Raw genomic sequence first — 229,707 nt, forward strand, 5'->3', positions numbered from 1 at the left:
GAACGTGGCGGCCGACTACAGCGCCGACCTGATCGTGATGGGCGCCTACGGCCACAGCAAGTTCCGCGAATGGGCGATGGGCGGCGCCACGGCGTCGATCCTCAGAAGCATGACCGTGCCGATCATGTTCTCGCACTGATCCCCGCCTGACGCCGACGGCGCCTCAGCCCTGCGGCACCGGCGTCAGCACCGGCTTGCCGGCGAAATGCGCGGTGGCGTTCTCCAGGAACAGCGCCACCGTCGCCGACACCGCTTCCGGCGAGCGCCCCGCGCTGTGCGGGGTCAGCACCACGTTGTCCAGCTTCAGCAGCGCCGGCGGCACCACCGGTTCGCCTTCGACCACGTCCAGCCCGGCGCCGGCGATGCGGCGTTCAGCCAACGCGGCGATCAGCGCCTCGGTATCGACCACGCTGCCACGCGCGATGTTCACCAGATAGCCTTGCGGCCCGAGCGCGTCGAGCACGGCCGCGTTCACCAGGTGCCGCGTGTCGGCGCCGCCCGGCGTGGCCACCACCAGGAAGTCGCTGGCCTCGGCCAGCGCCAGCGGGCTGTCGTGATAGGTGTAGCCGCTCTCGGGGCGCGGCCGCCGGTTGTAGTAACCGACCGTCATGCCGAAGCCGTTGGCGCCGCGCCTGGCGATCTCCAGGCCGATGGTGCCCAGGCCCACGATGCCCAGGCGCTTGCCCGATACCTGCGGCCCCATGAAGCCATTCCAGTGCCCCTGGCGCACCCAGGCGTCGGCCTGCGGCAGATGGCGGGCGGCGCCCAGCAGCAGCGCCATGGCGTGATCGGCGACCGAGGTGGCGTTGGCGCCGGGGCCATGCGTCACCCGCAGCCCGCGCGCACGGGCGGCGGCCACGTCGATGTTCTCGAAGCCGACGCCCAGCGAACAGATCAGTTCGAGATTGGGCAGCGCCGCCATCTCTTCGGCGTAAAAGCCGGTGGCGCCCCGCGTCAACACCACGCGGATCTCGTCGGCGTGGTCGCGGATGGCCTGGGCGCGCCGCTCGGGCGTGGTGGCAAGAATGCAGCGAAAACCGCGGTCTTCGATGACCGGCAGGAAATCGTGCGCGCTTTCAATCAATATCAACAGGGGGATCTTCATGTCGCTACGGGTCGGAGGCGGTGAAACTGGAATGGCGCCAAAAAAGCGCCGGCAGATATTACGCCTCGGTACAATTGCGCGCCACCCGCCGTCGCCGCCATTGAACGCAACATGAAAGCCAAGCTCCGCAAGTCCCTGCGCTCCGCCGTGTCATTCCTGCACCGCTGGACGGGGATGATCCTGGGAAGCGTGCTGGTTTTGGCGGGCCTGAGCGGCAGCCTGCTGGCTTTCGACCACGAGCTTGACGGCTGGATGAACAGCGCCATGCTGCGCAATACGGCGGGCGTCTGCGCCGCGCCGCTGCCGCCCTCGGCCGCCGCCCGCGCGGTCGAGCAGGCCTGGCCCGGCGCCGCGGTCGCCGCCATCACCCTGCCCCAGGCGCCGGCCGACAGCTACCGGGTGCAATTCAAGCACGCATCGACCGCCGACAACGAAGCCGGCGTGGACGCCTGCTCCGGCCAGTTGCTGGCCAGCCGCGACCGCGACGCGGTCACGCTGGACCGCGCCCACCTGATGCCGCTGCTGTTGCGTTGGCACATGACCCTGCTGCAAGGCAAGACCGGCCGCGAAGTGCTGGGCTGGCTCGCGGTGGCCTGGGTGGCGCTGCTGCTGGCCGGCATCTACCTGGCCTGGCCGCGGCCGGGCCACTGGCGCCGTTCGGTCACGGTGACGCGCGGCGTCGGCGCCTTCCGCACCAGCTACGAACTGCACCGCGCCGCGGGACTGGTCTCGGCGCTGTTCCTGCTGGTGGTGGCCGGCAGCGGCTTCTTCATGGGGTTGCCGCAGCTGGGCCGGCAACTGGTCGCCAGCGTCGCGACCCTGCCGGCCGACGCGCGAGGTGCGACGCAGGCGCCGCTGGCCGCGGGCGAAACGGAAATCGGTTGGGATGGCGCCGCCGCCCGGGCACGCGCGCTGGCGCCGGCGGATGCGACGCTGGTGATGCTGCGCCGCGACCCGGCGCACGGCGTCTACCAGGCACGCGTGCGCCGCGCCGACGACTGGCAGCCGGTCGGCACCTTGCGCATGTTCCTCGCGATGCGCGGCGGCGATCTGCTGTCGTGCGCCGATCCGATATCGGGCACCGCCGCCCAGCGTTTCCTGGCGGTGATGTTCCCGCTGCATTCCGGCAGCCTCTATGGCCTGCCGACCCGCATCCTGACGGCCGTCCTCGGCCTGCTACCCCTGCTGTTCTTCGTCACCGGACTGGTCATCTGGATCAGCCGCCGCCGGCTGCAGCACCGCGGCAGGCAGGCGGCGCAAGCGCGCGCCCGCGCGGCGCGGCAACAGGCCTGAACCGCCGCCGGGCGGCGTTCGGGCCTGGCCCCGTGTGCGCGCCGGGCCGCCTTCGCGCCGGCCCGGCGCGGCCTCGCGCTATATGCGCCCTGTCAGCAGCAGCACGATCAGCACGATGAGCACGATGCCCAGCAGGCCGCTGGGGTAATAGCCCCACCCCCGGCTATGCGGCCAGGCGGGCACCGCGCCGATCAGCAGCAGGATCAGGATGATCAACAGAATGGTAGACATGATGGCTCCGTTTGTTCTTGGTTGATGCGCGGGCGAGCGCGCAATCAGTGGATCGTCCGGCGGGTTTTCTCCGGATGGGGCGGATCGAGCGGTGGCAGATCCACTTCGGGTTCATCGGTGTCGGGATCCACCGGCAAATCTCCCGGCGGCGACCCGGGCGGGATCGGCTCCGGCTTGGGCGGAACGTGCAGTTGCTGAACGTAAGGCATGACGTGCTCCTCTGAAGATGCTGCTTGGGGCGCGGCCGGAAGATCCCGGCTCGCGCCTTGCCCCGCCACGCTGGCGCTCACTGGCGCGCCAGCGCGAAAACGCGCGACAGTTCCCGGTTGAACGCGGGAATGTCATCCGGCTTGCGGCTGCTGATCCAGCGGCCGTCCACCACCACTTCCTCGTCGACCCACTGCGCGCCGGCATTGCGCAGGTCATCGGCCAATGACGGCCAGCTGGTCAGCTTGCGTTCCTTGACCAGCCCCGCCGAAATCAATAACCAGGCGCCATGGCAGATCACCGCCACCGGCTTGCCCGCTTCATGCATGGCTCGCACGAAGGCGCGCGCCTCCGGATGCAGGCGGATCTCATCGGCGTTGACCACGCCGCCGGGCAACAACACGGCGTCGAACCGTGCCGCCTGGGCCTCGGCGAACATCAGGTCGGCCTCGACCGTTTCGCCCTTGTCGTGATGGCGCATGCCCTGCACGGGCCCACGGCGCGCCGACACGACCACCGTGCGCGCGCCCTGCTGCTGCAACGCGTCACGCGGATCGGTCAGTTCCACCTCTTCAAAGCCATCCACTACCAGGATGGCCACATTGAAATCCTGCAATGTCTTGCTCATTCGATACTCCCTGTCTGCGGCGGAAAACGCAGCAGCAAGTGGCGTGCCCGCATACCGCCCCCCCGCGCGGCGAGTTCGGCGCGGCCGCGCCGGCGCCGGGCACGCGAGTTGCTCTGCGCTGGCGCCGATTGCTGGAGAAAACATGGCAAACCGCAGCCAGCAGCCGACGGCCAGTGCCGCCGCCGACGACCTGCTCTACATGGACGACACCGGACCGGGCTATTCCCGGGTACGGGTCAATGGCACGACCTTCCAGTACCGCGACGCCGCCGGCCGACGGGTCACCCGCGCCGCCGAGCTGGCCCGCATTCGAGCGCTGGCGATCCCGCCCGCGTATGAGGACGTGTGGATCTGCCCCGACCCGCGCGGCCATCTTCAAGCGACCGGCCGCGACGCCCGCGGCCGCAAGCAATATCGTTACCATCCCGCCTGGGCGAGTCAGCGCGATGCGGACAAATACCAGAGCCTGAGCGCATTCGGCGCCCAACTGCCCCGCATCCGCCGCCAGGTGGGACGCGACATGCAGGCCCCGGGCCTGCCCCGCGCCAAGGTGGTGGCCGTGGTCGTGCGCCTGCTGGAAGACACGCTGATCCGCATCGGCGCGCGTGAGTACGCCCGTACCAACAAGTCCTATGGCCTGACCACGCTGACGCGACGGCATGCGCGCGTCAGCGGCGACAGGCTGCGCTTTCGCTTCCGCGGCAAGAGTGGCGTCGCGCATGACGTCACGCTCAGGGACCGGCGCATCGCGCGGATCATCAAGCGCTGCCTGGACATTCCCGGCCAGCAACTATTCCAGTACCTGGACGAGGAAGGCGATGCCCACGGCATCGATTCGGACGCCGTGAACGCGTATCTGCGCGAGGCGGGCGCGGCGGCGTTCACCGCCAAGCATTACCGCACCTGGGCCGGCTCGGTGCTGGCGTTCGCGGCGCTGCAGGCCCGTCCCTACGTCGATGAGCGCCAGGCCCGGCAGCAGGTGGTCGACGTCATCAAGCAGGTGGCGCAGCGCCTGGCCAATACGCCCGCGGTGTGCCGCGCCTGCTACGTGCATCCGTCCATCCTCGACGCCTACCTGGCCGGACGGCTGCCGCCGAGGGCCGCGGCGCCGCCCGGTCCGCGCGGCCTGGACGCCCACGAACGCCGCCTGCTGGCATTCCTGCGGGACCCGGCATGAGGCGCCACGCGGGCACGGGCCGTCACAGGATCGACGAACGGGCGTTCTTGGCGCGAGGCTGTGGCTCGGCGCTGTCAGCCCAGTTCGACTCGGTCTGGTCGTCGGCCACCCGGCGGCCATCGCGCGCCGCTTCGTCCGGCGTGGCCGCGGTGGGTTTGGCCGGCAGGCGTGGCACGTCGACCGGCCCCTGCGGGGGCAGCAGCTTGCCGTCCTGCCCCGTCGCGGCTGCCTTGCCGCCCTGCCCGGTTGCAGCGGCCGCCTTGCGGCCGGAAGATCTGGAAGATGTCATCTGCGCGCGCTCCATGAAGCCGTACGTGTCGATCCATGCTACGGCAGGCACGCGCCCGATGCCGCGCGCGGCCCGCCCAAATTGCAAGCGGATGTGGCAACCCTCGCAGCGGCGGAGGTTCCCCGGTAAAACGAACATTCACAACGAGATGCAATGCAAGATCCCTGTGGCGCCGAACCATGCCAGCCTTTTCCCATGCGCCGCGCCCTCGAGGGTCCGCGGCCATGCTTTCGCCAACGCAGACTTCAGGAGCTTCCCCATGGCCAATAACCACACTCCCCTGCCTTCGGATTTTCCCGAGAACGGTCCGGATCGCGACGCGCGGCGCCGCCGGCGCCACCCGGAAAGCTGGATCGACGACCTCGAAGCGACTTTGAGCGACGCGTCCGCCACCGACCTGGAGGCCTTGAAAATTCGCCTGGCCGAACAGTTGCGCGACACGCGCCACAGCTTGCGCGACGCCTCCGACAGCGCCCAGGACATGGTGCGCGAGACCATCGACTGCACCGAGCAATACATCCATGCGCGCCCGTGGCAGGCGATCGGGCTGGTGGCGGGCGCCGCATTCCTGTTCGGCGTCGTGGTCGGCCGCCAATAGCGCCTGGCCCGTCCCCACGCCGCCTTGGGCGCCGCCAGGGCGCCACGGCGCGCCGGGAACGGCAGTTGCTTGGATGCCCTCGAGGACGCCTTCACGTCCGTCACTTCGAGGGAGATCGGCATGACCCAATCCGACAAAGCAGCGACGGGCGCGCGGCCCCACCCGGCCCCGCCCATGCCAGGCCAGCACCTGTCCAAGCCCGGCACGGAAGCCGAGATGGCGCTGCGCCCGCAGTACCTGGCGCCTGATTATCGCGGCAGCGGCAAGCTGTCGGGAATGGCGGCGATTGTCACCGGCGGCGATTCCGGCATCGGCCGCGCGGTCAGCGTGCTGTTCGCGCGCGAGGGCGCCGACGTGGCGGTGGTCTATCTCAACGAACACGAGGACGCGCGCGAAACGCAGCGCGTGGTGGAGGCGGAAGGCAGGCGCTGCCTGCTGCTGCCCGGCGACGTGCGCGACCCGGCCTTCTGCGCCGAAGCCGTGGAAACGGCGGCGCGGACCTTCGGCCGGCTGGACGTGCTGGTGAACAACGCCGCCTACCAGCAGCACGACGAAGGACTGCGGGACATCAGCGACGAAAAGTGGGACAAGACCCTGCGCACCAACCTCTACGGCTATTTCTACATGGCGCGCGCCGCGTTGGCGCATCTGCGGGCAGGGGCCGCCATCATCAACACCGGCTCGGTGACCGGCCTGCGCGGCAGCGGCGGACTGCTCGACTACGCCTCCAGCAAGGGGGCCATCCACGCCTTCACCCGCTCGCTGGCAGCCAATCTCGCGCCTCAGGGCATCCGCGTCAATGCCGTGGCGCCGGGACCGGTCTGGACCCCGCTGAACCCGGCCGACCGCGACGCCGAAGCCATCAAATCCTTCGGCAAGAACACCGATCTTGGCCGGCCGGCCCAGCCCGAGGAAATCTCGCCCGCCTATGTCTTCCTGGCCGCGCCTGCCTGTGCCAGCTACATCACGGGCATCGTGTTGCCGATCACGGGCAGCGCGGGGGACTGAATCCGGCCAGGCCTTGATTCCCCGCCCGCTATTTCGCTGGCGCCACCGAGGCCGGCGCCGCTCGTTCGGCGGGCGACACCGGCGGCGGCTCGCCGCGCGTGGCGGGCGGCATCCTCTCGGGATTGGCGGCGGGATCGCGCTTGAGCGCGCGCGCCAGCGCCAGGTGATCGGCCAGCGCCGACTGGTGGCGCGCGGCGAACTCCCGGACCTGGGCATCGCCGCCCTGGCTTGCCGCCGCGCGGTACAGCGACTCGGCCTTCTCGTGGGCTTGCAACGCCACCTGCTCGACGTACAGCGTATCGAATGCCGGGCCGGTCTTGCCCGCCAGCGCGTCCAATGTGCGTTGGTCCGCCGGCTCCGCCTTGTCCGGCAAGGGCACCCGCCTGGCCTGCGCCAGTTGCCGCAGGTCACGATCCAGGTCCTGGTAGCGTGCCTGCATCTTGCCGGCGAAAGTGCGCACCTCGGTGCTGGCGGCGCGTTCGCCGGCCAGCCTGGCCGCCTGGACCTGGAACGCATCGGCCGCCGCGGCCGCCTGCAGGAAATGGCTGTCGGCGGGCGGCAACGCCTGCGCGCGCGCCGCCAGCGGCGCGGTCAACAGCGCAAACAGGCAGGCCGCAAGCAGGCCCCGCCACATCATCTCGTTGTTCATGACCGTCTCCTTGCCCGCCCGCGGGCGGATCATTGCGGCGCCGACGGCGCCTCCACATGCCGTGGCGGCTTGAGCGGATCGAAGTCCTCCCATTTGCCATCCAGCCAGCGGCCCTGCGCCCGCTCGATATCATGCCCGCCGGCATCACGCAGGACGCCTCGCGCCGCCGACTCGCGCTCCGGCGTGACCGGCAGCGCCAGCATCACGCCGGCCTGCCGCAAGGGAGGATGCTCCGGTGAAGCGGCCGCCGCCGAGGGCCGGCGCCGACGCCTGCCCGCCATCCACAACGCCCCGCCCAGGGCGCCCACATACGCGCCGGCGCCGGCGGCCGCGGCCACCACCAGGATGGCCGCGCCCGCCCACAGCGCCACCAACCCGCCCGCCAGCGCGAACGCCAACCCCACCAGCGCGGCGCCCGCCAGGGCGCCGAGGTGGGCGCCGCGCGCATCCGGGTCCGCCACACGGTCGCCGCCCAGGGGATAGCGCGCATGCTCGCCGGCCGTGTTGATGTAGAACGTATGGATATCGCCCTCATCGAATCCCTCCAGCCGCAGGCGTTGCGCGGCCTCGCGGGCTTCGTCGAAGGTCTGGAAGCGTGCGGCGACAATCAAGGACATGGCGATCTCCCGGGCGTGGATGGCATCGAAAGCCTGGCAGCAACTGCCATGCCTGCCACCGCGGCCCGGGCACGCGGCTTGCTGGGATGGATCCAAACCAGACGATCGCGGGAATCCCTCCCAAAAACCGGCCGGCTTTTGCACTGCGCGACACCACGGCCCGGCGCCCTGCCGCCGGCACAGGAGCGGATATGCATGCCTTGAGCGACAACGACGAAGCGCCCGTTTCCTTGGAGATCGACAACATGGCGCCTGGGACCGACAGCCCCCGTGGGCTGGGATCGCTGGACTGGATCGCCCTCATCGCCCTGGTGGCCGGCGGCTTGAATACCGGCCTGATCGCTGCGGTCAACCTGGATCTGTTCGCCCGGGTGCTGCCCTGGGCCATGGCGGCCCGCGTGGCCTACGGCCTGGTCGGGCTGGCGGCGCTGCACTGCGTGGTGCTGCTGTTCCGCCTCGGCGCCGAGGCGGATTGAGCGCGCGTCAGCGCCCGCCTCCCGGCTCGCGCGTGCCGGGATAGCGCCCGCCCTCCTCATATTCGGGACCTTGCGGATGCGGCTGTTCATCCGCCCCGCGCCGCGGTGTCGGCGCCTGGGCGCGGTCGGGCCGGTCGGCGCCGAATTGGCCACTGCGTTGCGCCGCCTCGGCATCGCTCTGCGCGGCGTTTGCCTCGCCCTTCTTGTTGGCCTTGCCCTCGTCCTTGGCGCCGGCGCCCTCGGCCGGCCGCGGCCGCCGTGGGCCGGCATTGCGCGGGGTGCTGTCGTTGCTGTTCATGGCGGTTCTCCTGAAGCGATGACACAGGATGGCGAGCAAGCGGCATGCCCGGCGAAGATGGGCACGCCAATTGCTCACCGCTGACGGGCGGCCATCCCCGGCCACCCTCACGCCAAGGAGTCATCCATGAATCTGTCCAAGATCCGCCTGTCCATGACGCTCGTTCCGGCCGCGGCCCTGTGCCTGTCGGCCCTGGCCTTGCCCGCGTCCGCGCAGACCACGCCGGTGCGCAGCAGCGAACAGATCGACAATCAATACAAGATGGACAAGAAGCAGTGCGACGCCATGAAGGGCAACCAGAAAGACGTCTGCCAGCAGCAGGCCGAAGCCACCCGCGACAAGGCCAAGGCCGACGCCAAGGCCGGCAAGGAAAAGGCCGAGGCCAACCATGACGCGGCCAAGGTGCGCAACGATGCCGACTACAAGGTGGGCAAGGAAAAATGCGATGCCATGTCCGGCAACGCCAAGGATGCGTGCATGGCCGACCTGAAGACGCGCTACGGCAAGTAAGCGGGGGAGGCGGACGTCAATGCGAATTTCCCGGCTGCTCTCCCGGCAGCGCATAGCCGGCCGCCGCATATTCCTCGAGCCGGTTGTACAAGGTCTTGGGGCTGATGCCGAGCACGGCTGCCGCCTGTTTCTTCACCCCCTTGCAACGCTCCAGCGTTGCAAGGATCAGGCGGCGGTCGGCTTCGGCCAGCGTCTCGCCCACCGGCACGCTGACCTGTCCGCCACGGACATCGCCGCCCGGCGACACTTGCGGCGTCAGCATGTCCGCGTCCAGTTGGTCGCCTTCGGCCATGATGAAGGCGCGACGCACGAAATTCTTCAGCTCGCGCACGTTGCCCGGCCATTCATACTGCGCCAGCGCCGCGGCCGCCCGCGGCGAGAACGTCTTGGCCCGGCCGCTCTCTTCGTTCTGCGCCTGCAGGAAGCGGTCGGCCAGGAACAGGATGTCGTCGCCCCGCTCGCGCAGCGCGGGCAGCTCCAGCGGAAAGACATTCAAGCGGTAATACAGGTCCTCCCGCAGCTTGCCTTCCTGCACCGCCTGCTCGGGATTGCGGTTGGTGGCGGCAACGATGCGGATATCGCAGGCGATTTCGCGATGGGTGCCGACCCGCATGAACTGCCCCGTCTCGAGCACCCGCAGCAGCTTGACCTGCAGGTCGAGCGGCATCTCGGTCACTTCATCCAGGAACAGCGTGCCGCCGTCGGCCCGCTCGAAATAACCCTTGTGCTGGCGATCGGCGCCAGTGAAGCTGCCGCGTTCATGGCCGAACATCTCGCTCTCGATGAGGTTCGGCGAGATGGCCCCGCAATTGACCGCGACGAAGGGGCGCTGGCGGCGGGCGCTCAGCTCGTGCACCGCGTGCGCGGCCAACTCCTTGCCGGTGCCGCTCTCTCCGACCAGCAATACCGTCACATCCGTGGGCGCGACCCGGCCGATCTGGCGATACAGTTCACGCATCGGCGCCGACGCGCCATACAGCTTGCCGAAACGTCCCGGTTCCTCGAACGGCGTGCCCGGCAGTTCGCCGCCGGCATTCGCCATGATGCGCATCAGGATGCCGTTCAGGCGCTCCATGCAGATCGGCTTGACCAGGTAGTCGGTGGCGCCCAGGCGCAAGGCCTGGACCGCATTGTCGACCGTGCCGTGGCCGGTCATCACCACGACCTCGGCGCTGGCCGTGGCCACATTCTTGAAGATATCCATGCCGCTGCCGCCAGGCAGGCGCACATCCGTCAATACCAGATCGGGCACCTGGCGCTCGAGCTGGATCAACGCGTCCTTCACGCTGGCGGCCAGCGCTACCGTGAAGCCGTTGTCCCGGCCAAGTTCGGCCAGGGTTTCGCGGATGGCATCGTCATCGTCGACGATCAGCAAGTGGGGCATGGCATCTCCTCGAGCCTGGGCGCGGGCGTTGGCGCCTGCGCTGGCGGACCACTTCCGAGCATAGCTAAGTCGCAGCGGCTTGAAGCAACCATTCGTCAGAATCCACCAACATTTTCGATTACTTGCAACTGGTCGCATCCCCACACCGGGTCAACCTCTACCATGGCACCACGATGAATGTCTCCAGCCTGTCCCCCGTCATGCAGAAGCTCGCCACCCAGGTGCGGCTGGCTGCCGAAACCGATGCCAGCGTCTTCATCGTGGGCGAAAGCGGCGCGGGCAAGGAAGTGGTGGCGCAGGCGATCCACGCGGCCAGCGCGCGCCGCGACCAGCCTTTTGTCGCGGTCAATTGCGGCGCCATCAGCGGGTCGCTGGCGCACGCGGAATTATTCGGTCACGAAAAAGGCAGCTTCACCGGCGCGGTCTCGCAGAATGCCGGCTACTTCGAATCGGCCAGCGGCGGCACCCTGTTCCTGGACGAAGTGACCGAAATGCCGGTCGACATGCAAGTGCATTTCCTGCGCGTACTGGAAACCGGCACCTATCAACGGGTGGGCGGCTCCGACCTGCTGCGCGCCAATGCCCGCATCCTCTGCGCCAGCAACCGCGACCCGGCGGCGTCCGTGGCCGACGGCCGGCTGCGGCAGGATTTCCTGCACCGCTTGCTGGTGATTCCGCTGCGAGTGCCGCCGCTGCGCGAACGCGAGGGTGACGCGGTGATCCTGGCGCGTGAATTCCTGGCGGAACTGAATGCACGGCACAACACCCGCAAGGCGTTCGCGCCGCGCATGCTGCAGGCGGTCGCCCGCCACGACTGGCCAGGCAATGTTCGCGAACTGCGAAACGCGGTGCAACGCGCGTACATCCTGGGCGACGAGCAACTGGACATCGACCTGCCCCGACCGCGCGTCGCCCCGCATGCCGAGTTCAAGGATGGCGCCCTGAACGTGCCGGTCGGCACCGAACTGGGCAACGCCCAACGCGACTTCATTCTCGCCACGCTGGCGCACCATGGCGGCGACAAGCGCCTCACGGCCGAGACCCTGGGCGTCAGCCTGAAGACCCTCTACAACCGCCTCGACGTCTACGAAAAAGACGCCGGCGGTCCGACCGCCGCCTGACCCCGCTGGATGGCCGGCGGTTCGAGCCGCCCAGGCAATATTTACCGTCCCCTTGTAATCCTGGTCGATGCCACGGCATCTGCGCGGTCGCCCGTCGCCCGCTCGGCGGGTTGGCACGATCTTTGCGTGATCTAAAGGATATGCCGCCGCTCCGGCGGCAACCTGGCGGGAGAATTCCTTGGGACACCCGATGCAAGAATTGCGCCTGCGCCAACAGATGACCCTGGCGCCCCGGCTGCAGCAGTCCGTCAAGCTGCTGCAGATGTCGGCGCTCGAATTCACAACCGCGGTCGAGTTGGCGCTGGCAAGCAATCCTTTCCTCGAGGAAGCCGACGAGCAGGCGGCGGGTCCGGCCGAGGCCGTGGAGTCCACTGCGCCGGTTGGGGCCCCATCCGACTCCGGCCAGACGGCATCCGACACCGCCAGCGAGCAGCCGGCCGAGCCGCCCGCCACGCCGGAATATGCCGGCGACTATCCCACGGCCCCGCGCGGCGACGGCGAAGACCACGACCTCGGCCAATGGGCCAGCGCGCCGGTCTCGATGCGCGAAAAGCTCTCGCTGGAACTGGGCAACTACCGGCTCGAACCGCGTGACAGATTGCTGGCCGAATTCATCATCGACTCGCTGGACGAAGACGGCTACCTGCGCACCCCGCCGGCCGACCTGTGCGGCAGCCTCAGCCCCGACTTCTCGCCCCCGCCCGAGGAACAGGAGTGGCTGACCGCGCTGCGCCTGGTGCAGCAACTGGACGCGCCGGGGCTGGGCGCGCGCGACCTGCAGGAATGCCTGGCGCTGCAATTGGAGGCGGCGCTCGGCATCAATCCGCCGCTGCGCGCGCTGGCGCTGCGCATCGTGCGCGAGCAGATCGACCGGCTCGCCAAGAACGACGCCGCCAGCTTGCGGCGCGCCTTCAACTGCACCGACGACGACGTGCGCGACGCCTGCGCCCTGATCCGCAGCCTCGACCCCAAGCCTGGCCGGCGCTACGACGCCCAGGCGCCGGCCTACGTCGTGCCCGACGTGTTCGTCGACAAATGGCGTTCGCGCTGGCGCGTGGTGCCCAATCGAAGCGCCATGCCCCAGGCGCGGCTGCATCAGGTGTATGCCGACCTGTTCCGCCGCGCGCGCCTCGATGACCGCAGCCCGATGGCGCAGGAACTGCAGGAGGCGCGCTGGCTGGTGCGCAACGTGGAACAGCGCTACACCACCATCCAGCGCGTGGCCGAAGCCATCGTCAAGCGCCAGCAGACTTTCTTCGAGTATGGGGAAGTGGCGCTGCGTCCGCTGATGCTCAAGGAAGTCGCCGACGACCTGGACATGCACGAATCCACGGTCTCGCGCGCCACGACCAGCAAGTACATGGTCACGCCGCGCGGCGTATTCGAATTCCGCCATTTCTTTTCGCGCGAGCTGCCCACCGATTCCGGCGGCACCTGCTCGGCCGCCGCGGTGCGCGCGCTCATCAAGGAATTGATCGAGGCCGAGGATCCGGCCATGCCGCTGTCGGACGTGGCCCTGGCCCAGCAACTGGCCACCAACGGCATTGTGCTGGCCCGCCGCACGGTCTCGAAATACCGCGGCCAGCTGCGGTTGCCGCCGGCTGAATTGCGCCGCGAACATTGAAGCCCTGAGTTGAATCACTGACTCCCGCGAGGACGGGCGCGACGCCCCGGGCGTCGCGCCCTCTCTCACGTCTTACTTGCTGCCGCCCGTGTTGGGATATCCCGGCGCGGGCGTGGCGCCGGCGGCCGGCGTGCGCGGCACGTTGTCGTTGGCCTCCGGATGGCGCCGGGGCATCTCACCGCTGCGCTTGTCGTTCGGCGTCGACGCGTTCTTGTCCAGATTGGGCGGCGTGGACATCGTATTGGGCGCCGCATTGGGCGCGGGCGCGGCCTGGCCCGCAGGGACCGGCCGGTTCGGCGGCACCGCCGAGCCGTCGTTCGGCGCCGTGGAGGGCGTGGTCGGACTGGCGGATTGGGCCCAGGCGGCGCCGGCTCCGCCCAGGCTGGCGGCAACAACGATGGCATAGGTCATGGCACGAATCTTCATGGGATCACTCCTTTTTTCAGGTTGCCTGTCCCATCCAGCAATTCGTATGCCCAATGCCGGCTGCCGCGCAGCACGCCGGCGCCACGGACGCGCCCGACCGGCACTTTTTACCGCCCGGTGCAAAGCCGTCACTCACCCGTCACGCGTTCCCGCTCATTCGGCGCCGCCGGGCCAAGCGCCGCCCCGGCCGACCTCGGCTGACTCGAGCATGCGCTGCACCCGCGCCGTCAACGCATCCAGCGCGAAGGGCTTGACGATCAGCTCCATGCCCGGGTCCAGGAAGCCGGACCCGCGCGCGGCGCCTTCCGCATAGCCGGTCATCAGCAGCACCTTGAGGCCCGGGTGCAAGGCGCGCGCCGCGTCGGCCAGCTGGCGGCCGTTCAGCCCAGGCAGGCCGACGTCGGTCACCAGCAGGTCGATATGACCGGTGACGCGCACCCGCTCCAGTCCGGCATCGCCATCGTTGGCGGTGAACACCTGCATGCCCCGTTCAACCAGGCATTCGCAGACCATCTCGCGCACGTTCGCGTCATCTTCCACCAACACGATGATCGCCTGGCGCTCGCGCTTGCCGGCTTCGCACGCCAGCGCTATCGGCGCGGCCGCGTCGGCCGTCGTGCCCTGGTGCCGGGGCAGGAAGATGCGCACCGACGTGCCCGCCCCCACCTGGCTTTCCAGCGTCACGACGCCGCCCGCCTGCTTGGCGAACCCATAGATCATCGACAGGCCCAGGCCGGTGCCTTCTCCCAGCGGCTTGGTGGTGAAGAAGGGATCGAAAGCGTGCGCCAATACGTCGGGCGTCATGCCGCAGCCCACATCCGTCACCCCTACCTCCACGAACTCGCCCGCCTGCGCCCCCGGATAGGGTCTCAGGAACGCCGGGGCCAGATAAGTATTGGCCGCGGACACCGTCAACGGTCCGCCGTCCGGCATGGCGTCGCGGGCATTGATCACCAGATTGAGCAGCGCGTTCTCGAACTGGTTGCGGTCGCAGCGCACCGGCCACAGGTCCGCATCGAGCTCGAACGCCAGCGACACGCCTTCGCCGGTGTAGCGCCGGAACAGGTCGGCCATCGATTGCAGGGTCGTGGTCACGGAGAACGGCTGCGGATCGATCGGCTGGCGCCGCGAGAACGTCAGCAGTCGCTGCGTCAGGTGGGCGGCGCGGTTGGCCGAATCCATCGCCACGGTCACGAAGCGCCCGGCCTGCTCCGGCACGCCGCTCGCCAGCTTGCGCTGGATCAGGTAGAGCGCGCCGGTGATCCCCTGCAGCATGTTGTTGAAATCATGGGCGATGCCGCCGGTGAGGCGGCCCACCGCCTCCATCTTCTGCGCCTGGCGCAGCGCGTGCTCGGTTTCAAGCAGCATCTCGGCCTGCGACTTCAGGTCGGTATCGTCGCGGCCGGCCATGTAGAGGCTGTCCTGCGCCCACGACATGCTCCAGGTGATCCAGGCATAGCCGCCATCCCGCTTGCGCATGCGGTTTTCCAGGTGTCGTACGCCCTGGGCCGTTTCGGGATGGCGCGCCTGCGCCAGCGCCTCGCGGGTGGCCGCGTAGTCATCCGGGTGGATCAGCTCGCGCAGGCCCATCGCCAGGAATTGCTCCTGGGTCCAGCCGAGGATCGGCCGCACCGCGGGATTGACGCTGGCAAAGCGCCCCTGCCCGTCGACCACCGCCAGCAGCTCGGGCGACAGGCGCCAGATGCGGTCGCGCTCGGCGATAGCGTGCTCGACGCGCTGCTCCAGCGTACGGGAGTACTGCGAACGCTCGACAGCCGTGCACAGGCGTTCGGCCACATCCTCGATGCAGGCAATGTCGCCGCGCTTGAGCCGCGTGCCGGCCGCCGGCCGCACCACCAGCGCGCCGCCCGGCCGGCCCCAGCGGCTGGTCGGCACCACGATGGCGGACGGCATGATGTCGCCGTTGGGCTGCGCCAACAGCGGTTCCAGGAAAGCCGTGCGGCCGCCGCGCAATGCCTCCAGGAAAGCGTCGTCGAACACCGGCTCCAGGCCCGCGCAGCCACCCCGCCCCGGCTGCGGCCGCCAGCAGGTCGACACCCGCGGCTCGGCGCCCTCGCCCTCCCAGTCCACCACCGCCACCAGGCCCAGCGCCAGATGCTGGCCCAGGCTCTCGCAGGCCAATTGCTCGATCGCCGCCTGCTGCTGCTGCTCGCGCATGCGGTCGCCCAGCGCCAGCACGAAATTCTTGCGATGCTGCCCTTCCCACAGTTCCGCCTCGGCGGTCTTGCGCGCGGTGACGTCCAGGAACAGCGCCATCATCTGGTTCTCGCCCTCGCGCCGCGCCCGCGCTTCGTACCAGGCCTGGCGCGGCGCCGGCACGGCGAACTCGAACTGCGCCGGTTCGCCGGTCTCGACCACCTGCGCGAACGCGTCCATGATCTGGCCCGGCACGCCGGGAATCATCTCGCGCAGCGTGTGGCCGAGCGTGTCGCCCTCCTTCATGCCGCTCTGCCGCTCGAATGCGGGGTTGACCTCGATGAAGCGGAAATCGACGATGCGGCCCTGCGCGTCGCGCAGCGCCTCGCTCAGGAAGAAGGCCTCCTGCATGCCCTCGAACATGGCGCGCCAGCGTTCGCCGCTGCGGCGCAGCGCCGCAGTCGTCAGGTGCCGCTCGATCGCCAGCGCGGCGCTGCGCGTCACCACCGCGATCGCGTCGATGTCATGCGCCGACGGCGAGCGTGGCATGGCGTAGTAGTTGGAGAACACCCCGAGCAGATGCCCGTCGGGCGCCTTGATCGGGGTCGACCAGCAGGCGCGCAGGCCATGTTCCAGGGCCAGCTCGCGCCACGCCGCCCACGCCGGATGGCTGGCGATGTCCTCCACGTACACGGGGCAGCCGGAATGCGCCGCCATGCCCCACGAGGCCATCTGCGGCCCGATCGGCGCGCGGTCGACCGCGGCATTGAACGCCGCCGGCAGGCTGGGCGCGGCGCCATGCACCAGCAGGCCGCCGGACTCGTCGACCAGCGCGATGGAGGCGCGCAACTCGACGCTCGACTGCGCCTCGATGGCGTGCAGCATGTGGCCCAGCACCTCGGCCAGGGGCATGCCCGCGGCAATGCGTTGCAACATCACGCGCTCGTCTTCCAGACGCGCGAGCGTGTCGGTCCAGGGATGGGATACTCGGTCTCGCTGGGTCAGCATGGGTTCTCCCGACAGGCTTTCCCGACTGTAGTGCGTGCCAGGCGCGGCAGCCGAAACCCTAGGTAACGCGGCATTACGCCTTGCCGGAGATCGGCCCACGGACTATATTGCGATTGATTCCTATTCGTGAAAATGGGCTGGCTGCTCGCCATCGCCCACCGCGCCATGCACTCAGCCCCCGCCTTTGTCCCCTGCACCGAACGCCGGTTCGGCGATATCGCCTCGGATTGGGGCTACGGCGGACGCGTCGACGCCGCGCATCTGTCCGACACCCCGCCCGAGGAACGGGTGGTGGCCCAAGGACGCATCCAGATGGCCACGACGGTCTGCGGCGTGCGGATGTGCGCAAGCGACCTGCTGGCGACCCGCAACCATGTCCGCCGCGCCGACGTTGGCCGCTCCCTCACGGTCTATGCCATGCTGGACGGCCCGGCGCTGGAATGGCGCCACGGCCCGGCCTCGCGGCCGCGGCGCGGGGCCGCCCAGGCCGCCGTCCTGGCGGTGCATGACGAGGCGCGCATGACCGAAACCCAGCAGGCCGGCCAGCGCAGCCACTGCCTCGTCGTCCAGGTCACGCCCGAGACCCTCTGCGACGCCGCGCTGGCCGAGCAGGTACAGGCCAGCCTGCGGCGCACCGTCGTGCGGCCCCTGCCCGCCCCCCGCGCCTGCGCGCGCTGGCCGCCGACCTGCTGGCGCCGCGCCCGGCCGGCGCGGTGTCGCGTCTGTTTCTCGAAAGCTGCGCGCTGGAACTGCTGGCACGGGGCCTGCAGGGCCTGGATGACGACGCGATCGATGCCGCCGCGGACACCCGCCTGCACCCGCAGGACCGCCAGCGCATGCTGCGGGTGCGCGACCGCCTGCTGGCCGAGCCCGGCCATCCGCACAGGCTGGCCGAGCTGGCGCGCGACGCCGGCGTCAGCATCAGCACCCTGAAGCAGAAATTCCCGCTGGTGGCGGGCGCGCCGGTGTTCGAATACCTGCGCCAGCTACGCCTGGAACGCGCCCGCCGCGGCCTGCTGCATGAGGGCTGGAGCGTGAAACAGGCGGCCTTTTATGCCGGCTATCGCCATCCCACCAACTTCGCCACCGCGTATCGGCGCCGCTTCGGCGTCGCCCCCTCGCTGGGCTAGCGCTTGCGGCTGGCCGCGGGCACAGCATCGATGGCTGCGCGCATAGCACTTAAATAGCATCAATTCTCATTTGTGGAACAGAATCCCCGCAGTTGTCGTCCCTGCGGCGACCGATGCCGTTCCCTTCGAGATTGCCATGTCCTTTTTGCACCTTCCCCTGCGCGCCACCGCGCTGACTCCCCTGGCCGCCGCCCTGGCGCTGCTGCTCGGCGTGGACGCCACCCTGCCCGCCCATGCCGCGGATCCGGCCCCCGCCGCGACGCCCCCTGCCGCGACGCCCCCCGCCACCGCCGAACTGCCCGTCATCTACGTCACCGCCCGCAAGCGCGTGGAAAACCTGATCAACGTGCCCGTGAGCGTCAGCGTCTTCGACGGAGCCGACCTGCGGGACCTGCGCACCGCCAACGTCGAAAACGTGCTGCGCATGACGCCCAACGTCGGCTATTCCGCGCTCGGCGACGGCCGCTCGACCCATCTCTCGATCCGCGGCATCGGCACCATGGCGCAGCCGCTGGGCAACGACGACACCTCGGTGGTGGTCTACGTGGATGGGGTGCCGCAGCCCCTGTTCGCGGCCGACCAGCAACTGCTGGACGTCGAACGGGTCGAAGTGCTGCGCGGCCCGCAGGGCACGCTGTTCGGCCGCAACGCCCAGGCCGGCGCCATCGACATCATCACGCGCAAGCCCGCCGACACGCTGGAGCTCGAGGCCGGCATGGAGGCCGGCAGCCGCGACTATCGCCGCGGCTGGGCCTCGATCTCCGGCCCGATCGTGCAGGACAAGCTGTCCGGCCGGCTGGCGGTCGGCTACAGCGGCCAGGACGGCCAGGTGCGCAACCTGGCGGGCCGCGACGTCGGCGACGTGTCCAGCCCGGCGTTGCGCGGCACCCTGGTGGCCCGGCCCGACGCCGACACCACCCTCACCCTGGCGGCGTACGCCCAGCGCGACCGCAACACCCCATCCAACTTCGTGCTCAAGCACACCAGCGACTATCCGGTGGTGGCGCTGGACCCCGAGGGCCACACCGAGCGCAAGACCGCAGGCATCGCCCTGACCGCGGAGCGCCGCTACGACAGCGTGGTGCTGACCTCGGTCAGTGCGCTCAACCACTACGGCTACAACTCCCTCAGCAACAACTCCGAAGGGTTGACCTTCTCCAAGGTGTTCGGGCTGCCCGTCGGCGCCTTCGTCCCCGCCACGGACTTCAGCACCTACGACGAAAACCAGAACGCCTTCCACCAGGAACTGCGCTTGAACAGCCTGCCCGAGGCCCCGGTTTCATGGGTCGCCGGCGTCAACTACTACCAGGACGACTACCGCCTGCGCACGTACTACCAGTCGCCATTCTTCCCCAGCACCAATGGCTGGCGCGACAACCTCCAGCGCACCCGCAGCTACGCGGTGTTCGGCGAGGTCACGACACCCCTGTTCAACGATCCGCGCCTGAAACTCACCGGCGGCCTGCGCTACACCCGCGAGAACAAGAACTACGACGCCAACTACCGCAACAACGGCTTCGCCGGCAATGTCCCCGCCTACGGCCAATCGGGCGATCTGGGCTACAACCTGGTCACCGGACGCGTCTCGCTCAGCTACGACCTGACCCCGGCCAACGTGGTCTACGCCAGCGTCGCGCGTGGCGCCAAGGGCGGCGGCTTTCCCAACTTCACCACCAATGCGGTTGCCGGCAAGCCGGACCAGCCGTATGTCGACTCCAGCGCATGGACGTTCGAAGTGGGCAGCAAGAATCAATGGCTCGACAACCGCCTGGGCGTCAATGCCGCGCTGTTCTACAACACCGTCAAGAACGAAAACCTGATGGCCATGGATTCGGCCTCGTTCACTTTCGTGCCCAAGTCCATCGATACCCGCAGCTATGGCGCCGAACTGGAAACACGCTACGCCATCGGCCACGGCGTCGAGCTGACGGGCAGCCTTGGCTACACCCATGCGGTATTGCGCAATGTCTCGGCGGACGTCGCCGCCTCGTCGGGCGCCCGCAATGGCAACGTCGTGCCGAATGCGCCACGCTTGAACGCCGCAGTCACGCTGCAATACCGCGGCCGGTTGCCGGGCCTGGACAGCGCCGATGCGCCGAACCTGTTTGCCGCCGCCCAATACCAGTTCGTGGGCGCCCGCAAGGCGGACGTCGGCAGCCATTTCGATCTCGACCGCTACGCCATCGTCAACGCCAAGCTCGGGCTGGAGTTCGCGCACTACGATCTGTACGTGTTCGGCCAGAACCTGTCGAACGCCCGGCCCCAGTACATCGGCCTGTACTACGGCCCCGGCGCCGAGGCCACCACCATCGGCCAGGGCCGCGTGATCGGCGCCGGCGTCACCATGCGCTATTGAGCGTCGCGCCGCCTCCATGCGCTACGCCGTGCTCGCCCTGTTGTCCTGCCAGCAGTACCTGGCGGTCGCTTTCCTGTATGCCGCCGTGCCCGCGGTGCTGCGCCAGCAGGGCGCGCCGCTGCCGCTGATCGGCCTGTTCGGCCTGGTATTCCTGGCCTTCACCGTGAATTTCCTGTGGGCGCCGCTGGTCGACCGTCACCGGCTGACGGCGCTGGGCCGGCGGCGCTCCTGGATCCTGCTGATGCAGGCCCTGGCGGCGGCCGTCACCGGGGCGGTCGCCTTCCTCGATCCCGCGCGGCAGATCCCGGCCCTGCTGGCGGCGAGCCTGGCATTGGCCACGATCGCCGCCACGCAGCGCATCGCCACGCTGGGCTATGCCGCCGACTCGCTGGCGCCGGCGCAACGTGCGACCGGCGCCGCGGTGATGGGCTGGGGCATGTCGGTGGGCAACGCCATTGGCGGCGCCGCCGGGCTCTACCTGATCGAATCGTTCGGCTGGCGCGCCGCCCTGCTGTCGGGCGCGGCGTTGATGGTGCTGCTGGCCGGCCTGGCGCCCGCGTTGCCGGAACCCGCTGCCGGCCCGCCCCCTCGCCGCGCGGCCCGCGGCGCATGGCGGCAGCCCGGCATGTGGCGCACCATCGTGATCATCTGGCCCGCGACCTTCGGCGTGGCCCTGGCCTTTCCCATGGCCGCGCCCTGGCTGGTGGATCTGGGCCTGCCGCTGTCCCAGGTCGGCCTGGTGATCGCGGCCGCGACGGTGCTCGCCTTCACCAGCGCCGGGCCGCTGGCCGGCCTGGGCCTGCGGCGCCTGCCGGCGTCCCGTGCCGTGCTGGCCAGCGCGCTTGTGCTGACGCCCCCGTTCGGCCTGCTGGCGGCGGTCGAGGGCCTGCTGGCGCCGGGGACGTGGACGCTGCTGAGCGTCTTCGCCATCTTCAGCGCGCTGGCGGTGCAGAACGTCGCGTTCAATACCTATTTCTACAGCTTGGCGCGCCCCGGCCAGGCCGCGACCGACGTCACCTTCCTGGCCGCCATGATGTCGGTGGCCGCGATGGCGGGCTTCGGCGCCAGCGGCTTTGTCGCCAAGGCCTGGGGCTACGGCGCCACCCTGGGCGCCGCCGCGGCGGGCTATGCCGTCACCGCCCTGCTGGCGTGGCGGTTCGCGCGGCCCGCCACCGAGGCGTCCCGCGATGCGCGCTGACCTGCGCCTGTTGTCCGGGCTGCTGCGGCGCGACGCGCCGTTGTTGGCGTTGGCCACCCTGCTGGCGGTCATCGCCAGCCTGCTCGAACTGCTGCCCTATTGGCTGATCTATCGCATGGCGCTGGCGCTGGCCGCGCCCGCGGACGCCGCGGCGACCACGCTGGCCGTCCTGGCCGGTGCGATCCTGTTGGCCGCCGTGGCGCGCCTGGCGGTGTTTGGCGCCGCCAACGTCGCCTCGCACGCGGCGGCCTTCCGCCTCCAGCGACGCCTGCGCGCACGCCTGCTGCGCCAGATCGGGCGCCAGCCGCTGGCCGCGTCGCAGGGCCGCGCCGGCGAACTGAAGAAGACGCTGGTCGACGATGTCAACGGCCTTGAAGGCCTGGTCGGCCACACCCTGCCCGATGCCGTCGCCGGACTCGCGGCCCCCCTGCTGGCCTCGGTCTGGCTGTTCTCGCTCGATTGGCGCATGGCGCTGGCTTCGCTGGCGTTGCTGCCGCTGGCCTGTTGGGCCTATCGCCGCAGTTTCCGCGGGCTGGAGCAGATCCTGACGCAATGGCATGGCGCCGACACCGCCGCCAACGACGCCTTGCTGGCCCACATCACGGGCATCGCCACGCTCAAGGCCCACGACCGCGCCGCCAGTTCGATGGCGACGCTGAGCGAGGCCATCCGCGCGCTGGCCGAACTGGCCCAGTCGGTCACGCGCCGCACCGCCATGCCGTATGCGTTGTTCTTCGTCGCCTTGTCGACCAACCTGGTGGTGGTGCTCCCTGCCGGCATCCTGCTGACCGCGGGCGGCCAGCTCGATCCGGCCGACCTGCTGCCATTCGTGACGCTGGGCGCGGGGCTGACGGCGCCACTGCTGCGCGTGCTTGGCGCCTTCGGCGCGCTGCGCAAGCAGATGCTCGGCGCCCGCCGCATCGCCGCGCTGCTCGACGCGCCACCGCCCCGGCGGCCCGCCGCGCCCGCGCGGCCATCCCGCTTCGACATCCGCTGGCAGGCGGCCAGCGGCGGCCCGCCGGGCGGTCCCCAGACCTTGCACGACCTGACGCTACACCTGCCGGGCGCCGGCTACACCTTGATCGCCGGCCCCAGCGGCGCGGGCAAGAGCAGCCTGCTCGGCTTGCTGTACGGCGCCTGTGAACTGCGCGCCGGACAGCTCGAGGTCGGTGGCCTGGCCTGGTCCGACGTGCCCGCCGCGACACGGGCCGAATGGATCTCCTGCGTGTTCCAGGATGTGCTGCTGTTCCATGGCACGCTGCGGGACAACCTGCTGATCGCCTGTCCTGAAGCGTCCGCCGCGGCGCTGGCCCGGGCCATCCGGGCAGCCGGCCTGGACGCCTTGCTCGCGCGCCTGCCGCAAGGACTGGACACGCCGGTGGCCGAACGCGGCGCCAGCCTGTCCGGCGGCGAGAAACAGCGGCTGGCGCTGGCCCGGGCCATTCTCGCCGACACCCCGGTCCTGCTGCTGGACGAGGCCACCTCGGCCGCCGACCCCGCCACCGATCGCGACATCCAGCAGGCCCTGCGCCGCCTGGCCGCCGAACGCAACGTCATTGCCGTGTCGCACCGGCTGGCGCACGCGCCGCTGGCCGACCGTGTCATCGTGCTGGACCAGGGGCGCATCCAGGGCGTCGGCACCCATGCCGACCTGCTCGCCGACTGTCCGCTCTACCGGCGCCTGTGGCAGGCGCAGGCGCGCGGCAACGCGTGGACGCTGGCCCCGGCGGCCGGGAGCGCGTCATGATCCCGGGCCTCGGGCTGGATCTCGCCGGACGCAAGGATTCCCGCCTGTCGCGCGGCCTGGCCTGCGGGGTGCTGGCGGCATTGGCTGAAACCGTGCCCTACCTGGTGCTCCATGACGCGCTGGGCCGGACCCTGCGCGGCCAGGCCAGCGTCACGCTGGCCCTGTTGGCGCTGGCGGCCCTGGTGGCGGCCAATGTGGCCCTGGTGTGGCTGAAGGCGCGCGCCAATGTGCTGAACTTCGGCGCGGTGTATTCGCTGGTGGCCGACGCGCGGTTGCGCCTGGCCGACGGCCTGAGCCGGCTGCCGATGGGCGTGTTCCAGGAACGCCAGCGCGCCGCCATCGTCGAGTTGCTGACCGGCCGGTTCGCCCACTATCAGGAGATCACGGCGCGTGTCTGGGGCCAGTCGGTCGCCAACGCCGCGGTGCCGCTGTTCCTGTGGCTGATGCTGGGCCTGCTGCATCCGCCCCTGGCCTTGCTGTGCCTTGTCCTGGGACCGGCCGCCTATCTCGCCATTCCCTGGTCGCACCGCCTGCTGTCGCGCGCCGACCGGCGCCTGGCCGCCCTGCGCGAGCGGACCGTGGTGGCCATGCTGGAGCAGGCCGAGTTCCAGCGCGAACTGCGCCAGTTCGACCGGCGCGGGGCGCGGCTGGCGCTCACGCTGGACCTGCTGGGCGCCTTGCAGCGCGAACAGATGCGGGCCGAACTGGCGCCGGCGCCCGCGCTGCTGCTGTTCGGCTTCCTGCTGCAGGCCGGCTTTGCCGCCGTGGCGCTGGCGGCAACGCAGGGACTCGGCGCGAGCTTGGCGCCAGTGGATTTCCTGGTGTACCTCGTGGTATCGCTGCGCTACTTCCGCGCCTTGGGCGACCTGGGCCTGAACCTGGCCGAATGGCGCCATGCCCGCGACACGCTGGCGCACATCCGCGCCCTGGCGGCCGAGCCTGAACTGCCCCAGCCCCGCTCGCCGCGCGTGCCCACGGACAATACCTTGACGTTCGACGGCGTTGGCCTGCGCCATCGCGGCGCGGCGCGCCACGCGGTGAGCGGCATCGACGCGGTGTTGCCCGAAGGCCGCCTGGTCGGCCTGGTCGGCCCATCCGGCAGCGGCAAGTCCACCCTGGCCGGCCTGCTGGCGCGCATGTGGGACCCGCAAGACGGCGCCATCCGCATCGGCGGCATCGACCTGCGCGACATGTCGACGCGCGAACTCAACCAGCGCGTGGCGTTGATGCAGCAGGAGGTTGCGCTGTTTCGGATGAGCGTGGCCGACAACATCCGCCTCGGGCGGCCCGATGCCAGCCTGGACGAGGTCACCGCCGCGGCGCGCGCGGCGAACGCCCACGACTTCATCATGCGCCTGCCGCGCGGCTACGCCACGGTGATCGACGACGCCGCCTTGCGGCTGTCCGGCGGCGAGCGCCAACGCATCGCCATTGCCCGCGCGCTGATCAGGAACGCCCCCATCCTGGTGCTGGACGAAGCGCTGGCCAACGTCGACCCGGACAATGCCTGGCAGATCCAGGAAGCGTTGGGGGAACTGGCGCGCGGCCGCAGCGTGCTGGCGATCGCGCATCAGTTGCGCAGCGTGATGGGCGCCGACGAGATCTGGGTCATGCGGGAGGGCCGCATCGTCGAGCGCGGCCGCCACGCCGCCCTGCTGGCGGCCGGCGGCGAATACGCCCGGCTCTGGCACGCGCAGTCCGTGCCCGCGCCCCTCTGACGGCGGGCGAAGACCGGCGCCGGTTCAGCGCGGCAGATCCGCGCTTTCGCGCGCCAACCCCAGCGCCGTGAGCGCCTCGGGCTTGTCGACCAGCACGCATTGCTTGCCGGTGCGGGTGCAGTGGTCCTTGACGCGCCAATAGGCGCCGTGGCTGACGCAGCCGGTCTGGCAGATCACCAGGTCGGCGGCGACCAGGCTGGCTTCCAGCGTATCGCCGTCGGCGCTTTCACCGCCGCAATGGCCCAGGTAGCGGCCACCGGCCATTTCCACCACCTTGCGCGTCAGCATCAGGGCCATGGCGTCCTCGCCCACGCACAGCACGGATTTCTCGCGCAGCGCCGTGGCGGCGATCACCACGGGCGCCACGGCGGGCTCGGCGGCGGTGTCGAGCGGACGCGCGCGCGCCGCGGCGGCCCGGTCCTGCCAGGCCAGGCGCTCGCGCATCAGGCTCTGCACCCGTTCCATCAGTTGCGTGACGCGCCGGGCCAGCGCCACCCGCCTGGGCAGCCCCGGAATCGCGCCCTCGAGCGCGGCACGGTCTTCGCGCGCCCAGGCCAGCGCGGTGTCGCGCTGGATCACCGCGGCCCGCAGCTTGAGGACCTCGCCTTCCAGGTGCTGGATGCGCTGCGCCTGGGCGCTGAGCAGGCGGCTGCAGCGGCCCTGCGCCTGGCCATAGGCGGCGAGCAGCGCCGCGTGTTCGCGCTGCAGCGAATTGGGCTCCTGGAATGCTAGGGTCATCGTGGGCCTCTCGGGATGGCGGACTACAGGCGGACGCGGGTGATGCGCCGTCCAACGTGCTGAGCATTATAAATGAGAATGAGTCTGTTTCATGGAATGTAGATATGTCAATCCCGAGTACAGGGAAATCCATTACTGACGGCCCCTGATCGCTTAAATATGATCGACAAACCATATCGGCACGCAAGCCTTCGCGGGCTTGACTAGACGCCCATACAGGACGCCTCGCGCCTTGCCAGTTCCTGGCCCGTGCAACCGCCGGGTCTCGGATTCAATGAAGTGAAGTGAGGGGCACCCGATGCCGCGATCTACCGAACTTCTGCGCGATATCCACGAAACCAATCTGATGTATCTGCTGCTGTTGCAGCGGATGGCCCGCACCGGCAACCTGCCGGCGATGGCGGGCATGCAGATATCGGAACGTGCCTGCCAGTGGCTGGCGGGCCTGCGGCACGAGGACCTGGCCCGGCTGGCCAGGAGCAGCGTGGTGCTGGCCCAGTTGAACCTGGAGCCCCACCTGCTGCTGGCGACGCTCAGCCAGGGGATGGAGGCCACCCTGGCGGCCGAGGTGCCCGCGCAGGCGCCTCCGGTCCGCACCCCCGCCTAGTTTCCAGCGCCGAACGGCGCGATGGCCAGGCGGCGCGCGGCGGGCGACGCGCGGCTTGTCGCCATCCGAATCACGCAAGCAGACGCCGGACGTCAAGGAGAACCGGCACGCCTTCCGGATGAACGTCCAGGAGGCTTATGAGGCGCCCCGCTCCACCGCGGAGGCGGCGGACACGCGGGCCGTGTGCCAGTAGAGCGCCGCGCTGATGGCCAGCGCCACCGTCAGCAGGCTGCCGGCCATGGCCGCCACGCCGGGCCAGCCGCCGTCCGTCCAGAAGTGCCCGCCCAGCGAGCCCAGCACGCTGGAGCCGACGTAATACACCAGCAGGTACAGCGCGGCCGCCAGCGCCTTGTAGCCGCGCGACATCTGGCCGACCCAGCCGCTGGCCACCGCGTGCGCGGCGAAGAAGCCGAAGGTGAACACCACGATGCCGGCGATCAGCACCGCCAGCGCGTCCGACAGCGTCAGCAGCAGGCCCGTCAGCGCGATGCCGGTGGCCGCCGCCAGCATCGCGCCGCGGCCGTGGCGGTCGGCCAGGCGGCCGAAGTACGTGGACGCGAAGATGCCGACCAGGTACACCACGAAGATGAAGCCGATGAAGGTCTGGCTCAGCGAGAATGGCGGCGCCAGCAGGCGGAAGCCGACATAGTTGTAGACGGTGACGAAGGCGCCCATCAGCAGCCCGCCCATGGCGAACAGGGCGCACAGCGGACCGTTGCGCAGGTGCGCGCCGATGCCGTCGCGCACGTCGCCGGCCACGCCGGCCCAGCCGCGCGAACGCTGCGGCGTGAAACGGCGCGAGGCCGGCAGCAGCCAGATGAACAGCAGCGCCGCGACGATGCCCAGCAGGCCCAGCGTGCCCAGCGCCGCGCGCCAGCCGAAATGATCGGACACCAGGCCCGTGATGACGCGCCCGGACAGGCCGCCGAAGGCGCTGCCGCTGATGTACAGCCCCATGACGAAACCGAGCGTGTCGGGTTCGACCTCTTCGGCCAGGTACGCCATGGCCACCGCCGGCACCCCGCCCATCGCCACGCCCTGCAACGCGCGCAGCACCAGCAGGCTGTGCCAGTCGGGCGCCACCGCCGCCGCCGTGCCCAGCACGGCCGAGGCGAACAGCGACAACGCCATGATGCGCTTGCGCGGCAGCGCCTGCGAAAACAGCCCCACCAGGAAGATCGCCACGGCCAGCAGGCCGGTACAGAGCGACAGCACCAGGCTGCTCTGGGCCGGCGACACGCCGAACGCCTGGGTGAACAGCGGCATCAGCGGCTGCACGCAATACAGCAGGGAGAACGTGGAGAAGCCCGCCGCGAACAGCGCCCATTGGGCGCGCCGCAAGGCCGGCGTGCCGCGCGCCAGGTACTCGGCCTGGGGCGCGGCGGGGGAAGATGGGGGAACAGCTGAGGCGGTGGACATCGGAATTCTCGAAAACATCGGGCAATGGCCCGTGCGATCAAGGTAGACTTTTCCCCTGCATATGTCCAATATATGAAACCGGCACTCGCTATATTTTAAAACGATGGAACTCAGGCACCTGCGCTATTTCACCGTGGTCGCGGAAGAACTGCACTTCACCCGCGCCGCCGCCCGCCTGGGCATCGGCCAGCCGCCGCTGAGCCAGCAGATCCAGCAGCTCGAGCGCGAGATCGGCACCGCGCTGTTCCTGCGCCTGCCGCGCGGCGTCGAACTGACCGAGGCCGGCGCGCAGTTCCTGGAAGACGCCCGCGCCATCCTGGCCAGCGCCGACCGCGCCATCGACACGGCCCGCCGCCTGGGACGCGGCGAGCACGGCGCCATCACGGTGGGCTTCACCGCCTCGGCCGTGTTCCACCCGTACCTGCCGCGCGCTATCCGCGCCTTCCGCGACCGCTATCCGGACGTGCGCATCAGCCTCACCGAAAGCAACACCGTCAGCCTGCTGCGCGGCCTGCGCGAGAACGCCGTCGACGTCGCCTTCGTGCGGCCGCCGTACGTGCTGGATCCGGAATTCGAGGCCGAGCGCGTGCTCGACGAACCCATGCTGATCGCCCTGCCGCCCGACCATCCGCTCAGCCGCAAGCGCAGCGTGCCGATCGCCGCGCTGGCCGACCAGGATTTCGTGCTGTACCCCCGCCCCATCGGCGCCGGCCTGTACGACGCGATCCAGAACGCCTGCCTGCGCGCCGGGTTCACGCCGCGCGTCATCCAGGAAGCGCCGCAGATGGCCTCGATCGTCAGCCTGGTGGCGGCCGGCGTCGGCATCTCGATCGTGCCCGCCGCCATGCGCCACATGGGCGCCCAAGGCATCGAGTACCGGCCGATCAAGGGCGACGCGCCCCACGCGCTGCTGGACATGGCCTACCGCCGCCACGACCGCTCCGTCGCCGCGCGCAACGCGGTCGAGATGCTGCGGCGGCTGGCGCATCCCGAGCCGTCCGCGCCCGCCTGAAAACAGGGCGGTATCGCCCTGTCGCTTTTGTCATCTTCTGTAAACCCGTGGCCCGCCGCGCCCTGTAAATTGTCGCGCTATCGCCGCTGCGGCTTCCGTCACCGGAAGGCCGGCCGGCGCAACCTGCCTATAGGTGCACACGTGCAACGTACTCTTCTGGCCGTGGCCATCGCCACGCTTCCCGGTCTGGCCGCGGCGGCCGGGCTGGCCTCCTCCATCGGCGCGGTGACGGTCTATCAGGACCGCGCCGTCGTCACCCGCGCCGCCAGCAGCGACCTGGCCGCCGGCGAACACGAGCTGGTGCTGGAAAAGCTGCCCGCCAGCCTGCAGGAGAATTCGCTGCAGGTCTCGGCCAAGAGCTCCGGCCAGGCCACCCTGCTGGACGTGCGGGTGCGCGATGCCTTCCAGGCCGACACCGCCAACGAACGCGTCAAGCAGCTCGAAGACCAGATCCGCAAGATCGAAGGCCAGCAGGCCGCCCTGGACGACGAGGCGGCGGTGCTGGACAACCAGCGCGAGCTGGTGGCGATGATGCAGCGCGGCGCCACCGAACCGGCCAAGGACGGTCCGCGGCCGACGCTGGACGAGCTCAAGGCGATCCAGGCGCTCAGCGCCGACACGCTCAGCCGCACGCTCGCCGGCCTGCGCCGCGTCGCCGAGCAGCGCGACGACCTGGAGCGCCAGCTGTCCGCCGCGCAAGGCGAGTTGGGCCAGTTGCAGGGCCAGCTCAACCGCCGCACCAAGACCGTCACGCTGCGCGTCAACCTGGCGCGCGCCGGCAAGCTCGATCTGAACGTGTCCTATGCGGTGGCGGGCGCGCGCTGGACGCCCTCCTACGATGCGCGCCTGCGCCCGGCCGACCGCAGCGTCGATCTCGGCTATTTCGGCGTGATCCGACAGAACACCGGCGAAGACTGGAACAACGTCAAGCTGACCCTGTCCACCGCCCGCCCGGCGCTGGGCGGCGGCGCGCCCAAGCTCAATCCGTGGATCATCGACGTGGCGGCGCCGCCCCCGCCGATGCCGGCCCCGGTGGCGGCCGCGGCGCCGGCCATGCGCCCCGAGCCGCGGGCCCGCCAGAGCCCCAAGGCGGCCTACGCCGAGGCGGCCGCCGCCGACATGGCGCCCGTCCTGGAAGAGGCCAAGGTCTCGACCGCCGAGGTCCAGTCCGAGGCCACCAGCGCCTCGTTCCAGATCCGCACGCCCGCCACGCTGCCGTCCGACAACAGCACGCAGCGCGTCGCCATCGCCTCCGCCAAGCTGCCGGCCACGTTGCAATACCAGTCCACCCCGGCGCTGCGCGAGGCCGCGTTCCTGACCGCGCTGGCCAACAACAACACCGAGTACCCGTTCCTGGCGGGCACGCTCAACACCTTCCTGGAGGACGCCTTCGTCGCGGCCTCGTCCATGAAGTCGGTCATGCCCGGCGAAAAGGTCGAGCTGGCCCTGGGCGCCGACGACGGCATCTCGATCAAGCGCCAGCTGGTCAACCGGTTCACCGAAAGCACCGGCTTCTCCGGCAACGGCAAGCGCGTGACCTACGAATACAAGATCACGGTCAAGAACAACAAGGCCACCAAGGAACAGGTCAACTTCAAGGACCGTCTGCCGATCTCGCGCAACGAGAAGATCGAGGTCAAGCTGCTGTCTCCGGCCGAACGCGACATCAAGCGCGAAGACGACGGCGTGCTGGTGTGGAACTGGGAAATGGAGCCCGGCAAGTCGCGCGACGCGGTGCTCAAGTTCTCGGTCGACTATCCGGGCGACATCGACGTGGCCGGTCTCTGAGCGACGATCGCGACGCCGCCGGTCTCACTGCCGGCGGCAGAACGCGATGAAATCGGCCGGGGCCAGCGGCATCGAAATGCCGTAGCCCTGCGCCAGCGTACAGCCCAGCTCGCGCAGCAGCAGGATATCGCGCTCCTGCTCGACCCCTTCGGCGACCACCCGCCGCCCCAGCGCCCGCCCCATCTCGATGGCCGCCGCCACCACGGCGCGCGAGGCCGGCTCGCGGTGCATGTGGACGATGAAGTCGCGGTCGATCTTCAGTTCCGTGAACGGCATGGCCGAGAACAGCCGCATCGACGCGATGCCCGCGCCGAAATCGTCCATCGCCAGCTCGAAGCCGCGCACCCGCAACAGGTTCAGGGCCGACGACAGGGCCAGCCAGTCGGTGACCGGCTCGTCTTCCGTCAGTTCCACCTTGACCAGCCGCGCCGGCAGCCCGGCCTGCGTCACCCGCTGCTCCAGGCCGTCCGGCAGCCCCGGGGCGCACAGGGTCGAGGCCGAGGCGTTGATCGCGATCGGCACGGCGATGCCTTCCGCGTGCATCGTCACCAGCACCTCCACCACGCAATCGGCGACGCGGTTGAACAGCGTCCGGTCGAGCCCCAGGCGATGCGCCGCGGGCACGAAGTCCACCGCGGGAATGGCGCCCAGCGTCGGATGGTCCCAGCGCGACAGCGCCTCGGCCGCCACCGCCCGGCCGGTCGTCAGATCGACCTGGGGCTGCAGCACGACGCTCATGCCATCGCCGGAGTTCAGCGCGCGGCCCAGTTCCGCCTCGATCACCTCGCGTCGCACCGCGGTCCGGCGCGGCGAGGCGGTATCGTCGTCCAGGCTGTGCAGCGCCGCCTTGATGGCGTGCTGCATGGCGGTGCGCGTCACCGGCTTGGCCAGCGCCTGCGACGATGGACAGCCGGCCTGCAGCGCCAGCCGCACATGCGATTGCAACAGTTCGTCGGAAAGGCTGCTGATCCAGACGATGGGCGGCATGCTCTTGAGCCGGCCGCCGTCGACCAGCTGGCGCAGTTCGTTGGGCAGGCGGGTGCCGTCGCCCTCGCCCATGACGATGTCGCTGATTACCACGTCGTAGGCCTGGCGCGCCAGGGCGCCGATGGCCTCGGCGCTGCTGCCCACCCCGGCCACGCGCCTGTACCCCAGGGCCAGCAGCATGTTCTGCAGATATGCCCGCTCCACCGGGTGGTCTTCCACCAGGAGAATCCTTCGAGAGGCGCCGGCGTCGGATTTGGGCATCGGTCATGTCCTCGGGCGTATCGGCATGCGGTGATCCTGGCGTGGGCCGCCAGGCCGGGGCGCGGTCGCGGGAACGCGTTGGGTCAATGCTAAGGCATCTTCCCCGACTGTAGCGCCACCGAACACGTCCTAGGCCCATTTGCCGCCCGGCCGCCATCGATCGTCCTAGGGCACACGGGGACATAGCCCGGACGGATGACGCCCGCCGGTGCGATAATGGTGGTCTTTCCCCGCATCTACGGCACGGAGCTTCCCTTGACCCGCATTGACGATCCCCTGCACGACCGCGAGGTCGGCACGGCCGACGCCACCCAGGACAACACCCGCACGGACGACACCCGCATCAGCGCCGTGCGTCCGTTGATCTCGCCCGCCCTGCTGCAGGACGAGCTGCCGGTCTCGGCCGAGATCCAGTCGCTGGTCGAGGACAGCCGCGCCCGCATCGCCGACGTGCTGCATGGCCGCGACGACCGCCTGGTGCTGGTGGTCGGCCCCTGCTCGATCCACGACCACGGCCAGGCCATGGAATACGCGCGCCAGCTGCGCTCGGCCGCCGACCAGTACCGTGATGACCTGCTGATCGTGATGCGCGTCTATTTCGAGAAGCCCCGCACCACCGTCGGCTGGAAGGGCTACATCAACGATCCGCGCCTGGACGGCAGCTTCCGCATCAACGAAGGCCTGCGCCGCGCCCGTGAACTGCTGCTGGACATCAGCGGCCTGGGCCTGCCGATCGCCACCGAGTTCCTCGACCTGCTCAGCCCGCAGTACATCGCCGACCTGATCGCCTGGGGCGCCATCGGCGCGCGCACCACCGAAAGCCCCAGCCATCGCCAGCTCAGCTCCGGCCTGAGCTGCCCGCTCGGCTTCAAGAACGGCACCGACGGCGGCGTGCAGATCGCGGCCGACGCCATCGTCGCCGCCAGCGCCAGGCACGCCTTCATGGGCATGACCAAGATGGGCATGGCCGCCATCTTCGAGACCCGCGGCAACGAAGACACCCACGTCATCCTGCGCGGTGGCAAGCAGGGCCCCAACTACGACGCGGCCAGCGTCGACGCCTGTTGCGCCGTGCTGCGCGCCGCCGGCCAGCGCGAACAGGTCATGATCGACTGCTCGCACGCTAACTCCAACAAGTCGCACCTGCGCCAGGTCGACGTGGCCCGCGACATCGCCGCCCAGCTGTCGCAAGGCGACAGCCGCATCACCGGCGTGATGATCGAGAGTCATCTCGAGGAAGGCCGCCAGGACCTCAAGCCCGGCCAGCCGCTGCGCCATGGCGTGTCGATCACCGACGCCTGCCTGGGCTGGACCCAGACCCTGCCGGTGCTGGACCTGCTGGCCGACGCGGTGCGCCAGCGCCGCGCCAAGACCGGCGGCTGACACCCGCCCGGGTTCGCGCGGCATGGCGCCACGCGGACCGCGATGCCGCATCGGATACCCGCGCCGCGCGCGGGCCTAGCGGTTCAATGCATACGGCGCCGGATCCATGTCCGGCGCCTGTCCCGTCATCAGGCAGGCCAGCAGCTTGCCGGTCACCGGCCCCAGCGTGAAGCCGTGATGCGCGTGGCCGAAGGCCAGCCACAGGCCCGGATGCCGCGGCGCCGCGCCGATCACCGGGCGCATGTCCGGCATGCACGGCCGGCAGCCCATCCACGGCGTTTTCTCCACCGCCTCGCCCAGCGGCAGCAACTGCGCCGCCAGCGCCCGCGTGCGCGCCACCTGCACCGGCGACGGCGGCGCGTCGCGCGGCGCGAACTCGGCGCCCGTGGTCAGGCGCAGGCCCAGCGTCATGGGCGACATCACGAAGCCGCTGTCGATATCGGCCACCGGATGCGACAGCGCGGCGCCGCCCTCCAATGCGAAATGCTGGTGATAGCCGCGCTTGACCGCCATGGGCACGCGATACCCCAGCGGCCGCAGCACATCGGGCGACCACGGCCCCAGCGCCACCACCACCTCGCGCGCCTCGACCGGCCCGGTCACGCCGCGCACGCGCCAGCCGCCCGACACCGCTTCCAGGCTGCGCGCATCGCCGCGCGCCAGCAGGCCGCCGCGTTGCTGGAACAGCGCCGCGTAGCCGCGCGCCACCGCGCCCGGATCCGACACGTTGACCGGGTCGCGCCAGTGGATCGCGCCCACCATGCGTGGCGACAACGACGGCTCCAGCGCCGACAGGGCCTGGCGGTCCAGCACCTGGTAGTCGAGCCCGTAGTGCGCCAGCGCGGCGGCCTCGGTCGCGGCGCGGTCCAGGCTCTGCTGGCTGCGCATGCCATCGATCCAGCCGTTGCGGCGGAACAGCGCACCGATGCCGGCGGCGTCCTTGAGCGCATCGTGCTCGGCCACGCTGCGCTCGATCAGCGGCAGCATGGCGGCCGCGGCGCGCGCCAGCCGCGATGGCGCCGAATGCCACCAATAGCGCAGCAGCCAAGGCGCGAGGCGCGGCAGGAAGCGCGCGTGGTAGCGGACGTCGGGCGTGCGGTTGCCGGCGTAACGCAGCAGGCTGCGCCAGTCGCGCGGAAAGGCGTAGGGAATGACGCTGGCGCGTTCGATCAACCCGGCATTGCCGTAGCTGGTTTCCTCGCCGGGACCGCGCCGGTCCAGCAGGACCACCGAGCGGCCGCGCGCCTGCAGGTGCAGCGCGGCGCTCACCCCGATGATGCCCGCGCCCAGGACAACCACGTCTGTTTTCATGCGCCGCATTCTGCGCCCGGGCGCGGGCTTCGGCAAGCCGCCGAGGGCGGGCGTAGAATCGCTGGGCGTCCGGGACGCCGCCATGACGGCGGACGCCCGACCGCGACGCGCCCGCGGAGTCTCCCGTTATGTCCTCCCCCGCCCGCCTGCCGCCCGTCACCCTGGAAGGCGAGATCGTCCGGCTCGAACCCCTGGCCCTGGCGCACGCCGCCGCGCTGGCCGAGGCCGGGCTGCACCCCGAGCTGTGGCGGCTGCAACCCGAACCGGTCGAATCGGCCGACGACATGCGCCGCTATGTCGAACGCGCGCTGGCCGGCCAGGTCGCCGGCGCCTGCCTGCCGTTCGCGATCGTGCGGCGCGCCGACGGCCAGGTCATCGGCGCCACGCGTTATATGGATATCGCCCTGCCGCACAAGCGCCTGGAGATCGGCGCCACCTGGCTCACCCCCGCCAGCCAGCGCAGCGGCGCCAACACCGAAGCCAAATATCTTTTATTGCAGCACGCCTTTGAAACAATTGGTATCATACGGGTCGTGTTCAAGACGGAAGTGACCAACCTGCAATCCCGGCAGGCCATCCTCCGTATCGGCGGCGTCGAGGAAGGGGTGTTCCGCAAGCACCTCATCGCGCAGTCCGGACGCACCCGCGACATAGTCTATTTCGCCATCCTCGACGAGGATTGGCCCGCCGCCAAAGCGCGCCTGCTGGCTCGCCTGCGGCGCACGCCGTAGTCCGCGCGGGGTTTTGTTCTTTGTCTACATCAAGGCCGGCGCTCAAGTTCACGCGACGCGACGCCGTTAACGCAGTACCGCGGGGCAAGTTTCCACCCGCCCCGCCTCTTTCAAGTCAGGTATGGATCGTTCTCCCCTCGCCCCGCCCTCGCCGCTCGGGCACAACCAGCGCACCATCTTCATCTACACCGAAGAACAACGGGGCAACCAGCTGGTTGAATCATTGGTCATCGGCATGCTGTCGGACGTCTCGGGTTCGGACAAGCTCGTCGTGGTGCAGGATCCGTTCAGCGGCCTCAAGTTCGTCTACCGCATCGACCACGAAAGCAGCAACCTCGACGCCGCGGCGCTCACCGAACAGGACGAGTCCGCGTTCAACGGCAAGACCTCGGTCCAGATCAACTCCATGTCCTACAAGTTGGGAACCGCCGAGAACGCGATGAAGCTGCTGCGCGGCAAGGCCCAATGGATCCAGGACAAGGGCGCGGTGCTGTCGGTGCTGCTGCAGAACGCCGCGGCCCGCAAGACCCGCTTCGCGCCGCCGCGCATCGAACGCGATCGCGTGCGCAGGGTGCCGCAAGGCGTGCCGGTGGAATACCTGACGGACGCGGCGACGCCGCCGCAATGACCCCCGCGGCGCCGAACCCCTGAACAACTGTCAGGCGGCTTTCTTATCCACAGTTTCTGTGGATAAGAAATGCATGGGAGCACGGCTGCTGGCGGTTACGGCGCCGTTACCGGGGCTGGTCATTTTTTGACCACCCGAATTGGCGCGGTTCGAGGCGCCTCGCAGCGGCATTCGCTGCACCGCAATATGCCGCGCCGCCGCAACGGCGATAATGATATTCTCCGCGGGAGCGCCTCGAGGGGATCACACCGGATGGCGCCGTATCTGGCCCGCGCCAGGCGGACTCACTCACACCAATAAGAAGCCGTAGCATGAAAGGAGCGGAAAGCGTGTTTGCCCTTGGAGCGCCTCGCGCACAACCGCCAGCTCGACCGGCGCCGTGACCATCATCATCGTCGACGATCACGGGGACTGGCGCGACACCATCGCCGAATTCATCCACGACCTCGGCCTGGGCGAAGCCATCCTCACCGCGGGCTCGCTGTCCGAACTCGACCAACTGCTGCTGAGCGTCACCCCCGGCATCCTGGTGCTGGACGCCATGCTGCCCGACGGCGACGGACTGACGCGCGTGTCCCACCTGCGCACCACCTATCCCTCAATGGGCATCATCATGCTCACCGGGCGCCTGTTGAGCGAAGACAAGGTGTCGGGCCTGAGCCTGGGCGCCGACCATTACCTGACCAAGCCCGTCAACCTGGCCGAACTGGGCGCGACGCTCGTCTCGCTGTCGCGCCGCCTGCGCGTGGTGCCCGCCAACAGCCCCGAGGCGCCCAGCGTCGACGTCTGGCGCTTCGATCCGGCGCGCCGCATGCTGGTCTCGCCCAAGCGCATCCACGTCGACATCACCGATACCGAGAGCCGCCTGATCGGCGCGCTGATCCAGGCCGCGCCGCTGCCGCTGTCGCGCGGCCGGCTGGTCGAGGCGCTCGGCGCCAGCGCCGAAGCCTACGACACCCATCGGCTCGACGCCCACATGCACCGCCTGCGCCGCAAGCTGCGCGCGCAGGCCGGCGGCGACATGGGCATCCGCACGGTGTATGGCGTCGGCTATGTCTGCACCATGCCCGTGCAGGTCATCAGCAATCCCAAGCGTTGAATCCATGTCCCTCGCCGCCCGTCCCCGCCGTTCCGTCCTGTACATGCCGGGCGCCAATGCGCGCGCGCTGGACAAGGCCCGCGGCCTCGATGCCGACACGCTGATCCTGGACCTGGAAGACGCGGTCGCGCCCGATGCCAAGGCGCTGGCGCGCCAGCAGGTCGCCGCGGCCCTGCGCGCCGGCGGCTATGGCCGGCGCGAATGCGTGGTGCGCGTCAATGCGCTCGATACGCCGTGGGGCCTGGACGACGTGCGCGCCATCGCGCAGGCCGGCGCCGACGCGGTGCTGCTGCCCAAGGTGCAATCGGCGGCCGAGCTGGACGCGTTGGCGCAAGCGCTGGACGCAGCCGGCGCGCCCGCCGCGCTGCCGTTGTGGGCGATGGCCGAGACGCCGCTGGGATTCCTGCGCCTGGACGCCATCGCCGCCGGCCACGCGCGGCTCGCGGCCATCGTGGTGGGCACCTCCGACCTGGTCAAGGACCTGCACGCGCGCCACACGCCCGAGCGCCACGAAACGCTGCTGGCCCGTTCGCTGGCGGTGCTGGCCGCGCGCGCCCATGGCCTGGCCGTGCTGGACGGCGTGCACCTGGACCTGGATGACGACGCCGGCCTGGCCGCCGCGTGCCGCCAGGGACGCGACCAGGGCTTCGACGGCAAGACGCTGATCCACCCCCGGCAGATCGCCGCCGCCAACGCCGCCTTCGCCCCGACCGATGCGGAACTCGCCAGCGCGCGCAAGCGGCTCGACGCCTGGCACGCGGCCCAGGCCGCGGGCCAGGGGGTGGCGGTGGTCGACGGCGCGCTGGTCGAGAACCTGCACGCGCGCGAAGCCGAACGCCTGCTGGCCTTGGCCGACGCCATCGCCGCGCGCGCGACCCCGGCCTGAGGCCCGCCACGCCGGCCTCAACCTGGCTCCGGGCGCGGGTCCGCGCGGCCAGCTACAATAGTGCCCGCGATCGGATGGGCATCCGCCCCGTCCGCCAGCCGCGCCCGGCGCGGCCAGCCCATCGCGCCACCGGCGCGATCGCTCCACGGTTCCTTCTTTTGCGCCGCAGTTTGTGGCGGGAACCTTGCCGCGCTTATTCCACACCACCCCGGTCCACACCACCCCGGTCGCGCCCTCCAGCCACACGATTCATGATCCGCTTCCAACAAGTTTCACTGATGCGCGGCGTCAAGCCCTTGTTCGACAAGGTCGACCTGCTCCTGAACCCCGGCGACAAGATCGGCCTGATCGGCGCCAACGGCGCCGGCAAGTCGAGCCTGTTCGGCCTGCTGCGCGGCACGCTACACGCGGACCAGGGCGACCTGGACTACCCCGCCAGCTGGCGCATGGCCTACGTGGCGCAGGAAACGCCCGCGCTCGACCGCCCCGCCATCGAATACGCCATCGACGGCGACGTCACGCTGCGCAAGCTCGAAGCCGAGCTGGCCGCGCTGGAAGCGGAGCCCGAGAGCGCCGAGAACGGCCTGCGCATGGCCGACATCTACGCCGCGCTGGCCGATGCCGACGCCTACACCGTGCATTCGCGCGCCGAACAATTGCTGACGGGCCTGGGCTTCACCCAGGCTCAGATGCAGCTGCCGCTGACCAGCTTCTCGGGCGGCTGGCGCATGCGCCTGAACCTGGCGCAGGCGCTGATGTGCCCGTCCGACCTGCTGCTGCTGGACGAGCCCACCAACCACCTGGACCTGGACGCCATCATCTGGCTGGAAGACTGGCTCAAGCGCTATCCGGGCACGCTCATCGTCATCTCGCACGACCGCGACTTCCTGGACGGCGTGGTCAACGTCATCGTCCACATCGACGAACGCAAGCTCAAGCGCTACTCCGGCAACTACTCGTCGTTCGAGCGCCAGCGCGCCGCCCAGCTGGAACTGGCGCAAGGCATGATCGAAAAGCAGATGCGCCAGCGCTCGCACCTGCAGTCGTTCATCGACCGCTTCAAGGCCCAGGCCAGCAAGGCGCGCCAGGCGCAGAGCCGCATCAAGGCGCTGGCCCGCATGGAAGAAGTGGCGCCGCTGCGCGCCGCCGCCGAGTTCTCGTTCGAATTCCGCGAGCCGCTGCGCGCGCCCAATCCACTCTTGACGATGGACAAGGTCAGCGCCGGCTATCGCAACACCGACGAGGACAGCGGCGTCACGTCCGACAAGATCATCGTCTCGGGCATCGATTTCTCGCTGCAGGCGGGCCAGCGCCTGGGCCTGCTCGGCATCAACGGCGCCGGCAAGTCGACCTTCATCAAGACCATCGCCGGCGAGCTGCAGTCGCTGGCGGGCGACACGCAGTTCAACAAGGGCCTGTCGATCGGCTACTTCGCCCAGCACCAGGTCGAGATGCTGCGCCACGACGAATCGCCGCTGTGGCACATGGCCAAGATCGCGCCGACGGTGCGCGAACAGGAACTGCGCAACTTCCTGGGCAGCTTCAATTTCAACGGCGCCATGGCCACCAGCTCGATCGCGCCGTTCTCCGGCGGCGAGAAGGCGCGCCTGGCGCTGGCGCTGATCGTCTGGCAGCGCCCCAACCTGCTGCTGCTGGACGAGCCCACCAATCACCTGGACCTGGAAACCCGCGAGGCGCTGACCACCGCGCTGGCGCAGTTCGAAGGCACGCTGGTGCTGGTGTCGCACGACCGCCACCTGCTGCGCGCCACCACCGACCAGTTCATCATCGTGGCCGACGGCCGCTTCAGCCCGTTCGATGGCGACCTGGACGACTACAAGGACTGGCTCTACAAGACCAAGCTGTCGGCCAAGGCCGCGGCCTGACCGCGCGCGCCGAACCGGCATAGAATCGCAGGCATGTCCCGCCGCGCTGCGGCGGCCGTGCCTGCCTTCTCATGCCCTGAACCCATGGACAGCCTCAGCCAGCTCCTGTCGACGGTCGAACCCGCCGGCACGGTGGACCTGCTGTGCCGCTACGGCGGCCGCTGGCGCGCCGACCACCCGCAGGCGCCGGCGGGCCACGTGCCCTACCACGTCATCCTGGACGGCGAAGGCGTGGCCCGCGTGGGCCGCGACGAACTGGCGCTGCGGGCCGGCGACATCCTGCTGCTGCCGCACGGCGCCTCGCACCTGCTGCATGGCATCGACGACACCGCGCCGGCCGCGTCACCGCCCGCCGATATCCGCCACAACGGCGTCCTGACCGAACTGACCCAGGACGGCCCCGGGCCGCGCCTGGAAATGCTGTGCGGCGTGTTCACGCTGGGCCGCGCCGGCAGCCTGCTGCTGATGGCGCTGCCGCAGGCCATGGTGCTGCGGGCCGCGGCGATCGGCGACAACACCGCCCTGGCCGCGTTGCTCGGCTTGATGCGGGCCGAGGCCGAACACCCGCGCCTGGGCGGCGCGGCCATCATCAACCAGCTGTCCACCGCCCTTTTCACGCTGGTGCTGCGCGCCCTGGTCCACGACGGCCAGCAGACCCGCGGCCTGCTGGCCCTGATGGCCGATGCGCGGCTGGCGCCGGCGGTGCAGTCGATGCTGCTGGCGCCCACCGAGCCGTGGACCCTGGCGTCGCTGGCCGAACGCTGCCACCTGTCGCGGGCCACCTTCGCGCGCCAGTTCGTCCGCGCCAGCGGCCTGACGCCGCTGCGCCTGCTGACCGCGATACGCATGGAACATGCCGCGCGCCAGCTCGAGCGCCGCAAATGGTCGGTGGCGCGCGTGGCCGCCGAATGCGGCTACCAATCGGAAGCCGCGTTCGCGCGCGCCTTCAAGCAGCACTTCGGCGTCGGGCCGGGCGCCTGCCGTCGCCAGGGCCTTGCGCCGGACGATGCGGCGCAGGCCGGATAGCGCGCCGCGGCCCGTCGAATCGCGTCACGAAAGCTGTCCGCCCCATGGTCCATTGGCGGCCGGACGCGTTACAATCCCGCGAATTGCACGCCCGTGCGCATGCTGCCACGCAGACATCGACACCGCCCCGCGCGTGACAACCTCCAACCACGTCCCGCTGTCCGCGGGACGCGTTTTTTAGCGCCCTAGATGCCGATCAAAGACCAACTTTTCCTCGCCAGCCAGTACCTCGCGCCGCATCACCTGGTGTCGCGTTTCTTCGGATACGCCTCGGACTGCCGGGAACCCGCGGTCAAGAACTGGATGATCTCGCGCTTCGTGCGCAAGTATGGCGTGGACATGCGCGAAGCCGAGCAGGAAGACGCGCTGGCCTACGAGTGCTTCAACGATTTCTTCACCCGCGCCCTCAAGCCGGACGCGCGGCCGCTGGACGAGGAACCGGGCGGCGTGCTGTGCCCGGCGGACGGCGCCATCAGCCAGATGGGCGCCATCGAGCATGGCCGCATCTTCCAGGCCAAGGGCCACAGCTATGGCCTGGCCGACCTGCTGGGCGGCGACGCCGAGCGCGCCGCGCCGTTCCAGGGCGGCGAGTTCGCCACCATCTACCTGTCGCCCAAGGACTACCACCGCGTCCACATGCCGGTGGCCGGCACGCTGCGCGAGATGATCCACGTGCCGGGCCGGCTGTTCTCGGTCAATCCGCTGACCGCGCGCAACGTGCCGCGCCTGTTCGCGCGCAACGAGCGCGTGGTCTGCATCTTCGACACCGAGCACGGCGCCATGGCCGTGGTGCTGGTCGGCGCCATGATCGTGGCCTCGATCGAAACCGTCTGGGCCGGCCTGGTCACGCCGTACAAGCGCCGCGTCAAGGCCGTGCGCTACGACGACGTGGCGCGCGCGCCGATCCACCTGGCCAGGGGCGCCGAGATGGGCCGCTTCAAGCTGGGTTCGACCGCCATCGTGCTGTTCGGCCCGGGCAAGGTGCGCTGGGCCGACACGCCGTCTGTGCGCGGCCCCGTGCGCATGGGCGAATTGCTGGCGCTGCCGCGGGACTAGCGCGCCGGCGGCGGATTCTTTTCGACGAAGCGCCGCAGGTCCGCGGCCGTCTCGTTCCCGGGCAGCGGCAATCCCTGCAGGAAGCCCTCGGCGCCCGGGCGCGCCGCGGACGGCTGCAGGTACACTTCGCCGCCGGGCAGGAACACCGCCCAGATGTAGCCGTCGTGGAACGGCTCGAACGGCAGGATCGGCGCATCGCGGCTCATCATCTGCTTCTCGCCGCGCTTGAACATGGCGTCCGTGCGCCATTCGACCCGCATCGTCATGCCGGGCTTCCATTGCGTCGAGATGGAAACGCAGCAGGTACCCGACGTATAGGCGTGCCCCCGAACGCCGGCGGCCCAACCCTGATCGATGTAGACGGGCGCCACGCCTTCATCCAGATAATTGATGATGCCAAGCCGCACACCCAGCGTATCGGGAATCGGCTCGCCCTGAGCCCTTGCGGGAGTCATCGCCAGCGCCAGGAGCAGCAGGACAAGCCCTGACAGCAGGTAGCCGCCTGATCGAAGCCAGGCCGGAAACATCGACCCGCGACGCCAGGGATTGGTTGATGTCAACATGGCTAGAACCTGGGCAAGGCGTTGAAATTCATCGGCATGTTCTGCAAGGCGCGTTGCGTGTCCTCTCGCTCCTTCTGCGCTTCCCGCAGTGCCCGCACCTGGGGATTGGTGTAGACCGAACGCCAGCGCAGGTACCCCCACTGCCAATAGAACTCCCGCCCGCCCGGTTGCAGCGTCAGGTCATTCGAATTGGCGCGGTAGCGCGCCAATTCGGCCTGCTCCGCTTTGTTGGGCCGCGCGATCAGGGCCAGGTCGGGCCGGCCGATGGCGACGTATTCTTCCGCCTCCTTCTCGCGTTTCTCCAACTGTTTGATACGGTCCTGCTGTTGCACGATCCAGACGTCGTCGTCCTTGCCCAACGGCTTGAACCAGGCGCGGGAATCATGCACGAAGTTATCCAGCAAATCGATCACCGCGGCGGCGGGCCTGCCAGGCAGGTTCCAGACCGTGCGAAGCTGATCGAGCCACATTTTTTCCTTGTTGCCCCGCAGCAGCAGCATGACGCTGTCGTAAAGGCGGGCGCCTTCGCTGCCCGGGCCGGGCATCATCGTCGGCGTCCTGGAGCGCTCCAGGGCGTTGTCCGTGGTCAGCTTGCGCACTTCCAGCAGCAGCTCCTCATTGGCCTGTATCAGGTCTTCGTAGTCCTGCGGGTAGTTTGCCCGGGCGCGCACCGCGCTGGGCGTGGCGCCGATCCACTCGGGTCCGCGTTCGGCCCGCAGGCGCCGCCAGCGCAGGTACTGCACATAGTGGTTGTACAGGATGCGCGTGGACGATGTCTGCTTCTGTGAAATATCGCGGGTGGCCTCCACGTAGGCATTGAATGCCGCGCGCAGTTCGGCGGACACCTCGAATTGGCTCTGGAATTCGGCGGGGGCAAGGTGCAGCCGCACCGGCACGCCCGCCTGCACCGCCTCTCGGTACATATCGCACAACGGAATCTGGGACAGCTTGTCGCTGTCCTTGGCGCCGCGCCCCTGTTCGCCCGGCTTGTAGCCACCGCCGACGTCCGAATGCACCCCCGGATAGACGATTTCCTCGTAGTTCGGCCCGTCGATCAGATCCAGCGGAAAAGACCCGCGCACCTCGTGCGCGCCGACCATGTGGACGCAGCGCGACACCAGGTTGGGGATTTCCATGTCCTTCTTGCGCGCCCAGGCGCCGTGCCCGTCCCACACCTGTTCGCTCACGCTCTGGGCGATGCCGGCGGACGCGACCGTGTCGAAAATTCCCATGAAATCAATATCGACCTTGATGCCCGCCAGGCGCAGCACGCCATCGCCGCGGGGGGAATAGAACGAGATGCCTCCCGGTGGATCGCAGGCATCCTTGAGCCAGTTGGCGAACACCCGCGCCTCGGCCGCGCCCCGCGAAAAACCGAAGATGGACACACGGATGCGCTCGATCTTCGGATTGGTGTCCAGGTAGCCGCCCAGCAGCGTGCGCAGATCCCGATTGCGCCTGGACAGCACCGTGTAGCGGGCCATGTCTTTCGGCTCGGTGTTGTTGACCTCGCGCACACGCAAAAGGGTATCCACGAACCCTTGCGTGCGCCGGGCCAGGACATCGGCCGCATCGCCCGGTTTCATGCCGGTGTACGCGGCCAGCGGGACCTTGGCCGCCTTCGCCAGGTCTTCGACCTGCAGGCGCGACAAGGCGATATCCGCGCTCATTTCCCGCACCAGCGTCGTCGCGCGCTGGCCCATGGCATCGGTCAAGGTTCTATTGGGCACGAAATGGCTGTAGAGGTTGTTCTGGAACTCCAGCAAGGCCCAGTTGATGCGGGCCTCCCCTCCCCAGCCGGCGGCGGCGCCGGCCTGCGCGTGAGCGCCCGTGCCGGGGTCGCCCACCTTCTCGACGCAAGGCGTGCCCACGCCTTCCACATAGGTGCGGAAGCGGTGCTGCCGCGCGCTGTAGCTGGGATCGATCGTGTCGTCGAACACGGAGTACAGGCGCGCCACATTGGTCTGCGTGTGATTTCCCGCCTTCTCCGACATGTACATGTTGTTGCGCGTGCCATCGAAGAAGAAGCCGAAGAACAGCTCGATCGCGCAATCCGTGCCGGCCTTTTCGCCCATGCGCTGGCAGGCCTTGCGCTGCTCGCGGAAATCCAGGTCCGAGGGGATCTCGCGGCAAGGGCCGGCGAAGCGGAATTTGAAAGTCATGAGGACAGTTCCGAACTGGAAACGGCAAGGGACGGCGCGGCGCTGGCGGGCGCCAGCATGCCGTGGCGGCGCAGCAGCGCCAGACCATGCCGGTACGCCAGCGCTTCGTTGTCCAGGCCTCGGCGCGCCAGTCGTCGCACGCCCTCCAGGATGCATTGGTACGCCGTCGAGGGCGGGCAGGTCAACGCGCCGAACAACGGCGCGCGCAGTTGCACGAAGCGCAGGATGGCGTCGGGCAGCGCCAGCAGGTGCAGATGGCGCTGCTGGTCGGCGGCGATCACATAGGGTTCGGCCGGCGCGTCCGGATCGAAGCGCGGATCCCCCTGCGCCACCCGCAGCGCGCCGCGGCGGTCCACGTACGACCAGCGCGAGATGCCCGCCAGCAGCCGCTGGCGCTGCGCGGGCGCGAACACCTCCAGCAGCGCCGCGAAGGACCGCGTATCGGCCAGGCGCAGCAGGTAGGCCTTGCCCTCGGTGTTGACCGCCTCGATCTGGCGGCACAGATGATCGGCCAGCTGCTCGAGCGGCGCCGACGTGGTCAGCAGGCTCATCATCGGCTTGCCGCGCGTGAGCCGCATGAGCTTGTCGCACACGGGCGCGCGCAACGCCGGCACCCACGACAGCCGCAACAGGTACGGCGCCACCTGGTCCAGGCCCTCGCCCTGGTAGCGGCCGGCGTAAAGCGAGCAGTAGTCCTCGGCGTCCAGCCAGCGCGCCAGCCGCTCGGGCAGGCGCGGCGAGAAAGCGGCGTCGAGCAGCACGTAGCGCTCCGGCATGTCCGGATGGTTCCAGGCAGGGGCGTGCAAGGCCTGCGCCACGTCCGGCGTGGCCGGATCGATCCAGGTGTCGCGGTCCTCAAGCATTCTTCACCGTCATTGCGGAACCGCCCGCGGCCGCTTCCACCGCGCAGCTGACGCACACGCTCTGCGGGAACTGCGGGAACGGATACGGCAATTGGTCCGGCCCGGCGAACTGCTTGTTGCCGGTCTTGACATCGATGCGCCCCGGCGCGGTCACGGTGATGTTGCCGCCCTCGAGCACGATGCTCGCGCCGGCCGCCGTGGCGATGCGGATGCGCTTGGGCGCGGCGTATTCCACCGCCGTATTGGCGCTGCCGATCGTGATGTCCTGCTGCGCCTGCACCCGCAGGATGTCGTGCTGCGCCTGAATGTCGACGTTGCCCTTGGCCGAGATCAGGTCCAGTCCAGACCCCGCCCCGCCCTGCTGCAGCCCCGCCACGATCCCCAGCCCCTGGCCCGTGTGCAGGCGCAGCGCGCCCATCACCGCCAGGTTCTGGTCCTTGCCCGAGGACCAGTGCACCGCCTCGCCGGCCGTGTACTGCAGGTGCTGGCCGGCGATCTGCGCCAGGCCCGCGCGCGCCGCCATCAGCACCACCGGATCGGTGGGATGCGCCACCTTGCCTTGCGCCGCATCGGTATGCTTGGCCGAGGCGTCGCCGAGCGCGCCATCCACGCTCGCGCCCGCCACCGTGCCCGAGACCGCCCGGTGCATCGCCGCCAGCGGCGCCTTGTCGCCATCGAGCGCGCTGGCGCCCGGACCGCGCGTGCCCTGCACCGTCGCCAGCCGCAGCCCCTGGTGCGCGCCCACCACGCCATCGAGCGAACGCGCCATCTGCTCGGTCTGGCTGGCCAGCGCCTGCACCCCGGCCGCATCGCCGATGGCGCTGGCATTACCGCTGGTGGCGGTATAGGTGCTCAGCAGCACGCCCGCGCCGCCTCGCACCGCGCCGTAGCCGTCGGTGCGCAGTTCAGCTCCCAGGCCGCGCAGGCCGCCGCGGTAGTTGCCGGCCTGGTGGATCAGGTGGCCCAGGTTCAGCTCGCTGGCCTGCGCGCTGCTCTTGACCTGCATGCGCAGTTGGCCGTCGGTGTCGTCGAACACGATCTGGTTGTAGCCCGCGCCGCCGAACTCCTTGCTCTTGAAGCCGCTCAACGCGGCCGCGTTGCGGTGGTTCTCGTCGCCGCCGGCCGCGCCGTGCCAGGCCGGCGCGTTGCCCGAGGCCAGGTTGGCCTGGGCGCTGGGCGCGTTGTCGCGCGCGGCGGCATAGACCTGCGTCTCGGCCTTGCCGCCCTGGCGTCCGCCCGGCGTGGCGGGCGTGCCGCCTTCGCCGCGGCCGTTGTACAGCGCGCCCACCACGATGGGTTGGTCGATGTCGTCGTCCAGGAAGCGCACCAGCACCTCCTGGCCGATGCGCGGCACGAAGCTGATGCCCATGCCCGCGCCCGACTGGCGCTGCGCCACCCGCACCCAGCGGCTGGCGGCCTCGCCCTCGGCGCCGCCGGCCTGCCAGTGGAAGCGGATGCGCACGTCGCCGCGCTTGTTGCGCAGGATCTCGTCATGCTCTTTCGGTTGCGTGCCGCCCTCGGCGTCGGTGACCACCGCGGTGTGCACGCCGTGCACCGACGGCGCCCCCGTCAGGCGCGCGCCGCGCTGTTGCGGCAACGCGGGCCGCCAGGGCCGGTCACAGCGCACCGCCTCGAAGCAGTTGGCGTAGCCGACCTCGCGCGCCTTGGCCAGCACGGCCGGATCAGCGGATTGCGACGCCTCCGCCGGCAATCGGCCAGCCAGCAATCCGTCCGTGACGGCGTCATCCGATGCGGGATCGGCCATGCCGCCGCCAAACCCGGCGTGGTCCACGGCCTCGCCGTCCAGCGTCAGATACGCATCCAGCCCGCCCAACCGCTGCGCCAGCGAAGCCTGGGTTTCCGGAGGCAAGTTGTTGATGCCTACGTGCTCGATCCAGTCCAGCGCAAAGACCGGCTCGAAGCCGGACTCGCCCGAGGGGCCCAGCGACGACAGGTCCTGCAGCGTGAAGCGCGTGCCCGAGCGGAACGTGCGCACCACCCCGCGGCCCGCGAAGGTCTCGGCGCGGGCGCGCACGGCCTCGCGCGCCAGTTCCGCCTGGCGGCGGGCCTGGGCCTCGTCGGCAAAGCCGCCATGGCCGGCAATCTCGTACCAGTCCAACCCGGCCGCATCGTCCTGTCCGCTGGCCGCGTTGACCGGCGCCTGCGCGGCCACGGCGCGCTTGCCGCTGTCGTGCCAGCCCAGCACGGTGATGCTGTCCGGCGTGCGGCGGCGCTGGCGCACCAGCGCCTGCACGGTGTCGCGCGATTCGGTCGCGGCGGCGCGCTGGAAGCGGATGCCGCCACCCGCGGACTCGGCGTCCTCGGCCAGGTTGCGGCTGTCGGCGAACAACTGCACCACATGGCGCGCGGGCACGCTTTCGTCTTCCAGCACGGTCCAGCCCAGGCCGGCCTCGGCCAGCAGGCGCATCAGGAAGTCGTAGTCGGTTTCGCGGTATTGGGTGGTGTAGGGACGCGGCGCCAGGTCGGCCAGCGCGCCTTCGACGTCGGCCGCGATGCGGTAGACATAGCCCTCATAGCTATCGAGCACATGGCGCACGATGTCCAGCACGGCCTTGCCCTCGAACACGCGGCTGGCGCGCCGCTGCGTGGCCAGCCACAGCCACGGCGCCACGGTCAGCCGGTAGCGCGCCAGGCCGGCGTCGCCCGACAGCAGCTCGGCCTCGCGGATCACGCCGCTGCGCGCGGCCTGGCTGCCGTCGGCGCGCGTGGTCCACAAGGTCACCGGGCGCGAGATCATGTCCTGCAGCGACAGGCCGGCATTGTCCGACAGCGCCACCACGCGCAACTGGCCCACGCCGGAAAGCGCCTCGCGCGCGATCCAGCCCTCCACCTGCAAGGACGCAAGCGCGCCCTCGCCCTGCAGGCGATAGAGCCGCGAATCGGAATTGAGCAGGCTGGCGCTCATGGCCGCCTGGAACGCTGGAACAGGGTTGAAGCCGGCACAGTCAGGGGTCTCCCATGCACAGTCCTACAGCGGGGCCAAAGAGAAATAACACGCCAGCTTGGCCCGACCGGAAATTCAGCCGTGCGTAATGTGCAACCAAATCTTGGCGCGCGGGGGATGCCGGTTTGCGCCTGGGAGCGGCGGATCGACGGGAGCCCTGGCGCTGCGGATTGCGCCAAAAGAATGAGGATGTGCGGGGATGATGCGAATTATCACAATTTCTCAGGTTCCGATAACGAACCCGCCCCCGGCCACCGCCTGAATCGCGACGGACGCCGCTGGCTCGACGACACGGCGGCGGCAACCCTCGCCGCCTCCCGATCAAGCAGGCTTCTATTTTCAATAAAGCGAACAGGAAATTCATGATTTATTCGCTTTATGCGGTCAATCGCCCTAGGTAGATTGGAGCTTTTTCGCGCCCGCCATGACCACGACCGCCCTGACCGCCGCCGCCAACGCCGCCACCCCGAGCCGCCCGCCCCGCGCCCTGGCGCGCATGCTGTCGCTGGACGACTTCGAGGCCGCCGCGCGCCGGCGCCTGCCGCGCCCGATCTTCGGCTATGTGGCCGGCGCCGCCGAAGACAACCAATCCCTGCGGGCCAATCGCGAGGCCTTCGGCCGCTATGCCTTCCAGCCGCGCGTGCTGGTCGACGTCTCGCGCCGCCACCAGCAGGTCGAGCTGTTCGGCCGCCGCTACGAATCGCCGTTCGGCATCGCGCCCATGGGCATCAGCGCGCTGTCCGCCTATCGCGGCGACATCGTGCTGGCTCGGGCCGCGCGCGAACAGGGCATTCCCGCCATCCTCAGCGGCACGGCGCTGATCGCGCTGGAGGACGTCATCCAGGCCGCGCCCGGCACCTGGTTCCAGGCCTACCTGCCCGGCGACCCGGCGCGCATCGACGCGCTGGTGGCGCGCGCGGCCCGCGCTGGCTACGAGACCCTGGTGCTGACGGTGGACATCCCGGTGTCGGCCAACCGCGAGAACAACGTGCGCACCGGTTTTTCCACGCCGCTCAAGCCGAGCCTGCGGCTGGCCTGGGACGGCCTGACCCGGCCGCGCTGGCTGGCGGGCACCTTCCTGCGCACGCTGCTGGCCCACGGCATGCCGCACTTCGAGAATTCGTTCGCCACGCGCGGCGCGCCCATCGTGTCGGGCTCGGTGCTGCGCGATTTCAGCGCGCGCGACCACCTCAATTGGGAACACGTGGCGCGCATCCGCCGGCAATGGCAGGGCACGCTCATCATCAAGGGCATCCTGCATCCGGCCGACGCGCGTCTGGCGCGCGAGCACGGCGCGGACGGCATCATCGTCTCCAACCACGGCGGCCGCCAGCTCGACGGCGCCCTCTCGCCGCTGCGCGCCCTGCCCGGCGTGGTGGCGGCCGCCGGCGCCATGCCGGTGATGATGGACAGCGGCGTGCGCCGCGGCGGCGACGTCCTCAAGGCGCTGGCGCTGGGCGCGCGTTTCGTGTTCGTCGGGCGTCCCTTCAACTATGCCGCGGCGGTCGGCGGCCAGGCCGGCGTGGCGCACGCCATCGGCCTGCTGCGCGCCGAGGTCGACCGCAACATGGCCATGCTCGGCATCAACCGCCTGGAGCAGATGGACGCCAGCCTGTTGACGCCTGCCTGACGCGCCGCTCGAGGCGGCCGTCACGCCGACGCGGCGGCGTCCGCCAGGCGCCGCGGGTGTCATTTCCATCCGGGACGCCGCGCCCGCTAGGCATAGAATGACGGTTCCTTCGCTACCGCCGGGCCGGCCTTCGCGCCAGCCTCCGCCCCGCCGCCCGTGTCCCTACGCCAATCCTCGTTTTTCCTGCGCTTTCTGACCCTGGGCGCGCTGGCCCACGTCTACGTCGGCGCCCGCCTGATTCCCGACGCCGGCCTGGACGGCCCGGGCTCGGCGACCGCGATCCTGCTGTTGATCCTGTCGTGCATCCTGATTCCGCTGGGAATGCTGGCGCGCTCGTCGGTGCACCCGCCCTGGGGCGACCGCATCGCCTGGGTCGGCCTGATCGCCATGGGGCTGTTCTCATCGTTGTTCGTGCTGACGGTGCTGCGCGACGCGCTGCTGCTGGCGGCCTGGCTCGTCAGCCAGGCGACGGGTCCGGGCCTGCCCTGGATCGCGGCGCGGCGCTTGAGCGCGCTGGCGGTGGCCGCGCTGGCGCTGGCGGCCACGCTGGTCGGCTTCTACAACGCCCGCCGGCGCGCCCGCGTGGTGACGGTGGACGTGCCGATCCGCGGCCTGCCGAGCGACCTGGACGGCTTCACGATCGTGCAGATCAGCGACATCCACGTCGGGCCGACGATCAAGCGGCGCTACGTGCAGGCCATCGTCGACGCGGTCAACGAACTGACGCCCGACGTCATCGCCATCACCGGCGACGTGGTGGACGGCAGCGTCGAGCAACTGGCGGCGCAGGCCAGCCCGCTGGGCCAGTTGCGCGCGCCCTTCGGCGTGTACCTGGTGACCGGCAACCATGAATATTATTCAGGCGCCGCGCCCTGGGTGGCGGAATTCCGCCGCATGGGCCTGCGGGTGCTGATGAACGAGCACGCGGTGATCCATCCCGCCGGGCTGCCGGTGGTGGTGGCCGGCGTCACCGACTACAGCGCCGGCGCCTTCGACCCGCGCCAGCGCAGCAATCCCGCGGCGGCGCTGGCCGGCGCGCCGGCCGACGCGCTGCCCAAGATCCTGCTGGCGCACCAGCCGCGCAGCGCGGCCGCGGCCGCGCCGCTGGGCTACACCCTGCAGCTGTCGGGCCACACGCATGGCGGCCAGTTCTTTCCGTGGGGCTTTTTCGTGCGTTTCCAGCAGCCATACACGGCGGGCCTGCACCGCCTGGGCGACATGTGGGTCTACATCAGCCGCGGCACCGGCTACTGGGGGCCGCCCAAGCGCCTGGGCGCGCCGTCCGAGATCACCCGCCTGCGGCTGCGGCCGGTGCACTAAGGCCGCCAGGCGCGGCGGGCAATCCGCCGGCGCCGCGCCCCTGGCGTCCTAGGCGTCGTCCGGCAGCGGCCCGCGCTCCAGGTAGCTGGTCAGCGCGATGTCGCTGGTGGTGTTGGTGATGCCCTCGATCTGATGGATGCGCGCCAGCAGCGCCTCCAGCGCCTGGGTGTCGCGCACCCGCACCTTGAGCAGCATGGCGCTCTTGCCGGTGATGGTGTGGATCTCCTCGACCTCGGTCAATTCGGCCAGGCCCAGCACCTGCTGGGTGATGCTCCAGTTATTGGTGTCCACGTGCACGAACGCCAGCAGCGGGCGGCCGATGCGGGCGCCGTCCAGCCGCGCGGCGATGCCCTTGATGAGGCCATCGCGCTTGAGGCGCTTGACCCGCTCGTGCACGGCGGGGGCCGACAGGTTCAGCAATTTGCCCAATTCGGCGTAGCTCGGCGAGGCGTCGTCCGCCAGCAGCGTTAATAGTTTTCGGTCGCGGTCGTCGAGATCTGGCATTGGAATCTGGTTCTGCCTAATGGCATTCGAACTTTTACGGAATAAAGGGATATCGGTATTAACCCTTATTTTATTCCAATAAAATTCCGCGGATGCAGAACCGCAACACCGCTCGCGCGCCGTCGCGCCGCCAGCCGCTTCCCCCCGCCATCCCCGCCTTGATGTTCGCCGTCAGCGTCGTCGGCTCGAACGGCCTGGCCCTCAGCCCGATCCTGTCGGACGTGGCGCGCTCGTTCGGCAGCACCGCGCTCACCGTCAGCACCGCCATTTCGGCCTACGGCGCGGCCACCGCGGCCAGCGCCTTCCTGCTGGCGGCCCGCATCGACCGCTGGGGCATCCGCCGCGCCCTGCTCATCGCCATGGCGGTACTGATCGCGGCGCTGCTGCTGTCGGCCGCCGCGCCGCACTGGATCGTGCTGACCGTGGCCCAGGCCCTGGCCGGCGCCGCCGCCGGCGTGATCCTGCCGGCCGCCTACGGGTCGGCCTCGCTGGTGGCCGCCCCCGGGCAGGAAACCCGCGCGCTGGGCCGCGTGATTTCGGGCTGGTCGGTCTCGCTGGTGGCTGGCGTGCCGCTGTCGGCGCTGATCTCCGACGCGGTCGGCTGGCGCGCCACCTACGCCGTGCTGGCGCTGTGCGCCGCGGTCGCGCTGGCGGGGCTGCGCAAGCTGCCGGAACGACGCAGCGCCCATGCCGCGCCGCCCCGGCTGTCGCGCCTGCTGGCGCCGCTGTCGTACCGCGACGTGCCGGTGCTGCTGCTGGGCTGCCTGGCGTTTTCGTCGGCCTTCTATGGGGTCTATGCCTTCCTGGCCGACCACGTGCGCACGCTGCTGGGGCTGTCGGCAGGCCAGGTCGGCTTCATCGCCTTTGCCTATGGCGCCGGCTTCCTCTTGGCCGGACTGGGCGGCGCGCCCCTGATCGAACGCATGGGCCCGCGCCGCGCCCTGCCGCTGGCCCTGGCCGCGATCGCCCTGGTCTACCTGGCGTTGCTGCCGGCCGCCCACGCGCTGGCCGCCGTGCTGGCGCTGGCCGCGCTGTGGGGCGCGGCCTCGCAACTGAGCCTGAATCTGCTGGTGTTGTTGCTGTCGCGGGCCCGGCCCGACGAGCGCGGCGCGGTGCTGGGACTGAACACCTGCACCACTTACCTGGGCGCCAGCGTCGGCACCGCCGTGGCCGGCACGCTCTATACCCACGCCGGCTTCGAGAGCCTGGGGCTGGCCGCCGCGGCCGCCGTGGCGCTGGCCGCGCTGGCCCTGCACTGGCGCCTGAACGGCCGCCGCGCCGGCGAGCGCCGCGCCGCCGCCTGATGCCTCGTCAGGACGGCAGCACCACCGCGCAATCGCGCCCCGAGCGCTTGGCCTGGTACAAGGCCTGGTCGGCGCGCCGCAGCACATCCGACATGCTGGCGTCGGTTTCCAGGAAACCGGTGATGCCGCCGCTGGCCGACAGCACCACCGCGTGGCCATCGATGTTGGCGGGATGCTGGCGCAGGCTGGCGCGCAGGCGGTCGCACACCGCCAGGGCCACGTCCTTGTCGGCGTCGGCCAGCAGCACCACGAATTCCTCGCCGCCCAGGCGTCCCACCGAATCGCCCTCGCGCAGACAGGCCCGCAGCTGGTCGCAGAAATGCCGCAAGGCGGCGTCGCCGCCCAGGTGGCCGTAGCGGTCGTTGACCTGCTTGAAATAGTCCAGGTCCAGCATCAGCGCCGTGTGGCCGGCGCCGCGCCGGGCAGCCTCCAGCAGGGTTTTCATGCGTTGCAGGATCTCGGCGCGGGTCCAGCAGCCAGTCAGGCCGTCGACCTTGGCCAGCCGCGCCAGCGCGGCCTCGTTGCGGCGGTTCTCGGTGACGTCCATGCCGATGTTGACCACGCTGCCATCGGGCAGGCGCACGTTGGACCACATGACCGACAGGCGCTCGCCGTCGCGGGCCAGCGGCCGCCATTCGCGAAAGCCGCGATGCGGCGTGGGCCCGACGCTGTCGATGACGCGGGCGCGGACCTCGGGATCGGGGTAGAACAGCGCCAGCGGCTCGGGATGCTGGTTGATCTCGTCGCGGCTCCAGCCGAAGCGGCGCTCGCAGGCGTCGTTCCACAGCAGGCACTGGCCGCGCTCGTCGAAGGCGTTGATCAGCACGGGCGCATTGTGGAACAGGGCCTCGTACTGGGCCACCACCTGGCGCAGACGCGCCAGCTCCTCATCGCGCGGGTCCGCCGCGCCCACGCGGTCGCCGCCGGCAAACCGCGGCGGCGAGGCTATCAGAAGGTCATTCGGAGGCGCGATTCGCATGGGATGGCGGGCGGGCAAAGGCGTCACGGCCGGGCCGTATCGGCCCGGGGGGTGCAAAGCGCGGCCAGTATACGTTCAAGGCCGCGCGGCAATTGCCAAGAAACGTCAAGCCGCCCGGGGCCATCTCGCCCCCACGCGGCCCCGCGCTACCAGGGGAAGCTGATCAGGTCGCCGTACAGGCTGCGCAGCTTGGCCTTGACCTCGGCCGACTGCTGGTAGATGGCGATGAACTTCAGCAGCCGAGGATCCTGCGCGCGGTCGGGCCGCGCGACCCAGCGGATGGCGTAGCGGCGCACGTTGGCCGGGTCGGTGTTGTCGAACGCCAGGCCGTCCTTTTCATCCAGGCCGGCCTGCTTGGCGAAGGTGGTGTAGGTGACCGACGCCGTCACGTCGTCGAACACCCGCGCCGACTGCGAGCCCTCGATCTGCACGAACTTCAGCTTTTTGGGATTGTCGGTCACGTCCTCGATCGTGGCCTGGTGCGCCACGCCGGGCTTGAGCTTGATCAGGCCGATGGATTCCAGCAGCAGCAAGGCGCGGCCGGTGTTGACCGGATCGTTGGGCACCGCGATGGTGGCGCCGTCCGGCAGCGGCTGGCCCTTCTTGAGCTTCTTGGAAAACAGGCCGATGGTGGTGGAATAGCCATAGGCGATGGGCGTCAGGCTGGCCCCGCGGCGGGCGTTGAACAGTTGCAGGAACGGTTCGTGCTGGAAGAAATTGGCGTCGACCGAGCCGTCGGCCACCGCGATGTTCGGCAGCACCCAGTCGTTGAACTCGACCAGTTCGACCTCCAGGCCGGCCTTGCGGGCCTCGGCCACGGCCAGCTCGGTGGCGGCATTGGCCACGCTCGGGATCAGGCCGATGCGCAGCGGCTTGTCGGCCGCCAGCGCCGGGCTGGCGCAGGCCAGCCCCACGGCGGCCGCGGCGGCGCCGCGCGCCAGGGTCAGGAACAGGGATTGCAAAGACATGGAATCATCCGGAAAAGAATTCGATCGGCCCGGCTATTGTGCCGCAGCGCCGGCCCCGCGCGGCCAAAGGCCTTGCCCGCGCCATGGCGATCGCGTCACGCCACGGCGCTACACTCGACCCCGATACCGAAACCCTGCATGACGGAGTCCGACCTTGCAAAACACCGCTACCCTGCCCCCGCATGTCACCCTGATCGGCGCGCCCACGGACATCGGCGCGGGCGCGCGCGGCGCCTCCATGGGCCCCGAGGCCCTGCGCGTGGCCGGCATCGGCCCGGTCATCGAGGCCCAGGGCTTTCAGGTCACCGATCGCGGCAACCTCTACGGCCCGCCCAACCCCTGGCAGCCGCCCGTGGACGGCTACCGCCACCTGGACGAAGTGGCCGCCTGGAACCAGGCCGTGCACGACGCCATGTACGAGGCCCTGACGCAGGGGTCGCTGCCGATCCTGCTGGGCGGCGACCACTGCCTGGGCATCGGCTCGATCAGCGCGGTGGCGCGCCATTGCCGCGAGACCGGCAAGAAGCTGCGCGTGCTGTGGCTGGACGCGCACACCGACTTCAACACCAACACGCTCACGCCGACCGGCAACATCCACGGCATGCCGGTGGCCTGCCTGTGCGGCCATGGCCCGGCCCAGATCACCGGCATGTCGGGCCAGACGCCCGACATCGACCCGGCCTGGGTGCGCCAGATCGGCATCCGCAGCGTCGACGACGGCGAGAAGCGCCTGGTGCACCAGGCCGGCCTGGAAGTGTTCGACATGCGCTACCTGGACGAAATGGGCATGCGCGCGACCATGGAAGCGGCGCTGGCCGGGCTGGACGCCGACACCCACCTGCACGTCAGCTTCGACGTCGATTTCCTCGACCCGGAAATCGCGCCCGGGGTCGGCACCACGGTGATGGGCGGCCCGACCTACCGCGAAGCCCAGCTGTGCATGGAGATGATCGCCGACACCGGCCTGATGCGCTCGCTGGACGTGGTGGAACTGAACCCGGCCTTCGACGTGCGCAACAAGACCGCCGACCTGGCGGTGGACCTGATCGAGAGCCTGTTCGGCAAATCGACGCTGGTGCGCCGCGGCGCCTGAGCCGCGCGGCTTGGGGCGAGTTGCCCATCCCTCCGAACTGGTCAAGAATGCACCTATCCGCCCGACCGTGGACGAGCGCCCAGGCGGCTCGCCGGCCGACAGCGAATGCCCTTTGATCAAGAACCACATCTATTCCGGAGGAGACACCCCATGAAGTGCTATTGCGTCGTCAATTTCCGCGAGCCGCTGCAGGAAATGGATCAGCCCGTTCCCGCGCCGCAGGGATCACAGGTATTGCTGAAGGTCCGCGCGGCGGGCGTCTGCCACAGCGACATCCACCTGTGGGAAGGCGGCTACGACCTGGGCCAGGGCCGCACCCTGTCGCTCAAGGAACGGGGCGTGACGCTGCCCCTGACGATGGGCCATGAAACGGTCGGCAGCGTGGTCTCGGCCGGCCCCGACGCAACCGGCATCGAGGCGGGTCGCAACTACCTGGTCTATCCGTGGATCGGCTGCGGCGCATGCCCCACCTGCCTGTCCGGACAGGAAAACCACTGCACCGCCCCCGCCTGCCTGGGCATCCATCGGGCCGGCGGCTACGCCGAGCACATGCTGGTGCCGCACCCGCGCTACCTGATCGACATCGGCGATCTCGACCCGACCCGCATCGCGCCCTACGCCTGCTCGGGCCTGACCACCTACTCGGCGCTCAAAAAGATCGGCGAGGCCGTCTACCGCGAGCATCCCGTGGTCATCTTCGGCGCCGGCGGCCTGGGCCTCATGAGCCTGACGCTGATCAAGGCGCTCGGCGGCAAGGGCGGCATCGTGGTCGACATCGACCCGGCCAAGCGCCAGGCCGCGCTAGAGGCCGGCGCCCTGGCCGCCATCGACGGCGCCGCGCCCGACGCCGCGCAGCAGATCATCCAGGCCGCCGGCGGCAAGCCGTTGCAGGCCGCCATCGACCTGGTGGGCGCGCCGTCCACCACCGCGCTGGCCTTCGACTTCCTGACCAAGGGCGGCAAGCTCGTCATCGTCGGGCTGTTCGGCGGCGCCTCGTCGTGGCCGATCGCGCTGATCCCGATGAAGGCCATGTCCATCATCGGCAGCTACGTCGGCAACCTGGCCGAACTGCGCGAGCTGATGGAACTGGTGCGCGCCGGCAAGGTGCCGCCGATGCCGGTGCATCGTTACCCGCTGCATGAGGCCGACAGCGTGCTGGCATCGCTGCGCGCGGGCAAGGTGCTGGGGCGCGCGGTGCTGACCGTGGCGTGATCCCCCCCCGGGTCCCGTCCAGGCCTGGCGCCGACGGGACCCGGAGCATTGCATGCGGCCAGGCATGCCGGCCCGGTCCCCGCGGTCCGACATTGCACCGTCGTCGACGCCTGACGGAACGCGTCGCCCGATTGGGCCTATCATAGGCGCCTGCCCCCTCTTTCCCGCCCGAACCAAAGGATCCCGCATGACCGACCGCCAGCTCACCATTCTCGCGGCCATCAACCTGCTGATCGCCGTCGGCGCCGGCGCGTTCGGCGCGCACGGCCTCAAGCGCCTGGTCACGCCCGAGCTGCTGTCGGTCTGGCAGACCGGCGTCCTGTACCATCTGATCCACGGCCTGGGCCTGTTCATCATCGCGCTGCTCGGCGCACGCTACGGTTCGCCGCTGCTGTCGGCCGCCGGCCTGGTGATGTTCATCGGCATCGTGCTGTTTTCAGGTAGCCTGTACGTCCTGCCCCTGACCGGCACCCACTGGCTGGGCGCAATCACGCCCGTCGGTGGCGCGGCCTTCCTGGCCGCCTGGGCGATGGTGGCGCTGGCCGCCTACCGCGCCCAGGGCTGAGCCCCTCGCCGGGCCACGGCCCGGCGCCCCCCGCATTGCCTCCTGGCGGCCTCGGCCGCCTTTCCTGCTGAACCCCGATGTCGTCCTCCACCGTTTTTCCCGCCGCGCGTGACCACTCCGTCTTCACGGGCATCGCCTGTGTCGCCGGGGGCATCTTCTTCCTGACGCTCAGCGACGCCAACGCCAAATGGCTGGGCACCACCTACAACCCGCTGCAGATCCTGTTCCTGCGCGCCTTGATCGCGCTGCCGTTCGTCACCGCCCTGGCCGTCTGGCTGGGCGGACGCCGCGTGCTGCGCACCGCCCACCCCGGTCTGCACCTGACGCGCGGCGCCATCAACGTGGTCTCGGCCTGTTGTTTCTACCTGGGGCTGCGCGCGCTGCCGCTGGCCGAGGCCACCGCCATCGCCTTCGCCGCGCCGCTGTTCGTCACGGCGCTGTCGGTGCTGATCCTGAAGGAACGCGTCGATGGCCGGCGCTGGCTGGCGGTGCTGGCCGGGTTCGTGGGCGTGCTGATCATCGTACGGCCCGGCACCGACGCCTTCCAGGCCGCCACCCTGCTGCCGCTGACCACCGCCTTCCTGTATGCCGTCATGATGATCACCGCGCGCGGCATCAGCCGCGGCGAGGGCATGCTGACCACCACCTTCTACATCGTCGCCGGGCAACTGGTGTGCAGCGCCGTGGCGCTGCCCTGGGTCTGGCACACGCCGGCCATGGCCGACCTGCCCTATTTCGCGGCGGTGGCGCTGTTCAGCACGCTCGGGCTGGCGCTGATTACGCAGGGCTTTCGCATCGCGCCGGCCTCGGTGGTGGCGCCGTTCGACTACACCGGCCTGATCTGGGCCACGCTGCTGGGCTGGATCTTCTGGCGCGAGGCGCCCGACGCCTATGCCTACCTGGGCGCGCTGTTCATCGCCGGCAGCGGCGTCTACATCGCGGTGCGCGAGGCGCGCGGCTCGCACAAGCGGCGGGCCAAGGCCTAGAGGCCTGGCGCCGATTCACGCGAACCGGCGCTGCGTACAGGCCGGTGAACGGGCGCCAGGCCAGGCCGCGGCGCCCGCGCCCCTTCCCGTCACTCGGTCGGCGGCGGAAAATTACGGCGCAGCACGCCGGCCACGGTCGGCTCCAGCGCCGCCTGGTCGGCGACCGCCGTCAGGGCCGGACAGTTCGCCTCGAACCAGGCCCGGCCCGGCCGCCAGTGCGTCATCACCGTCACATACAGGTCCAGCGCCGAAAAGCGCCGCCCCAGCATGTGCGGCGTGCCGGCCTGGCGTTCGAGTTCGAGCCACAGCTCGGCGCGCCGGGTGTGCACGCGCTCGCGCAGCAGGTCGGCCGCCGCGCCCGGCGTGGTCCAGTGGGGCGGATCGTCGCCATAGGTGAAGGTGGGATAGACCGCCCCCACCAGGCGCACCAGCAGGTTCAGGAAATGTGCCCGCTCCGGCCGCGACGGCTCCGGCGCCAGGCCCGCCTGCGGCGCGACGTCGTGCAGGTGCAGCACCATCGCCGCGCTCTCGGTCATCACTTCGCCGTCGGGCGTGATCAGCGTGGGCACCTGGCCCAGCGGATTCAGGTGCAGCAGGCGGTCGCGCGCCGGCCCCGGCTTCAGGTAGGGCACGTCGGTCAGCGTGTGCGGCACATTGGCCAGCGCCAGCGCCATCTCGACCACGGCCGAACCGCAGCCCAGGGATCCGATCAACTCGTAGGTTTTCATGGCGTCATCCTCCCGATTGCGCCGGCGCCAGCCGCAGCAGCTCGCCCGGCGAGGCGTCGGTCAACACGTACACGTAGCCGTCCGGCCCCTGCCGCACGTCGCGGATGCGGGCCTTGCGCTCGCCCAGCAGGCGTTCCTCAGCCACCACCTTGTCGCCGTCCAGCGTCAGCCGGATCAGGTCCTGGTCGGCCAGCGCGCCGATGAAGAGCGAGTGGCGCCAGGCCGGAAAGCGGTCGGCATCATAGAACGCCATGCCGCTGATGGCCGGCGACTTGGCCCACCAGTACAGCGGCGATTCCATGCCCGGCAGCGTTTCGCCCTTGGCCTCGGGAATCGGCTGGCCGGAGTAATTGATGCCGTAGGTCGCCAGCGGCCAGCCGTAGTTCTTGCCCGGCTGCACCAGGTTGATCTCGTCGCCGCCGCGCGGGCCGTGCTCGTGCTCCCACAGCGCGCCGCTCCACGGATTGAGCGCCATGCCCTGCGGATTGCGATGTCCGTACGACCAGATTTCCGGCCGCGCGCCAGCCTTGCCGACGAAGGGATTGTCGGGCGGCACCGCGCCGTCGACGGTCAGGCGCACCACCTTGCCCTGCAGCTTGTCGAGTTCCTGCGCGGTCGGGCGCTGGTTGTTCTCGCCGAGCGAGATGAACAGGTGGCCCTTGCCGTCGAACACCAGGCGCGAACCGAAATGCAGACCCTGCGACAGCTTGGGCGCCTGGCGGAACAGCACCCGGAAGTCCTCCAGCGCGGTGGCGTCGGCCGACAGGCGGCCGCGGCCGACGGCGGTGCCGCTGCGCGAGCCATCCGATTCGGCGTATGACAGATAGACATAGCGGTCCTGCGCGAAACCGGGCGACAGGGCCACGTCCAGCAGGCCGCCCTGCCCCTGCGCCGCCACCTTGGGCACGCCGGCCAGCGGCTTGGACAGGCCGCCCGGGATGCGCAGCAGCCGCAGGCTGCCGGGGCGCTCGGTGATCAGCATGCCGCCCTCGGGCAGGAAGGCCATCGACCAGGGGTGTTCCAGGCCGCCCACCACCACCGTCACCTGCGCGCGCCCGGCGGGCGGTTTGTCGGGACTTTTCTGCGGGGTGGCCCAGACGCTGGCCGCGCATAGCGCGGCGCCGGCGAAGGCGATCAGGGACGAGGCGCGACGGATCGCGGACGGGCGTGACGGCATGGACATCTCCGGCGGCGGGGTGAAGCGCGGCGGCACGGCGCGGCGCCTTGCGGGTGGCGTACCATAGGAGCCAGCGACGGGTGGCTTCCCGTCCATTTCTCTCAGGAGACTCCCTTACATGAAACTGTACTACATGCCTGGCGCGTGCTCGCTCGCCTCCCACATCGTGCTGGAATGGATCGGCAAGCCCTACGAAACGCACAAGCTCAGCCGCGACGAACTCAAGGGCCCCGAGTTCCTGAAGGTCAATCCGCTGGGCGCCGTGCCCGCGCTGGACGACGACGGTTTCGCGCTGACCCAGAACGTGGCGATTCTTGAATACCTGGCCGAACAGGCGCCGCAGGCCAAGCTGCTGGGCGACGGCTCGGCCCGCTCGCGCGCCGACGTGCGCCGCTGGCTCGGCTTCATCAACTCGGACATCCACAAGACCTTCTCGATGATCTTCGGCGCCGGCCGCTTCGTGAGCGAAGAAGGCCCGCAGCAGGAACTGGCCGCCTCGGCGTCCAAGATCCTGACGCGCCTGTTCGCGCTGCTGGACGCCCAGCTCATCAACCAGCCCTACCTGGGCGGCGAGGCGCCGTCGATCGCCGACGCCTACCTCTACGTGGTGCTGCGCTGGGCCCACGCCAAGCAGGTCGACCTGGCGGGCCAGGACCACCTGGCCGCGTTCTTCAAGCGCATGGAAGACAACGCCGGCGTCAAGGCCGCGCTCAAGGCCGAAGGCCTGGCATGACGGCATCGGCGCCGGCCTGCCCGCGCGCCATCGCCCCGGCCGTCCTGGACGCCGGGGCGTTCTTTTTTTTCAGGCCCCGGACATGGCCGGCGCCGCGGTCTCCAGGATCTTCCTGACCGCCGCCAGGAAGCGCCGCGCCAGCAGCGGCGGCGCGCTCAGGTTCGAATGCGTGGCCCAGATCTCCACGCTGGCGCCCGGCGCGATCGGCCGCAGCACCATGCTTTCGGTCTGATCCGGCGACACGCACCAGGCATCCACCAGGGCCGGGCCCAGGCCCTGCTGCACGAACGAACAGGCCGTCACCGGCGAATGCACCTCGACCGCCGCCGCGCACGCCGGCGCGCCGCCGAAGAACGACTGCAGCGCGCGTCCCAGCGGCGTGTCGTGCGGATAGCCGATCCAGGCCGCCGAGGCGAAATCCTCCGGATGCACCACGTCGTGCGCGGCCAGCGGATGGCCCTTGGGCACCGCGCAGATCACCGGCACCGTCGCCAGCCGGGTCGAGGCCAGGTTGGGATGATCGGGCGGCCGCATCGAGATGCCGATATCGGCCTGCCCCGACAGGAAATACGCCGCCAGCTCATCGAAGGTGACGCTGCGGTAGTCGACCCGCGCATCGGCATTGCGGTCGCGAAAGCGCCCCAGCGCCATCGGCACCAGCCGCTGGCCATAGCTGGCGCTGGCCACGATCTTGAGCATGCCCGCGCCCGACTGCCCGAGGCTGGCCGCGAGATCGTTGACGCGCTGGATGCCGCCATAGACCTGCTCGACCTCGGCGTACAGGCGCCGCGCCTCGGCGGTGGGCGAGAGCCGGCTCTTGACCCGCTCGAACAGGCGGTAACCCAGGCGCGTCTCGGTCAGCGCCAGCACCCGGCTCACCGCCGGTTGCGACACGTGCAGCATGCGCCCCGCGCCGCTGATCGAGCCGGCCATCATGATGGCGCGGAACACCTCGATCTGGCGCAGGTTCAGCGGCCGGCCGGCGCTCGGCCCGACCTCGTCGGCATAGGCCTGCTCATCCATGTTGGTTCCCCTTGATCAATAACGGCGGATTATAGGTTTTCGACATTTTTCGATGACGCGGTGCCGCATGCCCGGTGCTAATCTGCCGGCCTCCACACTACAAAACAAGGGGAATCCAGCATGCAACGCACTTTCATCCGCAGCCTCGCCGCCCTGGCGCTGGCCGCCACCTTCAGCGCCGGCGCGCAGGCCGCCGGCGCCTATCCCGACAAGCCGATCACCTTCATCGTGCCCTCGGCCGCCGGCGGTTCGCCCGACGTGCTGTCGCGCCTGATCACCACCCAGATCGCCAAGGACACCGGCGCCACGATGGTGGTGGAAAACCGTCCGGGCGCCGCCGGCAACATCGGCATCGCGCTGGTCAAGCGCGCCGCCCCCGACGGCTACACCGTGGGCTACGGCAACATCAACACGCTGGCGGTCAACCGCTCGCTGTTCAAGCGCCTGCCCTACGACGTCGACCAGGACCTGGCGCCCGTGGCCCACATGTTCGACCTGTACAACGCGCTGATCGTGCCGGCCGACTCGCCCGTCAAGAGCGTGCAGGACCTGATCGACCGCGCCCGCAAGGAACCCGGCCGCCTGTCGTACGGCGCTTCCGGCGTCGGCACCACCGGCCACATGGGCGGCGAACTGTTCAAGAGCATGGCCAAGGTCGACGTCATGTTCATCCCGTACAACGGCGGCCCCGCGGCCATCCAGGACCTGCTCGGCGGGCGCCTGGACTACCTGTTCGTCAATACCTCCGAGGCCACCCCGCTGGTCAAGAGCGGCAAGGTGCGCGCCATCGGCGTCAGCAGCCTGAAGCGCCTGGCGCTGATGCCCGACGTGCCGACGCTGGACGAAGCCGGCCTGAAGGGCTACGAAACCGTGGCCTGGGGCGGCGTGGTCGCGCCCAAGGGCACCCCGCCCGAGGTCGTCGCCAAGCTCAACGCCGCCGTCCAGAAGGCGCTGCAGGCCCCCGAGGTCCGCACCGGCCTGGAAACGCTGGGCGCGGTGCCCGCCAGCGGCGCCCCGGATGAATTCAAGCTGCTGATCGACCGCGAAACCGCCAAGTGGAAGCAGATCATCGAAACCGCCGGCATCGAGAAACTGGACTGAGCCCCGCCATGACGGACCGCAGCACCCGGATCGACCCCGCCCCGCAGGCCGACTTCATCGTGGCCGGCGCCACGCTCATCGACGGCGGCGGAGGTCCGTCGCGCCAGGGCGATCTGGCGGTGCGGGACGGGCGCATCGTGGCGCTGGGTGACTTCGCCCATGCGCCCGGCGTGCCGGTGATCGACGCCCGCGGCCTGGCCCTGGCGCCCGGCTTCATCGACTCGCACACCCACGACGACGGCTACCTGCTGGCGCATCCCGAGATGCTGCCCAAGGTCTCGCAAGGCATCACCACGGTCGTCACCGGCAACTGCGGCATCAGCCTGGCGCCGCTGTCGCGCCAGGAGATCCCGCAGCCGCTGGACCTGCTGGGCCCGCCCGAGCTGTTCCGCTTCGAGACTTTCCGCGCCTGGCTGCGGGCCCTGGCCGACAGCCCCGCCGCCGTCAACGTGATCCCGCTGGTCGGCCACACCACGCTGCGCGTGGCGGTCATGGACGATACCGGCCGCGCCGCCACCGAGGCCGAGCGCCAGGCCATGCGCGCCCTGCTCGACGAGGCGCTGCAAGCCGGCGCCTTCGGCGTCTCCACCGGCACCTTCTATCCGCCCGCCAGCGCCGCGCCCACCGACGAGATCGTCGACGTCTGCCAACCGCTGCGCGGCCGCGCCGGCGCGATCTACGCCACCCACCTGCGCGACGAGGCCGACCACATCGTGGCGGCCATGGAAGAAGCGCTGCTGATCGGCCGCGAGCTCGACTGCCGCGTGGTGTTCTCGCACCACAAGCTGGCCGGCGAACGCAACCACGGCCGCAGCCGCGAAACGCTGGACATGATCAGCCGCGCCGCCGCCACGCAACGCGTCTGCCTCGACTGCCATCCGTATCCCGCCACCTCGACCATGCTGCGGCTGGACCGCGCCCGCCTGGCCAGCCGCACCATGATCACCTGGTCCAAGGGCTACCCCGAGGCCACCGGCCGCGACTTCGCCGAGGTCATGGCCGAACTGGGGCTGGACGACGAAGCCGCCCTCGCCCGCCTGGCGCCCGCCGGCGCCATCTACTTCCTGATGGACCCGGCCGACGTCAACCGCATCTTCAGCCATCCGCTGACCATGGTCGGCTCGGACGGCCTGCCCTTCGACCCGCATCCGCACCCGCGCCAATGGGGCACCTTCACCAACGTGCTGCGCACCATGGTGCGCGAACAGCAGTTGCTGTCGCTGGAAACCGCCATCCACAAGATGACCGGCCTGGCGGCCGCCCAATACGGCCTGTCCGAGCGTGGCCTGCTGCGGCAGGGGTATCATGCTGACCTGGTGCTGTTCGATCCTGCCACGGTGACAGATGTGGCCACTTTTTCAGCTCCCATTCAGGTCAGCCAGGGCATCCACGCCGTGTGGGTCAATGGCCGGCAGGTCTGGGACGGGGAACGAACCGGCGCCGAGCGCCCGGGCCAGGTACTGGCACCCGGTGATGCATTACCTTGGAGTCAACAAAGTGAATAGCTATTCCCAGGGCTGTTACCTGGGTGTTTTGGGTGGCATGGGCCCCATGGCCGGCGCCGCCTTCGCGCTCCGCCTCGCGGCGCTCACGCCCGCCGACGCGGACCAGCAGCACATCCCCACCCTGCTTCGCAACGATCCGCGCATCCCCGATCGTTCCAGCGCCTACATGGCCGGCGGCGAGAACCCCCTGCCCTACATGGTCGAAGGCGTGCGTTTCCTGGAACGCGCCGGCGCCCAGCTCATCGCCATCCCCTGCAACACCGCGCACCTCTGGTACGACGACATCGCCGCCGCCACCGAACGCCCCGTGCTGCACATCATCCAGGCCGTCATCGACGACCTGCGCCGCCTCGGCCTGCACCAGGGCCGCATCGGCCTGATGGGCACCGCCGCCACGCTCAAGCTCGGCCTCTACCAGCGCCATCTCGAAGCCCAGGGCTACGAATGCATCGTCCCCGACGACGATGAAGTCGAACGCTACTGCATGGCCTCGATCCGCGCCGTCAAGGGCAACCAGCTCGAAGCCGCCTTCGCCCCCGCCGCCGAATGCATCGCCCGCCTCAAGGCCCGCGGCGCCGACGCCGTCGTCCTGGGCTGCACCGAGCTCCCCCTGGCCGTCCCCCACGCCCTGCGCCCCAGCCTGGGCATCACCCTGACCGACTCCATCGACGCCCTGGCCCGCGCCGCCATCGCCCACTACCTGGCTGACCAGCCCGAGCAACGCATCGCGGCGTAAAGCCACGATCACCTCCCCCACCCGCGCGCAGCGTCATCCTCCCGACGCAACACCACCGCGTATGCCAGGATCGGCCGCCCGCGCGGCCGATCCTGGCGGGCCCCGCAAACCTCGCCCTTACCCAATGGTCCAGCAGCGCGACAAGCCTCGGGCGACCTACGAAGCACAACCTCCTCCACGCCACAAAAGCACAAGACAAAAAAAGGGCGCCCTTCGCAGTAGCGCCCAAATTTCCCTTCGCGGGGAATAAAACCTTCAAGCGGATCACCCGCCCAGATAAGCCTTCCGCACCTGATCATTGACCAGCAAATTCGCCCCCGTATCCTGGAGCACGACCCGCCCGTTCTCCAGCACATACCCGCGATCCGCCACCTGCAGCGCCTTGTTGGCATTCTGCTCGACCAGGAACACCGTCACGCCCTGCTCGCGGATCTCGCGGATGATGTCGAAGATCTGCGCGATCACCAGCGGCGCCAGTCCCAGCGTCGGCTCGTCCAGCAGCAGCAACCGCGGCCGCGTCATCAACGCCCGCCCGATCGCCAGCATCTGCTGCTCGCCGCCCGACATCAGCCCCGCCCGCTGGCTGGCCCGTTCCTTCAGGCGCGGAAACAATCCGTAGACGTGCTCGATGCCCACCTGGATCTCCTCGCGCTTGGCGAAAAAGCCCCCCATCATCAGGTTCTCGGCCACCGTCAGGTCCTTGAACACGCGCCGCCCTTCCGGCGAAATGGCGATGCCATTGCGCATGATGTGGTGCGTGTCCTTGTGGGTGATGTCCTCGCCCTCGAACGTGATCTTGCCTTCCTTGGCGCGCGGATTGCCGCAGACCGTCATCAGCAGCGTGGTCTTGCCGGCGCCGTTGGCGCCGATCAGGGTCACGATCTCGCCCTTGTTGACGTCCACCGACACGCCGTTCAGCGCCTGGATGGCGCCATAGAACGTGTGAATGTTTTCCAGCTTCAGCATTTATTCTTCCCCCAGGTACGCCTTGATGACGCGCTCGTCGTTGCGCACCTGCTCGGGGGTGCCGGTAGTGATGGGCTTGCCGTGCTCCATGACCAGGATGCGGTCGGAAATGCCCATGATCAGGCTCATGTCGTGCTCGATCAGCAGCACCGCCACGCCGAACTCGCGGCGCAACTGGTCGATCAGCGACTGCAGATCGCGCTTTTCCTGCGGGTTCAGGCCGGCGGCCGGCTCGTCCAGCATCAGGAGGCGCGGCTTGGTGATCATGCAACGCGCGATCTCCAGGCGGCGCTGGTGGCCGTAGGCCAGGTTGCCGGCCTCGCGGTTGGCATACTCACGCAAGCCCATGAAATCCAGCCACTGCGCCGCGCGCGACAGCGCGTCGGTTTCCGACTGGCGATAGGACTTGGTCTTGAGCAGGCCCGGCAACAGGCGCGATTCCACCTGCGTGTGCTGCGCCACCAGCAGGTTCTCCAGCACCGTCAGCTGCTTGAACAGCCGCACGTTCTGGAACGTGCGCACCAGCCCGTGGCGCGCCACCTTGTGGCTGGGCAGGCCCGTGATGGACTTGCCGTCCATCAGGATGTCGCCCGCGGTCGGCGCGTAGAAGCCGCCCACGCAGTTGAACACGGTGGTCTTGCCGGCGCCGTTGGGGCCGATGATGGCGAACACCTCGTCGGATTTGACTTCGAACGCCACGCTATCGACGGCCAGCAGGCCGCCGAAGCGCATGGTCAGTCCGGATACTTTCAGCAATGCCTCGCTCATTTAGCCAGCTCCACGTGGGGACGCTTCATGGGCAACAACCCCTGCGGACGCCACATCATCATCAATACCATCACCAGACCGAACATCAGCATCCGGTACTCGGCGAACTCGCGCGCCACCTCGGGCAGCACCGTCAGCAGGATGGCGGCGAGGATCACGCCCACCTGCGAACCCATGCCGCCCAGCACCACGATCGCCAGGATCAGCGCCGACTCGATGAAGGTGAAGGATTCGGGGTTGACCATGCCCTGGCGCGCCGCGAAGAACGCGCCGCCGAAACCGGCGAAGGTCGCGCCCAGCGTGAACGCGGACAGCTTGATGCGGGTCGGGTTCAATCCCAGCGAACGGCAGGCGATCTCGTCCTCGCGCAACGCCTCCCAGGCGCGGCCGACCGGCATGCGGATCAGGCGCGTCGAGACGAACAGCGTCACCAGCGCCAGCAGCAGCGCCATCATGTACAGATAGATCACCATGTGCTGGTTCTGGAACGTCAGGCCGAAGAAGTCGTGGAACGTGGTGCCCCCTTCCGTGCTGGCGCGACGCGTCATCTCCAGGCCGAACACCGTCGGCTTGGGAATGCCCGAGATGCCGTCCGGACCGCCCGTGAGCGTGTTCAGGTTGATCAGCAGCAGGCGGATCATTTCACCGAAGCCCAGCGTCACGATGGCCAGGTAGTCGCCGCGCAGGCGCAGCACCGGAAAGCCCAGGACGAAGCCGAACAGCGCGGCCATCGCGCCCGAGAACGGCAGCGCTTCCCAGAAGCTCCAGCCGCCCCAGTGGTACAGCAGGGCGTAGGTGTAGGCGCCGACGGCATAGAAACCGACGAAGCCCAGGTCCAGCAGCCCGGCGAAACCGACCACGATGTTCAGGCCCAGGCCCAGCATCACGTAGATCAGCACCAGCGTGGCGATGTCGACCGAGCTGCGTCCGGCGAAGAACGGCCAGGTCACGGCCACCGCCAGGATCAGGAACATCATCAGCTTGTTGTTCTTGGCCGGGGCCGAGGGCAAGGTCGGCAGATTGGTCTTGAGCTTCTGGAACGGCTTGGCGATCCAGGGCCGCAGCAGCTGGAACACGAACACGACCGCGGCGGCCAGGGCCACCAGCGACCAGTGCGACTCCATCGAGGTGCGGGCGCCCTGGCGGATCAGTTGCAGGCCGAAGACGGGGGTGACGATGACGGCGGTCAGCACCGCCGCCATGGTGGCGTTTTTGAGATTGTTGTTCGACATCAGACTTTTTCCACCTCAGGTTTGCCCAACAGCCCGGTGGGACGGAACAGCAGGATCAGGACCAGCAGCGAGAATGCCACGATGTCCTTGTACTGCGACGAGATATAGGCTGCCGCGAACGTTTCGGCCAGGCCCAGCAACACGCCGCCCAGCATGGCGCCGGGGATGCTGCCGATGCCGCCCAGCACCGCCGCCGTGAAGGCCTTGATGCCGGCCAGGAAGCCGATGAAGGGATTGAGCTTGCCGATGGTGATGGCGATCAGCACGCCGCCCACCGCCGCCAGGATCGCGCCCATCACGAACGTGAACGAGATCACGCGGTTGGTGTCGATGCCCAGCAGGTTGGCCATGTGCATGTCCTGCGAGCAGGCGCGCGAGGCGCGGCCCATGCGCGAGTACTTGATGAACAGCGTCAGGCCGATCATCAGCACCACGGTCACCACGATGATCATGATGCGCGAATACGGCACCGTCACGTCGAAGTCGGATCCCATGTGGAACTGCACCGCGCCGGACACCAGCGATGGCACCGCCATGTCGCGCGCGCCCTGGCCCAGGGCGACCCAGTTCTGCAGGAAGATCGACATGCCGATGGCCGAGATCAGCGCCACCAGGCGGGGGCTGCTGCGCACCGGGCGGTACGCGACCCGCTCGACGCTGAAGCCGTAGATGCCGGTGACGACGATGGCCACCAGCAGCATCGCCGCGATGATGAATGGCACCGGCAGGCCGCTGCCCGTGCCGATGGCCGTGAGGGTGACCAGGCCGACATAGGCGCCGATCATGTAGATTTCGCCGTGAGCGAAGTTGATCATACCGATGATGCCGTAGACCATTGTGTAGCCGATGGCAATCAACGCGTAGATCGCGCCCAGAGACAATCCGTTGAAGAATTGCTGGGTAAGTTGGGGTATGAGGTCAGACATTATTTCTCTTGCTCCAAATAGTTCCGGCTCCGGTAGAGAGACCCGGAGCCGGAAACCTGGGCGTATTTTAAGGGCCTGTGATCATCGCGTGCCGGCCGCACAGCGCTTTTGGCGCATCGCTACGCGGATTACGACACAACGACGACGACAGGCCCTCACGCCGGCACCACGCCGGCGGAATCGCGGGAGTTTACAGCTGGGTCTTCTTGCCGTTCTTGTCCCATTTGTAAACGGCGAACTCGAAGTTCTTCAGATCGCCCTTGGCGTCGTACTCGACCTTGCCGATGCCGGTGTTGAACGTAGTCTTGTGCATGTAGTCGGCGACCTTGGCGGGATCCTCGCCCACGGCGGTGATGCTGTCGGCCAGGATCTGCACCGCGGCGTAGGCCGGCATCTGGAAGGCGCCGTCCGGATCGCGCTTGGCGTCCTTGAAGGCCTTGACGATGCTTTCGTTGCCCGGCAGCTTGGTGAAGTCGGCGGGCAGCGTGACCAGCAGGCCCTCGATGGCCGGGCCGGCGATCGCCACCAGATCCTGGTTGGCGGTGCCTTCCGGACCCATGAACTGGACCTTCAGGCCCTGTTCACGCGACTGGCGCAGCAACAGGCCGAGCTCGGGGTGGTAGCCGCCGAAGTAGACCAGGTCGACGCCGGCCGACTTGAGCTTGGTGATGATGGCCGAGTAGTCGCTGTCGCCGACGTTGATGCCTTCGAACAGCGCCACGTTCACGCCTTCCTTGGTCAGGGTGTCCTTGACCTGGGTGGCCACGCCCGAGCCGTAGGTCTGCTTGTCGTGCAGCACGGCGACCTTCTTGGGCTTGAGGGTGTTGGCGATGTAGCGGGCGGCGTACGGACCTTGCTGGTCGTCGCGGCCGATGGTGCGGAAGAAGTAATGCGGCTTGATCGTGTCGGTGACCAGCGGCGACGTCGCGCCCGGGGTGATGCCGACGATGCCTTCCTGTTCGTAGACGTTCACGGCGGCCACGGTCACGCCCGAGCACGCATGGGCCACGGCGAACTTGGCGCCGGAGTTGACCACGCGGTTGGCGGCCGGGACGGCCTGCTTCGGTTCGCAACCGTCGTCGATGAGGATCGGTTCGAGCTTCTTGCCCTTCACGCCGCCCTTGGCGTTGATGGTCTCGATGGCAGTCAGCGCGCCAGCCTGGATCTGGTCGCCGTACTGGGTGTTGGGGCCCGTCATGGGCTGCGGGATGCCGATCTTGATCGTATCGGCGGCGTGCACGGAACCTGCCAGGGCAAGCGCCCCGAATGCCATAGCTACCGGGGTAAGGCGATGCAGAAACTTCATGCGGAGTTCTCCAGCGAGGTTTTGAGCGGCTCTGTTCGATCCGGTCTGTCGGGTGGATACCCCGCAACCCGTATCGCGCGTCGCCGGCTTCTTGGGCAAAAACACGGTGTGGGCGGTATTCTGGAAGCAAGCAGACATACTGTCACTGCGTGTAATCCCCAATATTTCAGGAGAAACCTTTAATCGTGACGGATCGGTGCGACAAGTACGTGAAAACGCAGGAAAAATCCGCGCGGCGCCTTGGATTCCCCATGGCGCCGCGATGAATTCGATGGCAGGTGATTTATATGAATAATCATTAATACATCGTTTGACTTCGCATTTTCATACAGTACTTACGCGAGTCTTACGGATAATGATTATCCCGTTAATAATAATCGTCGATTTTCGAAAATCAGACGCTGGCAGGTTTGGCCAGATTCCACATCAGCGCGCGGAACGGCGCCAGCATGCTGATGTTGACCACCAGCTTGATCGCCAGGTCGCCCATCATCCAGGTCACCCAGGGCGTGCCGGTGGCGGCGAAGGCCACGCTGAAAAACACCGCGGTGTCGAGGATCGCGCCCAGCACCCCGGACACCAGCGGCGCGCGCCACCAGCGCTGGTCCCGCAGGCGGTCGAACACCTGGATGTCGACCAGTTGCGCGCAGATATAGGCCAGGCCCGAGGCCAGCGCGATGCGCGGCGACGCCACCCACACCGACACCGCCAGCGCGGCGGCGAAACCGAACCACACCACCCGGCGCGCGGCCGCGGGGCCGAAGCGGCGGTTGAGCACGTCGGTCACCAGGAAAGCCACCGGATACGACAGGCCGCCCCAGGTCAGCCAGTCATTCAGCGGCACCTGCACCAGGATGTTCGAGCCCACAACCACCAGCAGCATGCACAGCACGGCGATGCCGAACTGCGCCCGGCTCATGGGGGCAAAGCGCGCGGCGGCCTGGCTCACTTGCCGAACTCCTCGGCCAGCTCGCGCGAACGCTGCGCGGCCGCGGCCATGGCGTCCTCGACGATGCCGGCAAAGCCGGCGGCATTGAACGCGGCCAACGCCGCGGCGGTGGTGCCGCCCTTGGAGGTGACGCGCTCGCGCAGCACCGACGGCGGCTCGGACGATTCGGCGGCCAGCTTGGTGGCGCCGGCGAAGGTGCCCAGCGCCAGCTGGCGCGCCTGCTCGGCCGTCAGGCCGACCTTCTGGCCGCCGGCGATCAGGGCTTCCAGGAACAGGAAGACATACGCCGGGCCGCTGCCCGACAGCGCGGTCACGGCGTCCAGCGCCGCGTCGTCGGCCACCCAGACCACTTCGCCGACGCTGGCCAGCATGCTGGCGGCCAGGTCGCGGTCGGCCTGCCCCACGCCATCCAGCGCGGCCAGGCCGGTGATGCCGGCGCCGACCAGCGCCGGGGTATTGGGCATGCAACGCACCAGGCGGCGCCACGGCGCCTCGGGCGTGCCCAGCCAGCCGGCCAGCGTGTCGGCGCGGATGCCGGCCGCGACGCTTACCACCAAAGTGTCGTCGCGCAACCACTGACGCGTGGAAGCCACAACGTCTTTCATGTTCTGAGGCTTGACTGCGAACACCCATACGCGGCACCGCGCCAGGGCCTCGTCCGGGGCGGTCGCGGTGGTCATGCCGCGGGCCTGCCAGGCGGCGTGCGAATCCTGGTTAATGTCAATGACATGAATGCTGCCGGCGGGGCATACTTTGCCCGCGAGACCGGAAGCCAGCGCGGCGGCCATATTGCCGCCGCCGATGAACGCAATCGAAAGTTCGTTTTTCATAGGAAGCGATTGTAAACCGGTCGGCTCCAGCGGGAAAAAAAAGAAAATGTTCGTTCGCGCCTGAAACGCGCAATTTGACAGGCGTTTTAAGTGATGTGAAAGTCACGGTTTTGTCACAAACAATTCATAAGGTGACGTGTTTTCCGCGCCCGGACAATCCCGGTCGCGACACGCCCAACTGGAGGAAACCTCTCATGCGATCCCACCGAATTGCCCTCACCTTTGCCGCCGTCATGGCGGCGTTCGCCGGCGCTTCCGCGCACGCGGCCACCGAAATCACGTTCTGGCACTCGATGGAAGGCGCGCTGGGCGACCGCGTGAACGGCCTCGTCGACGAGTTCAACAAGAAGAACCCCGACTACCAGGTCAAGGCCGTCTACAAGGGCAATTATGGCGAATCCATGAACGCCGGCATCGCCGCGTTCCGCGCCGGCAATGCCCCGGACATCCTCCAGGTGTTCGAAGTCGGCACCGCCACCATGATGTACGCCAAGGGCGCCATCAAGCCGGTGCAGCAGATGTCGGAAGAAGCCGGCAACCCGATCGACCCGAAGGACTTCATCGGCGCCGTGGCCGGCTACTACTCGTCGGCCGACGGCAAGCTGGTGTCGATGCCCTTCAACAGCTCGACCGTGGTGTTCTACTACAACAAGGACGCCTTCAAGAAGGCTGGCCTGGACGCCGAAAAGCCGCCCAAGACCTGGGAAGAACTGGCCGCCGCCGGCCAGAAGCTGAAGGCCGCGGGCCAGGAATGCGGCTACACCACCTCGTGGCCGTCGTGGGTCCAGCTGGAAACGTTCTCGGCCTGGCACAACGTGCCGTACGCCACCAAGGACAACGGTTTCGGCGGCCTGGACGCCCGCATCGCGATCAACACCCCGCTGCACGTGCGCCACCTGGAAAACCTCGCCAAGCTGGGCAAGGAAGGCATCTTCATGTACGGCGGCCGCGGCGACGAGCCGAACTCGCTGTTCATCAGCGGCAAGTGCGCCATGATCACCGGTTCGTCGGGCCTGCGCGCCAACATCGCCAAGAACGCCAAGTTCGAATTCGGCACCTCGACCCTGCCCTACTACGCCGACGTGCAAGGCGCGCCGCAGAACACCATCATCGGCGGCGCTTCGCTGTGGGTCTTCGCCAACAAGAAGCCGGAAACCTACAAGGGCGTGACCGCGTTCTTCAAGTTCCTGGCCAGCCCGGAAATCGCCGCCCGCTGGCACCAGCAGACCGGCTACGTGCCGGTCACCAAGGCTGCCTACGAGCTGACCAAGAAAGACGGTTTCTATGACAAGAACCCGGGCACCGAAGTCGGCGTCAAGCAGCTGAACGTCGAAACCACCGCGCAATCGCGTGGCCTGCGCCTGGGCTTCCTGCCGCAGATCCGTGAAATCGAGGACGCTGAGATCGAACGCATCGTTTCGGGCAAGGTCTCGGCCAAGGACGGCGCCGAGAACATCGTCAAGCGCGGCAACGAACTGCTGGAAAAGTTCGAGAAGAGTGTAAAGTAACGCCCGTTCCGAGGCTCGGAAACAAGCCCCTGGCATGCACGATTTCCGTTTCGTGACAGGGGCTTGCGTAGTTCAAGAGAGGCTTAAAGCCCTGGTTTTTTTAGGGCTTTAAGCCTATCGTGCTTATGCGTGCCGGCGCCTCCGGGCGCCTCGAGCCAGGCCGGTGCATCCTTTCCCGGCCGGCGGTTTCAAGCGGCGGTTAATCCAACCGCCGTTTTTCGTACCTTGGGTTCCCCCTATGGAAAAACGCGTTGTCTTCGGGCACAAGACCCTGCCCTATCTGCTGCTCCTGCCGCAGATCATCATTACCGTGGTCTTCTTCTTCCTTCCCGCCGGCCAGGCCATGTGGCAGTCGATGCGGCTGGAAGATGCGTTCGGCCTGTCCTCGGAGTTCGTCGGTCTCGACAACTTCATGGAACTGTTCTCGCAACAGGCCTATCTCGATTCCTTCCGTGTCACGGCGGTGTTCTCGATCCTGGTCGCCGTGGTCGGCCTGGGCGTCTCGCTGCTGCTGGCCGTCATGGCCGACCGCGTGATCCGCGGCGCCGGCCTCTACAAGACCCTGCTGATCTGGCCCTACGCCGTCGCGCCCGCCGTGGTCGGCGTGCTGTGGCTGTTCCTGTTCTCGCCCTCGGTCGGCATCCTGGCGGTGGCCCTGCGCCAGGCCGGCGTCGACTGGAACCCGCGCCTGGACGGCAGCCAGGCCATGATCCTGGTGCTGATCGCCGCCGTCTGGAAGCAGGTCTCGTACAACTTCCTGTTCTTCCTGGCCGGCCTGCAGTCGATCCCGCGCTCGCTCATCGAAGCCGCCGCGATCGACGGCGCCAGCCCGTCGCGCCGCTTCTGGAGCATCGTGTTCCCGCTGCTCTCGCCCACCACCTTCTTCCTGCTGGTGGTCAACATCATCTATGCCTTCTTCGACACCTTCGCGGTGGTGGACACCACCACGCAGGGCGGTCCCGGCACGTCGACATCGATCCTGGTCTACAAGGTGTACAGCGACGGCTTCCGCGGCCTGGATCTCGGCTCGTCGGCGGCCCAGTCGGTGGTGCTGATGTTCATTGTGATTGCCTTGACGGTCGTGCAGTTCCGCTACGTCGACCGCAAAGTGCAGTATTGATTTTCGAGGCAGATAACAATGGTTGAACGCCGTCCCTGGCTGGATATTCTGGCCCACGTCATCCTGCTCTGCGGGGTGGCGATGGTGGCCTTTCCGCTCTACGTCACTTTCGTCGCGTCCACCCAGACCGCGCAGGAAGTGGCCTCCGCGCCGATGTCGCTGATCCCCGGTCCGCACTTCGTCGACAACTACATGCAGGCGCTGTTTGGCGGCTCTTCCGGCGGCTCGTCCGGCGCGCCGGTCGGCCGCATGATGTACGTCAGCCTGATCATGGCGCTGGTGATTTCGATCGGCAAGATCGCGATCTCGCTGCTGTCGGCCTTCGCGGTGGTGTATTTCCGCTTCCCCGGCCGCATGTTCTTTTTCTGGATGATCTTCGTCACGCTGATGCTGCCGGTCGAAGTGCGTATCGCGCCCACCTACAAGGTGGTGGCCGACCTCGGCCTGCTCAACAGCTACGCCGGCCTGACGCTGCCGCTGATCGCCTCGGCCACGGCCACCTTCCTGTTCCGCCAGTTCTTCCTGACGGTGCCGGACGAGCTGATCGAGGCCGCCCGCATCGACGGCGCCGGTCCGGTGCGCTTCTTCCGCGACGTGCTGCTGCCGCTGTCCAAGACCAGCATCGCCGCGCTGTTCGTGATCCAGTTCATCTACGGCTGGAACCAATACCTGTGGCCGCTGCTGGTGACCACGCAGGAAGACATGTACCCCGTCGTCATCGGCATCAAGCGGATGATCAGCGGCGGCGACAGCGTGACCGAATGGAACATCACCATGGCCACCGCCATGCTGGCGATGATCCCGCCGGCGCTGGTCGTCATCCTGATGCAGAAATGGTTCGTCAAGGGCTTGGTCGACACTGAAAAGTGACCCTCCCCTATCGCCTACCCGACAACGACTCCGATACGAATAACTCATGGCTACTCTCAGCTTTCGCAACGTAAAGAAAACCTACGCCGGCAACGTGCCGGTCATCCATGGCATCGACATGGATGTGAAGGACGGTGAATTCATCGTCATCGTCGGCCCCTCGGGCTGCGGCAAGTCCACGCTGATGCGCATGGTCGCCGGCCTGGAAACCGTGACCAGCGGCGAGATCGTGATCGACGACAAGGTCGTCAACAATCTCGAGCCGGCCGAACGCGACATCGCGATGGTGTTCCAGAACTACGCGCTCTACCCGCACATGACCGTGTTCGAGAACATGGCGTACGGCCTGAAGATCCGCAAGTTCTCCAAGGACGAGATCAAGAAGCGCGTCGACGCCGCCGCGCAGATCCTGGAATTGAGCCACCTGCTGGACCGCCGCCCGCGCGCCCTGTCGGGCGGCCAGCGCCAGCGCGTGGCCATGGGCCGCGCCATCGTGCGCGAGCCCAAGGTGTTCCTGTTCGACGAACCGCTGTCGAACCTGGACGCCAAGCTGCGCGTGGCGATGCGCCTGGAAATCATGAAGCTGCACCGCCGCCTGGGCACCACCAGCCTGTACGTGACCCACGACCAGGTCGAGGCCATGACGCTGGCGCACCGCATGATCGTCATGTACCAGGGCGTGCCTGAGCAGATCGGCACGCCGATGGAAGTGTTCGAGAAGCCCGCCTCGACCTTCGTGGCCGGCTTCATCGGCTCGCCGCCGATGAACCTGATGGAAGTCAACGTGGCCGGCGACGGCACGGTGCAGACCATCGATGGCCTGGCGCTGGAGATCTCGCCGCTGCAGGTGCCCTCGCAAGTGCGTGGCCGCAAGGTCATCATGGGCATGCGCCCCGAGCACATGCTGCTGAACACGCAAGGCGTGCCGGCCGAAGTCGAGATGGTCGAGACGCTGGGTTCCGAGCAACTGGTGCACTGCCGTTGCGGCAAGAGCACCCTGGTCGTGCGCTGCACCACCCGCCAGTTGTCCGAGTCCTCGGCCAAGGTCGGAGACCGCGTCAACGTCGGTCCCGACGGCCGTCACCCGCTGCACTGGTTCGAGGCCGACACCGGCCGCCGCGTGCAAGGGCTGTAATCCATCGCGGCGGGACCGGCGGCGATTCGCCCGGCCGGCCCGCCCCACCCTTTCCCGTCCGGGAAAGGGCTCTTCCCGCTCAATACCCGCTCAATACGTGTACGTCACCATGGTGCCGACGGAGTACTGGTTGCGCTCCTTCACGATGGGGCTGTCGGCCGCGTCGCCGTACAGGCGGCGCGCTTCACCCACCACCGACCAGGACCACGACTTGCTCAACGGCAGCGCCCAGGTCGCGCCCAGGCCGATGCTTTCCAGGCCGCCCTTGGGGTTGTAGCGGCGGTAGCCCGAGTTGGCCGACTGGCGATCGCTGACGCCATACCAGGTGCGCATGTAGTTGCCATCGCCGAAGTTGCCGCTCAGCGCCAGCGAGATCGAGCCGGCCGAGCCTTCGTACACCGTGGTGCTGGCGCCCAGGTTGAACAGCGTGTAGGCGCTGCCCACGTCCCGGTCGTCGCCCTTCTTGAACGCGTGCGCCACCGTGGCCGACAGCGTCACCGGGCCAAGCTGCGTCTCGGCGTCCATGCCGATCTGCGCGCGGCTCTTGATGTCGCCCATGCCGCGCAGCTTGTTCGAGCCCTCGAAGCCCTTCTTGTGGTCCTTGCGCGAGGCGCTGGGCGCCAAGTAGAAGCGGAAGGTGCTGCTGAGCGCCTGCGTTTCCCAGCCCAGGCCGTGGGCCGTGTCCAGGAAGAAGCCGCCGGGGCTGCGGATGCCCAGGCCGACGATCGGCACGGCCGAGCTTTCGTCGCTGCCGCTGTAGCGCGGCGCGTAGCCCGCGCCCAGCGTGCCGTAGAACTTCCATTCGTCGGCCGGCTTCTCGGTACCGGTGGCGACCTCGATGCCGCGCGAGCTGGCGCCGCGAGAACCGTAGACCGAATTGTCGGCGACCTGCTGGCCGCCCGCGGCGAACGACAACACCGGCAGGCTGGCCAGCAAACACGCCGCGCCGGCGCGGCGCTGCATCAGGGACATAGAGAGATTTCGCTTCATAAGAACATCCGGGAAACGAGGTTGGGGGGAAAACTCGGCCACGCCGCGGCAGTCGCGGCGCATGCCTACTCTGGGGCCGCGCCCTTGGCCTGGCGCATCAGGTTCATGGCGAGGGTCGAGACCGAGGCCACCAGCGGCTCGGCGCTGTCGGCATTGCTCATCACCAGCACCGCCAGCTTCTCGCGCGGCGCCAGCAGCCAGCGGGCACGGAAGGCTTCGGTCGCGCCGCTGTGCTCGCGCAACGCGTCGCCGGCGATGTAGTCGGCATCGCAAGGCGCCGCCAGCCACGACAGCGCCAGGCGGCATTCCAGGTCCATGCCGTTGGCCACCGTCTCCAGGTTCATCAGCGTGAGCGCGGATTCGTCCTTGAGGACGCGGCGGCCCTGGTAGGTGCCGCCGCCGAACAGCATGCTGGAGAAGCGCGCCATCTCGGTGGAACTGGCCCACAGGCCTTCGGCGGCCTCGTTCGGCTGCGACTGTTCAATCCACGGGATGCCGCGGCGGTAGCCGGCCGCGCGCAGTTCGCGCGCGTCGTCGCCGGCGGCCGCGAGCCGGAAGCCGGCGCGCGAGATGTTCAGCGGCTGCAGCAGCGTGCGGCGCACGTAGGCGTCGAAGGGTTCGTCGGCGGCGTGCGCCACCATGTCGCCGAGCATGGCGTAGCCCATGTCGGCGCGGGCCCGGCCCATGGTGTCCTCGAGCGTGTCGGGGCGCAGCGCCAGCAGGCGGCGGACGGTGAAGGGATAGGTGCCCATCCAGTGCATGGCCGCGCGGCGCGGCTCCAGCGCCGATTGCGGCAACGCCTGCGCGGCGGGAATGTCCAGCGACAGGCGGCCGTCGTCGGCGGCGCGCAGCACGCCCGCGGCGGTCACGAGCTTGGAGATGGCGCCTACGCGGTAGAGGGTGTCGCCGGTGGCGGTGCGATGGCGCGCCGAATCGGCATAGCCGAAGCCGCTGCTCCAGACCGTGCGCTGGTCATCGACGATGGCGATGGACAGGCCCGGCACCCGCTGCGCGTCCAGGTCATAGGCGATGCGCTGCTTCAGGTACGCCACCACCGCCGGATAGTCGCCCTGGGCGATCGTCGGCGGCGCGGCCGGCGCCCCGCCCTGACAACCGCCCACGGCGATCAGGAACATGGCAACGGCAGCCAGGCGGGTGAGCGAAAACATGACGAACGGGCAACCCTCTTCTGAGAACTGCCGTCATGCTAGTCAGGGATGCGGCCCCGATCTTTCCCGCTTTGTATGGAGTTTGTGAAGATTGGAAGGACAGATTGTTAAGTTTGTTAAAGGCGTGCCGGATATCCCCGGTCCGCCCCTGTCCCCGGCCTCAGGCCGCCTTCCAGCTGACGATGAAACGGGCCCCGCCCAAGGGGCTGTCGGCGGCCTGCGCGGTGCCGTTGTGCCAGCGCGCCACGCGGCTGACGATGGCCAGGCCCAGCCCGGTGCCGCCGGTGCCGCGGTCGCGGCTCTCGTCCAGGCGGATGAAGGGTTCGAAAATGCGCTCGCGGTCGGCTTGCGGGATGCCCGGGCCGTCGTCGTCGACCATCAACACGTACTCGCGCGGCGAGGGCGACACCAGGCTGACCTGGACCCGGCCGCCGGCGTAGCGGATGGCATTCTGCAGCAGGTTCAGCAGCGCCCGCGTCATGTAGCGCTGGTGCAGGTGGACTTCGCGCACCTGGCACAGCACCACCTCGCAGCGCACGCCCGACTGGTCGGCCTCGAAGCCCGCATGCTGCACCACCGAATCGAGCCAGCTGCGGGCGTCCTGCGGCTGCAGCGCGACGCCGTCGCCCTTGTGCTCCAGGCGCGCGTACATCAGCAGTTCGGAAGCCATGCTGTCGAGCTCGGCGACGTCGCTCTTCATGTCATCGATCAGGCGCTTGCGCTCGGCCGGCTCCTCGGCGCGGCCGATCATGTCGAGCTCGAACGACAGGCGCGCGATCGGCGTGCGCAGCTCGTGCGAAACGGCGTTGGTCAGCTCGCGCTGGTTGCCGATCAGCGCCCCGATGCGCTCGGACATCAGGTTGAAGGTGTCGCCCAGGTTGCCGATGCTGGAATGCCGCGACAGCCGCGCGCGGGCCTCCAGGTCGCCCTGCCCCATGCGCAGCGCGGCGGTCTTGAGCGCTTCCAGGTCGCGCCAGATCGGCAGCGCCCACACCAGCATGAAGGCGCACAGCAGCAGCCCCAGCGCCGAATAGACCGCCGCCACCACCCAAGGGCCGAACGACGGCTCGGGCGGCAGCTTGACCTCGAGCCACTGGTGGCCAGGGCCGGGAATCGCGGCCACGAAGGTCTGCATCTTGTCGCGGATGAAGAAATCGCCGTGGGCAGCGATGCGCCGTTCCTTGTCGCTGGCGTTGTAGTCGGAAGCGTTGAAGACCCGCAGGCCCAGGCCGTAGTACGGCAGCAGCTGCTTTTCGATGTAGGCCGTGCGCGCGCCCGGCTCGACCTTCGACAATTCCTGCACCAGGCTGTGGATCTGCCCGCGCACCGACTCGCGGGTGTAGGCGTCGCTGACCGGCTCGAACAGGTAGTTGGCGGAACGGTCCACGACTTCGTTGGAAATCACGAAGCCGACCGCCAGCACCACGAAGAGCCGCAGGACGAATTTAATCATCGCTGCCCTCGTGCGCCTTGGGCGAGAACAGATAGCCCTTGCCCCACACGGTCTTGATGCGCGCCGGATCGCGCGGATCGTCATCGAGCTTGCGGCGCAGCTTGCTGACGCAGACGTCGACGCTGCGGTCGAGCCCGTTGAACTCGATGCCGCGCACCGCGTTGAGCAGGTCGTCGCGCGTCAGCACCTGGCCGGCCTGGCTGGCCAGCGCCCACAGCATCTCGAATTCCATCGTGGTCAGGTCGACCTCGACCCCGCCGTGGACCACCGCCCGGGTGCGCCGGTCGATGACCAGCGGCCCGAACTCCAGGCGCTCCGGCGGTTCCTCGAGCTGGCTGTGACGCCGCAGCAGCGCGCGGATGCGGGCCAGCAGCACGCGCGGCTCGACCGGCTTGATGACGTAATCGTCGGCGCCCGACTCCAGGCCCAGGATCTGGTCCAGGTCGTCCTCGCGGGCGGTCAGCATCAGGATCGGCGCCGACGAGAACGCGCGCAGGTCGCGGCAGACCTGCAGGCCGTCGCGCCCGGGCAGCATCAGGTCGAGGATGGTGATGGCCGGGTCGTGGCGGCGGAACGCCTCCACCGCATGGTCGCCGCGGTAGGCCTGGGCCACCTGGAACCCGTGTTGCTCCAGGAACTGCGCGATCAGGCGCGACAGCTTCGGATCGTCTTCGACTAGCAAGGCCTTGGTCATGGGGTTTCCGGACAGAAAAAGAGAGAGCGATTTCGCCGCATTCTACGCAAAACCGCGCGAGCGGCGCTCGACCCCACCGGCGGCGGCCCGGTTCCCGGCGGGCGGCGCCCACGAAAAAACCGGGCGGGAAGACATCGCTTCCGGCCCGGCCGAGGGGTCTGGCGGCTGGCGCGCGCCGGTGGCGGAAAAGCCGCCAGAACGCGCGCTAAGTCCTTATTTATAAACGGACTTCGAGCCGTCCTTGTGCCACACGAAGACGTCGAACTGGAAGTTCGTCAGGTCGCCCTGCTTGTTCCAGGCCACCTTGCCGATGGGGGTATCGAACGAGTTGGCGTGCAGGTACTTGGCAACCTTGGTCGGGTCTTCGCTGCCGGCGCCCTTGATGCCGTCGGCGATGACCTGGGTGGCGGTGTAGGCCGTCATCTGGAACGCGCCGCTGGCATTGCGCTTCTTGGCGGCGAAGGCCTTGACGATCTCGGCGTTGGCGGCGTTCTGGGTGAAGTCGGCCGGCAGCGTCAACAGCATGCCTTCGACGGCGTCGCCGGCGATGGCGTTGATGTCCGGGTTGCCCGTGCCTTCCGGACCCATCCACTTGGCCTTCACGCCCTGCTCGGCCGCCTGGCGCAGCAGCAGGCCCATTTCCGGGTGGTAGCCGCCGTAGTAGACGAAGTCTACGCCCTGGCTCTTGAGCTTGGTGATGACGGCCGAGTAGTCGCTGTCGCCGGCGTTGATGCCTTCGAAGATGGCGACGGGCACGCCGCCCTTTTCGAGGTCGTTCTTGACGGCGGTGGCGATGCCCTGGCCATACGACTGCTTGTCATGCAGCACGGCGGCCTTCTTGGGCTTGAGCTTTTCCAGGATGAACTTGGCGGCGGCGGGACCCTGCTGGTCGTCGCGGCCGATGGTGCGGAAGATGAAGTCGTAGTTCTTGCCGTCGGTCAGGGCCGGCGACGTGGCCGAGGGCGTGACCATGACCACGCCTTCGTTGTTGTAGATGTCGGCGGCGGCGATGGTGGCGCCCGAGCACACGTGGCCCACGACGAAGCCGATCTTGCTGTTGACCACGCGGTTGGCGGCGACCGGACCCTGCTTGGGTTCGCAGCCGTCGTCGATGACCACGGTTTCCAGCTTCTTGCCGTTGATGCCGCCGGCGGCGTTGATGCGTTCCACCGCGGTGTCGACGCCTTCACGGACCATGTCGCCGTATTGGGTGACCGCGCCGGTGGTGGGGCCCACCACGCCGATCTTGATGGTCTGCGCCTGCGCGCCGGCGCTGAACGCCAACCCCGCGGCGACGCCCAGGGCCGCAATGACCGGGGTCAGACGAAATGCTTGCTTCATGTGTGGACTCCTTTAATGGCTTGTAATCGTTGGTTTTTGAACCGGGCGGACGGCCGGAAACGCATTGGTCACGCCCCGTTACGTTGCATTAGCACGGCAAGCATACACTGAAAAATAGCGGCTTTTGCAGGGGTTCCGGCCCGTCTTGGGCGGGGTTTCGATATTGCGGTGCCGCATCCGGGGGGCCGCCGCCCTTATGCCCGCCACCGTATATGCAAAAGCGGATTTATTCGTTTGCGTTACTAAGGCGGCGCGGCATCATGGCCGCCATGAGACTCCAACCGATCATCGTCCCCGGATGGAAAGACTCCGGACCCGAACACTGGCAATCGCGCTGGGCCGCCCTGTTGCCGCACGCGGTGCGGGTGCAGCAGCGCGACTGGCAAAACCCGGTCAGCGCGGAATGGATATCGACCCTGGCGGGCCTGGTCGACCAGGCCCGCAGCCCGGTGCTGCTGATTGCCCACAGCCTGGGCTGCCTGATCAGCGCGGCGCTGCCGGTGCCGCTGCGCGCCAAGGTCGCCGGCGCACTGCTGGTGGCGCCGGCCGACGTCGAGCGCCCCGACGCGCCGGACTGTCTGCGCGGTTTCGCGCCGATCCCGCGCCAATCGCTGCCGTTCCAGAGCGTGGTGGTGGCCAGCGACAACGACCCCTACTGTCGGCTGGACCGCGCCCGCGTCTTCGCGGAAAACTGGGGCAGCCGCGTCGTGGTGATTCCGGGCGCTGGCCACATCAACGCCGACAGCGGCCTGCAAGACTGGCCGCAAGGCCTCAAACTGTTCGGCGCGCTGCGACGGCGCGCCTCATGGCGCGTGTCGCCACCGCCCGAACGCATCGCGCCGATTCCCGAACGACCGTTGTCGCACCAGGCCTGAGCGGCCATCCCCTTGCGCGAGCCGGCGCCTCGGCTAGCCCGGGCAGCCCGCGCCCACCCGCGATGCCGGCAGCGGCGTATCGCCGCTGGTGTTGCCCGCATGCTTGCGGATTCGCTCCGCCAGCTCCGCCGATGGCTTCTCATACCCATAGCAATACGGCGGCGTCGGCGCGGCCTCGGGGCGATAGTCCTGCAACACGGGCTTCGCGTCCCCCAGATAGAGATTGTCCTTCAGGCGCAGGAACGCCTTGAAGTCGCGCGTATAGCCGTGCACGGCCTTCAGGTTCTGGTAGGCGCCCTCGTCCGAGGCGCCGTTGTCCAGCGCGCTGCGCTTGGCGGCCGTGGGGATATAGCGGCAGTAGTTCACCTTCACCCCTTCGACCGTGGGGAAGAACTCCGGCTCCACGCATTGGCGCTTCGCATCGTTGTTGAAGATATTGCCCTCGACCAGCGCCTTGGCCTCCAGGCTGAAGCTCATGCCGTAGAAATCCCAGTTCTCCAGCAGGTTGTTGAACAGATGGAACGTGCCGAACTGCCCGCGCGGATTGCGCTGCACGGTGTTGAAGAAGTAGTTGTGATGCAGCGTCACCCGTGCAATCGAATCACGTTCGTAGTTCTCGAACAGGTTCTTCGAGGTGATGTTGTTGAGCAGCATGACCTTGTTCGAGTTGTGGAACTTGGTCCAGGAGATGGTGACGTCGGTGGAGCCGTTCTTGACGTTGAGCAGCCGGTCGGACATGCGCGACAGGTCCATGTGGTCGACCCACACGTCGCGGCTGTCGTTGGCGATGTTCACGGCCTGCGTCAGCCGGTTCAGGCGGCCGTCGATGGTCAGGTGCGTGAGGATGACGTTCTTGCTGCCATACACGCCCAGCCCGTCGTCGATCAGGGCCACATGCTTGCCGCGGCCGTCGATCGTGGTGTTGGACGGCACCCGCAGCTGCGAGTCCAGCACGATCGTCATGTCCGACGCAAAGCGGATCCAGGTCGGCCCCTTCTTGGCCTGCGCCAGCGCCGCGCGCAACGTGCCCGGCCCGGCGTCCTGGTCGGAGGTGACCTCGATGAACCTGCCGCCCAGGCCGCCCGTGGCGCGCGCGCCATAGCCCTCGCGCTGCTGCAGCAGCTCGGAGACGAAGGGGCAGCGCTCGTCCGGACTGGCGCAGGATTCACTGGCGGCGGCCGCGCCGCCGTACAGCAGGCCCAGCGCGGGCAGCCACGCCAGCGCGCGCAGCAGCGCGCGATAGGCCGGCCCGGCGCGCTTGCGACGCGGCCCCCTGCCCGCCGCCCCTGCCGTTGAATTCGTTGCTGCTCTCATGGACATTCACTCCCTAACGCTGCGCGGACCGATCCGCGGACTGCACGTGGCGCCAGATGCCGCCACTCAGGCGCAGGTTCTCCGGCGGACCGGCCACGTGCGCCCTCAGATGCTTGAAATACGCCGCCTGCCAGCGCGCCGCATACGTATCGGCGTCCTCGCCCGGTTCCACGGCGGGCAGCATCTCCAGCGTGTAGGCCACCCGGCCGTTCTCCCAGCGCGGCGTGTAGAACACCGACGGCACGCCCTGGCGGTGCGCCAGGTGGGCCGCGAAGCTGGAATAGGTCACCGCCTGCCCTTCGAAGACGGTGCGCGGCGCGGCGGGGTTGGCGGCGCCGTCCACCGCCAGGCACAGCACATTGCCCGAGGCCAGCGCGCGCATGCAGGCCTTGGCGACCTGCGCTTCGGTCTGGTCGGCGGTCGAAATCAGGGCGGCGGCATAGCTGCTCTGGGCGATGCTGGGCGCGGTCGCCAGCCAGCGCGAGGGAATGCCCAGCAGTTCCAGCGCCATCAGGCCGGCATACATGGGCCCCACGTGCGCCGTGGCCACCACCACGCCGCGGCCGGCGGCCAGCAGCGGCGCGAAGAAACGCTCGCCGGTGTCCAGTTCGCCCAGCACCTGCATGGCTTGCTCGACGCTGTCCTCGCGGCATTCGAGCCAGTCGAACAGCAGATGGTCCACCTGATGGCCCCAGCGCGCGCGCCGTTCCCATTGCGCGCGGTCGGCCGTGGCGTCGTCTCGCATCGACCAGGCCCAGTCCAGGCGCGCCTGCGGGATCGGGGCGGTGTCCAGTTTGTGTTCCAGCTGGTCCAGGGCCTGCTGGAAGGTCGCCGGCAGCGCCTGCCCGCGTTGCGCGACGTAGCGCTCGAACAGCGCCTCGGCCTCCTGCTTGCGTCCCGCCTGCGAGAGCGCGCCAATGGCCGCGCGCTGCCAGAGCCGCTTGTCGGGCGACTTCTCGACCAGCTGCAGCATCTGGTCGGCGGCTGCCTCGTATTGCAGCGTGTAGCGCAGCGCGCGCGCGTACAGGGCGCGGGTCTGCTCCAGTTCCGGCGCCAGTTCCATGGCCTGGCGCAGCGGCGCCACGGCCTCCTTGTAGCGACCGGCGCGCAGCAAGGTTTCGCCGTACAGCGTCAACAGCCGCACGTCGGCCGGCGCCGCGCTCAAGCCCGCCTCGAAATGCGCCGGGGCGTGCAGCTTGCGGTCGTCGTCGGTGGCGCGGCGCAGGTGCGCCAGCCCCAGCGACGCGCGCAGCGCCGGGGCATCGTGCCCCGCCTCCAGCGCCCCGTTGCCCAGCAGGATCGCCGCCTCGACCCGGTCGTCATCCAGCAAGGCGCGCACGGCCACCGTCGCCACGCGCGCGTTCGGCAGGTCAGCCGCCTGCAAGGCCATGGCGACGCCGGCCGCCTCCGCCACGTCGCCGTTGCGCGAATGGGCCAGCATCCACCAATGCGCATCGCCGGGGTTGGCCAGCGCCAGGGCGGCGCTCTGGCGCGCGACGTCGGCGGCCTGCGGGATGCGTCCGGCCTGCACCCGCAGCTGTATCCGCGCGGCCTGCAATGCCCCGTTGTCGGGCGCGATGGCGGCGGCGACATCGGCCTGGGCGATGGCGCGGTCCCACTGCTCGGTGCGGCCCAGCAGGCTGGCGAGCAGACGGCGGTCGTCGGTGCGCGCCGGATAGGCGTCGACCAGCCGCTCAAGCGCGGCGATCGCCGGCTCCAGCCGGCCCACCTTCACGAATGGCGACACCAGCAGGCGACGCGCGTCGCGCCAGCCCTCCTCCACCCGCGCCAGCGCCGGTCCGAGCCCGGCCATCGCCTGCAGCGGGTCGTCCGCCTCCAGGATCTGCTTGATGACCGCGCGCAGGTGGCTGACGCCATCGCTCGGCGCGGCTTGGGCGGCGGCCGGCGCGACGGCGCCGGGGCGTTCTATCGTGGTATCAACCATGGCGCAATCCCCTCAGCAAGGCCATCGCCGCGCGCAGGACGAACATGAGCACGAAGCCCAGCGCCAGCGCCTGCAGCAGCAGCACCCCCGTGCGCGGGCTGCTGGGCCGGTCGGTGGAGACCGGCTGCGCGATGATGGACAGGTAACGCTGCAGGCGCAGGGCGTCCGTCACGGCCTGCTGGTAGGACTGCTGCGCCAGCGTCAGGTTCGAATCGGCGAAGGCCTGGGTATTGCGCAGCGCCTCGTACGATTTGAGTTGCTTCGCTTCCGTGTTGCCTTCGCCGCTCAGGCGCTGGCGCACGGCGGCGAGCCGTTTCTTCAAGGCCACGACCTGCGTTTCGGCCGGCTTGAGCATGAAGTGGTCCTTGTTGTTCAGCGCGCGGATCTTGTCCAGGTTGATCTGGGCGGTGCTCAGCTCCGCTTCCAGCTGGCTGGACAGGTTCAGCAGCATCGCCACCGTGGCCGTCGGGTCGATATTGCCGTGCGTGGTGCGCCATGTCGTCAGCGCTTCGCGCGCGCCCAGCGCCTTCTGCTCGGCCTGCTTGACCGACTCCTCGCTGACCCTCAGTTTGTCCGCCACGCCCTTCTCGTTCATGGAACTGACGAATTCTTCCGCCAGGCCGATCAGGGCCTTGGACAGGGTTTCCGCGTCTTCGGGCGAATAGGCGCGCACGCGCAGCACGTCGATCTGCTCCAGCGCATTGAAGGAGACCTGCACCGAGGCCCGGTAGGCGCGATACAGATCGTCCTCGCTCGAGTCCTCCGACAGATGGTTGGCCGGATCCAGGCCGGTATTGAGCAGGTAATGGCGCAGGCCGACCTTCTTGTCCAGCTGCCGCATGCTGTCGCGCGACCTGAGGAAGTCGCTGACCGCCCAGCCGTCGACGAAGCCGCCCAGCATGCCCCCCGAGTTGCCCGTGGTGAGCAGGCTGGCCGCCATGGCGCCGCCGCCCTGCTGGCCGGACCCCGATTGCACGAAGAAGCGCGATTCGGCTTCATAGCGCGGCGTGGCGATGCAGAGCACGTAGACCAGCGCCAGGGCGACCGGGGCGACGACGATGAAGGCATTGACCCAGCGCCGGCGGCGACGATCATCCAGCGCCGATTGCCGCTCGCGGCGCCGGCGCTCGATCTCGGAGCCGCTCTCAGAAGCCGAGCTGGCCCTCGTCGAAGCCGCCGAAAACGTCGTCGCCTGTTCCGGATTCGCTTCGTGATCGTCGCGGGGGGAACTTGCTGATGCACTGGTCGAGGTCGTCTTCGATGCGGAGTGCGCTTCGTTCATAAATCAGGCCCTTCAGGCAATAGTCCGCCAATTGATTCTGGCGGTAACTGGAAAGAATGAGCGTCCTGCCGATCAGCCGTTCTTCGAACAGCGCCAGCCAGAGACGGGTGAAACGGCAGGGTTCGAAGGGAATGGCCCCTTCGATCACGTAGACGTCGAACGCTGGCGCCAGGGCCAGCGCGAACGAAAACTCCTGCCGGGCGAACAGCGGCCAATGCTCCATCGGCCGGGGCAGGCTCTTGGGGTCGGTGATCAGGTCGGCCACCAGTTCATAGGTGGCATCGGCGTCCAGCTCGTACATCTGGCTCACCAGCTCGATCATGTTCAGGCCGCTGGCCTTGCCGCGGATGAAGCCCTGCCGGCCGATCGCCCAGGACACGTTGCCGTCGTGCTGCACGAAGCCCTGGCGCGGCGGCCGCAGGCCGCACAGCAGATCGATGATCTGGCGGTGCAGTTCCGGCGCCGGCGACAGCAAGGCATAGCGCCCGACGGGAATGTCCAGGTGCGCCTGGGCCAGCAGCGCCTGCCGGTTGCCGAAGGCCAGGGGTTCATCCGTCACGCCATTGAGATGAATCATCGTCGTTCCTCACATGGGCTGGATATTGGGACGGGCCAGCCGCTCGGCCGCCAGCGCGACCACCATCAGGAAAACCAGGCTGGTCAGGAAATACCCCAGGCTCGCGTCCTGCGACGTGTAGGCGTCGAAGTAGGCCGAGCGCAACAACTGCATGCCATGCGAGAACGGCAGCCACAGCATCCAGGGCCGCAATTGCTCGGGCAGCTGCTCCGAGACGAAGAAGACCCCCGAGAAAATCTGCAGGAAGCGCTCGATCACGGGCGCCAGCCGCAGGAAGAAGTGCCAGAAGGTCGCGATCGTGCCGAACAGCAGGCCCATCGCCGCGGCGCAGCACGCCATCAACACCACGTACAGCATGAAGCCCGGCCAGCTCTTGGGCAGCGTGATGAGATCGAGCGCGTGGCCGGCGGTGATCAGGACCACGAACACCACCAGGTACACCGACACGTACAGCAGCGCCTGCACCAGCGCGCACATCAAGGGCGACACGCCCTGAAAATTCAACAGGCCGCGCGCCGATACGTAAGCCGTGCTGCTGCGGAAGATGATCTGGCGGAACATGATCCAGGTCGTCGCGCCCAACAGCGAGAAGGTCTGCACGTCCATCCCCAGGATGTAGTGCGTGCCCATCAGGATGTACAGCGACGAAATCAGCGTCAGCAGCACGACCGGGCCCACGAACGCCCACAACAGGGCGATCCGGCTTTCGCCATGCATCACATGCAGCTGGTAGACGAACAGCGCCAGCAACGTGCGTCCACCCGGCCAGCCGCGGCCGGCGATGTGCGGGCGATGCCCGGCATGCAGCCCGCGCACCCTATCCCGCAGGATCTCCAGGTCGCCGGCCTCGCCCGCGGGCAGTTCCATCTCCAGCGCGATATCGTGGCGCGAGGCATGGCGACGCGCATCGCGCGCCTCGTCCTGCCTGCGCCGCTGCTCGCGCCGCTCCTGCGCCTGGGCCAGGCGCTGATCCTCCGCCACCAGCCGGGCGGGCATGTAGCCTGGCGCGAACACCTCGACGCCAGCGCGGATGTCCTGCTCCAGCAGGCGCACGATGATGCGCAGGCGCCGCCGCGAAAAGTCGGCCAGCGACTCATCGACCTTGGCGCGCGCGATCTCCGCGTCCAGCTCGGCCTGCACCGCCTCGTAGACCGCCCGTCGGGCGGCCACCGAGTCGTGCGGCTCGCCCTGCAGGCGCGCCAGCAATGGCTTGAGCAGCACCGCCGGCTCCGCCTTGGCCTCGAACAGCGCGGCCGGGTCCAGGCGCCAGGCGGCGACGCCCGATCCCACCGCGTAGCTGCTGTCCTTTCTCCGCGAACGCCAACCCTTGATCCGATCCTCGTTGCTCATCGACACTACTGGCTGATGCCGTTGGAGGCGCCGGAGCCGGAGTTGGAGTCGATCGCCCGGGTGGCGCTGAAGCCGGCGCTCATGGTCACGCGGAACGCGGACAGCACCTTCTGCACCTGGGTGAACGGCGCGTCCGAGATATAGATCGCCTGGCCTTCATGCACGGTGAATTCGCGGGCCAGCGCCACCTGTTCCGGGCGCGTGAGATCGAACTGGTACACCACCGGCAGCAGGTCGGGCTTGCCCTCCACGCCGGCCTGCGCGGGCGTGAACAGGAACACCGAGCGCGGGTCCGCGGTCTGGTCATCCAGGCCCTTGGAGTCGGCCAGCGCGTCCAGCACGCTGTAGTTGCGCTTGCTGATGGCCACGCGGCCCTGGTTGCCGGCCGCGCCCAGCACCGTCAGGAACTCGCGCGACTCGTACGCGGTGATGACGTCGCCCGAGCGCAGCAGGATGTCGTTGTTCTGGTTGCGGTAGATGTCCGACAGGCGCACCGAGGCGACCTTGTTGTCGCGCCGCAGGCTGATGACGAGCTGCTCGGGATTGGTCTGCACCGGCGCCGCCTGCGCCAGCGCGCTGCTCAGCCGCTGGGCGGTCTGCGTGATGGGATACATGCCCGGCTTGGTCAGGTTGCCCTGCACCGTCACCATCTGCCCGCGCGCGTCGGCGGCGCGCGTCACGCTGACGTCGGCGCCGGCCACCAGCCGGCTCAGGCGCGCCACGATGGCGTCATGCAGCTGCCCCAGCGTCATGCCGCCGGCCTTGAATTTGCCGAGGATGGGAAAGGACACGTTGCCATTGCGGTCCAGTTCCTGGTTGCCCAGGTCGCTCACGCCGGTCGGGTCCGCCGCGAACACGCCCAGCCCGCCGCGTTCCCACACTTTCACGTTGATGCCATCGCCCGGCACCAGGCTGTCGAAGCCGGCCTGCGTCAGGTCGCGGTAGCGCACGGGAAAATCGGAGACCTCGGGCACCCGGCTCGCGCGCGCGAGTTCGCGCGACGCGGGCATCACGACGACATCCTTGTCGTCGTGGGCGCCTGTCATCTCGCCCAACATGGGGCCGGAGCGCGGCAGCTGGCAGCCGCTGAGCATGAGTACGGTGATCAGCAGCAGGGCCGGCGCCGCAATGCGACGCGGGCTCGCCGCCGGGACGTTCATTTGCATAACTTCCTTTATCTTCAGGACCAGGATGGGACGGGCGGACGCTCAGGCCTGCATCAGACGCATGGGGGGTAGCTCCATGCTCGCGTCGTTCTCCGACTCGGGCATGAGCGGCATGCACAGGCTCAGGAACTTGCCCAGCATCGCCTCCAGCGAAAACAGGGTCTGCGCCCGCTCGCGGCTTTGGGCCTTCAGGCTTTCGTCGGCGCGCACCCGGTCCACGATCGAGGCGACCTTGTCGCAGGCCTCGTGCAGGTCGGGATGCTCGACGTCGCCCAGCAGGTGCCCCGTCTGGTCTTCCTCGAAGCACTCGCCCGCGCCGCCGGCCGGCGTCGAAACGACCGGCACACCCAGCAACTGGGCTTCGATCAGCACGTTGGGCAGGCCTTCGTAGCGCGACAGCAGGACCTTGGCGTCCATCTGCGAATACCAGTAGCCCACGTGATTCGACAAGCCGACCAGCAGCAGCCGGTCCGTCACGCACAGGTCTTGCGCCAACGCCACGATGTTGTCGTGCAGCCGGCCGTCGCCGACGATGACGAAGCGCGCCTGCGGACGCTGTTTCAGGTACATCGCCGCGAGCTTGATCCACAGTTGTGGCCGCTTGTCGGGCTCCAGGCGAAACACGCCGCCGATGGTCTCGGTGGCGTCGGCCGTGCTTTCCTGGAAGGCCAGCCACTTTTCCTTGTCCGCCGCCGCGGCGTCGGTGGCCAGGTCCGGCACGCCGTTGTAGAGCACGTGGAAGCGCACGATGGGGATGCCGAGCCATTCCGCGTAGGCCTCGGCCGCCTTGCGGCTGTTGCTGACGAAATGCACGCCGGGCACCTTGGCCAGGGCCTGGTAGAGCTCGGGATACTCTTCGCGGAAGCGGTCCTTGCGGATGTTCGGCGGCAGGCCGCGGAACACCAGGTGGATGGTCGGCGCGCCGGCCAGCAGCGCCGCCAGGGCGCCGAACAGGCAGGTGCCGTCCTGCCACAGGCTCACCACGTCGAAGGTGCTGGCGCGCAGGACCGGCGCCAGCCGCGTCACGCCATAGTGCACCGGCGGCGGCAGCTGCTCCAGCAGGCGACCCAGGCTGCCATCCGGCACGGATTGATGGGCCACCGAGATCGCCGGCAGCTTGTTGATTTCCGTGACCGGAATGCGGGCCTTGACCAGCACCGACAGGAAGAAATCCAGACCCTGCTTCTTGGTGGAGCCGGGCGGCTCGGTGTGCTGCTTGACCAGCACTTCCACCTTCTCCGGCTTCATCGGCGCATCGGCGGGGCCCGGGCTGGGCGTGTCCGACATGCGAGCCAGTTCCCCGGCCAGGCGCGTCAGCTGGCGCTCGGCGCCGCCCGGTCCCAGGCTGCCCGTCACCAGCGCGACCGAAACGGGTTTCTCGGGCGCGTACTCCGGGATCTGGCGGTCGCGGAAATGCAGGATGGCGTGCTTCATCGACACGATCCTGATGTCCTTGCCGGCCAGCGCGGTTTCGGGCTCCAGGCGCTGGTAGAAGGCATAGTCGCTGGCCAGGCCGTTGGCCAGTTCCGCCGCCTTGCTGCCCGGCGCGAGGTGCTTGGCCACGGGCGCGATGACCTCGAACGCGTCCGCCAGCAGGCCGCGCTTGCGCAGGCGCTTGGCGAACTCGACGCGGATGTTGCGGTCCGTGTGCTGCAGGATCAGCCGGCGGAACAGCTCGTCCGACTGCTCGTAGGCGCGGATATCGCTCAGCAGCTTGGCGCGGGCGAACAGCCGGGCGGGGTTATCGGTGGACTCGGGCAGGTGCCGCTCGACCAGGGACAGCGCGTCCTCGAGATGACGCTCCTTGACCAGGCGAGTGGCGCGATAGCGCACGATCTCCAGGTCATCGGGGCATTCCCGCAGCAGCTTGGCCCATTGCTCGGACATGCCCTCGTTCAGGCCCGCCGCCTCTTTCAGCCTGAGCAGCAGGAAGCGGACCTTGGAGTCGGCCATGTGGCCGCGCGCCAGCGTTTGCGCGTCCGCCAGATTGGCCTGCGCGACCTGGACCCGCACCGAGGCCGCCACGATTTCCTCCAGCCGGCCCTGGACCGCCTGGAGGTCGGACGACGCGGTGTTCTCGCGCTCGGTGATCAGGGGCGGATTCATGCGGCCTTCCTGCGGTTGGCCTTGTCGATCCACACCAGGCAGCGCTGGATGTAGTGATCGAACTGGGCCGGATTGTCGGAACGTTCCTTGAGCGCGCGCCAGTAAGGCAAGGCCTGTTCGAAGCGGTGCAGGCGCATGGCGCCGACGGCGGCCAGGCGCAGGCCGATGGGGTCGTCGGAGACCAGTTGCAGGATGCGCTCGCCCAACGCCAGGCGCTCGGTGGTGCTGGACGATTCCAGCGCGCGCGCCTCGGCGTACAGGACGGCCAGGATGCGCCGCTTCTCGTGATCGACTTCCGTCATCCCCGGCCACGATTGCGCGACACGCTCCAGCAGAATCCAGGCCGCCTTGGGATCACCGGCGGACAGGATTTCCCGGGCGCCGCGGATGGCGCGCGGGCCGAGCCTGCCGAGCTGGCGCTCGGCCTCGTCGCGGGCGCTCTGGTCGGCCGACGCATGCGCCAGGACCATCTTGTAGGCGTCGATCGCCTCGCCGAACCAGCCGCCGTTGAACGCCACGCGGGCGAAGTGCAGCTGCGTGCTGAACGGCGCCGACTCGTTGGCGGCGGCCTGCTCCAGGTGGCGCATGGCGGTCTGCTTGTCGCCCAGCGCGTCGGCCGCGCGGCCACGCATGGCGTGCAGTTCGGGGAACTCGACCTGGGTGTCGAGCGCGATGTCGGTCAGGTCGATCACCTCCTTGTGGTTGCCCGCCACCAGCGCGGCCCGCGCGCCCAGGCGCATGGCGCGTTCGAAGGCGCGCTGCGCGCGCACGCCGGCCAGGGCATCGGGGTTGAGCAGGCGATGCGCGCAGATGCGTTCGGCGGCATCGCGCAGGCGGCCTTCCTCCAGCGCCTGGGCGCCCTCCTCGGCCCATGCCGCGGATTGCGTAAGCAGCCAGGCGGAAATGTCTTCCTGCTCGCTGTCGGCCAACTTGCACGACATGGCCAGCGCCGCCGCGGCCATGATGCAGCCGCGCCACGTGGCTTCCTTGATCAACTCCAGCGCCTCGACATCCTTGAGCGCGGGCGACTCGGACGCCAGCGCGCGCAGCCCGGCGCGGTCGCCGGCGATCAGGCGGTCGCGCCACAGCATCGCGAAACTGCGGCCATGCGACGGGATCGCGGCGCGCACTTCATGGACCCAGCGCAGGGCCGCTTCCATGTCGCTGCCGGCCTGCAGCAGCGACAGCACGGTGTCGGCCGCCTCGGTGGCGGTCGCGTCCTGCGGCGAGGAAATGCGGAACAGCTGCTTCCAGTTGCCCAGCGCCTCGTCCACGAAACCCAGGTGACCGGCGGAGATCGCGGCGATGCGCACGATTTCCGGGGTCTCGATTTCGTCGCCCAGCAGGCCCGCGGCCAGCGAGTGCGCCACCTCATGGCGGCCCAGCTTGAACTGGTTGCGCATCAGGATCTGCTCGGCCTTGCTGCCGGTGGCCAGCGTGCCGTCCGCGCTGCCCAGCAGCGCCAGCGACCCTTCGTAGTCGCCCAGCTCTTCCTGGATCCGCGCAAACAGCAGCGTGTGGTCGGGCAGGCCCGGATGACGGCGCAGCACGTCGCGCAGGCGGCGCGAGGCTTCGCGCAGGTCGCCCGAATCCCAGATCTTCTCGATGCGTTCGGCGCTTTCGTCGGCGCTCAGCTTGGGCACCGACGGCTGCGGCGTGGACGCGCTCATGCGCGGACGCACGAAGGTCTTGAACCACTCGGTGTACAGGCGCTCGGCGAACAGCGGCGTGTAGTGCGTCAGGTCGAGCCCGCCGTCTTCCAGCGCGTCGGCCTGGCCGATCTTGTTCATCAGCGGCGTCGGGTCATAGCACGGCACGCCGATGCGCTGCGCGCTGGCGGTCACCGCGGCGATCAGCTGGGCGCGCTGTTCGATCGGCACATTGTCGGGCGTCATGGCATTGACGTGCGTGACGAACACGACCTTGTCCCGCCCCAGCAGGTCGACCAGCTCGTGCATCTGCTGCTCGATTTCCTCATCCGTCTGTTCGCGCTTGACGATGCGGGCGAGCAGCTCGCGGTTGTCCGCGGACAGGGTCTTGAAGACGGGATCCTGGTCCAGCCACGCGCGCCGCTCGGCGAGCCGTTCGTCGCTGGCCTGAGACCAGAACGCGCGGGTCCGGGCGCGGTCGGCGAAGAACTCGCTGAAGAAGCGCACCAGGTAGTTGGACTGGATGGGATGGTTGCCGACGGTCAGCAACTTGCGCGAGGACAGCTCGACCATGTACAGGTCGGCCGGCTTGTGCGTGCCGCGGCGGGCCTGCTCGCCGTTCGACGGACGGAAGATCACGCGTTGCACGTCGGTGGGAACCTCGGCCTGGCCGAACATGAAGCGGGCCTGCTGCAGCGCCTCGGCGCTGGTGTGCACGAAACCGTAATTGCGACCGAGCTGCTGCTTGATCGGGTAGCGTCCCACTGCGTCGCGCAGCGGTGTGTGGATACGGCAGGTGCCAATCGGAGCGATGGTAAAGGCGGTCATTCCGGGCCTCTCCTGTGTTTGATGGGTTGCGGCGGGCCTGGACTCAGAGGGTCCAGTACAAGAGGCCGGACGGCAGCCGGCGGCTGTCCAGCACGGATTTCAGGTCGCAGACCATGCCGTCGGCCTTGACCAGTTGCGGCAGGTCTTCCCAGAGGGTTTCCATGGTCTCGCGGTGCGGCACGGCCAGGATCAGCACGTCCAGGTCGCGGAACTGGTCGCGTTCCACCAGGCTGATGCCGTACTCGTGCCGCATCTGTTCGACGTCGACCATCGGGTCGCAGGCCACCGGCGTGATGCCGTAGTCGCCCAGCGCGCGGTACAGGTCGACCACCTTCGAATTGCGGATGTCCGGCACGTTTTCCTTGAACGTCATGCCCAGGATGCCGACCCGGGTCGCGGCGTTCAGGCGGCCGTTGCGGGCCAGGGTCTGCACCACGCGCGCTGCCACGTGGCTGGCCATGCCGTCGTTGATGCGACGGCCCGACAGGATGACTTCGGGGTGGTAGCCCAGTTCCTGCGCCTTGGACGTCAGGTAGTAGGGATCGACGCCGATGCAGTGGCCGCCGACCAGGCCGGGCGTGAACTTGAGGAAATTCCACTTGGTGCCGGCGGCCTCCAGCACTTCGGCGGTGCGGATGCCGACCAGATCGCAGATCTTGGACATCTCGTTCATCAGGGCGATGTTGATGTCGCGCTGCGTGTTTTCCAGCACCTTGGCGGCTTCGGCCACCTTGATCGAGGAGGCGCGGTGCACGCCCGCGTCGATGATCTGTTCGTAGACGCCGGCGATGACCTCCAGCGATTCCGCGTCCTGGCCGGACACGATCTTGACGATCTTCTCCAGCGGATGCTCGCGGTCGCCCGGATTGATCCGTTCGGGGCTGTAGCCCAGCTTGAAGTCGACGCCGCAGCGCAGGCCCGACACTTTTTCCAATTCCGGCCCGCAGATTTCCTCGGTCGCGCCGGGGTGGACCGTGGATTCGAAAACCACGATGCAGCCGGGGCGCAGCACGGGGCCGATCGAACGGCAGGCCCGCACCAGCAGGGAAAAATCGGGATTGTTCTTTTCATCGACCGGCGTCGGCACGGCGACAACGAAGAAATCGCAACCATCCAGTTCGCTCACCTGGTCGGTGAACTGCATGGGGGACGCCAGCAATGCCTCATGTTCGATCTCGCCGGTCCAGTCCTCTCCCTGTTTCAGGCTCGTGATCCGCCGCTTGTCCACATCAAAGCCGACGACATCAAAGCGCCTGGAAAATGCCACGGCCACGGGCAGGCCGACATATCCAAGACCGCACACTGCGATTCTCTTTACCACGGGGGACCTCACTGTTTTCGTCGTGTCGAAGACACTAGAAACCGACACCCGGGCACGGCGAAAACAATACGGAATCGCATGGTTTTCTTCTGCCCGGGGTGGACGCGTTGTTCAAAAATGATTACATCTCGACACCCCGTCATACGAGCGGGTAGCGAGCCAACGAATCGTAGGCCGGGCAGACAGCAAACTTTTTTCTAAAAGTTTTCGATGCTATGGAAATAAGTCGCCGAGGTCGTAATAAACGTGGGGAAATCCCTGAAATAATCTCTTTTCCCATACAAATGGAAATAAATGAGATCGTTTGTCTTGTTAGCAAATATGTAAAGTCGTTTTCTTATCTTGGCTTAATAAAACTGCAAGGAATGAGCATTCGTTCACGGGCAACAGTAAGCCCCCTGGGAAAATGTCCTTATTGCAACTTCAAGTCACGGATCGCGTCAGAATCACCGCGGAATATCGGCCCAGGGGCGAATCGGAAAAGCATTCCGCCAATTGACCTGGCCGCATGAACATGGCATGCGCGCCCCACGCGTAAATGCCCAAAGCGCGCCGTGCGCCAAGCGGGAAAATCTGTCCTGATATTGAAATGACTTCCACCGATGACAGGCCGGTGGATTACACAATTGAACAAGTGCGGCGCATGATGGACGCCCGTCCAAGGCTGAATACGCCCTGCTCCCGGGATAATCGCGCCCTGCCCGCGGGAAAATCACGCCCCTGCCTGCGGGAAAATCGGATTCAACGGGGAAAAACCGCGAATTCATCCCCTCCCCCGACAACGGCAATATGTCGGCGGGGCTCCTCGCGCACCGGCCCGCCCCCATGCGGGCCGCATGAAAAAAGCCCCCGGAACCGCGAAGGTCCCGGGGGCTTGGCTCTTGAACGGCGCCGGCTCGGACGCCGCCCGTGGCGCTTACTGCAGCAGGCTGCGCAGCATCCAGGCGTTCTTTTCGTGCACGTCCAGGCGCTGCGTCAGCAGGTCGGCGGTCGGCTGGTCGTTGGCGGCGTCGGCCTTCTCGAAGGCGGCGCGGGCGGTCTTGGCGACCGATTCATTGGCATTGACCAGCAGGCGCACCATTTCCAGCGCTTCCGGCACCGAGTCCGGCTCGGCGATGGACGACAGCTTGCCGTACTCGCGGTACGTGCCCGGCGCGTAGTGGCCCAGGGCGCGGATGCGTTCGGCGATGCTGTCCAGCGCGTTCCACGACTCGGTGTACTGGGTCATGAACATCAGGTGCAGCGTGTTGAACATGGGCCCCGTGACGTTCCAGTGGAAGTTGTGCGTCATCAGGTACAAGGTGTACGAATCGGCCAGCAGCTTGGACAGCTCGCCGGCGACGGCGGCGCGGTCCTTGTCCGAAATGCCGATGTTGATGCGCGGAACGCTGGGGGTCTTCTTGGAGGACTTTGCCATTGCTAGCTCCCTGTTGGGGTTGGTAGACAAAACTAGGATAACACCGCGCCTGCGACATTCCGGCGCAAGAACCGGCAGGCGCAGCGCGGCTTGATCGAGCGCAAATGCGCCCGTATTTTCAATCCTGCACGGCCGCGACTTCGTCCGACAGCATCCGCACGCCGGGCAGCTCGCATTCGTACACCGCCTGGGCCAGCGCCTCGATCGCCGCCAGCCGCGGGAAGCTGCGGCGCCAGGCCAGCACCACGCGGCGCTCGGGCACGTGGCCTTCGAACGGCAGGTAGCGCAGCAGGCTGTTGGACGGCGGCTGCTCCGGCACCGCCGTCACCGGCAGCACCGTCACGCCGATGCCGGCCGCGACCATGTGGCGAATGGTCTCCAGCGACGACCCTTCGAAGGTGCGCTGGATGCCATCGCTGGCGGCCGAGAAGCGCGACAGCTCCGGACACACCTCCAACACCTGGTCGCGGAAACAGTGACCGCTGCCCAGCAGCAGCATGGTCTGCTGCTTCAGGTCCTGGGCGTCGATCGATACGCGCTGCGCCAGTTCATGGTCCTGCGGCACCGCCACCACGAACGGCTCGTCGTACAGCGGCTGCATCACCAGCCCCGCTTCCGGCAGCGGCAGCGCCATGATCGCGCAGTCGATCTCGCCCTGGCGCAGCAGCTCCACCAGCCGCACGGTGAAGTTCTCTTGCAGCAGCAGCGGCATCTGCGGCGTGCGGCCGATCTGCACCGGCACCAGGCGCGGCAGCAGGTACGGACCGATGGTGTGGATCACGCCGACCCGCAGCGGGCCGGCCAGCGGGTCATGCCCCTGGCGCGCGATTTCCTTGATGCTGGCGCTTTCCTCCAGCACCTTCTGGGCCTGGGCGACGATGCGCTGGCCGATGGGCGTCACGCCCACTTCGGCCCCGCCCCGCTCGAACAGCGTCACGCCCAGCTCGTCCTCGAGCTTGCGGATCGCCACCGACAGCGTGGGCTGGCTGACGAAACAGGCCTCGGCCGCCCGGCCGAAATGGCGCTCGCGCGCCACGGCCACGATGTATTTGAGTTCGGTCAGAGTCATGGTGGACTAGGCCCCCGAGGGTTGGGCGCCGGCCCGGCGGGCGGCGCTGGAAGATGAAAAGGTCATTGGAAAACCCATCCGCTAGGTGCGCAGGAAGTCTTCCCGGCCCCGCATCCAGCGGGCCAGGTGCGCCTCGACGGCGACGGGATGTTCGGCGCGCAGCCAGACCGCGGCATCGCGCGCCTGCTCGGCGATCTCGGCGTCGGTCTCGAGATCGGCGAAACGCAGCAGCGCCATGCCGGACTGGCGCGTGCCCAGGAATTCGCCCGGACCGCGCTGCTCCAGATCGCGGCGCGCGATCTCGAAGCCATCCGAGGTCTCGAACATGGCGCGCAGGCGCTCGCGCGCCACCTGCGACAGCGGCGTCTGGTAGATCAGGACGCAGACGGACTCGGCGGTGCCACGCCCGACCCGGCCGCGCAGCTGGTGCAGTTGCGCCAGGCCGAAGCGCTCGGCGTGCTCGATCACCATCATCGAGGCGTTGGGCACGTCCACCCCCACCTCGATCACGGTGGTCGCCACCAGCAGGTCGATCTCGCCCTCGCGGAAGGCCTGCATCACCGCGGCCTTCTCGGCTTGCGGCAGGCGGCCGTGCACCAGGCCGATGCGCAAGTCCGGCAGGTCCGCGCGCATGCCCTCGTAGGTGTCGACCGCGGTCTGCAACTCGAGGGCCTCGCTTTCCTCGACCAGCGGACAGACCCAATAGGCCTGCCGGCCGCCACGCGCGCCGTGTGCGATGTGGGCAATGACCTCTTCGCGGCGCGCGTCCGACACCAGCTTGGTCAGCACCGGCGTGCGGCCCGGCGGCAGTTCGTCGATCACCGACACGTCCAGGTCGGCGAAGAAAGTCATGGCCAGCGTGCGCGGGATCGGCGTCGCGCTCATGTTGAGCTGGTGCGGCACGATGCGGCCGCGCACCGTCTCGCCCTTGCGCGTCAGCGCCAGGCGCTGGCCGACGCCGAAGCGGTGCTGCTCGTCGACGATCGACAGCCCCAGCCGGTGGAATTCGACGTGGTCCTGGATCAGGGCCTGGGTGCCCACCACCAGTTGCACGCTGCCGTCGGCCGCGGCCGCCGCCGCCTCGCGGCGCGCCTTGGCCGTCAGGCTGCCGCTGAGCCAGGCGACGTTCACGCCCAGCGGCTGCAGCCACGACACCAGCTTGCGGAAATGCTGCTCGGCCAGAATTTCGGTGGGCGCCATCAACGCCACCTGCGCGCCCCCGGCGATGGCCTGGGCCGCGGCGATCGCGGCGACCACCGTCTTGCCGCTGCCGACGTCGCCCTGCAACAGGCGATGCATGGGATACGGCCGCGCCAGGTCGGCCGAGATCTCGGCCACCACCCGCTGCTGCGCGCCGGTCAGCTTGAACGGCAGCGTCTGGTAGAGCCGGTCCACCAGGCCGCCCGTCTCGTTGCGCACCGGCAGCACCTCGGCTTCCTTGACGCGGCGCGCGGCGCGGGCGGCGGCCAGCGACAGCTGCTGGGCCAGCAATTCATCGAACTTGATGCGGCGCCAGGCCGGATGCACGCGCTCCAGCAGGGCCGCCTCGGATTCGCCCTGGGCCGGCGTGTGCAAGGCGCGGATGGCCGGCTCGAACGGCGACAGGTCGTAGCGCGCCAGCGCCTGCGGCGGCAGGGTATCGGACAGGTCGGCGCGGTCCAGCGCCTGCGCGATGGCACGCCGCAGCGTCAACTGCGGCAGGCCTTCGGTGGTGGGATAGACCGGGGTCAAGGCCGTGGGCAGCGGCGCATCGGCATTGGTCATGCGCGGATGCACCATCTCGCGCCCGAACAGGCCGCCGCGGACCTCGCCGCGGGCGCGCAGCCGCTTGCCGACGGTGACCTGCTTCTGCTGGCTGGGGTAGAAATTCAGCCAGCGCAATTGCAATTCGCCGCTGTCATCGGCCAGCGTGGCGGTCAGCTGGCGCCGCGGCCGGTACAGCACTTCGGATTTGGTGATCTCGCCTTCGACCTGGCCGGCAAAGCCGGGCCGCAACTGGCTGATCGGAATGACCCGGGTTTCGTCCTCGTAGCGCAGCGGCAGGTGCAGCACGAAGTCCTCGGGCAGCACCAAGCCCAGGTTACGCAGCTTGCGCTCCGTATCCGTCATGGCTTTGCCGGCGCCTTTGGGTTCGGCGCCGGATCGCTTGGTAGCCACGGCCGCGGCCGGCATATCGGAGGAAACCCCGGGAAAAACGCGCGTGGGCGGACGTTACAGGACCAGGATGGCCTCGACCTCGAACTGCGCGCCCTTCGGCAGGCTGGCCACGCCGACCGTGGAACGGGCCGGGAACGGCTGCGGAATCAGCTCGGCCATGATGGCGTTGGCGGCGGTGAACTTGCCCAGGTCGGTCAGGAACAGCGTCAGCTTGACCACCTTGTCCAGCGTGCCGCCGGCAGCTTCGACCACCGCGGTCATGTTGGCGAAGGCCTGGCGCACCTGCGCATCGAAATTCTCGGAGACCAGGTCGCCGGTGCCCGGCTCGAGGCCGATCTGGCCCGACAGGTAGACGGTCTTGGTGCCGCTGACGGCAACCGCTTGCGAGTAAGGGCCAACGGCGGCGGGCGCGGCGTCGGTGTGGATGATTTGCTTGCTCATGGGCGGAATCCTTCTGGTGACGGATAGCTACAACTATCGGATTTTAATCGGCAATAGGGTTTTGCGAAAGGCACGACTGCAAGGAACCCCGGAACCTTCCATGTTACCCACACTTCGGGACGGAAAAACGCAATGCGGACCGCCCCGGCATCACCCACCGGCATCCTCACCCAAGGAAAACATCATGGCCCAGGACTATCGCATCACCGTCAAGGATTGGATTCGCCAGGCAACCGGCGCGCAAGACGCGGACGAATTCGAGCAGACCGGCATCACGGTCTTGAGCATTTCCCCATTCCCCGAAGCGATCATCCTGGCGCACCCGCCCGAGAACAGCGAGGTCTTCATCCTGGCGATCCAGGTCGACGCCCTGGATGCCGACGTGCACCCGACCTTGCTGAGCAACGTGCTGCAGCTCAATTGCGACCCGGATCTGCTGCCAGGCGCCTTCGCGCTGGAGCCGCAGGAGCAGATCGTGCTCTACCGCTGGGTGGTGGACCTGCCCGGCATGGACGACACCACCTTCCAGAACGTCCTGGGCAATTTCGCCGTGCTGGCGGGCAAGGCGCTCGACGCCTATCGCGACGCCCTGCCCGTGGCCGCCGCCGCCCCCGGTGCGGAGGCGTTCGGCCAGGCGCCCGGCATGCTGCGCGCCTGACCCCGGGAGACTCACCATGCAAAGCATCTCCCGCATCGCGACCACCCAGGCCCCCAAAGTCGTAGACTCCGCCAGGCGCGTGGTCACCAGCCAAACCCAGAAACGAATCGTGGCGTCGTTCGTGCGGCGCCAGACCTTGAGCACCCGGCAACGGCCAGTGAACATCAACTTCCAGGTGCGGCGCTACAGCTCCTGGTCCACCCCTCCAGGCGGCACCGGAGGCACCGGAGGCACCGGACGCACCGGTGGCTCTCGTGGCACTCGTGGCTCTGGCGGCACCCGTAACACCGGCACCACCACGGGCGGCATCCAGCGCTCACGCAGCCAATCGACCTCCGGTAGCCAGGCCCCCCGCACGCCGCCCAGCCCCACCACGCCGTCCTCGCAAGGGCCCGGCCTGCTGCGCATCGCGGTCGACGCCGTCGTCAACGTGGTCTCGGGGCTGTTCTCGGGATTCAACCAGGCGCAGCCGCCCTTGCCGACCGTCTCCCCCGAGCGCGCCGATGAGGTCTATGCCTATCTGGGCGACCACAGTTTCAAGCCCACCTCGGCGCAACCTTTTCAGGGCAATGCCCAGGCGGCGTACCGCTCTCACCAGCAAAACGCCAGCCAGACCGCGGCCTCCCTCGGCGTGCCGGCGGCCGTGGCCAAACAGATGCCGCCGGAAGCGGATCTGGCGATGAATATGTACCAGCAGGCGCCGACCGACGGCGGCAGCGCGGATGACAACCACGTGCCGCCCCCGTTCAGCGGCCGCGATTTCAACCAGGCCCTGCGTGGCGACGCGCCGCTCAGGCCCGGAGAATCCCGCCCCCCGCGCGATACGCACGATGCCCGCGACACATCCCGCGAAAAACTGATCGCCGGGCTGGAACTGCGGGTGCTGACGCCCGCCACGCCCTCGGGCGAGCCCAAGGTGTACGCCCGCACCCTGGCCACCAATGACCACAACACTGAATTGCTCAGGCGCCTGAACGCGGGCGAAGCAGTCACCGACGCGGGCATCATCTCGGTCACCACCAAGCTCGACGCCGCGTCCCCCGCCATGTACCTGGTCTCGGTCGACAATGCCTTCGTCGACCCGCATGGCCCGAACGCCAATGACCTGGCGCGCGCGGAAGCCGAGCACATGGCGGTCGGGCAGGTGCTGGTCAAGATCGGCGAACACAACGGGGTGCCGATCGTGGCGGCCTACGCGGACATGGCGGTCCATGCCAACGCACTGGCCGACATCGCCCGCCACTTCAGCTTCCCGGAGGGCACGCTGGAAACCGCCGTCGACACCCCGGCCCGCACCGACAGCGCCAACGCCGCCCGCACACGCATCGCGGAACATCCCGGCGAACTACTGGCGCTGGCCCGCGCCAAGCTGCCGGCCTAGCGCCGCTTCGCGCCATCGGGCGGCCTGTCAGCCCGGCATCAACGGCGGCCCGTCGGCGGCGGGCCGCCGATCTCCGCCCGGCTGGCCCACAGCAGGTCATACAGCGCCTGCGCGGCCAGCGGCAGGCTGCGCCCCTGGCGCCACACCAGGTACAGCGGCCGCAGCAGCGCCTTGCCCGCCAGCGGCACGATGCGCAGGTCCGGGCCGCCGAAATGGAACAGCGTCATCGCCGGCACCACCGCCACGCCCAATCCGGCGCGCACCAGCCCGGTGACGGTGGCCAGGTGCTCGACCTCGAACACCGGCGGCGGTGCGTCCGCGCCAAAGGCCGCGTCCAGGTGCTTGCGCACGCTGCTGTTGCGCGCAAGCTGGATCACCGCGTGGCGGGCCACGTCGCGCAGCCTTACGCGCGCCATGCTGGCCAGTGGATGGTCGGCGCGGCACACCAGGAAATAGCGGTCGGCGTGCAGGAATTCGCTGTCCAGGTCGCTCATGTCCGGCCGCCGCGAGGCCACCGCGAAGTCCACCTGGCCGTCGCGCACCATGTCCAGGCACGGATCGAGCAAGGCGTCGCGCAGGTCCACCGCGATGCCCGGATGCTGGTCGCGGAACCGTGCCAGCAGCGGCGGCAGCCAGCCCGCCGCCAGCGATGGCAGCGCGGCCAGCGCCACCCGGCCGCGACGGCGGGCGGCATGGTCGCGCAGGTCTTCCATCACCAGGTCCATATCGGCCAGCAGGCGCCGCGCGGATGCGTCCAGCACCCGGCCTTCTGCCGTCAACTCGACGTTGCGGGTGTTGCGGTCGAACAGCCGCAGGCCGGCGCTTTCCTCAAGCTGGCGGATCAGCGCGCTGAAGGCCGGCTGCGTCAGGTGGCAGCGCTGCGCGGCGCGAGTGAAGTGCCGTTCGTCGGCCAGGGCCACGAAAGCGCGCAATTGCCGGGCGGATAGATTCATGGATTTTCTGGATTAATTGATCCGATATTTCTATTTTACTGATGAGCGGGCGCTGCCTATAGTGGCTCCGGATTCCCTTACGCGCCCTGCCTGGACCCTTATGCCTTCCTCTCCCCTGCTCATCGGCTGCGCCTCCGGCTTTTCAGGCGACCGCAGCGACGGCGCCGCCGCCGTGGTGCGCACGCTGGCCGCCCGGGGCGGCGGCACGCTGATCTTCGAAACGCTGGCCGAGCGCACCCTGGCGCTGGCGCAACTGGCGCGCAACGACGACCCGCGCCGCGGCTACGAGCCCCTGCTCGATGAACTGGTGGCGCCGGTGCTGGCGGACTGCCTGCGCCACGGCATCGCCATCGTCAGCAACTTCGGCGCCGCCAATCCGGTCGGCGCCGCCCGCCGCATCGCCGAACTGGCCGCGCAACAAGGCCTGCCCGCGCCGCGCGTCGCCGTGATCCATGGCGACGCGCTCGACGCGCCAGCCCAGCGCGACCTGCTGCGCCAGCGCCTGGGCGCCGCGCTGGAAGGCGTGGACGTGGTCAGCGCCACCGCCTACCTGGGCGCCACCGAGATCGCGCAGGCGCTGGCCGCCGGCGCGCAGATCGTCGTCGCTGGCCGGGTCGCCGATCCGTCGCTGACATTGGGCCCGGCCCTGGCGCACTTCGGCTGGGACCCTGAAGACTGGGCTCGCCTGGGCCGCGCCACCATGGCCGGCCACATGCTCGAATGCGGCCTGCAGGTCACCGGCGGCTACTTCTGCGTGCCCGGCCTGAAAGAGGTGCCGGACGTGCATGCCGCCGGCTTCCCCATCGCCGAGATCGACGCCGACGGCGAATTCGTCATCGGCAAGGCCACCGACACCGGCGGCGCGGTGGACGCCCGCACGGTCAAGGAACAGCTGCTGTACGAAGTGCACGACCCCGCCCGCTACCTGACGCCCGACGTGATCGCCGACATCAGCCAGGCGCGGGTCGAGGAGCTGGGCGGCGATCGCGTCGCGGTGCGCGGCATCACCGGCCACGCCCGCCCCGCCGAACTGAAGGTCAACGTCTGCCACCACGGCGGCTGGCTGGCCGAGGCCGAGATTTCGTACGCCGGCGTGCAGGCCGAGGCGCGCGCCCGCCTGGCCGCCGACATCGTGCAGCGACGCCTGGGATCAGCGCTGCGCCTGCGCGCCGACCTGATTGGCGCCATCAGCATCCTGGACGACGACGCCGGCGCCCTGCGCCGGGGCCGCCCCGAGGGCCACGCGCGCGACGTGCGCCTGCGCATTGCCGGCGAACACGCCGACCGCGCCATGGCCGAACGCGTGCTGCGCGAAGTCACCGCGCTCTATACCTGCGGCCCGGCCGGCGGCGGCGGCGTGCGCACCGCGCTGCGTCCGCGCCTGAACATGGTGTCCTGCACCATCCCCCGCGACGCCGTCCACAGCGGCTGGCGCTTCCTGGACGAGATCCCGCAATGAACACCCCGTCGATATCCGTCCCCCTGTACCGCCTGGGCCACAGCCGCTCCGGCGACAAGGGCGACACCTCCAATCTCAGCCTGATCGCCTGGGGCCCCGAATGCTATGAGGCGCTGGCCGCGCAGGTCACCGAGGCGCGCGTGGCGGCCTGGTTCGCCTATCGCCAGCCGGCCCGCGTCACCCGCTACCTGCTGCCGACCCTGCACGCCATGAACTTCGTGCTCGAAGGCGTGCTGGACGGCGGCGTCAACGATGCCCTCAACCTGGACGCGCACGGCAAGAGCCTGTCCTTCCGCTTGCTGGACATGACGGTCCAGGTCAGCCCCGCGCTGGCCGCCCGCCTGCCCGACATTGCGGGCGACCACCCCGCCCCCGCCTGACCCCGCAGCACCACCACGACAACAACACACACAACACACGACAGGAGACACACCATGCGCTTTACCCTCAAGGGCCGGCTGGCCCTGCTGCTGGCGGCCTTGCCGCTGACGGCCCTGGCCCAGGGCACCCCGGCGGGCTTTCCCGCCAAGCCGATCACCTTCATCGTGCCATTCGCCGCCGGCAGCGCCACCGACCAGATCGGCCGCGCCATCGGCCAGGGCGTCACCGAACAGACCGGCCAGGCCGTGGTGATCGAGAACAAGCCCGGCGCCAGCGCCATGATCGGCGCCGCCACCGCGGCCCGCGCGGCCCCCGACGGCTACACCGTGCTGATCACCACCAACACCACCCATGCCGCCAACGAGCACCTGTACAAGACGCTGACCTACCATCCCATCAAGGACTACGCGCCGATCTCGCTGCTCGGCAAGGGCGGCCAGATCATGGTGGTCAATCCCAACTCGACCGCCAAGTCGGTCGGCGACTTCCTGGCGCAGGCGCGCCAGTCGCCCGGCAAGCTCAGCTTCGGCAGCGGCAGCTCCAGCAGCCGCATCGCCGGCGAACTGCTGCAGCAGATGGCCGGCGTGCAGCTGCTGCACGTGCCCTACAAGAGCAACCCGCTGGCCGTCACCGACCTGCTCGGCGGCCAGATCGACATGATGATCACCGACACCGCCACAGGCCTGCCGCAGGTCAAGTCCGGCAAGCTGCGCGCGTTGGGCGTGACGGGCCTGACCCGCTCGCCGCTGGCGCCGGACGTGCCCACCATCGCCGAGTCCGGCGTGCCGGGCTACGAGATGGGCTACTGGTTCGCGGCCTACGCGCCGGCCGGCACCCCGCCCGACGTGGTCAAGCGCCTGAACGAGCTGCTGGTCAAGGCCACGCAGAGCGCCCCGGCCAAGCAGTTCTACGCCCAGACCGGCACCGACCCGGCCAGCTCCACGCCCGACGAACTGGCGCAGTTCCAGCTGGCCGAGTCGAAGAAGTGGGGCGACATCATCAAGAAGGCCGGCATCCAGCCGGAATGACGCGACGCGGGGCCCCCGCCCCGCCACCCTGCACGCAAACGAAAAAAGCCCCGTCGCACACGCGACGGGGCTTTTTGCTGGCGCGGAGCAACCGCGCTTTATTTGTCGACGAAGGCGCGCTCGACCACGTAGTCGCCCGGCTGGCCCACGCCCGGCGACACCACGAAACCGCGCTTGTCCAGCATGGCGCTGATGTCGGCCAGCATATGCGGGCTGCCGCAGATCATGGCGCGATCGGTTTCCGGGTTGATCTGGGGAATGCCGATGTCGGCGCACAGCTTGCCGTTTTCCATCAACTCGGTGATGCGGCCCTGGTTGCGGAACGGCTCGCGCGTGACGGTCGGGTAATAGACCAGCTTGTCGCGCACCACGTCGCCGAAGAACTCGTTGTTCGGCAGCTCGTTTTCGATGAAGTCGGCGTAGGCCAGCTCGCTGACCCAGCGCACGCCGTGCACCAGGATGACCTTGTCGAAGCGTTCGTAGACGTCCGGGTCCTTGATGATGCTCATGAAGGGCGCCAGGCCGGTGCCCGTGCCGAACAGGAACAGGTGCTTGCCCGGCCGGAGGTCGTCGACCACCAGCGTGCCGACCGGCTTGCGGCTGACCAGGATGGTGTCGCCTTCTTTCAGGTGCTGCAGGCGCGAGGTCAGCGGACCGTTCTGCACCTTGATGCTGAGGAATTCGAGGTTTTCTTCGTAGTTGGCGCTGGCGATGCTGTAGGCTCGCAGCAGCGGCTTGCCTTCGACTTCGAGGCCGATCATGACGAAGTGGCCGTTGTGGAATCGCAGGGCCGCGTCACGCGTCGTGGTAAAGGAGAACAGGGTGTCGTTCCAGTGGTGCACGCTCAGTACACGCTCGGTATTGAAAGCAGCCATGTCGTATCTAGTAAGCGCGGAACATAGGACGTGGTGCCCGACCTGCCCCGCTGGGTTCGCCGCGGCGCACAAAAGACGCGCCCGGTATTAGGGTTGTCCCTATTCTACAGGGACTTGATGATAATTGCTCTCATTATTCCGTAATACGCTTATGCCGTATTGATGGGGATCAAGGGTCCTAACTCAAGTCTTACATCTAGTTGAACACGATAAAACTTCCTGTTATCGTGCCGCTCTGACTTGATAATCATTTTCGTTAGCAGACCGCTTTGAGCGGCGGCGGCGTTTTGCGCGCCGGTCGTCGCAGCCCTTGCCGGAGTTCCCGTTATGTCCATGCGTCCCCAAATGACCACCCTGCTGCGCGCCCTGGCCCTGGCCGGCGCCGCCGCCTTCGCCGTCCCGGCCCACGCGGCCGAGGAAGTCAGCCTCTACACCACCCGGGAACCGAAGCTGATCCAGCCGCTGCTGGATGCCTTCACCAAGGAAAGCGGCATCAAGGTCAACACGGTATTCGTCAAGGACGGCCTGCTCGAGCGCGTCAAGGCCGAAGGCGCCAAGTCGCCCGCCGACGTGCTCATGACCGTCGACATCGGCAACCTGCTCGACCTGGTGGACGGCGGCGTGACGCAGTCGGTCAAGTCGCAGACGCTGGAATCGGTGATCCCCGCCAACCTGCGCGGCGCCGATGGCAAATGGTACGCCCTGTCGCTGCGCGACCGCGTGCTGTACGTCGAAAAGGACCTGAAGCTGGAATCCTTCCGCTACGAAGACCTGGCCGACCCGAAATGGAAGGGCAAGGTCTGCATCCGCTCGGGCCAGCACCCCTACAACACCGCCATGGTCGCTTCCATGATCGCCCATGACGGCGCCGAGGCCACCGAGAAGTGGCTGCGCGGCGTCAAGGCCAACCTGGCCCGCAAGGCCGCCGGCGGCGACCGCGACGTGGCCCGCGACATCCTGGGCGGCATCTGCGACATCGGCCTGGCCAACGCCTACTACGTCGGCCATATGAAGAACGCCGAGGCCGGCACCGACGCCCGCAAATGGGGCGACGCCATCAAGGTGATTCGCCCGACCTTCGCCAACGAAAAGAGCGGCGGCACCCACGTGAACGTCAGCGGCGCCGCCGTGGCGGCCCACGCGCCCAACAAGGCCAACGCCATCAAGCTGCTGGACTTCCTGGTGTCCGAGCCGGCGCAGGCGCTGTACGCGCAGGCCAACTACGAGTACCCGGTGCGCAAGGGCGTCAAGCTCGACCCGGTCATCGCCAGCTTCGGCGAACTGAAGGTCGATCCCCTGCCTCTGACCGAGATCGCCAAGTACCGCAAGCAAGCCAGCGAACTGGTGGACAAGGTCGGTTTCGACAACTAACACGCGGCCAGGCGGCGCCCGCCGGCGCCGTCTCGCGGCACTCAGGCCTGCCCTCGCTCGCCCCGGATTTCACCGGGCGAGCGGCGGCAGGCCTTGACGCTACTATAGGCGCCGCCCGCGTGGCGCCTTCCCCGCAGCAACCCTTGTGAAGCATGCATACAGATTCCCTGCCCCGGCCGCTGCGTTTGCGCTGGGCTGAACGCGGCGCCGGCTGGCTGGCTGGCGCCGCCCTGATCGGCCTGGCGGTGCTGGCGCCGGTGCTGACCCTGGTCTGGTGGGCCATGGGCGGCGACCTGTCGCACTGGCGCCACCTGGCCACCTACGTGTTGCCGCAGGCGCTGGCCAACACCGCCATGCTGCTGGCCGGCGTCGGCGTGCTGGTGACGCTGCTGGGCACCGGCTCGGCGTGGCTGGTGACGGCCTACGAATTCCCCTCGCGGCGCGCCCTGACCTGGGCGCTGCTGCTGCCGCTGGCGGTGCCGACCTACATCATCGCCTTCGCCTATCTCGACCTGCTGCACCCGATCGGCCCGATCCAGAGCGCCATCCGCGCGCTGCTCGGCTACGACAGCCCGCGCCAGTTCCGGCTGCCGGACCTGCGCTCGATCCAAGGCGCGATCTTCGTGCTGGGCTTCGTGCTCTACCCCTACGTCTATCTCAGCACCCGCGTCATGTTCATGACGCAGGCCGCCAGCCTGCTGGAAGCGGCGCGCACGCTGGGCGCGGGCCGCTACGGCGTGTTCTTCCGCGTGGCGCTGCCGCTGGCGCGCCCGGCCATCGTGGTCGGCGTCAGCCTGGCGTTGCTGGAAACCCTGAACGACATCGGCGCCTCGGAGTTCCTGGGCGTGCAGACCCTGACCGTGTCCGTCTACACCACCTGGGTCACGCGTTCCGACCTGGCCGGCGCGGCGCAGATCGCGCTGACCATGCTCGCCATCGTGATCGGCCTGATCCTGCTGGAGCGCCACGGCCGCAAGCGCCAGCGCTACGCCAACACCCAGCGCATGCGGCCGATGCAACCACGCCGGCTGCGCGGTCCCGCCGCGGCGCTGGCGGCGGTGCTGGGCTGGATCCCGGTGATCGTCGGCTTCGTCGCGCCGGCGCTGTACCTGGTCGTCGAGACCTACAAGCGCCTGCACATGGTCGGCGGCGTCTCCAGCCAACTGCTCAACGGGCTGGGCAACACGCTGATCGTGGCATTCAGCGCCACCATCGTGACGCTGGTCTGCGGCCTGATCGTGGCCTGGGCCGGCCGCACGCTGCGCGAAAGCGCCGGCTTCAACCCGGGCCGCGCCTGCGCCCGCGTCGCCAGCCTGGGCTACGCCGTGCCGGGCACCGTGCTGGCCATCGGCCTGCTGACGCCGTTCGTCTGGATCGACACCGCCGTGGCCAAGATCTTCGGCGGCAGCGGCCTGTTCCTGATGGGCTCGATGGCGGCGCTGGTATGCGCCTATGCCATCCGCTTCCTGGCCATCTCCACCGGCGCGCTGGAAGCCGGCCTGGCCCGCATCCCGCCGTCGCTGGAGCAGGCCTCGCGCCTGCTGGGCGAGAGTTCGACCGGCACCTTGCGCCGCGTCCACCTGCCGCTGCTGCGCCCGGCGCTGGCGGCCAGCGCGCTGCTGGTGTTCGTGGACGCCATGAAGGAACTGCCGGCCACGCTGCTGCTGCGGCCCATGAATTTCGACACGCTCGCCACCTGGCTCTATGCCGAAGCGGCCCGCGGCACCTACGAGGAAGGCGCCGTCGCCGCGCTCGCGATCGTGCTGGCCGGCCTGCTGCCCGTCATCCTGTTGGCCCGCACCAATCTGAAAATGGGACATTGAACATCGTGCCCGATCTGCTTGAACTCGATCACCTCTCGCTGGCCTACGACACGCCCAAGGGCCTGCGCCCAGTGGTGCAGGACCTGACGCTGGGCCTGCCGGCCGGCCATATCGGCTGCCTGCTGGGCGAATCCGGCTGCGGCAAGACCACCGTGCTGCGCGCCATCGCCGGCTTCGAGCCGGTGCGCGCCGGCCGAATCCTGCTGGACGGCACGGTCATCTCCTCGCCCGCCGAACAGGTCGCGCCGGAAAAGCGCCGCGTCGGCATGATGTTCCAGGACTACGCGCTGTTCCCGCACCTGTCGGTGGCGCAGAACGTGGCCTTTGGCCTGCGCCGCCTGGAACGCGCCGAGCGCGCCCGCCGGGTCGAGGAAATGCTGACGCTGGTCGGCCTGGCGCACGTCGCCAACAGCTATCCGCACGAGATCTCGGGCGGCCAGCAGCAGCGCGTGGCCCTGGCCCGGGCCCTGGCGCCCTCGCCCGACCTGCTGCTGCTGGACGAACCGTTTTCCAACCTGGACGTGGACACCCGCGAGCGCCTCGCCTTCGAGGTGCGGGAGATCCTGAAAACCACCGGCCACACGGCCATCCTGGTGACGCACAACCAGGCCGAGGCCTTCGCCATCGCCGACCGCATCGGCGTGATGGCGGCCGGGCGCATCGCGCAGTGGGACACGCCCTACAACCTGCACCACCACCCCGCCGACGATTTCGTGCGCGACTTCATCCGGCGCGAAGCGCTGGCCGAGCAGCGCGAACAGGTGTTCGAGCGCGGCCGCTGATCCACGGACCGCGCGGCGCTCAGTCGGCCGACAGCTTGACCTTCTGCGACAGCGCCTTGAACGACTCGTACTGGCTGCGGGTCAGGCGCTCGACTTCGGCGGGCGTCGAGCCATAGGGCATGAAACCGGCCTGCTCCAGCTTGTCCTTGACGTCCGGCATCGCCAGCGCGGCCTGGAAGGCTTCGCTCAACGCGGCCGTGATTTCCGGCGGCATCTTGGCCGGGCCATAGACCGCGAACCACGGATCCACCACCGCCCCGCCATAACCCAGCTCGGCCAGCGTCGGCACGTCCGGCAGGGCCGGCGCGCGCTTGCTGCCGGTGACCGCCAGCGCGTGGACCTTGCCCGACTTGATGTGCGGCAGCGAGGCCGGCAGGTTGTCGAACATGATCGGCAGATGGCCGCCCAGCAGGTCGTTCAGCGCCTGCGCGCTGCCCTTGTAGGGAATGTGCTGCATGCCGACGCCGGTGAGCTGGTCGAACATCACGCCGGCCAGGTGCATCGAGGTGCCGGTGCCCGGCGTGCCGAAGGCCGTGCCCGGGTGCTGCTTGGCGTAGGCCACCAGGTCTTTGACGCTGTCGACCTTGAGCGACGGGCCGGTCTCCAGCACCACCGAGGACGCGCCCAGCATGCTGATGCCGGTGAAGTCCTTGGTTGGGTCGAACGGCATCGACGGATAGACGAAGGGATTGAGCGCGTTGGTGGAAATGGCGCCGAAGCCGATGGTGTAGCCGTCCGGCGCGGCCTTGGCCACGGCGTCCATGCCGATGTTGCCGCCAGCGCCCGGGCGGTTCTCGACGATGACGGGCTGGCCCAGTTTCTCGGCGACCTTCGCGCCGGCGGTGCGCGCCACCAGGTCGGTGGTGCCGCCCGCGGTGTAGGGCACGATGAACACGATGGGCTTGGCCGGATAGCCGGCGGCCTGCGCGGCGGCGGCGCCATGGACCAGCGCCAGCGCGGCCAGGCCGCGCAGCGCGTTCAGGGTAAAGCGTTGCATGATGTCTCCATCCCGATTGTTATCACATTAGGGATGCGCATCATACTGCCGCCCCGGCCGGGATGGCGGCCCGCGTTCCAGCCCGTGGACACGGGGCCGCGGGCCGAGGCGCGGCGGCGGTTCAGGCGCGCGGCGGCGGCAGCGGGATGAACTCGGTCTCGTCGCCCGGCACGGTCTGGCCGAAGCGGTTGCGCTGCCAGTCTTCCTTGGCCTGCTCGATGCGATCCTTGCTGCTGGAGACGAAGTTCCACCAGATGAAGCGCGGGCCTTCCAGCGGCTCGCCGCCGAGCACCGCGAAACGCGCGTCGGTACAGGCGCGGATCTGCACCGGACGGCCGGGCGCGAAGACGATCAGGCGGCCGCTCTCGAACACCTGGCCGTCGATCTCGACGGAGCCGATCGCCAGGTAGGCGGCGCGTTCTTCGTGTTCGGCGGGCAGCACGGTGACGGCGCCGGCGCGCAACTGCATGTCGCCGTAGAACAGCGGCGAATGGGTCTTGACGGCCGAGGTCTTGCCGAACAGCGAGCCGGCCACGACCTGCGCGCGCACGCCCTCGCCTTCGACCACGGGCTGGGCGTCCAGGCCGTAGTGGGTGAAGCCGGGATCGGTTTCCTCGTGCGCCTTGGGCAGGCCGACCCAGATCTGCAGGCCGGCCAGGCGTTGCGCGGCCTGGCGGCTTTCGGGCGAGGAGCGCTCGGAGTGCACGATGCCGCGGCCCGCCGTCATCCAGTTCACCTCGCCGGGCAGGATGGTCTGGGTGTTGCCGGCGCCATCGCGATGCACCATCGAGCCTTCGTACAGATAGGTCACGGTGGACAGGCCGACGTGCGGATGCGGGCGCACGTCGATGCCCGAGCCGGCCGTGAATTCGACCGGGCCCATGTGATCCAGGAACACGAACGGGCCGACGGTGCGGCGCTGCGCCGAGGGCAGCGCGCGGCGGACTTCGAAGCCGCCCAGGTCGCTGCTGCGCGGGACCACCACGGTTTCGATCTGGCTGTCGCCGGGTTGGGACAAGGTGGACATGGGAATGCTCCTGTAGGTTGGCCTGCTTGGGGCCATGTTAAGGCCGGGCGGATCGGCGATCCACCCGGCTGCCGGCGTCAGGCCAGATCAAACACCAGCACTTCGGCGTTGTCGCCGCCGGACAGCGCCACCCGCGTTTCATCGCTGATGGCGACCGCGTCGCCGGCCGCCAGCGCGACGCCGTTGACCGTCAGGCTGCCGCGGGCCACGTGCACCCAGGCGCGGCGGCCGGGGGCCAGTTCCAGCGTGGCCGACTCGTCGCCGTCGAACAGGCCGGCATAGAGCCGCACGTCCTGATGGATCGTCATCGAGCCATCGACGCCGTCGCCCGAGACCACGGCTTGCAGGCGGCCGCGCTTTTGCGCGTCGGTGAACGCCTTTTCCTCATACTCCGGCGCGATGCCGGTGACGTTCGGCTCGATCCAGATCTGCAGCATGTGCGTTTCCTTGTCGGCGCGCGGGTTGAACTCGGAGTGCATCACGCCGCGGCCGGCGCTCATCCGCTGCACGTTGCCGGGCTGGATGGTGGAGCCGCTGCCCATGCTGTCCTTGTGCGCGATGGCGCCGTCCAGCACGTAGGTGATGATCTCCATGTCGCGGTGGCCGTGCGTGCCGAAACCGCGGCCCGCGGCGATGCGGTCATCGTTGATCACGCGCAGCGCGCCGAAGCCCATGTGCGAGGGATCGTAGTAGTTGGCGAACGAAAAGGTGTGGAACGAATCGAGCCAGCCGTGGTTGGCGTGACCGCGTTCGGCGCTACGGCGAAGGGTAAGCATGGTGGACTCCCTGTTTCAAATAAGTGAATGGTCTTGCGGTGGCGGGCCTGCCTTGCACTTTTGCTGGAAGCCTCGCTGCTCAACCGGCATGAATGACATTGTGCGCGCACTCGCAGGCCGGTTTGACGCTATGATTTGAAGAAACCATTCAAATTATTTGAACGATAGTTGCCGGAGCCGCCCCATGCAGCCGATCACCCCCGAATTGCTCGTCCTGGTGGACGCGATCGCGCGCCACGGCAGCTTCGCCAAAGCGGCGCGCGAACTGGACAAGGTGCCCTCCGCCGTGACCTACGCGATCCGCAAGCTGGAGGACGGGCTGGACGTGCTGCTGTTCGACCGCTCGGGCCACCGGGCCGTGCTGACGCCGGCCGGCGAGGCCTTGCTCAAGGACGGCCGCCACGTGCTGCAGTCGCTCGACGACCTGGCCTGCCGGGTCAAGCGCATCGCGACGGGCTGGGAGGTGGAACTGCGCATCGCGGTGAGCGCGGTGCTGCCGTGGCGGCCGCTGTACGACCTGGTCGAGGAATTCCAGGCGCTGGGCAGCGCTACGACCCTGCGCTTTTCGACCGAGGTGCTGAGCGGCAACTGGGATGCGTTGACCTCGAACCGCGCCGACCTGGTGATCGGCGCCGGCGCGGCGGGCGAGCCGACCGGGCCCTACCGGTCGCAGACCATGGGACAGGCGCAGTTCGGCTTCTGCGTGGCGGCGCACCACCCGCTGGCCTCGCTGCCGCAACCGTTGAGCCGGGCCGACATCACGCGCTATTGCGCGGTGGTGGTGGCCGATACGTCGCGCAACCTGCCGCCGCAGTCACGCGGCATCCTGGCGGAGCAGCCGACGCTGGTGATGCCGACGATGCAGGCCAAGATCGAGGCACAGATCCGCGGGTTGGGATGCGGGTATCTGCCGTTGACCCTGGCGGCGCCCTATCTGGCGCAGGGCGTGCTGGTGATCTGCGAGACCGACGAGGGGATGTCGCTGACCGAGCATGTGGCGTATGCGTGGCGGGCGGAGGCGCCGGGAGAGGCGCTCAAGTGGTGGCTGCAGAAGTTGAAGTCGCCGCGGCTTTGTGAGGGGTTGCTGGGGATGGCTTGATCGAGGTTGCTCGCTGCCGAAGGGGTCTTGGCTGGAGCATGCAAATAGGCTTCGCAGGCCGCCCGGTGCGTCGGCGGGTTTGCAGCGCTGCTGGAGCTGTGTATTCGCGGAGAGCTTGCATTGCCCGTCAGGTAGGGCCGCGCGGGCGGCCGCTACCTGACTTACGCGGTGGTGGATGGTGGCGCAGTGGGCGCTGCGCGCGGGGCGGGAGAGCGCGAGCTACTCGTCTTCGATGCCTAGTTCGCGCAGTTTGCGGGTGATGGTGTTGCGGCCGATGCCGAGCCTTGAGGCGGCTTCGACGCGGCGGCCGCGGCTGGCGTCGAGGGCGCTTTGCAGCAGGATCTTCTCGAACTGGCGCGTCAGGGTGGCCATGACGGCGGGTTCGCCGCGTTCCAGGCGGTACTGGGCGTCGCGCAGCAAGGAGTCCTGCCAGTTGCGGGGCGCGGCCTCGTCGGCGGTGGCGGGCGCGGGGTGTTGGACCACGGTGCCGATGGCGGCGACGCTGGCGCCAGCGGGCGGGCGCGGGGAGACCGAGCCGACGGCGGGCGCGTGTTCCATGGCGCGGATTTCGGGCGGCAGGTCGGCGCGCTCGACGGTCTGGCCGGGGGCCATGACGGTGAGCCAGTGGCAGAAGTTCTCCAGCTGGCGCACGTTGCCGGGGAAGTCGAACTTGGTCAGGACTGCCAGCGCTTCCGGGGTCAGGCGCTTGACCGGCACGCCGAGCGCGCGGGCGCTGGCGGTGAGGAAGTGGTTGGCGAGCGCCGGGATGTCCTCGACCCGTTCGCGCAGCGGCGGCAGGCGCAGGCGGATGACGTTCAGGCGGTGGAACAGGTCTTCGCGGAACAGGCCCTGCTCGACCCGCTGCTCCAGCGGCTGGTGGGTGGCGGCGACGATGCGCACGTCGACCCGCACCGGCTGGGCGCCGCCGACGCGGTAGAAGCTGCCTTCGGCCAGCACGCGCAACAGGCGGGTCTGCAATTCGATCGGCATGTCGCCGATTTCGTCCAGGAACAGCGTGCCGCCGTGGGCTTCCTCGAAGCGGCCGCGGCGCAGCGTGTTGGCGCCGGTGAAGGCGCCGCGTTCATGGCCGAACAGCTCGGCTTCGAGCAGGTCGCGCGGGATGGCGGCGGCGTTGAGCGCGACGAACGGGCCGCCGGCGCGCATGCCGTGGCCGTGCAGCGCGCGCGCCACCAGTTCCTTGCCCGTGCCGGACTCGCCGGTGATCAGCACGGTGACCTTGGACTGCGCCAGCCGGCCGATGGCGCGGAACACTTCCTGCATGGCGGTGGACGACGACTGCGTCATCATCCAGCGCTCGTTGTTCTGCGCCTCGCCCTGCCCTTCGGGGCTTTCGGGCTGGGCCGATTCCTGCATGGCGCGCTGGATCAGCGCCACCGCCTCGTTGACGTCGAAAGGCTTGGCCAGATAGTCGAAGGCGCCGCCCTGGAAGGCCGACACGGTACTGTCGAGGTCGGCGAAGGCGGTCATGACGATGACCGGCAGCCCGGGATGGCGTTCCTTGAGCTGGCGCAGCAGCTCGAGGCCGTTGCCGCCCGGCATGCGGATATCGGACACCAGGGCGACGGGCGTGTCGTGCGCCAGCGCGTCAAGCACGTCGGCAGACTGGGAGAAACTACGGGTGGGGACACCGGCGCGGGCCAGGGCCTTTTCGAGGACCCAGCGGATGGCCTGGTCGTCGTCGACGATCCATACGGGTTTCATCAGAGTGCGGGCTCCATCGGTAGGACCAGGCGAAACTCGGTGCGCCCGGGTCGGGATTCAAATTCGATGATGCCTCCGTGCTGCTGCACGAAATCCTGGGCCAGGCTCAGGCCCAGGCCGGTCCCGCCGGCGCGGGCGGTGACCAGGGGATGGAAGATGCGGTCGCGGATGTGGTCCGGCACGCCGGGACCGTTATCGATGATGGACAGCTCGAGCGCCAGGCGGTGCTGGCGGTGCGCCAGCATGACCTGCCGCGCGACGCGGGTGCGCAGCGTGACGACGCCGGGCTCGAGCCCGGGCGCCTGCGGCCGCGCGACCAGTTCCTGCGCGGCGTTGCGGGCCACGTTCAGCACCGCCTGCATCAGGCGGGCGGCGTCGCCCTTCAGGTCGGGCATGGAGGCGTCGTAGTCGCGCACCAGCGTGACGTCGTTACGGAATTCGGCCTGGATCAGGGCGCAGACGCGCTCGCAGATCTCATGGATGTTCACCGGCCGCGCGTTCAGCGGCACACGTTGCGGGCCGCTCAGGCGGTCCACCAGCGCCTGCAGGCGGTCGGCTTCGGAAATGATGACCTGGGTGTACTCGGCCAGCGCCGCGCTCGGCAGCTCGGCTTCCAGCAATTGCGCGGCGCCGCGCAAGCCGCCCAGGGGATTCTTGACTTCATGCGCCAGGTTGCGCAGCAGTTCGCGGTGCGCTTCGATCTCGTCGACCAGGCGATGGTTGCGGTCGGCCAGCACGCGCTGCTCGATCTCGCGGGTCTCGATCAGGACCGGCCAGGCCTGGCCGCTCAATCCCACCGTGGTCACGGCCACTTCCACCGATTCGGCGGCGCGGCGCAATGAGGCCAGCTGCCGGACGTCGGCATACCTGCCGGCCGCGGCGCGGTCGATGGACGATTGGATGTTTTCCGGATTGTCGAACAGCGTGGCGGCGGAGTGGCCGCACAGCTGCTTGCGGGAACGGCCGAACAGATCCTCGGCGGCCGCATTGGCGTATTCGATATGCCCGCGTGCGTTGACCAGGAAAACGGACGTGGCAAGCAGATCGAGAGCTTCTACATTCATTTTTCAACGTACCCGAATGACTACAGGGGGAAATCGGAACACCGGCCCGGCGGCGCCCGGGTGGGGCGCCCTGCCCGCCGGCACGGGGCCGGACGGGCGGGTCTTGGGTCGGCGACCTGGCGGTGCGCGTGGTGTCGGCCCTGGTTTCTGCCTACATCATCGCGCTCCCCCAGCCACAGCCTCTGGAAATCAGAGGCTGTAGTACATGTCGAATTCGACCGGGTGCGTGGTCATGCGCAGACGATTCACATCGGCCATCTTCAGGTCGATGTAGGCGTTGAGCATGTCGTTGCTGAACACGCCGCCGCGGGTCAGGAACTCGCGGTCGTTGTCCAGCGCTTCCAGCGCCTGTTCCAGCGAGGAGCACACGGTCGGGATCTTCGCGTCTTCTTCCGGCGGCAGGTCGTACAGGTTCTTGTCGGCCGGATCGCCGGGGTGGATCTTGTTCTGCACGCCGTCCAGGCCGGCCATCATCAGGGCCGAGAACGCCAGGTACGGGTTGGCCAGGGGGTCCGGGAAGCGCGCTTCGACGCGGCGGCCCTTCGGGTTGCCCACGTACGGGATGCGGATCGAGGCCGAACGGTTGCGGGCCGAGTAGGCCAGCTTGACCGGGGCTTCGTAGTGCGGAACCAGGCGCTTGTACGAGTTGGTGCCCGGGTTGGTGATGGCGTTCAGGGCGCGGGCGTGCTTGATGATGCCGCCGATGTAGTACAGCGCGAATTCCGACAGGCCGGCGTAGCCGTTGCCCGCGAACAGGTTCTGGCCATCCTTCCAGATGGATTGGTGCACGTGCATGCCGGAACCGTTGTCGCCAACGATGGGCTTGGGCATGAAGGTGGCGGTCTTGCCATAGGCATGGGCCACGTTGTGCACGATGTACTTGACGATCTGGGTCCAGTCGGCGCGTTGCACCAGGGTGCTGAACTTGGTGCCGATTTCCAGCTGGCCGGCGCCGGCGACTTCATGGTGGTGCACTTCGACCGGCACGCCCATCTGTTCCATCAGCAGGCACATTTCCGAACGCATGTCCTGGAACGAATCGACCGGGGGAACGGGGAAGTAGCCGCCCTTGACCGCGGGACGATGGCCGGTGTTGCCGCCGTCGAAGTCCAGGCCGGTGGACCAGGAGGCCTCTTCCGACTTGATCTTGACGAAGGTGCCCGACATGTCGGTGTTCCAGGTCACGCCGTCGAACACGAAGAATTCGGGTTCCGGACCGAAGTAGGCGGTGTCGCCCAGGCCCGAGGCCTTCAGGTAGGCTTCGGCGCGCTTGGCCAGCGAGCGCGGGTCGCGGTCATAGCCCTTCAGGTCCGACGGTTCGACCACGTCGCACGACAGGATCAGGGTCGGCTCTTCACGGAACGGGTCCAGGTTGCCGGTGGCGCAGTCGGGGATGAGCAGCATGTCGGACGCTTCAATGCCCTTCCAACCCGGGATCGACGAACCGTCGAAAGCCTGGCCGCTTTCCAGCTTGTCTTCGTCGATCTGGCTGGTGGGCACGGACACGTGGTGCTCACGGCCAACAGTATCGGTAAAGCGGAAATCCACGAATTTGACTTCGTTGTCGGCGATCTGTTTCAGGACGTCTTTCGGGCTTGCCATGTCATCTCCATTAGATAAAAGGGTCGAGGGCTGTGCCGCTCGACTGGCATAAAAGAGGGAAGCAATAAGCGTGCCAGGCCTTACCCCCGGGATTGCCCGGGGAAGGCTGCCAGTTCATGGGGCAATGTAGCACCATAATGGTGCAAAGAATGGGGCATGATTGCCCCATCTTGGTGCCTTATTGCTACAGGAACATTTCCTGCAGGTCGTTCAGGAAGCGCCAGCCCAGGGGCGTGGCCCGCAGGCGGGTGGGATCGGCGTCCAGCAGGCCCTTGCTGGAGGCTGCCTCCAATTGGTGCGCGATGGCGGCCAGCGACAGGCCGGTGCGCTCGTTGAACAGGGTGGCGGCCACGCCATCCTTCAGCCGCAAGGCGTTCAACATGAATTCGAACGGCAGCTCGTCGGGGCCGACCTGGCGGTTTTCGGCCAGGTGGCTGCCGTCGCGCGCGGCGGCGGCCTGCATCCAGGATTCCGGGCTGCGCAGGCGCGCCTCGCGCACGATGCGGTCGTGGAACGACAGCTTGCCGTGCGCGCCCGGCCCCAGGCCCAGGTAGTCGCCGAACTCCCAGTAATTCAGATTGTGGCGGCAGCGGGCGCCGGGTTTGGCATAGGCCGAGACCTCGTAGCGCGCCAGGCCGGCCGCGGCCAGCTCGGCCTCGACCGCGTCCTGCATGGCCGCGCTGGTGTCGTCGTCCGGCAGGTCCTCGGGCGGGAACTTGGCGAACACCGTGTTGGGCTCCATCGTCAGGTGATAGAGCGACAGATGCTCGGTGCCGAAGCCGATGGCCTGGCGCAGGTCGTCCACGCAGGCGTCCAGGGTCTGGCCCGGCAGCGCGAACATCATGTCCAGGTTGACGCGCGGCGCGGCGCGCTGGGCCATCTCGATGGCGGCGCGGGCCTGCGCCGCATCATGGATGCGGCCCAGCTTCTTCAGCTGGGCGTCGTCGAAGCTCTGGATGCCGAGCGAGAAACGGGTCACGCCGCTGGCGGCGTAGTCGCGGAAACGGTCGGCCTCGGCGGTGCCGGGGTTGGCCTCCATGGTGATTTCCGCGTCGGGCCACACGTTCAGACAGGCGCGCAGCATGGCCAGCAACTCGTCCAGGCCGGCGGCCGACAGCAGGCTGGGCGTGCCGCCGCCGATGAACACCGAGACCACCTGACGGCCCCAGATCGACGGCAGCGCCTGTTCCAGGTCGCTGCGCAGCGCATCCAGGTAGGCGCGTTCGGGGATATCGCCGCCGGGCGCGGCGTGCGAATTGAAATCACAGTACGGACACTTGCGCACGCACCAGGGCACGTGCACGTAGACCGACAGCGGCGGCAGGCTGGTCAGGGTGGCGCCGGCCGGGGTGACCAGGCGCGAGCGGGCCGCGCCCATTTCGGAGCGGATGGGGATGATGATGGACATTCGTGTTCCTGGCGGCGGCGCGCACGCGCCGCCGGGTCAAGCCTGGTTCAGCTTGCTCAGCAGTTCGCGCAGGGCGCGGGCGCGATGGCTGATGCGGTTCTTTTCCTCGGGGTCGAGCGCGGCGGCGGTCAGACCCTGGTCGGGCAGGTAGAAGTGCGGATCGTAGCCGAAGCCGTTCTCGCCTTCCGCCTGGTCGATGATCTCGCCCTGCCACAGGCCTTCGCCGATCAGCGGGCGCGGGTCGTTTTCACCGCGCACCAGCGCCAGCACCGCCACGTAGCAGGCGCTGCGGTCGGTGGCCGACGCCAGCTTGCCGACCAGCAGCGCATTGTTGGCCTGGTCGGATTTCTCGCCGCCGTGCATCTTGGCGTAGCGCGCCGAATACACCCCCGGGGCGCCGTCCAGCGCGGCCACGCACAGGCCGGAATCATCCGCCAGCGCCGGCAGCCCGGTCAGGCGGCTGGCATGGCGCGCCTTGGTCAGGGCGTTCTCGACGAAGGTGACGTGCGGCTCCTCGGCCTCGGGCACGCCCAGGTCGCCCTGGGGCACCAGTTCGATGCCGAGCGGGGCGAACAAGGCGGAGAACTCACGCAGCTTGCCGGGATTGTTGGACGCCAGCACGACGCGGCGCAGGGATTCGGGAATCTTGGGGGAAGTCATGGGGTAAATTGTATAGGGCGTGGTCGTAAACCCGCCCTGCAAGTTACGTGTCAGCGCAACAACACAGACATATTTCATCGTCAATATGGACAATCTTGTCACTGATCGTATCTGAACGCCCCGGCGATGAACCCACTTCACGCTTTGCCACGGCCGGTTGCGGCCAGCGCGCCTACCCTTTCTTCCGGCGCCGCTGCGCCAACCCCCGTCAGCCTGGCGGGCATCCTGCGCGAACGGCTGCTGCGCCCCCGCTTCCAGCCGGTGATCGACCTCTCGCACAGCCGCATCTATGGCCATGAAAGCCTGATCCGCGGCCCGGTCGACACCACCCTGCACTTTCCCGACGCCCTGTTCGCCGAAGCCCGCCGCCAGGGCCTGCATCCGCAACTGGAGCTGGCCAGCTTCCGCGCCGGCGCCCAGGGCTTCGACCAGAACCCGGCCGCCGGCAAGCTGTTCCTGAACCTGTCCGGCTCGGCCCTGATCCACTACTGGACGCTGTGGGGCGACGAAATGCCGCTGCGCCTGCTCAAGGATTGCACGCTGGCGCCGTCCAACATCATCGTCGAGCTGACCGAGCAGGATCCCCTGTCCGAGCACATGTCGACGCTGGGCAGCGCCTTCGCCTGCCTGCGCGAATACGGCATGCGCATCGCGCTGGACGACTACGGCGTCGGCAATTCCAACCTGCAGCTGTGGGCCGAGATGCAGCCCGACCTGGTCAAGATCGACCGCTACTTCTTCAACGGTATCGGCCACGACGACCGCAAGCAGAACATGGTGCGCGCCATCCTCAAGGTGGCTCAGTACCTGGGCACGGCCATCGTGGCCGAGGGCATCGAGACCGCCGAGGACCTGGCGGTGGTGCGCGACCTGGAGATCCGCTACGCCCAGGGCTGGCTGCTGGGACGCCCCGACGAGTCCCTGCTGACCGAGCTGACGCCGCCGCTGCGCGATTCGCTGCGGGTGCGCGCGCCCGCCCCGCTGTCGCAACGCTCGGCCGGCGGCACCGCCGCCAGCCTGCGGGTCGAGGCCCCGGCGGCGCTGCTGAACAAGCACACCAACGACGACGTGCACCGCCTCTTCATCGAGCACAAGAGCCTGCACGCGGTGGCCGTGGTCGACGGCGACAACCGGCCGGTGGGCATCATCAACCGCCGCGACTTCTCCGAACACTACGCGCAGCGCTACACCCGCGAGCTGTTCGGCCGCGACGCCTGCTCGACCTTCATGAACGGCGAGCCGGTGCTGGTCGACCTGGACGTGTCGATCGACCAGCTCAGCCACGTGCTGATCTCGGAAGACCAGCGCTATCTGATGGACGGCCTCATCATCACCCGCGACGGCCGCTACGACGGCCTGGCCACCGGCGAGACGCTGGTGCGCTCGGTGACCGAGATGCGCATCGAGGCCGCGCGCTACGCCAATCCACTGACCTCGCTGCCAGGCAACATTCCCATCAGCCGCCATATCGCCACGCTGCTGGAGGATGCCGCCGATTTCACCATCTGCTACGGCGACCTGAACAACTTCAAGCCGTTCAACGACGTCTATGGCTACTGGCGCGGCGACGACATGATCATGCTGACCGCCGACGTCATCAAGCGCCACTGTGATCCGCTACGCGATTTCGTCGGCCACGTCGGCGGCGACGACTTCGTGGTGCTGCTGCGCAGCCCCGACTGGAACGAGCGCATCCAGCGCGTCATCGCCGAGTTCAACGAGCGCGCCATGGACCTGTATGACGACGAAGGCCGCCGTAACGGCGGCATCGAGGCCGAAGACCGCTACGGCGTGCCGCGCTTCTTCCCGTTCGTGACGCTGGGTGTCGGCGCGCTGACCGTCACCCCCTCCCTATGCGAGCGCATCCGCCCGGAGGACATCGCGTCGGCCGCTGCCCATGTCAAGCACAAGGTCAAGCATGGGAACCTGTCGCTGGTGACCGAGCGCTACAGCGGCGGCGCCCTGCCGCAGCTCGTGCCCTGACCCCTGCCCGGCGGCCTGCGCCGCCTGGGCGATCTGGAAGACCGACACCGCGCGCTGCAGGCCCTGGGCCTGCTGTTCCAGCGCGGCCGCGGCGGCGGCGGTCTGTTCGACCATCGCCGCGTTTTCCTGGGTCGAGCGTTCGATATCGGCCACGGCGTCATTGACCGAGGCGATGCCGGCGGCCTGCTCGGCCGTGGCGCTGGAGATTTCCGCCACGATCTGCGTCACGCGGTCGACCGAGGTCAGCATGTCGCGCATGGTGTCGCCGGCCAGGTTGACCTGGCGCACGCCGACCTCGACGCGCGAGCTCGAATCCTCGATCAAGCCCTTGATTTCCTTGGCCGCCTGGGCGCTGCGCTGGGCCAGCGAGCGCACTTCGCCTGCCACCACGGCGAAGCCCTTGCCCTGCTCGCCGGCGCGCGCGGCTTCCACCGCCGCGTTCAGCGCCAGGATATTGGTCTGGAAGGCGATGCTGTCCACCACCCCGACGATCTCGCCGATGCGGCGCGCGCTGTCGGCGATGCCCTGCATGCTGGTCACGACTTCCTGCACCGCCTGCCCGCCGCGCTGGGCCAGCTGGGTGGCGCTGAGCGCCTGGCGGCTGGCCAGGTCGGCGTTGCCGGCGGTCGTCTGCACCGTGTGGGCCAGCTGGGTCATGTTGGCCGCGGCCTCCTGCAGCGAACCGGCCTGGCGCGCGGTGCGGTCGGACATGTCGGCGCCACCCGCGGCGATCTCGCCCGAGCCGGTGTGGATCTCTTCCACGCCATGGCGCACCGACGCCACCGCCGCCGACAGGCCGGTCTGCATGCGGCGCATGGCCGAATACAGCACGCCGATCTCGTTGTCGCCGTGGACCGCGATGTTGCCGGTCAGGTCGCCGTCGGCGATGCGGTCGAAGTGCGCGCCGGCCTCGTTCAACGGGCGCAGGATGCGGCGGCGGAACGCCAGCCGGATCAGCACCGCCAGCACCAGCACGAAGCCCAGCACCGCCGCGGCCACCACCGTCACGCGCTGCATGGTCTGGCTGGCGCCGGCCACCGCGGCCTGGCCCTGCTGGCGGGCGTAGGCCTGGTAGGCGTCGGCCTGCTTGACGTAGGTGGAGCCGGACACCGGCAGCACCTTGTCCACCAGCCGGTTGACCTCGATGCCGTTCCAGCCCTTGATGGCCTTGAACATGGGCGCCAGCGTCTGGTCGGCAAAGGCGGCATAGGCCGCCAGCGCCTGGTCGAACAAGGGCGCGCCCTGGGCACTGGTATCCGCATTGGCGCGCAGCCGCGCCAGGCTGGCCGCGGCCTGCTTGAGCAGCTTGTCGGCCTGGTTGAGCGACTGGTCGCGGGCCTCTTCCAGGCCGCCTTCCATGGCGGTCTTGGCGTCGGTCAGCGCGGCGCGCGCCTGGAACAGGCTGCTGGTCATGTCCGACAGGTCGCTGGCGCGCTCGATGCTGCCCCGGCCCAGCGCCTCGATGTCGGCGCGGTTCTCGCGCAGCACGGCGATCCCGGCCGCCGCCGCCAACGCGAACAGCACCACAAACACCGCGAGAATGGCCGAAACCGCCGTGGTCACCCTGAGATTTTTCCGCATATCCATCCGTCTGTTGCATCGCCACAAAGGCGCATCGAGGCGATTATGGGGATGCAGTTTGGCAATTTCTTGACACAACCCGCCCCCTCGCATGACGAACGGCCGTCACATAAGTGCGCTTTTGCGAACAGGAACCCGGTATTAATGAATTGTGAATTGGCAGGCGCGGCGCCTTACGGCACATTCGATCCTGTACCGAACCCCTTTACGACACCGATATTGCAGCCCACCCCATGCATCAAGCCTCCCACGCCTACCAGGACATCCGCGAAGCCGTGCGCGATCTGTGCGCGCAATTTCCCGCCGACTACTTCCGCAAAGTGGATGAAGAACGCGGCTACCCCGACGCCTTCGTGCGCGCCCTCACCGAGGCCGGCTGGCTGGCGGCGCTGATCCCGCAGGAATACGGCGGCTCGGGCCTGGGCCTGACCGAGGCCTCGGTCATCATGGAAGAGATCAACCGCAGCGGCGGCAATTCCGGCGCCTGCCACGGCCAGATGTACAACATGGGCACCCTGCTGCGGCACGGCTCCGAGGCGCAAAAGCGCGAGTACCTGCCTCGTATCGCCGCCGGCGAGCTGCGCCTGCAGTCGATGGGCGTGACCGAGCCCACCACCGGCACCGACACCACCAAGATCAAGACCACCGCCGTGCGCCGCGGCGACCGCTACGTCATCAATGGCCAGAAGGTCTGGATCTCGCGGGTGCAGCACTCCGACCTGATGATCCTGCTGGCGCGCACCACGCCGCTGGACCAGGTCACGCGCAAGTCCGAGGGCATGTCGATCTTCCTGGTGGACCTGCACGAGGCGGTCAAGCACGGCATGTCGATCCGCCCGATCCCCAACATGGTCAACCACGAGACCAACGAGCTGTTCTTCGACAACCTGGAGATCCCGGCCGACAACCTGATCGGCGAGGAAGGCAAGGGTTTCAAGTACATCCTGGACGGCCTGAACGCCGAGCGCACCCTGATCGCCGCCGAATGCATCGGCGACGGCTACTGGTTCGTCGACAAGGTCACCGCCTACGCCAAGGAACGCATGGTGTTCGGCCGCCCCATCGGCCAGAACCAGGGCGTGCAGTTCCCCATCGCCCGCGCCCACATCAACGTCGAGGCCGCCAGCCTGATGCGCTACGAGGCCTGCCGCCTGTTCGACGCCCACGAGCCCTGCGGCGCGCAGGCCAACATGGCCAAGCTGCTGGCCGCCGACGCCTCGTGGGAGGCCGCCAACGCCTGCCTGCAGTTCCACGGCGGCTTCGGCTTCGCCACCGAATACGACGTCGAGCGCAAGTTCCGCGAGACCCGCCTGTACCAGGTCGCGCCGATCTCGACCAACCTGATCCTCTCCTACGTCGCCGAACACATCCTGGGCCTGCCGCGCTCCTTCTGACCATGACCTCCGACACCTCCCACCCGAGCGCCGCCCTCGCCGCCTTCGCCGCCAACCTGCGCTTCGAGGACATCCCCGCCCCGGTGCTGCGCCGCGCCGAAGACCTGCTGCTGGACTGCCTGGCCTCGATCCTGGCGGGCGCCTCGGCGCGCCCGGTGCTGGCCATCGACCGCTACGCCGCCGCCATGGGGCCGGCCGACGGCCCCAGCGAGATCCTGATCAACCGGCGCCGTACCTCGCCGGTGTTCGCCGCCATGGTCAACGCCGCCGCCGCCCACGTGGTCGAGCAGGACGACGTGCACAATGGTTCGGTGTTCCACCCCGCGGCCGTGGTGTTCCCGCCGGTGCTGGCGGTGGCCCAGGCGCTGGGCCGCAGCGGCCGCGACCTGCTGGTGGCGGCCGTGGCCGGCTACGAGGTCGGCATCCGGGTTGGCGAATTCCTGGGCCGCTCGCACTACAAGATCTTCCACACCACCGGCACCGCGGGCACGCTGGCCGCCGCCGCGGCCACCGGCCGTCTGCTGGGCCTGGCGCCCGCGGCCATGCTGGACGCCTTCGGCTCGGCCGGCACCCAGGCCGCCGGCCTGTGGGAATTCCTGCGCGACGCCGCCGATTCCAAGCAGCTGCACACCGCCCGCGCCGCCGCCAACGGCATCGCCGCGGCCTATCTGGCGCAGGAAGGCTTCACCGGCGCGCGCCACATCCTCGAAGGCCCGCAGGGCATGGCCGCCGGCATGTCGAGCGACGCCGATCCGGCGCGCCTGACCGACCGCCTCGGCACGCGCTGGGCGCTGGCCGAAACCTCGTTCAAGTTCCATGCCTCGTGCCGTCATACCCATCCGGCGGCGGATGCGCTGCAGCAGGTGCTGCGCGAGCACAAGCTGGCCGAAGGCGACATCGAACGGGTGGTGGCGCACGTGCACCAGGGCGCCATCGACGTGCTGGGGCCGGTGGTCGATCCGCGCACGGTGCATCAATCCAAGTTCTCGATGGGCACGGTGCTGGGCCTGATCGCGCGCCAGGGCCGCGCCGGCCTGCCGGAATTCGACGCCGCGCTGGACGATCCGGCGGTGGCCGATTTCCGCGGGCGCGTGACGATGGAACTGGATCCGGAAGTCGACGGCGCCTATCCGCAGCGCTGGATCGGCAAGGTCACGGTGCACACCCACGACGGCCGTGTGCTGCACGGCCGCGTCGACGAACCCAAGGGCGACCCCGGCAATACGCTGTCGCGCGACGAGATCGAAGCCAAGACGCTGAGCCTGGGCCGCTATGCCGACGCCGCCACCGAAGCCGAGCTGCGCCGCCTGATCGGCGCGATCTGGAACCTGGAGCGGGCCGACAAGGTGGGCGCCCTGCTGCCCTGACGCCCGGGCCCGCGCCGGCCGCTTACGCCAGCGCCGCGCGCTGCGCCCGCACCAGGCCGGCGATGCCGCCTTCGGCCAGGCCCAGCATCGCATCCAGCTCGGCGCGCGTGAAGGTCGCGCCCTCGCCAGTGCCCTGCACTTCCACGAAGGCGCCGCCGCCCGTCATGATGACGTTGACGTCGGCGTCGCAGCCCGAGTCTTCCTCGTAGTCCAGATCCAGCACCGCACGGCCCTGCACCAGCCCGACCGACACCGCCGCGACGGCGTCACGGATCGGGTTGGCGGCCAGGTCGCCGCGCTGCATCAGCAGCGCGATCGCGTCGGAGGCCGCCACCCAGGCGCCGGTGATGCTGGCGCAACGCGTGCCGCCATCGGCCTGCAGCACGTCGCAATCCAGGTGCAGCGTGCGCTCGCCCAGCGCCCGCATGTCGAACACGGCGCGCAGGCTGCGGCCGATCAGGCGCTGGATTTCCTGCGTGCGGCCGCTCTGCTTGCCGCGCGCGGCCTCGCGGTCGCCGCGGGTGTGGGTGGCGCGCGGCAGCATGCCGTATTCGGCCGTGACCCAGCCCTCGCCCTTGCCCTTGAGGAAGGGCGGCACCTTTTCCAGCACGCTGGCGGTGCACAGCACGTGGGTATTGCCGGCCTTCACCAGCACCGACCCTTCGGCGTAGCGCGTGAAGCCGCGCTCCAGGCTGAACGGGCGCAGTTCGTCGACGGCGCGGCCCGACGGGCGGGCAATGGCGGTGGCAGAGGTCATGGCAAGGCTCCAATCAGATTCGGTTGGCGGCATTGTACGGGCTGCCGGTCGCTGCCCCGCCCGGGTTTGGAGTATCCTGCCGCGATACACGGGTCGCATATACCCGCCCTCGTCCGCGCCCGACGGACCGGCGGAACCGGCGCGGCCCGATCCAAGACAAGCAACAGGATACCGACACCATGATTCGCAGCATGACCGCCTTCGGCAACGCCCGGGCAGACCTGGAACAAGGCACGCTGGCGCTGGAACTGCGCAGCGTCAACAGCCGCTTCCTCGACCTCTACTTCCGCCTGCCCGACGAGCTGCGCCACGTCGAGACGCCGCTGCGCGAACTGCTGACGGCGCAACTGGCGCGCGGCAAGGTCGAGATCCGCGTGTCCTACACCCGCAACGTCAGCACCGACCTGTCCAAGCTGGAACCGGCCTGGCTCGAAACCCTGGCGGAGCAACTGCAGGCCGCGCGCCGCATCCTGCCCGACATCGCCGCGCCGCGCCTGGTGGAACTGTTCAACTGGCCCGGCCAGCGCGCCAACGACGCGCTCGACCCGCAGGTCTGGGGCGCCGCCTGCCTCCAGGCCGCCCAGGAAGCCCTGACACAGCTGCAGGATGGCCGCGCCCGCGAAGGCGAGCGCCTGGCCGGCATGATGCGGGACTGCGCGGATGGCGTGGCCGGCATCGTCGAGCTGGTGCAGAACCACCTGCCGCAACTGCTGGCCGACCATCGCGACAAGCTCGCCTCCAAGCTGCGTGAAAGCGTGGAATCGGCCTTCCCTGGCGGCTTCACCCACATCTCCGGCGCCGAGCTGTCCGAACGCCTGTCGCAGGAAGCCAACCTGTTCGCGCTGCGCATCGACGTCGCCGAGGAGCTGTCGCGCCTGCGCTCGCACCTGGAGGAACTGCGCCACCTGCTGACCGATGGCGGCGGCAAGGCCGCGGGCAAGAAGAACGCCGGCAGCGCCGGCAAGCGCCTGGACTTCCTGTTCCAGGAAATGAACCGCGAGGCCAACACGCTGGGCTCCAAGGCCGGCAGCATGGAAGTCACGCGCGCCGCCATGGACCTGAAGCTGCTGATCGAGCAGATGCGCGAACAGGCGCAGAACATCGAGTGACGCCAAAAGACAAGGCCGCCGCGTTGCCGCGACGGCCTTGGATGGATTCACTGGAGCCGCGGACTACCGCGGCCTTTTTCATCGTCCGGCGCTGCCGGGCGCCGTGGCGGCCGTTTCCGGCCCGACCGTGGCAGGGTCGCCGCGCAGGGCCGAATCCAGGTAGGCGCTGCGCGCCCGGGCGTCCGGGAAGGTCATGTCCTTGTAGCTGACGAAGCGCGAGCCCTTGGCCAGGCGGTAGCCCAGCCAGATCAGCAGGAACAGCGGAATGCCGACATAGGTGGCCGCGACGCCGCCCCAGTCGATGCGGTGCTCCAGGAAGGCCTGGTAGTTCTGGCCCAGCGTGATGATCAGGCAGAGCACGAAGGCGAAGATCGGACCGAACGGGAAGAACGGCGACACATAGGGCAGATCGGCCAGGTTGCGGCCCTGCTTGACGTAGCCGCGGCGGAACCGGTAGTGGCTGATGGCGATGCCCAGCCAGGCGATGAAGCCGGTCATGCCCGAGGTGTTCAGCAGCCAGATGTAGACCGCCTTGGGGCTGAAGATGAACGAGAAGAAGCACAGCGCCGCCACCACGGTGGTGGCCAGCAGCGCCCACAGCGGCACGCCATTGCGCGACACCCGGCCGAAGATGCGCGGCGCCTTGCCGTCGCGCGCCAGGCTGTAGAGCATGCGCGTGGCCGCGTACATGCCGGAGTTGCCGGCCGACAGCACCGAGGTCAGCACCACCGCGTTCATGACCGAGGCCGCCGCCAGCAGCCCGGCGCGCTCGAAGATCAGCGCGAACGGGCTGACGCTGACGTCGGTGACGTCGTTGCGCAGCAGGTGCGGGTCGGTGTAGGGAATCAGCAGGCCGATCACCAGGATCGCCATCACGTAGAACAGCAGGATGCGCCAGAACACCTGGCGCACGGCGCGCGGCAGGTTGCGCGCGGGGTCCTTGGACTCGCCCGCGGCGATGCCGATGAGTTCGGTGCCCTGGAACGAAAAGCCCACCACCATCGCCACGCCGATCAGGGCGGCGAACCCGCCGGCGAAAGGCGCGTCCCCCACCGTCCAGTTGGCCACGCCCCCGGCCTCGCCGCCGCGGATGATGCCCAGCAGCATCATCACGCCCATGGCGACGAACGCCAGCACGGCGACCACCTTAATCAGCGCGAACCAGAATTCGGCCTCGCCGAAGCCGCGCGCCGACAGTGCGTTCAGCCCGAAGGTGATGGCCAGGAACAGCGCGCTCCAGTACACGCCCGGCACGTCCGGGAACCAGTACGCCATCACCAGCTGCGCGGCCACCAGGTCCACCGCCACGGTAACGGCCCAGTTGTACCAATAGTTCCAGCCCAGCGCGAAGCCGAAGCCGTCTTCGACGTAGCGCGCGCCGTAGGTCGAGAACGACCCGGACACCGGCATGGCGGCGGCCAGCTCGCCCAGGCTGGTCATCAGGAAGTAGACCATCACCCCGATCAGCACGTAGCCCAGCAGCGCGCCGCCGGGGCCGGCCTGGGCGATGGTGGCGCCGGAGGCGACGAACAGGCCCGTCCCGATGGAACCGCCCACCGCGATCATGGTCAGGTGGCGCGCCGACAGGGCGCGGCGCAATTCGGACGGTTCTGTCGTCCCCTTCTTGCCGCCGTCGCGGTGCTGGTCCTGTTCCGTCAATGCCAAAGTCGTGTTCCTTCAGAGCAAAAAAGCCCCCGCGGATTGTGCCCCCGGGCGCCGTGGGATTTCCACGCAACGCGCGAGCATAGCGCAACTGCCCCCGGCCGTCGAAACGGCCGGGGGCAGGCGTGGATCCGTCCCCGCGAGGGGAATATCGGCTACGGGGCTATTGGAACGCGGTTTCCATGAAGGTGCGCAGCTTGCGCGAATGCAGCCGCTCGGGCGGCATGTCGCGCAGGCGCTCCAGCGCGCGGATACCGATTTCCAGGTGCTGGTTGACCTGGCGGCGGTAGAAGGCGCTGGCCATGCCCGGCAGCTTGAGTTCGCCGTGCAGCGGCTTGTCGGACACGCACAGCAGCGTGCCGTAGGGCACGCGGAAGCGGAAGCCGTTGGCGGCGATGGTGGCCGATTCCATGTCCAGGGCAATGGCGCGCGACTGCGCGAACCGCTCGACCAGCTCGACGTGGTCGCGCAATTCCCAGTTGCGGTTGTCGATGGTGGCCACGGTGCCGGTGCGCATGATGCGCTTGAGGTCCCAGCCGGACAGTCCGGCGACCTCTTCGACCGCCTGCTCCAGCGCCACCTGCACCTCGGCCAGCGCCGGCACCGGCACCCAGGTGGGCAGGTCGGCGTCGAGCACGTGGTCCTCGCGCACGTAGCCGTGGGCCAGCACGTAGTCGCCCAGTCGCTGCGAATCGCGCAGGCCGGCGCAGTGGCCCAGCATCAGCCAGGCGTGCGGCCGCAGCACCGCGATGTGGTCGGTGATGGTCTTGGCGTTGGACGGGCCCACGCCGATGTTCACCAGCGTGATGCCCGAATGGTCGCCGCGCACCAGGTGATAGGCCGGCATCTGCGGCAGGCGCTGCGCCTGGCCGTCGTCGGCCGGGCCGGATTCGCCGCGCCGCGTGATGCGGTTGCCCGGCTCCACCAGCATTTCGTAGTCCTCGTTGCCGCTGGCCATCAGCGCGCGGGCGCGGGCGCAGAACTCGTCGACGTAGAACTGGTAATTGGTGAACAGCACGAAATTCTGGAAATGCGCCGGCGCCGTCGCGGTGTAGTGCTGCAACCGGTGCAGCGAGTAGTCCACTCGCTGCGCGGTGAAAGGCGCCAGCGGCTTGGGCTCGCCCTCCTTGCCGCGCCACGAACCATTGACGATGGCGTCGTCGGTCACCGCCAGATCAGGCACGTCGAACAGGTCGCGCAGCGGGCGCTTGAGCGCCTCCAGGTGCTCGCCTTCGACATAGGCGCCCTCGGGGAAGGCGAAATGCAGCGGGATGGGGGAATCGGATTCGCCGACCTCCACCGCCACGCGGTGGTTCTGCAGCAGCTGGCCGACCTGCTCGATCAGGTAGTCGCGGAACAGCGCCGGCTGAGTGATGGTGGTCTGGTAGATGCCGGGTTCGGCCACGTGGCCGTACGACAGGCGGGTATCGATGGGATCGTAGGTTTCCACCAGGATGCGGATGGCCGGGTAATAGGCCCGGGCCCGTTCGCGGCCGTTGGACGAGCCCTTCAGGACTTCGCGGAACGCCGCCCGCAGGAATGCCGTGTTGCGGGCGTAGATTTCCGCCAGCCGATCGACCGCCGCCACCGCGTCTTGGTAGGGCTCGAAAGGAATGGCCTCGGGCCGGTTCATCGAGGACAAAGGATGCACTGCGTTCATCATGCGCTGGACTCCGCTTTCTTATGGTCTTGTTCTCAGCGGCCGCGGTCGGCGATCAAGCCGGAAAGGGCCGATGGCACCGATTATGCCCGACCCAGTCGTCAGATGAAGTGTCATATTGGCCTGCCTGACGACGCGCAGTCTGACGCGGAATCTGGCACGCAATCTCCCGTGTCGCGGTCGTCATTGGGATAGAAACAATATATCATTCCGTTTTTCCTTTTTTCACGCCCTGACCATGCCGCCGGCCAACGGCCCTCGCCCGCCCTCGACTCAGCGCCTTGCCCGATGGACGACGCTGACGTGGCTGTGCGCCTGCCTGCTGCTGGCGCCGCTGGGCGGTGTCCGGCACGCGCTATCGCACCTGTATGGCGAGCCGGAGTCCAGCCAGGACGCCGCGCATACCCCCGACAAGCTCGGCCATTGCGATCTCTGCCACATCTGGGATCTGCTGGACGCGACGCTGCCGGCCTCGTTTCCCGTCATCGCCGGCAGCCCGCCCCGGCTGACGCCGCCGCCGCCCTCCCCGCGCGGCGCCACCCTCGTCACCAGTCCCTGGTTCCAATCGCGCGCCCCGCCCGCCGCGGCCTGATCCTCCTCGCGCCCGATTTCAACCGCCGCCGTCCATCGGCCGGCATCCAGGACTGCCACCATGTCTTTTGCTTCTTCCTTCGCGGGGACGCGTTCGTCCCTGCGCGCCTTCACCCTGAGCCCGCTCGCCCTCGCCTGCCTGCTGGCCCTGCCGCAGGCCGCCCGCGCCCAGGCCGCCGCCGACGCCACCACGCTGTCGCCCGTCGTCATCACCGCCAATCCGCTGGGCAGCGAAGCGCTCGCCTCGCCGTCGACGGTGGTGCAAGGCGCCGACCTCGACCTGCGCCGCGGCTCGAACCTGGGCGAAACGCTCAACGGCCTGCCCGGCGTCTCCACCACCACCTACGGCCCGATGGTGGGCCGGCCCATCATCCGCGGCATGGACGGCGACCGCATCCGCCTGCTGAACAACGGCGTCGGCTCGCTCGACGCTTCGTCGCTGTCGTTCGACCACGCGGTGCCGCAGGACCCGCTGTCCACCAACCGCGTCGAGATCCTGCGCGGCCCGGCCGCCCTGCTGTATGGCGGCAGCGCCATCGGCGGCGTGGTCAACACCATCGACAACCGCATTCCCACCGAACCCATCGACGGCGTCCACGGCGACGTTGCCGGCAGCTACGGCGGCGCCAACAATGACCGCAACGGCGCGATCCAGCTCGAAGGCGGCGACGGCAACTTCGCCATCCACGCCGACGCCTTCAGCCGCAAGACCGGCGACCTGCGCATTCCCGGCTACGCCCGCACCGCGCAGCAGCGCGCGGTCGACGGCCCCGACCAGGCCCAGCCGCGCGGCACCCTGCCCAACAGCGACGGCCAGGCCAGCGGCGGCGCGCTCGGCATGTCCTGGACCGGCGACCGCGGCTACGCCGGCCTGTCCTACAGCGGCTATGACTCGAACTACGGCTCGGTGGCCGAGCCGGACGTGCGCATCAAGATGCACCAGGAACGCTTCGGCTTCGCCAGCGAGCTGCGCGACCTGGACGGCCTGTTCACCAGCGTCAAGATGAACTTCGCCTACACCGACTACCAGCACAAGGAAATCGAGGACGGCGAAACCGGCACCATCTTCAAGAACCGCGGCTACGAGGCCCGCATCGAGGCGCGCCACGCCGACATCGGACCGCTGCACGGCGTGGTCGGCCTGCAACTGGGCCAGACGCGCTTCTCGGCGCTGGGCGAGGAAGCGCTGGTGCCCACCACCGACACCGACTCGGCCGCCCTGTTCGCGCTGGAGGAATGGCAGATCAACGACCGCCTGACGCTGAGCGCCGGCGCGCGCGCCGACCATACCCGCCTGACCCCGGGCGGCGGCGGCAACGAACGCTTCGACGGCTCCAACCGCCGCACCTTCACCGCCGGCAGCTTCTCGCTGGGCGGCATCTACAAACTGGACAGCGCCTGGTCGGTGGCCGCCAACACCGCCTACACCGAACGCGCGCCCACCTTCTACGAGCTGTACGCCAACGGCCCGCACGCCGCCACCGGCCAATACCTGGTGGGCGACCAGGGCCTGGCCAAGGAACGCGCCTGGTCCGGCGACCTGTCGCTGCGCTACAAGAAGGACGCCGACAGCGCCAGCGTCGGCGTGTTCTACAGCCGCTTCTCCAACTACCTGGCCGAAATGAACACCGGCCGCTTCCGCAACGACGACGGCGATCTGGTCGCGGCCGGCGACGATGGCGCCCTGCCCGAGGCCCGCTACCAGGGCGTGTCCGCGCGCCTGTACGGCGTCGAGGCGGAAAGCAGCACGCGCGTGCTGCAACAGGGCGGCCACAAGCTGGACCTGGGCCTGTCGGGCGACTACACCGTGGCCCGCAACAGCGACAGCGGCCGCTCGCTGCCGCGCATCCCGCCGCTGCGCCTGCGCGTGGCGCTGGACTACGGCTACGGGCCCTATAGCGCCGGCATCAGCGTCTCCAAGGCCTTCGCCCAGCACAGCCGCCCGGACAACGACACCGCCACGGCCGGCTACTACAGCCTGGACGCCAACGCCGGCTACCGCTTCAAGGTCGCCGCGGTGCAATGGCAGGCCTACGTGCGCGGCATCAACCTGACCAACCAGGACATCCGCTACGCCACCTCGGTGCTGCGCGACGTCGCCCCCGAGGGCGGCCGCGCCGTGATGGTCGGCCTGCGCGGCAGTTTCTAGTCGCCAGGCGCGGCGCCCGTTACCTTTTTCCCACTGGTCGAGGTAACGGGCGCGCCGCCAGGATGCTGCATTGCACTACAAATGTAATGAAACTTTATTCCATTACAATGCGATGGCAGTTTGTGAAGCTCAAGCCTCCCCTGCACCCCTTTCCGCCGGCTTGTCCGACCCGACAAAGCCATGCCGCCCACTCCGATTCTTGAAGTGACGTAATGACGCCGCCTACGCGAAAAGCACGCTCCACCCTCGCCCTGCTCCGCCTTCCCGCTTTCCTCTCCGCCCCCCTGCTGGCCCTGACGTTCTCCTGGTTACCCGGCGCCGCCCAGGCGTCCATCCCCACCGAACAAGCCCGCGCCACCCTGTCCGGCCTGCGCCTGGCGCAGGAAGCCACCGTGCCCACCCTGCGCGAACGCGTGGTCCAGGCCGGCCTGTCCGCCATCGGCACGCCCTACAGCTGGGGCGGCGACGACGCCGCCGAAGGCTTCGACTGCAGCGGCCTGGTGCTCTACGTCTTCCGCGAGATCGCGGGCCTGGAACTGCCGCGTACCGCGCGCCAGCAGCGCACCCAGGGGGACACGGTGTCTAACAAGAAACTGCTCAAGCCCGGCGACCTGGTGTTCTTCGCCACCCGCGGCCGCGGCATCACCTCGCACGTGGGCATCTACATCGGCCAGGACAAGTTCGTGCACGCCCCGCGCCGCGGCGCCAAGGTGCGGGTGGACGAGATGAAGAATCCCTATTGGTCCAAGCGCTATCTCGGCGCGCGCAGCTACATCGACACGGCCAAGGGCCAGATGCTGGCGCAGAAGTAGATAGGCTCTCACACTGTGCGCTGTGGACTTGCTGCCCCAAGGGGGCAGCAAGGGCGTGAGGCCGCCCGCGCCATCGCCCGCTAGCACACTTCGATCCAGCATGACCGGCACCTGTTCAGCGGCCTTGTCGGCACGCGTCCTTACTCAAGGCGTTCCTTGCCGCGGCGGGTAAAATGCCGCGGCGGCGGGCGATCCCCCAGCGATTGCGGCGGCCACACGTCCGACGCCCATGTTGGCCACGATCTGCCGTTTGGCGCAGGAGGAGGTGGGCCGCATTTCTCTAGTTGGTGGCACGGGGGAACGAACTGGTAGCCCTTTTTCTGCATGCAGCGTTTAAGCTCATCACGCAATGCCATTGACTCCCTACGATACCGTTCGTCATGAACAGTAAGCTTGCTATAGTCCTTAATATAGAAGCTTCCGTCTTTATCTCCACCGCATTCTTTCCAATCCACCCAACGTGCTTCCTCTGTTTGGCCATTGAGCGGCCAATACCACTCCATCGGGAGGACGAAGTACATAATCCAGGCTTGTGCCTGGGGCGATCGGCACATATATCGCGGAAGCGTGAGGCAGCAGCCCGCCACTAAGAGCAATAAAGCTAATGAAAAAAATAGTCTAATTGTTGTTTTCATCGCTTCAGCCTCAACAAAATGTCCAGCGCTTTCCATGCCTGGGGAGGCAGGGCTTCAGACAGCGCAAACGGGGTGGCGGGCACGAGCGCAATATCGGTCCAGATTTCGTACATGAAATTCTGCGCAGGCGTCAGGCCGCGCCGGGCATTACCCTGCTTGTCGTAATAGCCGCTCAGGGTGCCGCCGATGAAGTCATGCGAGCCGCCATAAGCCTCGTGCGCAAGATCAAGAATTCCCCCTGGCGAATACCCAAAACCGAGAAGCGTTCCAGGTCCACCTTGGTTGCCGCCCGTGGGGCCGGACATCTCCTTACCTGGATCGGATTCGAGAAATGCGGCCATCGTCATCCCGACCTGGGATGGATCAAACTGGACGCGCCCATTTCCATCCAACTCAAGTTTCGGAATGCCGTTTTCATCCAGGATATTCTTTCCATAGGAATCCACCTGCCTTTTGCACTGATCATTCGTGGGTCCACATAGCGTGTCCAACACCACCCGCGTCCCCGCCGTCTTAAATCCATCGCCCCGAATACCCGCGCTTTCCCCACTCTTGTTATCCAGCGTCGTCTCGCCATCGGTAATCCCCGCGAACTTCTCAGAATCCGCGATCGTGTACCGCCGCATGCGGTCGGCCGCCTCCGACAAACCCGCCTGCAGCGCCGCCACGCCGCCTGAGCCGCTCAGCGCGCCCACCGCCACGTTCAGCAGCCGTTCCTGGGTATTGATCTCGTTGATCTGTGCCTGCAGCGCCTCGATCTTTTCCGGGTCTTGCGTGGCCTTGATCTGCTGGCGCAATTCCGCGCGTTTCTGTGCCGCGTGGCGTTCGATGGCGGCGCCGGCCTGCTGGCCGAACGCCGCGACGATTTCCGCTTCGGCCTGCACTTGCCGGCGCAGCTTGTCGCCATCCCATTTTTTCGTCAGGCCGCCGGCGCCATCGCCCGCCAGCACGCTTCGATCCAGCATGGCCAGCACCTGATCGGCGGTCTTGCCGGTGCGTTCCCGCTGGGCGTTGGCATCGGCGATGGTCACGGCCGCGCCGCTGATACCGCTGTGCGTCACGCTGTTCTCGCTGCCCTTGCGCGCGCTCATGCCCGGCGCACCGGCGCTGACGCTGTTGCCGAAGTTGTGCGCCGACCATGTATCACCTTTGCCAGCGACATTGCTGGCCGAGGACTCATCAGCCTTCCTGGCGCTGCCGTCGTCGCCTTCTTTCTTGCCGCCTGACGGCTTGTCGTCACCGGCAACGCTGAAGCCTCCCGACAGGCTCACCCCCGTCGCCTTGTACCGGCTGTGGTTCTCGATGTCGCTGACGGTCAAGCTGCCTGTCATCACGCTATTCAAACCCCGCTTCACCGCCTCTTCGGACGAGGCGATGGCCGCGCCCTTGAGGTCGGTGTTGTCCTGGACCCTGATCTTGAAGCCGTCATCGCCGGCTTCAAGGCGCGATTGCTCCATGACGCTGGCGAAATCGCCATCCACCTTGTTGTTGGCGTAGCTGCCGCTGGCGGCGAACCCCGTCCCCGCCGTCACGCTGCCGCCGATCTGGGTGTCCCTGCTTTTGAAGGTACTGGTGTCTTGCAGGCTCTCGATGCTGAGGTTGCCGCCCGCGTCGGCCACCACCTGCTTGCCGCTGGCCACCGCGCCGCGCAGGCGGGTGTCGCCGCCGGATTCCAGGGTCAGACGCTCGCCGGCGGTGACATGGCTGTGGGTCCAGGTCACGTCTTTGCCTTCGCCGTTGCCTCCGGCCCCGCTCGCATTGGCGGTCACGCCGAACGCCGGGCCGCCTTGGCCCACGGAAATCGCCGCGCCCACGCCCGCGCTGGCGCTGCTGTTCTTGCGGTCGGTTTCGACGGTGTTTCCAGCCGCCAGCAGGTTGATGCCGCCATCGGCCTTCAGTATGGCGTCGCCACCCGCGCTGATGTCGCTGCCGCGCACGGTCAGGTCTGAATCCCGACTGCCGGCGGCACGGATGCGCACATCGCTGCCCGCGGCCACGCTTGAACCGGCAGCCGTATCGGTGGCGGTGGTGGATTTGCTGTCGCTTTTGCTGGCACCCACGGTGATGGAAACATTGACGCCGCCGGCCGCCTGCGGGTCGGCCTGGACGGCATCGTAGGCGTTCTTGGCTGCCAGCCCCGTGGCTGCGCCTGCCAGCGCCCGCATGCGTCCGTCAGTCGTCTGGCCGACAGCGCGCTTCATCTGCCCTGCGGTCTCGATGGCCGCAAGCACCGGAGCCGTCAACGCCACGGTCAGTCCGGACTGGCGGAACTTGCTTTGTTCCACGCTTCTGCCGGTTTCCCGCGCGTCGACGATATCCACCTTTTGGGCGCGGATGTCGATATCGCCTTGCGGCGCCAGTACATGGCTGCCGATCTGCTGATAGCGATCACCCGCCACCAGGGTGACGTCGCCCTCCGTGGAACCCACGGTCGAGGCGGCAGCACGGGTAGTGACGCCCCGGCGGTCGCCGCTTTGCATCTGGCTGCCGATGGTGAAGGCGAGCCCCCCGGTGTAGAGGAAGCCACTTTTCCGGGTTTCCTTGAAATGGCTTTCCGTGCTGGTTTCGGTGGCGGCCTGGAGGGTCAGGTTGTTATTGGCCACAATAGTCGTGCCGGCATCGGAGACGACGTTGCTGCCGGTGACGGTGACATCCTGACCGCGCACCGCGACGGTGTCGCCGCTGAAGGTGCTGGCAATCGCCCGGCTATCTTCCCGGCTGTCGCGGGTGGTCTTTTTGCTGGAGCCCAGCAGGCTCCTGGACTTGTGCTGGTGGGCTTCGGCCCAGTTGCTGCTCGCTTCGCCAGCCAGGATGTTCACGTCCCCCTGCGCCACGACAGCCAGGACGCCCTGCTCGCTGGTGACACTGGCGGCGGTGGCGTTCAGATCGCGCCCGGCTTGCAGGCGCAGGTCGCCTGCCGTGCTGATCTGGCTGCCCACATCTTGCGCGTAGCCTTGTTTGAGATAGTTTTGGGCGTTGCCGACGTTGTTTTCCTGTTCGGCGATCCTGACCGTGCCCAGCGTCAGGTCGCGGCCGGCGACGACAGCCGTCTGGCCATCCTTGCCGCTATGGATGACCCGGGCCGCAATCAGGCTGGCGTCGCGGCCCGCCGAGGCGAGCAGAATGCCGCCCGGGCTGGTGACGTAGAGGCCCGCCACGCGGTCCAGGCTGGTTCGGCTGAAATCGCTGCGTCCGGCCCGCCTGGCGCCGCTGTGGGTGGTACTGGCGACATTGAGGTCGCGTCCTGCCGTGAGCTGTAGTGCGCTACCCCCGCTCAGGGTTCCGCCGATGTTGTCGATATCGGTCCGGGCGTCAAGCGCCATGGCATCGCCAGCGATGCGCCCGCCAAGATTACGCAGGTTCTCGCCGGCAAGACTGACCACTGCGCGTCCTGCAATGGTGCCGGAATTGACAAGATCGCCTTTCAGGTTGAAGTCGATGGCGCTGGCGGCCAACAGGGCACCGTTGCCGTCAATGTCGCCTGGCCTTACGCGGACGTACACTTGCGGCACCAGGGCGCGCGTGATACTGCCGTCGGCCAGCGTCACGTCGCGTTCGACCAGCCAGACGATGTCGCTGGTGAGCTGGGCCACCTGCCTGGCACTGAGTGCCACGCCAGGACGCAGATTCCATTCTTTCGCATAGGTGACGCCTGCGTCCAACAAGGCCTGGTACTGCGCTTCGTCACTGGCGTAGCTGTCGAGGAATCGGCGGCCAGTCAACTGGCCTATCTGGTCGCGAACCAGGTTCTGTTCGTAGAAACCGTCGCCCAGTCGCTTGTGCACGGTGGCCGGGTCATGGCCAAGCTGGGACAGCATGTAGTCTGAACTGAGCCAGTTGCGGTAGTCGGCGAAACGCGGGTCGGTCTCGACCAGGTAACCACTGGCATTCGGGGCAACACGAAACAGGCTGTTGGCGGGCGTGTTCGCGTCCACCTGAACGGTGCGAATGATCACCGGCGCCTCGCCGTTGCCGCCCGCCGCCTCCTGTCCCGGGATCCGAACGGGACCGCTACCGTCATTAACGTGTGCCCCCGTGCCGCCCCCCGGACTGTCGACGCGGTTTACGTCCGCCAGGACTTCCGTTATCCGCTTTGGGTCAGAACTGCCGTTGGCGCGGACGCCGTCGCCCACGATGGCGCCGACCTGATGCTCCTGGCGTTCAGTCACCGCGAAGCCGCTGCCTATGCCAGCGGCATTCTGCACGACGCTGGAAACATCGAGGTCGATCGTGTTCACGATGTCGTCCGGGGCGTAGGCAATCTTCCCGTCCCATTTGCGCTGGTGATAACGTTTCGCGCCACCACGCCATTTTGAGTAGGTGTACTGGCTGGTTCCGCTCTGACGGATCCGGTGCTCGCCCGGGGCAGCCACGTTGTCGATCCGGGTCAGGTCGCCCTGCAGGACGCCGCCAGCGATGATCCGGCTCTTGTCGTTGACCAGTTCATCGCCACGCAAGGTCATATTGCCGCCCGCGCGGATGAGCGCCGGCGCGCTTTCGACCACCTGCGTTTGGTACTCAGTTCGGATGACGTCGTATTGGGTCCAGTCATGAATCTTCGCACCAGTTTGTTTGTGCCGATAACGCCCGGCGCGGCTCCAGCCTTCCCAGCGGTACTCGCCGGCATCGTGTTTTTCAGGATTGCCTTCAGGTTGGATATACAGGTACCTGGTCGGGCCGCTGATTTGCGCCAGTTCGGTACGGAAATGCAGATTGCGATTGAGCAAACGGGCGCTGTCGACGGTCAGGCCGCCCAGTGACTCGATGGTGGCGCTGTCGTTGAGGATGAGATCGGCGCTTGCGGCGGCCTGGTCGTTGGCGTCCAGCGTGCCGCCGATGTTCAGCGCATCACTGCCGCCGCCCGCGCTGAAAATCAGCGCCTTCTCCCGGTTGTTGATTAAGCGGGCGCCGATATCCAGACGCTGACGCGCCGCGAGGACGGCGGCGAGCCCCCCTTCCTCGCGGTTGTTGACGGTACCGGCCCGGATGGCAAGATGATCGCCATAGAGCCGACCGCTGCCCACGTTATCCAGGGCGCCAGCGTCAATGCGTGTCTGGCTGCCGTCGATAAGTCCACGGTTGGTCAGGGCGTTGCGGGCGGCGACGGTGGTGCGTACGCCATGCATCTCACCGGTGACGCTGTTGTTGACGTCGGCGCCCTGTACGTCCAGGTCGCCTGCCTGCAATATGCCGTGGTTGGTCAACAGGCCCGCGGTGCCGATACCGGCGCGGCCGTTGGCGGTGATTTCCCTGAGGTTGGTGAAGTCCTGCCGCAGGCTCAGGCGCAAATCCCCCCTGGACAACAGGCTGCCGTCACCGCCCAGGCTGTCGGCGGTCACGTTGAGTAATTGGCCGGCAATCAGCGTGCCGAGCGGATTCAGGACACGGCTGACGGCGATGTCGATGCTGCCGCCCGAAGAGATACTGCCGCGCGTGTTATCGAGCTGATCTGCCGCGTCCGGGCCACGGATACCGATACGGCCGTCGGCTGCGATGGTGCCGGCGGTGTTGTCAATGTGGCTGGCTGCGAGCGCCACGCTGGCGCCCTGCAAGCCGAGCGGCTGACTGGCGTGCACGCTTTGCGTGTCGCGGTTGAGGATCCGCGCGGCGTTAAGAGTCAGGCCATTACCCGCGACCGTCAGGCCGCCATTGTTGTTTGCGACCCCGGAGAGGAAGGCCTTCAGGTCATTGCCCGCCTGAACCCTGCCGCCAGCGTTACCGATCAACGTTGCGCCGATATCGGCATCAGCGCTGCCTCCCAGTTGCCCGGCAGCGTTGTCGATGTCGCCGGTATGGGCAATCAGATCTCCCTGGCTATGCACGACGCCGTCGCGATTATTCAGGTCGCCGCTGTTCAGAGCCAGCGTGTCGCCGCTGAGGATGCCGCCAGTGCTGCCGGCATCGATATTGGTCAGTGCCTGGCCATGCGTGTCCACGCGCATCCCCTGCCGGGACTGCAGCAGACCGCGGGCATTGTTCAGCGCACCGCTGTCGATGTTGAGCAAACCGCCGGTGCTGGCGATGGTGCCGCCGGCGTTGTCGAGCGAGGCCAGACGCGTATCAACCGCGACGCTGGCGCCGAATACCGTGCCACCGGCATTGCCAAGTCCACCATTGGCCAGGCTGACATCACCCGCACCCTGCAGGGTGCCGCCAGCATTCTCGGTGCGGCCGCGAGTGTCCACGCCCAGCCTGCCTTCGGTGGAGAAAATCCGCGCGCCATCGCGGTTGTCCAGCGAGCCGCCTCGCACGTCGACCTTGCCAACGCTGGCTATGAGGCCGCCGTCATGGTTATCAAGGTTGCCGGCGACGTCGACGTCCAGGCCCCCGTCGCTGGCACTCTGTACCGTGCCGCGCTGGTTGAGCAGCCCTCCCGCCCGCACGGTGGTGGCTCCGGCCGTGCCCAGCGTGCCGCCGGCATTGTCCAGAAAGCCCGCCACGTCGATGCGGGTGTCCGCCGTGCCCGCCGTCTGCACGATGCCATCGCGGTTAACCAGCGAGCCGGCCTGGAAATCGAGTGCGCCATTACCGGCGATGATTCCCGCGGAATTGTCCACGCGCTCCCTAGCCCGGATCGTAAGCAGGTCCTCGCCGGTGGCGATGAGTTTGCCGCCGACATTGAGCAGGCGACCGGTATTGATACGAATACGCTCGCCGGAGGTGTTGCCGCCGCTGAGGTCGGTGCTATCGCCACGGATATCGAGCGCACCACTGCTGACGATGCTCCCGCCGGCCCCCAGCAGGTCGGCGGCCTGTAACGTGGCATCACCCGATGTGATGACATTGCCGCGACGGTTATCAAACTGCCCTTCAATGACAATGTGGCTGGCGTTGCTGGCCAGCGTACCGTCGCGGTTGTCGAGCCGTCCCTTGATCCTGATATGGGTATGGGAATTGTCGCTGTGCAGGAAAGCGCCGGCACGGTTGGAGAATTCCTGCGCGCTCAGGATGACAGGACCGTTCAGTTGCATCAGACCTTCATCGTTGTTGAGCAACCCCGTGGTCATCCGGGCGTCGGCAGCAATCCTGATTTCTCCATTGTGGTTGCCGAGGTCGCCACCGCTCACTTCAAAATGACGCGCCCCCAGATGTCCACCGTCATTGTCGAGACCGTCGCTTGCGCTCAGGTCGATGTGCCCGCCAGCCAGGATGCGGCCACCGTCGTTGTCAATCGTGGCGGCGATGTTGAGTGCCCCCTTGGGCAACGATGCAATGCCGGCGTCCGGCTGAGTGCCATCGTCGCCAGCGTTCCCGCCATGCGGCGAGTTCCCAACAGCGCTGTCAGTTCCGCCACTCGCCCCCGCTTTCGGCACGTCACCAACGCCCGAAGCCGTATCCGTCCGTGGCTCGGCGAGACCGATACGACCGCCATCGCGGTTACTGATGTGACCCGTCTGAAGTGCCAAGTCCTGCAAACCGGTCTGTCCGATGACCCCGTCACGGTTCTTCAGGGACTGCGCAATCGCTTCGATACGCCCCGCATTGAGCGTCCCCTTGCGGTTGTCGATATCCTTCTGGGTGTTGATCACCAGTTCGCGGCCGGCACTGAGCGTGCCGGCATTGGCAAGGCCGCCGCTCGCGTCTATGCGAGCGTCAGTGCCGGCCTGCATCGTTCCGAGGTTTTCCAGACGTCCGTCGGCGGTGAGCACCAGTTGCCCGGCCTGAGCGCCCATCGTGCCGGCGTTGCGCACCCCGACGCCATGCTCGGTTCCCACCAGCACGATCTTCTGGCTGTACATGCCGCCGAGCGCGCCTACATCCAGCGCGAAGGCTGGCGCATCACCACTGGCGGCGGCCTTCCGTACCTTCGCATGGTCGGCGCTGACGTCATTGCTCCCGGTGGTGATCTGAAGCTGCCGCGCCCAGATCCCGGCGTTGGCTTGCACGGAGCGGGCAATCAGATCCGTGTAGTTCGTGGCACTGGCATCCATGCCCTGGCCATCGACACGGATGGTGCCGCCCTTGACCCGATAGCTCTCCAGCGCGCCCCCAGTGATGACCGGCCGGCCGGTGGTGAGGATGGCGCGGTCCGCGTTGATGAAGCCGCAGCCATCGCAGGAAATGCCTGCCGGGTTGGCGACGACAAGCTGCGCCCGATCGCCCGCGACCTCGACATAGCCATCGAGCCGGCTCGGGTCACTGGAGTTGACTTCATTGAGGATGACACGGGCCGTGCCGCGCGCCAGCCACGGGTTGCCCTGAACCCAGCCGCCGAGCTGCGTTTGCGTGTCCCTGCGGGAATTGTTGAGGATGGCGCCCTGCTGCCCGACATCGAACTGACTGTAGGTATTGCGTGAAACGCCGGCTGCACTCGGGGTCTGAATATTCACCAACGGGACGCCGTTAGCCGCTTCCAGCACCGTCGGCCGCTGATTGCCGGGAGCGCCAGGGTCGGCCATGACCTGTGCATTCGTCGATGTAATGATGGCCGCCTGCCCGAGAGCGAAAGCCAAGGCAAGGCCCAGCGGTCTGAATGTGGCAAAGAAACGGCTGCCGACGGCGCCTCCACCCGCGCCTTGACCCGGTCCGTCACGCCGGGCAATTTCCGTGACGACCTGGAACAGGCCCAGAGCCCGGTTGAAAACAATGCGGTGGAGGTTCCTGTTCATGCCATCGATTTCCTTTGCTTACGCGCAATCCGTGCGGACTCAGCAGGACCAGTTGAGGCTGAAACCGGTCGTCAGCGACCCGCTCCGGAAACCTCCAGGCTTTGAGAGCGGCGTGCCGGCAGACAGATCCCACCAGAATCCTGCGGCGCCCCCGCGCAGGCCTATGACCGCGCCTGCAAGATTGCGCCCCTGGAGCCAACGAGTGGAAGGGCCGGATACATGGCCGTAGTCGGCCCCGAAATAGAGTTCCTGCGCGGCGCCCAGCTGCAGACCGATTTCGTTGCGCCAGACCCAGCCACGCTCGCCCACGAGCGTCAGTTCGCCGTCAAAGCCACGTACGGAGTAACGACCACCGATCGAGAAACGGTCTTGCGGCACCAGCGGTGTACCCTCCCATTGCGCGCGCCAGTTGCCGGTGTAGCGGGCACGCAGCGCCCCTGGCCGGAACGGGACCACCAGTTGAATATCGGCGGTGATGACCTTCATCCGCGAAGTGCCTTCGCCGAAGTCTTCTTCGGGCGCGGCCATCGCTTTGAAAGCGCCGGTGCCGTGCCGCCAGGCGAGACCCGCATCCAGCGCGCCTTCGCCCAGGAATTCACGGTGGGCCAGGCCCAATTCCCAACCGCCGGCTCGGCGCCGTTGAACCCCGATTTCGGTGTCGTCGATGAAGTTGCCGGACCTGCGCATCCAGCCGCGTCCGTAGAACGAGGTCTTACGGCTGGCATCCCGGTAAACCAGACGCGACAGGCGCATTTCGGCGTTGTTGCTGGTACCGCTATAGACGTAGTTCTGGCTGTATCCGGCAACGGTCTGGTGGTACCTGTAGCCGCTGATGGTGGTGCTGAGTGTCCAGTAGCCCCAGGGCACGCCGTAATGTGTGGTGTAACCGCGGGTACCCTTACCGCTGGCGTTGAATATGTCGTGGCTGACGTTGATGTAAAACAGATCGTTCGAGGAGAGTGGGGAGTCGAGCGAAAGTGTGGCTGCGCCCTGAAGCTTGCCGGTCGCCCTGCTGCCGGCGTCGTCCAGTGACATGCTGAAGCGCACGGGTGGGGAACGCTGCTGCCAGAGGATCACCAAATCGCTGTCGCCGGGGCGTGCATCGTCTCCCTCAGCAGGCGTGATTTGAATGTCGGCCTCTACGGTGGGCACGCGTCTGAAGTTTTCCAGCGCCTGTTCGATATCGCGCAGATTGAGCAGGTCGTCGCGCCTGACCGGCACGGCGTTCGAGGCCGTGGCCTGGCGCGACGTGCCCGGCGAAAAACGAATGGCGCGGACGCGACCGGGCACGACGGTAAGCGTCAGCGTGCCTCCCTTCAGATCTTGGGGCGCGGCGAGGATACGGGTAGTGACGAACCCGCGCGCAACGACGGCGTTCTGCACGCGCGCCATGACCACGCTGATGCCCTCGGCGCCAAGACAGCGTCCCGTGGCGGCATCGTTCTCGGGGTCGGCGGCGCTCAGGGCCCAGAGAAACCGCTGGGCATCCTCGCCATCCAGACGGATACGGCCAATCGGAAAACATGGCGTCTCGTCCTGCGGCAACAGATCCAGCGACGGAGCGCGCGCCGGCTGCGCCCGTGCATTCGGCGCCGTTTCCTGCTGCCTGCGTAATATCCTCTCGCGCTCCTGCTGGCGCAGCAGTTCCTGCGCGGCGCCATCCAGCGTCTGCGCAGACGCCGATACCATGCACACCAGCAGGCTGAACGAGAGCCATACCCCCTGCCACAACCACCCGACCATCCTCTCCCCCTATGTAGCCGCACGCAATCATGCTTCGGCATTGGATGGAGGTAAGGCGAAGATTGGAATGCTGCGAGCCGGTTTGTCCGACCAAGCGTTGGTCGTAAGTCACACTCTCGGATCAGATAACCTATTGACGGTGAGCGGCGGCAGTACATCAGATTTCATGCCCGGCAAGAGGAAACCGGAAACCAAAGAAAAAAGCGCCCGAAGGCGCTTTTTGTGGCCGGCGGAAAACCCCGCGTCAGCCGCGGCCGACGAACGGCATGTTGGTCGCCATGATCGTCATGAACTGCACGTTGGTGTCCAGCGGCAGGCGGGCCATGGCGGCAACGGCCTGGGCGACGTGGGCGACGTCCATGCGCGGCTCGACCTTGGTGCTGCCGTCGGCCTGCAGGATGCCGGCGGCCATGCGCTCGGTCATGTCGGTGGCGGCGTTGCCGATGTCGATCTGGCCGCAGGCGATGTGGTACGGCCGGCAGTCCAGCGAAATCGACTTGGTCAGGCCGGTCACCGCGTGCTTGGTGGCGGTATAGGCGATCGAGAACGGACGCGGCGCGTGCGCCGAGATCGAGCCATTGTTGATGATGCGGCCGCCCTGCGGCGTCTGCGCCTTCATCACGCGGATCGCGGCCTGCGCGCACAGGAACATGCCGGTCAGGTTGGTATCGACCACCTCGCGCCAGAGCGCCACCGGCAATTCCTCGATCGGCATGGCGGGCGCGCCGCGGCCGGCATTATTGAACAGCACGTCGAGGCGGCCGTATTCACGCTGGGCGGTGTCGAACAGCTCGCGCACCGCCTGCTCATCCGACACGTCGGTCGGCACCACCAGCGCCCGCACCCCGTCTTCACCCGCCGCCGTGCGCGTGGCTTCGAGCGGTTCGCGCCGGCGGCCGGCCAGCACCACGCGATAGCCCTGCGCCAGGAATTCCAGCGCCACCGCCCGGCCGATGCCGGTGCCGGCGCCGGTGACCAGCGCAACGCGGGGAGGTTCGATCTCGTTCGTGTGCATTGGATGCTCCTTGTTATCTGTCGGCGAAATGCTACCCGAATCATTCTGGGGATGGTGCAAGCGAACGTTCCATGGGCCGCCGGCGATTCACAACCCCAGGTTCGCGCCATTTGGCCCTCGGGGCCTGCCCCGCGCGTTGCGCCGCGCATCATGCCGTTCCGGCCAGATTTATTTTCCTTCGCAAAATTCGAGCGCGATCAATTCCCCTGTTTTGCATTGATACATCACAATTTTCCTTATAATTTTGAGCAATTAACTTATTACCAAAAATCCAATACCCCTGACGGAGACACCTCCATGCCCCCACGGCACCTTTCCGCCGCCCGCTGGGCGGGCGCGCTGGCCCTCGGCGCCGGCGCGTTGCTCGGCCTGCCCGGCCCCGCCGACGCCGCCGCCGACGGCCGCCAGATCAGCACCCAGGGCGCCAACGGCGCGCCCGCCTGTATGACCTGTCACGGCGCCCAGGGGGAAGGCAACCCCGTCGCCGGCTTCCCGCACCTGGCCGGCATGGGTGCCGCCTACCTGGCCGAGCAGCTCGAGGCGATGGCCAACGGCTCGCGCGTCAGCCCGGTGATGGCGGCCACCGCCAAGGCGCTGGATCCGGCCCAGCGCCAGGCCGTGGCCCAGTACTACGCCGCCCTGCCCGCGCCGCTGAACATCGACCGGCTGGCCGCCACCGCGCGGCAACTGGCCAAGCCGGACGACACCGGCGCCTGGCTCGCCACGCGCGGCGCCTGGGACAAGAACGTCCCCGCCTGCAACCAGTGCCACGGCCCCGGCGGCATCGGCGTCGGCGCCAACTTCCCCAGCCTGGCCGGCCAGCCCGCGGCCTACATCGCCGGCCAGTTGCGCGCCTGGCGCCAGGGCCAGCGCCCGCCCGGCCCGCTGGGCCTGATGCCGGCCGTCGCCACCCGCCTGACCGACGCCGAGATCGACGCCGTGTCCGCCTATTACGCCGGCCTGCCCAAGGCCGCCGACCTGCTTGCCGCGCAAGCCAACACCGCCGCGGGAGCCAAGCCATGAATCCGATCCGCCACCGCTTCGCCCGCCTGTTGCTGCTGGCCGCCGCGGGCGCCAGCGCGCTCGTGTCCGCCGCGGCGGCCGTCGCCGCCGACGCGCGCCCTGAATTCACGCCGCCCAGCGCCGCGTCGTTGCCCGACACCGAATTCGGCAAGATCGTGCGCCAGGGCGAGCAGATCTTCCTGCACACGCCGCAGAACGCCAGCAAGTTCGTCGGCAACGACCTGAACTGCGCCAGCTGCCACCTGGACGCCGGCCGCCGGCCCGATTCCGCGCCGATGTGGGCGGCCTACGTGCTGTATCCGGCCTACCGGGCCAAGAACGGCCATGTCAATACGCTGGCCGAGCGCCTGCAGGGCTGTTTCCGCTTCAGCATGAACGGCAAGCCGCCGGCCGCCGACGATCCGGTGCTGACCGCGCTGCAGACCTACATGTTCTGGCTGGCCAGCAAGGCGCCCACCGGCGTGGCCCTCAAGGGCCAGGGCTACCTGAAGCTGCCGGCGCCGGCGCAGAAGGCCGACTACGTGCGCGGCAGCGAGGTCTACGCCCAGTACTGCGCCGTCTGCCACGGCGCCGAGGGCAAGGGACAGAAGAACGGCGAGCACTGGGTGTTCCCGGCGCTGTGGGGGCCGGATTCCTTCAACTGGGGCGCCGGCATGCACCAGATCGGCAACGCCGCCGGCTTCATCAAGGCCAACATGCCGCTGGGCCAGGCCGGCATGCTGAGCGACCAGGAAGCCTGGGACGTGGCGTATTTCATGAATGCGCATGAACGGCCGCAGGATCCGCGCTACACCGAATCGGTCGCCAAGACCCGCGCCAAGTACCACGACTCCGACGATTCGCTGTACGGCATCGAGGTCAACGGCCACCTGCTCGGCAGCGATTCGCCCGCCCCGGGCGGCAAGCTGACGCAGGCCGCGGCGCGCTGAGGGCACGGCGCGGCGGGTTTTCCCCCTGCCGCGCCGCGCGATTTGCTATCCTTCGGGTCTCGGCATCACACGCTCGTCACATTCATGCACGCCACTTCCGGCAATGTTTTCATGGTCGTCGCCCCCAGCGGCGCCGGCAAATCCAGCCTGGTCAAGGCCTTGCTGCAGCAAGACCCGTCCATTCTCCTGTCCGTCTCCTGCACCACGCGTGCGCCCCGCCCCGGCGAGGAAGACGGCCGCGAATACCGCTTCATCGGCGTCGACGAATTCAAGCAACTGCGCGACGAGCAGCGCCTGCTGGAATGGGCCGAGGTTCATGGCAATTTCTACGGCACGCCGCGCGACCGCATCGACGAAGCCACCCGCGAGGGCCGCGACGTGCTGCTGGAGATCGACTGGCAAGGCGCGCGCCAGGTGCGCCAGCGTTTTCCCGGCGCGATCGGCATCTTCGTGCTGCCGCCGTCCATCGAGGAACTCGAAAGCCGGCTCAAGGCGCGCGGCCAGGATGCGCCGCAGGTGATCGCGCGCCGGCTGATGGCCGCGGGCGGCGAAATCGCGCACGCGCCTGAATGCGAATATGTTATTATTAATCAAGAATTTAGCGTGGCCTTGTCGGAACTGACACAAATCGTCAGCGCCGCTCGGCTGCGTTTTTCGTCTCAGGCCGCCCGCCACGCCGAACTGTTCGCACAGTTGGGCATCCCGGCGGCGCACTGAAACGAATCCGCATTCTCCCTATCCACCATCAGCACCAGGTGTCCTAATGGCTCGCATTACCGTCGAAGACTGTCTGAATCAGATCCCCAACCGTTTCAAGCTCACGCTGGCCGCCACCTACCGCGCCCGCGAGCTGGCGCAAGGCCATGCCCCGCGCCTGGACAGCAAAGACAAGCCCACCGTCACGGCCCTGCGCGAAATCGCGGGCGGCCTCACCGGCGCGGAAATGCTGCGTAAAGTTCCCACCTGATATTTTCCGGGGGGCGGCAAGCATGGCTTTTCCCGGGCTGAAGTACGCTTCATCAGGTCTGCTTGCCGCGCTTCGTGCCGGCTCCCGTCTCGGGCGCCGCACCGGCAAGAAAGACAAGAACTCCCCCACGCCAGCCTCCGTCGCCGCGCAAGAAGCGGCGGATGCGACCGCATCTCCGGTCGCCTCGCTGGCGCCGCTGACCGAAATCATCGGCAGCTATCTCGACAAGAAAGATGTAGAACGCGTGCGCGAAGCCTACCGCTTCGCCGACCAGGCGCACCTGGGCCAGTTCCGCGCCAGCGGCTCGCCCTACATCTCGCACCCCATCGCCGTCACGGAAATCTGCGCGGGCTGGAAGCTCGACGCGAACGCGTTGTCCGCCGCCCTGCTGCACGACGTGATGGAAGACCAGGGCATCGCCAAGCACGAGCTGGCCGAGAAATTCGGCCCTGAAGTCGCCGAGCTGGTCGACGGCCTGTCCAAGCTGGACCGCCTGGACTTCGCCACCAAGGCCGAGCAGCAGGCCGAAAGTTTCCGCAAGATGCTGCTGGCGATGGCGCGCGACGTGCGCGTCATCCTCATCAAGCTGGCCGACCGCCTGCACAACATGCGCACGCTGGACGCGGTCAACCCCGAGAAGCGCCGCCGCATCGCCCGCGAAACCCTCGACATCTACGCGCCCATCGCCCACCGGCTGGGCCTGAACCTGCTGTTCCGCGAGCTGCAGGACCTGTGTTTCGCGGCCATGCACCCGAACCGCTACCAGGTGCTGTACAAGGCCGTGCTGGCCGCGCGCGGCAACCGCCGCGAGGTGATCGGCAAGATCGCCGACTCGGTGCGCGCCGCCCTGCCGGCCGCCGGCATCGAGGCCGAGGTCACCGGCCGCGAAAAGACACTGTTCGGCATCTACCGCAAGATGGTCGACCAGAAGAAGTCGTTCTCCGACGTGCTCGACATCTATGGCTTTCGCGTCATCGTCCACACGCTGCCCGAGTGCTACCTGGCGCTGGGCACGCTGCACCAGCTATACCGGCCGGTGCCCGGCAAGTTCAAGGACTACATCGCGATCCCCAAGGTCAACGGCTACCAGTCGCTGCACACGACGCTGGTGGGCCCCTACGGCACGCCGGTGGAATTCCAGTTCCGCACCCGCGACATGCATCACGTGGCCGAGGAAGGCGTGGCCTCGCACTGGCTGTACAAGGGCGCCGACCTGACGCTCAACGACCTGCAGAAGCGCACCCACCAGTGGCTGCAATCGCTGCTGGACATCCAGAGCCAGACCGGCGATTCGGGCGAATTCCTCGAGCACGTCAAGGTCGACCTGTTCCCGGACGCCGTCTACGTCTTCACCCCGCGCGGCAAGATCATCTCGCTGCCGCGTGGCGCGACGCCGGTCGACTTCGCCTACGCCATCCATACCGACATTGGCAACCAGGCCGTGGCGGCCAAGGTCAACGGCGAGTTCGTGCCGCTGCGCACCGAGCTCAACAGCGGCGACACGGTGGAAATCGTCACCTCGCCCGCTTCGCGCCCGAACGCGCAATGGCTCAACTACGTGCGCACCGGCCGCGCCCGCTCGGAAATCCGCCACTACCTGCGCACCGTCAAGTACGAGGAATCGGTGGCCTTCGGCGAGCGCCTGCTGGGCCAGGCCCTGCAAGAGCTGCACATGCCGCTGCCGGCCACCGACGATCCGGCCTGGCAGAAGCTGGCGCGCAGCACCGGCGCCAGCTCGCGCGAGGAAATCCTGGCCGACATCGGCCTGGGCAAGCGCCTGGCCGCCGTCGTGGCGCGCCGCTTCGCGCCCGAACACCAGCTGGTGGCCACCACCGCCGCGGCGGTGGACGAGCTGACTTCGGCGCGCAGCGCGCCGATCCTGATCCAGGGCAACGAAGGCCAGGCGGTGCAACTGGCGCCGTGCTGCGGTCCGTTGCCGGGCGACCCGATCATCGCCGGCATGCGCATGGGCCACGGCCTGGTGGTGCATACCGCCGATTGCCCGGTGGCCATGCGCCAGCGCCTGCGCGAACCGGAACGCTGGATCAACGTCGCCTGGGACGCCCACACCGCCAAGCACCTGGCCACGCGCCTGGACATCGTCACCCGCAACGAGCGTGGCGTGCTGGGCCGGCTGGCCGCCGAAGTCACGGCGGCCGACGCCAACATCATGCATGTGACGATGCACGATGACGCGGTCTCGACGGTGTCGCTGCACCTGACCATCCAGGTCGACAGCCGCAAGCACCTGGCGCAGGTGATTCGCGCCATCCGCCACGTGCCGCAGGTGCAGAAGATCGTGCGCGTGAAGGGCTGAGGGGCGGGAGGGAGCCCACCCCCGAAGCGCTGCGCGCTTCCCCCTCAAGGGGGCATGTCTACGGACCGGCGGAGCCGGATCCGTGACATCCCGCTTGAGGCCGTTTTCATTGCGGCCTTTGAAGCGTAGGGCGATCCGCGCTCAGGCTACGTGCTGCAGGAAGTCCTTCAGGCGCTGGCTGGGCGGATTGCTCAGCAACTCCGCGGGCGGACCGTCGTGCGCGATCTTGCCGGCGTCGATGAAGATGAGGCGGCTGCCGACCTTGCGCGCGAATTCCATTTCGTGCGTGACCACCACCATGGTCATGCCCTCCTCGGCCAGGTCGCGCATCACCTTCAGCACTTCGTGGCGCAGTTCCGGGTCGAGCGCCGAGGTCGGCTCGTCGAACAGCATCAGCTTGGGCTTGATCGCCAGCGCGCGGGCAATCGCCACGCGCTGCTGCTGGCCGCCGGACAGCTCCGACGGATAGTGGTTCATGCGCTCGGCCAGCCCGACCTTGCGCAGCAGCTGCTCGGCCAGCTCGCGCGCCTCGTCGCGGCTCTGGCCGCGCGTATGCACCGGGCCGAACATGACATTCTGCAGCGCGGTCATCTGCGGGAACAGATTGAATTGCTGGAACACCATGCCGGCCTCGCGCCGGATCTCGCGCACCTGGGCGGCGCCGCCGTGCACGCTCAGGCCGTCGACCAGCAGGTCGCCGCCGTTGATGGTCTCGAGCACGTTGATGCAACGCAGGAAGGTGGACTTGCCGGAGCCGGACGGCCCCACCACCACGACCACTTCGCCCGCGTCGATATTGAGCGAAATGCCGTCCAGTACCGTGGACTCGCCGAACGTCTTGGTGACGTCGTGAAATTCAACCATGCTCATAGTATGCGCATCCTCTTTTCCACCAGGTGCAGGATCAGCGCCATCGTGCCCGTCAGGATCAGGTAGACGATGGCGATCGCCGACCAGATCTCGACCGCGCGGAAGTTGCTGGCCATGATTTCCTGGCCCTGGCGGGTCAGTTCCGCGACGCCGATCACGATGAACAGCGACGAATCCTTCAGGCTGATGATGCACTGGTTGCCCAGCGGCGGAATCATGCGGCGGAACGCCACCGGCCCGATGATGTGGAACAGGATCTTGTGAAACGGCAGGCCCATCGCCTGCCCGGCTTCCTTCAGGCCCTTGTGGACCGATAGCAGCGAACCGCGCACGATCTCGGAGATATAGGCGCCCGAGTTGATGATGAGCGTGACGATGGCCGCCCACTCGGCGTCCACCCGGATGTTCGCCAGCAGCGGCAAGGCGAAATAAATGAACATCACCTGCACCACGATCGGCGTGCCGCGGATCACCGCGACGTACACCTGGGCGATGCCCGACAGGATCGGATGCCCGTAGGCCCGCGTCACGCCGGAGAGCGCGCCCAGCAGGAATCCGCCGAACAGGCCCCAGAAAGTGATCTTGATGGTCATCTGCGTGCCCACCCACAGGTTGGGCAACGCATCCATCACTACATTCCAGTCAAAATCCACGATTACCCCTCAATGGCGCGCCTGCGCGCCGCATCCTGGCGGGAACGCCCGGCGACGCAAGCGACTCGGGGCCGCCCCGTCCCGGGCCCGGCGTCGCCGGAGCGAAGCGCCGGGGCCCCAGACTGCCGGGCGGCCCCGAAATGCAACATCAATCCGACGCAGAAGCTCAGGGCTTCTTGCCGAACCACTTCTCGTAGATGGCGTCGTACTGGCCGTTGGACTTGAGCGTGGCCAGGGCCTTGTTGACCTGCGGCACCAGTTCGCTGCCCTTGGGGAAGGCGATGCCGTAGAAGTCGCCGCTCTTGACCGAGCCAACCACCTTGACGCGGCCCTTGCCGGCCGTGTTGGCGTAGTACTGGACGTTGGGCGTGTCGTGCACGGCGGCGTCGACCCGGCCGGTGGCCAGTTCCAGGTAGGCGTTGTCGATGTTGGGGAACAGCTTGAGCTTGGCGTCCGGCACCTGGGCCTTCAGGAAGTCCACGGTGGCCGTGCCGGTCTTGACCGCGACGGTCTTGCCGGCCAGCGACTTGGCGTCCTTGATGTCGGTGTTCTTGTCGCCGACCAGGATGGCCAGGCCGCTTTCGTAGTAGGGATCGGAGAAGTCGATCACCTTCTTGCGGTCGTCACGGATGGTGATGCCGGCCAGCGCAACGTCGATGTTCTTGGTCTGCAGGCCGGGGATGATGCCGTTGAAGTCCATCGGCTGCAGCTTGTACTTGACGTTCAGCTCCTTGGCGATGGCGGCCCACAGGTCCACGTCGAAGCCGGTGTAGGTGTTGCCCTGCTTGAACTCGAACGGCACGAATGCCGTGTCGGTGGCCACCACCAATTCCTTGCCTTGGGCGTAGGCGCCGGAGGCGGCGCCAAACATGGCCACGGACAGGCCGACCAAGGCGGCGGCGACTTTACGTTTAATCATGAAACTCTCCTCTTGGGGCCGATAGCACCCGGGGTTGTAGTTGGAACATGATGCGCGGGCCACGCCGGGATCGCCGGTGCAACTTACGAGGCATGTTAACGCATCCGTCCCCACCGCAGAGAGCTTAGAAAAATTACAATCCGCATGACACCCCGGAGAATCCCCATGCCCTACAAGTATGTACGCATCGCCGGCAACCGACGCCAGGTCGGCGTGGCGCTAGGCAAGCTGGCCCGTCCCCTGATGGCGACCTACCTGGACCAGAGCGCCACCTGGAAGGCGCTGCGCCCGTGGCGCGGCCACCCTTACCTGGACGAATTGGGCGAACAGGCGAAAACCGCCCTGCCCGCGCTCTGGGAGGAACTGGAGGGATTGGCCGAAGGGCTGGGCATGCCGCTGGCCGATGCGCTGCTGTGGAATTGCCGCGGCGACCTGCTGCACAGCACCGGCAGCGGCGACGGCTGCACCTCGGTGGCGCTGAAGGGGGCCGATGGCACCCGCTGGATCGGCCACAACGAGGACGGCGACCCCTACCTGTACGGCCGGTGCCACCTGGTGGACGTCGCCCTGGACGACGCGCCGGGCTATCTGAGCTTCTATTACCCCGGTTCGCTGCCGGGTCATACTTTCGGCGCCAACCGCAGCGGCCTGGTGCAGACCATCAACAACCTGCGCACGAAGCAACGCCAGCCGGGCGTGCCGCGCATGCTGCTGGCGCGCGCGGTGCTCGACTGCGCCACGCTGGACGAGGCGGTGGCGCTGCTGCGCGACACCCCGCGGGCGGGGGGCTTTCACCATACGCTGGGATCGGCGGCCGATGCGCGCATTTTCAGTGTCGAAGCGACACCGGGCGCCGCGTCGGCGCAGGAAATCGGCACCCGGTATGGCCATGCCAACCATATGGTGCACCAGGCCAGCCGGGGGCAATCGCAGATCATCACCGACTCGTCGCGCGACCGCCAGCGCCGCATCGAGGGCATCGTCGACACCTGGTCCCCCGCCACCACGGGCGCCGACCTGCTGGCGGCGCTGCACGATACCGAGGGCGATTTGCCGATCCTGCGCACCGATGCCGCGGACCCGGACGGCGAAAACACGCTCGCCACCGCGATCTTCGAGATCGGCGATGGCGAGGTGACGCTGCGGGTCTATGACCGCAAGCCGAAGGCGGACATCGTGCTGGATGTGATGAACGATCCGGAGTGATGGGGCGCAAATATCGGATCGAACCCAATCGAACGATCCGGTGAAGCCACCTACGATGGCGGGACGCATCCGTGTCCCACAGTTTTTCGCGCCATCCATGATTTCCTCCGCCGTCTCGCTCTTCCTGCTGCGCGGGCTACCCCTCTCGCGCTTCGATTACCCCCGCTGGCATTCCGTATTGGCCATGACGCTACTCGGCGTGCTGACCGGCCTGGACCCCAGCCTCTTGAACGAGCCCGGCGTCATCGTCCTGCCGGTGTGGTTCGGCGTGGCCGTATCGGTGCTCTCCGAATGGGCCTGCTTTCTGGTCATCTTTGTCATCCTGCATTGGTGGATGAAGCGTGACGGCCGCTGGGATGGCCAGGGCGACCTGTTCAACCTGGTGGCCGCCTCCTGGCTGGTCTGCGACATGCTCTGCGGCGGCCTGGTCGCGTTGGGGGTACCCGTGTCGTTTACCGTTCCGCTGTGGCCGTATTCACTGTGGGTGGGCGCCGTGGCGTTGTCGGGCGGTATCCCGAAAGCCAGCCGGGGTTACTGCCTCGGGGGCCTCGCCCTCGGACTGATCCCAGCCGGATTGGCCACCATCGCCGTACTCTTCGCGTTCGGGATCTTCCTGGCCATACTGGGCGTGGCGCCGCCCGGGTCGCCCGCGGCGTGAAGCCGCGCAGGGGCGAAGCGCCACGCAAACGGGGCGACCCGTGATGACCATCCCGGATCGCCCCGCCCTTGCCGCCTGGACTCAGCGGACGCCGTAGCCCCCGCCTCCGGGCGTTTCCACCACGAACACGTCGCCCGGGCGCAGCTGGGCGCTGTCCTGCGGACCGAGTTCCTGCACCGAGCCATCGACGCGCTCGACGTAGTTGCGGCCCATCGCGCCCGGCTCGCCGCCGGCCAGGCCGAACGGCGCGTGCAGGCGGTTGTTGGACAGGATGGCGGCGGTCATGTCTTCCAGGAAGCGGATGCGGCGCACGCCGCCGTTGCCGCCCGGATAGCGCCCCGCCCCGCCCGAACCCGGGCGGATCTCGTACGACTCCAGCCGCACCGGGAAGCGGAACTCCAGCACTTCGGGATCCGTCAGGCGCGAGTTGGTCATGTGCGCCTGCACCACTGACGTGCCCGCGAAGCCTTCGTCGTGCGGACCCGCGGCGTCGATGCGCACGGGACCGGCGCCGGTGCCGCCCGAGATGGTCTCGTAGTACTGGTGGCGCGCATTGCCGAACGTGAAGTTGTTCATGGTGCCCTGGCTGGAGGCCAGCACGCCGAGCGCGCCGTACAGCGCGTTGACGATGCACATGGACGTTTCGACGTTGCCCGCCACCACCGAGGCCGGCGGGTTCGGGCGCAGCATCGAGCCTTCCGGCAGGATGATCGACAGCGGCACGAGGCAACCGTCGTTGAGCGGGATGTCGTCGTTGACCAGGGTGCGGAACACGTACAGCACCGCGGCCACGGCGATCGCGCCCGGGGCGTTGAAGTTGTTGTCCAGTTGGTCCGACGTGCCGGTGAAGTCGACCACGGCGCTGCGCGCCTGGTTGTCGACCCGCACCGCGACGCGGATGACCGCGCCGTTGTCCAGCGGGTACTCGTAGCTGCCGTCCTTGAGCACAGAGATCACGCGACGCACCGCCTCTTCGGCGTTGTCCTGCACGTGGCCCATGTAGGCGCGCACCACGTCCAGGCCGAAGTGATCGCACATGCGCAGCAGTTCCTGCACGCCCTTTTCGTTGGCGGCGATCTGCGCGTGCATGTCGGCGATGTTCTGGTCCGGATTGCGCGCCGGCCAGCGGCCGGAGCCGAGGATGTCGCGCGCGGCCTGCTCGCGGAACTCGCCGCCCTTGACCAGCTGGAAGTTGGTGAACAGCACGCCTTCGTCTTCGACCGTCTTCGAATCCGGCGGCATCGAGCCCGGCGTGGTGCCGCCGATGTCGGCATGGTGGCCGCGCGAGCCGACGTAGAACAGGATCTCGCCGCCCTTGCGGTCAAACACCGGCGTGATCACCGTGACGTCCGGCAGGTGGGTGCCGCCGTGGTACGGGTCGTTGACCACGTAGGCGTCGCCCGGCTGCATGCGGCCGGCGTTGGCGTTCATGACGGTGCGCACCGACTCGCCCATGGAGCCCAGGTGCACCGGCATGTGCGGCGCGTTGGCGATCAGGCGGGCCTGGGCGTCGAAGATCGCGCAGGAGAAGTCCAGGCGTTCCTTGATGTTGACCGAGTACGCCGTGTTCTGCAGGCGGTAGCCCATCTGCTCGGCGATCGACATGAACAGGTTGTTGAACACCTCCAGCATCACCGGGTCGGCCTGCGTGCCGACGGCGCGGCGCTGCGGACGGGCCTCGACGCGGCGGATCACGAAGTGGTCCTGCTGCGTCAGCTCGGCCTGCCAGCCGGGTTCGACCACGGTGGTCTGGTTCGGCTCGGAGATGATGGCGGGACCCGCCACCACGTCACCGCCGGCCATGTCTTCACGCACGTACAACGGCGTGTCGCGCCAGGCGCCGCCGCTGTACATGCGCACCGCGCGGCGCGGCGCCAGCGCGCCGTCGCGGCTGCGCGAGGCGGGCGTCTCGGTGACGCGCTCGCCGCCGCCGGTGGCTTCCACCGAGATGGTTTCCACCACCAGTTCGCGGTTGGGCATCAGGAAGGAATAGCGCTGGCGGTAGGCCGCCTCGAAATCCGCGCGCGCCTGCTCCAGCGTGCCGTAGGCCACGTCCAGCGCGGTGTCGGTGCCGCGGTATTTCAGGTGCAGGCGGCGCTGCACGTCGATGTCGCTGTCGGCCACGTGCTGGCGGCGCAGTTCGCCCACGGCCTGCTCGGCCAGCACGTCCAGCTCGCCTTGCAGTTCGGCCATCAACGCGGCGTCGAGCACCTTCTCGACGGTTTTCTGGCGCATGTCGGTCTGGTCCGCCAGGCCCATGCCGTAGGCGGACAGGACGCCGCCCAGCGGATGCGCGAACACGGTGGTCATGCCGAGCGCGTCGGCCACCAGGCAGGCGTGCTGGCCGCCGGCGCCGCCGAACACGGTCAGCGCGTACTCGGTGACGTCGTGGCCGCGTTGCACGGAAATGCGCTTGATCGCTTCGGCCATGTTGCCGACGGCGATTTCGAGGAAGCCCTCGGCCAGCTGTTCCGGCGTCATGTCACGGCCGGTGGCGGCGCGGACCTCGTCGGCCATGGCCTGGAAGCGCTGCACCACGGCGTCGCGGTCCAGCGCTTCGTCGGCGTCGGGGCCGAACACCTTGGGGAAGAAGTCGGGCTGGATCTTGCCGAGCAGCACGTTGCAGTCGGTCACGGCCAGCGGACCGCCACGGCGGTAGCAGGCGGGGCCGGGGTTGGCGCCGGCCGAATCCGGGCCGACGCGCAGGCGCGCGCCGTCGAAATGCAGGATCGAGCCGCCGCCGGCCGCGACCGTGTGGATGCTCATCATCGGCGCGCGCATGCGCACGCCGGCCACCAGGGTTTCGAATTCGCGCTCGAATTCACCGGCGTAGTGCGACACGTCGGTGGAGGTGCCGCCCATGTCGAAGCCGATGACCTTGTCGAAGCCCGCCTGTTCGCTGGTGCGCACCATGCCGACGATGCCGCCGGCCGGGCCGGACAGGATGGCGTCCTTGCCGCGGAAGCGGTGCGCGTCGGTCAGGCCGCCGCTCGATTGCATGAACATCAGGCGGATGCCGGGCAGTTCGCCGGCCACCTGGTCGACGTAGCGCTTGAGGATGGGCGACAGGTAGGCGTCGACCACCGTGGTGTCGCCGCGCGAGACGTACTTGATCAGCGGGCTGACCTCGTGCGAGGCCGACACCTGCGTGAAGCCGATCTCGCGCGCGATGCGGGCGGCGCGCTGCTCGTGGCCCGTGGCGTGCCAGGCGTGCATGAAGACGATGGCCACGGTGCGGATGCCGCTGTCGTAGGCGGCCTGCATGTCGCGGCGCAGCGCGGCTTCGTCCAGGTCGCGGATCACTTCGCCGTCGGCCGCCACGCGCTCGTCGGCCTCGACCACGGCCTCGTAGAGCATTTCCGGCAGCATCACGTTGCGGTCGAACAGGCGCGGACGGTTCTGGTAGGCGATGCGCAGGCCGTCGCGGAAACCGCGGGTGGTCACCAGCAGCGTGCGTTCGCCCTTGCGCTCGAGCAGCGCGTTGGTGGCGACCGTGGTACCCATCTTGACGCACTCGACCTGCTCGGCCGGCACCGGCTGGCCGGGCGCGATGCCCAGCAGCTTGCGGATGCCCGCCACCGCCGCGTCGCGGTACTGCTCGGGGTTCTCCGACAGCATCTTCGCGGTGGTGGTGGTGCCGTCGGGGCGGCGCGCCACGATGTCGGTGAAGGTGCCCCCACGATCAATCCAGAATTGCCACTTCATATTCATCCTCGGGTACAAGAAGCCGCCGCGGCGCTGCCGGCCGCGGCGTGCGGGTTGTGGTACGGGGCGTGGCCCCGCGTATCGGTTACAGGGAGGTCGCGGCGCGCGCGGCCTGGTCGTACAGGCCGGACAGGGCGCGCAGCGTGTGCGCCAGCTGGCGGCTGAATTCCAGGCCGCCCCCGCCCGGCGCGTCGAGGCCGGCGGTCAGGCATTGCTCGCGGATTTCGCCGTAGCGCTTGATGATGGCCGCGCCCTCGGGCGTGACGCTGTAGAACACTTCCTTGCTGGCGCGCTCGCCCTTGACCACGCCCAGGCGGTCGAGCTTTTTCAGCGCGTAATTGACGATGTGCGTGTCTTCGACATTGAGCGTGAAGCAGATGTCGGCCAGCTTCTTGGGGCGCTGGCGATGGAACACGTGGTGGAACACCATGACGTCGGTGGGCGTCAGGTCGGGCAGGCCCGCGGCGGCCATGCAGCGCACGGTCCAGCGGTCAAAGGCGTGGCTGGCGATCATCAGGCCGAATTCGACTTCGGACAGGTCGGGCGCGCTGCCTCCGGCCAGATGGGCCGACGAGGCGATCAACGTGGGGGTCATAAGGGCCGCGCAACAAGTTTATCTGCGCGAAATACTAATAATTTATCTATATTTCATCAATAAAAAATAAATAAGGGACACAAAAAAGCCCTCGTTTCGAGGGAATACCCTAGGCTCAGCCGCCGAGCCGGGCCACGCAAATCCCCGTGGGCGGCAGGCACCGGCGCGCGGCCGCCGCCTGGCCGCCATGGCGTCAGGGCGCGTCCCAGCCCGCCGGCAGGTGCGCGCGGATCAGCGAACCGGCGATGGAGATGCGCGCCGCGATCTCGGGCATCGGGTCGCCCGGACCGAACCAGCGCGCGTCGGCGATCTCGTCTTCCTGCACGCGGATGTCGCCCGACACGTACTCGGCCGTATAGGCCACCATCAGCGAATGCGGGAACGGCCACGACTGGCTGCCGAAGTACTTCAGGTTGCCGACCTTCAGGCCGACCTCTTCCAGCACCTCGCGATGCACCGTCTGCTCGATGCTCTCGCCCGGCTCGACGAAGCCGGCCAGCGCCGTGTAGCGCCCGGTGGCGTTGGCGGTGTGGCGCGCCAGCAGGATGCTGTCGCCCTTGCGGATCAGCACCATCATGGCCGGCGAGATGCGCGGATAGGCCGAGAAGCCGCAGGCCGGGCAGCGCTGGCAGAACTCGCCGCTGACGCGCGTGGTGGCGGCGCCGCAGGCGCCGCAGAAACGGTGGGTACGGGCCCATTCGGCGATCTGGTAGGCGCGCCCCGCGAGGGCCATGCGTTCTTCGTCCAGCACCCCGAACAGGGACCGCAGCTTCTTGAAGGCGTAGCCATGCGGCGCCTCGATGCCCGGCTCGACATGCGCGGCGCGGGCCGGCGATTCGGGCGCGGCCCAGACCGGCTGCAAGGCCTCGGCCCCGAGCCCGGCGCGCACACAGGCGTCCAGGTCCGGCAACACGCTGGTGGCTTCCTCGACCAGCAACTCATCACGACGAAACACGAAATTCACACGACCCTCTGCGACACGACTGCGATGACGAGATCTTAGAAGAAAAACCACGCGGCGATGCGCCGCCGACGCAACATTTCAATCTTCAAGCATCGTGGCGGCGCGGCCTAGGAATTACCCGTAAACGCGCATTTACAGGAACTTTGTGACCAGCAGGCAACATAGAATGGCACGGCTTTTCAGCTGTGCGTCATGTTGCGCCACGCTCTTTTTTCGCAATGCCTTTCGGGCCCCGCCCCGCACTCATCATTCGCAAAGAAGGACCATCATGTTCAAGAAGCTCTCGCTGTTGACCGGCAGCCTTATCGTGGCATTCAGCGCCGGTGCCCAGGCCCAGACCAAGTGGGACCTGCCCAGCGCCTACCCCGCCAGCAACTTCCACGTCGAAAACCTGACCACCTTCATCAAGGACGTCGACACGCTGTCGGAAGGCAAGCTCAAGATCACGCTGCACAACAACGCCTCGCTGTACAAGGCGCCCGAGATCAAGCGCGCGGTGCAAGGCAACCAGGCCCAGATCGGCGAGATCCTGCTGACCAACTTCGCCAACGAAGACCCGATCTACGAACTGGACGGCCTGCCCTTCCTGGCCACCGGCTACGACGCCTCGTTCAAGCTGTACCAGGCGCAGAAGCCGTTCCTGGAAAAGAAGCTGAATTCGCATGGCATGACGCTGCTTTACGCGGTGGCCTGGCCGCCCCAGGGCATTTTCGCCAACAAGGACATCAAGCAGATCAGCGACATGAAGGGCCTGAAGTGGCGCGCCTACAGCCCGGTGACCGCCAAGATCGCCGAACTGGTCGGCGCCCAGCCGGTGACGGTGCAGCAGGCCGAACTGTCGCAGGCCCTGGCCACCGGCGTGATCGACTCGTACATGTCGTCGGCCTCCACCGGCTACGACACCAAGACCTACGAGTACATCAAGAAGTTCTACGACACCCAGGCCTGGCTGCCCAAGAACGCCGTGATCGTCAACAAGAAAGCGTTCGACGCGCTCGACCCGGCCACCCAGGAAGCGCTGAAGAAGGCCGGCGCGCAGGCCGAGGAACGCGGCTGGAAGCTGTCGCAGGAAAAGAACAAGTGGTACCAGGAAGAGCTGGCCAAGAACGGCATGGAGACGATCAAGCCCACGGTCGAGCTCAAGGAAGGCCTGTCGGTGATCGGCAAGCGCATGCTGGATGACTGGCTCAAGAAGGCCGGCGCCGACGGCCAGGCCATGATCGACGCCTACCGGAAGCAGTGATACGACCATGCGCCGCTTTCTGGATGGACTTTACGGCGCGGCCGGCCTGCTGGCCGGCCTGTGCACAATCGGTGTATTGGTGGCGGTGCTGGCCGCGATCGTCGCGCGCCAGCTCGGCCTGAACATTCCCGGCACCGACGCCTATGCCGGGTATTTCATGGCCGCGGCCGGTTTCCTGGCGCTGGCCAGCACCTTCAAGCATGGCGAGCACATCCGCGTGACGCTGGTCTTGAACGCGTTGTCGCCGGCCGGCAGCCGCCGCCTGGATATCTTCGCGCTCGGGATCGGCTGCCTGATGGCCGCCGCCTTCGCCTTCTTCAGCGTCAAGCTCACGTACGACTCCTGGCAGTTCAACGACATCTCCACGTCCAACGACGCCACGCCGCTGTGGATTCCGCAGCTCAGCATGGCCCTGGGCACGGTCCTGTTCCTGGTCGCCCTGCTCGATGAGCTGGTTCGCCGTTCTCGCGGCCTGGCCGCCGCCACCTCGCAGCAAACCCATGAATGAACTTCTCGTCATTACCCTGCTGGTCGTCTCGATCTTCGCGTTCCTGGGATGCGGCGTCTGGGTCGGCCTGACGCTGGCGGGCACCGCCTGGATCGGCATGGAGATCTTCTCCAGCCGGCCGGCCGGCGACGCCATGGCCGTCACGATCTGGGGCGCCTCGTCGAGCTGGACGCTGACCGCCCTGCCCCTGTTCCTGTGGATGGGCGAGATCCTGTTCCGCACGCGTTTGTCGGAGGACCTGTTCAAGGGCCTGGCGCCGTGGCTCAACCGGCTGCCCGGCCGGCTGCTGCACACCAACGTGATCGGCTGCGCCATCTTCGCGGCGGTGTCGGGCTCGTCGGCGGCCACCTGCGCCACCGTCGGCAAGATGACCATTCCCGAACTGACGCGCCGCGGCTACCCCGAGGCCAAGATCCTGGGCACGCTGTCGGGCGCCGGCACGCTGGGGCTGCTGATCCCGCCGTCGATCATCATGATCGTCTATGGCGTGGCGGCGGACGTGTCGATCGCCAAGCTGTTCATCGCGGGCATCGTGCCGGGCATCCTGCTGGCGCTGTTGTTCATGGGCTACATCGCCTGGTGGGCGATCCGCAACCCGGGTGAGGTGCCCGCCGCCGACCCCGGCCTGACGTTCCGGGAAAAGCTGTCGCGTTCGCGCCACCTGATCCCGGTGATGCTGCTGATCGGCGCGGTACTGGGCTCGATCTACACCGGCATCGCCACGGCGACCGAGGCCGCCGCGGTGGGGGTGGTCGGCGCGCTGATCCTGTCGGCGCTGCAAGGGTCGCTGAGCCGCAGTGCTTTCATGCAGTCGCTGCTGGGCGCCACCCGGCTGTACTGCATGATCGCGCTGATCCTGGCGGGTGCGCAGTTCCTGACGCTGGCGATGGGCTACATCGGCCTGCCGCGGGCGCTGGCCGAGTGGATCGGCGGACTGGGCCTGTCGCAGTTCTGGCTGATCATGGCGCTGATGGTGTTCTTCATCATCCTGGGCTGCTTCCTGGATGGCATCTCGATCGTGGTGCTGACCATGGGCGTGCTGCTGCCGACGGTGCAGGCCGCCGGCATCGACCTGATCTGGTTCGGCATCTTCATCGTTTTCGTTGTGGAAATGGCACAGATCACGCCGCCGGTGGGCTTCAATCTGTTCGTGCTGTCCGGCATGAGCGGACGCGAACTGCCCTACATCGCGCGCGCGTCGCTGCCGATGTTCTTCCTGATGATCCTGGCCGTGCTGCTGCTGTACCTGGTGCCCGGCATCGCCACATGGCTGCCGCTGCACATGACACTGTGATGGCATGAGCGCGTCCCGAAAACCCCGTTCTCGCAACGGGGTTTTTTTTGGAACAATCTTTTGATTGTTCCAACAATCGCCTTTTTTGCCATTCTGTAAACCCAGGGAAAACGCGAAAAAGATAAACGCACTACACAAGCCGTAACTTTTTTAGAATCCCCTGGCGTTCCAGTGCGCACCAAGATGGCGCACGAACGCAACCAGGGCCAACGCTCCGGACCCGCGCCAACCCCTGGCGTCGGTGCAGCGGCCCCGCTCCGGGCGAACCGCCAGGCGCATCCCGTCGAGTCACAAGCCCGGCGTACGCAAAGAACAGAAACATTAGGAGAAGCCTTCGTGAAACGCATCACCCTCTCGCTCGCTGTCGCAGGTCTCGGCCTGGCCGGCGCCGCTTCGGCGGAAACCAGTGTGACCCTGTACGGCATCGCCGACGTCAGCATGCGCTACGTCAACACCAGCTCCGGCTCGACCGGCGTGGACGGCAGCCGCATCTCGATGGAAAACGGCGCCATCTCCAACAGCCGCTGGGGCCTGCGCGGCTCGGAAGACCTGGGCGACGGCAACCGCGCCTTCTTCCGCCTGGAGCAAGGCTTCAACGTGCAGAACGGGAATTCCTCCGACAGCAAGAAGACCTTCAACCGCCTGGCCTACGTCGGCCTTGACGGTGGCAAGATCGGCGCGCTGACCCTGGGCCTGCAGAACACGGTGATCCAGGACCTGATGGCGGACTACTTCGATCCGTTGACCGTCGGTAACTACAACGAGAACTCGTGGCTGCCCGCCGCCATGGGCCGCGTGCGCAACAACAACACCGTGCGCTACTCGAACACGATCGGCGACCTGGCCGTGATCGCGTCGTGGGCCAACGGTGACCGTTGGGACGACAAGAAGGCTGGCCAGCAAATGGGCATCAGCCTGCGCTACACCGTCGGCCAGCTCGGCCTGGGCGGCGCGTTCATGAAGACGTACCAGGGCGACAACTCCGACCTGCGCCAGCAGGTGTGGAACCTGAGCGCCTCGTACCAGTTCGATAGCGCCAAGGTGTTCGCCGGCTACTTCAACGGCCGCGACCAGACCGGCTGGGTCAACATGATCATGGGCGGCACCACCACCGCCCAACTCGACCGCAAGGACAACGGCTACTTCGCCGGCGTGACCTGGCAGGCCACCCCGCGCTGGGCCCTCACCGGCGCCGCCTACTACGACCAGAGCAAGAACGTGGTCGTGGACGGCGACAAGGGCAAGCGCTACGCCCTGGTGGCCGTGGCCGAGTACTCGCTGTCCAAGCGTACCCAGGTGTACGGCACCGTGGACTACAACAAGGTCCGCGACGCCGCGACCGGCGAAATCGCCGGCCGCACCAGCCAGATCGGCGCCGGCGTCGGCATGCGCCACATCTTCTAAGTCCTTCGCGACTTACGGCCCGCCCCCGGCCGCATATCAAAAAGCCCGTCGCTCGCGCGACGGGCTTTTTCTTTGCGGCCGGCGGACACCGGCCTGCGGGCTACATCCCGAGATACGCCTTGCGCACCTCGTCCGACGCCGCCAGTTCGGCCGCATCACCCGACAGCGCGATGCGGGCGCTCTGCATCACATAGGCGCGCGATGCCACTTCCAGCGCCTGCGTCATGTTCTGCTCGACCAGCAGCACCGACAGGCCGTCGTCGCGGTTCAGCGCGGCCAGGGCGTCGAACACCTGCTCGACCAGCAGCGGCGACAGGCCCAGGCTGGGCTCGTCGATCAACAGCAGCCGCGGCCCGCTCATCAGGGCGCGGCCGATCGCCAGCATCTGCCGTTCGCCGCCGGACATGGTGCCGGCGAGCTGCTCCCGGCGCTCTTTCAGGCGCGGAAACAGCGCATAGACCTTGTCCAGCCGCTCCTGGTAGACGCGTTCGTCGCGCACGGTGTACGCCCCCAGCCGCAGGTTCTGCTCGACCGGCTGGCGCGCGAACACGCGCGCGCCCTCCGGAATCATGGCGATGCCCTGCTTGACCAGCTGGTCCGGCGGCGTTCCCGTGATGTCGCGCCCTTCGAAGACGACCCGGCCTTCCCTGGGCTTGACCGAACCGATGATGGCCAGCAGCGTGCTGGATTTGCCGGCGCCGTTGGCGCCCAGCAGCGCGGCGATTTCCCCCTGGCGCACTTCCAGCGATACGTCGCGCACGGCCTGCACGCCGCCGTAGGCCACGCTCAGGTTGTCGACCTTCAACATCACATCAGGCACGGTGCTTCCTCCCCAGATAAGCCTCGATCACGGCGGGATGGCGCACGATGTCCTGGGGCGCCCCTTCCGCGATCATCTGGCCAAAGTTCAACACCAGCACCCGTTGCGCCAGCCGCATCACCACCTCCAGCACATGCTCGACGATGATCAGCGTGACCCCGGCGGCGTGGATGCCGCGCAGGATCTCGGCAAGCGCGATGGCCTCGGCCGGATTGAGGCCGCCGGCCACTTCGTCCAGCAGCAGCATACGCGGCTCGGTCGCCAGCGCGCGCGCCAGCTCGACCCGCTTCTGCCCCGCCACGTTCAATTCGGCCGCCAGCGTGTCGGCGCGATCGGCCAGCCCCACCAGCTCCAGCACCCGCGCCGAGGCGCGGCGCGCGTCCGGCAGGCGCGGATGGCGCAGCAGCGCGCCGACCATGGCGTTCTCCAGCACCGTCATCTGGCCGAAGCTGCGCGGGATCTGGTAGGTGCGCACCAGGCCCATGGCCGCGACCTGCTCCGGCCGCCGGCCGATCATGGATTCGCCGGCGAACGCCACCGTGCCCGAGGTCGGCTCGTGATGGCCCACCAGGCCGTTGAACAGCGTGCTCTTGCCCGCGCCGTTGGGGCCGATGATGGCGACGATCTCGCCCGCCTCGACCGACAGCGAAATGTCCTTGTTGGCGACCAGGCCGCCGAAGCGCTTGGTCAGGTTCTTAACGTCGAGCAGAGCCACGGCGCCTCCTCAATGTCACCAGACCGCCTGGCAGGAACAAGGTGACGAGCAGGATCGCCAACCCGAAAATCAGCAGGTCCAGGCCCAGGCCCGAACTGCCCCACAGCACCCGCGTGCCTTCCGACAGCGGCAACAGCACCGCCGCGCCCAGCCACGGGCCGACCAGCGTGCCGACGCCACCCAGGATGGCCACCAGCACCACCTGCACCGACATCGTCAGGCTGAACATGGACTCCGGATCGATGAAGCCCACGTACATGGCGAAGAAACCGCCCCACACCCCGGTCATGCCGGCCGACATCACGAACGCCAGCATCTTGTAGCGGTCCGCCGGCACGCCCAGGCTGCGCGAGGCGGCTTCGTCGCCGTTGATGGCGCGCCAGTAGAAGCCGGTCTTGGAATGCACCAGGAAATACGTGGCGCAGAAGGTCAGGAACGCCAGCCCCACCGCGATCCAGTAGTACGGCACCTTGCTGCGGAACAGCAGCATCCAGGCGGCGTCGCCGATCGGCGCCTCCAGCCCGACGGCGCCGCCGGCCCAGTCCCAGTTGATCATCAGCAGCAAGCCGATCTGCAGCAGCGCGATGGTGGCCATGGCGAAATAATGACCGGACAGGCGCAGCGTCGGCCCGCCCACCAGCCAGGCCAGCGCCGCGCTGATCAGGCCCCCCAGCGGAATGCCGAGCAGCGGCGTCAGCTTCAGGTGATGCAGCAGCAGCAAGGTGGTGTAGCCGCCCACGCCCACGAACACGGCGTGGCCGAACGAGATGCGGCCGAGAAAGCCGCCCACCAAGTTCCAGCACGCGCCCAGCGCGCCGAACATGATGGCCAGCAGCAGCACCTGCAGGGTGAACGAATCGGTCACCACCAGCGGCACCAGCGCCAGCAGCACCGCCGCCGCCAGGGCCACGGCCACCGGCCATTTCGGCACGCCCGAGGCCGCGCCGTCCTTTTTCTGTGTCGTCGTCATGTCACCACCGCCCGAACAGGCCGCGCGGCCGATACCAGAGAACCAGGATGAAGAGGATGAAGACGCTGACCGTCTTCAGCGCGGGCGCCACGAAGTAGCCCGTCATGGCCTCGATGATCCCGATCAGGATGCCGGCGATGAAGGCGCCCGGCAGCGAGCCGAAGCCGCCCATGCAGACCGCCACGAAGGCCAGCAGGCCGAACACCGTGCCCACCGAGGGGAACACGTAGAAGAACGTGGTCAGCAGCGCGCCGGCCAGGCCGACCGCGGCGCTGCCCAGCATCCAGACCTGGGCGTTGACGCGGTCCGGCGAAATGCCGACCAGCGCCGCCACCTGGCGGTCTTCGGCCACCGCCTGCAGCGCATGGCCCCAGCGCGTGCGGTACACCAGCACGAACAGCGCGGCCACCACCACCAGCGCGATCAGGCCGGTCACCACCTGCGGACGGCCCAGCGAAATGCCGGCCACCGTGACGCTGCCGGACACCAGGGTGTCGGGCAGGCTGCGGTAGTCCGGGCTGAAGGCGATGAACGCCAGTTGCCGCAGCACCAGGCCCAGGCCGAAGGTGGCCAGGATCACCGCCATGGCGGGACCTTTCTGCAGGCGCTTGATGATCAGCGCATAAGTGAGGAAACCGACGAAGGCGAGCACGATGGCGACCAGGGGGGCCGACAGCGTGGGGTCGATATGACCCAGGGTGTAGAGCCAATAGGCGGCATACATGCCGAGCATCAGGAATTCGCCATGGGCGAAGTTGATGACGTCGGTGATGCCCCAGATCAGCGCCAGCCCCACAGCCACCGCGGCATAGATCAGGCCGTTGAACAGGCCTGCCGAGAGAGCTTCAAACATGGAGTGCTCCTGTGGCGGGCCCCCGCGGCCCGCCACGGCTGATGATTACTTCCAGGAGAACGGCAGCGTGGGCAGCGTTTTGTCGGTGCGGTACTTTTCCGGCCAGACCGTCTGGTAGGACGAGCCCTTCAGTTCCAGGATCAGGCCGGAACCCTTGGTGTTCTGGCCCTTGTCATCGAACTTCACGCCGGCCCAGGGCATGGCCACTTGCGACTCGCCCAGGTCGGTGGCCGCCAGCGCCTTGCGGATCGCTTCCGGATCGGTGGAACCGGCGCGATTGATGGCGTCCGCCAGCACCAGCACGCCCTGCATCGAACGGGCGTTGTTGCCGTTCAGGTCCTTGCCGGTCTTGGCCTTGTACATGTCGTTGATCTTCTTCAGGCCGGCCTTGGCGGCGGCCACGTCGTTGCCCCACACGTCGCGCGTCAGCACGCCCTGCACCTGCGGGCCCACTTCCTGCACGAAGCGCGAGTCGATGAAGCCGGCGTCGTTGGCCAGCAGCACCGGCGGCGCGTACTTGCTTTCGCGCATGGTGCGCACGAACAGCATGGCGTCCGAGGTGTAGCTGGCGAAGATCGCCACGTCGGGCTTGGCCGCAGCCAGCTTCTGCACTTCGGCCGTCACCGAGGCCGAGCCGGCGCTATAGGCGATGTTGGCCACCACCTCGCGCTTGTACTGCTTGGCGAACTTCTCGACCGCCTTGTAGGTGTTGACGCCGAAGTCGGTGTTCTCGTAGACCACCGCGATCTTGGCGGTCGGCGTGCCCTTCACGCCGTCCAGGAACTGCATCATGTTCTCGACGAAGGTGTCGTCGTTGGGCGAGGTGCGGAAGAACCACTTGTAGCCGCGCTCGGTCAGGTCCGGGCTGCTGGATTCGCCGTTCAGGTAGGGAATGCCGCGCTGCTCGGCGATGCGGCTGGCGGTCTTGGTGACGGCCGACTGGTAGGCGCCGGTCAGGGCCACCACCTTTTCCTGGTCGATCAGGCGCTGCGCGTCGGCCAGGCCCACTTCGGGCTTGCCCTGCGAATCGCCGAACACGACCTCGATCTTGGCGCCGCCCAGCGCCGGCAACCCGGCGCCCGCGGCCAGCGGGATCCCTTCGAGCTCGGGATGCGGGTTATTGACGATATCCACGGCCAGTTCCACCGCGGCCTTGATCTCGGCGCCGGTGGACGCCAGCGCGCCGGACAGGGGATAGATCGCGCCGATCTTCACGGTCTTGACCTGCGCCTGCGTCGGCGCGGCGGCCAACAGCGCCAGACTCGCGGCGACACCCGCAATGAGCTTCATCTTCATTACCTGACTCCTGGAGAAATTCCACTGTGAAAGCAATGCAAAACGCGGGGCGCACGGCCCCGGGCCCGGGAAATCCGGGCCTGCGGCGACCCGCCGCCCGTCGCTAGTCCGGCGGGCGGTGGATCTTGAACTTTTGTCGCCTTTTCCCCTTGTCCTGTCATGGATCTTTCTGGAGGCAAAACCAAAGCTGCTGACGCGTCCGGCTGCGGACGCTTTGTAACGGTGCTGCGACTACGTAAAGACTGTGATTTCTAGCGGTTTTCCGCTGACGGTTGACTGAGAATCGAAGCGTGGCCTACAGGATGGCCATGCGGCTGTTGACCAGGTCGGTGACCAGCATGTGCCCGGGCGCGTGGGTGATGCAGAAATCGGGGCGCACCGTCGCCACCACCGACTGCGGCGTCACCCCGCAGGCCCAGAACACCGGCATCTCGCCGGCGCGGATCTCCACGGCGTCACCATAATCCGGCCGGTCGATATCGGCAATCCCGATCAACGCCGGGTCGCCGATATGCACCGGCGCGCCGTGCACCGAGGGAAAACGCGACGTCACCTGGATGGCGCGGATGGCGTCGGCGGCCTTCAAGGGCCGCATCGACACCACCAGCGGGCCGCCGAAGACGCCGGCGGCGTGGGTCGGGATATTGGTGCGGTACATCGGCACGTTGCAGCCCTGCTCGATGTGGCGCACCGGCAGGCCGTTGTCCAGCATGGCTTCCTCGAACGAGAACGAGCAGCCGATCAGGAACGACACCAGGTCATCGCGCCACACGTCGCGCACGTCGGTCGGCTCGGCCACCAGCTCGCCGTTCTGCCAGACGCGGTAGCGCGGGATGTCGGTGCGGATGTCGATGTCCTGGCCCAGGTCCGGCAAGGACGGATCGCCCGGTTCGGACATGGCCAGCAGCGGGCACGGCTTGGGGTTGCGCTGGCAGAAATGCAGGAAATCCGCCGCCAGCGCGCGCGGCAGGATCGCCAGGTTGGCCTGCACGTGGCCGGGAGCCAGGTTGGCCGTGGGGCCGGTCAGTTTGCCGCTGCGGGCGTCGAGCCTTGCGCGGCGCGCCAGTTCCACGCTGTTGCGGGCCGCCGAATCCAATGCCATGTCCATTCCCCTGAAGCCAGTGTTGGTATGGAGACATTGCACAGGAACTCGGGGCCCGCGTCTAATCACATGTTGCGATAGACCCCGATCAGAATTCCTTATCAGGGTTTTGCCGGATGGCGCAGCGCTTCTTCACGCGCGATGTGCTGGGCGGCCTCGGCCACGGTGCGCGGCACCTGGCTGTCGGGCCCCTGCATCCAGCAGGCGGTGTAGTGCAGCGGCGGCAGCGCCGGCGCCTTGACGTCCAGCACCCGCAGCTCGCCCTGGGTCAGCTCCTTGCGCAGGATCACCGGCGCGATCACGGCGGTGCCGATGCCATCGAGCGCCATGCGCACGATCACGCTCAGCGCCGAGCTGCCGTACATGCGCGGCGCGTCCACGCCCGCCTGCTGCAACAGCTGCCGCACCGCGCGGTGCGGATCGGTGGTGGACGAATAGGTGATGACCGGCCATTCCCCCAGCCGCTTCAGGCTGATGGGCTGGCGCCCCACCTTCAGCTTGGGGCTGGCGACCCAGCTGAGCGGGTAATTGCACAGGTACAGGTTTTCGATGCGCGGCTCTTCCATCGGTCCCAGCAGGAACGCCAGGTCGATCTGGCGCGAGGCCAGCTGGGTCTTGAGCACCGTGGTGGTGTCCACCTGGATCTCGACCATCAGCGCCGGATAGGTGTCGTGCAGGTACTCCATCAGGGTCGGCAGCCAGGTGTGCACGATGGTCTCGGACACGCCCAACCGCAGGGTGCCGCTCATCACGCTCTTGGCGCGCGCCGCTTCCTGCATGTCGCGGCGCAACTGCAGCATGCGCTCGGCATGCGACAGCAGCTCCTGGCCCTTGCCGGTCAGCTTGATGCCGCGCACGTCGCGGTCGAACAGGCGGATGCCCAGGTCCGATTCCAGCGACGCGATGCGCTGGGAAATCGCCGGCTGGGTGGCGTTGAGCTTCTCGGCCGCGGCGCGGAAACCGCCCAGCGTGGCCACCCAGAAAAACGTCTCGATATTGCGCAGATCTATCATGGCGCCCGTATCCTGCCCCGTTGCGCGGCATGTCCAGCCTGGATGTTAGCGTCAGGGGGACGGTTCCGGTATGGCGGAAAACACCGCCCTGCCCGCCCGCGCGGCGCCGGGACGGCCGCCCCTTGCCGGCCACGGGCGGACGGTGGGCGGCCGCGGGCCGCGACAGAGCGCGGCTCCGGCGCGGGTTCAGCCCGCGAGCAGTTCCTCGACCGCCAGGCCGATGGCCAGGATGCGGCGGTCGGCGCCGTTGCTGCCGGCGATCATCAGGCCGACCGGCGCGCTGCCGGCGGCTTGGCAAGGCAGCGACAGCGCGCAGCCATCGAGGAAGTTGATCAGGGTGGGATTGCGCAGAATCAGGCCGTTGGCGGCGTAATAGGCTTCATCCGAGGCCGTCAGGTCGGCCACGGCCGGCGCCACGATCGGCGTGGTCGGCAGGATCAGCGCGTCGTAGCCGGCGATGCGGCGATCGACGGCGGCGACCCAGGCTTCGCGCGCGTCCAGCAGGTCCAGGTAGTCGGCGGCGCCCATGTCCTTGCCGCGCATGATGCGCGACACCACGCGCGGATCGTAGCGCTTGCCGGCGCGGGCGATCAGGTCGCGGTGCCAGGCCCAGGCCTCGGCGGCGGTGAAGCCGCCCTTGGCGTTGATGCCGGCCAGTTCAGCGAATTCGGGAATGGCGATCTCGTCGACCAGGGCGCCGGCCTCGACCAGCCGCGCCACGGTGCGCGCGAAGGTGTCGGACACGTGCTTGTCCATGGCGTCCAGCGCCAGCGTCTTGGGCACCGCCAGGCGCAGGCCGCGCAGCGGCAGTGCCTCGGGCACCGGGCCGCCCTCGCCCGACAGGATGGCGTCCAGCTCGGCGCAGCAGCGCACGCTGGCGGCGATGGGGCCGATGGAGTCCAGGTTGGCCGACAGCGGCAGCACGCCTTCCATCGACACGCGCCAGGCGCTGGGCTTGAAGCCGGTCAGGCCGCACAGCGCGGCCGGGATGCGCACCGAGCCGCCGGTGTCCGAGCCGATGGCGGCCACCGCCATGCCGTCGCTCACCGAGACCGCGGCGCCCGACGACGAACCGCCGGGGATGCGGCCGGTGGCGCGGTCCCAGGGGTTCAGCGGGGTGCCGTAATGCGGGTTGATGCCCAGGCCCGAATAGGCGAATTCGGTCATGTTGGTGCGGCCGATGATGACCGCGCCGGCGGCGATCAGGCGCTGCACCACTTCGGCGTTGGCGTCGGCCGCGGGTTCGCCCTCGCGCGCCACCGAGCCGGCCATGGTGGTCTCGCCCTCGATGTCGAACAGGTCCTTGATGCTGATCGGCAGGCCCTCGATGGCCGAGCGCACGATGCCGGCGGCGCGCAGCGTGTCCGAGGCGCGCGCCTGGGCCAGCGCCGACTCGGCGTACAGGCGGGTGAAGGCGCGGGCGCCCTCGCCGGCCGGATCGGCGGCGCGCGCCAGGGCGGCCTCGGTCAGTTCAACGGAAGTGGTGCGGCCGTCGTTCAGGGCGGCGGTCAGGTCATTCAGGGTCGAAAGCATACGGTTCCAGGGGGCCGCGGGGCGGCATGAAAAGTGTTGGACCGGCGCGCCCCGCCGGGGCGCGTCATGGCAATCAGGGCGCCTGCCGGGCGTCAGGCCACCACCGGCAGGATCTCGACATGATACCGGTGGCGCAGGCTGCGTTGGCGGCGCGGATCGAACAGTTCCATGGTGAATTCGGCCGACGGGCGGATGCCGCCGATGGCGCCGACGGTGCCGCAGGTCATGCCGGCGCCTTCGGGCAGCGTCGCGGCGCCGCCGGTGTAGCCGGCGATCAGGTCCTGCGGCGTGCGCAGCGAGGCCAACGGGCCCTCCTGGTACAGCACCTCGGCGCCGTTCTCGACGATGTACGAACGGATCACCAGCTCGTCCCAGTAACCGGCCACGTCGGCCAGGCGCCAGGCCGTCGTCGCCACCGGCTTGACGCAGACCTGCTTGGACATGGCCACGCTGACCGTCTCCAGCTTGCGGTCGGTGTGGTCGGACGCGATGCTGACGTACATCTCGCCGTCGGCCGCGAACACGAAGGTCTCGACCTCGCCGGACGAATCGCCGCCCACCGCCTGCACCTGTTCGGCCTGGGTCAGCTGGTTGTCGGCGATGCGGTAGTACAGCGGCACGCTGGTGGGACGCGGCACGCCGATGGCGGCCAGCTCCTCGATATGGTGCTCGATGGCGGCGATGTCGCGCCCGGCCCAGCCGGCCACGATGAGGGTGTTGAAGTCCACCTCGACCTGGCGGGGGGAATCGGCTTCGATCTGGAATACGGCTTTCATGAAAAGTCCTGCGGAGGAAAACGGGGAGGAATGGGCGCGGCGACGCGGCCACGCCCGAAGGGAGACAGGGGCTAGCCGAACACCCGCGGCAGCCACAAGGCCATGTCGGGCCACCACGACAGCAGCGCCAGCATCACGAACATCGCCAGCACGAACGGCAGGCTGCCGACGATCACGGCGCTCATCGAGCCGCTCTTGCGCAGACTCTGCACCACGAACAGGTTCAGCCCCACCGGCGGCGTGATCAGCGCGGCCTCGACCAGGATGATGATGATGATGCCCAGCCAGATCGGGTCGTAGCCCAGCGCGATCATCACCGGCGCCACGATCGGGATGGTCGTGATCATCATCGACAGGGTCTCCATGAAGCAGCCCAGCACCAGGTAGAACACGATCAGGATCAGCAGCATCCAGCCCGGCGACAGCCCCAGCCCGGTGATCGAGCGCGTCAGCGCGTCGGTCAGGCCGGTCGCAGACAGCACGAAGTTCAGGAAGCTGGCAGCCACCACGATCAGCATGATCATGGCGGTCGACCGCATCGTGCCTTCCATGACTTCGCGCAGCATGGCCCAGCTCAGGCGGCGGAACCAGGCGGCCAGCAGCAACGCGCCCAGCACGCCCAGCGCGGCGGCCTCGGTCGGCGTGGCCAGGCCGGCATAGATCGAGCCCACCACCAGCAGGAAGATGCCCAGCGGCGGCGCCAGGTGCACCAGGCTGGCGAAGCGCTCGCCCCAGCTGGCGTGGATCTTCTTGCCGCCCCAGGCCGGCTTGGCCAGGCAGGCGATTGCCACGGTCACCATGAACAGCCCGGCCATCACCAGGCCGGGGATGATGCCGGCCAGGTAGAGCTTGGGCACCGACGAATTGGTCAGCACGCCATAGATCACCAGGTTGATCGACGGCGGAATCAGGATGCCGAGCGTGCCGCCGGCGGCCAGGCTGCCCAGGAACAGCGGCTCGTTGTAGCCGTACTTGCGGATCTGCGGGATCGCCACCGTGCCCACAGTCGCGGCGGTGGCCACGCTGGAGCCGGAAGTGGCCGAGAACAGCGTCGAGGCGCCGATGTTGGCGTGCATCAGGCCGCCCGGCAGCCACGACAGCCACAGGCTCATGGCGCCGTACATGCGTTCGGCGAAACCGGCCCGCAGCAGCACTTCGCCCAGCATGATGAAGAGCGGAATGGCGACCAGCAGGAATTCGTTGTTGGTGCTCCACGAGACTTCGCCGATCGCGCGCGACAGCGGCAGCATGGAGAACAGCGGATCCAGCATCAGGCCCAGCACTCCCAGGGCGGCGCCCACGGGGATGGACAGACCGATCAGGACCAGCAACAGGGTCAGGGCGGTTGCGATCATGCCGTGGCTCCCTTGACCATGCGCTCGCCGGCGGCGGCTTCTTCGTCGGCTTCTTCCTGCGCCGAGCGCACGCCGCAGATTTCCTTGACCAGCTCGATGTCGCCCGTCACCAGCGCGGCCGAAGCGCGCGCCAGCATCAGCGCCACGGTGATGCACATCCACACCAGGCCCAGCATCCACAGGCCCTGCGGGATCCACAGCGGCGTGGCCAGCGGCGTGTTGGCCGCGGACTTCTGTGTCCACGACATCTGCACCACTTCAAATGCGTAATAGGTCAGGTACACCATGAAGACGGCCATGGCCACCATGGACAGCCAGTCCAGCAGCGCGGACACGCGCACCGGCAGGTACTGGTACACCACGTCCACCCGCACGTTGGCGCGTTGCAGCGTGGCGAACGCCAACGCCCACGAAGTGCTGATGGCGAACGCGTAGCTCGACAGCTCGTCGGCGCCGCCGGTGTTGAAGCCGAGGAACTTGCGCGCCAGCACGTCGAAGGAAATCAGCAATACGCTGGCGACGGTCAACGCGCCGCCAGCCCACACCGCCGCGCGCGAGAACGTCTCGGCGCGCCGCAGCAGCCCGCCCAGCAGGCGGAATTGTTCAGATCGGGTCATGGGAAACCTATAGGGCCGGACCGGCCTCGATGAGGGATCGCGGGCGCGCCGCCATCGCCGGCGGCGCGCCTTCGCGCTTGCTTACTTGCTGGCGGTCAGGCCGAGCGTCTTGCCGATGGTGGCGTTGAAGTCCTTGACGCACTGCGCCGAGCAACGCGCGGCCCACTTGGGCACCACGGCTTCCTGCGCTACCTTCTTGACCAGTTCGCGGTCGGCGTCCGAGGGCTGCACCAGCACCATCTTGCCCTTGACGGGGAACGGGCACGCGGCCGCGCCGGTGTTGCAGTCGTAGCCTTCCTGGGTCTGGCGCGCCGCGGCGTCCCAGATGTTGTCGACCAGCGTCTTGACGTTGGCCTGCAGCAAGGTGCGCACGTTGGGATCGAGCTTGTCCCAGGCCTTCTGGTTGACGGCGTGGATCTGCTGGTTCCAGTTGATCGGCAGCGCCACCAGGTGGGTCGAGACTTCGTACCACTTGGCCGAGTAGCCCGACAGCGAACCGGTGATGGCGCAATCGACCACCTTGTTCTGCAGCGCCGGCACCACTTCGCCGAACGCCATGGTGACGCTGGAGCCGCCCAGCGCTTCCACGAATTCAGCGGTGGTGCGGCTGCTGGTGCGGACCTTCTTGCCCTTGAGGTCGGCCAGGCCCTTGATCTCGGCGTTGCAGAACAGCACCTGCGCCGGATAGGTGGAGATGCCCAGCAGCTTGACGTTGCTGCCCTCGCCGTACAGGCGCGCATAGACCGGCTCGAAGGCGTTGGTCACCTCGCGCGCCGTCTTCACGTCCGGCGCCAGGCCGGCCAGGTCGATGGCTTCGTTGATCGGGTTGTCGCTGGCGAAGTACGACAGCGTGGCGGTGCCGAACTCGACCACGCCAGTGGACATCAGGCGCAGCAGTTCCGGGCCCTTCAGGCCCATTTCATTGAAACCCTTGATGTCCGCCGTGACCTGGCCCTTGGACGCTTCCGGAATGGTCTTGGTCCAGAACGGCTTTTCGTAATCGTTGTAGGCGGTCAGGTTGGACAGGCCGCCGACCACCTTCAGGTGGGTCTTGGGCAGGTCTTGCGCCTGGGCGGCGCCGGCCAACAGGCTGGCGGCGACGGCGGCGAGAGCGAGCGACTTCTTCATGGACGAAAACTCCTGGCTGGCGGGATGGTCTGCGCGCGCGGGTCCCCGTTACCTTGAGCGCGCGGATAAGAATCGGTACGTCAGAGGAGCAAACGATTTCCCCCGGAGCCTGTCGAAGCAGGCAATCTTCTTGATGTGCCGCCATTGCAGCGTCAGGGGCGTCCAGCGTCCAATCGTAAGTTGCGATGTGGGGGTATAAATATTTCTTGGGTCTCATGGCGGCGGAACCCGCCACCGGCCACAAAGCCAGCAACCATGCGGCCTGGCGGGCAATCGCGACAACGCGCGGCCGGCGCGCGCACGGCCGCCGCGACGCGACCGCGCACGCGCTGCTGGGGAAAACACCTAGGTTGGATCGGCCGCGCCGGCGCGCGCCGGACGCGGCATTGCCGTACTAAGCAGGCACGCCGTCGCCGGCCTGCGCCGCGACCTTCTGCGCCATCTGCGCGATCAACCGCACCGCGTGGCTGTCGGGCCCCTGCACCCAGGTGGCGGTGAAGCTCAGCTCGGGTAGCGGATCCGCGTCGACCCGCAGGATGCGCAGTTCGCCGCGCGCCAGCTCCTTGCCCAGGAACACCGGCGCGATGACGCTGGTGCCGATGCAGTCCTGCGTCATCCGCACCACCATCGACATCGAGGCGCTGCCGTACATGCGCGGCGAGACGACGCCGGCGCGCGTCAGCATGTCGCGCACCACGCGGTACGGCGCGCTGTTGGACGGATAGGTCACGATCGGCAGCCGCGCGATGCGCTCCAGCGTCAGCGGCTCGGGCCCCAGGTCCAGCAAGGGACTGGCGACCCAGGCCAGCGGATAGGTGCACAGCGGCAGGTTCTCGACCCGCGCCTCCAGCACCGGCCCCATCAGGAAGGCCAGGTCGATCTGCCGCGCCATGAGGTGCGAGCGCAGCACGTGCGTGGTGTCGACCTCGATCTCCAGCACCAGCGCCGGATACGAGGCGTGCACCAGTTCGATCAGCGTCGGCAGCCAGGTCTGCACGATGGTCTCGGCCACGCCGATGCGCACCGTGCCGGTCATCACGTTCTGCTCGCGCGCGGCCTCGAACATGTCGCGCCGCACCTGCAGCATGCGCTCGGCGTGCGACAGCAGTTCATGGCCCTTGGCGGTGAGCTTGACGCCGCGCGCGTCGCGCTCGAACAGGCGCACGCCCAGGTCGGCCTCGAGCGAGGCGATGCGTTGCGAGACCGCCGGCTGCGTGGTGTTGAGTTTGTCGGACGCGGCGCGAAAGCTGCCCAGCGTGGCGACCCAGAAAAACGTTTCTATATTGCGTAGTTCGATCATGAACCTTTCCCCCTGCCGCGATGAGCGTATCATGTCAGCCGCCCCGTGGCCCCGCCCACGGCCCCCTAGCGCACAAGGAGCCTGTCCATGTCCCCGGCCGATACCGGTCGCCCGCGTCCCGCCGCCAGCGGCCCGCTCGTCGGGATCGTGTTGCTGGTGCTATCGATGTGGACGCTGTCCTGCCTGGACGCCAGCGGCAAATGGGTCATGAACGCCGGGGTGCCGCTGCTGGTGCTGTCGTGGTTCCGCTATGCCGTGCACCTGGTGCTGGTGCTGGCGCTGGTGCTGCCGACCCGGGGCGTCGGCATCCTGCGCAGCAACAAACCGCGCGAACAGCTCCTGCGCGGCGGCTCGATGTTCCTGGCCACGCTGATGTTCTTCACCACGCTCAGCTACATCCCCCAGGCCGAGGCCACCGCCATCAACTTCCTGGCGCCGTTGCTGGTGCTGTCGCTGGCGCCGTGGATCCTGAAGGAACCGGCGCGCATGTCGCGCTTCGTCGCCGCCGGCATCGCCTTCATCGGCGTCATCATCGTCATCCGGCCGGGCGGCGGCCTGCATCCGGTCGGCACCATTTTCGGCCTGCTGACGGCCTGTTGCTTCGCCGCCCAGTTCATCGCCACGCGCCGCGTGGCCGGCGACGATCCGTTCACCTCGCTGATCTGGAGCGGCGCGGTCGGCACCGGCTGCCTGACGCTGGCCCTGCCCTTCATCCTGCCGCCCGCCCTGCCGGTGCTGCAGGCGCTGACGCCGCTGGACTGGACGCTGCTGATCTCCACGGGCGTCACCGGCGGCCTGGGCCACCTGTTCCAGATCGCCGCCTACCGCCGCGCGCCGGCCTCGACGCTGGCGCCCTTCATCTACCTGCAGATCATCAGCGCCACCACGGTCGGCTGGCTGGTGTGGGACCACTTCCCCGATCCCCTGACCTGGCTCGGCATCGCCATCATCTGCGCCAGCGGCATCGGCATCGGCCTGGTGGAATGGCGCCGCGGCCGCTCCCGGGTAACCGCCGCGGCCTGATCCGCGTCACGGCAAGGCCGCTCTGCCCGGCGGCCGGCGCGCGGGCTCCCGTACAATGCCGGGCGTCTCCCGCCTGCGCGCGGCACCCTCCCGGCATTTCCAGAACGAGGTCTCCATGATCATCAAACCCCGCGTGCGCGGCTTCATCTGCGTCACCACCCATCCCGTCGGCTGCGAGGCCAACGTCAAGCAGCAGATCGACTACGTCCGCGCCCAGGGCCCGATCGCGGGGGGGCCGAAACGCGTGCTGGTGATCGGCGCGTCCACCGGCTATGGCCTGGCGGCCCGCATCAGCGCCGCCTTCGGCTGTGGCGCCCAGACCCTGGGCGTGTTCTTCGAGCGCCCTGGCGACGCCGCCAAGGCCGGCACCCCGGGCTGGTACAACAGCGCCGCCTTCGACAAGTTCGCCAGCGCCGAGGGCCTGTACGCCAAGAGCATCAACGGCGACGCTTTCTCCGACGCCATCAAGGCCCGGACCATCGCCGCCATCAGGCAGGACCTGGGCCAGGTCGACCAGGTGATCTACAGCCTGGCCGCGCCGCGCCGCACCCATCCGGTCAGCGGCGCGGTGTTCAACTCGACCCTCAAACCGGTCGGCCAGGCGGTCACGCTGCGCGGCCTGGATACCGACAAGGAAGTCATCAAGGAATCGGTGCTGGAACCGGCCACCCAGGAAGAGATCGACGCCACGGTGGCGGTCATGGGCGGCGAGGACTGGCAGATGTGGATCGACGCCCTGCTCGAGGCCGGCGTGCTGGCCGAGGGCGCCACCACCACCGCCTTCACCTACCTGGGCGAGAAGATCACCCACGACATCTACTGGAACGGCTCGATCGGCGCCGCCAAGAAAGACCTGGACCAGAAGGTGCTGGACATCCGCGCCAAGCTGGCCGCGCGCGGCGGCGACGCCCGCGTGTCGGTGCTGAAGGCGGTCGTGACGCAGGCCAGCTCGGCGATCCCGATGATGCCGCTGTACCTGTCGCTGCTGTTCAAGGTCATGAAGGAACACGGCACGCACGAAGGCTGTATCGAGCAGGTCTACGGCCTGTACCGCGACAGCCTGTGCGGCGCGGCGCCGATCCTGGACGACGAAGGCCGCCTGCGCGCGGACTACCCGGAACTGGACCCGGCCGTGCAGGCCAAGGTGCAGGCGCTGTGGCCCCAGGTCACCCAGGACAACCTCTACGAACTGACCGACTTCGCCGGCTACAAGCGCGATTTCCTGCGCCTGTTCGGGTTCGAGGTCGACGGCGTCGACTACGAGGCCGACGTCGATCCGGACGTGAAGATCCCCGGCCTGATCAGCGCCTGAGGCCGGTGCGCGGCGGCCGATCCGGCGCCGCGGCCCACACGGCTCAGGACGGCGCGCCGGCGCCGAACAGTTTCAACAGCTGGTCCAGCCCGCCCTGGTCAATCGCCACCCTGGCCTCGCGCCGCACCGCCGGCTTGGCGTGATACGCCACCGACAGGCCGGCCGTGCGCAGCATCGGCAGGTCGTTGGCGCCGTCGCCCACCGCGATGGCGCGCTCCGGCCCCACGCCCAGCGCCGCGCACACTTCCAGCAGCTTGCGGCGCTTTTCCTCGCCGTCGCACAGGTCCCCCCAGGCTTGCGGCAGCAGCCGGCCGGTCAGCCGCCCATCGACGATCTCCAGCACGTTGGCGCGCACGTCGTCCAGCCCCAGGCGCACCCGCAGCCGGTCGGTGAAGCAGGTGAAGCCGCCCGTCACCAGCAGGCAGAACAGCCCGGCGGCCTTGCAGGCCGCGATCAGCGTCTCCACGCCCGGATTGAGCGTCAGGCGCCGGTCGTAGACCTCGTCCAGCGCGTCGGCCGGCATGCCGGCCAGCAGCGCCACGCGCTGCCGCAGGCTCTGCTTGTAGTCGACGATCTCGCCGCGCATGGCGGCTTCCGTCAGCGCGGCCACCTCGGCCTTTTTCCCCATCAGGTCGGCCATCTCGTCCAGCGTCTCGATGGCGATCAGGGTCGAGTCCATGTCGAAGGCGATGACCTTGTAGTCCGACAGCGCCAGCGGCGGTTCGATGCCGCGCCAGTGCAGGCCGGCGTCGCTCTGGAAATCTTGCATGGACAGTCCTTGTTCTATTGCTCGGGTAGCGGATGGCCGGCCTCGCGGCCCAGCCAGTCGATGAAATGGCGCGCCGCGGCCGCCGCCGGCGCGTCCGGGCGGAACAGCGCATGGACGCCAGCGTTGGGCAGGCGCGGCTGCAGGAACAGCGGCCGCAGCCGGTCCGCGCGCAGGTCGTCCTGCAGCAGGCACCACGGCGCCAGGGCGATGCCCAGGTCGTTCATGGCGGCCTGCATGCACAGGAATTGATGGTCGAACACCGGGCCGGGCAGTTGCGCCGGCACGTCCACCTTGGCCAGCGCGAACCAGCGCGGCCAGTGGTCCATGCCGCCGGCGACCTTCAGCAGGGGATGCCCCAGGCAGTCGGCCGGCGTGGCCAGGCGGTTGCGCTCGATGAAGCGCGGCGAAGCCACCGGCACGTGGAAGTCATCCAGGCAATGCACGCAGGCCATCTCGGCGTGCGCCACGTAGCCATGCCGGATCTGCACGTCGCTGCCGGCCTCATCGCCGCGGTCCAGGAACGAGCGCCCCTGCGTGGTGAGCTGCACATCGATGCCCGGATGCAGCGCCTGGAAGGCCGACAGCCGCGGAATCAGCCATTTCATCGTCAGCGACGGCGTGGCGCTGACGCGCAGCACGCCGCCATAACCGGGCGAGCGCAACTTGGCGGTGGCCGCCGCGATGCGCTCCAGGCTGGCCTGGACCTCGGGAAAATACGCTTGCGCGCACGGCAGCAGCGTGACGCCGCGGGCCTCGCGCGCGAACAGCGGCTGGCCGACGTAGTCCTCCAGGATGCGGATCTGCTGGCTGACCGCGCTGTGCGTGATGCTCAGCTCGTCGGCCGCCGCGGTGAAACTGCGCAGGCGCGCCGCGGCCTCGAATACCCGCAAGGCTTTCAGCGGCGGCAGGCTCTGGCCCGCCATCTCAGGCGACGTCCGCCCGTGCGCCACCCTGGCGCAAGGCTTTGCTGCGTGTTCCCACGATTTCCCTTGTCATCTGTTTTTGCCGGCGCCGCGCGGGGCGGCGCCGTTGCTATGAGCCGCATTCTAGGGGATTGCGGCGCCGCCGACCTCTTAGAAAAACTAACGCCAGCCCTTAAAAAACACCGCTGGTGGCGGCGCGGCGGCCTTCCTATGATGCGCACAATCCCAGGTAGGAACCATTCATGGCATCGATCACCGTAGACGGCATCATCAAGACATTCGGCGGCCAGCAGGTGTTGCGCGACCTGTCGCTGCACATCCCCGACGGCGCGTTCTACACGCTGCTGGGCCCCAGCGGCTGCGGCAAGACCACCCTGCTGCGCTGCATCGCCGGTTTCTACGCGCCCGACGGCGGCCGCCTGCTGTTCGACCAGGACGACGTCACGCACGTGTCCGCGCACCGCCGCGACATCGGCATGGTGTTCCAGGACTACGCGCTGTTTCCCGACAAGACCGCGTTCGACAACGTCGCCTACGGCCTGCGCGCGCGCGGCGTGGCGCGCGCCGAGATCAAGCGGCGCGTCGACGAGGCGCTCGACAAGGTCGGCCTGGCGGCGCTGGCCGACCGCTACCCGGCGCAGATGAGCGGCGGCCAACGCCAGCGCGTGGCCCTGGCGCGCGCCCTGGTGATCCGGCCGCGCGTGCTGCTGATGGACGAGCCGCTGTCGAACCTGGACGCCAAGATGCGCCTGCAGATGCGCGACGTCATCCTCGACCTGGTGCGCGAAGCCGGCATCACCACCGTGTTCGTCACCCACGACCAGGAAGAAGCCCTGGCCATGTCCGACCGCATCGCCATCATGGACCACGGCAGCATCGCCCAGCTGGGCACGCCGGAAGACCTGTACGGCACCCCGGTCAACGCCTATGTGGCCGACTTCATCGGCTCGGCCAACGTGATCCCGGTGCCGGCGCGCGGCGGCCTGGCCGGCGCGCCCGCCGGCCACGTGCGCTACGAGCTGTGCGGACTGGGCTTTGACGGCACGCTCGGCAGCGCCGCGCTGGCCGACCGCTCGGTGCTGATCGCCCGCCCCGAGGAACTGGCCCTGATGGCGCCCGCGCCCTACGTGCCCAACACCCTGCCCGGCAAGGTGCTGCGGCGCCAGTACCTGGGCTTCAAGACCGCCTACCGCATCGCGCTGCAGGACGGCTCGGAGATCCGCGTGGAACTGCACGCGGGCAACATGGTGGCGCAGTTCCAGCCCGGCGAGGCCGTGCAGGTGCTGATTCCCGCCGACAGCCGCGTCGTCAACGCCTGAGGACCGCCACGCCATGAAGATCAAATGGTGGCCCTGGGGCATCCTGACGGCAATCAGCCTGGCGCTGCTGCTGTTCTTCGTGCTGTATCCGCTGGCGGTGCTGTTCAGCAACAGCGTCACCGGCCAGGACGGCGGCTTCTCGCTGGAAGGTTTCCGCGCGCTGCTGGCCGACTCGCAATACCTGGAGGCGTTCGGCAACACGCTGGTGCTGGGGCTGGTGGTGACCACCTGCACCATCCTGGTGGGCGTGCCGTTCGCCTACATGGTGGCGCGCTACGACTTTCCGCTCAAGAACCTGGTGGCGATCCTGCCGGTGCTGACCATCGTCATTCCCGAGATCATCGTTGGCCAGTCGTGGCTGCTGGTGCTGGGCAACAACGGCATCCTGACCAACCTGCTGGGCGACGCGGGCATCTCGCTGCCGTCGTTCTATGGCTGGACCGGCATGGTGTTCTCGATGACGCTGGTCTACTACACCTACATCTACCTGGGCGTGCTGGCCGCGTTGCGCGGCTTCGACGGCCAGCTGGAGGAAGCCGGCCTGAGCCTGGGAACGCCGCCACTGATGACGCAGCTGCGGGTGCTGGTGCCGGTGCTGCTGCCGGCGGTTCTGGTGAACGCGCTGGTGGTGTTCACGCTGGTGGTCGGCAACTTCGCGCTGGCGATGCTGCTGGGCAGCCGCGTGCCGCTGCTGTCGGTCATGACCTACAACACCTTCGTCAGCGAAATGGGCGGCAGCCCGACGTTGCAGAGCGCCATGTCGGTGGTGTCGATCGCCATCGTCGCCATCGTGCTGTTCGTGCAGAAGCGCGTGGTCGAGCGCAAGGTCTACACCATGACCCAGGGCCGCGCGCCGGCGGCGCGCCGGGTGCGCTCCTGGCAGGCGATGCTGTACACCGGCGGCGTCGGCCTGGTGATCCTGCTGTCGATGCTGCCGCTGATCGTGGTGTTCATCGCCGCCGTCACCAAGACCAGCGGGCCGGTGATGCACTGGGGCTCGTGGTCGCTGGCCAGCATGCAGCGCGCCCTGCACGGCGCGCCCGAGCCGATCCTGAATTCGCTCAAGTTCGCCTCGCTGGCCACCGTCACGGGGGTGGCGTTCGCGGTGCTGGTCAGCTACCTGACCATCAAGAAGCGCAGCGCCTTCACCCAGGTGCTGGACTACATCGTGGTGCTGCCGCTGACCATCTCGGGCACGGTGCTGGGCATCGCGCTGGTGCAGACCTTCAACACCGGCTGGCTGGTGCTGGCCGGCACCTCCGGCATCATGGTGCTGTGCTATGCGGTGCGGCGCCTGCCGTTCGCGGTGCGCAACGCCTCGTCGGTGCTGTTCAACATTCCCGACTCGATCGAGGAAGCCTCGATCAGCCTGGGCGTATCGCCGCTGATGACCTTCTTCAAGGTCATCCTGCCGGCCATGAAGGCCTCGATCATCTCGGCCGCCATCCTGATGTGGCTGACCACGATTTCCGAGCTGTCGGCCTCGATCGTGGCCTACAGCGGCGGCCTCGAAACCATGCCGATCGCCATCTTCCGCCAGGTCGACGGCGGCCGCCTGGGCATGGCCTCGGCCTATGGCGCGGCGCTGGTTACGGTGATCGTGCTGCCCATCATCGTGTCGGTCAAGGCATTCCGCATCAAGCTGTTCTCCGGCAAATAACCCGCATCCACAAAGGCTCCCCATGCACCTCAAACACCTCCTGCAAACCGGCCTGCTGGCCGCCACCCTGGCCTCGGGCGCCGTGCACGCGCAGAACGTGGTCCTGTACTCGTCCAACAACACCGAGACCATCGAGACCGCGCTCGACGCCGTCAAGAAGAAGTCGCCCAAGCTGAACGTGCAGCCGGTCACCGGCGGCACCGGCACCATGATGAAGCGCATCGAGGCCGAGGCCCAGAACCCGCGCGGCGACCTGTTCTGGAGCGGCGGCTTCGGCACCCTGGGCGCCTACCGCCAGCACCTGCAGCCCTACCGCCCGGCCGACCTCGACAAGATCCCCACCGAGTTCCGCGGCCCGGACGACCTGTGGGTCGGCACCAACGTGCACATCATGGTGTTGATGGTCAACGAGCGCCAGTTGAAGGGCCTGGCGGCGCCGGCCACCTGGTCCGACCTGATGCAGCCGCAATGGAAAGGCAAGTTCGCCATCACCGATCCGTCCAAGAGCGGCACCGCCTACATGCTGGTCTACGGCCTGTACAAGCAGTTCGGCCAGGAAGGCCTGGACAAAATCGCCGCCAACGCCGTGGTCACGGCCTCGTCGGGCACCACCTACAAGGGCGTGGCGGCCGGCGAATACGCGGTCGGCATGACGCTGGAATACGCCGCCCAGGAATACGTGGCCGGCGGCCAGAAGGAGATCAAGCTGGTCTACCCGACCGAAGGCAGCTACCTGGCGCCCGAAGGCATGTTCATCATCAGGGGCGCCAAGAACCTGGACGCCGCCAAGGCGCTGTACGACGGCCTGCTCAGCAAGGAATCGCAGGAAGCGCAACTGGTCAAGAACTTCCGCCGTCCGACCCGCAGCGACATCGCGGTGGCCAGCCTGACCACCCTGCCCGACTTCAGCAGCATCAAGATCTTCCCGGTCAGCCAGGACGCCGCCGCCAAGGAATACGAAGCCGTCGTCACCGCCTGGAACCAGGCCGTGGCCAAGGCCAAGTAAGGCCCGCGCCAAGCAAGAACGCCACCTTCGGGTGGCGTTTTCGTTTCGGGTTTGTGTCCCGGACAGGCGGCATTGGCCGCGCCCGGATGCCGCGTCAGGCCGCCATGCGGCCCGCCGCCAGCACCACCTGGCGGCTGCAACGCGCCGCCAGTTGCGGATCGTGCGTCACCAGCACCAGGGTGGTGCCGTGCTCGCGGTGCAGGTCGAACATCAGGTCGATGACCGTCACCCCGGTGGCGGCGTCCAGGCTGCCGGTGGGTTCGTCGGCGAACAGCAGGTCGGGCTGCACCACGAAGGCGCGCGCCAGCGACACCCGCTGCTGCTCGCCGCCGGACAGGGTGCGCGGATAGTGATGCAGGCGCGCCCCCAGGCCGACGCGCTCGAGCATGGCCTGGGCCGCCTCGCGCGCCGGCTGGCCGGCCAGCTCCAGCGGCAGCATGACGTTTTCCAGCGCCGTCAGGTTCGGCAGCAGCTGGAACGACTGGAACACGAACCCCACGTGATTGGCCCGCAGGCGCGCGCGGCCGTCCTCGTCCAGGGCGAACAGGTCCTGCCCGGCCAGGCGCACGCTGCCCTGGCTGGGAACATCCAGCCCGGCCAGCAGTCCCAGCAAAGTGGACTTGCCCGACCCGGAGCTGCCGGTAATGGCCACGGCGCTGCCCGCCGCCACCGTAAAATCGATGTCTTCCAGGATAGACAGCGTCCCGCCGGCATCGGCCACCCGCTTGCCCAGCCCTTTCACCTCGATCGAATTCTTGCTATCCATGCGCCTGATTCCCCTGATTCGCCGTTCACTACTGATATCCACGCTTGCCGCCGCCACCCTGGTGGCGCCCGCCCACGCTCAGACCGCCGCGGCGGCCCAGGGTTCCGCGCAGCGCACCGTGCTGGTGGTGGGCGACAGCCTGGCCGCCGAATACGGCATCAAGCGCGGCACCGGCTGGGTGCCGCTGCTGTCCGCGCGGCTTTCCGAACAATACCCGAAGTACAAGGTGGTGAACGCCAGCATCAGCGGCGATACCACCAGCGGCGGTGTCGCGCGCCTGCCGGCCCTGCTGCGCCAGCACGAGCCGGCGGTGGTGGTGCTGGAGCTGGGCTCGAACGACGCCCTGCGCGGGCTGCCGCTGAACATGACGGAACAGAACCTGCGCGCCATGGCGCAGGCCGCGCGCAAGGCCGAGGCCGACGTGGTCATCGTCGGCATGCAGATCCCGCCCAACTACGGCCGTGACTACACCCAGCGTTTCGCCCAGGTGTTCCCCACGGTCGCCAAAGACGAAAACGCCCGGCTCGTGCCCTTCCTGATGGAAGGTATCGCAACGAACCGGGCGATGTTCCAGGCCGACGGCATCCATCCCAACGAGGATGCCCAGGCCCGATTACTGGACAATGTCTGGCCGGCGTTGCGGCCCTTGCTGCAGTGACGCGGGCCTGAACGGCCCGCGACCCGTGGCGCGGCGGATCAGCCCGCCGCCTGCTGCGAGGCGTCGCCGCCGCGGATGGCATCCGCGGCCGCCGGCAGCACCTGCACCTTGTATTCCTCGCGCAGCATGCGCACCAGCGCCTCGTTCTCGGCCTGGCCCCAGGCGCCGGCCAATTGCTGCGCCAGACGTTCCTTGTCGGCGGCCTCGACCGTGCCGGCCTCGACCTTCTCCAGGCGCACCAGCGTGTAATCGGCGCCCGACTGCACGCCGGTGTAGGCCGGCAGCTTGGCGGCCGGCAGGCGCATCACGGCGTCCAGCACCTGGCGCGGCAGGTTCTTGGGATCCTGGCGCGACACCACCAGCGGACCGCCGAAGCCTTCCGGCGCCGCGGCCGGGTTGGCCTGGTCGGCCGCCAGCGCGGCTTCGCCGGCCTTCTTGGCGGCTTCGGCCGAGCGCTCGTCCAGCAGCTTGGCGCGGATCGAATCGCTGACCTTGTCCAGCGCCGGCACGTGGGCCGGTTCGACCGCGGCCACGCGCACCGCCAGCATGGTGTCGGGCGACAGCTCGATCACGCCGGAATTCTGCTTTTCACGCAGCACGTCGGGCGAGAACAGCACCTGGCGCACGCGCGGGTTGTCCAGCAGCGTGGCGTCCGGGCTGTCGACCGCGGAACCCGGGCCGGCCTGGTCGGCGGGCAAGAGGCCTTCGCGCGTCACGCCCGAGGCGGTGCGCAGCTTCAGGCCGACCGCGTCGGCGGCGGGCTGCAGGCTGTCGCGCTGGTCGTAGACCTGCTTGTTCAGCTGGCTGGCCATTTCCGAGAAACGCACGGCGGCCAGTTGCTTGCGGACTTCGGCGGTGATCTGGCTCTTGACCTCGGCCAGCGGCTTGATCGCGGCCGGCTGGATCTCGGTGACCTTGATGACGTGGAAGCCCGACGGGCTTTCGACCACGCCCGAGACCTGGTCCTTGGACTGGCTGAAGATCGCCTTTTCCAGCGGGCCGGACAGCATGCCCGGCGCCAGCCAGCCCAGGTCGCCGCCATTGGCGGCCGAACCGGCGTCCTGCGAATTCTTGCGGGCCAGCTCGGCGAACTGCGCCGGGTCGGCGGCGGCCTGCTTGGCCAGGTCCTCGGCCTTGGCGCGGGCGGCCTTGCGCGCATCTTCCGAGGCGCCGGCGGGCACTTCGATCATGATGTGGCTGGCGCGGCGGCGCTCGGGCTGGCCGAAGCGGCTCTTGTTCTGTTCGTAGTACGAAGCCAGGTCCTCGTCCTTGACCTGCACGCCTTCGGTGGCGGCGGCCTCGTTCAGCACCAGGTATTGCACCTGGACCTGCTCGGGAATCTGCAATTGCTGCTTGTTGGCGTCGTACCAGGCCTGGATGTCGGCCGGGGTGACGCTCACTTGCGAGCGGAAATCGGCGGCGGCGAAGCGGCGCAGTTGCACCGTGCGCTGCTGCGTCAGGGCGGTTTCGAGCGACGCCACCACTTCCGAGGGCGCGCTGGCCGACTGGCCGACCGGCTCGAGCACGCGGGCCACGGCCAGGTCACGGCGCAGGCCGGCTTCGAACGACGTCGGCGACATGCCCTGGGCCGCCAGCACCTGGCGGTAGCGCTCGGGCGAGAAACGGCCGTTGTCCTGCACTTCCGGGATCGCGGCGATGGTGTTGCGCAGCGTTTCGTCGGACACCGAGAAACGGTTGTCGACGGCCACGTTCGCCAGCAGGCGCTGGTTGATCAGCTGGTTCAGCAGCGCTTCGCGCAGTTGCGGCGTGTCGATCACGGCCGGGTCGAACTGCGCGCCCAGGCGCTGGCGATACTGTTCAAGCTGGTTGCGGTGCGCCTGGTCGAACTCCGCGCGGGAAATGGGCTGGCCGGCGACGGTCGCCAGTTCAGGCTCCTTGCGCATGAAGCTCTCATAGCCCTGAATCCCGACGAGGAAGAAGGAAGGCACAATCAGAAGCAGCAGGATGAACTGCATCCAGCGCCGGTGGCTGCGAATAAATTCGAACATGGAATCCCTGTTGCCGCACTCGGGGGGAGACTTCCGCCCGGGCCGCACGAAAACGCATAAAAAAAGGCGAATCTCATTCGCCCTATTCCCATACCGGTCAAACCGGGTCAGCGGGCGGATTTTAGCATTTCTCATTCTTCCCGCAGCGTCTGCTTACATCGGCCCGGCCGGCGCCCTTGCCGCCCGCGCGCCACGGGCTTTCCACCCCCATGGAAGCCGCCCTCGGTCAACCCGGGAAACCCCCGTTTTCGCCTTCCGTCCCCAATCGTATCGTGACCCTCGGGCCGCCACGCCGTGGCCGGCGTGCACGACGCCGCCAAGGGCCAGCAGCAGGCCATGCTCGACACCATGCGCGACCTGGTCAACATCGAATCGGGCAGCAAGGACGTGGAAGGCGTGGAACTGAACTGGACCGTGGCCCAGGCCGGCACCAACCGCAACGTCATCCCCGGCCAGGCCACCGCCCAGGCCGACGCCCGCGCCCTCAAGGCCCGCGGCCCCGTCATCGAAGGCATGGGCCTGAGCGGCTTCGGCGCCCACTCCAACGAAATAAGCCGCCCCCCGTCCACCACCACATATGTCCCGCAAGGCCGCGCAGGGCGGCCTCGCGGGACGGGCGCCAGCAACTCCTCCGGGCCCCCGCCCCCTTCCCACGAAGCCCAAGCACGCCCCTCGCCCCGGCGGCGCCCCGAGCATTCACCGCCGCGAGCGGCGGCGGGGCCGTGGGGCGGGGCTGGGGCGTGTAGAGGCGCGCGCGACGGAATCCGAAGGAGCCGCAGGCGACAAGGATGAGGACGCGCTGTCCGGCGCGCACGCGCCGGACAAGCCTCGTAGCCCCAGCCCCGCCCCACGGCCCCGCTGCCGCGCCCAAAAGAAACCCCACCCGCCCCCCTAGCAGCAGCCCCCGCGCACCAGGGAACGAAACCCCAGAACAGAGTATCCTTCCACCCTGTCCCAAAGAACCCCAAACGCATCAAAAGAAATGACCGCACTCCTCCCCACCTGGCCCTATTCCCGCCACATCGCCCACCGCGGCGGCGGCCGCCTGGCCCCGGAGAACACCCTCGCCGCCATGCGCGTCGGCGCCGAACACGGCTTCACCATGTTCGAATACGACGTCAAGCTCAGCCGCGACAACGTCCTCGTCCTGATGCACGACGACGACGTCGACCGCACCTCCAACGGCCACGGTCCCGCCGCCGCCAAGACCTTCAGCGAACTGGCGCAACTGGACTTCGGCAGCTGGCACTCCGCCGCCTACGCCGGCGAACCCCTGCCCACCTTCGCCGCCGTGGCCCGCTACACCGTCGCCAACGGCATCGCCAGCAACGTCGAGATCAAGCCCTGCCCCGGCCGCGAAGCCGAGACCGGCGCCGCCGTCGCCCTGGCCGCCCGCGAACTCTGGCAAGGCGCCGCCGTGGCCCCGCTGCTGTCGTCCTTCGCCGAGGAAGCCCTGCAGGCCGCCAAGGACGCCGCGCCCGAACTGCCGCGCGCCCTGCTGGTCGAGAAAGTGCCGGCCGACTGGCTCGACCGCCTGGTCAAGTACGACTGCGTCGCCCTGAACATCAACCAGAAGGACGCCACGCGCGAACTGATCGACGCCGTGCACGCCGCCGGCTACCGCATCGCCGCCTGGACCGTCAACGACCCCGAACGCGCGCGCCTGCTGCTCGACTGGGGCATCGACGGCATCTTCACCGACGAACTGGCCGCCATCCGGCCCGCCGCCTGAGGCCCCCGCCCCGTGTTCAGCTATCGCCACGCCTTCCACGCCGGCAACCACGCCGACGTGCTCAAGCACGCCATCCTGGTCCACACCCTGGATTACTTCAACCGCAAGGACGCGCCCTACTGGGTCATCGACACCCACGCCGGCGCCGGGCTCTACAGCCTGGACAGCGACTGGGCCGCCAAGACCTCGGAATTCGCCGACGGCATCGGCCGCCTGTGGGAACGCGACGACCTGCCGCCCCTGCTGGCCGACTACATGGCCCGCATCCGCGCCTTCAACACCAACGGCCGCCTCAAGCGCTACCCTGGCTCGCCCTGGCTGACGCTCGACGCGCTGCGCCCGTCCGACCGCCTGCGGCTGTTCGAGATGCATCCCACCGAGATCGACACCCTGGTCGGCAACCTCGAACACATGGACCGCACCGCGCAGCGCCAGACCACCATCTACGGCGACGACGGCTTCGAGGGCGTCAAGGCCCTGCTGCCGCCGCCCACGCGCCGCGGCATGGTGCTGATCGACCCGTCCTATGAAGACAAGAACGACTACCGCCGCACGCTGATCACCGTCAAGGAATGCGTCAAGCGCTTCGCCACCGGCACCATCGCCGTCTGGTATCCGCTGGTGCAGCGGCGCGAGGCCAGCGAAATGGCGCGCCACTTCGAGAACCTCAAGGTCAAGAGCTGGCTGCACGCCACCCTCACCGTCAAGAAGGCCACCATCGACGGCTACGGCCTGCACGGCAGCGGCATGTTCCTGATCAACCCGCCCTGGACGCTGCACGACGCCCTCAAGCAGACCATGCCCTACCTGGCGCGCGAACTCGGCCAGGACGAACGCGCGAGCTTCACGCTGCAGTACCGCGAGAACCCGTTCCCCGTGCCGAAGAAGCAGTCGGACGACTGATTCTAGACCCGTCCCCATAAAAGCCCGGCCTTGCGTGATCGAGACGCAAGGCCGGGCTTTTTTATTTCGACCTGCGCCCCTGGCACGCCGCGGCCGGGCCTGCGCGCCGGGAACACGTGGTTCGCTTTTGGCGCGATCGGATTTGCGGAACCGGCGGCGCCTGCTTATCTTGGGGTCTTGGCCGATACCGATGTCCTGTCGTACGCGGCGGCAATCCGACGGAGCCGGAAGATGCGTCAAATCCTGGTCTATTCCTCCTTTTCATGGCTGGCCTTGGCGGGCGGCCTGCACTTCGCCATCGATGTCGTTGCGCAGTTCGCCCGGGGCGCACGCGCGCCCGGGCCGGAAACCACGCTGTACTACGGCCTGCACTCCGCCTATGCGCTGGGGCTGGTGCTTTTCGGCGGCTTCGGTTTGCTGGTGGCGCGCCAGGCGCCCGCGCTCCTGAGCCAGTGGCCCGCACTCGCGCTCACCGTTTTCGCCGCGGCCGCCTGGCTCGTCCTGGCCTTTGTGTTCATCGAGTACCGCCCGCCCAGGATCCTGATCAGCGTGTTCGCCGTCCTCGTGCTCGCGCTGGTGGCCACGCGATGAAGACCACGCCAGCGCGAAGCGCCCGCCCAGGCAACCGGCGCATCGGAACCTTCTCGATACCGCCCAGGGCGATCGCCGGCTTCGGCCTGTCGATCGAAAGATTGTGCGAACGCGCGGGCGTGGCGCCGTCGAACCATTTGGACACGGGCGAATTCTTCCGCCTCTGGCAGGCCGTAGAGGCGGAACTCGATGACCGGTCGGCGGGCCTGCGTTTCGGCGCCGAGGGCATTGCCCGCGGCTACGGCATCCCATCGATCGTCGCGCTGCACGCCCCGGACTTTCGCCAGGCCCTCGCGGCCCTCGCCCGCTACAAGCGGCTGACCTGCCCCGAGCTGGTGGAAGTCGAGACCCGGGGCGACGAGGCGATCGTGCGCTATCGCTGGCTGCAGGCGACGGGGGAAGTGCCGCGCCTGCTCGTCGATACCACCCTGGCCTCGCTCAAGGAGATGGCCCACCGTGGCAGCGCCGGCCGGGTCGCCCCCATTCGCCTGGAGCTGACGCGACGGCCGGCGGACCAGACGCTTTTGCGCGGCCACTTCGGCTGCCCCATCGTCTTCTCGGCGGCCAGCGACGCCATGGTGTTCGATCGCTCCGCCCTCGACGTGCCGTTCGCCGCCGCTGGGGGCGGCGCCTTCGCGCAGGTGGCCGAAGGCCTGGAACAACGGCTGGCCGAGGGAGAGGGATTCCCGGCGCTCATCGCCGAAGTGCGCGTGGCCATCGCGCGGCAGCTGAGCGAAGGCCGTCCCTCCGATATCGCCGCGGTGTCGGGCCGGCTGCTGACCAGCCGCCGTACCTTGCAACGGCGGCTCTCGGCGCAAGGCACCACCTTCCAGCAGCAATTGGACCGTGTCCGGCGCATCACCGCGAGCCGGTTGCTATCGACCACCGAACTCGATGCCGTCGCCATCGCCATGCTGCTTGGCTTCGCGGAACCCAACTCGTTCGCCCGCGCATTCCGGAACTGGGAGCAGACAACCCCGGTCCGCTGGCGCGAGCGTCACGCCCCCTCGTCGAACCCTTGAAAAGACCCGCCCAATGAACCTTTCCGGCAACACCATCCTGATTACCGGCGGCACCAGCGGTATCGGCCTCGAACTGGCCAGGCAGTTTCTCGCCGCGGGCAACACCGTGCTCGTCACCGGACGCTCGCAGGCCCGCCTGGCCGAAGCGCGCACGGCGTTCCCCGCATTGCACACATTCATCTGCGACCAGCGCGATCCCGCGTCGATCGCCAGCGCTTGCGCTGCCATCGCGCGCACGTTTCCGGCGCTGAATGTGCTGATCAACAACGCCGGCATCGGGCTCAAGCTCAACCTGAACGAAACCGACCGCCCCCTTCCGGACCTGGAGAACGAGATCAGGACCAACCTGATCGGCCCGATCCAGCTGATCAACCAGCTCCTGCCCGTGTTGAAACGCCAGCAAAGCGCCACCATCGTCAACGTCACCTCGGGCCTTGCGTTCGTGCCGCTGGCCCTGAAGCCGATCTACAGCGCCACCAAGGCCGCGATGCACTCGTACACCCAGTCCCTGCGCGCGCAGCTGAGACTCTCCAGCGTGAAGGTGGTCGAACTGGCGCCGCCAGCCATCGACACGCCCTTCAACAAGGACCAGGAAGACATGAACAGCGCCATGCTGATGGACGTCGCCAAGTTCGGCCGCGCTGCGCTGCGGGGACTGCGCAAGGGCCAGGACGAAGTGCTGCCCGGCGCGAGCAGGTTGATCCGTTTCATCGGCCGCATCAACCCGCGCGCCGTCTTGAGGCGTGCGGATGCCGAGCAGATGGGCCGTCGATAGCGCCTTGATGGGCCGACGGCCGTCTCAGGGCTCGCCCACGACGGTCATGCGCCATATCGCCAGGCCGCGCACCAGGATCTCGCCGGCCTCCTCGATGTGCGCCTCGAGCAGCCGGCAGGCCCGTTCGACCTCGCCCTGGCGCACCGCGTCGAGCAATTCCAGGTGCTCGCGCTGCGAGCCCGGATCCCAGGCCACGCACGATGCCGTCACATGCATGTAGCGCGTGCGCGACTCGTGCAGCATGTCGATCGTCGCCAGCAGCCGCGGCATCGCGCACGGCCGGTACAGCGCCTCGTGGAAGGCGCGGTTGGCCGCCTCCCAGTCGCGCATGTCGCGCGCCTTGTCGCCCGCCTCGATCGCGGCCTGCGCCCGCGCCAGGTCGCCGGCGCTCATCGCCGCCATTGCGTGGCGCAGGGCCAGCGATTCGAGCGCGCCGCGCATGCGCGTGATTTCCACGATCGAGGCCTCGTCCAGCGAACTCACCCGCACGCCCTTGCGCGGCTCGCTCACCAGCAGCCCGCGTGCCTCGACCCGGCGGAACGCCTCGCGCACCGGCACATGGCTGGCGCCGAACTCGGCCGCCAGCGCGTCCTGGCCCACCCGCTCGCCAGGGCGCAGCTGGCCCGTGATGATGCGTTCGACCAGCGTGCGCGCGATGCGCCCGGGCAAGGTGTCGTCATCGTCGCGCGACGCGCCGTGGGCCAGGGTCATGCGGCCTCCCGCGCCTGCCACAGCGGACCGCAGGCGGACTGCGTGGCGGCGGTGAGGCTGCCGTCCGCGACCCGCGCGCGCAACTGCGCGATGTCGTCATGGACCCAGCGGTCATCGCCGAGCATGGCCGGCACCGTCGCCCGCACCGCCGACCAAGCCGCGGCCGTGCCCGCGCCCACCGGATAGGCGGCCAGGTCAAGCTCGGCCAGGTCCAGGGCCTGCGCGGCCAGCAGCAGTTCGACGGCCACCACCGCCTGGGTGTTCTCGACCACGGTGCGGGTGCGGCGCGCCGCGAAACACGAATTGCTGATGTGGTCTTCGGTGTTGCCCTTGGCCGGCAGGCTGGTGGCGCTGGCCGGGCCGCACAGGCCCATGTTCTCCAGCACCAGCCCGGTCCCCATGCTCTGCACCACCGAAAAACCGGTATTGATGCCCGGGCGCTGCGCGATCAGGTTGGCCGGCAGGCCGAAATTGCAGGCCGGATCGACCAGCCGCGCGCTGCGGCGGTCGCAGATCGCCGACAGGTCGGCCACCGCCAGCGCCAGCAGGTCCATGGCCTGGGCGATGTACTGCCCATGGAAGTGTCCGCCCGAAACGATGGCGTAGCCCGCGTCTTCCGGGAAGATCAGCGGATTGTCGGTGGCGCTGTTCATTTCGGTGGCGAGGATGCCGTCGATGTAGTCCAGCGCGTCCAGCACCGGCCCGTAGACCTGCGGCACGCAGCGCAGCGAATAGACGTCCTGGATGCGCGGCGCCAGGGGCGGCGTATGCGGTGTGCCGGCCTGTGCCGGATCCAGCCCCGGCGTGCCGCGCAGGCGCAGTTGCCGGGCCGGCTCGGTGCAGCGCTGGCTGCCCGCCACCAGCTGGCGGATCGCCGCGGCCACCCGCCGCTGGCCGCGGTGCGGGCGCGCCAGCATGACGCGGTCCTCGAAACACGAGAGTTCGCCACGCAGCGCCTCCAGCGTCATGGCCATCGACAGAGTCGCGCTGCCCAGCAGCTCGCGCGCGTCGTGCGCGGCCAGCACGGCATAGGCGAGCGAGGCGGTCGCGCCATTGATCAACGCCGTCGCATCCTTGGCCTGCACGTCCATCGTGGGCGCCATGCCGGCCTGCCCGAAGGCGCGCGCGGCGGGCATCACCTCGCCACGGTAGGCGACGCGCGATTCCGGCAAGCCCATCAGGGCGCCGCTCATCAGGGCCAGCGGCGCCAGGTCGCCGCTGGCGCCGACGCTGCCCTTGGACGGCACCAGCGGCGTGATGCCGTGGTTGAGCATGGCGATGAGCCGGTCGATGATCGCGACCCGCACGCCGGAATGATTGCTGGCGAAGGCATTGACGCGCAACGCCATCATGGCGCGCACCACCTCGTCCGGCATCGGTTCGCCCGTGCCCGCCGAATGCGAACGCACCAGGCTGGCCTGGAACGTGGCGATCTCCGCCGGCGCGATGCGATGGCTCTTGAGCGCCCCCACGCCGGTGTTGAAGGCGTACATCAGCGGCGCGGCGTCGTTGAGCCAGTGCGATTCGATGTAGCCGCGCGTGGCGTCCAGGGCCTGGCGGGCGGCGTCGGCCAGGGCGACGGTGGCGCCGCCGCGCGCGATGGCGACGACGTCCTCGGCGCGCAGATGCGCGCCGTCCAGCGTGATGACGGGAGTGTTCATGGGCGAGGGCCTGGTCAAGTTTTATAGATTATCTATAAAATTACCGAGCGTGACAAGAAATCCTGGGTCCGCGCGATTCCGCCTTCACCCGCGGCCCCCGCCCCGGTCAGCCCGACCGCACGCTTCCCGGCACCCGCCCAGGACGCAAAAAAGGCTGCCCCAGGGGCAGCCTTTTCCACGCATCGATACCCTCAGGCCGCGGCGTCTTCCGCTTCCACCTGGCGCAGCGCTTCCTGTGCCCGCGCCAGCTTGGCGGCGGCATCACGCAGCGCGGTGCGCAGGCCCTCTTCCACCACCGGGTGGTAGAACGGCATTTCCAGCATGCGCGCCACGGTCAGCTCCTGCTGCACGGCCCAGGCCAGCAGATGGCCGATGTGCTCGGCGCTGGGGCCGACCATTTCCGCACCCAGGAAGCGGCCGGTGGCGATATCGGCATACACGTGCAGCAGGCCGCGGTTCTTCAGCATCACCCGCGAACGGCCCTGGTCGCCGAAATCGACCTCGCCCGTCACGAAGGTGCCCGGCGTCAGGCGGGCATGGCCCTGCCCGGCCAGCGCGATCTGCGGGTCCGAGAACACCACCGCCAGCGGCGCGCGCCGCAGGCCCTGGCGCACTTCCGGATAGCGCGCCGCGTTCTCGCCGGCGATACGGCCTTCGTCGGCCGCCTCGTGCAACAAGGGCGCATCGGCATTGGCGTCGCCGGCGATGAAGATGGCCGACTCGCCCGCCTGCATGGTGTCGCGGTCGAACAGCGGCACTCCCTGCGCGTTCAGCTGCAGCGAGGTGTTCTCCAGGCCCAGGCCGTCCACATTGGGGCGGCGGCCGGTGGCCACCAGCGCGTAGTCGAAGCGCTCGGTGCGTTCGCTGTTGTCCAGCGCCACGTAGCGCACCTCGACCTCGTCGCCGACGCGCTGGGTTTCCAGCACGCGCGCGTCCGGATCCAGGTAGAACTCTTGTTGGAAGATCTTGCGGGCGCTGTGGCGCACCTGCGGATCGCTGATGCCGCCCAGGCTGCCGCTGACGCCAAACACCCGCACCTCGACGCCCAGCCGCGCCAGCGCCTGGCCCAGTTCCAGCCCGATCACGCCGGGGCCGAACACCGCCACGCGGCGCGGCAGGTCGTCCCAGGCGAACACGTCGTCATTGAGCACCAGGCGGTCGCCCAGCGCGCGGAACGGCGGCGGCACCGACGGCCGCGAACCGGTCGCGATCACCACGCGGGACGCGTGGATCTCGGTGTGGTCGTCGACCCGCAGCACCGTGTCCGATTCAAAGCGGGCGTAGCCGCGGATCTTGTCTTCCGCCGGAATGTTCTCCACGCCCTCGAGCACGAAGCCGACGAAACGGTCGCGCTCGCGCTTGACGCGGTCCATCACCTCTTCGCCATTGACCGTGACCTCGCCCTCGACGTGCACCCCGAACGGCGCCGTGTGCGCCGCCTGGTGGGCGGCCTCGGCGGCCGCGATCAGCAGCTTGGACGGCATGCAGCCGACCCGGGCGCAGGTGGTGCCATAGGGACCGCCTTCGATCAGCAGCGCGCGCTTGCCCGCGGCCTTGGCGGCACGGTAGGCGGCCAGGCCGGCGGTGCCGGCGCCGAGAATAGCGATATCGGTGTGCAGAGTCTTCATGAGTGGGATCCCCCGGTGTAGCGTGGAGCAAGCATTGTCAAAGGCGGATTCCGCCTTGTTGCGCACCCTCGGGACGAACGCCGTCCCGCGGCGCCCGGTCGGGGCCGCGCGAAGATGCGGAAAAAGGGAAACCGGCGCGCCGGGCCGCCAGCGGCGGCTCGGCGCGGGAAGGAGCGCGACGCGCCCCTTCCCTGCCAGCATCAGGCGAAGTGCGCCTTCAGGTCGTCCAGGCCGCCGATCAGCGAACCATTGATGAACACCTGCGGAGCGGTGCCCTTGCCGGACACGGCGCCGATCACGCGGCCGCGCACCTTGTTCTCCAGCGGGATCTCGATCAGGGCGTAGCCCTTGTCTTCCAGCAGCGCCTTGGCTTCCACGCAGAACGGGCAGCCGGGCTTGGAGAACACCACCACCTGGTCGGGCTTCTTGGCCGTCGGGGCGAAGTGGGCCAGCATGGTGTCGGCGTCCGACACTTCAAACGGGTCGCCTTCCTTTTCGGGCTCGATGAACATTTTCTGCACCACGCCGTCCTTGACCAGCATGGAATAGCGCCAGCTGCGCTTGCCGAAGCCCAGGTCGCTCTTGTCGACCAGCATGCCCATGCCGGCGGTGAATTCACCGTTGCCATCGGGCAGCAGCGTGATGTTGGCCGATTCCTGGTCCTTGGCCCATTCGTTCATGACGAAGGTGTCATTGACCGACACGCAGACGATGCTGTCGACGCCGGCGGCGGCGAAGGCCGGGGCCAGTTCGTTGTAGCGCGGCAGGTGGGTCGACGAGCAGGTCGGCGTGAAAGCGCCGGGAAGCGAAAAGACCACGACCGTCTTGTTCTTGAACAGGTCGTCGGACGTGACCTTTTTCCAGGTGTTGCCCTCGCGGACGGGGAACGTTACGTTGGGAACACGTTGGCCTTCACGGTTTTGCAGCATTCAATCTCTCCTTGGGTAGCGGGGTTGTTTAACCACCATGGAAAGAATGATAAATCGCAGCTATCAATTTATCAAATTTAATTAACTTAATTGATTGATAGCTTTTGGCAATAACAACATTACCGCCGCCAGACGTTGTCTATCATACGCCCGGCGGCGGCCGGCCGTCACACGCGTTGCGGCTCGTAGCCGGCGTCGCGGATCGCGGCCTCGACCTTGTCGGCCTGGTCGGTGCCGCTGATGGTGACGCGATGCGTGGGCAGGTCCACCGCCACGCTGGCGCCCGGCGCTGCCGCCGTCACCGCGCCCGTGATGGTCTTGACGCAGTGGCCGCAGGTCATGTCGAGGACTTGGAATTCGATGCTCATGGTGTTTCTCCGTGTGGATCAGGGGGATTGCCGCACCGCTTCCGGTGCCAGCTCAACCCCAGCTTAGACCTTCCCATTATAGGAAGGTCAAGCGTAGAATAATCCTTGACCTTCCCACAATGGGAAGGATGACACTGGGGTCTTCCTACCTCAACCGAGACTGCCATGAGCGTTGCCAACCCTTCCGTCGAGCTTGAACTTGCCATCGAAGGCATGACCTGCGCGTCCTGCGTGAAGCGCGTGGAAAAGGCCCTGACCCGCGTCCCGGGCGTGGCCCAGGCCCAGGTCAACCTGGCCACCGAACGCGCCCTGGTGGCCTACGATCCGGCCGCGGCCCAACCCGACGCGCTGGTCGAGGCCGTCGTCAAGATGGGCTACGAGGCCCGCCCCATCGTCGCCCAGGACGATCACGCCGAGCGCCAGTCCGAAGCGCGCGACGCCGAGGCGCAGCGCCTGCGCCAGGCCTTCATCGCCGCGCTGGTGCTGACGTTGCCGGTGTTCGCGCTGGAAATGGGCTCGCACCTGATCCCCGCCATGCACCACTGGGTCATGGCGACCATCGGCCAGCAGAACAGCTGGCTGTTGCAGTTCGTGCTGACCACCGCGGTGCTGGCCTGGCCGGGCCGCCACTTCTTCAGCAAGGGCCTGACCGCCCTGTGGCGCCGCGCGCCGGAGATGAACTCGCTGGTGGCGCTGGGCGCCGGCGCCGCGTGGGGCTACTCGGTGGTCGCGACCTTCGCGCCCGAGTGGCTGCCGGAAGCGGCCCGCAACGTCTATTACGAAGCGGCGGCGGTGATCGTCACGCTGATCCTGCTGGGCCGCACGCTGGAAGCGCGCGCCAAGGGCAAGACCGGCGCGGCCATCAAGCGCCTGATCGGCCTGCAGCCGCGCACCGCGCGCGTGCTGCGCGACGGCCAGCCGCAGGACATCGCCATCGAACAGGTGCGCAAGGGCGACATCGTGATGGTGCGCCCCGGCGAAAAGATCCCCCTGGACGGCGAGATCATCGAAGGCGGCTCGTACGTCGACGAATCGATGCTGACCGGCGAACCGGTGCCGGTCGAGAAACAGCCCGGCATGCAGGCCACCGGCGGCACGCTCAACACCTCGGGCAGCTTCACGCTGCGCGTCACCCACACCGGCGCCGACACCATGCTGGCCCGCATCATCCGCATGGTCGAGGTCGCCCAGGGCGCGCGCCTGCCGATCCAGGCGCTGGTGGACCAGGTCACCGCCTGGTTCGTGCCGGCCGTGATGGGCATGGCCCTCCTGACCTTCCTGGCCTGGTTCTTCCTTGGCCCGACGCCGGCGCTGTCGCATGCGCTGGTCAACGCCGTGGCCGTGCTGATCATCGCCTGCCCGTGCGCCATGGGCCTGGCCACGCCGACCTCGATCATGGTCGGCACCGGCCGCGCCGCCGACATGGGCGTGCTGTTCCGCCAGGGCGACGCGCTGCAGACGCTGCGCGACGTGCAGGTGGTGGCGTTCGACAAGACCGGCACGCTGACGCTGGGCAAGCCGACCCTGACCGAACTGGAGCCGGCCGCCGGCTTCCGTGACGCGGACGTGCTGCAATGGGTCGCCTCGGTGCAGGCGCGCTCGGAACACCCGATCGCGCTGGCGATCGTGGCGGCCGCCGCCGAACGCAAGATCGACCTGTTGCCGGCCGAAGGCTTCGCCGCCATCACCGGCGCCGGGGTCGAGGCCAGCGTGGCCGGCAAGCGCGTGCTGGCCGGCGCCGACCGCCTGATGGCCGAGCGCGGCGTGGACGTCAGCGCCTTCGGCCGGCGCGCCGAGCAATGGGGCAACGACGGCAAGACGCCGATCTACGTCGCCATCGACGGCCAGGCCGCCGCCATGATCGCGGTGACCGATCCGGTCAAGCCTTCGGCCGTGGACGCGATCGCGGCGCTGCACGCGCAGGGCCTGAAGACCGCGATGATCACCGGCGACAACCGCCACACGGCGCAGGCCGTGGCGCGCCAGCTGGGCATCGACGAAGTGCGCGCCGAGGTGCTGCCCGACGGCAAGGTCGAGGCCATCACCGCGCTGCGCGCCGGCGGCCGCAAGCTGGCCTTCGTCGGCGACGGCATCAACGACGCGCCGGCGCTGGCCGCGGCCGACACCGGCATCGCCATCGGCACCGGCACTGACGTCGCCATCGAGGCCGCCTCGGTGGTGCTGATGGCCGACGACCTGCACGGCGTGCCCAACGCCATCGCGCTCAGCCGCGCCACGCTGGCCAACATCCGCCAGAACCTGTTCTGGGCCTTCGCCTACAACGCCGCGCTGATCCCGCTGGCGGCGGGCGCGCTGTACCCGGCCTACGGGCTGTCGCTCTCGCCCATCTTCGCGGCCGGCGCCATGGCGCTGTCCAGCGTGTTCGTGCTGGGCAACGCGCTGCGCCTGAAGACCTTCCGCCCGCGCGCCGCGCACTGACGCGCCGGCCCACCAGGAGAACCGACATGAACATCGGACAAGCGGCACAGGAATCCGGCATCTCGGCCAAGATGATCCGCTACTACGAGAGCATCGGCCTGATCGGCCCGGCGCTGCGCAAGGACTCGGGCTACCGCGTCTACAGCGAGCACGATCTGCACACGCTGCGCTTCGTGCGGCGCGCGCGCGACCTGGGCTTCTCGGTGGAACAGATGAACGAGCTGCTGGCGCTGTGGCGCGACCGCAGCCGCGCCAGCGCCGACGTCAAGCGCATCGCGCTGGAACACGTGGCCGAACTGGAGCGCAAGGCCTGCGCCCTGCGCGACATGGCCGCCACGCTCAAGCACCTGGCGCACAACTGCCATGGCGACGACCGGCCCGACTGCCCCATCCTGGAAAACCTGGGGCGGACCCAGTAAGAGAAAGGGCAAGCCAAACGGCTTGCCCTTTTTTGCGCCAGGCCGGACGGCATCGCTGCCCGGCTGCCTAAAGCCTGATCTTGTCAGGCCTGGCCTTGCGGCGCGGCCTCGGCCTCGGCGGCCACCCGCGCATGATAGGCATCGGTCGCCGCCTGCTTGGCGGCGGCCTTCTCGGCGGCGGCGGCCGCTTTCTCCGCTTGCGCGGCCGCGACGTCGGCGGCCTGCTGCAGCGCGCGCTGGCGGGCATTTTCCTGCACTTCCAGCACGCCGGCAGCGTCCAGCGATTCGAACACCGCGATCGATTCGACGTGCCCGGTGTGCGGGAACATGTTGATCACGCCGGCGCTCTTGAGCAGGTAGCCGCCCTCGTGCACCAGGATCGACGCGTCGCGCGCCAGCGTGGCCGGATTACAGGACACGTAGACGATGCGGCGCGGCCGTTCCTCGGGCGTCAACTGCGACAGGGCCTGCGAGACGGCGTGCGCGCCTTCGCGCGGCGGGTCGATCAGCATGCGGTCGAAGAAACCCAGGCCGCGCAGCCATTCGACATCGACCTCGAACAGGTTGAGCGTGGCGAAGCGGGTGCGGTCGCCCAGCCCGTGGCGCGCGGCGGCCTCGTAGGCGCGGTCGGTCAGCGCCTTGCTGCCCTCCACGCCCACGGCCTCGCGGCCCTGCGTGGCCAGCGGCAGCGTGAAGTTGCCCAGGCCACAGAACAGGTCGGCCACGCGATCGGTCGGCTGCACTTCCAGCAGCTTGAGCGCGCGCGATACCATGGCGCGGTTGATGGCGTGGTTGACCTGGGTGAAATCGGTCGGCCGGTACGGCATGCGCAGGCCGAACTCGGGCATGGTGTAGGTCAGCGCGTCGCGGTGCTCGGGCACCAGCGGATGGACCGTGTCCGGGCCCTTGGGCTGCAGCCACCATTGCACGTCGTGCTTGTCGGCGAAGGCGCGCAGGATGGCGATGTCGTTGTCCGTCAGCGGCAGCAGGTGGCGCAGCACCAGCGCGGTCACGCCGTCGCCCAGCGACACCTCCACCTGCGGCAGGCGGTCGGGCGCGGACATCGACGCGATCATGGCGCGCAGGGGCATCAGCAGGTCGCTGACGTGGCGCGGCAGCACATGGCATTCGCGCATGTCGGCCACGTAGCTGCTCTTGCGCTCGTGAAAGCCCACCAGCACCCCGCCCTTCTTGGGCACCACGCGCACCGACAGGCGGGCGCGGTAGCGGTAGCCCCAGGTCGGGCCGTGCAGCGGCGCCAGCACGCGCGCCGGACGCAGCTTGCCGACATGCCAGAAGGTGTCTTCGAGCGAGCGCTGCTTGATCGCCACCTGGGTGCTGGGCTCCAGGTGCTGCATGGCACAGCCGCCACAGACGCCGAAATGGGGGCAACGCGGCTCGACGCGCTGCGAGGACGGACGCAGCACCGTTTCGACCCGCGCGATCTCGTAGGACGGCTTGCGGCGCACGGTCGTGGCGGTGACCCGCTCGCCCGGCAAGGCGCCTTCCACGAACACGACCTTGCCGTCGCGGCGGGCGATGCCCCGGGCTTCCAGGTCCAGGGATTCGATACTCAAAACGTCAGACATCTCACGCAGTCCAGAAAATTCACGCAACCTGCGATTGTATGAGGAATCGGCAGTGGCCCGCCCGCGCACGAAAAAAAGGGGGCTTGCCGGAGACGGCCCGCCGGGCAGTCTCCATCAAGCCCCCCCAAAGCCGGCGCCGGTCAGGACGCCGCCACGGATGGATATCAGAACGAACGCGACACCGAGAACACCGCCCCCAGGCGGCCCGACGGATGGCCGTACTTGGTCGGCAGCCAGTTGTCCTTGGTGGCGCCCACCGCCGCCAGGCCCAGCACCCAGCCCTTCAGGTCCTTGGTCACGCCGACCTTGTAGTCGACGTAGTGGCCGATGGAATCGCCGTCCATGTTGACCTGGTTCTTGAGCTTCTGATAGCCGAGGTGGCCCACCAGGCCCCAGCCGTCGCCCAGGTCGAAGTTGGCGGTGCCGTCCAGGTACCAGGTGCCCTTGCTGTCGGGCGTGCTGAAGAAGTCGCTGGGCGTGTAGGAATACTTGAGGGTGTAGTTGGCGTAGGTCGCGGCCAGGTACAGGTCGGTGTTGTTGTAGTTGCCGCCCTTGGGCGAGCTGGAGCCGGGATAGTAGTAGTGCAGCACGCCGGCATCGAGCGTGAAGCCGCCGCCCACGTCGCCTTTCCAGCCGCCGTAGAAGTCCATTTCCAGGTTGCCGTCGGTGAAGACGAAATTGGATACGTTGGAGTTCCAGTTGCCCAGGTAGAACCCGGAACTGTGGGTCAGGTCGATGCCCAGCTGGGCCGCCGGCCGGAAATCGGTCTGCGAATAGCCGCGGAAGCGGTAGTCGCTCGCGATGGTGGCATTGCCGCTGAGCGAGAAACCGCCGCCCAGGTCGGTCGGTTCGGCCTGGGCCGTTGCGATGAAACAAGCGGCGAGCACAACGGGCAAGGCTAGCAACGTCTTCTTCATGGTGCGATGTCCTGATCGGATTTGACGAGGAGGAAGGCGCGAGGGCGCATCCATCGGGCCGGTCCTGCAACGGCGGATGCCGGCTCCCTCCCCTTCAAGCAAGGTCCGTGCCAGGTTTCAATTGCGTCTCAACGGGCTGGCGCGGCGCTGAATGGGCATGCCGGACGCACCAAGGCGGTGCGCCACGCCGCGCGCGCAGGCGGCGGCGCATCAAAATGGGGCTGGCGCCCCATGAAGGATCGTCGGACAAAAGAAAACCCCGGCCCGCGCGTGGCGGGTCGGGGTCGGCCGGGTCCGCCCGCAACGGGCGGGAAGTCCGGCGGCGGACGGCGTGGCCGTCCGCCAGGCGCGTCAGTTGGCGGCGGGCGCGGCCGGCGGCGGCGGAGGCACGGCGCCCGGTGCGGTCGCGGGCCCCTTGCCGTGGCGACCTTCCATGCGGGCGTGGCGTTCCTGCATCTTGGCCTGGCGGTCCTTGAGCATCTGGGTCACCTGGGTGCGCTGGGCATCGTTCAGGCTGTCCCACACGGCCAGCCACTGGTCGCGGACCTGCTTGGCCTGCGTGCCGAACTGGTCACGCGACTTGTCGGACTGATCGAGCAGCGCGCGCGGGTCCAGCTTGCCGCTGTCCAGTTGCGCCTTGAGCAGGTCGTGGCGCTGGCCGCCGGAAGCGCGCATGGCCTCGTGCAGGCTGCGTTGGCCGTCCTGCGCGGTCTTGACCAGGGCCTGCTGCTTGTCATCCAGCTTGAGCTGGTCGAGCTGTGCCTTGGATACGGGGCCCAGGCCCGGGATCCACAGGCCGTCGCGCATGCCCTTGTGGAAGCCGCCACGGGGGCCTTCGTGCATCGCGGCGGGACCACCGTCGGCGGGCGCAGCCGCCATGACGGGACCAGCCAGCAAGCCGCCGGTGGCGGCGACCATGGCCAGGGCAGCCAGGTTGGAGCGGAGTGCGAATCGGGACATGTAGGTCTCCTGAAAGTGAAGAAAGCGAGGCCATTGTGCGATCCGCCCGGTTTCATCCGGGTTTCGTCCCCGCAAGCTATGTTTCAGTCGATTGCGCCTGTGCCGGGCGTGAAAACGGGGCCTCGCGGGCCCCGTCCGTCAAGCAGGTCGCGCGCGCTGCGCGCCGCGTTCAGCTGGCGTCCCAGGCCGCCAGGTATTCCTTCCAGTGCGCCGCGTCGCTGGCCGCCAGCGTGTCGCGCACCAGCGCGATTTCGGCGTCATAGGCGGTGCGGTCGATTTCGCCGCGCAGGAAGCGGAAGCGGCAGTACACCAGCCAGGTGTTGACCACGTCGGTCTCGCAATAGGCGCGGACCTCGTCGGCGCGGCCCTGGCTCCAGGCCTCCCAGACCTTGCTGCCGTCCATGCCGAGCTTGCCCGGGAAGCCGCACAGCTTGGCCAGTTCGTCCAGCGGCGCGTTGGCGCGGCCGTTGTACTTGGCCAGCAGGTCCATCAGGTCGGTGTGGCGGGAGTGATAGCGCGAGATGTAGTTGTTGAACTTGAAATCGCGGTCTTCCTCGCCCATGTCCCAATAGCGCGGCGCGGGCACGCCGTGGATCAGGCTGCGGTAGTGCAGCACCGGCAGGTCGAAGCCCGACCCGTTCCAGCTGACCAGCTTGGGCGTGTAGCGCTCGATGGTCTTGAAGAAACCGGCCAGCAAGGCGGCTTCGGGATCGTCGGGCTGGCCCAGCGTCTTGACGCGAAAGCCCTGGTCGTCGCGGAACACGCAGCCCACCACCGCGACCTTGTGCAGGTGCAGCGGCAGGAAGTCGTGGCCCACGGCCTCGCGGCGCGCGGTCAGCGCGCGCTCGACCACTTCGGCGTCGGGGACGTCGGCGCTCCAGCCGTTGAGCTTGCGCAGGCCGTCCGCGTCGGGAATGGTCTCGAGGTCGAATACCAGGGTGGGCGTCATTTGGCGGGCAGGTACTGCATCGGATCCACGGGGGTGCCCTGGCGGCGGATCTCGAAATGCAGGCGCGGCGAGGTGGTGTCGCTCTGGCCGATTTCGGCGATCTTGGCGCCGCGCTTGACGTCCTGGCCGGTCTTCACGAGCAGCGTGCGGTTATGCGCGTACGCCGTGATGAAGCCGTTCTGGTGGTTGACGATGATCAGGTTGCCCAGGCCGCGCACGCCGTTGCCGCTGTACATGACCTTGCCATCCGCCGCGGCGTTGACCGGGTCGCCCAGCGCGCCGGCGATGTCGATGCCCTTGCTGTTGTTGTTGAAGCCCTGCATGATCTGGCCGCCCGCCGGCCAGGCCCAGTTGATCACGCCGGCATCGGCGGCGCGGGTGACAGGCTTGTTCTCGGCCGGCGTCGGCGTGGGCGGCGGCAGCGATGCCGTGGCGGTGGCCGACGTATCGTTGGGCTGGTCCAGCGGACGCGGCTGCGACTTGCTGCTGGCGATGGGCGCGGGTTGCGCGGCGCCGCCCGACGAACCGGACATTTTCAACACCTGCCCGACCGAAATCTGGTTGGGATCGCTGAGGTTGTTCCAGCGCTTGACGTTCTCGACATCGACGTTGTTGGCGCGAGCGATCTTGTAGAGCGTGTCACCCGGCTTGACGACGTAGCTGCCGCCCGGCTGGGCGGTGGCGGCCGGTTGCCCGCCGGCCAGGTCGACGACCGGCGCGCGCGTGCCTTTGGATGCGCAGCCGGCCAGGATGGCCAGGCTGAGGACGCCAGCCACGAAAAGCGGGCGGCGCAGGCGCGTCATGGACACGCCGAGGGTCATATCGGTCAGTTGCAACTGCCCGTTGAGCATACGTTTCTCCTGTTTGCTCAAGATTGTATTCCGGCACGCAGCGGCACAAAGCGCACGGCCTCTAATTCAGTTCGTTTCCAGCTGGCCGCGCCCGTGCGTTCGATCAGCACCAGGCGCTGGTTCGAGCCCCCTTCGGGAGCGATCAGGCGTCCACCCGGCGCCAGCTGCTGCAGCAGCGCTTGCGGGATGGTCAGGCCGGCGGCAGCCACAACGATAGCATCGAACGGCGCCACGCCGGGCAGGCCCAGCATGCCGTCGCCGTAGATCAAGCGGATCCGCGTGGTCAGCCGCAAGGCGCGCAAATGCTCGCGCGCCAGCTCGTAGAGGCCGCGGATGCGCTCGATGGAATGGACCTCGCGCACGAACTGCGCCAGCACCGCGGCCTGGTAGCCGCAACCGGCGCCCACTTCCAGCACACGCGTCGGCGTGCGGTCTTCGCAGATGGCGGCAATCATGCGCGCCACCACCCACGGTTGCGAGATGGTCTGGGAATGGCCGATGGGCAGCGCCGCGTCTTCATAGGCGCGGCTGGCCAGCGCCTCGTCGACGAACAGGTGGCGCGGCACCGCGGCCATGGCGTTGAGCACGCGCTCGTCGCTGACGCCCTGCCCGCGCAGGCGCTGCACCATGGCCTGGCGCAGGCGATCGGAATTGAGTCCCAGGTTGCCGCCGGCCGCCGGCGCCGGCGCCTTGGCCTGGCTTTGCAGGGTGGCGGCCGAAATGCGGGTGTTGCTGTTGGCCGGCGTGACGCCGGGGCTGAGCCGGCCGGAGTCGTAGCGCACCGGACTGGGCCGTCCGGGCACGGCCTGGGAGACGTCCGGCTGGCTTATGCGTCGGCGCATAGCGGCTCCGCCCAGGTCCGGATTTCGTCGAGCTGGCTATGTTGGGTCAGATCCAGGCGCAGCGGCGTGACCGACACCCTGCCCTGCGCCACCGCGTGGAAGTCCGTGCCCGGCGTGGCATCGGCGGCCTGCCCCACCGGCCCGATCCAGTAGACCGTGTCGCCGTAGGGCGTGGTGGTACGCACCACCGGCTGCGACGGATGGCGCTTGCCCAGGCGGGTGACCTGGAAGCCATGCATGTCGTCGAAGCGGCGGCTGGGAATGTTGACGTTCAGCAGGACCGGCGCGGCCAGCGGCTGCGCCAGGTGGCGTTCGACCACCAGGCGCGCGGCGCGGGCGGCGGAGTCGATGTGCTCCCAGCCCTTCTCGGCCAGCGAGAAGGCGATGGCCGGGATGCCAAACAGGTAGCCCTCGCTGGCGGCGGCCACGGTGCCTGAATAGAGCGTGTCGTCGCCCATGTTGGCGCCGTTGTTGATGCCGGACACCACCAGGTCGGGACGCGCGTCCATCAGGCCGGTCAGGGCGACGTGGACGCAGTCGGAGGGCGTGCCGTTGACGGCGATGAAGCCGTTGGAGGCGGTGCGCACCGACAGCGGGCGGTTCAGCGTCAGGGAGTTGGACGCGCCGCTGTGGTTGGTCTCGGGCGCGACGACGGTCAGATCGCCCAGGCCTTCCAGCGCCTTGACCAGCGCCTCCAGGCCAGGGGCCGAATAACCATCATCGTTCGAAACCAGAATTCGCATTGTGCATCCGAAAGAAAATAAAACGCGGGTGGACCGGCTGGATTGTACCGTCCGCGGAAGGCGCCGGCATGTCCGTCGCCACCCGTCGCTCGTCGCCCACTCGCTAACCCGTACCCGGGCCGGCCGGCGACCGGGGTAGAATCCGCAGCCATCGAGACAATTGCAAGATAACAACGGACCCCCTTAGAACATGGCGATCACCGAACCGTCCCTGGCGTTCACCGCGGCGCTCATCCTGCTGGCCTACCTGATCGGCTCCGTGCCGTTCGCCGTGGTGGTCAGCAAACTCATGGGACTGCAGGACCCCCGCAGCTACGGCTCGAAGAACCCCGGCGCCACCAACGTGCTGCGCACCGGCAACAAGACCGCCGCCGCCCTGACCCTGCTGGGCGACGCCGCCAAGGGCTGGTTCGCCGTCTGGCTGGCGGTCAAGCTGGCCCCCGGCATTGCCCCCGGCCCGCTGGCCGCGGTGGCCGTGGCGGCCTTCCTGGGCCATCTGTATCCGATTTTCCTGGGTTTCAAGGGCGGCAAGGGCGTGGCCACCGCGCTCGGCGTGCTGGTCGCCATCCAGCCCTGGCTGGCCGTCGCCACGGCGGCCACCTGGCTCATCATCGCGGTGTTCTTCCGCTACTCGTCGCTGGCCTCGCTGGTGGCGGCGTTCTTCGCCCCGGTCTACTACGTGTTCGGCTCGGGCCTGGCCTGGCATGCCCAGCCGGCCATGGGCGTCGCCCTGGCCATCATCGGCATGCTGCTGTTCTACCGCCACCGCGCCAACATCGCGCGCCTGGTGCAGGGCACCGAGAGCCGCATCGGCGGCAAGAAAAAATGATCGGCGCACCGCGGGCCCGCGTGGGCGCCGCGAGGCAGGACGAAAAAAGGGGCCACGGCCCCTTTTTCATTGCCCGTTTCAGGCGATATCGGCCAGGTCCCAGCGCGGCCGCACGGTGAAGCCGTGGGCGTCCGGGTCCAGCGTCACCAGCCCCGCCTTGACCCGCTCGGCGGCCGCGAAGGCGATCATGGCGCCATTGTCGGTGCACAACGACAGCGGCGGGAAATAAGCCTGGGCCTTCAAGGGCTTGAGCGCGGCGGCCAGCTTGGCGCGCAGCAACTGGTTGGCGCCGACCCCGCCGGCCACCACCAGGCGGCGCAGGCCGGTCTGCTTGAGGGCGCGGATCGACTTGGCGGCCAGCACGTCGACGATCGCGGCCTGGGTCGCCGCCGCCAGGTCGGCGCGGGTCTGTTCATCCAGGCCGCCGTCCTGCTCGGCCGCCTTGACGCGGGTCAGCACGGCGGTCTTCAGGCCGCTGAAGCTGAAATCCAGGTCGCCGCTGTGCAGCATCGGGCGCGGCAGCTCGAAACGCGTGGCGTCGCCCTGCGTGGCCAGGCGCGCCAGCGCCGGACCGCCGGGATAGCCCAGGCCCATCAGCTTGGCGGACTTGTCGAAGGCTTCGCCGGCGGCGTCGTCCAGGGTCTCGCCCAGCAATTCGTAGCGTCCCACCCCGTCGACCCGCATCAACTGCGTGTGGCCGCCGGACACCAGCAGCGCCACGAACGGAAACTCGGGCCGCGGATCGGCCAGCATGGGCGACAGCAGGTGGCCTTCCAGGTGATGGATGGCAATGGCGGGCAGATGGCGCGACCAGGCAAACGACTGCGCCACGCTGGCGCCCACCAGCAGCGCGCCGGCCAGGCCGGGTCCGGCGGTGTAGGCCACCGCGCCGATGTCGGCCATGTCCAGGCCGGCCTCCTGCAGCACCTGGCGGGTCAACGGCACCACGCGCCGGATATGGTCGCGCGAGGCGAGTTCGGGCACCACGCCCCCATATTCCTGGTGCATGGCGATCTGGGTATGCAGGGCGTGCGCGAGCAGGCCGCGTTCCGTACAGACGGCTGCGACGCCCGTTTCGTCGCAGGAGCTTTCAAAGCCGAGAATAATCATGGCGGCAGAGTTTACAACTGATGCGAAAATACGCCCGTTTACAAAATGACCGAGGGCGGCCAAGCCCCCTCCCGACAAACCGAGCCTGCTAGCACCCTGGGGATAAGAATGCTGGAGAAGCTATTCAACCTGCGTGAACACGGCACGACCGCGAGAACCGAGATCGTGGCCGGCCTGACGACATTCCTGACCATGTCGTACATCATCTTCGTGAACCCGGACATCCTGTCGTCCACCGGCATGGACCGCAACGCCGTGTTCGTCGCCACCTGCCTGGCCGCCGCGCTGGGCTCGCTGGTGATGGCGCTGATCGCCAACTGGCCGATCGGCATGGCGCCGGGCATGGGGCTGAACGCCTTCTTCGCCTTCACCGTGGTCAAGACCATGGGCTACACCTGGGAACAGGCGCTGGGCGCCGTGTTCATCTCGGGCGTGATCTTCCTGATCCTGACCATCTCGGGCATCCGCGTCTGGCTGGTCAAGGGCATCCCGCATTCGCTGCGCAGCGCCATCGCCGCCGGTATCGGCCTGTTCCTGGCCATTATCGCGCTGTCGAGCGCCGGCATCGTGGTGGCGCATCCGGCCACCAAGGTCACGCTGGGCAACCTGACCGCGCCGGGGCCGCTGTTCGCCATCCTGGGCTTCTTCATCATCGCCTCGCTGGACGCGCTGCGCGTGCGCGGCGCCATCCTGATCGGCATCCTGGTGGTCACGGTGCTGTCGATGGCCCTGGGCTACAACGAATTCAAGGGCGTGTTCGCGGCCCCGCCGAGCCTGGCGCCGACGCTGTTCAAGATGGACATCCTGGGCGCGCTGCACACCGGCTTCGTGCACGTCATCCTGGTGTTCGTGCTGGTCGAGGTGTTCGACGCCACCGGCACGTTGGTAGGCGTGGCCAAGCGCGCCGGCCTGATGCCGGAGAACCGCCCCAACCGCCTGGGCCGCGCCCTGTTCGCCGACAGCACCGCGATCGTGGCCGGCTCGATGCTGGGCACCAGCAGCACCACCGCCTACGTCGAAAGCGCCTCGGGCGTGCAGGCCGGCGGCCGCACCGGCCTGACCGCGCTGGTCGTGGCTCTGCTGTTCCTGGCCGCGCTGTTCATTTCGCCGCTGGCCGGCGCCGTGCCCGCCTACGCCACCGCGCCCGCCCTGCTCTACGTGGCCGGCCTGATGATGCGCGAGCTGATCGACATCGACTGGAACGACGTCTGCGAAGCCACCCCGGCCGCGCTGACCGCGCTGGTGATGCCGTTCACCTATTCCATCGCCAACGGCATCGCCTTCGGCTTCATCAGCTACGTGGTGCTCAAGACCGCCACGGGCCGCGTGCGCGACGTGCATCCGGCCACCTGGCTGGTGGCGATCCTGTTCGTGATCCGCTTCGCGTTCTTCCCGGAATAACGCCACAAGGCGCGCATTCCCGCGAAACCGCCGCGCTTCCGATCCGGAAGGCGGCGGTTTTTTTCATCGCCGCGCCGCCGTCAGGCCGCGGCGGTCCAGACCGCCAGCTCGTAGCCGTCCAGGTCAGTGAAATGGAAGCGGCTGCCGCCGGGGAAATCGAAGGCCTCGCGACTGATGCGGCCGCCCGCCGCGCTCACGCGGCGCTGGGCGTCGGCCAGGTCGTCGGCGTACAGGATCACCAGCGGCCCGCCCGGGCGCACCGGCTCGCCGGTGGTGAAGCCGCCCTTGAGGCGGCCATCGGTGAATTCGGTGTAGGTCGGCCCGTAGTCGGTGAACGACCAGCCGAATGCGTCGCCATAGAAGCGCTTGCTGCGCGCGATGTCGGCGACGTTGAACTCGATGTTGTCGATCTGGTGGTTGTTGCCGGTGGCGCCCATGCGTGTCTCCCGCGGATATCGAAGAAAACCGCATCATCCCCGATTCGCATGGCCGCGTCTTGAACGAAACGGCCAAACACCGCTCGCCGCGCGCCAGGCGCACAGGAAATAAGGGTGCAGCGGCGCCACCGGCGCGGCCGGAATGATCACTATACCGGTACGGCTGCCAGGGGTTCGCGGGCCGTCCGGCCAATCGCCGTCATTGAGGTCCGCTATCAACCCGCCGGCCCTCATGGTTGCTGTCGGAGACGGTTGAATTCGCCGATACACTCCCCATGTATATAAGACTATGGAGCCGACCTTGTCTCGTCACACCCCGCATTCGTCCTGTCCCCGCCGTCCCGTCGAGCGCCGCGCATGAGCCCCCTCGCCCGCATCCCCTTCTCGGTGCTGGACCTGGCGCCGATCGTGCAAGGCCGCGACGCCGCCGATGCCTTCCGCAACAGCGTGGCGGTGGCGCAGCACGTCGAGCGCCTGGGCTACAAGCGCTTCTGGCTGGCCGAGCACCACAACATCAACGGCGTGGCCAGCAGCGCCACGGCGGTGCTGATCGGCCACATCGCCGGGCACACCTCGACGCTGCGCGTCGGCTCGGGCGGCGTGATGCTGCCCAACCATGCGCCGCTGATCATCGCCGAGCAGTTCGGCACGCTCGAAACCCTGTACCCCGGCCGCATCGACCTGGGCCTGGGCCGCGCGCCCGGCAGCGACGGCGCCACCCAGCATGCGCTGCGCCGCGGTCCGCGCAGCGGCCTCGAATTCCCGGCGCTGGTCGAGGAACTGCGCGGCTTTCTCGCGCCCTCGCGTCCCGGCCAGCCGGTGCGCGCGATTCCCGGCGAAGGCCTGGACATCCCCATCTGGCTGCTGGGCTCGAGCGACTTCAGCGCGCGGCTGGCGGCCGAACTGGGCCTGCCGTTCTCGTTCGCCGGCCACTTCTCGCCCGAGGGCATGGCGGCAATGCGCCTGTATCGCCACCTGTTCAAGCCGTCGGAGACGCTGGCCCGCCCCTACGCCATGATCGGCGTGCCGGTGATCGCGGCCGCGACCGACGAGCAAGCCCAGCGCCAGGCCACCACGCAGCAGCTCAAGTTCCTGTCGCTGGTGCGCGGCAACCGCCTGCAATTGCAGCCGCCGGTCGACAGCATGGACGGGCTCTGGAACGAGTGGGAACGCGAGGCCGTCAACCAGCGCCTGGGCGCGGCCATCGTGGGCGGCCCCGAGACCGTCAAGCGCCGCCTGGAGGCCCTGGTGGCCGAGACGGAAGCCGACGAAGTCATGATCGTGTCCGATTTCTTCGATATCGCCGATCGCCTGCGCTCCTTCGAGATCGTCGCCGCGCTCAAGCAGGGCGACGGCGTGCCCACAACAACCGCGGCGTGAGGCCGGCGGCCCCGCCGCCAACCCCGCAAGCCCCGCAGACTGCGCTCGCCACAGCGCCAACCATTGCGACGTGGCCGGTCCCCGCTCTACTATGGACTGGCAGGACCGGCCCTACCGCGTCGCCTCACCCGGCGCGGGGCATGTCTCCCCCGCGCCGCTGATTCCGACTTTTTGCGCCGCGCCAGCGGCAAGGATCCAAAATGAGTATTGTTGAACTGACCAAAGACACTTTCCAGGAAGCCATCACGCCGGACGGCACCTTGATCGTGGACTTCTGGGCGCCCTGGTGTGGCCCGTGCCGTGGTTTCGCCCCGGTCTTCGAGCAGGCCGCCACCGAGCACCCGGACGTCACGTTCGCCAAGGTCAACACCGACGTCGAGCAGGAACTGGCCGGCGCGCTGGGCATCCGCTCGATTCCCACGCTGATGGTGTTCCGCGAAAAGGTCCTGCTGTTCTCGCAACCGGGCGCCTTGTCGGGCGGCCAGCTCAATGAGCTGCTCGCCAAGATCAAGGAAGTGGACATGGAAAAGGTCCACCAGGAAATCGCCGCGGCCCAGGACAGCCAGGACGCGTGATGCACAAGGGCCCCGCCGGGCCCTTGTCGCATGTCACGCCAATTGTTCCCAGGCCGAGCGGCCGCGCGTGATGTTGGCCGCCGTCATCTCCAGGTCGGCCACCGCGCCGCGCGGCACCGTGAAGCGCAAGGCCACGCCGTCGGCGCCGAAATCCTCCTGCACGATCACCGCGCCGGCCTGCGCCAGCCGCGACTTCAATAGCGGCAGTTCGGCGAAGCCGCAGGCGCACGCCACCGTGGCCAGGTCCACGATCTCGGTGCGCGGGCCGTTGCGCAGGCAGTTGGCGGCGCAGCCGCCATAGGCCCGCACCAGCCCGCCGGCGCCCAGCTTGACGCCCCCGAACCAGCGCACCACCAGCACCGCTACGCGGTCCATGCCCTGCCCTTCGATCGCCTGCAGGATCGGGCGTCCGGCGGTGCCGCCAGGCTCGCCATCGTCATTGAAACGATATTCCTGGCCAATGCGGTAGGCCCAGCAGTTGTGGGTGGCCTCGGGGTCGCTGTGCGCCGCGAAGAACGCCATGGCCTCGTCAATGCTGGCGACGGGCGCGGCATACGCGGCGAAACGGCTTTTCTTGATGTCTTCCTCGTGCGAGCAGACGGCGGTCAAGGTGGTGGTCATAGCCCGGCATTGTAAGGGCCGGACCGCGCCTTGGCGGCCCGCGCGGCCAATGCGGACGGATCTTGCGCCGCGCCCGTCAGCCGTGGCAGTCGGCGACTTCCTGGTCCAGGTAGACGTCGAAGGCCACGTCGCGCGCCCACTTGGCCGGCAGGGCCTTCCAGGCCCCGGCCCGCGCCCATTCGCGCATGCGCGCATCGAGCCAGGCCTGCGTGGCCGTGTCGGCCGCCGGCAGCAGCCACACCCGTTCCTGGCGGGCGCCATCGGCGCCCAGCGTGGCCGAGAACTTCTTCCATTCGGGAAAGCGCATCAACGGTTCCCACACCACGTCATCGACCAGGCCGATGTCGCAGCTGCCTTCGCGCACCGCCACCAGCGCGTCCGACGGCACGCGGTAGGTGCGCACCACCGCGCCCCAGCCGCGGGCCAGCGCCTGCGCGCCGACGGCGGCCTCGGCCATGCAGACGCTGTGGCCGCGGGCATCGCTGCCCTGGCGCATGCGGGTATCGCTGCGAATCACGGCCTTGGGACGCGCGGCGTAGCCGGTGGCCACCGCCGCCACATCGCCCGCCAACGCCTGTGCCGGCGCCGCGCGGTCGGCCAGCACCAGGTCGACCTCGCCCGCGGCCAGCAGCCGCGCCGCGTCGGCGGCCGCCACCTGCCGCAGGCTGAACGGCAGGCCCAGGTCCTGGGCCAGCTTCTCGGCCATGGCAAGGTCCAGCCCTTCCGGGGTGCGGATCTTGGCGCCGGCCACCGGCGCGGGCGCCAAATATGGCACGCCCACCACCAGCTCGCCGCGCTGGCGCGCGGCCGCCAGGCCGTCGGCCGGCGCCGCGGCGCTTGCCGCGGACAGCAGCGCCGCCACGCAGGCCAGGAGACGAAGTCCGCGCCGCATCATGGGCCTCACACGTATTGGTAGCGCAGCAGCCGGTGCTTGAGGTTCTCGAGCACGAACTGGTCGATCAGCGCGGCCAGCACCGCGATGACCAGGATGTTGGTCATCACGCCGGTCATGTCGGCGATCTCGCCCGAATAGGCCAGCGAACGGCCCAGGCCCTTGCCGAAGCCGATCAGCATCTCGGCCGAGATCAGCGCGCGCCAGGCGTTGCCGAACGCCAGCTGGGCGCCGGTGATCAGCTCGGGCATGACGGCCGGCAGGTACACGCGCTTGACCAGGCCCCAGGGCGTGGCGCCCATCACGCGGGCCGCCGACACGTGCACGCGCTGCACCGACTCGGTGGCGTTCATCACGCTCAGCGCGGCCGGGAAGAACGCCGACAGCGCCACCACCACGATGATCGGCGTGCTGCCGAAACCCATCACGATCAGGAACAGCGGCACCCAGGCGATCGACGGAATCGACTGCAGGATGACGATGGCGCTGCGCAGCACTTCGCGGAAGAAGAACAGCATGGCCGCGACCAGCCCGAAGCCGATGCCCGCCGCCAGCGCCAGGCCGTAGCCCGCGCCCAGGCGGCCCAGCGTGCCCAGCAGGCTCTGGTGGAAAGACTGCTTGCCCAGGTCCTCGAACAGGCGCTCGAGCACGGCGGGCACGCCCGGCATCAGGAAGTCGGGCAAGGCGAACGCCGCCGCCTGCCACAGCGCCAGGATGAACAGGACACCCAGCACGCCCGCCAGATGCTTGCGGGCGCCGGTCACACGGGTCGATGCGCTCAAAGCTTGCGAGCCTCTTGCCAGGACAGGTCGACGATGCTGGAGACGTCGTACGGCTTGCCGTCGCGCGTCTTGAGCGAGCCCTGGGCCTGCAGGATGTCGGCGATTTCCTGCATGCGCTTGGTGTCCTTTTCGGTCAGCTTGGGCGTGAACACCTGCGTTTTGATGGCTTCGGCGATGACGGTCTCGCGCGGCAGTTCGCCGCGGTTCAGGGTCTTGAGCGTGGGCTCGGCGATGAAGTACGAGGCGATCAGCTTGGAGGCCTGGGCGGGCTCCTTCTGCAGCAGCGCGATGGCCTGGTTCTGCGCGTCCAGCGCCTTCCAGACGTCGTCCTTGCGCTTGGCCAGCGTCTCGCCCGAGGTGATCACCACCATGCACGGGAACGGCCAGGCCTGGCCCACTTCGTAGATCTGCTTGACCGGCGCCACCAGCTGGGCGATGCGGTCATACGGTTCGAACAGGAAGGCCGCGTCGACGCGCTTGCCCACCAGTGACTGCACCGCCACCGCCGGGCTCACGCCCATCACGTTGACGTCGTCGGCGGCCAGGTTGCCCTGCTTGAGCACCACGCCCTTGAGCACCACGTCGGCGGTGCTGCCTTCGGCCTGCGAGGCCAGCGTCTTGCCCTTCAGGCCGGCGATGTCCTTGATGCCCGAATCATCGCGCACGATCAGCGAGTGGTAGCCCTGCTGCGCGCCGCCCACCACCTTCAGGTCCGCGCCCTTGGAGGCCCAGGCCACGGCGTTGGTGAAGCCCAGCACGCCGATATCCAGCTGGCCGCCGACGATGGCCTTGATCAGGTCGGTGCCCGACTTGAACTCGATCAGCTCGGAATCCAGGCCGGCCTTCTTGTAGAAGCCGCCTTCCTGCGCCACGATGGCCTGCGCGTCGTCCATCACGCGCAGGTAGCCGACGCGGAATTTCTCGGCGGCCATGGCGGGCGCCGCGGCCAGGAACGCCGCGGCCAGCGGCAGGGACAGCCATTGCTTGAATTTCATCGGGAAAACTCCAGGGAATCGAGGATGGCCGGCGCCGGCGGCGCCGTCCGTGAACCGGAAAATCGAAGAATCAGGCCGCCAGCGCCAGGTCGGCGTGGGCCGCCGAACCGTCCACGGCGATGCCCAGCAGGCGCAGGATCTCGCGCTTCTCGGCGGCCAGGTCGGACAGGTCGTGGCTCTTGGCGCGGTGCGCCAGGTTGAATTCGCGCAGCACCCGCGCCGGGCGCGGGCTGAACACCACGATGCGGTCGGCCAGGAACAGCGCCTCGTCGACGTCGTGGGTCACCAGCAGCACGGTGGGCTTTTCCTGCGCGATCAGCTGGCGCAGCACGTCCTGCAGCGCCAGGCGCGTCAGCGCGTCGAGCGCGCCGAACGGCTCATCCATCAGCATGGTCTGCGGCTGCGCGATGAAGGCGCGGGCCAATGCCGCGCGCTGGCGCATGCCGCCGGACACCTGGTGCGGGTAATAGTGTTCGAAGCCGGCCAGGCTGACGCGCGCCAGCCACTGGCGCGCCGCCTCGCGGGCGCGTTTCTTCGGGGTCTTCTGGAATTCCAGCGCCAGCGCCACGTTGTCTTCCAGCGTCAGCCACGGATACAGCGCGTGTTCCTGGAACACCAGCGTGCGGCTGGGATGCGGGCCGGCCACGGCCTTGCCATCGGCCAGCACCTGCCCTTGCGTCGGCTTTTCCAGGCCGGCGGCCAGGTGCAGCAGGGTCGACTTGCCGCAGCCCGACGGGCCGACCAGCGCGACCAGCTCGCCGGTCTTGAATTCGCTGGTGAAGCCGTCGACGACCGGCAGGTCGCCGAAGTGCTTGTGGACGTGGTCGAAGGTCAGGTTCATGGAACGAATCGTGGGCGCGCGTGGGGAACGGGCCTAATCTAACAATTCGTTATATGAATCCAAACGATCAATATCGAATGTTCTTAAGACTTTTGGTTATAAACAAAGCGCGTCAGGCCGCGGCCTGCGCGCGGCTGGCGTGCCGTTGCAGGCCCATCGCGATCAGGAAGCCGAGCAGCACCGCCACCGCCGCCGCCAGGAAAATCGCCGGATAGCCGAAGCCGCCCGAGATATAGCCCGCCACCGGGCCGGTCGCGCCCAGCGCCAGGTCCAGGAAGGCCGAATACGCCCCCAGCGCGGCGCCGCGGCTGCCGGCCGGCACGCGCGCCACGGCTTCCACGCCGATGGCCGGAAACACCAGGGCGAAGCCGCAGCCGGTCAGGGCCGCGCCCACCAGCGCCGCGGTGGGATTGGGCGCCAGCCACAGCAGCGCCAGGCCGGCCGCCTCCACCAGGAACGACACCTGCGCCACCTTGAAGCCGCCAAAGCGCGTGATGGTGCCGGCGAACAGCAGGCGCACGCCGATGAAGGCGCAGCCGAACGCGCTGAGCGCGTGCGCCGCGCCCTCCCACGAGAAGCTGGCGTAGTACAGCGCCACGAAGGCCGCCAGCGTGCCGAAGCCAACCGAGCCCAGCCCCAGCGCCATGCCGTGCGGAAACACCCGCAGCACCACGCTCTTGAAGGCCATGCGATGGCCGCCGACGATGGCCACCGCCGCCCGCGCCAGCGCCAGGCCCAGGCCGGCCAGGCCCAGCAGCAGCACCGCGCCGCCCAGCGCGCCCATGCTCCATTCGGTTTCCAGGTAGACGCCCAGCGGCGCGCCCAGCGCCAGGCCGCCGTAGGTGCAGATGCCGTTCCAGGAGATCACCCGCGCCGTGTGCAGCGGGCCGACCCGGGCGATGGCCCAGGTGGCCGAGCCGGTGCCGACCCAGCTTTCGCCGAAGCCCAGCGCCAGCCGGCTGACGATGATGGCGCCCAGGCTGAGCCAGGCGCTGCGCTCAAAGGCATAGGCCAGCAGCAGGAACACGCCGCTGGCGGCGCAGGCCGCCATGCCGATCACCACGGTCTGCTTCGGCCCGACGGTGTCGGCCATGCGGCCGGCGTGCGAGCGGCTCAGCAGCGTCGCCACGTACTGGACGCTGATGGCCAGCCCGGCCAGCACCGAGCCGTAGCCGAGCTGGCCGTGCACGTAGCCCGGCAGCACCGCCAGCGGCAGGCCGATGGCCAGATAACAGATGAAGGTGAAAAACGCGATCGCGACGATGCGCGAGGTCAACGCGAACGTCCCGATGGGCTGGCCATCGGGCGTGGTATGAGGTGTGGGAGGCATGGCTGACAGGGTGGAACCTGGCGCAACGGGCCAGGGTTTACCCGGATGATAGCCCAGCAGGATTGCGGCTGGCTGAACGTCCAGCCAACCGCCAGGGCGCGAGGCCGAGGCCCCGGAGAATCAGGCCTCGATGCCGCGCGAGGACAGGTAGTCTTCGTAGCCGCCGCGGTAGTCGACGATCTCGCCCGAGGGCAGGATCTCGATCACGCGGGTGGCCAGGCCGGAGACGAATTCGCGGTCGTGCGAGACGAACACCAGCGTGCCTTCGTACTTTTCCAGCGCGAACTGCAGCGATTCGATCGATTCCATGTCCAGGTGGTTGGTCGGCTCGTCGAGCAGCATGACGTTGTGCCGGCCCAGCATCAGGCGACCGAAGGTCATGCGGTTCTTTTCGCCGCCGGACAGCACCTTGGGCGCCTTGGGCAGGTCGTCCGCCGAGAACAGCAGGCGGCCCAGCACCGAACGGATCGACTGGTCGTCGTCACCCGGCTGGCGATGGTCGCCCATCCAGTCGAGCAGGTTGATGTCGGTCTGCAGGAACTGATCCGACACGTCCTGGGCCATGTAGCCCAGGTCGGCGTTTTCCGACCACTTGACGCTGCCGGCGTCCGGCGCCAGGTCGGTGGCCAAGAGGCGCAGCAAGGTGGTCTTGCCGACGCCGTTGGCGCCGATGATGGCGATCTTCTCGCCGGCATCGACCATGGCCGAGAAATTGCGGATCACGGGCGCGTCGTAGGACTTGGACAGGTTCTCGACCGTGACCGCCAGGCGGTGCATGACCTTGTTCTGCTCGAAGCGGATGTACGGGTTCTGGCGCGACGAGGGCTTGACCACGACCTGCTCGGCCTTGATGCGGTCGATCTGCTTGAGGCGCGAGGTGGCCTGGCGCGACTTGGACTTGTTGGCGGCGAAACGGCGCACGAAGTCCTGCAGCTCGGTGACGCGTTCCTTGGCCTTGGCGTTGTTGGCCACCAGGCGCTCGCGAGCCTGGGTCGAGGCCAGCATGTAGTCGTCGTAGTTGCCCGGGTAGATGCGGATCTCGCCATAGTCCAGGTCGGCCATGTGGGTGCAGACCTGGTTCAGGAAGTGACGATCGTGGCTGATGATGATCATCGTGCTCTGGTAGCTGTTGAGCACGCTTTCCAGCCAGCGGATGGTGTTGATGTCCAGGTTGTTGGTCGGTTCGTCCAGCAGCAGCACGTCCGGGTTCGAGAACAGCGCCTGCGCCAGCAGCACGCGCAGCTTCCAGCCCGGCGCCACTTCGCGCATCGGCAGGTTGTGCTGGTCGACGGCGATTTCCAGGCCCAGCAGCAGCTCGCCGGCGCGGGCTTCGGCGGTGTAGCCGTCATATTCGGCGAACTTGGCCTCGAGGTCGGCCGCGCGCATGTAGTCGTCTTCGGTCGCTTCCGGGTTGGCGTAGATCGCGTCGCGCTCGGACATCGCGCCCCACATCTCGGTGTGGCCCATCATCACCACGTCCAGCACGCGCAGGTCCTCGAAGGCGAACTGGTCCTGGCGCAGCTTGCCCAGGCGCACGCCCGGCTCCAGCGAGACGTTGCCGGCCGACGACTCCAGGTCGCCGCCGATGATCTTCATGAACGTCGACTTGCCGGACCCGTTGGCCCCGATCAGCCCGTAGCGGTTGCCTTCCCCGAACTTGACGCTGACGTTCTCGAAAAGGGGCTTGGGACCGAACTGGATGGTGAGATTGGCGGTGGATATCACGGTGATGTCTTGGGGGGAATCTTGGTTTGAGGTCGCGCAGCGGCCAAAGCGGATGCGGCGAAACCCGATAGTGTACCAAGCCCGTCTGTCCGGAGCTTGCCCGGCAAGCGCACGGGCGTGGCGCTCGGGCTCGCGCCAGGTGCCATTTGTTGTCTTAAAGTAAAAATTTGTATTAAATCGGGTACCATTGCGGCCTCGACACGCGCGCTTCCTGCCCGCCGGGCCATGGAGGCTGACTCAACCCCTCGCCGCCGTCCCGTGACAGATTCGTCCCCGCCTCCCGGAAACGCCAGGTTCTATTTCCGCTCATTGATCGTCGCCGCGCTGGTCGCGATCACCATGTTGTGGGCGACGCCCCGGCTGACGCCCAGTTCGGATCTGCTGACCTACGCCATTGCCCGACTGCAGGCGCGGCTGGTGGGCGGCTATTACAGCCCCGCGCATCGCAACGACACCACCGTGGTGCTGATCGACGACGATTCGCTCGATCCGCAAAAAGGCGCCTGGCCCGTCCCCTACCGCACGCATGCCCGCTGGCTGCGCAATATCGGCCTGATCCACAAGCCCCGCGCCATCTTCCTTGACATCACCTTCGGCCGCGAACGGGACGACCCGACCTTGCCGGAGCTGGTCTCTGCCCTGTGCGAGCTGCGGGACGCCGGCGTGCCGGTGTTCCTGGCCGCGCTGCCTGGCGACGATGGCGGACTGCGGCTGCGCGATGGCCTGGCCACGCCGGCCGGCCAGCCGCCCTGCTTCACCCTGGTGGACGTGCGCTATTCGGCCAGCAAGGTCGACCGGCTGGTGTGGAGTTATCCGCTCTGGTCCGACGGCGACACGCGCAGCGCCGCGCTGGCGATGGCGCAGGACGTGGCCGGCATCGCGCTGCTCAAGGGCGAAGAGGCCATGGCCCTGACCTGGGGGGTCGACAACCTGGGCCAGCGGCCTTTCTCGCCCGACTGCCGCCTGGCGCGCGGCGGCTATCCCGAAATGCTGCCGGGTTACGTGCGCAGGCTGCTGTACGGCCCCGAGGCGAGCAAGCCGATCTGCCCCTACACCCGCACGCTGACCTTGTCCGAACTGCGCGCCGCCGATACCGACCAGGCCCGCCTGGAGGACCTGCTCACGGACCGCTACGTCATGATCGGCGCGGCGTTGAGCGGCTTTAACGACACTGTGCTGTCGCCCGTGCACGACGTGATCCCCGGGGTCTTCATGCACGCCATGGCGCTGGACAACCTGCTGACCTACCGGGACCACTACAAGCGCGCGCTGGAATGGGAAATCTGGCCACCCAACATCCTGTGGCTGCTGGGCATCCCCATCGTCATGGCGGCGCACCTCCTGCACTGGCTGGCCCAGTGGCTGGCCGTGCAACTGCGCGAAATCAATGGCTGGACCAGACGCTGGCTGGTGCCGCCGAAATCATGGCGGCTGACCGCGGCGACGCCCCCGGCCGAGGGCACCGAGATGCTGCCGCAGCGGCCCGCGCGGTGGATCGCGCTGGGCGCCGCGCGCGGCCCGCTGACGCGCCTGCGCCTGCTGCGCGCCATCTGCGCCGATCGCGCCTGCCGCCGCTGGCTGGCGCGCAAGGTCGCGGAAAAGCTGCTGATCGCGCTGGCGCTGACACTGGGCAAAGCGGCCTCCATCCTGCTGTCTTCGCTGGTGGTCATGTACATCGTGCTGATCGCGCAGGAATGGGTGGACGTCGGCACCCTGCCCATTGTCGACCTGGCGGTCATGGCGCTGGCCGCGCACTGGCTCGGCTGGACCGACACCGTCACCAAGTTTCTCGGCGGCAAGCCCAA

The 229,707-nt window shown here is 68.3% G+C and carries 197 protein-coding genes and 2 pseudogenes (2 of these 199 only partly in view); 88 read left to right on the top strand and 111 right to left on the bottom strand.

The window, feature by feature from the left end:
• Positions 1-139, top strand: the final stretch of a protein-coding gene (locus I6I07_RS24340) for a universal stress protein (RefSeq protein ID WP_198484067.1). The gene continues 698 nt to the left of window position 1, outside the view; only the last 139 of its 837 coding nucleotides appear in the window; the start codon falls outside the window, past its left edge; it ends in the stop codon at positions 137-139.
• Between the two features lie 24 nt (positions 140-163).
• Here the strand turns inward: I6I07_RS24340 and I6I07_RS24345 are convergent, their stop codons facing one another.
• The gene (locus I6I07_RS24345; protein WP_198484068.1) at positions 164-1,105 is read right to left on the bottom strand and encodes a 2-hydroxyacid dehydrogenase; all 942 of its coding nucleotides are present in this window, start codon (positions 1,103-1,105) and stop codon (positions 164-166) included.
• A gap of 111 nt (positions 1,106-1,216) precedes the next feature.
• On the opposite strand from I6I07_RS24345, the gene I6I07_RS24350 reads away from it, so the two are divergent.
• Complete coding sequence (locus tag I6I07_RS24350; RefSeq protein WP_198484069.1) at positions 1,217-2,398, top strand: PepSY-associated TM helix domain-containing protein; 1,182 nt, start codon at positions 1,217-1,219, stop codon at positions 2,396-2,398.
• 78 nt (positions 2,399-2,476) lie between these two features.
• Here the strand turns inward: I6I07_RS24350 and I6I07_RS24355 are convergent, their stop codons facing one another.
• The 3 genes from I6I07_RS24355 to I6I07_RS24365 form a co-directional block, all read right to left on the bottom strand.
• Entirely contained in the window at positions 2,477-2,629 is a 153-nt protein-coding gene (locus I6I07_RS24355) for a DUF3309 family protein (protein WP_035360372.1), read from the bottom strand.
• Positions 2,630-2,673: 44 nt separating this feature from the next.
• Entirely contained in the window at positions 2,674-2,838 is a 165-nt protein-coding gene (locus tag I6I07_RS24360; RefSeq protein ID WP_198484070.1) for a hypothetical protein, read from the bottom strand.
• A 77-nt stretch (positions 2,839-2,915) separates the two neighbouring features.
• The gene (locus tag I6I07_RS24365) at positions 2,916-3,464 is read right to left on the bottom strand and encodes a type 1 glutamine amidotransferase domain-containing protein (RefSeq protein ID WP_198484071.1); all 549 of its coding nucleotides are present in this window, start codon (positions 3,462-3,464) and stop codon (positions 2,916-2,918) included.
• 142 nt (positions 3,465-3,606) lie between these two features.
• On the opposite strand from I6I07_RS24365, the gene I6I07_RS24370 reads away from it, so the two are divergent.
• Positions 3,607-4,641: a DNA topoisomerase IB gene (locus I6I07_RS24370; protein ID WP_198484072.1), complete on the top strand. Its 1,035-nt coding sequence runs from the start codon at positions 3,607-3,609 to the stop codon at positions 4,639-4,641.
• Between the two features lie 22 nt (positions 4,642-4,663).
• Here I6I07_RS24370 and I6I07_RS24375 read toward each other — a convergent pair whose 3' ends face one another.
• Positions 4,664-4,981, bottom strand: a complete 318-nt coding sequence (locus tag I6I07_RS24375) for a hypothetical protein (protein WP_232625724.1) — start codon at positions 4,979-4,981, stop codon at positions 4,664-4,666.
• 208 nt (positions 4,982-5,189) lie between these two features.
• Here I6I07_RS24375 and I6I07_RS24380 point away from each other — a divergent pair, with 208 nt between their 5' ends.
• Both I6I07_RS24380 and I6I07_RS24385 read left to right on the top strand, forming a co-directional pair.
• Positions 5,190-5,528, top strand: a complete 339-nt coding sequence (locus tag I6I07_RS24380) for a DUF883 family protein (protein ID WP_061071305.1) — start codon at positions 5,190-5,192, stop codon at positions 5,526-5,528.
• A gap of 120 nt (positions 5,529-5,648) precedes the next feature.
• The gene (locus I6I07_RS24385) at positions 5,649-6,536 is read left to right on the top strand and encodes an SDR family oxidoreductase (protein ID WP_035360370.1); all 888 of its coding nucleotides are present in this window, start codon (positions 5,649-5,651) and stop codon (positions 6,534-6,536) included.
• 28 nt (positions 6,537-6,564) lie between these two features.
• Here the strand turns inward: I6I07_RS24385 and I6I07_RS24390 are convergent, their stop codons facing one another.
• Together I6I07_RS24390 and I6I07_RS24395 are read right to left on the bottom strand one after the other, a co-directional pair.
• On the bottom strand, positions 6,565-7,185 hold the full coding sequence (locus tag I6I07_RS24390; RefSeq protein ID WP_198484073.1) for a DUF4142 domain-containing protein: 621 nt from the start codon (positions 7,183-7,185) through the stop codon (positions 6,565-6,567).
• A 29-nt stretch (positions 7,186-7,214) separates the two neighbouring features.
• The gene (locus I6I07_RS24395; protein WP_198484074.1) at positions 7,215-7,802 is read right to left on the bottom strand and encodes a hypothetical protein; all 588 of its coding nucleotides are present in this window, start codon (positions 7,800-7,802) and stop codon (positions 7,215-7,217) included.
• 191 nt (positions 7,803-7,993) lie between these two features.
• Between I6I07_RS24395 and I6I07_RS24400 the strand changes: the two genes are divergently transcribed.
• Positions 7,994-8,278 (top strand): DUF378 domain-containing protein, encoded by a 285-nt coding sequence (locus I6I07_RS24400; protein WP_198484075.1) that lies wholly within the window; start codon positions 7,994-7,996, stop codon positions 8,276-8,278.
• Positions 8,279-8,285: 7 nt separating this feature from the next.
• Here the strand turns inward: I6I07_RS24400 and I6I07_RS24405 are convergent, their stop codons facing one another.
• A complete protein-coding gene (locus I6I07_RS24405; RefSeq protein WP_198484076.1) occupies positions 8,286-8,576 on the bottom strand; it encodes a hypothetical protein in 291 nt (96 codons plus the stop codon).
• A gap of 126 nt (positions 8,577-8,702) precedes the next feature.
• Here I6I07_RS24405 and I6I07_RS24410 point away from each other — a divergent pair, with 126 nt between their 5' ends.
• Positions 8,703-9,086: a hypothetical protein gene (locus I6I07_RS24410; protein WP_198484077.1), complete on the top strand. Its 384-nt coding sequence runs from the start codon at positions 8,703-8,705 to the stop codon at positions 9,084-9,086.
• Between the two features lie 16 nt (positions 9,087-9,102).
• Here I6I07_RS24410 and I6I07_RS24415 read toward each other — a convergent pair whose 3' ends face one another.
• The gene (locus I6I07_RS24415) at positions 9,103-10,470 is read right to left on the bottom strand and encodes a sigma-54-dependent transcriptional regulator (RefSeq protein ID WP_198484078.1); all 1,368 of its coding nucleotides are present in this window, start codon (positions 10,468-10,470) and stop codon (positions 9,103-9,105) included.
• Positions 10,471-10,670: 200 nt separating this feature from the next.
• Between I6I07_RS24415 and I6I07_RS24420 the strand changes: the two genes are divergently transcribed.
• Positions 10,671-11,591 carry a sigma-54 interaction domain-containing protein gene (locus I6I07_RS24420; RefSeq protein WP_061074334.1) on the top strand — a complete coding sequence of 307 codons (921 nt, stop codon included), beginning with the start codon at positions 10,671-10,673 and terminating at the stop codon, positions 11,589-11,591.
• Positions 11,592-11,781: 190 nt separating this feature from the next.
• A complete protein-coding gene (locus I6I07_RS24425; protein WP_198484079.1) occupies positions 11,782-13,215 on the top strand; it encodes an RNA polymerase factor sigma-54 in 1,434 nt (477 codons plus the stop codon).
• A gap of 72 nt (positions 13,216-13,287) precedes the next feature.
• On the opposite strand, the gene I6I07_RS24430 is transcribed toward I6I07_RS24425, so the two are convergent.
• On the bottom strand, positions 13,288-13,641 hold the full coding sequence (locus tag I6I07_RS24430; RefSeq protein ID WP_198484080.1) for a hypothetical protein: 354 nt from the start codon (positions 13,639-13,641) through the stop codon (positions 13,288-13,290).
• Positions 13,642-13,794: 153 nt separating this feature from the next.
• Positions 13,795-16,806 (bottom strand): PAS domain S-box protein, encoded by a 3,012-nt coding sequence (locus I6I07_RS24435; RefSeq protein ID WP_198484081.1) that lies wholly within the window; start codon positions 16,804-16,806, stop codon positions 13,795-13,797.
• A gap of 713 nt (positions 16,807-17,519) precedes the next feature.
• Here I6I07_RS24435 and I6I07_RS24440 point away from each other — a divergent pair.
• The 5 genes from I6I07_RS24440 (at position 17,520) to I6I07_RS24460 (ending at position 24,955) form a co-directional block, all read left to right on the top strand.
• Complete coding sequence (locus I6I07_RS24440) at positions 17,520-17,936, top strand: helix-turn-helix transcriptional regulator (RefSeq protein ID WP_198484082.1); 417 nt, start codon at positions 17,520-17,522, stop codon at positions 17,934-17,936.
• 136 nt (positions 17,937-18,072) lie between these two features.
• Complete coding sequence (locus I6I07_RS24445; RefSeq protein WP_198484083.1) at positions 18,073-20,292, top strand: TonB-dependent receptor; 2,220 nt, start codon at positions 18,073-18,075, stop codon at positions 20,290-20,292.
• 16 nt (positions 20,293-20,308) lie between these two features.
• Entirely contained in the window at positions 20,309-21,490 is a 1,182-nt protein-coding gene (locus I6I07_RS24450; RefSeq protein WP_198484084.1) for an MFS transporter, read from the top strand.
• Positions 21,480-23,237, top strand: a complete 1,758-nt coding sequence (locus I6I07_RS24455; RefSeq protein ID WP_198484085.1) for an ABC transporter ATP-binding protein — start codon at positions 21,480-21,482, stop codon at positions 23,235-23,237. The genes I6I07_RS24450 and I6I07_RS24455 overlap by 11 nt, the downstream gene beginning before the upstream one ends.
• The gene (locus I6I07_RS24460; protein WP_198484086.1) at positions 23,234-24,955 is read left to right on the top strand and encodes an ABC transporter ATP-binding protein; all 1,722 of its coding nucleotides are present in this window, start codon (positions 23,234-23,236) and stop codon (positions 24,953-24,955) included. Before I6I07_RS24455 ends, I6I07_RS24460 begins: the two co-directional genes overlap by 4 nt.
• 24 nt (positions 24,956-24,979) lie before the next feature.
• On the opposite strand, the gene I6I07_RS24465 is transcribed toward I6I07_RS24460, so the two are convergent.
• Positions 24,980-25,693, bottom strand: coding sequence for a DUF2325 domain-containing protein (locus tag I6I07_RS24465; RefSeq protein ID WP_198484087.1), 714 nt, complete (start codon positions 25,691-25,693; stop codon positions 24,980-24,982).
• A gap of 298 nt (positions 25,694-25,991) precedes the next feature.
• Between I6I07_RS24465 and I6I07_RS24470 the strand changes: the two genes are divergently transcribed.
• The gene (locus tag I6I07_RS24470; RefSeq protein WP_198484088.1) at positions 25,992-26,300 is read left to right on the top strand and encodes a flagellar transcriptional regulator FlhD; all 309 of its coding nucleotides are present in this window, start codon (positions 25,992-25,994) and stop codon (positions 26,298-26,300) included.
• A gap of 135 nt (positions 26,301-26,435) precedes the next feature.
• Here I6I07_RS24470 and I6I07_RS24475 read toward each other — a convergent pair whose 3' ends face one another.
• Positions 26,436-27,719 carry an MFS transporter gene (locus I6I07_RS24475; RefSeq protein WP_198484089.1) on the bottom strand — a complete coding sequence of 428 codons (1,284 nt, stop codon included), beginning with the start codon at positions 27,717-27,719 and terminating at the stop codon, positions 26,436-26,438.
• 103 nt (positions 27,720-27,822) lie between these two features.
• Between I6I07_RS24475 and I6I07_RS24480 the strand changes: the two genes are divergently transcribed.
• Both I6I07_RS24480 and I6I07_RS24485 read left to right on the top strand, forming a co-directional pair.
• Entirely contained in the window at positions 27,823-28,731 is a 909-nt protein-coding gene (locus tag I6I07_RS24480) for a LysR family transcriptional regulator (protein ID WP_054434913.1), read from the top strand.
• Positions 28,732-28,872: 141 nt separating this feature from the next.
• On the top strand, positions 28,873-30,519 hold the full coding sequence (locus I6I07_RS24485; RefSeq protein WP_232625725.1) for a mucoidy inhibitor MuiA family protein: 1,647 nt from the start codon (positions 28,873-28,875) through the stop codon (positions 30,517-30,519).
• Positions 30,520-30,543: 24 nt separating this feature from the next.
• Here the strand turns inward: I6I07_RS24485 and I6I07_RS24490 are convergent, their stop codons facing one another.
• Positions 30,544-31,767 carry an EAL domain-containing protein gene (locus I6I07_RS24490; RefSeq protein WP_198484090.1) on the bottom strand — a complete coding sequence of 408 codons (1,224 nt, stop codon included), beginning with the start codon at positions 31,765-31,767 and terminating at the stop codon, positions 30,544-30,546.
• A 255-nt stretch (positions 31,768-32,022) separates the two neighbouring features.
• On the opposite strand from I6I07_RS24490, the gene I6I07_RS24495 reads away from it, so the two are divergent.
• Complete coding sequence (locus I6I07_RS24495) at positions 32,023-33,150, top strand: 3-deoxy-7-phosphoheptulonate synthase (RefSeq protein ID WP_232625727.1); 1,128 nt, start codon at positions 32,023-32,025, stop codon at positions 33,148-33,150.
• 75 nt (positions 33,151-33,225) lie between these two features.
• Here the strand turns inward: I6I07_RS24495 and I6I07_RS24500 are convergent, their stop codons facing one another.
• Positions 33,226-34,461 (bottom strand): NAD(P)/FAD-dependent oxidoreductase, encoded by a 1,236-nt coding sequence (locus I6I07_RS24500; RefSeq protein ID WP_198484091.1) that lies wholly within the window; start codon positions 34,459-34,461, stop codon positions 33,226-33,228.
• A gap of 128 nt (positions 34,462-34,589) precedes the next feature.
• Between I6I07_RS24500 and I6I07_RS24505 the strand changes: the two genes are divergently transcribed.
• From I6I07_RS24505 to asd, 7 genes are all read left to right on the top strand, one after another.
• Positions 34,590-35,192: a GNAT family N-acetyltransferase gene (locus I6I07_RS24505; protein WP_198484092.1), complete on the top strand. Its 603-nt coding sequence runs from the start codon at positions 34,590-34,592 to the stop codon at positions 35,190-35,192.
• 121 nt (positions 35,193-35,313) lie between these two features.
• A complete protein-coding gene (locus I6I07_RS24510) occupies positions 35,314-35,820 on the top strand; it encodes a hypothetical protein (protein WP_061071326.1) in 507 nt (168 codons plus the stop codon).
• Positions 35,821-36,199: 379 nt separating this feature from the next.
• Positions 36,200-36,919: a response regulator transcription factor gene (locus I6I07_RS24515; protein ID WP_198484093.1), complete on the top strand. Its 720-nt coding sequence runs from the start codon at positions 36,200-36,202 to the stop codon at positions 36,917-36,919.
• A gap of 4 nt (positions 36,920-36,923) precedes the next feature.
• Positions 36,924-37,805 carry an HpcH/HpaI aldolase/citrate lyase family protein gene (locus I6I07_RS24520; RefSeq protein ID WP_198484094.1) on the top strand — a complete coding sequence of 294 codons (882 nt, stop codon included), beginning with the start codon at positions 36,924-36,926 and terminating at the stop codon, positions 37,803-37,805.
• Between the two features lie 251 nt (positions 37,806-38,056).
• Positions 38,057-39,691, top strand: coding sequence for an ATP-binding cassette domain-containing protein (locus I6I07_RS24525; RefSeq protein WP_198484095.1), 1,635 nt, complete (start codon positions 38,057-38,059; stop codon positions 39,689-39,691).
• Between the two features lie 84 nt (positions 39,692-39,775).
• Positions 39,776-40,717, top strand: coding sequence for an AraC family transcriptional regulator (locus I6I07_RS24530; RefSeq protein WP_198484096.1), 942 nt, complete (start codon positions 39,776-39,778; stop codon positions 40,715-40,717).
• Between the two features lie 189 nt (positions 40,718-40,906).
• The gene (gene asd, locus I6I07_RS24535) at positions 40,907-41,773 is read left to right on the top strand and encodes an archaetidylserine decarboxylase (protein WP_198484097.1); all 867 of its coding nucleotides are present in this window, start codon (positions 40,907-40,909) and stop codon (positions 41,771-41,773) included.
• On the opposite strand, the gene I6I07_RS24540 is transcribed toward asd, so the two are convergent.
• From I6I07_RS24540 to I6I07_RS24555, 4 genes are read right to left on the bottom strand one after another with little or no spacing between them, the layout of a single operon-like run.
• Entirely contained in the window at positions 41,770-42,336 is a 567-nt protein-coding gene (locus I6I07_RS24540; protein ID WP_198484098.1) for a DUF3304 domain-containing protein, read from the bottom strand. The genes asd and I6I07_RS24540 overlap by 4 nt on opposite strands.
• A gap of 2 nt (positions 42,337-42,338) precedes the next feature.
• Positions 42,339-44,498, bottom strand: a complete 2,160-nt coding sequence (locus tag I6I07_RS24545; RefSeq protein ID WP_198484099.1) for a T6SS phospholipase effector Tle1-like catalytic domain-containing protein — start codon at positions 44,496-44,498, stop codon at positions 42,339-42,341.
• Positions 44,495-45,361: a DUF4123 domain-containing protein gene (locus tag I6I07_RS24550; RefSeq protein ID WP_198484100.1), complete on the bottom strand. Its 867-nt coding sequence runs from the start codon at positions 45,359-45,361 to the stop codon at positions 44,495-44,497. Before I6I07_RS24550 ends, I6I07_RS24545 begins: the two co-directional genes overlap by 4 nt.
• Positions 45,354-48,287 carry a type VI secretion system Vgr family protein gene (locus I6I07_RS24555; protein ID WP_198484101.1) on the bottom strand — a complete coding sequence of 978 codons (2,934 nt, stop codon included), beginning with the start codon at positions 48,285-48,287 and terminating at the stop codon, positions 45,354-45,356. The genes I6I07_RS24550 and I6I07_RS24555 overlap by 8 nt, the downstream gene beginning before the upstream one ends.
• A 463-nt stretch (positions 48,288-48,750) precedes the next feature.
• Here I6I07_RS24555 and I6I07_RS24560 point away from each other — a divergent pair, with 463 nt between their 5' ends.
• Both I6I07_RS24560 and I6I07_RS24565 read left to right on the top strand, forming a co-directional pair.
• Positions 48,751-49,956, top strand: a complete 1,206-nt coding sequence (locus I6I07_RS24560; RefSeq protein WP_198484102.1) for an alpha-hydroxy acid oxidase — start codon at positions 48,751-48,753, stop codon at positions 49,954-49,956.
• A 156-nt stretch (positions 49,957-50,112) separates the two neighbouring features.
• Positions 50,113-51,276: a metallophosphoesterase gene (locus I6I07_RS24565; protein ID WP_198484103.1), complete on the top strand. Its 1,164-nt coding sequence runs from the start codon at positions 50,113-50,115 to the stop codon at positions 51,274-51,276.
• A 48-nt stretch (positions 51,277-51,324) separates the two neighbouring features.
• Here the strand turns inward: I6I07_RS24565 and I6I07_RS24570 are convergent, their stop codons facing one another.
• Entirely contained in the window at positions 51,325-51,780 is a 456-nt protein-coding gene (locus tag I6I07_RS24570) for an Lrp/AsnC family transcriptional regulator (protein ID WP_006394840.1), read from the bottom strand.
• 92 nt (positions 51,781-51,872) lie between these two features.
• Here I6I07_RS24570 and I6I07_RS24575 point away from each other — a divergent pair, with 92 nt between their 5' ends.
• A complete protein-coding gene (locus tag I6I07_RS24575) occupies positions 51,873-53,084 on the top strand; it encodes an MFS transporter (protein WP_198484104.1) in 1,212 nt (403 codons plus the stop codon).
• Positions 53,085-53,091: 7 nt separating this feature from the next.
• Here I6I07_RS24575 and I6I07_RS24580 read toward each other — a convergent pair whose 3' ends face one another.
• Positions 53,092-53,997, bottom strand: a complete 906-nt coding sequence (locus I6I07_RS24580; RefSeq protein WP_198484105.1) for a GGDEF domain-containing protein — start codon at positions 53,995-53,997, stop codon at positions 53,092-53,094.
• 212 nt (positions 53,998-54,209) lie between these two features.
• Entirely contained in the window at positions 54,210-55,031 is an 822-nt protein-coding gene (locus I6I07_RS24585; protein ID WP_198484106.1) for a MetQ/NlpA family ABC transporter substrate-binding protein, read from the bottom strand.
• Positions 55,032-55,185: 154 nt separating this feature from the next.
• On the opposite strand from I6I07_RS24585, the gene rocF reads away from it, so the two are divergent.
• From rocF to I6I07_RS24605, 4 genes are all read left to right on the top strand, one after another.
• Positions 55,186-56,124, top strand: a complete 939-nt coding sequence (gene rocF, locus I6I07_RS24590; protein WP_198484107.1) for an arginase — start codon at positions 55,186-55,188, stop codon at positions 56,122-56,124.
• Positions 56,125-56,274: 150 nt separating this feature from the next.
• Positions 56,275-57,336: an alcohol dehydrogenase gene (locus I6I07_RS24595; protein ID WP_198484108.1), complete on the top strand. Its 1,062-nt coding sequence runs from the start codon at positions 56,275-56,277 to the stop codon at positions 57,334-57,336.
• Positions 57,337-57,523: 187 nt separating this feature from the next.
• Positions 57,524-57,901, top strand: coding sequence for a DUF423 domain-containing protein (locus I6I07_RS24600; RefSeq protein ID WP_198484109.1), 378 nt, complete (start codon positions 57,524-57,526; stop codon positions 57,899-57,901).
• Positions 57,902-57,978: 77 nt separating this feature from the next.
• A complete protein-coding gene (locus I6I07_RS24605; RefSeq protein WP_006394833.1) occupies positions 57,979-58,887 on the top strand; it encodes a DMT family transporter in 909 nt (302 codons plus the stop codon).
• Between the two features lie 89 nt (positions 58,888-58,976).
• Here the strand turns inward: I6I07_RS24605 and I6I07_RS24610 are convergent, their stop codons facing one another.
• Both I6I07_RS24610 and I6I07_RS24615 read right to left on the bottom strand, forming a co-directional pair.
• A complete protein-coding gene (locus I6I07_RS24610; RefSeq protein WP_116522991.1) occupies positions 58,977-59,615 on the bottom strand; it encodes a glutathione S-transferase family protein in 639 nt (212 codons plus the stop codon).
• Between the two features lie 4 nt (positions 59,616-59,619).
• Positions 59,620-60,798, bottom strand: coding sequence for a PQQ-dependent sugar dehydrogenase (locus tag I6I07_RS24615; protein WP_420094521.1), 1,179 nt, complete (start codon positions 60,796-60,798; stop codon positions 59,620-59,622).
• Between the two features lie 112 nt (positions 60,799-60,910).
• Here I6I07_RS24615 and I6I07_RS24620 point away from each other — a divergent pair, with 112 nt between their 5' ends.
• Positions 60,911-61,525, top strand: coding sequence for a glutathione S-transferase family protein (locus I6I07_RS24620; RefSeq protein ID WP_116522993.1), 615 nt, complete (start codon positions 60,911-60,913; stop codon positions 61,523-61,525).
• A gap of 69 nt (positions 61,526-61,594) precedes the next feature.
• Here the strand turns inward: I6I07_RS24620 and I6I07_RS24625 are convergent, their stop codons facing one another.
• The gene (locus I6I07_RS24625; protein ID WP_006394829.1) at positions 61,595-62,548 is read right to left on the bottom strand and encodes a LysR family transcriptional regulator; all 954 of its coding nucleotides are present in this window, start codon (positions 62,546-62,548) and stop codon (positions 61,595-61,597) included.
• A 120-nt stretch (positions 62,549-62,668) separates the two neighbouring features.
• Here I6I07_RS24625 and I6I07_RS24630 point away from each other — a divergent pair, with 120 nt between their 5' ends.
• Genes I6I07_RS24630 through I6I07_RS24640 form a run of 3 tightly spaced genes read left to right on the top strand, consistent with a single transcriptional unit; the run spans position 62,669 to position 65,890 of the window.
• Positions 62,669-63,649: a Bug family tripartite tricarboxylate transporter substrate binding protein gene (locus tag I6I07_RS24630; RefSeq protein WP_198484111.1), complete on the top strand. Its 981-nt coding sequence runs from the start codon at positions 62,669-62,671 to the stop codon at positions 63,647-63,649.
• Positions 63,650-63,657: 8 nt separating this feature from the next.
• A complete protein-coding gene (locus tag I6I07_RS24635; RefSeq protein WP_198484112.1) occupies positions 63,658-65,154 on the top strand; it encodes an N-acyl-D-amino-acid deacylase family protein in 1,497 nt (498 codons plus the stop codon).
• 46 nt (positions 65,155-65,200) lie between these two features.
• Positions 65,201-65,890, top strand: a complete 690-nt coding sequence (locus I6I07_RS24640; RefSeq protein ID WP_420094597.1) for an aspartate/glutamate racemase family protein — start codon at positions 65,201-65,203, stop codon at positions 65,888-65,890.
• Positions 65,891-66,154: 264 nt separating this feature from the next.
• On the opposite strand, the gene I6I07_RS24645 is transcribed toward I6I07_RS24640, so the two are convergent.
• From I6I07_RS24645 to I6I07_RS24665, 5 genes are all read right to left on the bottom strand, one after another.
• Positions 66,155-66,856, bottom strand: a complete 702-nt coding sequence (locus I6I07_RS24645; protein WP_198484114.1) for an ABC transporter ATP-binding protein — start codon at positions 66,854-66,856, stop codon at positions 66,155-66,157.
• Entirely contained in the window at positions 66,857-67,624 is a 768-nt protein-coding gene (gene livG / locus I6I07_RS24650) for a high-affinity branched-chain amino acid ABC transporter ATP-binding protein LivG (RefSeq protein WP_198484115.1), read from the bottom strand.
• Positions 67,621-68,856, bottom strand: coding sequence for a high-affinity branched-chain amino acid ABC transporter permease LivM (locus tag I6I07_RS24655; protein ID WP_198484116.1), 1,236 nt, complete (start codon positions 68,854-68,856; stop codon positions 67,621-67,623). Before I6I07_RS24655 ends, livG begins: the two co-directional genes overlap by 4 nt.
• A complete protein-coding gene (gene livH, locus I6I07_RS24660) occupies positions 68,856-69,782 on the bottom strand; it encodes a high-affinity branched-chain amino acid ABC transporter permease LivH (RefSeq protein WP_006394823.1) in 927 nt (308 codons plus the stop codon). Before livH ends, I6I07_RS24655 begins: the two co-directional genes overlap by 1 nt.
• A gap of 190 nt (positions 69,783-69,972) precedes the next feature.
• Positions 69,973-71,088: a branched-chain amino acid ABC transporter substrate-binding protein gene (locus tag I6I07_RS24665; protein WP_025140820.1), complete on the bottom strand. Its 1,116-nt coding sequence runs from the start codon at positions 71,086-71,088 to the stop codon at positions 69,973-69,975.
• Between the two features lie 52 nt (positions 71,089-71,140).
• On the opposite strand from I6I07_RS24665, the gene I6I07_RS24670 reads away from it, so the two are divergent.
• Positions 71,141-71,383 carry a hypothetical protein gene (locus I6I07_RS24670; RefSeq protein ID WP_162876394.1) on the top strand — a complete coding sequence of 81 codons (243 nt, stop codon included), beginning with the start codon at positions 71,141-71,143 and terminating at the stop codon, positions 71,381-71,383.
• A gap of 99 nt (positions 71,384-71,482) precedes the next feature.
• Here the strand turns inward: I6I07_RS24670 and I6I07_RS24675 are convergent, their stop codons facing one another.
• On the bottom strand, positions 71,483-72,007 hold the full coding sequence (locus I6I07_RS24675; protein ID WP_035361466.1) for a queuosine precursor transporter: 525 nt from the start codon (positions 72,005-72,007) through the stop codon (positions 71,483-71,485).
• A gap of 26 nt (positions 72,008-72,033) precedes the next feature.
• Entirely contained in the window at positions 72,034-72,867 is an 834-nt protein-coding gene (proC, locus tag I6I07_RS24680) for a pyrroline-5-carboxylate reductase (protein ID WP_006394820.1), read from the bottom strand.
• Between the two features lie 194 nt (positions 72,868-73,061).
• On the opposite strand from proC, the gene ugpB reads away from it, so the two are divergent.
• From ugpB to I6I07_RS24700, 4 genes are all read left to right on the top strand, one after another.
• Positions 73,062-74,375, top strand: coding sequence for a sn-glycerol-3-phosphate ABC transporter substrate-binding protein UgpB (gene ugpB / locus I6I07_RS24685; protein ID WP_198484117.1), 1,314 nt, complete (start codon positions 73,062-73,064; stop codon positions 74,373-74,375).
• Between the two features lie 238 nt (positions 74,376-74,613).
• Positions 74,614-75,495 (top strand): sn-glycerol-3-phosphate ABC transporter permease UgpA, encoded by an 882-nt coding sequence (gene ugpA / locus I6I07_RS24690; RefSeq protein WP_006394818.1) that lies wholly within the window; start codon positions 74,614-74,616, stop codon positions 75,493-75,495.
• A gap of 18 nt (positions 75,496-75,513) precedes the next feature.
• Positions 75,514-76,365, top strand: coding sequence for a sn-glycerol-3-phosphate ABC transporter permease UgpE (ugpE, locus tag I6I07_RS24695; protein ID WP_006394817.1), 852 nt, complete (start codon positions 75,514-75,516; stop codon positions 76,363-76,365).
• 46 nt (positions 76,366-76,411) lie between these two features.
• Positions 76,412-77,500 carry a sn-glycerol-3-phosphate import ATP-binding protein UgpC gene (locus I6I07_RS24700; protein ID WP_198484118.1) on the top strand — a complete coding sequence of 363 codons (1,089 nt, stop codon included), beginning with the start codon at positions 76,412-76,414 and terminating at the stop codon, positions 77,498-77,500.
• A 90-nt stretch (positions 77,501-77,590) separates the two neighbouring features.
• On the opposite strand, the gene I6I07_RS24705 is transcribed toward I6I07_RS24700, so the two are convergent.
• The 5 genes from I6I07_RS24705 to I6I07_RS24725 form a co-directional block, all read right to left on the bottom strand.
• The gene (locus I6I07_RS24705) at positions 77,591-78,472 is read right to left on the bottom strand and encodes a MipA/OmpV family protein (protein WP_198484119.1); all 882 of its coding nucleotides are present in this window, start codon (positions 78,470-78,472) and stop codon (positions 77,591-77,593) included.
• A gap of 83 nt (positions 78,473-78,555) precedes the next feature.
• A complete protein-coding gene (locus tag I6I07_RS24710) occupies positions 78,556-79,659 on the bottom strand; it encodes a serine hydrolase domain-containing protein (RefSeq protein ID WP_198484120.1) in 1,104 nt (367 codons plus the stop codon).
• A 160-nt stretch (positions 79,660-79,819) separates the two neighbouring features.
• Positions 79,820-81,112 carry an ATP-binding protein gene (locus tag I6I07_RS24715; protein WP_198484121.1) on the bottom strand — a complete coding sequence of 431 codons (1,293 nt, stop codon included), beginning with the start codon at positions 81,110-81,112 and terminating at the stop codon, positions 79,820-79,822.
• The gene (locus tag I6I07_RS24720) at positions 81,105-81,806 is read right to left on the bottom strand and encodes a response regulator (RefSeq protein ID WP_006394812.1); all 702 of its coding nucleotides are present in this window, start codon (positions 81,804-81,806) and stop codon (positions 81,105-81,107) included. The genes I6I07_RS24715 and I6I07_RS24720 overlap by 8 nt, the downstream gene beginning before the upstream one ends.
• 213 nt (positions 81,807-82,019) lie before the next feature.
• Positions 82,020-83,147, bottom strand: coding sequence for a branched-chain amino acid ABC transporter substrate-binding protein (locus I6I07_RS24725; protein ID WP_198484122.1), 1,128 nt, complete (start codon positions 83,145-83,147; stop codon positions 82,020-82,022).
• 269 nt (positions 83,148-83,416) lie between these two features.
• On the opposite strand from I6I07_RS24725, the gene I6I07_RS24730 reads away from it, so the two are divergent.
• On the top strand, positions 83,417-84,022 hold the full coding sequence (locus tag I6I07_RS24730) for an RBBP9/YdeN family alpha/beta hydrolase (protein WP_198484123.1): 606 nt from the start codon (positions 83,417-83,419) through the stop codon (positions 84,020-84,022).
• Between the two features lie 33 nt (positions 84,023-84,055).
• Here the strand turns inward: I6I07_RS24730 and I6I07_RS24735 are convergent, their stop codons facing one another.
• The 13 genes from I6I07_RS24735 to I6I07_RS24795 form a co-directional block, all read right to left on the bottom strand.
• Entirely contained in the window at positions 84,056-85,255 is a 1,200-nt protein-coding gene (locus I6I07_RS24735) for a pectate lyase family protein (protein ID WP_198487660.1), read from the bottom strand.
• Positions 85,256-85,349: 94 nt separating this feature from the next.
• Positions 85,350-87,281: a Vi polysaccharide transport protein VexE gene (locus I6I07_RS24740; protein WP_232625729.1), complete on the bottom strand. Its 1,932-nt coding sequence runs from the start codon at positions 87,279-87,281 to the stop codon at positions 85,350-85,352.
• The gene (locus tag I6I07_RS24745) at positions 87,274-88,305 is read right to left on the bottom strand and encodes a sugar ABC transporter (protein WP_198487662.1); all 1,032 of its coding nucleotides are present in this window, start codon (positions 88,303-88,305) and stop codon (positions 87,274-87,276) included. The genes I6I07_RS24740 and I6I07_RS24745 overlap by 8 nt, the downstream gene beginning before the upstream one ends.
• A gap of 121 nt (positions 88,306-88,426) precedes the next feature.
• Positions 88,427-89,140: a hypothetical protein gene (locus I6I07_RS24750; RefSeq protein ID WP_006394805.1), complete on the bottom strand. Its 714-nt coding sequence runs from the start codon at positions 89,138-89,140 to the stop codon at positions 88,427-88,429.
• A gap of 9 nt (positions 89,141-89,149) precedes the next feature.
• Positions 89,150-90,490, bottom strand: coding sequence for an ABC transporter permease (locus I6I07_RS24755; protein ID WP_198484124.1), 1,341 nt, complete (start codon positions 90,488-90,490; stop codon positions 89,150-89,152).
• A 5-nt stretch (positions 90,491-90,495) separates the two neighbouring features.
• Entirely contained in the window at positions 90,496-91,656 is a 1,161-nt protein-coding gene (locus I6I07_RS24760) for a polysaccharide biosynthesis/export family protein (protein ID WP_116522424.1), read from the bottom strand.
• A 42-nt stretch (positions 91,657-91,698) separates the two neighbouring features.
• Positions 91,699-93,762 carry a glycosyltransferase gene (locus I6I07_RS24765; RefSeq protein ID WP_198484125.1) on the bottom strand — a complete coding sequence of 688 codons (2,064 nt, stop codon included), beginning with the start codon at positions 93,760-93,762 and terminating at the stop codon, positions 91,699-91,701.
• Positions 93,759-96,239, bottom strand: a complete 2,481-nt coding sequence (locus I6I07_RS24770; protein ID WP_198484126.1) for a hypothetical protein — start codon at positions 96,237-96,239, stop codon at positions 93,759-93,761. The genes I6I07_RS24765 and I6I07_RS24770 overlap by 4 nt, the downstream gene beginning before the upstream one ends.
• Positions 96,240-96,282: 43 nt before the next feature.
• Positions 96,283-97,542, bottom strand: a complete 1,260-nt coding sequence (locus I6I07_RS24775) for a nucleotide sugar dehydrogenase (protein ID WP_198484127.1) — start codon at positions 97,540-97,542, stop codon at positions 96,283-96,285.
• A gap of 934 nt (positions 97,543-98,476) precedes the next feature.
• Positions 98,477-98,977, bottom strand: coding sequence for a Dps family protein (locus tag I6I07_RS24780; RefSeq protein ID WP_006394798.1), 501 nt, complete (start codon positions 98,975-98,977; stop codon positions 98,477-98,479).
• Between the two features lie 118 nt (positions 98,978-99,095).
• A complete protein-coding gene (locus I6I07_RS24785; RefSeq protein WP_198484128.1) occupies positions 99,096-100,046 on the bottom strand; it encodes a LysR substrate-binding domain-containing protein in 951 nt (316 codons plus the stop codon).
• Positions 100,047-100,127: 81 nt separating this feature from the next.
• A complete protein-coding gene (recG, locus tag I6I07_RS24790; protein WP_198484129.1) occupies positions 100,128-102,218 on the bottom strand; it encodes an ATP-dependent DNA helicase RecG in 2,091 nt (696 codons plus the stop codon).
• A 39-nt stretch (positions 102,219-102,257) separates the two neighbouring features.
• Positions 102,258-102,644 carry a Rid family detoxifying hydrolase gene (locus tag I6I07_RS24795; RefSeq protein WP_006394795.1) on the bottom strand — a complete coding sequence of 129 codons (387 nt, stop codon included), beginning with the start codon at positions 102,642-102,644 and terminating at the stop codon, positions 102,258-102,260.
• 184 nt (positions 102,645-102,828) lie between these two features.
• Here I6I07_RS24795 and I6I07_RS24800 point away from each other — a divergent pair, with 184 nt between their 5' ends.
• Positions 102,829-103,302, top strand: a complete 474-nt coding sequence (locus I6I07_RS24800) for a hypothetical protein (RefSeq protein WP_198484130.1) — start codon at positions 102,829-102,831, stop codon at positions 103,300-103,302.
• Between the two features lie 16 nt (positions 103,303-103,318).
• A complete protein-coding gene (locus I6I07_RS24805) occupies positions 103,319-104,683 on the top strand; it encodes a hypothetical protein (protein ID WP_198484131.1) in 1,365 nt (454 codons plus the stop codon).
• Positions 104,684-104,721: 38 nt separating this feature from the next.
• Here the strand turns inward: I6I07_RS24805 and I6I07_RS24810 are convergent, their stop codons facing one another.
• Complete coding sequence (locus I6I07_RS24810; RefSeq protein WP_035360351.1) at positions 104,722-105,636, bottom strand: LysR family transcriptional regulator; 915 nt, start codon at positions 105,634-105,636, stop codon at positions 104,722-104,724.
• A 100-nt stretch (positions 105,637-105,736) separates the two neighbouring features.
• Here I6I07_RS24810 and I6I07_RS24815 point away from each other — a divergent pair, with 100 nt between their 5' ends.
• From I6I07_RS24815 to I6I07_RS24825, 3 genes are read left to right on the top strand one after another with little or no spacing between them, the layout of a single operon-like run.
• Positions 105,737-107,095 (top strand): acyclic terpene utilization AtuA family protein, encoded by a 1,359-nt coding sequence (locus I6I07_RS24815; RefSeq protein ID WP_198484132.1) that lies wholly within the window; start codon positions 105,737-105,739, stop codon positions 107,093-107,095.
• Positions 107,092-107,475, top strand: a complete 384-nt coding sequence (locus tag I6I07_RS24820; protein ID WP_198484133.1) for a hypothetical protein — start codon at positions 107,092-107,094, stop codon at positions 107,473-107,475. The genes I6I07_RS24815 and I6I07_RS24820 overlap by 4 nt, the downstream gene beginning before the upstream one ends.
• 54 nt (positions 107,476-107,529) lie before the next feature.
• Positions 107,530-108,504 carry a Bug family tripartite tricarboxylate transporter substrate binding protein gene (locus tag I6I07_RS24825; RefSeq protein WP_198484134.1) on the top strand — a complete coding sequence of 325 codons (975 nt, stop codon included), beginning with the start codon at positions 107,530-107,532 and terminating at the stop codon, positions 108,502-108,504.
• 98 nt (positions 108,505-108,602) lie between these two features.
• Here the strand turns inward: I6I07_RS24825 and I6I07_RS24830 are convergent, their stop codons facing one another.
• Positions 108,603-109,379 (bottom strand): ferredoxin--NADP reductase, encoded by a 777-nt coding sequence (locus I6I07_RS24830; protein WP_006394789.1) that lies wholly within the window; start codon positions 109,377-109,379, stop codon positions 108,603-108,605.
• Between the two features lie 327 nt (positions 109,380-109,706).
• On the opposite strand from I6I07_RS24830, the gene I6I07_RS24835 reads away from it, so the two are divergent.
• The 3 genes from I6I07_RS24835 (at position 109,707) to I6I07_RS24845 (ending at position 113,355) form a co-directional block, all read left to right on the top strand.
• Entirely contained in the window at positions 109,707-110,750 is a 1,044-nt protein-coding gene (locus I6I07_RS24835) for a Fe(3+) ABC transporter substrate-binding protein (RefSeq protein ID WP_006394788.1), read from the top strand.
• Between the two features lie 152 nt (positions 110,751-110,902).
• Complete coding sequence (locus tag I6I07_RS24840) at positions 110,903-112,573, top strand: ABC transporter permease (protein ID WP_198484135.1); 1,671 nt, start codon at positions 110,903-110,905, stop codon at positions 112,571-112,573.
• Positions 112,574-112,578: 5 nt separating this feature from the next.
• Positions 112,579-113,355, top strand: a complete 777-nt coding sequence (locus I6I07_RS24845) for an ABC transporter ATP-binding protein (RefSeq protein WP_198484136.1) — start codon at positions 112,579-112,581, stop codon at positions 113,353-113,355.
• Between the two features lie 19 nt (positions 113,356-113,374).
• Here I6I07_RS24845 and I6I07_RS24850 read toward each other — a convergent pair whose 3' ends face one another.
• The 3 genes from I6I07_RS24850 to I6I07_RS24860 all read right to left on the bottom strand — a co-directional run bounded on the left by I6I07_RS24850 (position 113,375) and on the right by I6I07_RS24860 (position 116,155).
• A complete protein-coding gene (locus I6I07_RS24850; RefSeq protein ID WP_006394785.1) occupies positions 113,375-114,352 on the bottom strand; it encodes a Bug family tripartite tricarboxylate transporter substrate binding protein in 978 nt (325 codons plus the stop codon).
• 121 nt (positions 114,353-114,473) lie between these two features.
• On the bottom strand, positions 114,474-115,379 hold the full coding sequence (locus I6I07_RS24855; protein ID WP_198484137.1) for a pirin family protein: 906 nt from the start codon (positions 115,377-115,379) through the stop codon (positions 114,474-114,476).
• Between the two features lie 77 nt (positions 115,380-115,456).
• Complete coding sequence (locus tag I6I07_RS24860) at positions 115,457-116,155, bottom strand: pirin family protein (protein ID WP_198484138.1); 699 nt, start codon at positions 116,153-116,155, stop codon at positions 115,457-115,459.
• Between the two features lie 184 nt (positions 116,156-116,339).
• On the opposite strand from I6I07_RS24860, the gene I6I07_RS24865 reads away from it, so the two are divergent.
• Entirely contained in the window at positions 116,340-117,254 is a 915-nt protein-coding gene (locus I6I07_RS24865) for a LysR family transcriptional regulator (protein ID WP_198484139.1), read from the top strand.
• Positions 117,255-117,473: 219 nt separating this feature from the next.
• Here the strand turns inward: I6I07_RS24865 and ntrC are convergent, their stop codons facing one another.
• From ntrC to rdgB, 5 genes are all read right to left on the bottom strand, one after another.
• Positions 117,474-118,976, bottom strand: coding sequence for a nitrogen regulation protein NR(I) (ntrC, locus tag I6I07_RS24870; RefSeq protein ID WP_198484140.1), 1,503 nt, complete (start codon positions 118,974-118,976; stop codon positions 117,474-117,476).
• Positions 118,976-120,040, bottom strand: a complete 1,065-nt coding sequence (glnL, locus tag I6I07_RS24875) for a nitrogen regulation protein NR(II) (protein WP_006394781.1) — start codon at positions 120,038-120,040, stop codon at positions 118,976-118,978. Before glnL ends, ntrC begins: the two co-directional genes overlap by 1 nt.
• 189 nt (positions 120,041-120,229) lie before the next feature.
• Positions 120,230-121,642, bottom strand: a complete 1,413-nt coding sequence (gene glnA / locus I6I07_RS24880) for a type I glutamate--ammonia ligase (protein ID WP_054431415.1) — start codon at positions 121,640-121,642, stop codon at positions 120,230-120,232.
• 184 nt (positions 121,643-121,826) lie between these two features.
• Positions 121,827-123,050: a radical SAM family heme chaperone HemW gene (gene hemW, locus I6I07_RS24885; protein WP_198484141.1), complete on the bottom strand. Its 1,224-nt coding sequence runs from the start codon at positions 123,048-123,050 to the stop codon at positions 121,827-121,829.
• Positions 123,051-123,086: 36 nt separating this feature from the next.
• Positions 123,087-123,710 carry an RdgB/HAM1 family non-canonical purine NTP pyrophosphatase gene (gene rdgB / locus I6I07_RS24890; RefSeq protein WP_198484142.1) on the bottom strand — a complete coding sequence of 208 codons (624 nt, stop codon included), beginning with the start codon at positions 123,708-123,710 and terminating at the stop codon, positions 123,087-123,089.
• A 126-nt stretch (positions 123,711-123,836) separates the two neighbouring features.
• Here rdgB and I6I07_RS24895 point away from each other — a divergent pair, with 126 nt between their 5' ends.
• A complete protein-coding gene (locus tag I6I07_RS24895) occupies positions 123,837-125,693 on the top strand; it encodes an EAL domain-containing protein (protein WP_232625732.1) in 1,857 nt (618 codons plus the stop codon).
• Between the two features lie 195 nt (positions 125,694-125,888).
• On the opposite strand, the pseudogene I6I07_RS24900 reads toward I6I07_RS24895, so the two are convergent.
• Positions 125,889-127,367 (bottom strand): annotated as a pseudogene (locus tag I6I07_RS24900) (methyl-accepting chemotaxis protein); the annotation flags it as partial.
• Positions 127,368-127,507: 140 nt separating this feature from the next.
• Here I6I07_RS24900 and I6I07_RS24905 point away from each other — a divergent pair.
• Both I6I07_RS24905 and I6I07_RS24910 read left to right on the top strand, forming a co-directional pair.
• The gene (locus I6I07_RS24905; protein ID WP_198484143.1) at positions 127,508-128,668 is read left to right on the top strand and encodes an acyl-CoA dehydrogenase family protein; all 1,161 of its coding nucleotides are present in this window, start codon (positions 127,508-127,510) and stop codon (positions 128,666-128,668) included.
• A gap of 2 nt (positions 128,669-128,670) precedes the next feature.
• Positions 128,671-130,035, top strand: a complete 1,365-nt coding sequence (locus tag I6I07_RS24910) for an MmgE/PrpD family protein (RefSeq protein ID WP_198484144.1) — start codon at positions 128,671-128,673, stop codon at positions 130,033-130,035.
• A gap of 22 nt (positions 130,036-130,057) precedes the next feature.
• On the opposite strand, the gene rph is transcribed toward I6I07_RS24910, so the two are convergent.
• Positions 130,058-130,792 (bottom strand): ribonuclease PH, encoded by a 735-nt coding sequence (gene rph, locus I6I07_RS24915; RefSeq protein ID WP_198484145.1) that lies wholly within the window; start codon positions 130,790-130,792, stop codon positions 130,058-130,060.
• 179 nt (positions 130,793-130,971) lie between these two features.
• Here rph and I6I07_RS24920 point away from each other — a divergent pair, with 179 nt between their 5' ends.
• Complete coding sequence (locus I6I07_RS24920) at positions 130,972-131,901, top strand: YicC/YloC family endoribonuclease (RefSeq protein WP_006394772.1); 930 nt, start codon at positions 130,972-130,974, stop codon at positions 131,899-131,901.
• A gap of 78 nt (positions 131,902-131,979) precedes the next feature.
• Here the strand turns inward: I6I07_RS24920 and I6I07_RS24925 are convergent, their stop codons facing one another.
• Both I6I07_RS24925 and I6I07_RS24930 read right to left on the bottom strand, forming a co-directional pair.
• On the bottom strand, positions 131,980-133,560 hold the full coding sequence (locus tag I6I07_RS24925) for an amino acid permease (protein WP_198487664.1): 1,581 nt from the start codon (positions 133,558-133,560) through the stop codon (positions 131,980-131,982).
• A gap of 166 nt (positions 133,561-133,726) precedes the next feature.
• On the bottom strand, positions 133,727-135,226 hold the full coding sequence (locus I6I07_RS24930; RefSeq protein WP_420094522.1) for an AMP nucleosidase: 1,500 nt from the start codon (positions 135,224-135,226) through the stop codon (positions 133,727-133,729).
• 235 nt (positions 135,227-135,461) lie between these two features.
• On the opposite strand from I6I07_RS24930, the gene I6I07_RS24935 reads away from it, so the two are divergent.
• The 3 genes from I6I07_RS24935 (at position 135,462) to I6I07_RS24945 (ending at position 138,775) form a co-directional block, all read left to right on the top strand.
• The gene (locus tag I6I07_RS24935) at positions 135,462-135,815 is read left to right on the top strand and encodes a hypothetical protein (RefSeq protein ID WP_198484146.1); all 354 of its coding nucleotides are present in this window, start codon (positions 135,462-135,464) and stop codon (positions 135,813-135,815) included.
• A 60-nt stretch (positions 135,816-135,875) separates the two neighbouring features.
• Entirely contained in the window at positions 135,876-137,963 is a 2,088-nt protein-coding gene (locus tag I6I07_RS24940) for a TonB-dependent receptor (protein WP_198484147.1), read from the top strand.
• 212 nt (positions 137,964-138,175) lie between these two features.
• A complete protein-coding gene (locus I6I07_RS24945; protein WP_198484148.1) occupies positions 138,176-138,775 on the top strand; it encodes a C40 family peptidase in 600 nt (199 codons plus the stop codon).
• Positions 138,776-139,406: 631 nt separating this feature from the next.
• Here I6I07_RS24945 and I6I07_RS24950 read toward each other — a convergent pair.
• The 3 genes from I6I07_RS24950 to I6I07_RS24960 all read right to left on the bottom strand — a co-directional run bounded on the left by I6I07_RS24950 (position 139,407) and on the right by I6I07_RS24960 (position 150,777).
• On the bottom strand, positions 139,407-148,019 hold the full coding sequence (locus I6I07_RS24950; protein ID WP_198484149.1) for a hemagglutinin repeat-containing protein: 8,613 nt from the start codon (positions 148,017-148,019) through the stop codon (positions 139,407-139,409).
• A 39-nt stretch (positions 148,020-148,058) separates the two neighbouring features.
• Positions 148,059-149,762 (bottom strand): ShlB/FhaC/HecB family hemolysin secretion/activation protein, encoded by a 1,704-nt coding sequence (locus I6I07_RS24955; RefSeq protein WP_198484150.1) that lies wholly within the window; start codon positions 149,760-149,762, stop codon positions 148,059-148,061.
• 244 nt (positions 149,763-150,006) lie between these two features.
• Positions 150,007-150,777, bottom strand: a complete 771-nt coding sequence (locus tag I6I07_RS24960) for an SDR family oxidoreductase (protein WP_198484151.1) — start codon at positions 150,775-150,777, stop codon at positions 150,007-150,009.
• A gap of 297 nt (positions 150,778-151,074) precedes the next feature.
• Between I6I07_RS24960 and I6I07_RS24965 the strand changes: the two genes are divergently transcribed.
• The 5 genes from I6I07_RS24965 to I6I07_RS24985 all read left to right on the top strand — a co-directional run bounded on the left by I6I07_RS24965 (position 151,075) and on the right by I6I07_RS24985 (position 156,013).
• Positions 151,075-151,800, top strand: coding sequence for a c-type cytochrome (locus I6I07_RS24965; RefSeq protein ID WP_198484152.1), 726 nt, complete (start codon positions 151,075-151,077; stop codon positions 151,798-151,800).
• Entirely contained in the window at positions 151,797-152,729 is a 933-nt protein-coding gene (locus tag I6I07_RS24970) for a c-type cytochrome (RefSeq protein ID WP_198484153.1), read from the top strand. The genes I6I07_RS24965 and I6I07_RS24970 overlap by 4 nt, the downstream gene beginning before the upstream one ends.
• 84 nt (positions 152,730-152,813) lie before the next feature.
• Positions 152,814-153,446 (top strand): guanylate kinase, encoded by a 633-nt coding sequence (gene gmk, locus I6I07_RS24975; RefSeq protein WP_198484154.1) that lies wholly within the window; start codon positions 152,814-152,816, stop codon positions 153,444-153,446.
• A 46-nt stretch (positions 153,447-153,492) separates the two neighbouring features.
• Positions 153,493-153,696 carry a DNA-directed RNA polymerase subunit omega gene (rpoZ, locus tag I6I07_RS24980; RefSeq protein ID WP_006394760.1) on the top strand — a complete coding sequence of 68 codons (204 nt, stop codon included), beginning with the start codon at positions 153,493-153,495 and terminating at the stop codon, positions 153,694-153,696.
• Positions 153,697-153,718: 22 nt separating this feature from the next.
• On the top strand, positions 153,719-156,013 hold the full coding sequence (locus I6I07_RS24985) for a RelA/SpoT family protein (protein ID WP_198484155.1): 2,295 nt from the start codon (positions 153,719-153,721) through the stop codon (positions 156,011-156,013).
• 141 nt (positions 156,014-156,154) lie between these two features.
• Here the strand turns inward: I6I07_RS24985 and glnQ are convergent, their stop codons facing one another.
• The 3 genes from glnQ to glnH form a co-directional block, all read right to left on the bottom strand.
• Positions 156,155-156,883 carry a glutamine ABC transporter ATP-binding protein GlnQ gene (gene glnQ, locus I6I07_RS24990; RefSeq protein WP_198484156.1) on the bottom strand — a complete coding sequence of 243 codons (729 nt, stop codon included), beginning with the start codon at positions 156,881-156,883 and terminating at the stop codon, positions 156,155-156,157.
• Positions 156,880-157,536: a glutamine ABC transporter permease GlnP gene (gene glnP / locus I6I07_RS24995; RefSeq protein ID WP_035360348.1), complete on the bottom strand. Its 657-nt coding sequence runs from the start codon at positions 157,534-157,536 to the stop codon at positions 156,880-156,882. The genes glnQ and glnP overlap by 4 nt, the downstream gene beginning before the upstream one ends.
• A 166-nt stretch (positions 157,537-157,702) precedes the next feature.
• A complete protein-coding gene (glnH, locus tag I6I07_RS25000) occupies positions 157,703-158,455 on the bottom strand; it encodes a glutamine ABC transporter substrate-binding protein GlnH (RefSeq protein WP_054431400.1) in 753 nt (250 codons plus the stop codon).
• A 165-nt stretch (positions 158,456-158,620) separates the two neighbouring features.
• Between glnH and I6I07_RS25005 the strand changes: the two genes are divergently transcribed.
• Both I6I07_RS25005 and I6I07_RS25010 read left to right on the top strand, forming a co-directional pair.
• A complete protein-coding gene (locus I6I07_RS25005) occupies positions 158,621-159,661 on the top strand; it encodes a C45 family autoproteolytic acyltransferase/hydolase (protein ID WP_198484157.1) in 1,041 nt (346 codons plus the stop codon).
• Positions 159,662-159,758: 97 nt separating this feature from the next.
• The gene (locus I6I07_RS25010; RefSeq protein WP_232625734.1) at positions 159,759-160,319 is read left to right on the top strand and encodes a hypothetical protein; all 561 of its coding nucleotides are present in this window, start codon (positions 159,759-159,761) and stop codon (positions 160,317-160,319) included.
• An 81-nt stretch (positions 160,320-160,400) separates the two neighbouring features.
• Here the strand turns inward: I6I07_RS25010 and I6I07_RS25015 are convergent, their stop codons facing one another.
• The 3 genes from I6I07_RS25015 to nudC form a co-directional block, all read right to left on the bottom strand.
• Positions 160,401-164,024, bottom strand: coding sequence for a hydantoinase B/oxoprolinase family protein (locus I6I07_RS25015; protein WP_198484159.1), 3,624 nt, complete (start codon positions 164,022-164,024; stop codon positions 160,401-160,403).
• Positions 164,025-164,109: 85 nt separating this feature from the next.
• On the bottom strand, positions 164,110-164,619 hold the full coding sequence (locus I6I07_RS25020) for a winged helix DNA-binding protein (protein WP_006394750.1): 510 nt from the start codon (positions 164,617-164,619) through the stop codon (positions 164,110-164,112).
• Positions 164,620-164,812: 193 nt separating this feature from the next.
• Positions 164,813-165,583, bottom strand: a complete 771-nt coding sequence (gene nudC, locus I6I07_RS25025) for an NAD(+) diphosphatase (protein ID WP_232625735.1) — start codon at positions 165,581-165,583, stop codon at positions 164,813-164,815.
• Positions 165,584-165,851: 268 nt separating this feature from the next.
• On the opposite strand from nudC, the gene I6I07_RS25030 reads away from it, so the two are divergent.
• The 4 genes from I6I07_RS25030 to I6I07_RS25045 all read left to right on the top strand — a co-directional run bounded on the left by I6I07_RS25030 (position 165,852) and on the right by I6I07_RS25045 (position 170,032).
• Positions 165,852-166,826 carry a TRAP transporter substrate-binding protein gene (locus I6I07_RS25030; protein WP_054487454.1) on the top strand — a complete coding sequence of 325 codons (975 nt, stop codon included), beginning with the start codon at positions 165,852-165,854 and terminating at the stop codon, positions 166,824-166,826.
• A 7-nt stretch (positions 166,827-166,833) separates the two neighbouring features.
• On the top strand, positions 166,834-167,334 hold the full coding sequence (locus tag I6I07_RS25035; RefSeq protein ID WP_198484161.1) for a TRAP transporter small permease: 501 nt from the start codon (positions 166,834-166,836) through the stop codon (positions 167,332-167,334).
• Complete coding sequence (locus I6I07_RS25040) at positions 167,327-168,628, top strand: TRAP transporter large permease (protein WP_198484162.1); 1,302 nt, start codon at positions 167,327-167,329, stop codon at positions 168,626-168,628. The genes I6I07_RS25035 and I6I07_RS25040 overlap by 8 nt, the downstream gene beginning before the upstream one ends.
• A 336-nt stretch (positions 168,629-168,964) precedes the next feature.
• Positions 168,965-170,032 carry a porin gene (locus I6I07_RS25045; protein WP_198484163.1) on the top strand — a complete coding sequence of 356 codons (1,068 nt, stop codon included), beginning with the start codon at positions 168,965-168,967 and terminating at the stop codon, positions 170,030-170,032.
• Positions 170,033-170,132: 100 nt separating this feature from the next.
• On the opposite strand, the gene I6I07_RS25050 is transcribed toward I6I07_RS25045, so the two are convergent.
• The 13 genes from I6I07_RS25050 to I6I07_RS25110 all read right to left on the bottom strand — a co-directional run bounded on the left by I6I07_RS25050 (position 170,133) and on the right by I6I07_RS25110 (position 183,510).
• Positions 170,133-170,840, bottom strand: coding sequence for an ABC transporter ATP-binding protein (locus I6I07_RS25050; protein ID WP_054431392.1), 708 nt, complete (start codon positions 170,838-170,840; stop codon positions 170,133-170,135).
• A gap of 4 nt (positions 170,841-170,844) precedes the next feature.
• The gene (locus I6I07_RS25055; RefSeq protein WP_054502654.1) at positions 170,845-171,567 is read right to left on the bottom strand and encodes an ABC transporter ATP-binding protein; all 723 of its coding nucleotides are present in this window, start codon (positions 171,565-171,567) and stop codon (positions 170,845-170,847) included.
• Positions 171,548-172,537 carry a branched-chain amino acid ABC transporter permease gene (locus I6I07_RS25060; RefSeq protein WP_054477404.1) on the bottom strand — a complete coding sequence of 330 codons (990 nt, stop codon included), beginning with the start codon at positions 172,535-172,537 and terminating at the stop codon, positions 171,548-171,550. The genes I6I07_RS25055 and I6I07_RS25060 overlap by 20 nt, the downstream gene beginning before the upstream one ends.
• 1 nt (position 172,538) lies before the next feature.
• The gene (locus I6I07_RS25065) at positions 172,539-173,390 is read right to left on the bottom strand and encodes a branched-chain amino acid ABC transporter permease (protein WP_054487460.1); all 852 of its coding nucleotides are present in this window, start codon (positions 173,388-173,390) and stop codon (positions 172,539-172,541) included.
• A 45-nt stretch (positions 173,391-173,435) separates the two neighbouring features.
• On the bottom strand, positions 173,436-174,686 hold the full coding sequence (locus tag I6I07_RS25070) for an ABC transporter substrate-binding protein (RefSeq protein WP_006394740.1): 1,251 nt from the start codon (positions 174,684-174,686) through the stop codon (positions 173,436-173,438).
• Positions 174,687-174,981: 295 nt separating this feature from the next.
• Positions 174,982-175,788: a putative hydro-lyase gene (locus I6I07_RS25075; RefSeq protein ID WP_198484164.1), complete on the bottom strand. Its 807-nt coding sequence runs from the start codon at positions 175,786-175,788 to the stop codon at positions 174,982-174,984.
• A 101-nt stretch (positions 175,789-175,889) separates the two neighbouring features.
• Positions 175,890-176,801: a LysR family transcriptional regulator gene (locus I6I07_RS25080; protein WP_006394738.1), complete on the bottom strand. Its 912-nt coding sequence runs from the start codon at positions 176,799-176,801 to the stop codon at positions 175,890-175,892.
• A 186-nt stretch (positions 176,802-176,987) separates the two neighbouring features.
• Positions 176,988-178,334 carry an amidase gene (locus tag I6I07_RS25085; RefSeq protein ID WP_198484165.1) on the bottom strand — a complete coding sequence of 449 codons (1,347 nt, stop codon included), beginning with the start codon at positions 178,332-178,334 and terminating at the stop codon, positions 176,988-176,990.
• A 92-nt stretch (positions 178,335-178,426) separates the two neighbouring features.
• Complete coding sequence (locus I6I07_RS25090) at positions 178,427-179,110, bottom strand: DUF2848 domain-containing protein (RefSeq protein ID WP_054431384.1); 684 nt, start codon at positions 179,108-179,110, stop codon at positions 178,427-178,429.
• A gap of 71 nt (positions 179,111-179,181) precedes the next feature.
• Positions 179,182-180,465 (bottom strand): TRAP transporter large permease, encoded by a 1,284-nt coding sequence (locus I6I07_RS25095; RefSeq protein ID WP_054487464.1) that lies wholly within the window; start codon positions 180,463-180,465, stop codon positions 179,182-179,184.
• On the bottom strand, positions 180,462-181,082 hold the full coding sequence (locus I6I07_RS25100; RefSeq protein WP_198484166.1) for a TRAP transporter small permease subunit: 621 nt from the start codon (positions 181,080-181,082) through the stop codon (positions 180,462-180,464). The genes I6I07_RS25095 and I6I07_RS25100 overlap by 4 nt, the downstream gene beginning before the upstream one ends.
• Before the next feature lie 81 nt (positions 181,083-181,163).
• A complete protein-coding gene (locus tag I6I07_RS25105) occupies positions 181,164-182,210 on the bottom strand; it encodes a TRAP transporter substrate-binding protein (RefSeq protein ID WP_198484167.1) in 1,047 nt (348 codons plus the stop codon).
• Between the two features lie 394 nt (positions 182,211-182,604).
• Positions 182,605-183,510 (bottom strand): LysR family transcriptional regulator, encoded by a 906-nt coding sequence (locus I6I07_RS25110; protein WP_198484168.1) that lies wholly within the window; start codon positions 183,508-183,510, stop codon positions 182,605-182,607.
• 87 nt (positions 183,511-183,597) lie between these two features.
• Between I6I07_RS25110 and I6I07_RS25115 the strand changes: the two genes are divergently transcribed.
• Entirely contained in the window at positions 183,598-184,533 is a 936-nt protein-coding gene (locus I6I07_RS25115) for a DMT family transporter (protein ID WP_198484169.1), read from the top strand.
• Positions 184,534-184,648: 115 nt separating this feature from the next.
• Entirely contained in the window at positions 184,649-185,845 is a 1,197-nt protein-coding gene (gene fabV / locus I6I07_RS25120; RefSeq protein WP_198484170.1) for an enoyl-ACP reductase FabV, read from the top strand.
• Between the two features lie 43 nt (positions 185,846-185,888).
• Here the strand turns inward: fabV and serB are convergent, their stop codons facing one another.
• Both serB and I6I07_RS25130 read right to left on the bottom strand, forming a co-directional pair.
• The gene (gene serB / locus I6I07_RS25125; RefSeq protein WP_198484171.1) at positions 185,889-186,614 is read right to left on the bottom strand and encodes a phosphoserine phosphatase SerB; all 726 of its coding nucleotides are present in this window, start codon (positions 186,612-186,614) and stop codon (positions 185,889-185,891) included.
• Positions 186,615-186,628: 14 nt separating this feature from the next.
• A complete protein-coding gene (locus tag I6I07_RS25130) occupies positions 186,629-187,537 on the bottom strand; it encodes a LysR substrate-binding domain-containing protein (protein WP_198484172.1) in 909 nt (302 codons plus the stop codon).
• A gap of 242 nt (positions 187,538-187,779) precedes the next feature.
• Between I6I07_RS25130 and I6I07_RS25135 the strand changes: the two genes are divergently transcribed.
• From I6I07_RS25135 to I6I07_RS25145, 3 genes are read left to right on the top strand one after another with little or no spacing between them, the layout of a single operon-like run.
• Positions 187,780-188,856 carry an ABC transporter ATP-binding protein gene (locus I6I07_RS25135; RefSeq protein WP_006394726.1) on the top strand — a complete coding sequence of 359 codons (1,077 nt, stop codon included), beginning with the start codon at positions 187,780-187,782 and terminating at the stop codon, positions 188,854-188,856.
• A 13-nt stretch (positions 188,857-188,869) separates the two neighbouring features.
• The gene (locus tag I6I07_RS25140; protein ID WP_198484173.1) at positions 188,870-190,516 is read left to right on the top strand and encodes an ABC transporter permease; all 1,647 of its coding nucleotides are present in this window, start codon (positions 188,870-188,872) and stop codon (positions 190,514-190,516) included.
• A gap of 22 nt (positions 190,517-190,538) precedes the next feature.
• Positions 190,539-191,522, top strand: coding sequence for an ABC transporter substrate-binding protein (locus I6I07_RS25145; protein WP_198484174.1), 984 nt, complete (start codon positions 190,539-190,541; stop codon positions 191,520-191,522).
• A gap of 94 nt (positions 191,523-191,616) precedes the next feature.
• On the opposite strand, the gene I6I07_RS25150 is transcribed toward I6I07_RS25145, so the two are convergent.
• Positions 191,617-192,288 carry an ABC transporter ATP-binding protein gene (locus I6I07_RS25150; protein WP_054460650.1) on the bottom strand — a complete coding sequence of 224 codons (672 nt, stop codon included), beginning with the start codon at positions 192,286-192,288 and terminating at the stop codon, positions 191,617-191,619.
• On the opposite strand from I6I07_RS25150, the gene I6I07_RS25155 reads away from it, so the two are divergent.
• Positions 192,287-192,946, top strand: coding sequence for an arylesterase (locus tag I6I07_RS25155; RefSeq protein ID WP_054431373.1), 660 nt, complete (start codon positions 192,287-192,289; stop codon positions 192,944-192,946). The two genes, I6I07_RS25150 and I6I07_RS25155, sit on opposite strands and share 2 nt — an antisense overlap.
• A 38-nt stretch (positions 192,947-192,984) precedes the next feature.
• On the opposite strand, the gene I6I07_RS25160 is transcribed toward I6I07_RS25155, so the two are convergent.
• A complete protein-coding gene (locus tag I6I07_RS25160; protein ID WP_198484175.1) occupies positions 192,985-194,955 on the bottom strand; it encodes a SurA N-terminal domain-containing protein in 1,971 nt (656 codons plus the stop codon).
• A gap of 393 nt (positions 194,956-195,348) precedes the next feature.
• Here I6I07_RS25160 and I6I07_RS31945 point away from each other — a divergent pair.
• The 6 genes and pseudogenes from I6I07_RS31945 to I6I07_RS25190 form a co-directional block, all read left to right on the top strand.
• Positions 195,349-195,444: pseudogene (locus I6I07_RS31945) on the top strand (peptidase dimerization domain-containing protein); the annotation flags it as partial.
• Between the two features lie 493 nt (positions 195,445-195,937).
• On the top strand, positions 195,938-196,687 hold the full coding sequence (ugpQ, locus tag I6I07_RS25170) for a glycerophosphodiester phosphodiesterase (RefSeq protein ID WP_198484176.1): 750 nt from the start codon (positions 195,938-195,940) through the stop codon (positions 196,685-196,687).
• Between the two features lie 12 nt (positions 196,688-196,699).
• On the top strand, positions 196,700-197,590 hold the full coding sequence (locus I6I07_RS25175) for a 23S rRNA (adenine(2030)-N(6))-methyltransferase RlmJ (RefSeq protein WP_006394718.1): 891 nt from the start codon (positions 196,700-196,702) through the stop codon (positions 197,588-197,590).
• 231 nt (positions 197,591-197,821) lie between these two features.
• Positions 197,822-198,181, top strand: a complete 360-nt coding sequence (locus I6I07_RS25180) for a hypothetical protein (RefSeq protein WP_198484177.1) — start codon at positions 197,822-197,824, stop codon at positions 198,179-198,181.
• Positions 198,178-199,203 carry an AraC family transcriptional regulator gene (locus tag I6I07_RS25185; protein WP_198484178.1) on the top strand — a complete coding sequence of 342 codons (1,026 nt, stop codon included), beginning with the start codon at positions 198,178-198,180 and terminating at the stop codon, positions 199,201-199,203. The genes I6I07_RS25180 and I6I07_RS25185 overlap by 4 nt, the downstream gene beginning before the upstream one ends.
• Before the next feature lie 13 nt (positions 199,204-199,216).
• Positions 199,217-199,978, top strand: coding sequence for an SDR family oxidoreductase (locus I6I07_RS25190; protein WP_198484179.1), 762 nt, complete (start codon positions 199,217-199,219; stop codon positions 199,976-199,978).
• 24 nt (positions 199,979-200,002) lie between these two features.
• Here the strand turns inward: I6I07_RS25190 and I6I07_RS25195 are convergent, their stop codons facing one another.
• The 5 genes from I6I07_RS25195 to I6I07_RS25215 form a co-directional block, all read right to left on the bottom strand.
• Positions 200,003-200,689, bottom strand: coding sequence for a GntR family transcriptional regulator (locus I6I07_RS25195; RefSeq protein WP_006394717.1), 687 nt, complete (start codon positions 200,687-200,689; stop codon positions 200,003-200,005).
• Positions 200,686-202,350 carry an HAL/PAL/TAL family ammonia-lyase gene (locus tag I6I07_RS25200; protein ID WP_198484180.1) on the bottom strand — a complete coding sequence of 555 codons (1,665 nt, stop codon included), beginning with the start codon at positions 202,348-202,350 and terminating at the stop codon, positions 200,686-200,688. Before I6I07_RS25200 ends, I6I07_RS25195 begins: the two co-directional genes overlap by 4 nt.
• A gap of 191 nt (positions 202,351-202,541) precedes the next feature.
• Positions 202,542-203,978: a dihydrolipoyl dehydrogenase gene (locus I6I07_RS25205; protein WP_198484181.1), complete on the bottom strand. Its 1,437-nt coding sequence runs from the start codon at positions 203,976-203,978 to the stop codon at positions 202,542-202,544.
• A 200-nt stretch (positions 203,979-204,178) separates the two neighbouring features.
• Positions 204,179-204,907 (bottom strand): glutathione peroxidase, encoded by a 729-nt coding sequence (locus I6I07_RS25210; protein WP_198484182.1) that lies wholly within the window; start codon positions 204,905-204,907, stop codon positions 204,179-204,181.
• A 167-nt stretch (positions 204,908-205,074) separates the two neighbouring features.
• The gene (locus tag I6I07_RS25215; RefSeq protein WP_006394713.1) at positions 205,075-205,275 is read right to left on the bottom strand and encodes a heavy-metal-associated domain-containing protein; all 201 of its coding nucleotides are present in this window, start codon (positions 205,273-205,275) and stop codon (positions 205,075-205,077) included.
• A 165-nt stretch (positions 205,276-205,440) separates the two neighbouring features.
• On the opposite strand from I6I07_RS25215, the gene I6I07_RS25220 reads away from it, so the two are divergent.
• Together I6I07_RS25220 and cueR are read left to right on the top strand one after the other, a co-directional pair.
• The gene (locus I6I07_RS25220) at positions 205,441-207,714 is read left to right on the top strand and encodes a heavy metal translocating P-type ATPase (RefSeq protein WP_198484183.1); all 2,274 of its coding nucleotides are present in this window, start codon (positions 205,441-205,443) and stop codon (positions 207,712-207,714) included.
• Between the two features lie 26 nt (positions 207,715-207,740).
• On the top strand, positions 207,741-208,133 hold the full coding sequence (gene cueR / locus I6I07_RS25225) for a Cu(I)-responsive transcriptional regulator (protein WP_006394711.1): 393 nt from the start codon (positions 207,741-207,743) through the stop codon (positions 208,131-208,133).
• 83 nt (positions 208,134-208,216) lie between these two features.
• Here cueR and rlmD read toward each other — a convergent pair whose 3' ends face one another.
• The 7 genes from rlmD to surE all read right to left on the bottom strand — a co-directional run bounded on the left by rlmD (position 208,217) and on the right by surE (position 214,984).
• Positions 208,217-209,722, bottom strand: a complete 1,506-nt coding sequence (gene rlmD, locus I6I07_RS25230) for a 23S rRNA (uracil(1939)-C(5))-methyltransferase RlmD (RefSeq protein ID WP_198484184.1) — start codon at positions 209,720-209,722, stop codon at positions 208,217-208,219.
• A gap of 164 nt (positions 209,723-209,886) precedes the next feature.
• Complete coding sequence (locus I6I07_RS25235; protein WP_006394709.1) at positions 209,887-210,639, bottom strand: TorF family putative porin; 753 nt, start codon at positions 210,637-210,639, stop codon at positions 209,887-209,889.
• A 351-nt stretch (positions 210,640-210,990) separates the two neighbouring features.
• Positions 210,991-211,599, bottom strand: a complete 609-nt coding sequence (locus I6I07_RS25240) for a hypothetical protein (protein WP_198484185.1) — start codon at positions 211,597-211,599, stop codon at positions 210,991-210,993.
• 169 nt (positions 211,600-211,768) lie between these two features.
• Positions 211,769-212,548, bottom strand: a complete 780-nt coding sequence (locus I6I07_RS25245; protein ID WP_198484186.1) for a 3'-5' exonuclease — start codon at positions 212,546-212,548, stop codon at positions 211,769-211,771.
• Positions 212,545-213,399: a peptidoglycan DD-metalloendopeptidase family protein gene (locus I6I07_RS25250; protein WP_006394706.1), complete on the bottom strand. Its 855-nt coding sequence runs from the start codon at positions 213,397-213,399 to the stop codon at positions 212,545-212,547. Before I6I07_RS25250 ends, I6I07_RS25245 begins: the two co-directional genes overlap by 4 nt.
• A 17-nt stretch (positions 213,400-213,416) precedes the next feature.
• Positions 213,417-214,241, bottom strand: a complete 825-nt coding sequence (locus tag I6I07_RS25255; protein ID WP_232625738.1) for a protein-L-isoaspartate(D-aspartate) O-methyltransferase — start codon at positions 214,239-214,241, stop codon at positions 213,417-213,419.
• Positions 214,226-214,984 carry a 5'/3'-nucleotidase SurE gene (surE, locus tag I6I07_RS25260; protein ID WP_198484187.1) on the bottom strand — a complete coding sequence of 253 codons (759 nt, stop codon included), beginning with the start codon at positions 214,982-214,984 and terminating at the stop codon, positions 214,226-214,228. Before surE ends, I6I07_RS25255 begins: the two co-directional genes overlap by 16 nt.
• A gap of 190 nt (positions 214,985-215,174) precedes the next feature.
• On the opposite strand from surE, the gene plsY reads away from it, so the two are divergent.
• A complete protein-coding gene (gene plsY / locus I6I07_RS25265) occupies positions 215,175-215,813 on the top strand; it encodes a glycerol-3-phosphate 1-O-acyltransferase PlsY (RefSeq protein ID WP_198484188.1) in 639 nt (212 codons plus the stop codon).
• Between the two features lie 78 nt (positions 215,814-215,891).
• Here the strand turns inward: plsY and tsaD are convergent, their stop codons facing one another.
• Complete coding sequence (tsaD, locus tag I6I07_RS25270; RefSeq protein ID WP_198484189.1) at positions 215,892-216,923, bottom strand: tRNA (adenosine(37)-N6)-threonylcarbamoyltransferase complex transferase subunit TsaD; 1,032 nt, start codon at positions 216,921-216,923, stop codon at positions 215,892-215,894.
• A gap of 108 nt (positions 216,924-217,031) precedes the next feature.
• Between tsaD and I6I07_RS25275 the strand changes: the two genes are divergently transcribed.
• Positions 217,032-218,324, top strand: a complete 1,293-nt coding sequence (locus I6I07_RS25275; protein ID WP_198484190.1) for an NCS2 family permease — start codon at positions 217,032-217,034, stop codon at positions 218,322-218,324.
• Positions 218,325-218,404: 80 nt separating this feature from the next.
• Here the strand turns inward: I6I07_RS25275 and I6I07_RS25280 are convergent, their stop codons facing one another.
• Entirely contained in the window at positions 218,405-218,761 is a 357-nt protein-coding gene (locus I6I07_RS25280) for a VOC family protein (protein WP_198484191.1), read from the bottom strand.
• Positions 218,762-219,118: 357 nt separating this feature from the next.
• Here I6I07_RS25280 and I6I07_RS25285 point away from each other — a divergent pair, with 357 nt between their 5' ends.
• Together I6I07_RS25285 and I6I07_RS25290 are read left to right on the top strand one after the other, a co-directional pair.
• Entirely contained in the window at positions 219,119-220,141 is a 1,023-nt protein-coding gene (locus I6I07_RS25285) for an LLM class flavin-dependent oxidoreductase (RefSeq protein ID WP_198484192.1), read from the top strand.
• A gap of 200 nt (positions 220,142-220,341) precedes the next feature.
• A complete protein-coding gene (locus I6I07_RS25290; protein ID WP_006394697.1) occupies positions 220,342-220,716 on the top strand; it encodes a thioredoxin family protein in 375 nt (124 codons plus the stop codon).
• A gap of 33 nt (positions 220,717-220,749) precedes the next feature.
• Here the strand turns inward: I6I07_RS25290 and I6I07_RS25295 are convergent, their stop codons facing one another.
• The 7 genes from I6I07_RS25295 to I6I07_RS25325 all read right to left on the bottom strand — a co-directional run bounded on the left by I6I07_RS25295 (position 220,750) and on the right by I6I07_RS25325 (position 227,902).
• On the bottom strand, positions 220,750-221,337 hold the full coding sequence (locus tag I6I07_RS25295) for an IMPACT family protein (RefSeq protein ID WP_006394696.1): 588 nt from the start codon (positions 221,335-221,337) through the stop codon (positions 220,750-220,752).
• A 76-nt stretch (positions 221,338-221,413) separates the two neighbouring features.
• Positions 221,414-222,229: a transporter substrate-binding domain-containing protein gene (locus I6I07_RS25300; protein ID WP_198484193.1), complete on the bottom strand. Its 816-nt coding sequence runs from the start codon at positions 222,227-222,229 to the stop codon at positions 221,414-221,416.
• An 8-nt stretch (positions 222,230-222,237) separates the two neighbouring features.
• Entirely contained in the window at positions 222,238-223,011 is a 774-nt protein-coding gene (locus I6I07_RS25305; protein WP_198484194.1) for an ABC transporter permease, read from the bottom strand.
• Entirely contained in the window at positions 223,008-224,006 is a 999-nt protein-coding gene (locus I6I07_RS25310; protein ID WP_198484195.1) for an ABC transporter substrate-binding protein, read from the bottom strand. The genes I6I07_RS25305 and I6I07_RS25310 overlap by 4 nt, the downstream gene beginning before the upstream one ends.
• A 70-nt stretch (positions 224,007-224,076) precedes the next feature.
• Positions 224,077-224,847 carry an ABC transporter ATP-binding protein gene (locus tag I6I07_RS25315; RefSeq protein WP_198484196.1) on the bottom strand — a complete coding sequence of 257 codons (771 nt, stop codon included), beginning with the start codon at positions 224,845-224,847 and terminating at the stop codon, positions 224,077-224,079.
• 112 nt (positions 224,848-224,959) lie between these two features.
• Positions 224,960-226,177 (bottom strand): MFS transporter, encoded by a 1,218-nt coding sequence (locus I6I07_RS25320; RefSeq protein ID WP_035360339.1) that lies wholly within the window; start codon positions 226,175-226,177, stop codon positions 224,960-224,962.
• 120 nt (positions 226,178-226,297) lie between these two features.
• Positions 226,298-227,902: an ABC-F family ATPase gene (locus I6I07_RS25325; RefSeq protein WP_006394691.1), complete on the bottom strand. Its 1,605-nt coding sequence runs from the start codon at positions 227,900-227,902 to the stop codon at positions 226,298-226,300.
• Positions 227,903-228,160: 258 nt separating this feature from the next.
• Here I6I07_RS25325 and I6I07_RS25330 point away from each other — a divergent pair, with 258 nt between their 5' ends.
• A protein-coding gene (locus I6I07_RS25330) for a CHASE2 domain-containing protein (RefSeq protein ID WP_198484197.1) crosses the window boundary here: on the top strand, positions 228,161-229,707 show its 5' portion. The gene runs 61 nt beyond the window's last position; 1,547 of the gene's 1,608 nt are visible here — the first part of the coding sequence; the start codon lies at positions 228,161-228,163; its stop codon lies beyond the right edge, outside the window.

The sequence above is a fragment of the Achromobacter deleyi genome, assembly GCF_016127315.1.
GTDB lineage: Bacteria > Pseudomonadota > Gammaproteobacteria > Burkholderiales > Burkholderiaceae_B > Achromobacter > Achromobacter insuavis_A.

Coding starts and splice junctions, on each gene's coding strand:
- I6I07_RS24345 (WP_198484068.1), bottom strand. CDS start 1,105: ATGAAGATCCCCCTGTTGATATTGATTGAAAGCGCGCACGATTTCCTG.
- I6I07_RS24350 (WP_198484069.1), top strand. CDS start 1,217: ATGAAAGCCAAGCTCCGCAAGTCCCTGCGCTCCGCCGTGTCATTCCTG.
- I6I07_RS24355 (WP_035360372.1), bottom strand. CDS start 2,629: ATGTCTACCATTCTGTTGATCATCCTGATCCTGCTGCTGATCGGCGCG.
- I6I07_RS24360 (WP_198484070.1), bottom strand. CDS start 2,838: ATGCCTTACGTTCAGCAACTGCACGTTCCGCCCAAGCCGGAGCCGATC.
- I6I07_RS24365 (WP_198484071.1), bottom strand. CDS start 3,464: ATGAGCAAGACATTGCAGGATTTCAATGTGGCCATCCTGGTAGTGGAT.
- I6I07_RS24370 (WP_198484072.1), top strand. CDS start 3,607: ATGGCAAACCGCAGCCAGCAGCCGACGGCCAGTGCCGCCGCCGACGAC.
- I6I07_RS24380 (WP_061071305.1), top strand. CDS start 5,190: ATGGCCAATAACCACACTCCCCTGCCTTCGGATTTTCCCGAGAACGGT.
- I6I07_RS24385 (WP_035360370.1), top strand. CDS start 5,649: ATGACCCAATCCGACAAAGCAGCGACGGGCGCGCGGCCCCACCCGGCC.
- I6I07_RS24390 (WP_198484073.1), bottom strand. CDS start 7,185: ATGAACAACGAGATGATGTGGCGGGGCCTGCTTGCGGCCTGCCTGTTT.
- I6I07_RS24395 (WP_198484074.1), bottom strand. CDS start 7,802: ATGTCCTTGATTGTCGCCGCACGCTTCCAGACCTTCGACGAAGCCCGC.
- I6I07_RS24400 (WP_198484075.1), top strand. CDS start 7,994: ATGCATGCCTTGAGCGACAACGACGAAGCGCCCGTTTCCTTGGAGATC.
- I6I07_RS24405 (WP_198484076.1), bottom strand. CDS start 8,576: ATGAACAGCAACGACAGCACCCCGCGCAATGCCGGCCCACGGCGGCCG.
- I6I07_RS24410 (WP_198484077.1), top strand. CDS start 8,703: ATGAATCTGTCCAAGATCCGCCTGTCCATGACGCTCGTTCCGGCCGCG.
- I6I07_RS24415 (WP_198484078.1), bottom strand. CDS start 10,470: ATGCCCCACTTGCTGATCGTCGACGATGACGATGCCATCCGCGAAACC.
- I6I07_RS24420 (WP_061074334.1), top strand. CDS start 10,671: ATGCAGAAGCTCGCCACCCAGGTGCGGCTGGCTGCCGAAACCGATGCC.
- I6I07_RS24425 (WP_198484079.1), top strand. CDS start 11,782: ATGCAAGAATTGCGCCTGCGCCAACAGATGACCCTGGCGCCCCGGCTG.
- I6I07_RS24430 (WP_198484080.1), bottom strand. CDS start 13,641: ATGAAGATTCGTGCCATGACCTATGCCATCGTTGTTGCCGCCAGCCTG.
- I6I07_RS24435 (WP_198484081.1), bottom strand. CDS start 16,806: ATGCTGACCCAGCGAGACCGAGTATCCCATCCCTGGACCGACACGCTC.
- I6I07_RS24445 (WP_198484083.1), top strand. CDS start 18,073: ATGTCCTTTTTGCACCTTCCCCTGCGCGCCACCGCGCTGACTCCCCTG.
- I6I07_RS24450 (WP_198484084.1), top strand. CDS start 20,309: ATGCGCTACGCCGTGCTCGCCCTGTTGTCCTGCCAGCAGTACCTGGCG.
- I6I07_RS24455 (WP_198484085.1), top strand. CDS start 21,480: ATGCGCGCTGACCTGCGCCTGTTGTCCGGGCTGCTGCGGCGCGACGCG.
- I6I07_RS24460 (WP_198484086.1), top strand. CDS start 23,234: ATGATCCCGGGCCTCGGGCTGGATCTCGCCGGACGCAAGGATTCCCGC.
- I6I07_RS24465 (WP_198484087.1), bottom strand. CDS start 25,693: ATGACCCTAGCATTCCAGGAGCCCAATTCGCTGCAGCGCGAACACGCG.
- I6I07_RS24470 (WP_198484088.1), top strand. CDS start 25,992: ATGCCGCGATCTACCGAACTTCTGCGCGATATCCACGAAACCAATCTG.
- I6I07_RS24475 (WP_198484089.1), bottom strand. CDS start 27,719: ATGTCCACCGCCTCAGCTGTTCCCCCATCTTCCCCCGCCGCGCCCCAG.
- I6I07_RS24480 (WP_054434913.1), top strand. CDS start 27,823: ATGGAACTCAGGCACCTGCGCTATTTCACCGTGGTCGCGGAAGAACTG.
- I6I07_RS24490 (WP_198484090.1), bottom strand. CDS start 31,767: ATGCCCAAATCCGACGCCGGCGCCTCTCGAAGGATTCTCCTGGTGGAA.
- I6I07_RS24500 (WP_198484091.1), bottom strand. CDS start 34,461: ATGAAAACAGACGTGGTTGTCCTGGGCGCGGGCATCATCGGGGTGAGC.
- I6I07_RS24505 (WP_198484092.1), top strand. CDS start 34,590: ATGTCCTCCCCCGCCCGCCTGCCGCCCGTCACCCTGGAAGGCGAGATC.
- I6I07_RS24510 (WP_061071326.1), top strand. CDS start 35,314: ATGGATCGTTCTCCCCTCGCCCCGCCCTCGCCGCTCGGGCACAACCAG.
- I6I07_RS24520 (WP_198484094.1), top strand. CDS start 36,924: ATGTCCCTCGCCGCCCGTCCCCGCCGTTCCGTCCTGTACATGCCGGGC.
- I6I07_RS24525 (WP_198484095.1), top strand. CDS start 38,057: ATGATCCGCTTCCAACAAGTTTCACTGATGCGCGGCGTCAAGCCCTTG.
- I6I07_RS24530 (WP_198484096.1), top strand. CDS start 39,776: ATGGACAGCCTCAGCCAGCTCCTGTCGACGGTCGAACCCGCCGGCACG.
- asd (WP_198484097.1), top strand. CDS start 40,907: ATGCCGATCAAAGACCAACTTTTCCTCGCCAGCCAGTACCTCGCGCCG.
- I6I07_RS24540 (WP_198484098.1), bottom strand. CDS start 42,336: ATGTTGACATCAACCAATCCCTGGCGTCGCGGGTCGATGTTTCCGGCC.
- I6I07_RS24545 (WP_198484099.1), bottom strand. CDS start 44,498: ATGACTTTCAAATTCCGCTTCGCCGGCCCTTGCCGCGAGATCCCCTCG.
- I6I07_RS24550 (WP_198484100.1), bottom strand. CDS start 45,361: ATGCTTGAGGACCGCGACACCTGGATCGATCCGGCCACGCCGGACGTG.
- I6I07_RS24555 (WP_198484101.1), bottom strand. CDS start 48,287: ATGAGCGCCAGCCTGCTCAATTCCGATTCGCGGCTCTATCGCCTGCAG.
- I6I07_RS24560 (WP_198484102.1), top strand. CDS start 48,751: ATGACCACGACCGCCCTGACCGCCGCCGCCAACGCCGCCACCCCGAGC.
- I6I07_RS24570 (WP_006394840.1), bottom strand. CDS start 51,780: ATGCCAGATCTCGACGACCGCGACCGAAAACTATTAACGCTGCTGGCG.
- I6I07_RS24575 (WP_198484104.1), top strand. CDS start 51,873: ATGCAGAACCGCAACACCGCTCGCGCGCCGTCGCGCCGCCAGCCGCTT.
- I6I07_RS24585 (WP_198484106.1), bottom strand. CDS start 55,031: ATGTCTTTGCAATCCCTGTTCCTGACCCTGGCGCGCGGCGCCGCCGCG.
- I6I07_RS24595 (WP_198484108.1), top strand. CDS start 56,275: ATGAAGTGCTATTGCGTCGTCAATTTCCGCGAGCCGCTGCAGGAAATG.
- I6I07_RS24600 (WP_198484109.1), top strand. CDS start 57,524: ATGACCGACCGCCAGCTCACCATTCTCGCGGCCATCAACCTGCTGATC.
- I6I07_RS24605 (WP_006394833.1), top strand. CDS start 57,979: ATGTCGTCCTCCACCGTTTTTCCCGCCGCGCGTGACCACTCCGTCTTC.
- I6I07_RS24610 (WP_116522991.1), bottom strand. CDS start 59,615: ATGAAAACCTACGAGTTGATCGGATCCCTGGGCTGCGGTTCGGCCGTG.
- I6I07_RS24615 (WP_420094521.1), bottom strand. CDS start 60,798: ATGTCCATGCCGTCACGCCCGTCCGCGATCCGTCGCGCCTCGTCCCTG.
- I6I07_RS24620 (WP_116522993.1), top strand. CDS start 60,911: ATGAAACTGTACTACATGCCTGGCGCGTGCTCGCTCGCCTCCCACATC.
- I6I07_RS24625 (WP_006394829.1), bottom strand. CDS start 62,548: ATGGATGAGCAGGCCTATGCCGACGAGGTCGGGCCGAGCGCCGGCCGG.
- I6I07_RS24630 (WP_198484111.1), top strand. CDS start 62,669: ATGCAACGCACTTTCATCCGCAGCCTCGCCGCCCTGGCGCTGGCCGCC.
- I6I07_RS24635 (WP_198484112.1), top strand. CDS start 63,658: ATGACGGACCGCAGCACCCGGATCGACCCCGCCCCGCAGGCCGACTTC.
- I6I07_RS24640 (WP_420094597.1), top strand. CDS start 65,201: ATGGCCGGCGCCGCCTTCGCGCTCCGCCTCGCGGCGCTCACGCCCGCC.
- I6I07_RS24645 (WP_198484114.1), bottom strand. CDS start 66,856: ATGCTGAAGCTGGAAAACATTCACACGTTCTATGGCGCCATCCAGGCG.
- livG (WP_198484115.1), bottom strand. CDS start 67,624: ATGAGCGAGGCATTGCTGAAAGTATCCGGACTGACCATGCGCTTCGGC.
- I6I07_RS24655 (WP_198484116.1), bottom strand. CDS start 68,856: ATGTCGAACAACAATCTCAAAAACGCCACCATGGCGGCGGTGCTGACC.
- livH (WP_006394823.1), bottom strand. CDS start 69,782: ATGTCTGACCTCATACCCCAACTTACCCAGCAATTCTTCAACGGATTG.
- I6I07_RS24665 (WP_025140820.1), bottom strand. CDS start 71,088: ATGAAGTTTCTGCATCGCCTTACCCCGGTAGCTATGGCATTCGGGGCG.
- I6I07_RS24675 (WP_035361466.1), bottom strand. CDS start 72,007: ATGAGCCGGGCGCAGTTCGGCATCGCCGTGCTGTGCATGCTGCTGGTG.
- proC (WP_006394820.1), bottom strand. CDS start 72,867: ATGAAAAACGAACTTTCGATTGCGTTCATCGGCGGCGGCAATATGGCC.
- ugpB (WP_198484117.1), top strand. CDS start 73,062: ATGCGATCCCACCGAATTGCCCTCACCTTTGCCGCCGTCATGGCGGCG.
- ugpA (WP_006394818.1), top strand. CDS start 74,614: ATGGAAAAACGCGTTGTCTTCGGGCACAAGACCCTGCCCTATCTGCTG.
- ugpE (WP_006394817.1), top strand. CDS start 75,514: ATGGTTGAACGCCGTCCCTGGCTGGATATTCTGGCCCACGTCATCCTG.
- I6I07_RS24700 (WP_198484118.1), top strand. CDS start 76,412: ATGGCTACTCTCAGCTTTCGCAACGTAAAGAAAACCTACGCCGGCAAC.
- I6I07_RS24705 (WP_198484119.1), bottom strand. CDS start 78,472: ATGTCCCTGATGCAGCGCCGCGCCGGCGCGGCGTGTTTGCTGGCCAGC.
- I6I07_RS24710 (WP_198484120.1), bottom strand. CDS start 79,659: ATGTTTTCGCTCACCCGCCTGGCTGCCGTTGCCATGTTCCTGATCGCC.
- I6I07_RS24715 (WP_198484121.1), bottom strand. CDS start 81,112: ATGATTAAATTCGTCCTGCGGCTCTTCGTGGTGCTGGCGGTCGGCTTC.
- I6I07_RS24720 (WP_006394812.1), bottom strand. CDS start 81,806: ATGACCAAGGCCTTGCTAGTCGAAGACGATCCGAAGCTGTCGCGCCTG.
- I6I07_RS24725 (WP_198484122.1), bottom strand. CDS start 83,147: ATGAAGCAAGCATTTCGTCTGACCCCGGTCATTGCGGCCCTGGGCGTC.
- I6I07_RS24730 (WP_198484123.1), top strand. CDS start 83,417: ATGAGACTCCAACCGATCATCGTCCCCGGATGGAAAGACTCCGGACCC.
- I6I07_RS24740 (WP_232625729.1), bottom strand. CDS start 87,281: ATGGTTGATACCACGATAGAACGCCCCGGCGCCGTCGCGCCGGCCGCC.
- I6I07_RS24750 (WP_006394805.1), bottom strand. CDS start 89,140: ATGATTCATCTCAATGGCGTGACGGATGAACCCCTGGCCTTCGGCAAC.
- I6I07_RS24755 (WP_198484124.1), bottom strand. CDS start 90,490: ATGAGCAACGAGGATCGGATCAAGGGTTGGCGTTCGCGGAGAAAGGAC.
- I6I07_RS24760 (WP_116522424.1), bottom strand. CDS start 91,656: ATGCAAATGAACGTCCCGGCGGCGAGCCCGCGTCGCATTGCGGCGCCG.
- I6I07_RS24765 (WP_198484125.1), bottom strand. CDS start 93,762: ATGAATCCGCCCCTGATCACCGAGCGCGAGAACACCGCGTCGTCCGAC.
- I6I07_RS24770 (WP_198484126.1), bottom strand. CDS start 96,239: ATGACCGCCTTTACCATCGCTCCGATTGGCACCTGCCGTATCCACACA.
- I6I07_RS24780 (WP_006394798.1), bottom strand. CDS start 98,977: ATGGCAAAGTCCTCCAAGAAGACCCCCAGCGTTCCGCGCATCAACATC.
- I6I07_RS24785 (WP_198484128.1), bottom strand. CDS start 100,046: ATGACTCTGACCGAACTCAAATACATCGTGGCCGTGGCGCGCGAGCGC.
- recG (WP_198484129.1), bottom strand. CDS start 102,218: ATGCCGGCCGCGGCCGTGGCTACCAAGCGATCCGGCGCCGAACCCAAA.
- I6I07_RS24795 (WP_006394795.1), bottom strand. CDS start 102,644: ATGAGCAAGCAAATCATCCACACCGACGCCGCGCCCGCCGCCGTTGGC.
- I6I07_RS24800 (WP_198484130.1), top strand. CDS start 102,829: ATGGCCCAGGACTATCGCATCACCGTCAAGGATTGGATTCGCCAGGCA.
- I6I07_RS24805 (WP_198484131.1), top strand. CDS start 103,319: ATGCAAAGCATCTCCCGCATCGCGACCACCCAGGCCCCCAAAGTCGTA.
- I6I07_RS24810 (WP_035360351.1), bottom strand. CDS start 105,636: ATGAATCTATCCGCCCGGCAATTGCGCGCTTTCGTGGCCCTGGCCGAC.
- I6I07_RS24815 (WP_198484132.1), top strand. CDS start 105,737: ATGCCTTCCTCTCCCCTGCTCATCGGCTGCGCCTCCGGCTTTTCAGGC.
- I6I07_RS24820 (WP_198484133.1), top strand. CDS start 107,092: ATGAACACCCCGTCGATATCCGTCCCCCTGTACCGCCTGGGCCACAGC.
- I6I07_RS24825 (WP_198484134.1), top strand. CDS start 107,530: ATGCGCTTTACCCTCAAGGGCCGGCTGGCCCTGCTGCTGGCGGCCTTG.
- I6I07_RS24830 (WP_006394789.1), bottom strand. CDS start 109,379: ATGGCTGCTTTCAATACCGAGCGTGTACTGAGCGTGCACCACTGGAAC.
- I6I07_RS24835 (WP_006394788.1), top strand. CDS start 109,707: ATGTCCATGCGTCCCCAAATGACCACCCTGCTGCGCGCCCTGGCCCTG.
- I6I07_RS24840 (WP_198484135.1), top strand. CDS start 110,903: ATGCATACAGATTCCCTGCCCCGGCCGCTGCGTTTGCGCTGGGCTGAA.
- I6I07_RS24850 (WP_006394785.1), bottom strand. CDS start 114,352: ATGCAACGCTTTACCCTGAACGCGCTGCGCGGCCTGGCCGCGCTGGCG.
- I6I07_RS24855 (WP_198484137.1), bottom strand. CDS start 115,379: ATGTCCACCTTGTCCCAACCCGGCGACAGCCAGATCGAAACCGTGGTG.
- I6I07_RS24860 (WP_198484138.1), bottom strand. CDS start 116,155: ATGCTTACCCTTCGCCGTAGCGCCGAACGCGGTCACGCCAACCACGGC.
- I6I07_RS24865 (WP_198484139.1), top strand. CDS start 116,340: ATGCAGCCGATCACCCCCGAATTGCTCGTCCTGGTGGACGCGATCGCG.
- ntrC (WP_198484140.1), bottom strand. CDS start 118,976: ATGAAACCCGTATGGATCGTCGACGACGACCAGGCCATCCGCTGGGTC.
- glnL (WP_006394781.1), bottom strand. CDS start 120,040: ATGAATGTAGAAGCTCTCGATCTGCTTGCCACGTCCGTTTTCCTGGTC.
- glnA (WP_054431415.1), bottom strand. CDS start 121,642: ATGGCAAGCCCGAAAGACGTCCTGAAACAGATCGCCGACAACGAAGTC.
- hemW (WP_198484141.1), bottom strand. CDS start 123,050: ATGTCCATCATCATCCCCATCCGCTCCGAAATGGGCGCGGCCCGCTCG.
- rdgB (WP_198484142.1), bottom strand. CDS start 123,710: ATGACTTCCCCCAAGATTCCCGAATCCCTGCGCCGCGTCGTGCTGGCG.
- I6I07_RS24895 (WP_232625732.1), top strand. CDS start 123,837: ATGAACCCACTTCACGCTTTGCCACGGCCGGTTGCGGCCAGCGCGCCT.
- I6I07_RS24905 (WP_198484143.1), top strand. CDS start 127,508: ATGCATCAAGCCTCCCACGCCTACCAGGACATCCGCGAAGCCGTGCGC.
- I6I07_RS24910 (WP_198484144.1), top strand. CDS start 128,671: ATGACCTCCGACACCTCCCACCCGAGCGCCGCCCTCGCCGCCTTCGCC.
- rph (WP_198484145.1), bottom strand. CDS start 130,792: ATGACCTCTGCCACCGCCATTGCCCGCCCGTCGGGCCGCGCCGTCGAC.
- I6I07_RS24920 (WP_006394772.1), top strand. CDS start 130,972: ATGATTCGCAGCATGACCGCCTTCGGCAACGCCCGGGCAGACCTGGAA.
- I6I07_RS24930 (WP_420094522.1), bottom strand. CDS start 135,226: ATGATGAACGCAGTGCATCCTTTGTCCTCGATGAACCGGCCCGAGGCC.
- I6I07_RS24935 (WP_198484146.1), top strand. CDS start 135,462: ATGCCGCCGGCCAACGGCCCTCGCCCGCCCTCGACTCAGCGCCTTGCC.
- I6I07_RS24940 (WP_198484147.1), top strand. CDS start 135,876: ATGTCTTTTGCTTCTTCCTTCGCGGGGACGCGTTCGTCCCTGCGCGCC.
- I6I07_RS24945 (WP_198484148.1), top strand. CDS start 138,176: ATGACGCCGCCTACGCGAAAAGCACGCTCCACCCTCGCCCTGCTCCGC.
- I6I07_RS24950 (WP_198484149.1), bottom strand. CDS start 148,019: ATGAACAGGAACCTCCACCGCATTGTTTTCAACCGGGCTCTGGGCCTG.
- I6I07_RS24955 (WP_198484150.1), bottom strand. CDS start 149,762: ATGGTCGGGTGGTTGTGGCAGGGGGTATGGCTCTCGTTCAGCCTGCTG.
- I6I07_RS24960 (WP_198484151.1), bottom strand. CDS start 150,777: ATGCACACGAACGAGATCGAACCTCCCCGCGTTGCGCTGGTCACCGGC.
- I6I07_RS24965 (WP_198484152.1), top strand. CDS start 151,075: ATGCCCCCACGGCACCTTTCCGCCGCCCGCTGGGCGGGCGCGCTGGCC.
- I6I07_RS24970 (WP_198484153.1), top strand. CDS start 151,797: ATGAATCCGATCCGCCACCGCTTCGCCCGCCTGTTGCTGCTGGCCGCC.
- gmk (WP_198484154.1), top strand. CDS start 152,814: ATGCACGCCACTTCCGGCAATGTTTTCATGGTCGTCGCCCCCAGCGGC.
- rpoZ (WP_006394760.1), top strand. CDS start 153,493: ATGGCTCGCATTACCGTCGAAGACTGTCTGAATCAGATCCCCAACCGT.
- I6I07_RS24985 (WP_198484155.1), top strand. CDS start 153,719: ATGGCTTTTCCCGGGCTGAAGTACGCTTCATCAGGTCTGCTTGCCGCG.
- glnQ (WP_198484156.1), bottom strand. CDS start 156,883: ATGAGCATGGTTGAATTTCACGACGTCACCAAGACGTTCGGCGAGTCC.
- glnH (WP_054431400.1), bottom strand. CDS start 158,455: ATGATTAAACGTAAAGTCGCCGCCGCCTTGGTCGGCCTGTCCGTGGCC.
- I6I07_RS25005 (WP_198484157.1), top strand. CDS start 158,621: ATGCCCTACAAGTATGTACGCATCGCCGGCAACCGACGCCAGGTCGGC.
- I6I07_RS25010 (WP_232625734.1), top strand. CDS start 159,759: ATGATTTCCTCCGCCGTCTCGCTCTTCCTGCTGCGCGGGCTACCCCTC.
- I6I07_RS25015 (WP_198484159.1), bottom strand. CDS start 164,024: ATGAAGTGGCAATTCTGGATTGATCGTGGGGGCACCTTCACCGACATC.
- I6I07_RS25020 (WP_006394750.1), bottom strand. CDS start 164,619: ATGACCCCCACGTTGATCGCCTCGTCGGCCCATCTGGCCGGAGGCAGC.
- I6I07_RS25030 (WP_054487454.1), top strand. CDS start 165,852: ATGTTCAAGAAGCTCTCGCTGTTGACCGGCAGCCTTATCGTGGCATTC.
- I6I07_RS25035 (WP_198484161.1), top strand. CDS start 166,834: ATGCGCCGCTTTCTGGATGGACTTTACGGCGCGGCCGGCCTGCTGGCC.
- I6I07_RS25040 (WP_198484162.1), top strand. CDS start 167,327: ATGAATGAACTTCTCGTCATTACCCTGCTGGTCGTCTCGATCTTCGCG.
- I6I07_RS25050 (WP_054431392.1), bottom strand. CDS start 170,840: ATGTTGAAGGTCGACAACCTGAGCGTGGCCTACGGCGGCGTGCAGGCC.
- I6I07_RS25060 (WP_054477404.1), bottom strand. CDS start 172,537: ATGACGACGACACAGAAAAAGGACGGCGCGGCCTCGGGCGTGCCGAAA.
- I6I07_RS25065 (WP_054487460.1), bottom strand. CDS start 173,390: ATGTTTGAAGCTCTCTCGGCAGGCCTGTTCAACGGCCTGATCTATGCC.
- I6I07_RS25070 (WP_006394740.1), bottom strand. CDS start 174,686: ATGAAGATGAAGCTCATTGCGGGTGTCGCCGCGAGTCTGGCGCTGTTG.
- I6I07_RS25075 (WP_198484164.1), bottom strand. CDS start 175,788: ATGGCATTGGATTCGGCGGCCCGCAACAGCGTGGAACTGGCGCGCCGC.
- I6I07_RS25080 (WP_006394738.1), bottom strand. CDS start 176,801: ATGATAGATCTGCGCAATATCGAGACGTTTTTCTGGGTGGCCACGCTG.
- I6I07_RS25085 (WP_198484165.1), bottom strand. CDS start 178,334: ATGCTTTCGACCCTGAATGACCTGACCGCCGCCCTGAACGACGGCCGC.
- I6I07_RS25090 (WP_054431384.1), bottom strand. CDS start 179,110: ATGAAAGCCGTATTCCAGATCGAAGCCGATTCCCCCCGCCAGGTCGAG.
- I6I07_RS25095 (WP_054487464.1), bottom strand. CDS start 180,465: ATGATCGCAACCGCCCTGACCCTGTTGCTGGTCCTGATCGGTCTGTCC.
- I6I07_RS25100 (WP_198484166.1), bottom strand. CDS start 181,082: ATGACCCGATCTGAACAATTCCGCCTGCTGGGCGGGCTGCTGCGGCGC.
- I6I07_RS25105 (WP_198484167.1), bottom strand. CDS start 182,210: ATGAAGAAGTCGCTCGCTCTCGCCGCCGTCGCCGCCAGCCTGTTGGCC.
- I6I07_RS25110 (WP_198484168.1), bottom strand. CDS start 183,510: ATGATCGAACTACGCAATATAGAAACGTTTTTCTGGGTCGCCACGCTG.
- I6I07_RS25115 (WP_198484169.1), top strand. CDS start 183,598: ATGTCCCCGGCCGATACCGGTCGCCCGCGTCCCGCCGCCAGCGGCCCG.
- fabV (WP_198484170.1), top strand. CDS start 184,649: ATGATCATCAAACCCCGCGTGCGCGGCTTCATCTGCGTCACCACCCAT.
- serB (WP_198484171.1), bottom strand. CDS start 186,614: ATGCAAGATTTCCAGAGCGACGCCGGCCTGCACTGGCGCGGCATCGAA.
- I6I07_RS25130 (WP_198484172.1), bottom strand. CDS start 187,537: ATGGCGGGCCAGAGCCTGCCGCCGCTGAAAGCCTTGCGGGTATTCGAG.
- I6I07_RS25135 (WP_006394726.1), top strand. CDS start 187,780: ATGGCATCGATCACCGTAGACGGCATCATCAAGACATTCGGCGGCCAG.
- I6I07_RS25140 (WP_198484173.1), top strand. CDS start 188,870: ATGAAGATCAAATGGTGGCCCTGGGGCATCCTGACGGCAATCAGCCTG.
- I6I07_RS25145 (WP_198484174.1), top strand. CDS start 190,539: ATGCACCTCAAACACCTCCTGCAAACCGGCCTGCTGGCCGCCACCCTG.
- I6I07_RS25155 (WP_054431373.1), top strand. CDS start 192,287: ATGCGCCTGATTCCCCTGATTCGCCGTTCACTACTGATATCCACGCTT.
- I6I07_RS25150 (WP_054460650.1), bottom strand. CDS start 192,288: ATGGATAGCAAGAATTCGATCGAGGTGAAAGGGCTGGGCAAGCGGGTG.
- I6I07_RS25160 (WP_198484175.1), bottom strand. CDS start 194,955: ATGTTCGAATTTATTCGCAGCCACCGGCGCTGGATGCAGTTCATCCTG.
- ugpQ (WP_198484176.1), top strand. CDS start 195,938: ATGACCGCACTCCTCCCCACCTGGCCCTATTCCCGCCACATCGCCCAC.
- I6I07_RS25180 (WP_198484177.1), top strand. CDS start 197,822: ATGCGTCAAATCCTGGTCTATTCCTCCTTTTCATGGCTGGCCTTGGCG.
- I6I07_RS25185 (WP_198484178.1), top strand. CDS start 198,178: ATGAAGACCACGCCAGCGCGAAGCGCCCGCCCAGGCAACCGGCGCATC.
- I6I07_RS25190 (WP_198484179.1), top strand. CDS start 199,217: ATGAACCTTTCCGGCAACACCATCCTGATTACCGGCGGCACCAGCGGT.
- I6I07_RS25195 (WP_006394717.1), bottom strand. CDS start 200,689: ATGACCCTGGCCCACGGCGCGTCGCGCGACGATGACGACACCTTGCCC.
- I6I07_RS25200 (WP_198484180.1), bottom strand. CDS start 202,350: ATGAACACTCCCGTCATCACGCTGGACGGCGCGCATCTGCGCGCCGAG.
- I6I07_RS25205 (WP_198484181.1), bottom strand. CDS start 203,978: ATGAAGACTCTGCACACCGATATCGCTATTCTCGGCGCCGGCACCGCC.
- I6I07_RS25210 (WP_198484182.1), bottom strand. CDS start 204,907: ATGCTGCAAAACCGTGAAGGCCAACGTGTTCCCAACGTAACGTTCCCC.
- I6I07_RS25215 (WP_006394713.1), bottom strand. CDS start 205,275: ATGAGCATCGAATTCCAAGTCCTCGACATGACCTGCGGCCACTGCGTC.
- I6I07_RS25220 (WP_198484183.1), top strand. CDS start 205,441: ATGAGCGTTGCCAACCCTTCCGTCGAGCTTGAACTTGCCATCGAAGGC.
- cueR (WP_006394711.1), top strand. CDS start 207,741: ATGAACATCGGACAAGCGGCACAGGAATCCGGCATCTCGGCCAAGATG.
- rlmD (WP_198484184.1), bottom strand. CDS start 209,722: ATGTCTGACGTTTTGAGTATCGAATCCCTGGACCTGGAAGCCCGGGGC.
- I6I07_RS25235 (WP_006394709.1), bottom strand. CDS start 210,639: ATGAAGAAGACGTTGCTAGCCTTGCCCGTTGTGCTCGCCGCTTGTTTC.
- I6I07_RS25240 (WP_198484185.1), bottom strand. CDS start 211,599: ATGTCCCGATTCGCACTCCGCTCCAACCTGGCTGCCCTGGCCATGGTC.
- I6I07_RS25245 (WP_198484186.1), bottom strand. CDS start 212,548: ATGACGCCCACCCTGGTATTCGACCTCGAGACCATTCCCGACGCGGAC.
- I6I07_RS25250 (WP_006394706.1), bottom strand. CDS start 213,399: ATGCTCAACGGGCAGTTGCAACTGACCGATATGACCCTCGGCGTGTCC.
- I6I07_RS25255 (WP_232625738.1), bottom strand. CDS start 214,241: ATGCGCCGACGCATAAGCCAGCCGGACGTCTCCCAGGCCGTGCCCGGA.
- surE (WP_198484187.1), bottom strand. CDS start 214,984: ATGCGAATTCTGGTTTCGAACGATGATGGTTATTCGGCCCCTGGCCTG.
- plsY (WP_198484188.1), top strand. CDS start 215,175: ATGGCGATCACCGAACCGTCCCTGGCGTTCACCGCGGCGCTCATCCTG.
- tsaD (WP_198484189.1), bottom strand. CDS start 216,923: ATGATTATTCTCGGCTTTGAAAGCTCCTGCGACGAAACGGGCGTCGCA.
- I6I07_RS25275 (WP_198484190.1), top strand. CDS start 217,032: ATGCTGGAGAAGCTATTCAACCTGCGTGAACACGGCACGACCGCGAGA.
- I6I07_RS25280 (WP_198484191.1), bottom strand. CDS start 218,761: ATGGGCGCCACCGGCAACAACCACCAGATCGACAACATCGAGTTCAAC.
- I6I07_RS25285 (WP_198484192.1), top strand. CDS start 219,119: ATGAGCCCCCTCGCCCGCATCCCCTTCTCGGTGCTGGACCTGGCGCCG.
- I6I07_RS25290 (WP_006394697.1), top strand. CDS start 220,342: ATGAGTATTGTTGAACTGACCAAAGACACTTTCCAGGAAGCCATCACG.
- I6I07_RS25295 (WP_006394696.1), bottom strand. CDS start 221,337: ATGACCACCACCTTGACCGCCGTCTGCTCGCACGAGGAAGACATCAAG.
- I6I07_RS25300 (WP_198484193.1), bottom strand. CDS start 222,229: ATGCGGCGCGGACTTCGTCTCCTGGCCTGCGTGGCGGCGCTGCTGTCC.
- I6I07_RS25310 (WP_198484195.1), bottom strand. CDS start 224,006: ATGAAATTCAAGCAATGGCTGTCCCTGCCGCTGGCCGCGGCGTTCCTG.
- I6I07_RS25315 (WP_198484196.1), bottom strand. CDS start 224,847: ATGAACCTGACCTTCGACCACGTCCACAAGCACTTCGGCGACCTGCCG.
- I6I07_RS25320 (WP_035360339.1), bottom strand. CDS start 226,177: ATGCCTCCCACACCTCATACCACGCCCGATGGCCAGCCCATCGGGACG.